Origin of the sequence: Ottowia sp. (genome assembly GCF_046348305.1) — a bacterium.
Classification (GTDB): domain Bacteria; phylum Pseudomonadota; class Gammaproteobacteria; order Burkholderiales; family Burkholderiaceae_C; genus Ottowia.
Genome location: NZ_JAXMEM010000004.1, coordinates 111,302 through 335,773, shown reverse-complemented (window position 1 = coordinate 335,773; position 224,472 = coordinate 111,302). Strand labels below are relative to the sequence as shown.

The following is a 224,472-nucleotide window of genomic DNA, read 5'->3' as shown; positions in this document are numbered from 1 at the left end:
GCGCGCGGGCTCGGGCAGCAGGCCCTCGCGCTCGTAGTAGCGGATGGTGTCGGCCGGGGTGCCGGTGGCTTGCGCCAGTTCGCTGATTTTCATGGCCCGATGGTATTCGCTTGACCTTGGAGTTGCTCCAGGGTTTCCAATGAGGTCATGAGCACCACCGCCACCATCGACCAGCGCGTCTACCGCATCCCCAACATGGACTGCGCCGCCGAAGAGGCCGAGATCCGCCACGCGCTGCGCGACATCGCCGGCCTGCGCGGTCTGCGCTTTCGCCTGGGCGCGCGTGAGCTGCATGTGGAGGCCTTGCCCGGCAGCCTGGCCGAAATCGAGGCCAGCCTGCGTGCGGCCGGGTTTGCGCCGGCGACCGACCCGGGCGCTGCGCACGACGCGGCACATGACCACGACCACGGCCACTCGCACGGCCCTGCGCAAACCCCGGCGCGCCCCGCCATCGATTGGCGCAGTGCCCTGCTGGCGCCGGGCCTGCCGCGCATCGGGGCGGCGCTGGTGCTGGCGCTGGCCGCCGAACTGGCGCACGCCTTTGCACCGCCCGCCTGGGCACCCGCGGGCGTGGCCCTGGCCGTGCTGGCGGTGGCCCTGTCGGGCCTGGCCACCTACTGGAAGGGCTTGCTGGCGCTGCGGCGCGCGCGCCTGAACATCAGCGCGCTGATGACGGTGGCCGTGACCGGCGCGCTGCTGATCGGCCAGTGGCCCGAGGCCGCCATGGTGATGGCGCTGTACGCGCTGGCCGAGCACCTGGAGGCGCGCGCCGTCGATCGCGCGCGCGGGGCCATTGGCGACTTGCTGCGCATGGCCCCCGACGAGGTCGAGCAGCAGGGCGCCGACGGGCAATGGCGCGCCGTGGCGGCCCTGCAGGTGCCGGTGGGCGCCGTGGTGCGCGCCAAGCCCGGCGCGCGGCTGGCGCTGGACGGCGTGGTGACCGAGGGGCGCAGCGCCGTCGACGAGGCGCCGGTGACGGGCGAAAGCCTGCCGGTGGACAAGGGCGTGGGCGACACCGTATACGCCGGCACGCTCAATCAAACCGGCCTGCTGGTGCTGCGGGTGACGGCCGCCGCACGCGACACCCAGCTGGCGCGCATCATTCACGCGGTGGAGCAGGCGCAGGCCAGCCGCGCGCCCACGCAGGCCTTTGTCGATCGCTTTGCCGGTGTTTACACGCCGGTGGTGTTCGCGCTGGCGCTGGCGGTGGCCGTGCTGGGGCCGTGGGCGATGGGCTGGCCCTGGCACGACGCCCTGTACAAGGCGCTGGTGCTGCTGGTGATCGCCTGCCCCTGCGCGCTGGTCATCGCCACGCCGGTCAGCCTGGTCAGCGCACTGGCGCAGGCGGCGCGGCGCGGCCTGCTCATCAAGGGCGGCGTGCACCTGGAGCAGGCACGCCGCGTGCGTGCCATTGCCTTCGACAAGACCGGCACGCTGACGGTGGGCCGCCCCTCGCTGGTCGCGGCCGAGGCCTTGGACGACGCGGTGCCGGCCGCGCCGTGGCAGCGCTGGGCCGCCACGCTGGCCGGTGCGTCCGACCATCCGGTGTCACGCGCGATCGCTGCCGGCCTGGCGGCGCAGGGCGTGCTGCCGGGCGCGATGACGGACTTTGCCGACCGCCCGGGCGAGGGCATCCAGGCGCGCATCGACGGCCAGCAACTGCGCCTGATCGGCTGGCGTGCCGCGCAGGCGCAGGGCCTGGGCGATGCGGCGCTGGCGGCGCGCCTGGCGCCCCACCAGGCGCAGGGCCGCAGCGTGTCGCTGCTGGCCAGCGGTGACGAGGTGCTGGCCCTGCTGGCGGTGGCCGACACCATCAAGCCGCACGCGCCCGAGGCACTGGCCGAGCTCAAGGCCATGGGCATCGTCACCGTGATGCTGTCGGGCGACAGCCCGGCCGCTGCGCAGGCCGTGGGCCGCGCCGTCGGCGTGAGCCAGGCCGACGGCGGCCTGCTGCCCGAGGACAAGCTGGCGCGCATCGCCGCACTGCAAGCGCGCCACGGCATGACGGCCATGGTGGGCGACGGCATCAACGACGCGCCGGCGCTGGCCAGTGCCGACCTGGGCGTGGCCATGGGCGGCGCCGGCACCGACATCGCCATGGAAGCGGCCGACGTGGTGGTCATGAACGACGACCTGCGCCGGCTGCCCGAGCTGCTGCGCCTGTCGCGCCGCGTGCACGGCGTGCTGTGGCAGAACATCGCGCTGGCGCTGGGTATCAAGGCGGTGTTCCTGGTGCTGGCGGTGGCGGGCGGCGCCACCATGTGGATGGCGGTGTTTGCCGACATGGGAGCCAGCCTGATGGTGGTGGCCAACGGGCTGCGGCTGTTGCGGCGCTGAGACCGGGCGGCGCCTCAGCCGCCGGCCACGCGAATCGGTCGCAACGACAGGCGGTTGTGCGCGTCGACCAGCACGAAGTGCCGCGGCGGCACGTCGCGCCAGTGCTGGCTCTCGCGCGTCAGGGGCTCGGATGCGTCGAGAAACAGGGCAAACAGGTGTTCCGAGTCGGTCTAGACCCGGATCCACAGGAAGCGTTCATCGGACAGCCGGTCAACCAGGGCGCGCTTGATGCGGGCGAACGGACGCACGCTGCCGTTGTGCGCCATCAGCAGGTTCTGGTGGTGGAACGGGTGGCAGTTGAACTCCGACACCTGCCCCTCGGTGGCGGCGCGCACGTGCGCCAGGATGCAGGGCGACACCAGTTTGGGCGCCATGTAGCGCAGGTTGCGACTGTTCCAGGCCGGCGTGACCGAGGCGAACACCGCCGGCTCGCGCGTGACGTCGGGCTCGTACCAGCCCAGGCCAAAGCCGTCGCCGTTCAACGGCTCGGCGACCTCGGCGGCCTGGTAGCTTTGCTTGACCAGCGAATGGTCGGGCCGGTAGAGCAGGTCGTCGATCGGTAGCGGGCGACCCTTGTAGGCGAGCAGGCGGCACATGAGCCGGGTATACGCTGGCACGTCGTCGAAGGCAAGTTGCGGTTCATCGCCGGGCCCATGGCCCGTGACGCCATCGTCTGACGCGGCGTCGGCAGGTGCTGCTCACCCTGGCCATGGCGCGCTGACGGGCGAACTGACAAGCCCAAGGGTAATTCCGGAGGTGCAAGGGGATTGATCGGCCTACGATATGAATACAAATTTATATTCATATTTGACATGTCTCCGATTGCCACCCATTCCTCCCCGCCAGCGCGCGCCAGCGCCGACACGGCCTGGAGCGAGCTGGACGACGCCGAACTGCCTTCACGCCTGGCCGCGCCGCCGCGCCAGCGGCGCGGGCGTGAGCGCCAGCGTGCGCTGATCAAGGCGGGCCTGCATCTCACGGCCCGGCGCAACTGGGCCGACGTGACCATTGCCGACATCGCGGCCGCCATCGGCTGCTCCATCGGTACCTTCTATACCCGCTTTCACACCAAGGATGCCTACTTCGATGCCCTGCTTGAGCTCGTCGTCGAGGCCATGCTTCGGTACACCGCGGAATTTCACGCAGCGCCGGAGCGCCGAACCGAAAGCGCGCCGCAGTTCGTGGCGCAATGGGTGCATCTGGCGGTCCACTCGTTTCGCCAGCATCGCGGTCTGTATGCCGCTGCCGTGCTGGACCAGCGGCGCATGTCGGACGAGGCTCGCGCGACCTCTCCGCTCACCCGCTTGCGCGAGCGCAGCCGTGAGCTGTTGCTGGCCGCCATGGCGCGCCGTGCCGGCTGGCGCAGCCGGGCCGCCCGCGCGCGCCTGGTGGCTGCGCATCAGATGTTGCAAGGCGTGCTGATCAACGCGGTGTTGACCGACCCGGGCCCCCTATTCCTGGACGATCCGGCGCTGGAGACCGAGTTGGTGCGCATGCTCCGCGCCTATCTGGGACTCAATGCTGTCGCGTCCGCGTCTGCGCCCGCGGCGGCGTCGCACGCCCCTCGCAAGCAGGTCATTTCACCGAAAGGAGACGAACCATGAGCTCATCCACCCTTCGCTTTGGCGTGCCCCCGGCCCGCGGGCTGACTTCGGCCCTGGTACTGGCCGCCGCTGCGTTGGCCCAGCCAGCGCCCGTCGTAGCCGCCGACCTGCCCGTGGTGCGTTTTCAGGACTACCCCGGTTCGGGTAACCTGATGATCCGCGTGGCGCGCAGCAAAGGCTGGTGCCAGGAGGCCGGCATCGTGTGCGAGCTCAAGACCATTCCGGCCGCGCCTCTGGGAGTGCAGGCCTTGATTGGCGGCTCGATCGACGTGTCGGAGACGCCCATCGACGTGGTGGCCGCGGCCGTGCTGCGCGGCGCCAAGATCAAGACCGTGGTGGGCGCGGCGGTGTCCAATTTCTTCCAGGTCGATGCGTCCGCCAAGTTGCCCACGCCCCACTTGGCCGAGGGCTATCCGGCCATGATGCGGGACTTCAAGGGGCGCAAGATCGGCGTCGTGGCGCGAGGCTCCGCCACCGAGGCCCTGTTCACCTACCTGTTGAAGGAAGCCGGAATGTCTGCCGGCGACGTCATCTACGTCGCCGTGGGCGCGCCCAACACCGCCTTTGCCGCCCTGCGCGCGGGCCAGGTTGATGCCGCTGTCACCTGGGAGCCCGCCGGCATCATGTGCGAGCTGTCCAATGCCTGTAGGGTGGCCTATCGCACCAACGATGCCACCAAGCCCGAGCTGCTCAAGCAGATGTACGGCGCAAACACCGGCCTGGTGATGCGTGAGGAGCAGATCGAGGCCCATCCCGAGATTGCCCAGGCGGTGGTCAAGCTGTCGCAGAAGGCGTCGGCCTTCATCAACGACCGTGCCAATCTGGACGAAGTGCTGAGGATATCGGACGAGTACTTCAAGTTCGACATGCCACAGGGCGACAAGATCGCTCGCCACACGCTGGAGCAGGGCCTGGAGAGCGGAACTTTCAAGACCATGGTGCGGCGCGGTGCGGTCCAGGCCACACTGAAGTATCTGGCCGAGACCAAGCAGTTGCCCAGCCTGCCGACCGTCGATCAGCTGGTGTGGAGCGGCGCACCGAACGAGTGACCCAACCTTTGCCCAAGGGAATTGCAGGCCATGGCCGCCATATCCATCCGCGACCTCTGCGTCGATTTCGGCGGTGCCGTTCTGGCCGTCGACCACGTCAGCCTGGAGATCGAATCCGGGCAGTTCGTCGCCATCGTCGGCCCCAGCGGCTGCGGCAAGACGACCATCCTCAACCACCTCACGGGCCTGCTGCCGGTGCAGCAGGGCGCCATCACCATTGGCGGCGAGCCGCCGCGCGCCGGCAGCCCGCGCGTGACCTACACCATGGCGCGCGACTGCCTGTTTCCCTGGCGCACCGCGCTGCAGAACGTGTGTTTTGGCATGGAGCTGCGCGGCATCCCGCCGGTCGAGCGCGAGCAGCACGCGCGCCAGGAGCTGGCGCGCGTGGGGCTTGAGCGCTTTGTCGACGCCTACCCCAAGGCCCTGTCGCACGGCATGCGTCAGCGCGCTGCTTTGGCGCGCGGCTTTTGCCTGGAGTCCGAGGTGCTGCTGATGGACGAGCCCTTTGGCGCGCTCGACGCACAGACCAAGATCCAGCTCGAAGACCTGCTGCTGGAGCTGTGGGGCCAGACGCGGCGCACGGTGGTCTTCATCACGCACGACTTGGCCGAGGCGGTGGCGCTGGCCGACCGCGTGGTGGTGATGAGCGCGCGCCCCGGCCGCATCATTGCCGACATGCCCATCACCCTGCCGCGCCCGCGCCACGTGCGCGAGCTGCAGCGCGACCCCGCGTTCCTGGCGCTGTACTCGCAGGTGTGGGAGCAGCTGGAGCGCGGCATCCGCATGTCGGAAGGCCAGGCGCAGGAGGCCACAACATGAGCCGTGCGACCAACGCCCTGGCCATCGGCACCGCCGCTCGCGCCGCCCCGGCGGCACGCGGCGGCCGCGCGCGGCGAGCCGGCTATCACCTGCTGTTCCTGGTGTGCTTCTTCGGCCTGTGGGAGTGGGGCAGTTGCAGCGGCTGGCTGGACCGCACGCTGTTTGGCCAGCCTTCGCAGATCGTGTTGTACCTGTGGCAGGGTTTCTTCGTGCGCGGCGATTTGTGGCTGGAGCTGGGCTACACGGTGGCCGGTACGCTGATTTCGTTTGGCTTGGGCGGTGTGGCCGCCATCGCGCTGGGCCTGGTGTTCACCCAGTGGCCGCCAGCGGAGCGCGCGATGGACCCGTACCTCACGGTGATCAACGCCATGCCGCGCTTTGCGCTGGCGCCGCTCTTTCTGCTGTGGTTCGGGCTGGGCATCGGCTCCAAGATCGCCATGGGCACCAGCCTGAGCTTTTTCATCGTGCTGGCCAACACGGTGGCGGGTATTCGCGGCGTGCCGCAGGACTTCTTGACGCTGAGCCGCTCGCTGGGCGCCACGCCCATGCAGCTGTTCTTCAAGGTCACCCTGCCTTCGGCCGTGCCCGTCATCTTCTCGGGCCTGCGCCTGGGCCTGATCTTCTCGATGTTGGGTGTGGTCGGTGCTGAAATCATCGCCGCCGAGCACGGCCTGGGCCAGACCCTGGCCTCGCTGCAGTCCAACTTCAACATGGACGGGGTGATGGCCTTGCTGTTCCTGCTGGCCGGCTTGGGCATGGTGGTCACGAAAGGCATGGAACGCCTCGAACGCTGGCTGCTGCGCTGGCAGTGAGGGGGTTTGCTCCCTCGCCCCTCTGGGGAGAGCGTGGGGGTGAGGGGCAGCGGGCGCTCACTGTGCGCGACGCAACCCTCACCCCAGCCCGCGCCCGCAAGCGAGCGAGGGAGTGCAGCGACAACTGAATCTGAATGGAAATTCTTGCAATGACAGCTTCTTCCTGCGGCGCGCACGCCGCCACCGTCAATTTCCAGCGCCTGGTGGCCCAGTCGCTGCCGCCCGAGGACGGCGAGGACTTCGCCGACGCCCAGCGCGGCTTTGTCGGCACGGTGCCGGAAGCCGACATTCGCCGCCCCGACGGTGGCAGCGTCTGGAACCTGGCGGCCTACGGTTTTCTGGCCGATGTCAGCGTACCCGACACGGTCAACCCAAGCCTGTGGCGCCAGGCGCGGCTGAACCAGGTGCACGGCCTGTTCAAGGTCACGGAGCGCATATACCAGGTGCGCGGCTTCGATATCGCCAACATCACCTTCATCGAGACCGACAGCGGTGTGATCGCGTTCGACGCGCTGACCTGTGCCGAGACCGCCGCCGCGGCGCTGGCACTGTATCGTCAGCACCGCGGCGAGCGGCCGCTGCACACGGTGATCTACAGCCACAGCCATGCCGACCACTTTGGCGGTGTGCATGGGCTGATCAGCGAGGACGACGTGCGCGCCGGCCGCGTGCAAGTGATCGCGCCGGCCGGTTTCATGCATCACGCCGTGGCCGAGAACGTGATTGCCGGCGTGGCCATGGCGCGGCGCGCGCAGTTTCAGTTTGGCCACACGCTGCCGGTGGGGCCGCAGGGCCAGGTCGATTCGGGCCTGGGCAAGAACATGCCGCGCGGGCGGCCCGGCCTGATCGCGCCCACGCGCGAGATCAGCCAGGCGCACGAGGTGCTGGTGATCGACGGCCTGGAGCTGGAGTTCCAGCTCACGCCCGAGTCCGAGGCGCCCGCCGAGATGCACCTGTTCATCCCGTCGGAGCGCGCGCTGAATCTGGCCGAGAACGCCACCCACACCCTGCACAACCTGTGCCCTCTGCGCGGCGCCAAGGTGCGCGACTCGCTGGCCTGGTCCAAGTACCTGTACCAGGCGTTGCAGCGCTACGGCGACCGCACCGACGTCATCCTGGCGCAGCACCACTGGCCGACCTGGGGCAACGAGCAAGCCCGACGCTTTCTGACCGAGCAGCGCGACCTATATCGCGTACTGCACGACCAGACCGTGCGCCTGATGAACCACGGCCTGAAGGCCGCCGAGATCGCCGAGGGCCTGAAGCTGCCCGAGGCCATCACCCAGCGCTGGCACGCACGCGGCTACTACGGCACGGTGTCGCGGCTGTTCGCCAAGGCCATCGTGCAGCACTACCTGAGCTGGTACGACGCGCACCGCCAACCTGCAACACGCCGCGCCGATGCCGGCCGCGCGCAAGACCATTGACTACATGGGCGGGGCTGCGGCCGTGCTGGCTCATGCACGCGCCGACTTCGAGCGCGGCGAATTTCGCTGGGTGGCCCAGGTGATGCAGCAGCTGGCCTACGCCGAGCCGGACAACCTGGATGCGCGCGAGCTGGCCGCGCAGGCACTGGAGCAGATGGGCTACCAGGCCGAGTCGGCCACCTGGCGCAACGCCTTTTTGCTGGGTGCGCACGAATATCGTGCGGGCCCGCCCGAGCCCACGCAGGCCGCTGCCGGCGGCGCCATGCTGGGGGCGCTCAGCAACGAGCAATTGTTCGACACGCTGGCCATCCGCCTCAACGCGCCGCGCGCCGGGGGCGCGGCCTTTACCCTGGGCTGGCACTTCAAGGACAGCGGCGAACATTGGCTTTGCATCCTGTCCAACGGCGCGCTCAGCAGCCTGCGCGTCGATGCGCCCGAGGCGCTGGCCGGCGCCGAGCTGCGCATCAGCACCGACCGCGCCACGCTCAACGCCGTGCTGCAGCAGCGCATCGAGCCCATGCAGGCCCTGATCGAGGGCAAGCTCGTGCTCGAAGGGCAGATGGCGCTGCTGGCGCGCTTGTTCGGCTACCTCGATCGCTTCAGCGGCAGTTTCCCGGTCGTCGATGCAGCGGCCTGGCCGGCTTGATATGAAACACCCCCAGTCTCCACACGCTGCGCGTTGTTCCGCCCACCCCCTGAAGGGGGCATCGCCAGTGACCGGGGAAACCCCGACCACGGCGATCGCGGGTTTGACCTGCTCCGCGGTCACTGGCCTCCTTGGGTTTGCATCGTTGCCGGTGGTGCGTCGCGCAAAGAATGACTTCAACGTACAACGGCCATGAACTCGCAAGACCTTGAATTCGACTACGTGATCGTCGGCGGTGGCTCGGCTGGCTGCGTGCTGGCCGGGCGCCTCACGGAGGATCCGAACTGCCGCGTGGCCTTGATCGAAGCCGGCCCCAGCGATGACAGCAAACTGGTGCGCGTGCCGGCGCTGTTGGGCGCCACCGTGTCCACCCACCGCCTGAACTGGGCGTATGACACGGTGCCGCAGGCGGGGCTGAACGGCCGGCGCGGCTACCAGCCGCGCGGCAAGGTGCTGGGCGGCAGCTCGTCCATCAACGCCATGGTCTACATCCGCGGCCACGCCAGCGACTACGACGACTGGGCCGCCGCCGGCTGCAGCGGCTGGTCGTATGACGAGGTACTGCCCTACTTCAAGCGCAGCGAGGGCTGCCTGGCCCCTGGGCTGGACGCGCGCTGGCATGGACGGCAGGGGCCGCTCAAGGTCTCGGCCCTGGTGTCGCCCAACGCCTTCGACCAGCACTTCCTGGATGCCGCCCAGGAGTGCGGCTATCCGCTCAATGGCGACTTCAACGGCGCCGAGCAGGAGGGCGTGGGCCTGTTTCACGTCACGCAGGCGGGCGGCGAGCGCTGCAATGCCGCACGCGCCTATCTGGCGCCGGCGATGAAGCGGTCGAATCTCACCGTGCTGCTGGAATCGACCGCGCTGCGCCTGCTGTTCGAGGGTGATCGCGCCTGCGGCGTGGAGATCGCGCAGGGCGGGGCCAAGCGCCCGCTGCGGGCCCGTGCCGAGGTCATCGTGGCGGCCGGCGCCTTCGGCAGTCCGCAGCTCTTGCAACTCTCGGGCATCGGCGACGCGCCGGCGCTGCAGGCCTTGGGCATCGCATCACGCCTGCACCGCCCCGGCGTGGGCGCCAACCTGCAAGACCACCCCGACTGCCTGATCTCGCGCCGTGTGGGCGACCCGCGCCTATTCGGCACCAGCCTGCCCGGCCTGTGGAAGCTGTGGGGCCAGTGGCGCCAGTACCAGCGCGAGCGCACCGGTATGTTCACCACCAACTTTGCCGAGAGCGGGGGCTTTATCCGCACACTGCCAACGCTCACACGCCCGGACGTGCAATGGCACTTCGTCACCGCCATGGTGGACGACCACGGCCGGCGCAAGCACCGCGGCCACGGTTTCAGCCTGCACGCCTGCGTGCTGCGTCCGCGCTCGCGCGGCAGCGTGCGCTTGGCCAGTGCCGAGCCCCATGCTGCGCCGCTGATCGACCCCGCTTTTCTGACCGACCCGCAGGACGTGGCCACGCTGCGCCGTGCCTACCGCGCCACCGTGGCACTGCTGGCAACGCGCGCGCTGGCGCCGCACGCCGGCCAGGCCCTGTACCCGCTGCCGGCCGACGAAGACGCCGCCATCGACGCCTACCTGCGCCGGCGCGTGGACACCATCTACCACCCCGTGGGCACCTGCCGCATGGGCAGCGACGCGCAGGCGGTACTCGACCCGCAACTGCGCGTGCGCGGCCTGCACGGCCTGCGCGTGGTCGATGCCAGTGTCATGCCCACCCTGGTGGGAGGCAACACCAACGCACCCACGATCATGATCGCCGAGAAAGCGGTGGACCTGATTCGCTCCAGGGCTTGAATTCAAGAAAGGCTCAGTCATGTCCACAACGCAATCGAACCCCGGCGCCCCGCGCATCGGCCGCACCATCGCCGACTCCATCCCCTTCTGGCCTGAAGCGCCCAAGCGCCCCGCCGGCGCGCCCAACATCCTGGTCGTGCTGTTCGACGACGTGGGCTTTTCGGATTTCGGCTGCTATGGCTCCAGCATCCGCACGCCGCACATTGATGCATTGGCGGGACAGGGCCTGCGCTACACCGGCTTTCACACCACGGCCATGTGCTCCACCACGCGTGCGGCGCTGCTGACGGGGCGTAACCACCACGCCGTGGGCATGGGATGCCTGGCCAACTTCGACAGCGGTTTTCCAGGCTACCGCGGCATAATCAGTCCGGCGGCCGGCACCCTGGCCGAGATGCTGCGCCCCCACGGCTGGCGCAACTACATGGTGGGCAAATGGCACGTCACGCCGGTATCGCAGACGGGACCCACCGGGCCTTTCGACGGCTGGCCGCTGCGCCGCGGCTTCGATCGCTACTACGGCTTCATGGACGCCGAGACCGACCAATACGCGCCCGAGCTGGTGCGTGACAACACCCACGTCGATGCCCCCGGCACATTCGACAAGGGCTACCACCTGAGCGCCGACCTGGTGAACGAAGCCATTCGCATGCTGGCCGATCACCAGGCCGACGACCCCGATGCGCCCTGGCTGATGTGGCTGGCCTTGGGCGCCTGCCACGCGCCGCACCAGGCACCGCGCGATCTCATCCTGAGCTACGACGCGCAATTTGCCCACGGCTGGGACGTGGAGCGCGAGCAACGCCTGGCACGGCAAAAGGCCCTCGGCATCGTGCCGCCGAACACCGAGCTGCCCCCGCGCAACGACGGCGTGCCGCCCTGGGCCGACCTGGGCGAGCCGGAGCGGCGTGTGTTCACCCGTCTGCAGTCGGCCTACGCCGCGATGCTGGAACACGCCGACACCCAAATCGGCCGCCTGATGGCGTTCCTCGATTCCGCCCATCTGCGCGAGGACACGCTGGTGCTGGTGCTGTCCGACAACGGCGCCAGCCAGGAGGGCGGGCCGCTGGGCTTCGTTAATGCCATGGGACCCTACAACCTCAAGCCTGAGGACATGGCAGAGAAGCTGCGCCGCATCGACGACATCGGCGGGCCCGACACGCACAGCAATTTTCCGCAAGGCTGGGCCATGGCGTCCAATACACCCCTCAAGCGCTACAAGCAGAACACGCACGGCGGCGGCATACGCGACCCGCTGGTGCTGTCCTGGCCCGGCGGCATGGCCGCGCGCGGCGAGCTGCGCCACGGCTTCTGGCACGCGCGCGACCTGCTGCCCACGCTGCTGGACGTGTGTGGTGTGGCGGCTCCCGACGCCGTCGACGGCGTGGCGCAGTTGCCCATCACCGGCGAGAGCTGGCGCGCCACGCTGGGGCACGCCAACGCGCCGGGCCGCCAGGGCCCGCAGTACTTCGAGATGTTCGGCCACCGCGGCATCTGGCACGAAGGCTGGAAGGCCGTGACCTGGCACGCATCCGACACCGCCTTCGACGCCGACCGCTGGGAGCTCTATCACCTGGCCGGGGATTTCTCGGAGTGTCACGACCTGGCAAGCGCCGAGCCTGAGCGCTTGGCCCAGCTACAAGCCCTGTGGTGGCAAGAGGCCGAGGCCAACCAGGTGCTGCCGCTGGACGAGCGCTTCGGTGCGCGCTTTGCCGAGAACGCGCGCCGCGTACAGGGGGCGCGCACGCAGTTTGTCTTTCATCCCGGGATGGGACACCTGCCCACCGACGTGGCGCCCGACGTGCGCTCGCGCGGCTACGACATCGTGGCTGACGTGCTGATTCCGCCCGAAGGCGCCGAGGGCGTGCTGATTGCCCACGGCGACGCCACCTCGGGCTACGCGCTGTACCTGCAAGGCGGCCATCTGGTGCACGACATCAACATCGGCGGCTTGCACCAGGTGCTGCGCTCCGACCGCCCCGTGCCGCCCGGGCGCCATCGCCTGGGCTATTGCATGCAGCTGGGCCCGATGGTGCTGACGCCGCCCATTCATGGCCTGGGCCGGGTGGTGGTGCCATCCAGCCGCACCGGCAGCCTGTGGATCGACGGCGAGCCGGCGGGCAAACTGGCCTACAAGGCCGGCTTCACTTCGCTCATCTCGTGGTCAGGCCTGGACATTGGACGCGACCGCGCCAGTCCGGTGTCGCACTACACCGCGCCGTTCGAATTCACGGGACGCCTGGTCCGGGTGACGATGACGCTGCAGCCGCAGCAAGACCTGGCTGGCGGCGCCGTCGGGCAGGCGGAGATGGCGCGGCAGTAGGCGCCGCGCCGCCGGCGGTTTTACTTCAGCAGCCTGAACTGACCGTCCTTGACGGTGATGAGTTCGCGCCCACGCTCGTCGAAGCCGCTGTGATCCTGCGGCGTCATGTTGTAGACGCCCTGGGTGCCCACCAGCTCCTTGGTTTGCTCCAGCGCGTCACGCAGCGCGGCGCGGAACTCCTTGGTGCCGGGCTTGCCGGCCTTTTCAGCCTTGGGCACGGCGTTGGCCAGCAGCAGGCCGGCGTCGTACACGTTGGCGCCAAAGGTGGCTGGGGCCTCGCCATACAGCTTCTTGTAGGCGTCGATGTACTGCGTGGCGATCTTCTTTGACGGATTGCTGTCGGGCACCTCGGGCAGCACCAGCATCAGGCTGGCGGCCATGATGGTGCCTTCCACCTTCTTGCCGCCCAGCTTGATGAAGGCCGGCAGCGCCGCGCCGTGGGTCTGGTAGATCGGGCCTGTGTAGCCGCGATCCACCAGGGTGGCCTGGGGCAGCACGGTCGGCCCGCCGGCAGCGGCGATGAGAATGGCGTCGGGCTTGGCCGCGATGAGTTTGAGCGCCTGCCCGGTGACGGAGTTGTCGCTGCGTGCAAAGCGCTCGGTGGCGACGATGTTGATGCCGTGCTGCTTGGCCAGGGCGCTGGCCACGCGATACCAGTTCTCGCCATAGGGGTCGGACAGGCCGATGAAGCCCAAGGTCTTCACGCCCGTCTTGCTCATCTGGTCGAACAGCGCGGCGGCGATGATGTCGTCGTTCTGCGTGGTCTTGAACACCCATTTTTTCTTGTCGTCCATGGGCTGCACCACGGCGGCCGTGCCCACCGGCGCCAGCATGGGCACGCCGGCCTCGGCGATGAACTGGATCACGCCCATGGCGTTGGGTGAGCCGCTGGGGCCAATCAGCGCATCGACTTTTTGCTCGTCCAGCAGCTTGCGCACGTCGGTCACGGTCTGCGTCGGGTCGCTGGCGTCGTCCAGGCCGATGTATTCGACCGTCAGGTCGCCGATCTTCTTGGGCAGCAGGGCGATGCTGTTCTTCTGGGGGATGCCGACGAAGGACGTGGGGCCGGTGGCCGAATAGATCACGCCTACCTTCATCTGGGCCATGGCGGCGGCGCAACCGAGGCCCAGGGCGGTCATCAGCGCGGTTTGCTTGAAGAATCGGGTCAGTCGCATGGGGTTTGTCTCCGGGTTGGTTGGTGCGATTGCGGGATCAGATGGTAAGGGTGCCCACGCTGGCGCCGCCGCAGACGTACAGCGTCTGGCCGGTGACGAAGCTGTTGGCCGGGTCGGCAAAAAACATCACGGCGCGCGTGACGTCGTCGGGCCGGCCGATGCGGCCCACGGGAATGTTGGCGGCCAGCTTCTGCTCGCGCTCGCTGTCGGCGGGCACCACGTCGTAAAACATGGGGGTCTGGATGGGGCCGGGCGCCACCACGTTGACCGTGATGCCCTTGGGCGCCAGCTCCAGCGCCCAAGTGCGTGCCATGCCGATCATGCCGGCCTTGGTGGCCGAGTAGTTGGTGCGCGTGGCCAGGCCCAGCGCGCCGCGCGAGGACATCAGCACCACGCGGCCGAAGCCGCCTTGCTCCATGCACGGCAGCACGGCCTGCATCAGGGTCAGCGCCGCGCCCAGATGGATTTGCGTCAGGCCCTGCAGTTCGTCCATCGTGGCGTCTTGCAGCAGGTGCGGCCAGATCACGCCGGCGTTGTGGATGAAGTGCGTGACCGCAAAGCGCGCCGCCACCTCCTGCGCGGCCTGCCGGGTCGCGGCGGGGTCGAGCAGATCGACGTTCAGGTTGCTCAGGCGCGGGTGGCTCCACTCGGGCGCGCGCCGCGCCAGGCTGATGACTAGATAACCCTCGTCCAGCATGCGCCGGCAGATGTCGGCGCCGATGCCGGCTGAGCCGCCGGTGACGAGGGCGGTATGGGGCGCTTGGCTCATCTCGATGCTCCGTTGTCGGCCACCAGCGCGATCACGCGCAGCGGGCTGCCGCTGCCGTGTTCGATCTTGAGCGGTGCAGCCACGATCAGCGCGCCGGTGGGTGGCAACTGGTCCAGGTTGGCCAGGCATTGCAGGCCGTATTTGCCCGCTCCGTGCATCAGCGTGTGGCAGGGGTAGGGCGGGCGCAGGTGCGCGGCCTGGCCGGCGTCGGTGCCGATGGTCTCCGAGCCATAGCCCAGCACGTCGCGCTGCTCCACCAGAAAGCGCACCGCCTCGACGCTGGGGCCGGGCGTGTGCTGGCCGGTGGCGTCGAAGTTCTGGTAAGCGCGCGCGTCGCGCCGGCGGCTCCAGTGCTGCGACCAGTCGGTGCGCATCAGCACCCAGGCGCCGGCCGGAATGCGGCCGTGCGCGGCCTCGAAGGACTCGATGTCGGCCACCGTCATCAGGTAGTCGGCGTCACGCGCGGCCTGCGCGCTGCAATCGATCACGCAGGCCGGGGCGATGAAGTGCGCCGGCGGCACGGCGTCCACCGCATTGCCCGGCCGGTCGCGTCCGGTGATCCAGTGGATGGGCGCGTCGAAGTGGGTACCCGTGTGTTCGCTGCACGAGATGTTGTTCCAGTACCAGCTGGCGCCGCGCGCGTCGTAGGCCGACACCTGCTCGATGCGAAAGCCCTGGCACTGGCCCAGCTCGGGCGGCAGGGCCAGCGTGGGGAAGTCGGTGCTCAGCGCGTGCGACAGATCGACGATGCGGATCTGGCCCGCGAGCAGGCTTTGCGCAAAGGCACCGAGCAGATCCTGGGAGGGCGCGTGCGTCATGGTCAGGATCCTCCTGCCGCCAGCTCGCGCTCAAGCACCTTGGGGTTGTCGCGCCAGCGTGCCAGCCAGTCCTGCGCGATGTCGCCCGGGTAGACGTCCTCGACGCCATCGCGCAGCGCCTTGACGATGGCGCTGGCCAGGGCCTGGGGCGCCAGTTTGGGCGGCGGCACGTTCTGGCTCCATTCGTCGTCGAGGGGGCCGGGAAAGACATTGAGCACGCGAACCCCGGCGGCGCGCAGTTCGGCGCGCAGGCATTGCGCGAGCGACAGCGCCGCCGCCTTGGAGGCCGAGTAGGTGCCCTCCGGCGGATGGTTGCTGAGCGCGCAGATTGACAGCAGGTTGACCCAGGCCGTGGCGTGCGTGGCGCCATCGGCCGCGCGCGCCATGAGCACGGGGCCAAAGGCCTGGGCCAGGCGCAGCAGACCCAGGTAGTTGACCTCCATCTCCTCGCGCGCCACTTCGGTGCCGGCACGCCCCCCGATGCCATGGCGGCGATGCAGCTCGGCCGTGTTGATGACGATATCGACCTTGGCGCCGATCAGCGCGGCCAGCTCCTGCACCGAGCGCTCGTCGCGCACGTCCAGATCAACCACGCTGACCTGGGGCAGCCGGGCCAGTTCGGCAAAGCCCGCCGGCTGCTTCCAGGGCTCGGCCTGGCCGACCCAGATCAGGTCGGCGCCGGCCTTGGCCAGGGCGCGCACCACGGCCTGGCCCACGGGCGACTTGCCGTCGGTGACCAGCACCTTGCGAAACTTCGGGTCGCTGGCCATTTCGCGCAGCATCGGGTCATCGGCCATGTGCTCCGATCCTTTCTCCGGAAATCCGATCAACACCGCCTGGCCGGCGCGGTCCAGTCGCACGCCCACGCGCACCCGGCTGGGCGCGGCGCCGACTTCGCCATGCAGATGCACCATCGCGCTGGGGCCGGCGTCCAGCCGCACCATGCCCAGGCGCCAAGGCAGGCGCTCGCGGAAATACAGGTCGTTGCTGTGCGACAGCGTGGTCTCGGTCAGCAACTCGCCCGCGCCGGTCTGGTCCTGCCAACGCAGCGCGGGGGACAGACATTGATGGCACGCCTCGCGCGGTGGATATTGCGTGGCGCCACATTCGCTGCACACCTGGAGCATGAAGCGCCCCTCGGCCGCGGCAGCGGTCAGGCCCAGCGCCACGCGTCCGCGCGCGGCGGGCGGCAGGTTCATCTGCGGCGTGCGCAGGAGCGGGTTCTTGCGCGGGGGCTTGGCGAAGGCCTGGGTCATGCGCTGGCCTCCAGGATCACCGCCCCGGTGCACAGGCAGCGGTCATAAGTCACCATGCCAAAGCCGGCCACCAGGCCGCGGCGCGCGCCCGGCACGGCGCGGGCACCGGCCTGGCCCGTGAGCTGGCGAATGGTTTCGGTCATGCCGATGAAGCCGCCGGCCGCACCGGCCTGCCCGCTCGAAAGCTGCGCGCCGCCGGTGTTTTGCGGAAAGTCGCCCGAAAAGCGCAGATCGTGCGCGCGCACGAAATCGGGGCCTTCACCCTTGGCGCAAAAGCCCAGGTCCTCGAACTGCATCATCACGATCACCGGGTAGTCGTCGTAGGTTTGCAGCACATCGATGTCGGCGGGCCGCATGCCGGCCTGGGCGTACAGGTCTTCGCGATCCATGGCCCAGCCGCCGCGCACCATCACCGGGTCCGCGCTGAAGGCGTTGTGCCGCTCGATGGCGCCGCGCAGCAGCACGTGCGGCAGGCCCAGATCGCGCGCCCGCTCGGGCGCCATCACCAAAAACGCCTCGGCGCCGGCGCAGGGCATCACGCAGTCGAACAGGTGGATCGGCGCGGCCACCGGGCGTGCGGCCATGTATTGCTCCAGGCTCAAAGGCGTCTTGAACAAGGCGTTGGGGTTGGCCAGGGCGTTGGCGCGCTGCGCCACCGCGATGCGGCCGAAGTCCTCGCGCCGCGCGCCGTACTGGCGCATGTAGTGCGCGGTGATGAAGGCGAACATCGAGTTCGGCCCGCCCGCGCCATAGGGGTAGCTGGCGTCGCGCGCGAAGTCGCTGAAGGCGCCCAGCGTGTGGCGAAACGAATCGACGTGGTTGGTGTCGGCCGCCACGCAGGCCACCACCTCGGCGTCGCCGCACTGCACGGCGCGTGCCGCGCGGCGCAGCGCCATCACGCCCGAGGCGCCGCCGGTGGGGATGTGATCGAGCCAGCGCGGCGACAGGCCCAGGTGCTGCGTCACGCCGACGGCCGTATCGGGTGCCAGCGAAAAGCTGCTGACCGTCAGGCCGTCGATCTGCGCCTTGTCCAGCCCCGAGCCCTGTACCAGCGCGCGCATCGCCTGCCCCACGTACCAGTGGGCGCCGTGGATGGAGTAGCGCTCGTAGGGCACCGTGACGGGCGCGGTGAGCGCCACGCCTTCATAGCCCTTGCGTTTGAGATAGGCCGTCATCTCAACGCTTGACGGTGATGCCGGCCGCCTCGCGGTCCCAGGTGGTGGCGGTCACGCCGCGCTCGCGCAGCTTGAATTTCTGGATCTTGCCGTTTTCGGTGGTGGGCAGCTCCTTCATGAATTCGAGAAAGCGCGGCACGGCGAAATAGGCCATGCGTGGCTCGCAAAAGCGGATCAATTCCACTGCATCGAGGGTCATGCCTTCGCGCGGCACCAGCGCGGCCATCACTTCGTCCTCGGCCAGCTCGCTGCGCACAGGGAAGACCGCGGCCAGCGCCACGGCCGGGTGGCTGAGCAGTACCTGCTCGACCTCGTAGGAGGAAATGTTTTCGCCCCGGCGGCGGATGGCGTCCTTCAGGCGGTCGAGGAAGGTGTAGAAGCCGTCGGCGTCGCGCACCACGCGGTCGCCGGTGTGAAACCACAGGTTGCGCCACGCCTCCACCGTCTTGTCGGGCATGCCGAAGTAGCCGGAGGCGAAGGCATAGGGTTCGTCGGCGCGAAGCAGCAGCTCGCCCGCCGTGCCGTCGGGCACGGCTTCATCGAATTCATCGGCAACGCGCGCCTGAAAGCCAGGCACCACGCGGCCCATGCTGCCGGGCTTCTGCTCGGCATCCAGGCCGATCACGAAGTTGCTTTCGGTCGAGCCGTAGCCGTCCAGCAAGGTCATGCCAAAGCGCTGGCTGAAGGCGTCGTGAAAGCGCGTGGGAATGGCCGGCGCCAGGGCAATGCGCACGCGGTGCGCGCGGTCTTCGGGCGAGGGCTCGCGCGACAGCAGAATGGGAACCATCGCGCCCAGCACGTAGGTGACGGTGGCCTGGTGGCGCACCAGGGCCGGCCAGAAGTCGGAGGCCGAAAAGCGCTTTTGCACCACCAGCGTGGAGCCCGTCAGCAGGGCCTGGAAGAAGGCATTGAGCGCGTTGGTATGAAACAGCGGCAGGGTGGTGAGCAGCACCTCGCCGTCGCGCAGACCCAGCAGCTGGCTGGAGTAGCGGCTCCACCAGTAGTACTGCGCGTGCGGGCAGCACACGCCCTTGGACAGACCCGTGGTACCCGAGGTGTAGAGGATGGCCAGGGTGTCGCCCGGGCCGATGGCGGCGGCGTCGGCCCGGGCATCGCCCAGCGCGGGCATGGGCTGGGCCGCGGCATCGGCGCAGGCATCGATGCTCCAGATGCGCTCCAGCGGCAGCGCGGTGCGATCGGTCAGCGCCAGCAACGCGGGCAGGGTTTCAGCCTCGCCGATGAACAGGCGCGCGCCCGAGTTGGCCAGGATGTGGCGCAGGTTGGTGCCGCGCGCGGCGGTGTTGATGGGCACCGTGACGGCGCCGACCCAGGCGCAGCCCAGAAACACCTGCAAAAACTCGGTCCGGTTGCCGCACATCAGCGCCACGCGGTCGCCGGGGCCGATGCCCTGCGCCTGCAAGAGCGCGCCCATGCGTTGCGCGGTGGCCAGCGCCTGCGCGTAACTCCAGCGGCTGTCCTCGGTGGCCAGCAGAGTGCGCTCGGCAAAGCGGGCGCACTGGTGCGCCAGCATGGCGGGCAGGGTGCGCTCGGCGGGCGCAAAGGCGGCGATGGCGTCGGTCACGCGACCCTCACATGAAGAGCTGGATGTTGGGCAGGGCCGCGTCGCAGTTCAGCAGGTCCACGCGCTTGAGCTGGATGCGCAACTGGCCACCCTGCTGCACCAGATCGTGCGTGGCCCAGCCGGCAAACAGCGACTGCTCGTCCAAGCGCGTCTCGACGTAGTGAAAGGCGGTGCGGCAGCGGTAGGTGCCGGCCGTGTCGTCGCGGGCGATCACGCGCGGCGCCTGCAGCAGGTGATGGCAGCGCGTGTGCGGCTGCTGCGAGAAGGTGCGCTTGCCGAAGAAGCGCTCGACGCGAATCTTCAGCAGCATCTTGTCCTCGTACATCAGCGAGCCCTGCAAGATGGGGTCGGTCTGGCCGTGGGTGAGCGGCATCCAGTAGTGGCCATCGTCGGTGAACAGCGCTTCCCAGTCTTGCAGTTGCAGCGCATCGATCAGCTCGGCTTCGCGGTAGATGAAGTCGATGAGCTGGGCATCGGTGATCGTGTTCATGTTGCGCTCCCTTGGGGCTGCTCGCTCATGCCGACGGTCATGTAGTGCGCCCAGGCGCGCATCTGGTTGCGCATCTGCAGCTCGTTGGTACCGTTGGTCTCGAAGTGCGCGGCGTCGCGCGGCTCGCCCGCGTCGTACAGGCGGCACAGGTTCATCCAGTCGCGGCCGCGGCTGTGCAGGGCCTCCTGCGCGCGCTCGTAGACCTCGGTGTCGTCGTGCGCCACCACCGAGGTGGGCGCGTTGATCAGGCGGTTGTACATCAGCGTGCGCTCGAGCAGCAGGTCGGGCGCGCCGACCAGCCGAAAGGTCCAGGACTCCACCAGGGTCTTGTCCACCGCGATGGGCTTGAATACGCGCATGGTCTGCACCGGCCCCTTCATGGTCAGGTTGGGGAAGTAGATGGTGTTGTGCCGGTTCTCGCCCAGGATGGCGTGGGTACGCTCCTCGCCGTAGGCGGCCACCATGGCCTCCTGGTAGCCGGGAATGGCGGAGTAGTCGGAGTGGATGGACTTGCCCACGCCGGTGTGGCCGTGGCCGTTGGGCCACACGCGGATGCCCATTTCCTCGAAGAACTCGTAGGGGCTGACGAAGGGCGTGAACACCTCCACCGCCATGGGTTTGGGCGTGCCGGGTGGGGCCTTGCTCCAGGCCGCTGCCGCCGTGCCGGCCGATGACTCGTGCGCCACCATGGGGTGCGTGGTGTCGGTCTGGTTGTCCACCAGCATCTTCCAGTTGCAGCGGTTGATGTAGCGCAACACGCCGCCGACGACTTGCAGCTTGCCTTCGGGCGAGCGATCGACCATGTTGTCGATGGTGCTGAGCGACTGGCCGAAGAAGTCCTCGAAGGACACGCCCTCCGGGTTCAGGCGGCAGAACACGAAGTCGCGGTACACGTGCACGGCCTGCACCGCGGCCATGCCGCCGCTGGCCTCGCAGCATTCGAGACCGGTGTTCTCGTAACCTTTCTTGAGCGGGATCGACAGCAGCGAGCCGTCGGTCTTGAAGGTCCAGGCGTGGTAGGGGCAGCGAAAGAACTTGCCGGTATTGCCGCAGGTTTCGGCCGCCACCTTGACGCCCTTGTGCGGACAGCGGTTGAACAGCACGCGGATGCTGTCGTCGCTGTGGCGCACCATCACCACGGGCTCGGTGCCGACGGTGGTGGTGTAGAAGTCGCCCTTGTTCGGCACCTGGCTGGCGTGGCCCACGTAGACCCAGGTGTTGGCGAACAGGTGCTCCATCTCCAGCTCGAACAGCTCGGCGTCGATGTAGGTGTCCTTGTGCACCTCCGATTCGCGCACCAGGGCGCGAATGGCGGCGGGGTTGTTGGCATATCGGCCCATGCTTGTCTCCTTGCCGGTGAGGTCTACAAGTCCAGCACCAGGCGGGCCGTCTTGGCACGCGAGATGCAGATCTGGATCAGCTTGCCCGAGGCGCGCTCGCTGTCGCTGAGGAAATAGTCGCGGTGATCGGGCACGCCTTCGAGAACGGTGGCCTGGCAAACGCCGCATTCGCCGCGGCGGCAGTCGAACATGGGGTCGCAACCCGCGGCTTCCATGGCTTCGAGGATGGTCTTGTCGGCCGGCACCTGCAGCGTCATGCCCGAGGCACGCAGCTCGACCTCGAAGGCGGCATCGCCCTGCTGCGCGGTGGCTTCAACGAACAGCTCCACGTGCACATGGTGATCGTCCCAACCGCGCTCGCGGGCAGTCGCAATGGCGGCATTGATCATGCCCTTGGGGCCGCACACGTACAGGTGCTGGTTGGGTTGGCATTGGTCGAGCAGGGCGCCCAGTTCGAGCCGGGTGTCGGCCTCGTCGTCGGCGTGCAGATGCAAGGCCTCGCCACACAGCGCCTTCAGTTCTTTGACCATGGCCAGATGGTCGCGGCTGCGGCTGCTGTAGTGCAGCGCGAAGGGCCGCGCTTGCGCCGTCAGCGCCGCCGCATGGCTGGCAATGGGCGTGATGCCGACGCCGCCGGCAATCAGCACCACCGGGCCTTCGCCGACCTGCGCGGCGTGCAGCGGAAACTCGTTGCGCGGCTCGCCCACGGTGACGGCGTCGCCCACCTTGAGCTGGTGCATCCAGACCGAGCCGCCGCGGCTGGGTTCCTCGCGGCGCACGGCGATCCAGTGGGTGCGCGGTGCGGCCTCCAGGGCCTCGGCGACGGTGAGGTGGACGATGGAGTAGCAGCGCCGCTCGGGCAGGCCCGGCACCATGACTTGCAGGTGCGCGCCCGAGGCCAGCGGTGGCAACGTCTCGCCGCGGGGCGCGACCAGGCCGATGCGATGGATGAGCGGGGTTTCGACGCGAACGTCAGATACCGTCCACGTCTGCGTCGTCATGCCCGTGCTCCGCTGAACGGGGAGCGTTGGCGGGCAGAGGCCTGGGTGCTGGAACGCGTGAGAGTGCCTGATGCTGGGGTGGACATTTCGGTCTCCTGAATCGCAGTATCAATCAATCTGCGCGGGATTGAAATTTAGGGCTGAACACTTTAAATGTCAACGAAATTCATGAAAAATCATGGAAAACCACTAGGCGATACCGACCGATCGATGGCAACGCGGTTGGCCTGATGGCGGACACTGTCGCTATGCTCGGACCATGCCAAGCTCCGCCACGTCCCGACCTCGCCGCACCGCCGCCCCCGCTGGCGCCCAGGTTGCCGCTCCGCCGCGTTTCATCGACGATTACCTGGCTTATCTGCTGGCGCAGGCCAGCCGCCGGGTGTCGGGCCCGTTTCACGGCGAGGTGCAGATGGGCGGCCTTTCCGTCACCGAGTGGCGCGTCCTGGCAGGCCTGTCGGGAGTGCAGCATGAAAGCGTCGGCGCGCTGAGCGAAATCACGCTGACCAAGCAGCCCACGCTCAGCAAGATCATCCAGCGCATGGAGCGCCAGGGCCTGGTGCGGCGCAGCGACACGCCTGTGGATCGACGCCAGACGCTGGTGGCCTTGACGCCCAAGGGCCATGCGCTTGCCGCCGGCTATGTGCAGCGCGCCATGCAGCACCAGCAGCGCGTCCTGCAGCCGCTGGGTGCGCGCAATGCCAGCACGCTCATGCGCGTGCTGCGCCAGCTCATCGATTTGCCCGAATCCCGTTGACGCCAGAGGCGCGGGCCATCACACCCGCCCAAATGCCCAGCCGCTCTCGGCGGCCGTGCCTTCGACTTGATCGACCAGGCGCAGCAGCGGCGCCAGCTCGCGGTAGCGCGCGGCGGTGTGGCGGATGTAGCCGATGAAGCGCGGCGCGTCCTGCAGGTACTTGGCCTTGCCGTCGCGCAGTGTCAGACGGGCAAAGATGCCGGCCACCTTCAGGTGGCGCTGCAGGCCCATCCATTCGACCGCGCGCCAGAAGCTGCCGAAGTCAACGGCCCAGTCCTCGAAATTCATCAGCCCGAGTTTTTTGGCGCGCTCCCAGTAGCGGATGGTGATGTCGAGCACGAACTCCTCGTTCCAGCTCAGGAAGGCGTCGCGCATCAGGCTGGCGATGTCGTAGGTGATGGGTCCGTGCACGGCGTCCTGAAAGTCAAGCACCCCGAGCGCGCCGCCGGCCTCGCCCACCATCAGGTTTCGCGGCATGAAGTCGCGGTGCACGAAGACCTGCGGCGCCGCCAGGTTGCGTGCCACGATGAGGGCAAAGGTCTTGTCCAGCGTCTCGCGCAGCGCGCCTTCGACGGCCACGCCGCGATGGCGCGCCAGGTACCAATCCGGAAACAGTTGCAACTCGCGGCGCAGCAAGGCCTCATCGTAGGGCGGCAGCACGCCGGCGTGCGAGGCCTGCTGCCAAGCCAGCAGGGCGTCCAGCGCCTGCTCGTACAGCGCGCGATTGGCCTGCGGGTGCTCGCGGTCGATCGCGTCCATCATGGTGCGCGCGCCCAGGTCGGTCAGCAGCATGAAGCCGTGGGCCTCGTCCCAGTCAAGCACCTCGGGCGCCTTCAGGCCCGCGCCCTGCATCAGCTGCGCGACCTGCACGAAGGGCGCGCAGTTCTCGTGCGCAGGCGGCGCGTCCATGATGATGCGCGTGCCGCCGGCGGCGGTGTCGATGCGCAGGTAGCGGCGAAAACTGGCGTCGGCCGAGGTCACGCGCACGGTGCCCGGCTGGAGCCCTTGCGGCGCCGCCAGCCGGCCAAGCCAGGCCTCGAAGGCCTGTTGGCGTTGCCGGTCGGCCCAGAGCGGGGTGGGTAAAGTCGAAGGCGGCGGTGCAAGGCTCATGGATAATCGATTTTAGAGCGCGCTTCGGCGCCGACCCCGTTCTTCTCCTGTGTCCGTTCACCCCATTTCCCATGACCGCAAGGGCCTGATGTGGCGAGCTTCGGCCCTGCGGCCCGGCGTCGCTGCCGCGCTGGCCTGCCTGGCGGGCGCCGCGTGGGCCCAGGCGCCCGCGCCGGCCCCGGACGCGCCGCTGGTGCTGCGCGCCACGCCGATGCTGGCCGAGAAGGTGCCTCGCAACCAGCCCATGGCCAGCTTTGTCTCGGGCGACGAGATCACCGGCCGCGCCGAGCTGGACACCACCGTGCAAGGCAATGCCGAGCTGCGCCGCCCGGGCCTGGCGGTGTGGGGCGACAAACTGGTGTACGACCAGAGCACCGACATCGCCACCGCCACCGGCCATGTGCGCGTCAACTCGCAGGGCAATCGCTACACCGCCACCGAAGGGCAGTTGCAGGTGGACGCGTTTTCGGGCTTTCTGCTGCAACCCAGCTACCGCCTGCTGGCCAACGGCGGGCACGGCACGGCCCAGCGCATTGACTTTGCCGACAGCGACCGCGCCACCGTGGTGAGCGGCGACTACACCACCTGCGAGCGCCCGGGGCCGGACTGGGTGCCCGACTGGATCCTGCGCGCCAGCAAGCTGGAGCTGGACCAGGAAGACGAGGTGGGCCAGGCCCAGGGCGCGGTGCTGGAGTTCAAGGGCGTGCCCATCCTGCCGGTGCCCTCCCTGCGCTTTCCGCTCAGCGACGCGCGCCAGTCGGGCTGGCTGCCGCCCACCATGGGGCTGGACAGCACCAGCGGCCTGATCCTGTCGGTGCCCTGGTACTGGAACATCGCGCCCAACCGCGACGCCACGATCACGCCCACGGTGATGTCGCGCCGCGGCGTGGATGTGGCGGGCGAGTTCCGCTACAAGGAAAACAACTACGAGGGCAGCGTGGCGGGCGACCTGATGCCCGACGACCGTCTGCGCCAGCGCAACCGCTGGGGCCTGTTCACGCGGCACAACGGCACCTACGCCACCGGCATCGACGTGCTGGGCACGCTGGGGGTGGGCCTGAACATCAACCGCGTGAGCGACGACAACTACTGGCGCGATTTCACCCAACGCGGCCTGCCGCTGACCACGCGCCTGCTGTCCAGCGAGGGCGGCCTGTCCTGGGGGCACGGCGATTTTTCGGCCGCGCTGCGCATGCTCAAGTGGCAGACCCTGCAAGACGTGACGGCCCCCATCGTTCCGCCCTACGACCGCCTGCCGCAGCTGACCGGGCACTGGGGGCGCACCAACGACCGGGGCTTCGACTACTCGCTGGACGCCGACTACACGCGCTTTCGCGCCGATCCGTTCTGGACCGGCCAGCCCAACGGGCAGCGCGGCTTCGTGCTGGGCCAGCTGTCGCGGCCGATGCTGCGGCCCTGGGGGTTTTTCACGCCCAAGGTCCAGTTTCACGCCAGCCACTACCAGTTCGACGGCGCGCTGGCCGACGGACGCACCGCCGCCAGCCGCGCGCTGCCCACCGTCAGCCTGGACAGCGGCCTGGTGTTCGAGCGCGACGCGCGCTACTTCGGCCGCGGCTTCACGCAAACGCTGGAGCCGCGCCTGAAGTACGTCTACACCCCCTACCGCAACCAGAACGGCCTGCCCAACTACGACAGCGGCCTGTACGACTTCAACTTCGCCACCATCTGGGCCGACAACATCTTTGCCGGCAACGACCGCATCGTCGACAACAACCTGGTGACCGCCGGCGTCACCAGCCGGCTGCTCGACCCGCAAACCGGCGCCGAGGCCCTGCGCCTGGACATTGCGCAGCGCTATCGCTTCAGCCCGCAGCAGGTGGTGCTGCCCGGTGGCGTGCCGGCGGCGGCGGGCTTGTCCGACCTGATGCTGGGCGCCGGCATCAACTGGAACCCGCACTGGGCCGTCGACACCGTGGTGCAGTACAACCGCGAGACGCACCAATCCACCCGCAAGACGGTGCAGCTGCGCTACTCGCCCGGCGCGTTTCGCACCTTCAGCCTTGCCTACCGTCTGCAGCGCGACCTGGGCACCAAGTCGGTGGACGTGGGCTGGCAATGGCCCCTGGGCGGTGGTGGCGTGCGCGGCGAACTGGGCACCACCCGGCGCTCGGGCGGCGGCAGCTGCAGCGGCCAGTGGTACAGCGTGGGGCGCCTGAACTACAGCATGCCCGACCGGCGCGTCGTCGAGGGCCTGCTCGGCTTCGAATACGATGCGGGCTGCTGGATCGGCCGCGTGGTGCTCGAGAAGGTCAACAGTTCGCTGACCTCCTCCACCAAGCGCATCATGTTCCAGCTCGAATTCGTCGGGCTGTCGCGACTGGGTTCGAGCCCGCTGCGCAGCTTGCGCAACAGCATCCCGCGCTACCAGCTGCTTCGCACCGACACTCCTGCCCCCAGCCGGTTCTCCGACTATGAATAAGCCCCTGCATCGACACTTTCTGATCTGCGCCGTGCTGCCCGCGCTCATGGGCCTGGCCGGGGCGGCGCAGGCGCAGTCGGCCCCGGGCGCGGCGCCCGCCAAGGCCACGCGCGCGGCCAAATCAAGCAAATCGGCCAAGCCCCCCAAGGCCAGCAAACCGGCTGCGGCGCCCGCCAGCGCGCCCGCATCGGCACCGGCGCAGGCCGCCGCCTCGGCCCCGACGGCGGCCGGCGCACCGGCCGAGGCCGACTACATCGTCGCCGTCGTCAACACCGAGCCCGTCACCAACAACGAGGTGCGTGCCCGCGTGGCGCGGGCCTTGCGCGAGATGGGCGAGCGCGGCATGGTGCCGCCGCCGGCGGCCACGCTGCGCCAGCAAGTCCTCGAGCGCCTGATCTCGGAGCGCGCCGAACTGCAGTACGCCCGCGAGATCGGCCTGAAGGTCGATGACACCATGCTGACGCAGGCCCAGTTGTCGATTGCCCGTCAGAACGGGCTGGCCAGTGTCGACGAGCTGTACCGCCGCGTCCAGCAAGAAGGCATTCCGGTCAAGGACTTCGTGGACGACGTGCGCAACCAGGTGCTGCTGGCGCAGCTGCGCGAGCGCGAGATCGCGCCGCGCGTGCGCGTGACCGACGCCGAGGTCGATGCCTTCATCCGTGAGCAGACCGGCGCCACGGCGGCGCAGCCCGAGCTCAACCTGGCCATGATCCTGGTCGAGGTGCCCGAGGGCGCCAGCGCCGAGGACGTCACCAAGCTGCAAAAGCGCGCCGACGAGGTGGCCCAGAAGGCGCGCGCCGGCGAGGACTTCGCCAAGCTGGCCAGCGAATACTCCGACGCCAACAAGCGCGGCAGCGACGGCGGCGTGCTGGGCCTGCACCCGCTGGACAAATACCCCGAGCTGTTCGTCAAGAGCACGCAAGGCGTGCGCGTGGGCGGCATCGCCGGGCCGGTGCGCTCGCCGGCCGGCTTTCACATCCTCAAGGTGCTCGAGCGCAAGGTCAACCGCGACCTGCCCGAGGTCAAGATCCCGCAGACCCACGTGCGCCAGATCCTGCTCAAGGTCGGGCCCTCGCAAAGCGCGCAGGTGGCGCGCGAGCGCCTGGCCGACTTCAAGCGCCGCATCCAGTCCGGCCAGGCCAGCTTCAGCCAGTTGGCGCGCCAGTATTCGCAGGACGACACCGCCGCCGACGGCGGCGACCTGGGCTGGGTCACGCCGGGCCAGTTCGCGCCCGAGCTCGATCAGGTCGTGGGCAACCTCGATGCGGGGCAGATCAGCGACCCGATCGTCACCGGCAACACCGTGCACCTGCTGCAAGTCGAAGGCCGGCGCGAGCAGGTCCTCACCAGCGCCCAGCAACGCCAGATGGCGCGCAACATGCTGCGCGAGAAAAAGGCCACCGAAGCCTTCGACACGTGGGCCAAGGAAGTGCGCGGGCGCGCCTATGTGGAGATGCGCGAGCCGCCGAAATGACGCCCCCCCTGCGTCGCTTCGCGCCTTCCCCCCAGGGGGACGCCGCCAGTGGCCGGGCCAAGCCCGTTCCACGGCGGCCGCTGACCTGGCTTGCTCCGCAGCCATTCGGCTCTTTGGGCGGATGCGCCGCGGACGTCGCCAGCAATTTCCGGCCCCTGGCGCGATCCACTCCGCTCGCGCGAAGGCGCTCTTGACTCGCGCATGAAGCACATCCCGCGCAAGCGCTTCGGTCAGCACTTTCTGGCCGACCCGGCCGTGATCGACGCCATCGTGCGCGCCATCGATCCGCGGCCGGCGCAGCCGATGGTGGAGATCGGTCCCGGCCTGGCGGCGCTCACGCAGCCGCTGGTCGAGCGCCTGGGCCGCCTGACGGTGATCGAGCTGGACCGCGACCTGGCCGCGCGGCTGCGCGCGCATCCGCAGTTGAACGTCATCGAGTCCGATGTACTGAAAGTGGATTTTGCGCAGGTGGCGCAAGCGCTGGGCGCTATCAAAATCAGAATTTGCGGCAACCTGCCCTACAACATCTCCAGCCCCATCCTGTTTCACCTGCTGCCCTTTGCCGAGCACATCGAAGACCAGCACTTCATGCTGCAAAAAGAGGTCATCGACCGCATGGTGGCCGCGCCCTCTACCTCCGACTACGGGCGCCTGTCGGTGATGCTGCAATGGCGCTACGCCATGGAGTGCGTGCTCACCGTGCCGCCCGAGGCGTTTGACCCGCCCCCGCGCGTGACGAGCGCCGTGGTGCGCATGCAGCCGCGCGCCGACTTTGCGCCGGTCGATCCCGCGCTGCTGTCCGAGCTGGTGCAGGTCGCCTTCAGCCAGCGCCGCAAGCTGCTGCGCCACACGCTGGGCAAGTGGCTCGAGGGGCGCGGCTTTGCGGGTGAATTTGACGTGCAGCGCCGGGCCGAGGAAGTGCCGGTGGAGGAATACCTGGGGCTTGCCTTGCGGGTCTGAATCGGCGCTCGTTGCGCTGGTGGCCGCCGCGCAGACCTTCCAGCACCTGCTGGGCGAGGGCGCCAAAGTCACCCGCGGCGAAGGCGAGCGCCAGCGCGAGCAGGCCGTGGGCAACTTCCGCGAGGCCATGCAATGGCTGATCGCCGAAGCCGAGCGCACCACCAGCCGCCAGCGCTACAAGGGCCTGGGCGAGATGAACCCCGAGCAGCTGTGGGAAACCACCATGGACCCGGTCGTGCGCCGCCTGCTGCGCGTGCAGATCGAAGACGCCATCGCCGCCGACCAGGTCTTCACCACCCTGATGGGCGACGACGTGGAGCCGCGAAGGGCGTTCATCGAGACGAATGCGCTGCGGGCAGTGAACATCGACGCTTGAGGGGCCGCAGAAACGGCCCAGACAGCGCGCGTCAGCAGACTGGCGGCAGCGTGGGCGGTTCGAGGGGCCGGGCAAGCCCTTGCGCCAGCGCTTCAAACACCAAGCGAATGCGCCGCGAAGTGCGCAACTCCCGGTGGGTGACGAGCCAGATGGGAAACAGCACCGGCGGTACGTCGTCCAGCACGCGCACCATGCCGGGCGTGGCGGCGGCGATCTCGTCCATCATGGCGCTGATGCCCAGGCCAGCCTGCACCAAGCCCCACTGGCTGGTGCTGTGATCGACGTAGCAGCTGAAGTTGGCGTCGGTCAAGGCGAGGCCGTGCTTGCGCAGGTAGGCCAAATAAGCGCCAGAGCGATCACTGCCGACGAATTCGCATTGCTCCGCGTCCTGCGCGCTGCGCGGGTGCCCGTTGGCCTGCACCCAGGCGCGCGACGCGTAAAAGTGCGCTCTGGCCTGACGGATGAACCGGGCGATCAGCTCCGGCTGTTCAGGCTTGGCATGCCGAATGGCGATGTCGGCTTCTCGCCGCAACAAATCGCTGAACGCATTCGAGGGCACCAACTCCAGCGCAATGCCCGGCGCGCTGTGCCGCAGTTGGCGCACCATCGGTGGCAACAGGCAGGCGGCCACCACGTCGCTGGCCGATACCGTCACCACACCTTCCACCGCTTGCGCCTGACCGCTGGCGGCCAGTGACAGCGCATCGGCGGCGGCGCCCATGGCGCGCGCGTGTTCGAGCAAATCCAGTCCTGCGACGGTCAACTGCATCGTCTTGCCGACACGCTCGAACAGGGTCACCCCCAACCGGGATTCGATGGCCGCGACCTGACGGCTCAACGTGGGCTGCGAAAGCCCCAACTGCCGCGCGGCCGCGGACAAGGAACCGGCCTCCGCCGCCGCCAGAAACGCACGCAACTGGTTCCAGTCGATCAGATTCATGCAATTACGTATATGTTCAATGCAAAAACAGGTGTTTCATTCGTTTGTGCATATATATACCATCGGCCGCCATGTCAGCACTTCGCACCACCCAGTCATCGCCTCCTTCACGGGCTGCGGCGACCCAACCCGCCGCCACGGCGGGCGTCCGCTTCTGGGACCGCATGGCCCCGCGCTACGCGGCATCGGCGATTGCCGACACGGCGGGTTATGAACGCACGCTGGCGCGGGTGAGCACCCTGCTGGCGCCTGAACATGCCGCGCTCGAAATCGGCTGCGGCACGGGCGCGTCCGCCCTGCGCCTGGCGTCCCGTTGCGGCCGCCTGCTGGCCACCGACTCGTCGCCGGCCATGATCGCCATGGCGCGCCAGCGCTGGCGCGCGCAACCCAGTGCCCAGCTGAGCTTTGCCGTCGCCGACGCCCAGGCGGCGCTTCAAGAGAACGCTGGCGGCTATCACCGCGTGCTGGCGTTCAATGTGCTGCACTTGGTCGACGACCTGGACGCCGTGCTCTCGGCGGCGGCGCGCGCGCTGGCCCCCGGCGGCCTGCTCATCTCCAAGACCCCGTGCGTGCGGGAAATGAACCTGTTGGTCGCACGCATTGCGGTGCCGATCGCGCGCATGCTGGGCGCGGCCCCACCCGTGCAGGTCTTCGATGAAGCGCAACTGCTCGCGGGCATGCGCGCCACCGGGCTCAAGCCCATCATCGTGGAGCGCCACGGCACGCGCCGCAAGGATTTCCGGGCCTTCGTCGTGGCGCGCAGAGCCTAGATTAGCGTCGGTGCGGGTGCCTTGCCGCGCGAGCGCGCCCGAATCTCCAGTCCCACTCCCTCACCCTTGTAGAAACCAAAGGAACCGCCATGCGAAGCACAGCTGCGCACCCCGCCATCTCCTGCGCCCCTCGCCACGGCGCACGCCTGCGTGCCCTGAGCGCCCTGATGCTTTGCGTGGCGCTAGCGGCCTGCGGCGGCAGCGACGACGACCTCGCCCCATCCCCTGCGCCAGGCACGCCAGCCCCCGGCGCGCCGGCTCCGGCCCCGGCCCCAGGCGCGCCGGCCCCCGCGCCGCTGGCCTCGGGTGTGGCAGCGCTCGAGGGCGAATGGGTCAACCGCAAGGTCTGCACACCGCTGGGCCCGCAGCAGTCGGCCTATCAGATGGTGAAGCTCGTGCGCCAGTCCGACACGGTGGTCGATTACCGCTCGGGAACCCTGCTCTACAACAGCGCCAACTGCCAGGGCGCGGGCTCGGCCCTGGTCAGTTCGATGGGAACGGTGACACTGTCTCGCATGGAAAGCAGCGCAGCCATCGCGGCGCACTGGGCCGTCTGGCGCACGATCACCGGCGCCACCGCGTACGTGGTGTGGGCCAAGCCCAGCGACAACACGCTGTGCATCCTCGGCGACGAAAACCCGTCGATCCTGCCCACCATCGACCGCGTCGCCCAAAGCGCCGCGGTTCAGGATCAGCAGAACGCCTGCTTCGTGAAGCTTTGACACGGTGGCCAGTTTGAAGCTCGGCCCTGGCGTTGTTCTGAGCGTGACGGCACGCTTGCCCGATCTGCTGCAACGGGCGCGGCGTCTCGCCCCGTGGCCGTTGATCGCCCTGCTCTGCGCTTGCGCGAGCACCACGGTGTCCGTGGCGCCGTCGCCCCAAGCGCCACTGTGCGACCGCGCGGCCAGCGCGCTGGTGCTCTGGGCGCCGCAGTGGCGCCCGGACCAGAAGGACGTGGCCGCCCGCGAACACGCCGCGGCCACCGGCCTGCACGCGTTTTTCGACAGTTCCGATTGCTTTCGACGGGTTGAACTGGCCAGTGCCTCGCGCCTGACTCCCGCTGAAGTGCGTCGGCATGTGGCCGCGGCGACCACGGCTTTTTCCAGTGTGATCGGCATCGAGGTGCTGGAACTGGGGCCGGTGGTCAAGCTCCTGTCCGGCCCGGCACTGATCGAGGGCGGCACCCATGTCGTGCTGCGCATCATCGAGTATTCGCCTGAATCGCTGGACGAACGCCGCCGCTTCGTCGTCGATTGGCACCATGGCGGGCCGGGCGTTGTCCAAGGTGTCGAAAGCCTGCCGAGCGACATCCAGGCCGCCGTGCGCGCGGGACTGCAGGCGGACGCACCGCGCTGAGCCTTGCAGACATCACCACTGTCCGGCCAATTGCCCCGTGCCGAGCCAGAGATCAAACACGGGCGCGGGCTGCAGACCGATTTCGTTTGGTGCCGATTTGAACGGTCAAAATCAACCGCCGCCGCAGGCGGTCGGCTGCGACGAAATGTTAGACATTTGCGCCTGATGAGATTGTGCGAGAGCAATGGCAGACTGAATGGCTGCGCGGGCCTGCGGACTATTTTTCCAGCACGTTGAGCCAACAATTGAGGACGCTTTTGAAACAATATCAAGAGCATTGGCTTTGCTCAAATGTGCCAAAGATTCATACCCCATTTGTTCAAGGCGAGCCACGACTGTAGGGCCAACACCTTTGACAGCAAGGAGGGCTTTTTTTTCGGATGCTGGAAATGGCATTGCAGATTCCAAAAATATCTAACGAACGAAAGGGACTTCCCCGTCCCGAGCGGCCCGCGAGCTTGCGGGAGACGGCAACTGAGTGCCACGATGGGAAGTGCAAATTCTCATCAACTCGTTCGAAAGGGGAAGTCCATGACCATCGTAACCGTAGGCATCGACCTTGCAAAGAACGTCTTTGCCGTTCACGGCGTGGATGCCGGTGGTAGACCTGCTCTGCTGCGCCTCAGCGTGGCGCGCGTGGAAATGTTCATCTGACCCCATTTACCCCTGGCGCACGAACAGACAGCTGCTGAATTGATAGCTGCTAGCGCTTGATAGATAAGCGCTAGAGGCCAATTTGGCTTGATTTCTTTGACACGTTGCCCACCCCAACCGTTCGGGCTGAGCCTGTCGAAACCTTGCGCGGGCTTGGCAAACCGGCGGACCCAGCCCATCGCCAACCGTCGCACCCACCGTACACCAGACCACACCATGATCCATCCCACCGCCTCCCCCTTCACCGATCCCGCTGCCGTCGCCCGCTACGCCGAAGGCCCCCGCCGCAACGTGCCCGGCTACGACAGCCTGCTGCGCATGTCCCGCATCCTGCTGGCTGAGCGCGTGCCCGCCAACGGCCGCGTGCTGGTGGTGGGCGCAGGCGGCGGGCTGGAGCTGGAAGACATGGCGCTGGCGCACCCCGGCTGGCGTTTTGACGGCGTGGACCCCAGCCAGCCCATGCTGGACCTGGCCGCGCAGCGGCTGCAAAGCGCGGGCGTGGCGGGCGACCGCGTGGCGCTGCACCGTGGCTATGTGCAGAGTGCACCGGCTGGGCCATTCGATGGCGCCACGTGCCTGCTGACTTTTCACTTTGTGCCGCGCGAGGAGCGCGTGCCTATGGCGGCAGAGATCCGGCGGCGGCTCAAGCCCGGTGCGCCGCTGGTGGTGGCACATCTGAGCGTGGCGGATGGTGCAGGCCTTGGGGGAGAGGGCGGGGCAGGGGAGCGCGACCTATGGCTGTCACGCTACGCCGCGTTTCAGGTGGCGTCCGGCGTGCCGCCCGAGCATGCGGCCAGGGCGCGGGACAAGATTGCGGCGGAGCTGGCGGTGCTGACGCCGCAGGAAGACGAAGCGATCCTTCGCGAGGCCGGATTCAGCGATGTGCAGATGTTTTACATGGGCTTTGCATTCAGGGGCTGGGTGGCATCGGCCTGCTAGCAGGCAACGAAAGCGGGCCAGTTCATTGAACCCGCATGTCCGCAACTTGCTCCCTGTCAGGCTGTCTTGCGGCTGGGGTCGGCAGCCCCCGGCCAGCTAGCCGTAGGGCATAAAAGAACTTCAACGCACAGGCGCCAGCGCCCACCGGTCCTTCGACGCCTTCACCAGAAAATCAATCACCGCCTTCACCCTGGCCGCATTGCGCCGGCCCGGTGACGACACCGCGTACAGCGTGTGCACGGTGCGGGACGCAAAAGGCGCCAGCACCTCCACCAACCGGCCTTGCGCCACATCGGCCGCCGCAAGCGGGCAGGACAGCATCCCGATCCCCGCGCCGCCCACCAGCGCGTGGTGCACCAGGGCCGAACTGCTGGCGGCCAGGCGCGAGCGCACGGTCACCTCCAGCGGCTTGCCTTGTGCGTTGCGAAACGCCCAGGTCACTGCGGGCCCCTGCGCGGTGTGCGTCACGGTGTGGTGTTGCTGCAAGTCGCTAGGCTCGGCGGGCGTGCCGTGCTGTTCCAAATATCCAGGGGCCGCGTACAGGCGCCGCTCGAACCGGCCCAGCGCGCGCGCCACCACCAGGTCGCTGTGGCCCACGGTGGTGCGCAGCGCCACGTCGATGCCTTCCGTCACCAAGTCGGCCACACGGTCATCGGCCAGCAACTCCACCCGCAGCGCGGGGTAGCGCGCCTGCAGGTCCGCCAGGTGGGGCAGCACCAGCGCCTCGCAAATCTCCTGGCTGGAGGCCAGGCGCAAGGTGCCCGCCACGCGGCTGCGCTGGTCCGACAGCGATGCGCCGATGTCCTCCAACTGCGCCAGCAAGGCACGCGCTTCCTGCGCCAGCTCTGCGCCCTCGGGCGTGGCCGACAGGCCGTGCGTGGACCGGCGCAGCAAGCGCACGCCGTAGCCGGCCTCCAGCCGGTCCACACCGCGCGCTACCACCGACACCGCCACATCCATTTCGCGCGCCGCCGCAGAAAACGAGCGCAGGTCGAGCGACCGCACCAGCCACCGCAGGTCGGCCGGATCGGGGAGGAAGGAGCGAGGTTCTTTCTTCATCGTGCGCGCCTTTGCGTGCGGAGCAAAAGCCATTATCGCCACGGGCGGTTTCCGTGGCGGGGCGCAATTTCTACAGTGAAGGCTCCTTATCAACCAACGCATTCAACAGGAGCCCTCCATGCCCATCCTCAACGTCAAAGTGTCTGCCCAACGCACGCCCGAGCTGTCTGCCCGCATCGCAGAAACCCTGCTGGACCTGACCACCCGCGTGCTCGGCAAGCGGCGCGACCTGACCGCTGTGGTCATCACCTTTGTCGACCCCGCCGACTGGTACGTCGCCGGCCGGTCCCTGGCCGACCTGAAACAGTCGAGCTTCTACTTCGACGTCAAGGTGGTGGACGAGACCAACACCAAGGCCGAAAAGGCGCGCTACATCACCGAGGCGTTCGCAGCCTTCGAGGGCCTGCTGGGCGCGCTGCACCCCGAAAGCTACGTCTACGTGCAGGACGTGCGCGCCACCGCGTACGGCTTTGGCGGCCGCACGCAGGAATACCGCCACCAGCACCCCGAGCAATAAGCAAGCAATCCACCAAAAACTACCCAGGAGCACCGACATGACGACGATGACGACAACGAACAACCCCCTTGCCGACGTGATCGTGGCCCAGACGCTGGGGCGTGCAGGCCTGGCGGGCTGGATCCCCGAAGGCGAAGGCAAGTGGTCCCTGCCCATCCAGTTCCTGCCCGACGATGCTGGTTGGGTGGAACTGATGCGCCTGTCGCCCGGCACGCGGCTGGGCCTGCACCGTCACACGGGCGAAGTGCACGCCCTGACGCTGGTGGGCGAGCGCCGCCTGAACGATGGCCGCGTGGTGCGGCCGGGCGACTACATCCATGAGCCCGCCGGCAATGTGGACTGGTGGGAGGCGACGGGTACCGAAGAGCTGCTGGTGCATGTGGTGGTGAAGGGCAGCGTGGAGTACCTGGGGCCGCACCATGCGGTGTTGCAGCGGATCAGTACGGCCGATAGGCGGGCGGACTACCGCCGATGGTGTGAAGCGGAGGGGGTGGTGCCACGAGATTTGAGTTGATGACGTGTTTCACGCATCGCGCTCGCGGGCGCGCTGCGGTCCGGGGCGGGCTACAGGAGAAATATGAATGAAACCAGGCTCCAGCGCTCTCTGGTCAAGCGCTGGTAGCTCTTAAAACAAGAGCAGACGTGCCCACCGATGGCCGCGTGCCGAAATTCAACTATCGCCTCCCGTCAAACCACAGCGCTAGCTGTCGCATCCCGGATGATTGCATAGACTCTAACCGGTATCCACTCTTCATGGCCCGAGCCGTTTTGCAAGAGTTGATAGAGTCTCTGCAATCGATCTCGGGAGTACAACCATGCTGATAGCCCTGCACAAGAACGCGCGCACCACGCCTGCCGTGCGTGCCGAGATCGCCGCCAGCAGCGAGAGCGCCAGTGTGTTGGCCCAGCGCTTTGGCATCACCGAGCAGACGGTCTACAAGTGGAAGAAGCGCGATGTGTTCGGGGACCGCTCCCACACGGCCCACCGCCTGCAAACGGTGCTCACCCCAGCACAGGAAGCTATCGTGGTCCACCTGCGGCGCACCTTGCTATTGCCCCTGGATGATCTGTTGGCCGTCACACGGGAGTTCCTCAGTCCCGATGTCTCTCGTTCGGGCCTGGACCGGTGTCTGCGCCGCCATGGAGCAGGCAACCTCAATGCCCTGAAGCCCCAGGAGCCTGTGCAGACCCACAAGGCCTTCAAGAGCTACGAGCCAGGCTACGTGCATGTGGATGTGAAGTACCTGCCTCAGATGCAGGACGAGAGCAGCAGACGCTACCTGTTCGTGGCCATTGATCGGGCCACGCGCTGGGTGTTCGTGCAATTCAAGGCCAGCAAGACAGCCGCCAGTGCCCGGGCCTTTCTGGCTGCCCTGCACAAGGCCTGCCCGATCAAGATCAGAAAGCTGCTAACCGACAACGGCAAGGAATTCACGGACCGCCTGTTTGCCAGCAAGGAGCGTGAACCCAGCGGGAATCACGAGTTCGATCGGCTATGCCAGGAACTGGGCATCGAGCACCGGCTGACAAAGCCCAGGACGCCCAGAACCAACGGCATGGTGGAGAGGTTCAACGGGCGCATTGCCGATGTGCTCAAGACTCACCGATTCAACAGCCGCGAGGACATGCAGCAGACCTTGCAGCGCTATGTGGCCCTGTACAACCACCAGTTGCCCCAGTCAGCATTGGGCAGCAAGACGCCTATGCAGGCCATGAAGCAGTGGTACCAGGAGCGGCCGGATCTGTTTCATAAGCGACCATATGATCGTCCGGGATGCGACACCTATGCAGGCCATGAAGCAGTGGTATCAGGAGAGCCCGCATCTGTTTCACAAGCGACCTTATGATCGTCCGGGATGCGACATTTACGCATCAAATATGCCTCTTGAATGCTAACGGCCAAGGTAAGCGGCCCGCAGAATGCGGGTCCGCTTGACCGCAGAGTTAGACCCGAAGGCCAAAAGGGAGCGCCCGGACTTGAACAAGGGCGCAGCCCACGAAAAACCGCTGGGCCACGAAAGCGGCGCAGCACTGCAAGAATGATAGCTGGTAGCGCTTGCTGCACAAGCGCTGGACCCCAAAAAGGCTTGAAAACCCCTTGGAAAAGGCAGAGCGCTGGAATAGATGGCTGCGCGCATGAAGCGGGTGATGGGACTAACGCCGCGCTTCAGCGGCGCCCGCTTGCGGGCGTCCGCTGCAAGCGCTTGTTAGGCAGCAAACGTGCGCGACAACATTGATCACGCTCGCTCTCTGGAGAAGTAGTTGACGAGACTATTCAGTGAACCATTGTTTCCGGTCTCCGTGCCAGAAATCATGTCCTGACCAATGAAGGACGCAACTTGGCTGGTGCTTCTTAGCTTCGTTACGCTTCCAGACTTAGCCAGCTCAAGAGTAGTTAGTGAAGCACAGAGTCGTTTTCCATCCATCGAGATCGTCTCGCTGGAGACGATGCGGCGATTCGGGATGATTTCAAGATAGCGTGTAGTGCCGTGAATGTTTGGATTTGACTTGGAGCCGCAACGGAAGCGATCTTCACCGCCCTCTCGAAAGTCATCTTGGTCATAGATTATGGTGGCAGTGTCTGACGGCGCCCCCCACTCCGACCGAATTTTCGCGCTTGCGAAAGCTGCGAATACTCTTTCGACGGTTGCTGGAATTTCGCGCTCGAACACCAATGTCGCGTGAGTTGTGTGTGCAGTGCGCTGGGAATCTTCAAAAGCCATATAGGGAACCACTGAACAATGGCCGCCGAAAGCTCGGCCATCAGAATTTGCATCCTTCGTTTCATGATGCGGCTTGCGGTTTGCGACTCGGGCTGTTTTCAAGCCTTGTTTTTGCCTTTTCGGCCTCTTTGAAGCCCCGTTTGCGCTTTCAAGGCGCACCTGTGCCTTGCAACTGCAATAGCGGCATCTTGAGCAACACCAGGTTGGCCAACGCGAACATCACGTTCAGTTGGCTCGCGTTCTTGGCCAAGCCACGATAGCGCAGCTTCTTGTGGCCAAAGAGGTTCTTGACCACGTGAAACGGATGCTCGATGCGCGCGCGAATCTGCGCCTTCACCCGCTCCAGCGCCTGCTTCAACTGCTTGGTCAAGCCCTCGGGCATGGCCTTGATCTTGTGACGGCGCTCCGCGACGTGCCAGTTGACGTCCGCTTTGATGCGTCCTCATCTTGCGCCGCTTTGACCTCCTCGCGCTTTTCAACGCCCGTGAAGCCTGCATCGGCGTGTACATCGCTTTCCTGACCGTGCAGCAGGTGGTGAGCGTTGGCCACGTCCGACTCGTTGGCTGCGGTGACATGGATGCTGTGCACTGCACCCGAGTCAGAGTCGGCCCCGATATGCGCCTTCAACCCGAAGTGCCACTGATTGCCCTTCTTGGTCTGGTGCATCTCGGGATCGCGCTGGCCATCCTTGTTCTTGGTGGAACTCGGTGCGGCGATGATGGTGGCGTCAATCATCGTTCCCTCACGCATGAGCAGGCCTTGCTCGCTCAGGTGCTGGTTGATCTGCTCGAAGATCGCCTTGCCCAGCTCGCGCTGCTCGAGCAGGCGGCGGAACTTGAGCAGCGTGGTGGCATCGGGTGCGCTCTCGCGCGCCAAGTCGATACCCACAAACTCGCGCATGGCGCAGCTGTCGTACAGCGCATCTTCCAGCGCCTCATCGCTGAGCGCGTACCACTGCTGCACGAAGTACATGCGCAGCATGCGCTCAAGGCCGATGGGCGGGCGGCCAACGCGGCCACTGCTGGGGTAGTGCGGCTCAATGAGGGCCAGCAGGCGCTGCCAGGGCACCACCTTCTGCATCTGGCCCAAGAACTTCTCGCGGCGCGTCACGCGCTTCTTGCCTGCATACTCCAAGCTGGCAAAGCTGACTTGTTTCATGCTCCGAGTTTAGTAGCAAACGCAGCAATCGACCATCGGGGTTGGCCCGAATAAATCAGCGTTTCCATAGGTCCTCCGAATCGTGAGTGTGCCTCGCGCTGCGAGATGTGCTGCCTAACGACTGAGGTAAGCCGACCGCCGAAGGCGGGTCGGCTTGACTGATGGGTTAGACTGCACTTGATACTCTCTGACCTCAGCGAGTTAGCAATTCGTGGAGGCGCAGGGCCAAGGTAATCGCATTGCGCTCCTTGGTATTCAGCGTGCGATCAACGTGGTACTTGCCTTTGAAGCTTGTTGCTCGTCACTCGTCGCCCGCGAAGATCGGCACGTAGAGCAAGGCTAGTTGCCAGAATTCTGGGACTTATCACCTCACTCCCAGCTGGCGCGATCGCGTGCAAATCTCGCTCAGGGACCCGGAAGCGCCTTGCGCCAGCTACGAAAAGCTGGCGGAAGCCAGCATCAAGAATGAAGCTTCACGGCAGCCAAACTTGGAACCTTAACGCCGAGGCTGAACGCGCATGCGTGACTAATCGCCCGTCGGGTTTGAGCATGAAGAAGAAGCCGACTTGGTAGGAGAAGCTCCACGGAACGATCCTGAGAAGATCTGGTGCGCTTGCTGCCGTACATTGAAAGGAGAGTCTGCCGCGAACTCGTCTGATCGGTCGAGAGAACACACAGGTAAAATTGTCTTCTATAGAACCTTTGAACTCATTCTGGTTTTGCCTCTCGAGTTTGGACCCAGGGAAAAAGTTCGATGTCATGATGGAGCTCTCGGCTTTATCGAACCGAAGGGGAGTGAACTCTGTGTCGTTTGAGCCGAAGTTTGAGAAGCCTGAATGCACGTCCGTGTAGCTGGACTCTCGGCGATGAGCAAGCTTACTGGTGTAGCGCTTGTGGCGAACGACAGCTGTGCTTCGCAAGCTCGGCATAGTTTCCGCTTAGTGTGAGTGTGCAACGCGGCAAATGGCGTAGTGTTCGGTGCGCGCGAAGCATCATAGACCCGGCAAGTCTTGGCGAGGCAGACACATGGTAAAAGGCGGAACCCGTTGCTCCAACGACCAACGGGTCGACCAGCGGATAATTTGCCCAGAAGCCAACTGTATCGGAAACAAAACATGCCGCGCACTACTGAGCTGCTGGTTGAAGTAGCGCGAGCGCCTTCACCGCCAGTGCCCGGATACGGAGAGTCGCCGCTAGGCTGGCAGGTTGAAACTGGACTGCAGGAAGTGCGCCCACCCGTAGCCTGCCGTACTGCTGAGCGGTCGCGAACCCAATCGGCGCACCGTCAGGCCGCCTGCCTGCGCAGCGCTTTTCCTTTGCAAGGTCTACCGAGCTGGAAGGGCGCCATGTATGGTAGTATGTCCGCTTGCTACATGAAGCTTTGGGCCTCGGCTGGGCCGCGGCCGATACTGCTGCAGCCGCAGGGCCGACGCTAGTGTAGGCATCCAGATAGCATCCCCAAATGGCATCGGTCGGTTCCTTTCAAAGGAGGGAAGGCATTTGGACATCAATGGCTTTCACGGCTGCAAAAGCGGTGCTCGGTGGTCAGGCGCGCTCCCATCTCGGTCCCGCGCGTCCGAACTGTGACAATTTCCGTGTGCCTGCGTGCCAGTGCGGCCTAACTAGAGTTATACGACACACGCACGAAAAACGCCAGTCGCGCAATGCTGTCCAGTCCTGCCGGTGCACAGGCGGAGATTCGCCCCGTCTCGTTTAGCCAAACCTAAAAATAGCGGGATCATCTCAGTCTCACATCGAACCTGGGCGCCGCCGGACGGCGGGTACATCGGCACGGCCTTTCCCCATCCAGCCGCCGCCCTCAATTCAACGCCATCGACAGCTTGCGCCGATAGCTGGACAGCAGCTCGGCCTGCGGGTCTTCCTGCTTGGCAGCCTTGCCGGTCAGCTCGATGCCGCCGGCGCTTTTGCCGTCGGCGGCGGCGCCGGGTTTTTGCGGCGGCGGGGTCAGCAGTTCGAGGATGGCGACGTAGGTCTTGCGCGCGGCCTCCTCGTTCCACTTGCGGTCGCGCATGATGATCTCCAGCAGCTCGTCCATGCTGGCGGTCCACTGGCCCTCGGCCATCAGGGCGCGGGCCTTGGCAAAGCGGGTGTCGAAGTCGCGCTTGTTCTGCGCGATGGCGGCGTCGTATTGCTCGATGGGCCAGTTGCCGCGCTCGTCCTGGTGCACGAACTCGATGGCGTCCAGCCAGCGGCGCAGGGCGTCGAAGTGCAGCGGGCGCGGCTCGCGCGCCAGCGGTTCTTCCAGGGCGGCGGCGGCCTCGGCGTAGGCACCGGTGCCGATCAGCAGGCGCACGTAGTCGGAGCGCGCGGCGTCGTTGCCCGGGTCGTGCGCCAGTGCGTCGGCCAGCTTGGCCAGCGCGGCGTCGGTGTCGCCCGACTCCAGCAGGGCTTCGGCCTCGTCGGCCTGGGCCTCGGCGGCCACGGCGCCCTCGCTGGGCACGTGTTTGTCCAGGAACTGGCGCACCTGCGCGGCGGGCAGCGCGCCGACAAAGCCGTCCACCGGCTGGCCGCCGGCGAACAGCACGCAAAACGGGATGCTGCGCACGCCGAACATCTGCGAGAGCTGGCCGGCGATGTCCTGCTGCTTGTCGGCGTCGAGCTTGGCCAGCACAAAGCGGCCGGCGTATTCCACCTCCAGCTGCTCCAGCACCGGGCCCAGCTGCTTGCAGGGGCCGCACCACTCGGCCCAGATGTCCACCAGCACGGGCGTGGTCAGCGAGGCCTTGAGCACCTCGGTTTCGAAGTTTTGTACGGTGACGTCGATCATGGTCAGGAATGTGCGGGCAAAATCGGGGAAAGCAACCATTGTGCAGTAGCGTCATGATGAATCCCGTGGTCGGCGTGGTGATGGGTTCCAGCAGCGACTGGGACACGATGCAGCACGCCGTGCAAGTCCTGCAGCGGTTCGGCGTCGCGCACGAGGCGCGCGTGGTGTCGGCGCACCGCATGCCCGACGAGCTGTTTGCCTACGCCGAGGGCGCCGAGGCGCGCGGCCTGCGCGCCATCATTGCCGGCGCGGGCGGCGCGGCCCACCTGCCCGGCATGCTGGCGGCCAAGACCGTGGTGCCGGTGCTGGGCGTGCCCGTGGCCTCGCGCCACCTGCAGGGCGTGGATTCGCTGCACTCCATCGTGCAGATGCCCAAGGGCGTGCCGGTGGCCACCTTTGCCATCGGCAACGCCGGCGCGGCCAACGCGGCGCTGTTTGCGGTGGCCATGTTGGCGGCCGATGACGCGGCCCTGCGCGCCAGGCTGCACGCCTTTCGCGCCGAGCAAACCGCCGCCGCGCGCGCGATGACTCTCCCACCGGCGCAGGCGCAATGACCTGGCCGATCCTTCCTGGAGCCGTTGTCAACGGCCGCCCGGCCACCCTGGGCGTGCTGGGCGGCGGCCAGCTGGGCCGCATGTTCGTGCATGCGGCGCAGTCGCTGGGCTACGAGACGGTGGTGCTCGACCCCGACCGCGCCAGCCCCGCCGGGCGCATCAGCCACCACTTCATCTGCGCCGACTACCGCGACCCCAACGCCTTGCGCGAGCTGGCCGCGCGCGCCCAGGCCGTCACCACCGAGTTCGAGAACGTGCCCGCCCAGGCCCTGGCCGAGCTGGCGCGCGCGCGGGCGGTGTCACCGCCGGCCGATTGCGTGGCCATCGCGCAGGACCGCATCCGCGAGAAGGCGCACTTTGCGCGCTGCGCCGCCGCCGCCAGCGGCGTGGCGCCGGCGCCGCACGCGGTGATCGAGTCCGAGGCCGACCTGGCCGCCGTGCCCGCCGCGCTGCTGCCCGGCATCCTGAAGACCGCGCGCCTGGGCTACGACGGCAAGGGCCAGGCGCGGGTCGGCACGCGCGCCGAGCTGGCCAGCGCCTGGCAGCAGATGGGCCGCGTGGCCTGCGTGCTCGAGCAGATGCTGCCGCTGGCGCTGGAGTGCTCGGTGATCGTCGCGCGCGGCGCGGACGGCACGGTGGTCAGCCTGCCCGTGCAGCGCAACCTGCACCGCGGCGGCATTCTGGCCGTGACCGAGGTTTTTGAGCAAAACCTGCCCGCGGCGCTTGCCCAGCAAGCGCAGGCAGCTACCAAAAACATAGTCAGCGAGCTGGACTACGTCGGCGTGCTGTGCGTCGAATACTTCGTGCTGCAAGACGGGCGCCTGGTGGTCAACGAGATGGCGCCGCGCCCGCACAACAGCGGCCACTACACGGTGGACGCCTGCGACCAATCCCAGTTCGACCTGCAGGTGCGCACCCTGGCCGGCCTGCCGCTGGTGGCGCCGCGCCAGCACAGCGCCGCCATCATGCTCAACCTGCTGGGCGAGCTGTGGTTTGACGCCGCCGGCAGCCCGCGCCAGCCGCCCTGGGCCGACGTGCTGGCCCTGCCCGGCGCGCGCCTGCACCTGTACGGCAAGGCCCAGGCGCGGCCCGGGCGCAAGATGGGGCACCTCACTGTCATCGGCCAGGATGCCGCCGGCGTGCGCCAGCAGGCGCTGCGCGCGGCCGAGTTGCTGGGCATCGAGGCGTTTTGATGCGCGCTTGCGCCCGGTCCGCACTGAACTCCCTCCCCCTCTGGGGGAGGGTTGGGGTGGGGGCCAGCGGCGCATCGCACGGGCGCCCCGCCGACTCCCATCCCCGCCTTCCCCCAGCAGGGGAAGGAGAGGGGGCACACCCTCACCCCAACCCTCTCCCGCAGGCGGGAGAGGGGGCAGACACCACCCATGATCCTTGACGGCGCCCAGCCCGATGCCATCGCCCGCGCCGCCGATGCCTTGGCGGCGGGCGAGTTGGTCGGCCTGCCCACTGAGACGGTGTACGGCCTGGCGGCGGACGCCGGCAGCGATGCGGCGGTGCGCGCCATCTTTGCCGCCAAGGGCAGGCCCACCGACCACCCGCTGATCGTGCACCTGGCCGACGCCAGCGCCGTGCCGCGCTTTGCCGCCGCCGTGCCCGACTTCGCCCAGCGCCTGATCGACACCTTCTGGCCCGGCCCGCTCACCCTGATCCTGCCGCGCCAAGCCGGCGTGGCCGATGCGGCGGCGGGCGGCCACCCCACCATCGGCCTGCGCTGCCCCGCGCACCCGGTGGCGCACGCGCTGCTGGCAGCCTGCGCCGCGCGCGGCGTGCCGGGCCTGGCGGCACCCAGCGCCAACCGCTTCGGCCGCGTCAGCCCGACCACCGCGCAGCACGTGGCGGCCGAGTTTGGCGACGATCTGCTGGTGCTCGACGGCGGGCCCTGCGCCGTCGGCATCGAGTCCACCATCATCGACTGCACGCGCGGCGCGCCCGTGCTGCTGCGGCCCGGGCAGCTGGGGCGCGCCGCCATCGAGCGCGCCGCCGGCCGGCGCATGCTCTCAAAAGAAGAGCTGACCACGCCCGACCCCAAAGCCTCCGGCACCTTGGCCGCGCACTATGCGCCGCGCGCCAAAGTGCGGTTGATGAGCGCCGCCGAGCTGCGCACCGCCCTGCAGGTGTTGGGCGCCGACGCGCGCCACATCGCCGTGTGGGCGCGCGCGCCGCTCTCATCGCCCAGCCCGCACTTGCTGCTGTGCCGCATGCCCCAGGATGCCAGCGCCGCCGCCCAGCAGCTGTTTGCCGTGTTGCGCGGCTTCGACGACGCCGGCGCGCGCCTGATCTGGGTCGAGACGCCGCCTGCGGACGCGGCCTGGGACGGCGTGCGCGACCGCCTGCAGCGCGCCACCGCGGCGGGCTGATTGCAAAGTCGCGATGTTTCGGCCCTGCGCTCGTTAAACTTGCGCCTTTGTCGTGCCTGGAGTCCGTCCCATGTTTTCTCCCTGGATTCGCCGCGCCGCTGGCGTCCTGCTCGTTGCCGCCACCGCCCTGCTCGCCGCCTGCGGCTCCGGCTCGGTGGTGTCCGACCTGGTGCCCCAGCGCTTCATCACGGTGGGCGACGGCTTTGCCGACGTGGGGCAAAACGGATATCGCTACACCATCAATGACGGCTCGCCCAACTGGGTGCAGCAACTGGCGTCGTACTACGGCCTCACGGTGACGCCGGCCTCCTCCGGCGGCTTTGGCTACGCCCAGGGCAATGCCCGCGTGGCCACGCCCGACACCTCCAGCGGCACCAACGCCCCCAGCGTGTCGGCCCAGATCGATGCCCTGCTGGCGCGCACCACGCTGGGCAAGAACGACGTGGTGTTCATCAATGGCGGCATGAGCGATATCGTCGCCGCCGTGCAGGCCACCGGCATTTCGGCGGCCACCAGCGCCACGGTGGACACGGCGGCGCGCGCACTCGCCGACCAGGTGCGCCGCGTGGTCGCGGCCGGCGCCACGCACGTCGTGGTCAGCGGGGTTTACAACCTGGGCATCACGCCGTGGGCGACGCCCTGGGGACGCTCGCCGCCAACCGGCGGTGGTCCCGTCACCGACTTGTCGGTGGCCTTCAACGACCGCCTTCTGATCCAGATCGCCGACATGGGCGCGACGGTGCTCTATTTCGACCCCGCCCTGTTCTTCAACCTGATCTACAACAAGCCATCGAGCTACCCCGTCGACAACGCCACCGACCCGGTGTGCACCACGCCCGACGCCACCACCTGCACGCCCACCACCCTGGTGGCCGGCGCCGACCCCAGCCGCTGGCTGTTTGCCGACAACCTGTACTTCACGCCCGCCATGCTGCGCCTGTTCACCAACGAGGGCTATCTCGAGAACGCCTACTCGCGTTTCAAGAACCGCTGGTAAGCAAGTGACCCTCCCCCGTTGCTTCACTCGCTGCGCGATGTTTCGCCTCCCCCCCCCAGGGGGCATCGCCAGTGGCCGGGGAGACCCCGGCCACGGCGATCGCTGGCATGGCCTGCTGCGCGGCCACTCGACTCACTGGGAATCGGTCGCTGCGGGTGAGGCGCAGTGCAAGAGAGCCATGGAATGAGCGCCCACCGCATCGCCGTCATCCCGGGCGACGGCATCGGCACCGAGGTGATGCCCGAGGCGCTGCGCGTGCTCGCCGCCGTGCAGCAGAAGTTCGGCGTCCGGCTCGAGCTCACCCCCATCGCCTGGGCCAGCTGCGAGCACTACCGCCAGCACGGCGAGATGATGCCGCCCGACTGGAAAGAGCAGTTGCAGGGCATGGACGCGCTGCTGTTCGGCGCCGTCGGCTGGCCCGCCACCGTGCCCGATCACGTGTCGCTGTGGGGCAGCCTGCTCAAGTTCCGGCGCGAGTTCGACCAGTACATCAACCTGCGCCCGGTACGCCTGTTCGCCGGCGTGCCCTGCCCGCTGGCCGGCAAGCAGGCGGGCGACATTGACTTTCTGGTGGTGCGCGAGAACACCGAGGGCGAATACACCAACCTGGGCGGCGTGATGTATGCCGGCACCGAGCGCGAGATCGTGGTGCAGGAGACGGTGATGAGCCGCTTCGGCGCCGACCGCGTGCTCAAGTTCGCCTTCGAGCAGGCGGCCGCGCGCCCGCGCCGCAAGCTGGACGTGGCCACCAAGAGCAACGGCATCGCCATCAGCATGCCCTGGTGGGACGGCCGCGCTGACGCCATGGCCAAGAACTACCCGCAGATCGCGGTCGAGAAGCACCACATCGACATCCTGACGGCGCGCTTCGTGCTGCAGCCCGAGCGCTTCGACGTGGTGGTGGCCAGCAACCTGTTCGGCGACATCCTGTCCGACCTGGGCCCGGCCTGCACCGGCACCATCGGGCTCGCTCCTTCAGCCAACCTGAACCCCGAGCGCACCTTCCCCAGTCTGTTCGAGCCCGTGCATGGCTCGGCGCCCGACATTTTCGGGCAGGGCATCGCCAACCCGGTGGCGATGATCTGGTCGGCCGCGCTGATGCTGCAATTTCTGGGTGAGGCGCCCGCGCACGACGCCATCCTGCGCGCCATCGAAACCGTGCTGCGCGAGGGCCCGCGCACGCGCGACCTGGGCGGCGCGGCCAGCACCGCCGAGATGGGTCAGGCGATCGCGGCGCTGATCTGACCGGTGGCGGGCTGTTGCAGGGCCGCCGCCACGCCGCGCACCACGTCGCCGACCACGATCACCGCGGGGCTGCCCAGTCCTTCGCGCTCGATCGTGTCGTGCAGCGCGCCCAGCGTGGTGCGCGCATGGCGCTGCTGCGGCAGGCTCACGTGTTGGATCACCACCGCCGGCGTGTGCGCCGGCAGGCTGCTCAGCAGGCCGTGCTGGATATCGGCGCAGCCGGCCATGCCCATGTAGATGACCAGGGTCAGGCGCGCGTCGCGCGCCGTGGCGGCCAGCTGGCGCCAGTCGGGGGCCGTGTCGCCGGGCCGGTTGTGGCCGGTGACGAAGAGCACGCCGTGCGCATGCGTGCGGTGCGTCAGCGGCGCGCCCAGCAGCGTCATGCCGGCCAGGCCGGCGGTGATGCCGTTGATGACCTGGACCTCGATGCCCGCGGCGCGCAGCTGCTCCACCTCCTCGCCGCCGCGGCCGAAGATGAAGGGATCGCCCCCCTTCAGGCGCACCACCTGCTCGCCGGCGCGCGCGGCCCGCACCATCAGTCGCTCGATGAAGGCCTGGGGCGTGCTCTTGCAGCCGCCGCGCTTGCCCACGCGCACGATGCGCGCGCCGGCCGGGGCCAGCGCCACGATCTGGTCGCTCACCAGGTCGTCCACCAGCAGCACGGTGGCGGCCTGGATGGCCTTCAGCGCCTTGAGCGTGAGCAGTTCCGGATCGCCCGGGCCGGCGCCGACCAGGGTGCAGCGGCCGGCCGCAGGGGGCTTGTTCATGATGGCGCCTTTGCCGCGATGCGGGCGCTCAGGTGCACGATGTGCTCCACCTGCCGCTGCAGCGCCGCCGGCACCGGCAGCTCGCCCGCCAGCACGCGGCGCGTGTAGGTGGCGGTGCTGGCCACGTCGATGGCGCTGGGCAGGCCGGGCACCTCGCTGGCGGTGCCCGGCTGCTGCTCATCCAGCAGCGCGTGCGCGCCGGCCACGAAGGCGTCGTAGCGCGGCGTGCGGCGCGGGTCGGCCGCCACCTCGCCCTCCAGCCCGCGCGAGAGCAGGGCGTGCATGCCCAGGGTGCTGAACGTGGCGCACAGCAGCTCGAAGTACGCCGGGTGGGTGTAGCTGGCCACCACCAGCGTCGGGCCGTCGCACGGGCTCAAGAGTTTGGCGACGCTGTGGCCGGGGTTGCGCAGGCCCAGCGTCTCGCGCGTGGCCAGCAGGCGCGCCAGGCCGGGGTGCAGCAGCGCAGTATCGACGTGGACCACTTCGCCATTCGCTATTTGTTTGGTAGCTGTTAACGCAGGAACGTCGAGCGCTTCAAGCACATCGGATGCCAGAACGCGGCGCGCCTCGGTGCGCATGCCGTGCAGCAGCACGCGCTGGCCCTGGCGTGCCAGCAGCAGCGCCAGCAGCGGCGTCAGCACGGGCAGCTTGCGCGCGCCGTTGTAGCTGGGCAGCACGATCAGCGGCCGGCCGTCGGCGCCGGCGGGAAAGCGGGCGATGCGTGCCTGCACGGCATCCAGAAAGCCGCACATCTCTTCGGCCGTCTCGCCCTTGATGCGCATGGCCACGCAGAAGGCGCCGATTTCCAGATCGCTGGCCTGCCCGTCCAGCACCTGGCCCAGCAGGTCGGCCGCCTGCGCGCGCTCCAGGGCGCCGGCGCCGCGCGCGCCGCGGCCGATGATCTTGATGTAGGGACCCAGGGCCATGGTGTATGCACTCGAAGTCAGACCGGGCTGCGTGCCGGCGCCGTGCGGGCGTGCGTGGTGTAGAGCGTCAGGCCCGTGAAGGCGATGCCGCCCACCAGGTTGCCCAGCACCACCGGGATTTCGTTCCAGATGAAGTAGTCCAGGATGGAGAAGTTGCCGCCCATCATCAGGCCCGAGGGAAACAGGAACATGTTGACCACCGAATGCTCGAAGCCCATGGCAAAGAACAGCATGATCGGCATCCACATGGCGATGACCTTGCCGCTGACGGTGGTGGAGATCATGGCGCCGACCACGCCGGTGGACACCATCCAGTTGCACAGCACGCCGCGCAGGAAGATGGTGAGCCAGCCCATCAGCCCGTATTTTGCATAGCCCAGCGTGCGCGCCTCGCCGATGTGGCCGATCTTCTGCCCGATCTCGTTGGGCGGCACCGAAAAGCCGTAGGTGAAGATGAAGGCCATCATGCCCGCCACCGTGAGCGCGCCCAAAAAGTTGCCCACGAACACCAAGCCCCAGTTGCGCAGGATGCCCCGGATGCTGGCGCCGGGGCGCTGGTCCAGCCAGGCCAGCGGCGTGAGCATGAACACGCCCGTCAGCAGGTCGAAGCCCAGCAGGTAGAGCATGCACACGCCCACCGGAAACAGCAGCGCGCCGATCAGCGCCGAGCCGCTCATGACGGTGGCGGTGACGGCAAACACCGCCGCCAGCGCCAGGATGGCGCCGGCCATGTAGGCGCGGATCAAGGTGTCGCGCGTGGACATGTGGATCTTGGCTTCGCCGGTATCGATCATCTTGGTGACGAACTCGGCGGGGCTGAGGTAGGACATGGGGGACTTTCTGCGACGGGTTGATGAGAGGGGCGGGGTTCAGGCGGCGGCGTGGCGGTGCCGGCACGGCCCGGCGACCGGCGCCTGCAGATCGAGGGCGTGGCTGGCCATCTCCTGCGTGCTCAGGTACACGATGCCGGCGTCCACCTTCACTGCAAAGCGCGGCGTGCAGCCCGTGTCGGGCGCGGCGGCCTGGCCGTCGGCCAGGTCGATGGCCCAACCGTGCAGCGGGCAGGCCACGTTGCGGCCGAACACCAGGCCCTGCGACAGCGGGCCGCCCTTGTGCGGGCAGCGGTCGAGCAGGGCGAACACCTCGTTCGCACCGTTGCGGAAGATGGCCACGTCCAGGCCGCGCGCTCGGCGCACGCGGCGCGCGCCGAGCGCGGGGATGTCGTGCACGAAACAGATGGCGGTCCATTCGGTCATTGCTATTCCTTTCAGAGCTGCATGCGCTTGTTGCTGGCCGGTTACCGGCTGTTTTGAACTTGAATCAGGTCGCCATGGGCACGATCGAGATGAACTGGCGCTGATCGATGCGCGCCTTCTCGCCTTCGAACCACGGATCGGGCTCATCCGCCAGCGCCGCCTGCAGCCGCGCCCACAGCGCCTGGCGATTCGCCGCGTCTTCCAGCACCTTTTGCTTGACATGCTGAAGCCCCACGCGCGCCACGTAATGCACGGTGCGCTCCAGGTACCAGCCCTCCTCGCGGTACAGCTGCAAGAAGGCGCCGCTGACCTCCAGCACCTCGGCGGCGGTCTTGACCTTGGCAAAGAACTGCGCCACCTCGGTCTTGATGCCGCCGTTGCCGGCGACGTAGATCTCCCAGCCCGACTCGACGCCGATCACGCCCACGTCCTTGATGCCGCTTTCGGCGCAGTTGCGCGGACAGCCGCTGACGGCCAGCTTGACCTTGTGCGGCGCGACCATGCCGACCAGGGCGTGCTCCAGGTCCTTGCCCATTTGCGTGCTGTCCTGCGTGCCCATGCGGCACCATTGGCTGCCCACGCAGGTCTTGACGGTGCGCAGGCCCTTGGCGTAGGCGTGGCCGCTGGGCATGCCGATGTCGGCCCACACGGCCTGCAGGTCTTCCTTCTTCACGCCCAGCAGGTCGATGCGCTGGCCGCCCGTCACCTTCACCGTGGGGATGCGGTACTTGTCCACCACGTCGGCGATGCGGCGCAGCTCGGCGGCCGTGGTCTCGCCGCCCCACATGCGCGGCACCACGGAATACGTCCCGTCCTTCTGGATGTTGGCGTGGCTGCGCTCGTTGATGGCGCGGCTTTGCGGGTCGTCCTGCGCCTGCCCGGGCCAGGTGCTCAGCAGGTAATAGTTGATCGCCGGGCGGCAGCTGGGGCAGCCGTCGGGCGTCTTCCATTCCATGAAGGCGAACACCGCCTCCTTGCTCAGCAGCCGGTGCGTGCGGATGGCGTCGCGCAGGGCCTGGTGGCCATGCTCGGTGCAGGCGCACACCGGCTTGGTCTGGGGCGTGGCGGCATAGGCGCCGCCCACCGTGGCCATCAGGATCTGCTCGACCAGCCCGGTGCACGAGCCGCAGCTGGCGCTGGCCTTGGTGTGTTTGCGCACCTCGTCCAGGGTAAACAGGCCCTTGTCCTTGATGGCCTTGCAGATCGTGCCCTTGCTCACGCCGTTGCAGCCGCAGACCTCGGCCTCGTCGGGCATGGATGCCGCCTGGTTCTGGCCGGCATGGCCGCCCTCGCCGATGTTGCTCTCGCCAAACATCAGCGTGGCGCGGATGTCGGTCACCGGGCGCGCGTCGCGCAGCAGCTTGAAGTACCAGCCGCCATCGACGGTGTTGCCGTACAGGCAGGCGCCGACCAGCTTGTCGTCCTTCAGCACCAGCTTCTTGTAGGTGCCGCTGCCGGGGTCGCTGAGCACGATTTCCTCGGTGCCCGCGCCGCCCATGAAGTCGCCGGCGGAGAACAGGTCGATGCCCGTCACCTTGAGCTTGGTCGAGGTCTGCGAGCCCTGGTAGCGGCCGATGCCGAACTCCGCCAGGTGGTTGGCCAGCACCTTGCCCTGCTCGAACAGCGGCGCCACCAGCCCGTAGGCCACGCCCCGGTGCGCGGCGCATTCGCCCACGGCGTAGATGCGTGCGTCGGTGGTCGTTTGCAGCGTGTCGCCCACCACGATGCCGCGATCCACATGCAGGCGCATGGATTCGGCCAAGGCCGTGTTGGGGCGGATGCCCACGGCCATCACCACCAGGTCGGCGGCCACCTCGCTGCCGTCCTTGAAGCGCACCGCGCGCACCCGCCCTGCGGCATTGCCCAGCAGCTCCTGCGTCTGCGCCTGCATCAAGAACGCCATGCCACGCTCGGCCAGCGACTTTTGCAGCATCTGGCCGGCCACGGCGTCGAGCTGGCGCTCCATCAGCCATTCGCCGGCGTGCACCACGCTGACCTGCATGCCGCGCTTCATCAGCCCGTTGGCCGCCTCCAGGCCCAACAGGCCACCGCCGATGACCACCGCGTTCCGGTACTGCGCGGCGGCGGCAATCATGGCCTCGGTGTCGGCGATGTCGCGGTAGGCCAGCACGCCCTGCAGCCCGGCGCCGGCAATCGGCAGGATGAAGGGCCTGGAGCCTGTGGCCAGGATCAGCCGGTCGTAGCCGGCCTCGACGCTCTGCCCGTCCGCCGTCACGCCGCGCACGAGGCGCCGGCGTCGGTCCACCTCGGTCACCGTGCAGCCCGCGTGCAGCGTGATGCCGTGCTCGGCGTACCAGCCCCAGTCGTTGAGCACGATTTCCGACAACTGCTGCTCGCCCGCCAGCACGGGCGAGAGCAGGATGCGGTTGTAGTTGGGGTGCGGCTCGGCGCCGAACACCGTGATCTCGTACAGCTCGGGCGCGATCTTCAGCAGCTCCTCCAGCGCGCGCACGCCCGCCATGCCGTTGCCCACCATCACCAGTCTGGATTGCTTCACCATCATCTCCCAGGGTCGCCCCTGAACATCGTCGAATCCACTGCGGATGCAGGGGTCGCACACAGAATCCAGCAACTACCGTGCCAGGGTGGGCGATCGAGAATGTTTTTGTTCGATGATGGGGCTGCAAAGCCCGGCAGATCAGCGCAAGATGCTATGAAAACAGGAATTTGCGCAGTCGGCCGCCAGCGCACCACAATCCGTTTTTGATGCACCGATGTGGTGCGCACGGGTGCGCGATATCGGGCCGTGCCGGATCGGCGTCAAGGCATCGGGCGCGCGGTCGTCGCCGCCGGCTTTGCGCCGAATCTGCGCCGGCCGGGGGCGTTGGAACCATAATGGCGCGGGCCGGTCCGCCGGCTCGTCCCAAGCCGCCCAAGCTCCTGGGGCTCAACTCTGACGATCGCTGGGGGGTTCTTCCGGGGCTTCGGACGATTCACGGGGCGGCAACTCGCCCTTCTTGCGGCCCGAAAACATGGTCCACCAGATCATCAGCACAAACAGCAGCAGCGCGGCCAGCGCTTCCAGAATCAGCAAGGTCATGACAGGCGTGTTTCGGTTTCTTGCGTTCGCCCTCATTGTAGGAATGCTGGCCAGCTGCGCCGTCAAGCCGCCCACGCCGCCCGCACCTGCGCCGCCCGCCGGCACCGAAGCGCCCCTGCCCACCCTGGGCGAGACGCCCGACAGCACCCCCACCGGCCCCGCCCTGCAGCGCGCGCACAGCCGCTGGGTGCCGGTGCGCTGGGCCGACCTGCCGGGCTTCGACGCGGACGCCACCAACGAGGCCTGGAACGCCTGGATCAAGAGTTGCGAGCGCCCGCCCGCCAACTTCAAAGGCCTGTGCAGCGAGGTGCGGCGCCTGACGCTGGCCACGCCCGAAGAGCAGCGCCAATGGATGCGCGTGCGCCTGCAACCGTACCGCGTCGAGCCGCTGGACGGCGCCACCGAAGGCCTGCTGACCAGCTACTTCGAGCCCGTGTACGACGCCATGCGCCAGCGCGGCAACGGTTTCGAGGTGCCGATCTACCGCGCCCCACCCGGCCTCACGCCGCGCAAGCCCTGGTACACGCGCCAGGACATCGACACCCGGCCCGACGTGCGCGCCCAGCTGGCCGGCAACGAGATCGCCTGGATGGCCGACCCGATCGACGCGCTGATCCTGCAAATCCAGGGCTCGGGCCGCGTGCGCGTGACCGAGCCCGACGGCAGCCAGCGCCTGCTGCGCCTGGCCTTTGCCGCCACCAACGAGCAGCCCTACCGCAGCCCCGGCGCCTGGGCCAAGACCCAGGGCCTGACGGGCGACACCACCTGGCCCGGCATCCGCGCCTGGTTGGCCGCCAACCCCACGCGATTGCAGGATTTTTTGTGGAGCAACCCGCGCGTGGTGTTCTTCCGCGAGGAGCCCCTGAGCGAGCTGGACACGCAATTCGGCCCGCGCGGCGCGCAGGGCGTGGCGCTCACCCCCGGGCGCTCCATCGCCGTCGATCCGCAAAGCATCCCCTACGGCACGCCGGTGTGGCTGGCCTCCAGCGGCCCCGTCGCCAAGCTGCAACGCCTGGTGCTGGCGCAGGACACCGGCAGCGCCATCACCGGCGCCGTGCGCGCCGACTTCTTTGCCGGCTGGGGCCCCGAGGCGGGCGACTTTGCCGGCCGCATGAAGCAGCCGCTCAAGCTGTGGGCGCTGTGGCCGAAATAAGCTCCCCCCTGCGTCGCTGCGCGCCTTCCCCCCTGGGGGGGGACAACGCCAGTGGCCGGCGCAGGTCCGGCCACGGCGTTTGCTGGCATGGCCTGCTTCGCGGTCTTCTGAATACGGCCCTGCGCAGGCGCCGCCGGGGCGCGATGAGCCCCGCGCGCGCCAGACGACGGGCGCGCGACGGCGCGGCCCTGCTGGCCGTGCTCGCCCTGGCCGGCTGCGCCGCGGTGCGCGACGCGCCGCGCCTGGCCTACGAGTGTCCCAACGGCCTGAGCTTCGAGGCGCGGCTGTATCAGGACATGGCCATGCTCGACGGCCAGCGCGGCCATGTGGTGCTCGAGCGCCTGCCCCACCAGCGCGAGGACGAACTGATCTACAGCGACCCCACCGTGATCGCCGATTTCGGTCTGGGCGTGGACCGGCGCCTGGTGCGCCTGAGTTACACCAACATCCCCGAGCCGGTCACCTGCACGCGCGTGGCGCCGGCCGACGGCCAGCCTCATGCCCCCGTGCGCGCCGCGCCCCGTCCGGGCCCGCGCAACCCGCCGCCCTATGACCCCAACGCGCCGGTCGAAACCAACATCCGCACGGGCGATGGCGACGTTGGGCCGGGGTAGGGCGCGGTGCTGCCACGCCGCATCGCCCGCCGCGCCGCACATCGACCATCCTGAAAGCGGCGGTTGACCGCTCGCGCCATCTTCTGCCGCCTAGGGTCCTAGCGGCCGCTTTCGGGATAATTCCGCCCATGCCCCTGTCTCCCCGTGCGGTCGGCACCCTGGCCGCCGTTGTCACGGTGGCCCTGTGGACCGGCTTCATCATCGTCGGCCGCGCCTCGGCGGCGCACACGCTGACGCCGTTCGACCTGGCGCTGGTGCGCCTGCTGGGCGCGGCGGCGGTGCTGCTGCCCTGGGGGCTGTGGCTTACGCGCCGGGGCGGGCCGGCGCACGGGCGGGGTTCGCTGTGGGGCCTGTCGCCCCTGCCGCTCAAGCCGACCGCGCTCACGGGCCTTTTTGGCGGTCTGCTGTATTCGGTGCTGTGCTATGCGGGCTTCTTCTATGCCCCGGCGGCACACGGCTCGGTGCTGATGCCGGGCTGCTTGCCGCTGTGGGCGGGCTTTCTGGCGGTGCCGCTGCTGGGCGAGCGCCTGACGCGCATGCGCGTGCTGGCGCTGGCCTGCATCGCGCTGGGCGGCGCGGTGGTGGGCGGCGCCGGCCTGCTCACGGCGCTGGACGGCGGTGCGGTGTGGAAGGGCGACGCGATCTTTGTCTGCGCGGCCTTTTGCTGGTCGATGTACAGCGTGCTGGCGCGCCGCTTTGCGCTCGAGCCGGTGCCCGCCACCGTCGCCATCACCGCCTTCGGCGTGCTGTGCTACGCGCCGCTGTTTGCGTTGGGCGCGGGGCTGGGCTGGCTGCCCTCGCACCTGCGCGCCGCGCCCTGGGGCGAAATCTTCGGTCAGGCCTTGTTTCAGGGCGTGGGCGTCGTCGTCGTCGCGGGCATCACCTTCGTTGCCATGATCCAGGCGTTCGGACCCGTGCGCACTACCATGCTCACGGCCCTGGTGCCCGGGCTGTCGGCCCTGGGCGCGGTGGCGCTGCTGGGCGAGCCGCTGGGCTGGAACGGGGTGGCCGGGCTGGTGCTGGTGACCGGCGGCATCCTGTTGGGGGTGCGCGCGGCGCCGCCCGTGCCGCCGCCGGCGGCAAGCGGCGAAAATGCGGTGACATGAACTTCCTGGCCTTTGATACCAGCACCGAGCAGATGTCGATCGGCGTGCAGCGCGGCGATCGGCAATGGCTGCACGCGGGCGCGGGCGGCGCGCAGTCCTCGGGCACGCTGATCCCGGCGGTGCTGCGCTTGCTGGACGAGGCGGGCCTGGCGCTGGCCGCGCTGGACGCAATTGCCTTCGGGCGGGGGCCGGGCTCGTTCACCGGCCTGCGCACGGCCTGCGCGGTGGCGCAGGGCCTGGCGTTTGGCGCCGGCGTGCCGGTGCTGCCCATCGACACCCTGCTGGCCGTGGCCGAGGAGGCGCGCCAGGCGCAGGGCAGCACGCGCGTGATGGCGCTGCTGGACGCGCGCATGGACCAGGTGTATGCCGCGCCCTGGGCCTGGAGCGAACCCGCGGGCTGGCAGGCTGCCGGCGAGACGGTGGTGTGCGCACCCGAGGCGTTGGCCCTGCCCGCGGGCGCCCAAGCCTGGGTGCTGGCGGGCAATGGGTGGGCGCCCTATGGCGCGCGCCTGCCCAGCGCCCTGCAGGCCTTGCCCCGCGTGGCCGCCCTGCCGACGGCGCGCGCGCTGCTGGGCCTGGCACCGGCCTTGTGGGCCGCCGGCCAGGCCGTGCCGCCCGAGCAGGCGCTGCCGCTGTACGTGCGCGACAAGGTGGCGCAGACCACGGCCGAGCGCGCCGCGGCGGCCGCCGCGCGATGAAGGCCGGTGCCCGTCCATGAGCGCCTTGCCGTCCACCCTCCACGCCGTGCACGCGCACTTCGAGCCCATGAGCGACGCGCGCCTGGACGCCGTGCTCGCCATCGAGCAAAGCGCCTACAGCCACCCCTGGTCGCGCCGCAACTTCAGCGACAGCATCGCGGCGGGCTATCAACTGCAATGCCTGGTGGCCGGCGCCGAGCTGCTGGGTTACTTCGTCGCCATGGCGGGCTACCGCGAGGTGCATTTGCTCAACATCACCGTCGCCCCCGCGCACCAGCGCCAAGGCTGGGCCCGCGTCATGCTGGACGCGCTGGCGCTCTGGTCGCGCGGGCAGCAGGCTGAATGGCTGTGGCTGGAAGTGCGCGCCGGCAACACCCGCGCCCGGCAGATCTACGAACACTGCGGCTTTGTCCGGGTGGGGCTGCGCAAGGGCTACTACCCCGCCGCCCATGGCCAGCGCGAGGACGCGGTGGTGATGAACCTGCGGCTGGAGGCGGCATGAGTCTGGCGCTGGACGCCCGCCAACGCGCCATGCTCGCCGAAATGGGCGTGCGGCTGTGGGCGCCGCGCGCGCCGGCGGCAGCCCCCGCCCCGGTGGAGTCGCCGCCCGCGCGCGCGGCCCCGGCCCCCAGGGTGGTGGGTGCGCCACCGGCAGCGGCCCCCGCTGCGGCGCCTGCGCCCGTCGCACGCCCGCTCCCGCCAGCCGCCGCCCCGGCACCGCAGCCCGCGCCGGCCAGCATTGCACTGGCGCCCCTGCCCGCCGGCATCGACGCCATGGACTGGCCGGCCCTGCAAGCCGCCGTGGCCACCTGCCGCGCCTGCGGCCTGTGCGCCGGGCGCACGCAGGCGGTGTTCGGCACCGGCAGCCAAACGGTCGACTGGATGGTGGTGGGCGAGGCGCCGGGCGAGACCGAGGACCGCGTGGGCGAGCCCTTCGTCGGCCCCGCCGGGCAGTTGCTGGACAACATGCTGGCGGCCATCGGGCTGTCGCGCCGCGCTGGCGATACTATTCAATCAATAGCTGCCCGCGCAGATTCGACAAGCGCTATCGGCCAAAAACATCAAAAATCCGGCGTCTACATCGCCAACGTCATCAAGTGCCGGCCGCCGGGCAACCGCAACCCCGAGCCCTTCGAGGTGGCGCAGTGCGAGCACTACCTGCGCCGTCAGGTGGCGCTGGTGCAACCCAAGATCATCCTGGCCCTGGGCCGCTTTGCCGTGCAGTCGCTCTTGAACACCACCGAGCCCATCGGCCGCCTGCGCGGGCGCGTGCACCACTACCAGGGCGTGCCGGTCATCGTCAGCTACCACCCGGCCTACCTGCTGCGCGCCCTGACCGACAAGGCCAAGGCCTGGCAGGACCTGTGCCTGGCACTGGCCACCGTGCAAGCCGGCGCGCCGACCCGCGACGCGCCATGACCACGGCGGCGCCCACGCCCGCGCCCGACCCCCGCCAGCGCCGCTGGGTGCTGGCCGGCCTGATGGCCATGATGCTGCTGGCCGCCATGGACACCAACATCGTGGCCACCGCCATCCCGCAGATCGTGGGCGATTTGGGCGGCCTGGCGCTGGTGAGCTGGGTGTTCTCGATCTACGTGCTGGCGCAGACGGTGACCATCCCGATCTACGGCAAGCTGGCCGACCTGCTGGGGCGCAAGCCGGTGCTGATCGGCGGCGCCCTGATCTTTCTGGTCGGCTCGGCAGCCTGCTCGCTGGCTTGGGACATGCACGCGCTGATCGCCTTTCGTGGCCTGCAGGGTCTGGGCGCGGGCGCCGTGATGGCCACCGTCAACACGCTGGCGGGCGACTTGTATGCCGTGCACGAACGCGGCGCCGTGCAGGGCTGGCTGTCCAGCATGTGGGGCATGGCGGCCATTGCCGGGCCGCTGCTGGGCGGCGCGTTTGCGCAGTACGCCAGCTGGCACTGGATCTTTCTGGTCAACCTGCCGATCGGCGTGCTGGCGCTGGGCCTGATTGGGCGCTTTTTGCACGAGCGGCGCCAACTGCGGCGCCCGCGCATCGACGTGGCCGGCGCGGCGCTGGTGCTGCTGGCGCTGGGCGCGCTGATCGTGGCGCTGCTGGAGGGCGGGCAGGCCTGGGCTTGGGGCTCGGCGCCTTCGCTGACCCTGCTGGCCACCGCCGCGTTGGCCCTGGCGGCGCTGGTGTGGGTGGAAGGGCGCGCGGCCGAGCCGGTGATGCCCGGCTGGCTGTGGCGCGACCGCGCGCTGGCCGGCTCCAATCTGGTGATGATCGCCATGGGCTTGGCCATGATGGCGCCCAGCATCTACCTGCCCACGCTACTGCAGTCGGTGCAGGGCCTGGGCGCCATCGCCGCCGGCCTGGTGCTGGCCAGCCTCAGCCTGGGCTGGCCCGCGGCCTCGGCGTTGTCGGCGCGGCTGTACCTGCGCATCGGCTATCGCGACACGGCGCTGCTGGGCGCCGTGCTGGCGCTGGCGGCGGCACTGGGTTTTCGGGCCTTGCCGCAGCCGGTGGGGGCCGTGGTGCTCGATCAGCTGGTGCTGGGCGCGGGCTTCGGCCTGTTGTCCACTGCCTTGCTGGTGGGCGCGCAGTCGGTGGTGGGCTGGCAGCAGCGCGGCGTGGTCACCGGCGGCAACATGTTTGCGCGCTACCTGGGGCAAAGCCTGGGCGCGGCGGTGTTCGGCGCCCTGTTCAACCACGCCATGGGCCAGCGATTGGCGCAGGCGCCGCAGGCGCTGCGTGCCGAACTGCCCGCCGGCGTCGACTCGGTGCTGGCCCGGTTGCAGGGCGGCGCCGCGCCGGCCGCGGTGCAGGCCTGGCTGAAGGGCGCGCTGGCGGCGGCCACCAGCGAGCTGTATGTCGGCATGGCCGTGGCCGCCGTCTTCATGGCGCTGGTGCTGCTGGCGGTGCCGCGGCGCTTTGCCATGGACGGCGCCGCGCCACGCTCAGGCTGAGGGCGGCTGCGGCGGCGGTGGCGCGGACGAAGCGGGCGGGGTGATCAGGCCCAGCTCGGCCAGTTGCGCCAGCACCTCTTCGGTGGCCGCGTGCCCGCCGGCGATTGCCTCGTCGGCGCGGTGAAAGTCCAGCAAACCCAGGTGCGACAGGCGCGGCGCAATCACCGCCTCGGCCGGGTCGCCCGCCATGCGGCTGCGCGTGATACGCACCTGCATCACCTGGATGCTGTCGGACAGCACGCTGAGCAGCGAGGGCAGCGGCAGCGCCGGTTCGGTGCCCCCGGCGTCTTCGGCCGGTGCGCCGCCGTGCGGCCACAGCGCGCCCAGGCCCTGCTGCAGCGACTGCACCCAGGCGCTGCGCGGCGCCGGCGGCTCGGGCGCGCCGGCGTTGCCGCGAAAGTAGCGCCCCAGCTTGTCGTGGTTCAGATCGACCGCGATCACCACGTCGGCGCCCAGCGCGCGCGCCAGCGACACCGGCACCGGGTTGACCAGGCCGCCGTCGGCCAGCAGGCGCCCCTCGCGCCACACCGGGGTGAACAGCCCCGGCAGCGCGAACGAGGCGCGCACCGCATCGGCCACCGAGCCGCTGCGCAGCCACACTTCGTCGCCCGAGTGCAGCGCCGTGGCCACGGCAGCGAACGGCGTGGTCAGCGCCTCGATCGGCCGGTCGTCGAAGTGCGCGCGCATGAAGGCCACCAACCGCTCGCCCTTGAGCATGCCGCCGGCGAGGTTGAAGTCCATGTACGACATCACCTTGCGCCGGTCCATGCTGCGCACCCAGGCCTCGAAGCGGTCCAGCTCGCCCGTGGCATAGGCCGCGCCCACGATGGCGCCCACCGAGGCGCCGCACACCACGTCGGGCCGCACGCCCGCGTCCAGCAACGCCCGCAGCACCCCGATGTGCGCCCAGCCGCGCGCCGAGCCGCTGCCCAGGGCCAGGCCGATGCGGGGTGGGCGTTGAGAGACGGTCAAGGAGCAGGTGGGCTCAACTCAACTCCAGCATGGCTTGCTCGGTGATGCGAGAACCCATGCCGGATGCCGAGTGGTTCTTGTAGGTGGCCCAACTCGGGTGGTAGTCGTCGGCCTGGTTGCCCCAGGTCGTCCAGCCCGGGCGCGAGCCGCGAGCGAACAGCTCCAGAAATGGCCCGGGGCTGCACGCCTCGACGATGTCGTAGAACTCGTCAGGCTTGCGCGAATGCTCGCGTTTTTGGGTCTTGAGGATGTTGACTTGGCGCCGACCCGGCACCAGCGTGCGCGCGTTCTTGCCACGGGTGCCAAACAGCACCAGCTCGGTCGTGTTGCGAAAGTAGAACCCCACGCCGCGGCCATCTGGACCGCCATCCTTGCGAATCTTGTGCCACACCAGATTGGACTTGTACTGAAAGCCCCAGGCCGCCATGACCGCCAAACCTTCCGGCAGCAGGGCGTTGGGCACCCACAGGTACAGGTGTGCGGTGTCCTGCGCGGCGTCGGCAACCGGCAGGGCCTTGATGTCCTCCAGCGTCATCGTCGAATAGCGCGACAGGCGCCGATGCTCGGGCGCAACTTTGCCGGTGCGGTTTTGAAACTGCCAGGGCGGATCGGCCAGCAGCGTGGCGAACTGGCGGCCGTTGATGCGCGCCTGGAAGTCGTCGGCGGCAGCGCGTGCGATGGTGGAGGGGTTCACGGGGTGTCCTCTTCGTAGAGTTTTGGGGTGATGCCGAACACCAGGATGGGGCAGCCACCTCCGCCGCCACCTTCGATGCGTGGCAACAGCTTGGCCATGTGGGTGGTGGACGAACCGAAGCTGGAGCCGCGGCCGAGCCCGTCGAAAATGCCCTGCAGCGCGTCCGCGCGCGTGATGATGACGCCCACGCTGATGGCGCGAAGCTCGAACAGCAGGCGGAAGTTGTTCAGATCACGGTCGAAAAATGGGTCTTTGTTGTTCCACTCGATCTCGAGCGCCACACGACTCTTGACGCAGTCCACCTTGTGCGTTGGCGTGTCGCGCGTGGCATTGTCCACCCGGATTTGGGTGGTGAATTGCTTTTCTTGCCAGCAGCGTGCATACAGGAAGTGGTCGATGTGTTCCGACACCTGACTTTTGCGCCCGCCACCCACCGTGATCCAGCTCTTGCGCAGCCGAAATTGCATGAGCAAGGCACAGATGTCTTGCCATTCATCCGGGAAGTCATGGCGAAGAATGGCGCAAGCGTGCTTCCATTCATGCACCTCATAGTGCTCGCGAATGAAAGCGGGAAGAAGGTCAACGCCCATGGCAAATTACTGTTTATAGATCCAGTTTAATGGAGTCGACAGATGGTGGCAAGGCCATCGTCATGTCAAATGCCCCCCCACGACCCCCGCCAGCTTGAACATGCCCACGCTGTCGGCGCCCAGGATGGGGCGTAGCTTGTCGTCGGCGCGGATGCTGCGCTTGTCCTGCGGGTCTTGCAGATTGTTGGCCTTGATGTAGTCCCACAGTTTTTTCATCACCTCGCCACGGCCGAAGGGGCCGGGGCCGATGACGGCTGCGAGCTGGGGGCTGGGCTTGAGCGTGCCCGCGCGCGGGGTCTTGGGGGTCTTGGCGGCGGCGGCTTTCTTGGCCGGCGCTTTCTTTGCCACGGCTTTTTTGGCTGGCGCGCTTGCTGTGCCAGCGCCAGCAGCTCTTGTTTTGGTAGCGGCTGCAGTTTTGCGCGGCGGGTATTTGCGGCCGCCCTCGCGCGGCTCGAAGGCAAAGCCGACCTTGCCCTCTTCGGCGTTCCAGGCCAGGCGCGCCTTGAAGGGCCGGCGCGTGCGCGCGCTGACAAAGCCCTCCAGCACGTCGGTCTGGCCGCCGGCCAGCAGCTTGCCCATCTGCTCGGGGCTGACGGCCTGCTGCAGGATGACCTGGCCGCTCTTGAAGTCGCAGCTGGGCACGGGCTGGGCGGCGGTGGGCACGCTGCGCTCGCACACGTAGCTCTTGCCGAAGGGCTTGACCGGGCCGCCGCACTTGGGGCAGGCGCCCAGGCTGCTTTCGTGCGACAGGTCCACGATCTCGCCGGTCTGCGCGGCGCGCGCTTCTTCGCCGAAGTCGAACTCGAGCTTGAAGTTGCCGCTCTCGGCATCGCTCACCAGCGCCAGCTCGGCGGTGAAGGGCCAGCCGGCCTTGCTGCGAAAGCCCTCCAGCGGGCCGATGCGGCGCTCGCGCAAGAACGCTTCGGCCTCCTCGGTGGTGAAGGTGCGCCCGCCGGGTGTCTTGGTGAAGGAAAAGCCGCAGCCTTCGCCCTGGCCGTCCACGCCGGTGCAGGCATAGCGGCGGTAGTTTTCCTTGACCACGCCGCCGCAGTGCGGGCAGGGCGTGTGCAGGGTCACGTAGTCGCCGGGCACGCTGTCGCGGTCGAACTCTTTGGCCTTCTTGACGATACGCTCGGTCATGGCGGCGATCTCGCGCATGAAGGCCTCGCGCGAGAGTTGCCCCTTTTCCATCTGCGCCAGCTTGTACTCCCACTCGCCGGTCAGCTCGGGCTTGCTGAGCTCTTCCACCTCCAGCCCGCGCAGCAGCGTCATCAGCTGAAAGGCCTTGGCCGTGGGGATCAGCTCGCGCCCTTCGCGCAGCAGGTATTTTTCGCTGATCAGGCCCTCGATGGTGGCCGCGCGCGTCGCCGGCGTGCCCAGGCCCTTTTCCTGCATGGCCTCGCGCAGTTCGTCGTCGTCGATGGTCTTGCCCGCGCCCTCCATGGCGCCCAGCAGCGTGGCTTCGCTGTAGCGCGCGGGCGGGCGGGTTTGCAAGGCCTTGATCTCGGTCGATTCGTGGCGGACCTGCTCGCCCGGGCGCACGGCGACCAGCGACTTGCCCGTGTCGCCGTCTTTCTTGTCCACCTCGTCATCGGCTTCCTTGCCATAGATGGCCAGCCAGCCGGGCTTGACCAGCACCTTGCCGTTGCTCTGAAAGTTGTAGCTTTGCCCTTGGTGCTCGGCCGTCGTGATGCGCGTGGTGATCTGGTATTCGGCGCTGGGATAAAACACCGCCATGAAGCGGCGCACCACCAGGTCGTAGAGCTTGCGTTCGGCCTCGGACAGGCTGCCTGGCTCTTGCAGCGTGGGGATGATGGCAAAGTGGTCCGACACCTTGCTGTTGTCGAAGATGCGCTTGCTGGGCCGCACGTAGCCCTCGGCCAGCGCCTTTTGGGCGTGCGGCGCCAGGTGGCCTTGGTGGCCGCCGGCCAGCATCTCGAAAGTCTTTTTCGCCACGGCCAGATAGTCTTCGGGCAGGTGGCGCGAGTCGGTGCGGGGATAGGTCAGCGCCTTGTGTCGCTCGTACAGGCTTTGCGCCAGCGCCAGCGTGGTCTTGGCCGAAAAGCCGAAGCGCCCGTTGGCCTCGCGCTGCAGGCTGGTCAGGTCGTACAGCAGCGGGCTGGCCTGGGTGCTGGGCTTGCTTTCTTCGCTGACGGTGCACAGGCGCCCCTGCACGGCGGCGGCAATCGCCTGGGCGCGCGCGGCCTGCCACACGCGGTCGGCGCGCAGCTCGGCGTCGTCGGGGTTTTTCTTCCAGGCGGGGTCGAACCACTTGCCCACGTAGAGGCCGGCCTCGGCGGCAAACGTGGCATGCACCTCCCAGTAGTCGCGCGCCACGTGGGCGCGAATCTGCTCCTCGCGCTCGACCACCACGGCCAGCGTGGGCGTTTGCACGCGGCCCACGGTGGTCAGGAAAAAGCCCCCGCCCTGCGAGTTGAAGGCCGTCATCGCCCGCGTGCCGTTGATGCCCACCAGCCAGTCGGCCTCGCTGCGGCTGCGCGCGGCGTCGTGCAGGCCGCGCATCTGGGCGTCGCTGCGCAGCTTGTCAAAGCCCTCGCGGATGGCCTGTGGCGTCATGCTTTGCAGCCACAGGCGCTGAACCGGCTTGCCCAGGGGTTTGGCGCCGCCGGCGTACTGCTCGATCAGGCGAAAGATCAGCTCGCCCTCGCGCCCGGCGTCGCAGGCGTTGATGAGTGCGCCCACGTCCTTGCGCCGCGCCTGCTTGACCACCGCGTTCAGGCGCGTCCTGGTCTTGTCCACGGGCTTCAAGTCAAAGTGCGGCGGGATCACCGGCAGGTGGGCAAAGCTCCACTTGCCGCGCTTGACGTCGTGGCTTTCGGGCGCCTGGATCTCCACCAGGTGGCCGACGGCGCTGGTGACCACGTACCGCTCGTTTTCAAAGTGTTCGTCGTGCTTGTCGAACTTGCCCGCCACGGGCGTGAGGGCGCGCACGATGTCTTGGGCGACGGAGGGTTTTTCGGCAATGACCAGGGTCTTCATGGGGCTCTTTAGAATTCGGGGTCCTCGCGTGCGCGCGCTCGCGCACGCATGCGTACGAATTCAACATAGCAAAGTTTTTCCGTGGCCCCCAAATCCCCCACACCCAGCACGACCACCCCCGCCGCCGGCCGGCGCATCCAGGTGCGCCGCTCGGGCGTGCACGGCAAGGGCGTTTTCGCGCTGGTGGACATCCCGCGCGGTACGCGCATCATCGAGTACGTGGGCGAGATCGTCAGCTGGGAGGAGGCGCAGCGGCGCCACCCGCACGACCCGAGCGACCCCAACCACACCTTCTACTTTCACATCGACGAAGACCGCGTGATCGACGCGCTGCACGGGGGCAACGCCTCGCGCTGGATCAACCACAGCTGCGCGCCCAACTGCGTGGCCGATGAACGGGACGGCCGCATCTTCATCAAGGCGCGCCGTGCCATCAAGGCCGGCGAAGAACTGAACTACGACTACGGCCTGGTCATCGACGAACCGCTCACGCCCGAGCTGATCGCCGAATACCCCTGCCGCTGCGGCGCCCGCAACTGCCGCGGCACGCTGCTGTCGTCCGACCTGGAAACGGCCGAGCGCGCCGACCGCAAACCGTCGGCGCGCAGCAAGGCCCGCGACCGTCGCTGAACCGATGAGCGCCGCGCGGCCGCCCGAAGGCGCGAAGGCCCCCCTGGGGGGCAGCGGACCGCGCGCAGCGGGGGAGCGTGGGGGCCAAGAGATGAGCGCCGCCCGGCCGTCCGAAGGCGCGAACGCCCCCCTGGGGGGCAGCGGACCACGCGAAGCGGGGGAGCGTGGGGGCCAACTGATGAGCGCCGCGCGGCCGCCCGAAGGCGCGAAGGCCCCCCTGGGGGGCAGCGGACCACGCGAAGCGGGAGAGCGTGCGGGCCTTCATTTCACCTGGCCGGTGCAGGCCTTGCGCGCGCAACTGGCGCCACGGCTGCCGGGCCTGGGCGTGGAGGTGGCGGCGCAGATCGATTCGACCAACACCGAGCTGATGCGCCGCGTGCGCGCCGGCCTGGCCGCGCCCGTGCTGCTGGCCGCCGAGCGCCAGAGCGCGGGGCGCGGCCGCCTGGGGCGCGCTTGGGACGGCGGCGAGCCCGGTGCGACCCTGGCCTTTTCACTGGCCCTGCCGCTGGCCCCGCGCGACTGGTCGGGCCTGTCGCTGGCCGTGGGCTTGTCGCTGGCCGAAAGCCTGCACTCGGCCATCGGCCTGAAGTGGCCCAACGACCTGTGGTGGCAGGACCGCAAGCTGGCCGGCGTGCTGGTGGAGACCGCCGGCGGCGGCGCCGCGCAGGACGGGCGCTGGGTGGTGATCGGCGTGGGCCTGAACCTGACGCCCCGGGCCGTGGCTGGCGCCTCGACCCCGCCGGCCGGGCTGCAGGAGCTGCTGCCCGGCATCGACGCACCCGGCGCCCTGGCGCGCATCGCGCTGCCGCTGGCGCAGGCGGTCCAGGCTTTCGAGCACGACGGCTTTGCCCCGCTGGCCGCGCGCTTCAACGCGCGCGACGTGCTGGCCGGGCGGCCCGTGCGCCTGTCCGACGGCACCGAGGGGGTGGCGCGCGGCGTTGGCCCCGACGGCGCCCTGCAGGTGGACACCGCGCATGGCCGGCGCGTGGTCAGCAGCGCCGAAGTCAGCGTGCGGCCGACGGCGCAGCCGCCCATGGAGGGCGGGCGCTGATGCTGCGCGCCGCCGTGCTGGCCCTGCTGCTGGCCAACGGGGTGTTCTGGGCCTGGTCGCACGGCGCCTTGAGCGGCCTGGGTCTGGGCCCCGCGCGGCCGGACGAGCCCGAGCGCCTGGCGCAGCAGGTGCACGCGCAGGCGCTGCGCCTGGCGCCCGCGCCGGGCGATGCCGCGCCAGCGCCGGCGCGAGCGGCCAGCACGCCCGACACCGCACCCGAAGCCACCGCCGCATCGAGCACCGGCATCTGCCTGCAGGCGGGCCCCTTCGACGAGCGCCAGGCTGGCGTGCTGCGCAGCGCCGCCCAAGCCTTGCCGGCGGGTCGCTGGCGGCTGGACGGCACGGCGCTGCCGGGGCGCTGGATGGTGTACATCGGCAAGCTGGCCGACGCGGACGCCGTGCGCGCCAAGCGCGCCGAGCTGCGCGAGCTGGGTGTGGACACCGACCGCCCCGGCGCGGCGCTGGAGCCCGGCATCTCGCTGGGGCGCTTTGCCAGCGAGGAGGCGGCCACGCGCGCCCTGACCGATCTGGGCCGCAAGGGCGTGCGCACCGCTCACGTGGTGCCCGAGCGGCGCGACAGTTCGGCCTTCATGCTGCGCCTGCCGCAGGCCGACGCCGCCCTGCGCGCGCAGGTGCTGGCGCTGGGCCCCGCGCTGGCGGGCAAGGAGCTGCGCGCCTGCGACTGAGCGGCTGGGTTTTCTCGCGGCGCCCCGCGAGCCGGCCCCAACCCGTGCCGTCGGCCGAACCGGTGCATGCGCACGGTATGCTTGACGGTGCTGTCCTGACCCGTCCCATCACCGCCCTGCAAGGAGACCCGCATGACCCTCAAGCTCTACTACGCCAGCGGCGCCTGCTCGTTCGTGCCGCACACCATGCTTGAGCTGGCCGGCGCCACCTTCGAGCCCGTGCCCGTCAAGCTGCACAAGGACGAGCAAAACAGTCCCGAATATCGGTCAATCAACCCGCGCGGCCAGGTGCCGGTGCTGGTGGTGGACGGGCAGGTCATCACGCAGATCATGGCCATCGTCGCCTGGATCGACAGCCAGTTTCCGGAAAGCGCCTTCATCCCCCGGGATGCGCTGGCGCGCGCCCTCTTCGTCGAGGCGCTGGCGTGGATGAACAACACGGTGCACCCCACGTTCACCCACATCTTCATGCCCTACAAGTTCACCGACGACGCGGCCGCCCAGCAGGCGATCAAGGCGCATGCGCGGGGGCAATACCCCGCGCTGCTGGCCGAGCTGCAAGCGCGCGTGCAGGCCGCGCGCGCCGCCGGCCACGACTGGCTGGGGGGTGCGCACTGCGGCCCGCTCGATACCTATGCGCTGACCCTGCTGCGCTGGGGCTCCATCGCCGGCATCAACCCCGAGGACACGCCTGTCCTGTGGGCTCACGCCCAGCGCACCGCCCAGGTGCCGGCGGTGGCGCGTGCCATGGAGCGCGAGAAGCTGCAACTCAACCTGTACCGCCCGGCAAGCTGAGGCCTGGCGTGCGGGCCGCTTCATCGAACAGCCGGACGCAGAGGACGCAAAGAAATCGCAGAAACCGCAAAAAAATTCAAAATTTTGGATGGAACCTTCGGCGGCCCATGCGGGATAAGTGCCAATCGCTATCAATTTGATAATTTGTTTGGTATTTTCTGCGTCCTCTGCGATTTCTTTGCGTCCGGTTTTCTGTCCTGCCCGTGCGGCCCTGCCCGCCGTCGCCGCTCACCCCGTCCGAAAACGCACCGTGAACAGCGCCCCCGGCGGCTGCTCGCCGGGGTGGGCGTCGTCGATTTGCACGTCGGCGCGGTGCTGGCGCGCGATTTCCTCGACGATGGGCAGGCCCAGGCCCGAGCCGTCCACCCCATTGCCCAGCACGCGGTAAAACGGTTGCAGCACGTGCGCGCGCTCGGCCGGGGCGATGCCCGGGCCGTTGTCCTCGACCTGCAGCACCAGCGTGCCCTGCGCGTGATCGCCGCGCACGCGCGCCGTCACCACGCCGGCGCGCTCGGGGGTGGAATGGCTGTACTTGAGCGCGTTGTCGACCAGGTTGCGCACCATCTCGTGCAGCAGGGTCGGGTTGCCGGGCAGCTGCACCGCGTGCAGCCCGGGCTCGGGGCCGTCGTAGCCCAAGTCGATGTGCCGCTCCAGCGCGCGCGGCACCGCCTCGCGCACCGCCTCCTGGGTGATGAGCGCCAGGTCGCAGGCCTGGCGCGCCAGATCGGCGTTGCTGCCCTCGGCGCGCGCCAGCGACAGCAGCTGGTTGACTGTGTGCGTGGCGCGCATGCTGGCGCGGCCGATCTGCTGCAGCGACTGCTTGAGCTCGGCCTCGCTGGCGCCGGGGCGCTGCGCCAGGTCGGCCTGCATGCGCAGGCCCGCCAGCGGGGTCTTGAGCTGGTGCGCGGCGTCGGCCAGAAAGCGCTTCTGGATGGCGATGGAGTCCTTCAGGCGCGTCAGCAGGTCGTTGACCGAGTCCACCAGCGGCCCCACCTCCTGCGGCACGGCGCCCTCGTCCAGCGGCGACAGATCGTCCGGGCGGCGCTTGCGGATGCGCCGTTCCAGCTCGGACAGCGGACGGATGCCGCGCACCAGCGCCAGCCACACCAGCAGCACCGCCAGCGGCAGGATGGCGAACTGCGGCAGCATCACGCCCTTGATGATCTCGGCGGCCAGCACGCTGCGCTTGTCGCGCGTTTCGGCCACCTGCACCAGCGCCGATCCCTGGGCGCCCTCGACCGCCACCCGCAGCGCGGCCACCCGCACCGGCACGCCGCGGTATTCGGCGTCGCGCAGGCGCGGCTCGCCCGGGTGCAGGCTGGCCTCGGGCGGCGCGGGCAGCTCGCGCGCGCCGGACAGGAATTCGCCCTTGGCGCCCAGCACCTGGTAGTACACGTTGTCGGCCTCGTCGGCGCGCAGCAGCTCGCTGGCCGGTTGCGGCAGCGTGAATTGCAGGCGCTTGCCGGGCCCGACCTGCACGTATTGCGCCAGCACCTGGGCGTTGTCCACCAGGGCGCGGTCAAAGGGCTTGTTGGCCAGGTTCTGCGCCACCAGCCAGGTCAGCGCCAGGCTGATGGGCCACAGCAGCAGCAGCGGCGTAAGCATCCAGTCCAGGATTTCGCCAAACAGCGAGCGCTGGGTGCGCTGGAACAGTTTCATGGGAAACGACAACCCCCAGTCTCCACTCGCTGCGCGATGTTGCGCCCACCCCCTTGCAGGGGGCATCGCCAGTGACCGGGGACACCCCGGCCACGGCGATCGCTGGCACGGCCTGCTCCGCGGCCACTGGTCTTTTTGGGTTTCATGCAATGCGCATGGACGATCCGAATACTTCTAAATCGATAGCGTGTTGACCATGTTTTATGCGCGCCTTGATCAGATCAACCCTGAATTTTCTCCAGGCAGTAGCCCAGCCCCCGCACCGTGGCAATGCGGATCGGCCCCTGCTCGATCTTCTTGCGCAGGCGGTGGATGTACACCTCGATGGCGTTGTGGCTCACCTCTTCGCCCCACTCGCACAGGCGCTCGACCAGCTGCTCCTTGCTGACCAGCCGGCCCGAGCGCTGCAGCAGCACCTCCAGCAGGCCCAGCTCGCGCGCCGACAGATCGATCAGCTTGCCGTCGATGTGGGCCACGCGTCCGGTCTGGTCGTACTCCAGCGGGCCGTGGCGAATCACGTTGCTGGCCGCGCCCATGCCGCGGCGCGTCAGCGCCCGCACGCGCGCTTCCAGTTCGGTCAGGGCAAAGGGCTTGGCCATGTAGTCGTCGGCGCCCAGGTCCAGCCCCTTGACCCGCTCGTCCACGCCGTCGGCGGCCGTCAGGATCAGCACCGGCAGCGTCTGCCCGCGCCCGCGCAGGCGGCGCAGCACCTCCAGGCCATGCATCTTGGGCAGGCCCAGATCGAGGATCAGCAGGTCGAACTCGGTGTTGGCCAGCAGCGCCGCCTCGGCCTCCGAGCCGTTGGCCACATGGTCCACCGCCGCGCCGGTTCCGCGCAGGCTGCGCATCAGGCCATCGGCCAGCACCTGGTCGTCTTCGGCAATGAGGATGCGCATGAAAGCCCTCCTGCGGCAAGGTCGATGAGCGTGTCTCCGCGGCTATTCTAGGGGCGCGTCGCCGGCGTACGCCTCCAGGCCCAGCGCCACCACGGTAGCCACCTCGGCGCCGACGGCGGCGCGAAACTCGGCCTCGGCCTGCGTCACCGCCGCCTGAAAGGCCGCCAGCCAGTCCAGCCCCGCGGGCGTGAAGGCGATGCGCCGCGCGCGGGCATCCAGCGGGTCGGCGCTGCGCGCAACCAGGCCCCAGGCCTCGCATTGATCGACCAGGTCGCCCATGGACTGCTTGGTCAGGCCGGCGGCCTGCGCCAGCTCGGTCAGGCGTGCGCCGGCCAGCGGCAGGTGGCGCGTGATGTGGATGTGCGCGGCGCCCACCTTGTCGCGCGCGGCCAGGTTGGACAGCGCCAGCGGTGCCTGCGCGCTGGCGGCCATCAACTGCAGCACGCGGGAGTCGAAGCGCCGCATGGCGTGGCCCAGCAGGCGGCCCAGGTGCGTCTGGCGCCAGCGCTCGTCGGAGGGGTGCTCTTCCATCATGGTTCAAAGCAGCCGAACGCAGAGGGAGCAAAGATCACGCAAGGGACGCAGAAGAAGAAAATCTTGGATCAATTCAAGCTTTGCCCTTGTGTGACAGGCGCCAAAAGCTATCAATTCAATAGTATTTGAATGGGTTTTTTCTGCGCCCTTTGCGATTCCTTCGCGCCCTCTGCGTTCGGTTTTTCAAGCTGTCAACATTCCCAAGTCCATATGGTAAGGCAAACTGACTTAAAAATCGATTTACTTGGAGCAATGTATTGATATACAGTTCTGTTCAGGCATCCAGTTGTCGCCCGGGCAAACCGACAATTCATTGATTCACAAGGAGAAAACCATGGACATGGCCGTCACCGACAAGAGCGAAAAAGCCAAGGCCCTGCAGGCCGCGCTGGCCCAGATCGAAAAGCAGTTCGGCAAGGGCACCATCATGCGCCTGGGCGAAGGCGAGCAGATCGAGGATATCCAGGTGGTCTCCACCGGCTCGCTGGGCCTGGACATCGCCCTGGGCGTGGGCGGCCTGCCGCGCGGTCGCGTCATCGAAATCTACGGCCCCGAGTCGTCCGGCAAGACCACGCTCACGCTGCAGGTCATCGCCGAGATGCAGAAGCTGGGCGGCACCTGCGCCTTCATCGACGCCGAGCACGCGCTGGACACCGCCTATGCGCAAAAGCTGGGCGTCAACCTGTCCGACATGCTGATCAGCCAGCCCGACACCGGCGAGCAGGCGCTGGAGATTGTGGACAGCCTGGTGCGCTCTGGCGCCATCGACCTGGTAGTGGTCGATTCGGTGGCCGCGCTGGTGCCCAAGGCCGAGATCGAGGGCGAGATGGGCGACAGCCTGCCCGGCCTGCAGGCGCGCCTGATGAGCCAGGCGCTGCGCAAGCTGACGGCCACCATCAAGAAAACCAACTGCACGGTCATCTTCATCAACCAGATCCGCATGAAGATCGGCGTCATGTTCGGCAGCCCCGAGACGACGACGGGCGGCAACGCGCTCAAGTTCTACGCCTCGGTGCGGCTGGACATCCGCCGCATCGGCACCATCAAGAAGGGCGACGTGGCGATCGGCAACGAGACCAAGGTCAAGGTGGTCAAGAACAAGGTCAGCCCGCCCTTCAAGACGGCCGAGTTCGACATCCTGTTCGGCGAGGGCATCTCGCGCGAGGGCGAGATCATCGACATGGGCGTGAACGCCAAGGTGCTCGACAAGAGCGGCGCCTGGTACGCCTACAACGGCGAAAAAATCGGCCAGGGCCGCGACAACGCCCGCGAGTTCTTGCGGGAGAACCCCGACCTCGCCAGAGAGATTGAAAATCGCGTGCGCGAGTCGCTCGGCATCGCCGGGCGACCCGCCGCGGCGCCAGCCGAGGCGGACGAAGCATGAGCTTCGCGCACGCGATTTCGGCGCAGGCTCATTTGCGCGCAGCGCAAGTGAAGCCGCGAAGCGGCGGCCGAAGCCAAAACAAGGCCCGCGAGTCGCTCGGCATCGCCGGGCGACCCGCCGCGGCGCCAGCAGCAGGCGGCGGCGATCAGGACTGACAGCGTGAACGATCCGGCTGCACGCCCCGGCCCGTCTCTCAAGGCGCGGGCCTTGCGCCATCTGGCGGCACGCGAGCATTCACGTGCCGAGCTGGCGGCCAAGCTGGCGCGCTTCGTGACCGAGCAGGACGCGCCAGGCGCCGTGGAGCGCGTGCTGGACGAGCTCACGGCCAAGGGTTTCATCAACGAGGCGCGGGTGGCCGAGTCGCTGCTGCATCGGCGCGCCGGCGGACTGGGCAACGCGCGCGTGTTGCACGAGCTGCGCGCCAAGGGCGTTCCCCAGGAGGTGATCGAAGCCAGCGCCGAGCAGCTGCGCGGCACCGAGCTGGCGCGCGCGCAGGCGGTCTGGCGCAAGAAGTTCGGTCAGCCGCCGCAGGACGCGGCCGACCGCGCGCGCCAGATGCGCTTTCTGGCAGCGCGCGGTTTTGGCGGCGAGGTGGTGCGCCGCGTGCTGAACGGCCTGCCGCACGGGGGCGAAACGCCTTGAAACAAACCAACCCCATGGGTCGCATCGTGCCGTTTCCCTTCTCTCGCGCTGCGCGTGGGAAGGGGGACGCAGCCAGCGTTGCGCGGCTGCCCCGCATGGGCTGCGCCATGGACAGCTGACAGGGAGCCCGCCCTTCTTCGCATCTGCTCGACGTGACATTTGTCGCGAGGGGCGCGGCGCCCTGCTGCGAATCAGCGCAAAGCCATTGACCGCCGCCGTCTTCTGATATCCAATCCGCGCTCAGTCCGGGAGTCGGCGTGAGCGTCCTCGGGCCAGGCGGAACGGCAGCGGCCGACCGTCAGGGAGAGCACAACAATGAACACCGTCTTTGCCTTGAGCCCCAAGGGCCAGCGCGAGTGCGCGGCCGAACACCCCATGCTGCTGCGCGAGCTGCACGAGCTGCTGCGCATGGTCGACGGCCGGCGCACCCGCGCCGACCTGCTGGCCACCGTGGGCAAGAACGCCATCACCATGGGCGGGCTGCGCTGGCTGACGGCCTCGGGCTACATCCATCCCAAGCCGACCGCGACTTTGCCCGGCCTGGGTTCGGACGCCCCGGCCTCGGAGTTGCTGGCCAGCGTGCCGCAGGACTTGTCCTCGCGTGCCGCGTTCTTGAGCCAGCGCGGAGCATTGCAGGTGCGCGAAGCCCTGGCGGACTTCATGCTGCGCTCCATCGAACGCCACCTGGGCGAAGTGGGCGCCCCGTATCGGCGGCGCGTCGAGCGCGCGGCCACGGCGGAGGCCTTGCTGCCGCTGCTCAATCCACTGGTGGAGGCCATTCTGGCGCGTGCCGGCAGCGAGCCCGCGGCCGAGTTTGCCGATGCCGCGGCGCTGCTGTTGCGGCCGCTGGAGCGGCGCACGCAATAACCGCAGGGATTTGCCCCGGACCTTCTGGCCGCTCAGGCGAGGTCCAGCATCAGCTTCAGGTTCTGCACCGCGGCGCCGCTGGCGCCCTTGCCCAGATTGTCCAGGCGCGCCACGGCCACGGCCTGGCCGGCGTCCTCGTTGCCGAACACGCGGATTTCCAGCTGGTTGGTGTTTTTCAGCGCCACGGCGTCCAGCTTGCCCGACTCGTGCGCCGGCTCGACCGTGACCCAATCGCCGCCGGCGTAGTGGGCCGCATAGATGTCGTGCAGCCGCCCGGCGCCGGGCCGGCCGGGCAGCAAGTCCAGATGCAGGGGCAACTCCACCAGCATGCCCTGGTCGAAGTTGCCCACGGCGGGGATGAAGATCGGGCGGCGCGTGAGGCGGCCGTATTTCATGATCTCGGGCAGGTGCTTGTGCTTGAGGCCCAGCGCGTACAGCTCATAGGGCGGCGCGTGGCCGGCCTCGTAGGCCTCGATCATGGTGCGTCCGCCGCCGGTGTAGCCGCTGACCGAGGGCAGTGTGACCGGGTAGTCGGGCGGCAGCACGCCGGCGTCCACCAGCGGGCGCAGCAGCGCGATGGCGCCGGTGGCGTAGCAGCCCGGGTTGGCCACGCGCTCGGCGGCCTGCACGGCGGCGCGCTGCCCGGGCGCGAGTTCCGGAAAGCCGAACACCCAGCCGGGCGCCACGCGGTGCGCGGTGCTGGCGTCTATGATGCGGGGCTTGCCACCCGGCAGCGCGTCGATCATCGCCACCGTCTCGCGCGCGGCGTCGTCGTGCAGGCACAGGATGACCAGATCGACCGTGGCGATGATCTCGCGCTTGGCATCCGGATCCTTGCGGCGCGCCGGGTCGATGCTGACCACGCTCACGCCGGCCACGCCTTGCAGCCGGTCGCGGATCTGCAAGCCGGTGGTGCCGGCCTCGCCGTCGATGAAGATTCGTGCCATGCGCGCGGTCCTTGGGTCTTGAGCAAATTGCACCGCACCTGACAGGGGCCAGAAAGCCTGACACGCTGCCATTGGTGCGCCGCAGCATGATACATTCACGGAGCCATTCGGTTCCCGCATGCGCGCCGTGCCCGCCACCTCGATGCGGCAGACGCGGGTGTTCCCGTTTCACTCCGAGAGATCCTCATGAAAATCCACGAGTACCAGGGCAAGGAGATCCTGCGTCAATTTGGCGTGCCGGTTCCCCGCGGCATTCCCGCGTTCACCGTTCAGGAGGCCGTCGAGGCGGCGCAAAAGCTGGGCGGCCCCGTGTGGGTCGTCAAGGCGCAGATCCATGCCGGCGGTCGCGGCAAGGGCGGCGGCGTGAAGGTCGCCAAGACCATTGACGACGTGAAGGCGCTGGCCGGCCAGATCCTGGGCATGCAGCTGGTCACGCATCAGACCGGCCCCGAAGGCCAGAAAGTGCGGCGCCTGTACATCGAAGAGGGCGCCGACATCCAGAAGGAATACTACCTGTCCGTCGTCACCGACCGCGAGACGCAGAAGGTGGCCTTCATTGCCTCCAGCGAAGGCGGCATGGACATCGAGGAAGTGGCGCACAGCACGCCCGAGAAGATCATCAAGGTGTTCGTCGATCCGCTCACCGGCATGACGGCCGCGCAAGGGCAGGAGCTGGCGCGCGGCGTGGGCATGCCCGCCGGATCGGTGGCGCAGTTCGTGGACGTGTGCCAGAAGATCTACAAGTGCTACATGGACACCGACGCCAGCCTGGTTGAGATCAACCCTCTGAATCGCGACGGCAAGGGCAATATCATCGCGCTGGACGCCAAGTTCAATTTCGACAGCAACGCCCTCTTTCGCCATCCCGAGATCGTGGCCCTGCGCGACCTGGACGAGGAAGACCCGGCCGAGGTGCAGGCCAGCAAGTTCGATTTGGCCTACATCAGTCTGGACGGCAACATCGGCTGCCTGGTCAACGGCGCCGGCCTGGCCATGGCCACCATGGACACCATCAAGCTGTTTGGCGGCGAGCCAGCCAACTTCCTGGACGTGGGCGGCGGCGCCACCCCCGAGAAGGTCACCGAGGCCTTCAAGATCATGCTCAAAAACCCCAAGGTCAAGGGCATTTTGGTCAACATCTTCGGCGGCATCATGAAGTGCGACACCATCGCCACCGGCGTGATCACCGCCAGCCGCGCGGTCGATCTGAAAGTGCCGCTGGTGGTGCGCATGAAGGGCACCAACGAAGACCTGGGCAAGAAGATGCTGGCCGAGAGCGGCCTGCCCATCATCAGCGCCGACACCATGGCCGAGGCGGCCACCAAGATCGTCGCGGCCGTCAAATAATGACCTTGGGGACAGACCTTCAGCGCTGTCCCCAACTGACTAGGTAGGACACATCATGTCGATTTACATCAACAAGAACACCCGCGTCATCACCCAGGGCATCACCGGCAAGACCGGCCAGTTCCACACCGAGAAGTGCCAGGAATACGCCAATGGCAAGGCCTGCTTCGTGGCCGGCGTCAACCCCAAGAAGGCCGGCGAATCGATCTTCAGCATCCCCATCTACGCCTCGGTGAAAGAAGCCGCCGCGCAGACCGGCGCCACCGTCAGCGTGATCTACGTGCCGCCCGCGGGCGCCGCCGCCGCCATCTGGGAAGCCGTGGAGGCCGATCTGGACCTGGCCATCTGCATCACCGAGGGCATCCCCGTCAAGGACATGCTGGAGGTGCGCAACCGCATGAAGGCCAAGGAGGCCCAGGGCGGCAAGAAAACCCTGCTGCTGGGCCCCAACTGCCCCGGCCTGATCACACCCGACGAGATCAAGATCGGCATCATGCCCGGCCACATCCACAAGAAGGGCCGCGTGGGCGTGGTCAGCCGTTCCGGCACGCTGACCTATGAGGCGGTGGGTCAGCTCACCGAACTGGGCATTGGCCAGTCTTCGGCCGTGGGCATCGGCGGCGACCCGATCAACGGCCTCAAGCACATCGACGTGATGAAGGCCTTCAACGATGACCCCGACACCGACGCCGTGATCATGATCGGCGAGATCGGCGGCCCGGACGAGGCCGACGCCGCGCGCTGGTGCCAGGCCAACATGAAGAAACCCGTGGTCGGCTTCATTGCCGGCGTCACAGCGCCTCCGGGCAAGCGCATGGGCCACGCCGGCGCGCTGATCTCGGGCGGCGCCGACACCGCCGACGCCAAGCTGGCGATCATGGAAGAATGCGGCTTCAAAGTCACGCGCAACCCGTCGGAGATGGGCAAGCTGCTCAAGGCACTGCTCTGATCGAGCGGCATCGACTACGCAGTTTTACGCACGCGCATCACCGGCGCTTGCGCTAGACTGCGCCGTTCATAGCGCTTACGCCTGCCAGACGGTTCGCCTGCGCAGGCTTTTTTTGCACCCGCAATCGACGGGCCACGGAGACACCGCATGGAGATGCTGCAAACCCCTGAATTCTGGGTTGGTCTGGTCAAGATCATCTGGATCAACATCATCCTCTCGGGTGACAACGCCGTGGTCATCGCGCTGGCCGCGCGCTCGCTGCCCCCCGCGCAACAGAAAAAAGCGGTGTTCTGGGGCGCCGGCGCGGCGGTGGTGCTGCGCATTGTGCTGACGGTGGTGGCCGTTGAGTTGATGACCCTGCCTTTCCTGCAAGTCGTGGGGGGCCTGTTGCTGCTGTGGATCGGCGTGCAACTGCTCAGTGACGACGAGGAAGATGAGGGCGAAGCCAAGGAGTTCGGCAGCATGGCGGCCGCCATTCGCACCATCCTGATTGCCGACCTGGTGATGAGTCTGGACAACGTGATTGCGGTGGCCGCCGCCGCGCAGGGCAATTTCGCCCTGCTGGTCATTGGCCTGGCGATCAGCATCCCGCTGGTGATCTTCGGCAGCACCTTGATGATCAAGCTGATGGAGCGCTTCCCGGTCATCGTGGTGCTGGGCGCGGCGCTGATCGGCTGGGTGGCGGGCGAGACCATCGTGGGCGACGTGATGCTGGAAGGCACGCTCAAGGGCAACCCCTGGCTGCACTACGGCGCGGCTGTGGCCGGCGCGGTGTTCGTGGTGGTGGTGGGGCGCTGGCTGGCGCGGCGTGGCCAACGGGCCGAGGCAAGCTGAGCAGCAGGAAGCAAGCCGCTGCCCATGAGCAACGCCACGCCGTTCGCGGAAGCTCGATTCGCAGCCCTGACCGATGTCGGCTGCGTGCGCACCAACAATGAAGACGCCGTCGCCGTGGATGAAACCCGTGCGCTGGCGGTGCTGGCCGACGGCATGGGCGGCTACAACGCCGGCGAGGTGGCCAGCGCCATGGCGGTCGAGCGCATTGGCGCCGAGCTGGGGCGCTGGCTGGATCAGGCCACGGCCGACACCACGGCGCACCAGGTGCTGCACGCCATGGAAGACTGCACCGACCGTGCCAACCGCGCCATTTTCGAGGCCGCCAACACCCACGCCGACTGTGCCGGCATGGGCACCACGGTGGTGCTGGCGCTGCTGTGGCGCGACCAGGTGCTGGTGGGCCACGTGGGTGACTCGCGCGCCTACCGCTGGCGCAAAGGCGTGCTCACCCAACTCACGCGCGATCACTCGCTGCTGCAAGAGCAACTCGACGCCGGCCTGATCACGCCCGAGCAGGCGGCGCACTCCGGCTATCGCAGCTGGGTGACGCGCGCGCTGGGCGTGGAAGACACCGTGCTGCTCGAGACCGCCCAGCACGCCTTGCTCCCGGGCGACGTGTTTTTGTTGTGCTCGGACGGCCTGACCGAGATGGCCGGCGATGCGCAGATCGCCGCCGTGCTGGGTGCGCCCGAACCCTTGGCGGAGCAGGCACGCCAGCTGATCGAGCTGGCCAGGGCGGGCGGCGGGCGCGACAACATCTCGGTGATCCTCATTCAACCCGGCCAAATGACAAAAAAGTCAGGAATGGTCGGGAAATGGTGGAAGAAATAATTACATAACGCGCTGATTCACGCTATCTTCCTGCGACCCAAAATCAAGAATCTGATGCAGGCGCGGTCTGCATGCCCGGCGATGCCGGGGTGTTTGCTGTTCGCGCCGATCGTCCACAGGGAGTGAGCCCATGCCCAAGTTGATCGTCACGATCGACGGAGTCGTCGTCAAGGAAGTGCAGTTGACCAAGGACCGGTCAACCATCGGCCGCCGGCCGTACAACGACGTCGTGGTCGATCACCTGGCCGTCAGCGGCGAGCATGCGGTCATTCAGGTGAGCGGCGATGCAGCCCAGCTGGAAGACTTGGGCAGCACCAATGGCACTTTCGTCAACGGCCGCGCCGTGCGCAAGCACACGCTGGGCGATGGCGATGTGATCGAGATCGGGCGCTACAAGATTCGTTACCTGACGGGCAAGCCCGGCGCGGCCGCGGGCGATGCGCCAACATCCGAGATCGGCAGTCTGGACAGCAGCTTGTCCGGCCTGCCTTCCGAGCCGGCAGCCACCGGCGCGCGCGTGCGGGTGCTCACCGGCGCTTCGGCCGGGCGCGAGCTGTCCCTGACCAAATCCGTCACCACCTTCGGCAAGCGCGGCGTGGCCGTGGCCGCCATTCGTCAGGGGATGCATGGCTACGAGCTGGTACACGTGGAGGGTGCGCACCTCCCCCGCGTCAACGGCGTGTCGGTGGAGGACGGCCCCATCGGCCTGAAAAACCGCGACCAGATCGCCCTGGGCAACGTGCGGCTCGAGTACCTCGATTCGTGACCCAGCGCCGCCGCGCGCCGGCGCGGTGCGCGGGTTTGTGCAGGGCCGCACCAGCGGTGGGTTCCAATACGGGATCATGAGCCCCGCCGCGTCCATCGCCAGCTTGCAGCGCCAACCCTGGCGCGTAGGGTCGGTGCTCGCCCTGCTGCTGCTGGCGCTGGCCCAGGCTGCCGGTGTCTGGCGCCTGCCTCAACTGGAGCGCTGGGACGCGGAACTGGCCGACATGCGCCTGGCCCTCACCATGCCGCACACGCTGGATTCGCGCGTGGTCATCATCGACATCGACGAGGCCAGCCTCCAGTCGCAGGGCCGCTGGCCCTGGTCGCGCGCGCGCTTGGCCGCTTTGGTGCGTGAGCTGACCGAGCGCCAGCAGGTGGCCGCGCTGGGCCTGGACGCCGTGTTGGCCGAGCCCGAGCGTGTCGCAGCCGGCCAGCCGTCATCTGCCTTGGCGCCCGACGACGCGTTGGCGCGCGCCATCGACGGCCGGCCGGTGGCGCTGGGCTACTACTTCACCAGCGACCGCGACGGCCGTCGCAGTGGCCAGTTGCCCGCGCCCCTGGCCGGTCAGGCGCCCTGGCCGCAGCTGCTGCACTGGAGCGGCTACGGCGCCAACCTGCCCGCATTGGCCACCGTAGCACCAGCGGCGGGGTTTTTCAATGCCGTCACCGACAGCGACGGTGTGGTGCGCCGCGTGCCTTTGGTGGCCGGCTTTGACGGCGCGCTGTATGAATCCATGGCCCTGTCGATGCTGCGCCTGGGCCTGCACCCGGCGCCGCTGCGCATTCGTCCGGTCGAGCCGCAGGCCGAGGGTGACCGCGCGCTCACGCTGGCGACGCCGAACGGGCCGCTGGCGCTGATGATGAGCGCGCAAGGCACCGTGCAGGTGCCTTTCCGCGGAGCCGGCGGGCCGCATGGCGGCTCGTTTCGCTACGTCTCGGCGGCGGCGGTGCTGGCTGGGCAGCTGCCGCCGGCCAGCTTGCGCGGGCGCTACGCGCTGCTGGGCTTTACTGCACCGGGCTTGATGGATTTGCGCACCACCCCGGTGGGTGAGGCTTATCCCGGCGTGGAAGTGCACGCCAACCTGATCAGCGGGGTGCTGGACGGCCGCTTGCGCCACCGGCCGAACTGGGCCGCGGCCTACGAATTGGGCTTGCTGTTGGCGCTGGGCACGCTGTTCGTCGCGCTGCTGCCGCGCCTGGGCCTGCTGGGCGTGCTGGGGCTGGGTGGCGCGGCCACGGCGGCGCTGCTGGGGCTGGATGCCGGGCTGTACCTGGGCGGGCATTGGCTGCTGCCGCTGGCGGGGCCGCTGACCTTCGTGGCGGCGGCGCTGGTGCTGGATCTGGCGCTGGGCTACGGCGTGGAGCGCCGTGCGCGCCACCGGCTGGCGCAGCAGTTTGCCAGCTACGTGCCGCCCGAGCTGGTGCGCCAGATGCAGCGCGACCCGCAGCGCTACGACATGCAGGCGCGCACCGAAGAGCTGACGGTGATGTTCTGCGACCTGCGCGGCTTCACCACCCTGGCCGAAACGCAGTCGCCCGCAGCCATGCAGGCGCTGCTGCGCGAGGTGCTGCAGCGGCTGACCGAGGTGATCGCGCGCCACCACGGCACCATCGACAAGTACATGGGCGACTGCGTGATGGCCTTCTGGGGCGCACCGGTGCGCAGCGAGCAGCATGCCCGGCAGGCGGTGGACGCGGCGCTGGAAATTCGCGCCGCGCTGCACGCCCTCAACACCGAGCGCGCCCGCGACGGCCGCGCGCCGCTGGCCGTGGGCATCGGCCTGAACACCGGGCCGATGGCGGTGGGCAACATGGGCACGGCGCTGCGGCGCACCTACACCGTCATTGGCGACGCCGTCAACCTGGCCTCGCGGCTGGAAGGGCTGGCTGCCACCTATGGGGTGGACATCGTCGCCAGCCAGACCACCATGCAGCAAGCCGGCGTGGCCGAGTTCTCATGGCAGGAGCTCGATCGCGTGAGCGTGCGCGGACGCCGCCAGGCCGACCAGATCTTCACCGTGCGCGCCCTGGCCGCGGATGCCGACGCGGCCTTGCAGCGCGAGTTGCAGCAGTGGGAACAGGTGCTGACGCTGTGGCGCGGCGGTCATTTCGAGGCCTGCCAGGCACAGGCACAGGCCCTGGCCCGCCAGCATCCGCGCATGCCCGTGTACGCCCTCTATGCGCAGCGCTGCGCCCAACTGCTGCACGCATCGAGCTGAACGGCAGCGCCGGCCCGCTTGGGCACAATCGCCCCCCATGCCTGCCGCTGCCCATCGCCTGCTCCTGATCGCCGTGGTGGCGCTGCCCTGGCTGTGGCCCTTCACCTCGGGGCCCACCGCGGGCACGCAGCCCTACCTGGTGTCGCTGGCCCTGGGCGCCGTGCTGCTGGTGCTGTGGCCGGCACGCCCGGATACGCGGCAGGCCGCCCGCTGGGTGGCGGCGGGCTGGCTGCTGGCGGCCGTGCTGAGCGCCGTGATCGGGCTGATCCAGTACTTCAACCTGGAGGGCCCGCTTTACCCCTGGATCGATCTGGCGCAGCCCGGGCTGGCGTTTGGCAACCTGCGCCAGCCCAACCAGCTGGCCACGCTGCTGGCGATCGGCCTGGTGGCGCTGCGCACCCAGGTGCCGGTGGGGCGCTGGCCCGCCGCGGCCCTGGCCGGCCTGGCCGCCTTGCTGGTGGTGGCGCTGGCGGCCACGGCCTCGCGCATTGGCCTGGACGAGCTGCTCGCGCTGGCGCTTTTGACGGTGCTCTGGGCGCGCGAGGGCGGGAGGTGGCGCGGCGAGCTGGCGGTGGCGCTGAGCTTGCTGGCGCTGTATGCGCTGGCCGCCCTGACGCTGCCCTGGCTGGCCGAGGCCACCACCGGCGTGGCCGGGCGCGACGTGTTCGAGCGTCTGCGCACGGGCGACAGCCTGTGTGGCAGTCGCGTGACCCTGTGGAGCAACGTGCTGCACCTGATTGCGCAAAAGCCCTGGGCCGGCTGGGGTTGGGGCGAGCTGGCCTATGCGCACTACAGCACCCTGTATGACGGCCCGCGCTTTTGCAACATCCTGGACAACGCCCACAACCTGCCGCTGCACCTGGCGGTGGAGCTGGGCGTGCCGGTGGCGCTGGCGGTGTGCGCGCTGCTGGCCTGGCTGGTCTGGCGCGGCGCGCCCTGGCGCGAGCGCGAGCCGGTGCGCCAGCTGGCCTGGGCGGTGCTGGCGGCCATCGGCTTGCACAGCTTGGTCGAATACCCGCTTTGGTACGGACCGTTCCAGATCGCCGCGCTCATCAGCATCTGGCTGCTGTGGGCCACGCGGGCGGGCGCGGCCGCCGCAGGGCACAGCCAGCTTGTGGCCCTGCGCCGGGGCGCTGGCGTGCTCCTGCTGCTGGCCACCGCTTACGCCGGCTGGGACTATTGGCGCGTGAGCCAGCTCTACCTGCCACTGGAGCAGCGCGCCACGCGCTGGCGCGACGAGCCCATGGCGGCGGCGCGTCAGACCCTGCTGTTTGGCGGCGCGGTGCGCTTTGCCGAAGTCACCACCCGCCCGGTGACGCGCGAGAACGCCGCCTGGATGCTGGACGCCGCCAGCCGCCTGCTGCACTACTCGCCCGAGCCGCGCGTGATCGAGCGCGTGATCGAGGCCGCCACGCTGCTGGGCCGCGACGATGTGGCGCTGGCGCAGCTGGCGCGCTTCAAGGCGGCGTTTCCGGCCGAGGAGCGGCAATGGGCCGAGGACAATCGGCGCATGTTGGAGGGCGCGCGCGCCCTGCAGCGCGGCGCCAGCGCGCCGTGAACTTCAGGCGCGGTCGGCGACAAAATGCCCCGACTTGCCGCCGCGCTTTTCCAGCAGGCGCACCCCGGTGATGGTCATGCCGCGATCCACCGCCTTGCACATGTCGTAGATCGTCAAGAGCGCCACCTGCACGGCCGTCAGCGCCTCCATCTCCACGCCCGTGGGGCCCGTGGTTTCCGCCGTGGCGGTGCAAATCACCGCGCCAGCGCCCGCTGTGTGGGTGCTGTCAGCTTCGAAATCAATAGCAACGCGCGACAACGCCAGCGGGTGGCACAGCGGGATGAGCTCGCTCGTCTTCTTGGCCGCCATGATGCCGGCAATGCGCGCGATGCCCAGCACGTCGCCCTTTTTGGCGCTGCCCGACTCGATCAGCGCCAGCGTTTCGGCCCGCATCTCGATGCGCCCGCCGGCCACCGCCACGCGGTGCGTGGCCGCCTTGGCGCCCACGTCCACCATGTGGGCCTGGCCCTGGGCATCGAAGTGAGTGAGGGGAGAAACGGGCTGGGACATGGCAATCGGAAACAAGGCGGCAGGAACACGGGGTGCGAGTTGGGCATCATAGGGGCAGCCATGAAGACCGTGCTTTCCACACCCCCCGCCGGCGCTCCGCGCGGCGCACGCCGGCTGGCGGCGCTGGCGGCACTCGCCGCGCTGGCCCTGGCCACGGCGCCCGCACCCGCCCAGCCCGTGGCGGCCGATGCGCCGCGCGGCCTGCCCTCGCTGGGCGACGCGGGCGAGATGACACCGCTGGAAGAGCGCAAGCTGGGCGACCTGATTGCGCGCGAGCTGTATCGCGACCCGGACTACATCGACGACGCCGTGGTGGGTGAATACGTGGACGGCATCTGGCGCGCGCTGATGGCCGGCGCGCGCGCGCGCGGCGAGCTGCCGCCCGAGCTGGACGAGCGCTACGCCTGGCGCGTGCTGCTGGGGCGCGACCGCAGCATCAACGCCTTTGCCCTGCCTGGCGGCTACCTGGGCCTGCACCTGGGCCTGGTGGGCGCGGTGGCCTCGCGCGACGAGCTGGCCTCGGTGCTGGGGCACGAAATGAGCCACATCACCCAGCGCCACATCGCGCGCCTGCTGGGCCAGCAAAGCCGCCAGATGCCGCTGCTGATCGCGGCCATGGTGGCGGGCGCCGTGGCCGCCAGCAAGAACCCCCAGGCCGGCGCCGCGCTGGCCGTGGGCGGGCAGGCGGCGGTGATCCAGCAGCAGCTCAATTTCTCGCGCGACATGGAGCGCGAGGCTGACCGCGTGGGCTACGCCGTGATGACCCAGGCCGGCTTTGCGCCGCAGGGCTTCGTCAGCATGTTCGAAAAGCTTCAGGCCGCCGCGCGCGTGGACGACAACGGCGAGTGGCCCTATCTGCGCAGCCACCCGCTCACCACCCAGCGCATTGCCGACATGCAGCAGCGCGTGCAGGCGCTGAAACAGACGCCCGAGCCGCCGCCGGGCCGCCCCAAGGCTGCGAGCGCCCCCTCGGGGGGCAGCGCAGCAGGCGAAGTCGCGGAGCGTGGGGGCACTATCTCGCCGCCGCCGGGCCGCCCCAAGGCTGCGAGCGCCCCCTCGGGGGGCAGCGCAGCAGGCGCAGCCGCGGAGCGTGGGGGCCAAGATATTGAGGCATTGCTGGTGGCGGCGCGCGCACGCGTGCTGTCGCGCCCGGGGGTGGATGCGCTGCGCACCTGGGCGGACGAGCCCGGCCAGAGCGGCTTTGCCAGCCAACCGCTGGCGCGCCGCGCCGGGGTGCTCTATGCCGCCGCGCTGGCGCAGGTCGAGCTGCGCGATCTGCCGCGCGCCCAGGCGCTGGCCGCGCAATTGCTGCCCCTGGTGGCCGGCCACCCGCGCGCCACGCACCAGGTGCATCTGCTGCAGGCTGAACTGGCCTTGCGCGCCGACCAGCCGCAGCGCGCCCTGGATCTGTTGAAGGCCGAAGCACCGGCCACGGCGAGCGATCCGCAAAGCCAGGCCGGGCGCGCGGCCTTGCTGCTGCGCGCGCAGGCGCTCACGCGCACCGGCCAGGCCGGCGAAGCCGCTTCGCAGTTGCGCACCTGGGTGGGCGACCATGCGCAGGACGCCGGCGCCTGGCAGGCCCTGGCACAGGCCGAGACCGCACAAGGCCAGACGCTGCGCGCCTTGCGCGCCGAAGGCGAGGCCCCCATGGCGCAACTGGACTATGGCGGCGCCGTCAACCGCTGGCGCGCCGCGCAGGACTGGGCACGCCAGCACCCGGGCGGCAGCGCCGATCTGATCGAGGTGAGCATCGTGGACGCGCGGCTGCGCCAGGCGCAGGCGCTGCTGCAGCAGCAGCGCGAGGACGAAAAGAAGTTTCGGTGAGGCGATACACCCCCAGTCTCCACTTGCTGCGCGATGTTTCGCCCAGCCCCTGAAGGGAGCCGGGCCACTGGCCCGACGCGGCCTGCAAGGCTCACCCCTGGCCGGGGGGCCGGCCGCGGCGATCGCTGGCCTGGCCTGCTCCGCGGCCCTTCGTCTGGTTGCGTTTCAGGCGCTGCGGGCGTCGGGACAACCCAGGCGCGGCGCTCACCCGCGCTGCAGCACCGCGTCGATCAGCAGGCGCAGCGCCGAGTAGATCAGCGAGCCGATCAGTGCGGCCCAGAAGTCCTTGACGTGAAAGCCCTGGAGCAGCCCCGAGGCCGCCCAGAACATCAGCGCGTTGATGACGAACAGGAACAGCCCGAGCGTGACGATGGTGATCGGTATCGTCAGCACCACCAGCACCGGCCGCAGCAGCACGTTCAGCAGGCCGATCACCAGCGCCGCCCACATGGCCGCGCCGAAGCTCGCCACCGTCACGCCGCTGTACAGGTAGGCCACGCCCAGCAGGGCCAGCGCCGACAGAACCCAGTTCAGAATCAGTCCCATGGCGCCAGCATAGCGCAGTCGCGTGTCAATCGTCGTGGGCTGCGGCGCGGCGGCGCGTGCTCCAGCGCGCCGCGCCCAGCACGCCCACGATGGCCAGCGCCACCAGGGCCCAGCGCGCCACGGTGGCCGCGCCGCCCAGCCAGCGCGCCAGCAGGGGCTCGGCATTGATCATCGAAGCGGCCGTGAACGCCAGCACCGCCGCACCCAGCTGGATGATGATGGGAAAGCGCTCGACCAGCCGGAGCACCAGGGTCGAGCCGAACACCACGATCGGCACGCTGATGAGCAGGCCGATCACCACCAGGTCCATCGCCCCGTGCGCCGCGCCGGCCACGCCCAGCACGTTGTCGATGCCCATCAGCGCGTCGGCGATCACGATGGTCTTCATCGCGCCCCAGAAGGTGGTTGCGGCCGGGCCGTGCTCCTCGCTGGCATCGCCCGTGTCGGCCACCAGCTTGTAGGCGATCCACAGCAGGCCCAGGCCGCCGGCCAGCATCAGGCCGGGGATCTTCAGCAGCCACACCACGACCAGCGTCATCAGCGTGCGCACGCCGATGGCGCCCACCGTGCCCCAGATGATGGCCTTGGTTTGCAGCGACTTGGGCAGGCTGCGCGCCGCCAGGGCAATGACGATGGCGTTGTCACCGGCCAGCACCAGGTCGATCAGGATGATGGCCAGCAGGGCGGACCACCAGGGGGCGGAGAGAAATTCCATGACGAGAGGCTCCAGAAGTTGCAAGGCATCGATCCGCTTGGTGCGCCCAGGTCCTGGCGGGCTTGCAGCGATGCGGGCACGGGGCCCCAGGGGTTTGCGGCAAGACCTGCGAGATTCGACCAAACGCACCCCGAGCGGGGTTTGATCGAAGGTCTTGCTCGGCAGCTGGCCCCAAACGGGGCAGGCTGCCCGTCGGCCCGGAAGGCGGCAAAGGCCCGGGGCCTTCGCGCTTCGTATTGACGAGCCGGCGATGCCGCACCAGGGCGGTGCGGCGGGGAGCTACTCCCCTTCAACAACCAAGTATTGGACCATTCATCGGCGGTTTTGGCAAGACGGACCTCACTGCGCTGCGCTCCCGCTCGCGTCGATTCAACCGGGCGAGCGCGCACGCTCGGCATAGCGGGTAAAGCGCAGCGCCGTGCCCTCGCGCGTGATGCGCCGCCACACCGCGCGCTTGGCCCAGGGACTCAGGGCCGGCCAGTCGCGCACTTCGTCCTCGGTGCGTCCGCAGCCCTTGCACACGGCGTCGCCCTGGCTGGTGGAGCAGATGGCGATGCAGGGCGCGTCGGGCGTGTGGGCATACCAGTCGAGCCAGGCCTGGCGTGCGGGCGTGGAGAGCTGTGCGGCACTCACGGTGTCGCGGCGCTCGATCACCATCCGCGCATACAGCTCCGCCAGCGCCGCCAACTGCGGCGCCAGGGCGGCATCGGCCCCGGCGGGCGCGCATTCGCGCCAGTGGTTGATGGCCGCTTCGAGGTCGGTGATGTGCAGCATGTCCATGGGCACAGTATCGCGCGGTGGGGCGGGCATGCGATGCATTGCTGTTGCGTCGCCCGCACGCATCGGCAGGCCCCAGGGCGGCCGCGAGCGAACGTGTTCACGAACCGATGGTCCATGTAGGCCCGAATTTTTTCCCGACGACGTCGATGCGCCAATCGCCGTAGGCTTGCGGTCTGGGCGCTCGTCGGCCCGCTTCACGCGGCGCCGCGCTGCTGCATCGATTCAACCCCTTGGACACCCACCATGACCCCTGGTTTTTCCGTTCAGCGCATCGATCACCTGGTGCTGCGCGTGCGCGATCTGGCTGCCAGCATCGACTTCTACGGGGCCGTGCTGGGCTGCGCCGTCGTCAAGCGGCGCGACGATCTGGGGCTGGTGCATCTGCGCGCCGGGGCGTCGATGATCGACCTGGTCAGCGTGGACGGACCGCTCGGACGCAAGGGCGGCGGCGCGCCGGCCACCGGGGGCCGCAACCTCGACCACTTTTGCCTGCGCATCGACCCGTTCGACGAAGCGGCGCTGCGCGCGCATCTGAGCCGGCATGGCGCTGCGCCCGAGGGCGCCGTCGTCCGCAATTTCGGCGCCGAGGGTTTTGGCCCGTCGCTGTATCTGACGGACCCGGACGGCAACCAGATCGAGCTGAAAGGCCCGTCCAGCCCTGTGGCGCCCGCCTGAGAGACGCGGCACCCGCCGCCCGAAAGGGCGCCCGGCGCCAGCGTCTGGCGCGGCTTACTTGCCCGCCACCACCCGCACCATGTCCAGGCAGCGGTTGGAGTAGCCCCACTCGTTGTCGTACCAACTCACCAGCTTGACGAAGGTGCTGTCCAGCGCGATGCCGGCGTCGGCGTCGAAGATGGAGCTGCGCGGGTCGTGGCGGAAGTCGGTGGCCACCACCTTGTCCTCGGTGTAGCCCAGGATGCCCTTCAGCTTGCCTTCGCTCTGCGCCTTCATCTCGGCGCAGATCTCGGCGTAGCTGGCGGGCTTTTCCAGCTCCACCGTCAGGTCCACCACCGACACGTCCGACGTCGGCACGCGAAAGGACATGCCCGTCAGCTTGCCCTTGAGCTGGGGCAGCACCACGCCCACCGCCTTGGCCGCGCCGGTGCTGCTGGGGATGATGTTCTCCAGAATGCCGCGCCCGCCGCGCCAGTCCTTGTTGCTGGGGCCGTCCACGGTTTTTTGCGTGGCGGTGGCCGCGTGCACGGTGGTCATCAGGCCGCGCTTGATGCCCCACTTGTCGTTGAGCACCTTGGCCACCGGGGCCAGGCAGTTGGTGGTGCAGCTGGCGTTGCTGATGATCGGCTCGCCCGCGTACTTGGCGCAGTTGACGCCGTGCACGAACATGGGCGTGTCGTCCTTGCTGGGCGCGCTCATGATGACTTTTTTGGCGCCGGCGTCGATGTGCTTTTGCGCCGTTTCCTTGGTCAGGAACAGGCCGGTCGATTCGATCACCACCTCGGCGCCCACTTCGCCCCACTTCAGGTTGGCGGGGTCGCGCTCGGCCGTCAGGCGGATCTTCTGGCCGTTGACCACCAGGGTGCTGCCCTCCACCTTGACCTCGCCGTCGAACTTGCCGTGCACGCTGTCATAGGTGAGCATGTAGGCCAGGTAGTCGGGCTCCAGCAGGTCGTTGATGCCGACAACCTGGATGTCCTTGTAGTTGGCAATTGCCGCGCGAAACACCATGCGCCCGATGCGCCCGAAGCCGTTGATGCCGATCTTGATGGTCATAGTGGTTTCCTTTTGCTAAGTAATTGATAGCTGCTTGCGCTTGTCCATCAAGCGCTGGAGGCTGATTTGGCCCAAAAACCGAATCCGCGCAGGCTGGGTTGCGCTGCGCCAATCCAGCCTGCAGGCCTGACGCTCAACGCCGGCCCAATGCCGCGCGCACCGTGGCCGCCACGTTCTCGGGCGTGAAGCCGAAGTGCTCGAACAGCACCGGCGCCGGCGCCGACTCGCCGAAGCGGTCGATGCCGACGACGGCCGCGCAGCCGTACTTCCACCAGCCGTCGGTCACGCCCATCTCGACGGCGATGCGCGGCAGGCCGGCGGGCAGTACGGCCTTCTGGTATTTGGCGTCCTGCCGGTCGAAGGCGGTGGTGCTGGGCATGGAGACCACGCGCACGGCGATCTTTTGCGCCGCCAGCAGCTCCTGCGCCTTCAGCGCCAGGTGCACCTCGCTGCCGGTGGCGATGATGACGGCCTGGGTCTTCTTCTTCAGGCCCACGTCGGCCGGCTCGCTCAGCACGTAGGCGCCGCGCGAGATGTCGCCCAGGTCGCGCTTGGGCAGGTAGGGCAGGTTCTGGCGGCTCAGCAGCAGCGCGGTGGGCTGGTGGCGATTTTCCAGCGCCACGGCCCAGGCCACCACGGTCTCGGCGGTGTCGGCCGGGCGCCAGACGGCCAGGCCCGGAATCAGGCGCAGGCTGGCGGCGTGCTCGATCGACTGGTGCGTGGGGCCGTCCTCGCCCAGGCCGATGCTGTCGTGCGTGAACACGTGCACCACGCGCTGCTTCATCAGCGCCGCCATGCGGATGGCGTTGCGGCTGTAGTCGCTGAAGGTCAGGAAGGTGCCGCCGTAGGGGATGAAGCCGCCATGCAGCGCAATGCCGTTCATGATGGCGGCCATGCCGAACTCGCGCACGCCGTAGTTGATGTGGCGCCCGCCCTGGCCGGCCTCGTTCTTGACCACCGCGCCCTGCTCGTCGAAGCGCAGGTTCAGCGTGTGCGCCGTCAGCGTGAGGTTGGAGCCCGTCAGGTCGGCGCTGCCGCCCAGCAGCTCGGGCAGCTCGGCGGTCAGCGCCTCCAGCGCCAGCTGGCTGGCCTTGCGGCTGGCCACGGTCTCGGCCTTGGTGTGCGCCTCGACGGCGGCATCCACCGCCACCTGGGCAAAGTGGCGCGGCAAGTCGCCCCCCACGCGGCGCGCGAACTCGCTGGCCAGCGCCGGGTGCACGGCGGCGTAGTCGGCAAAGGCGTCGTCCCAGGCCTGCTCGGCGGCCTGGCCCGCCACCTTGGCGTCCCAGTCGGCGTAGACGTCGGCCGGAATCTCGAACGGGCCGTATTCCCAGCCCAGCGCGCTGCGCGTCAGGGCAATTTCGTCGGCGCCCAGCGGCTCGCCGTGCGCCTTGGCGGTGTCCTGGCGGTTGGGGCTGCCCTTGCCGATGTGCGTCTTGCAGATGATCAGCGTGGGCTTGCCGCTGGCGCGCCGGGCCTGCTCGATGGCGCGGTCCACGCCGTTGACGTCGTGACCGTCGATCGGGCCGATCACGTTCCACTGATAGGCCTTGAAGCGGCCCGCCACGTCGTCGACGAACCAGGGCTGCACGCGCCCGTCGATGCTGATGCCGTTGTCGTCGTACAGCGCGATCAGCTTGTCCAGCTTCCAGGCGCCGGCCAGCGCGCAGGCCTCGTGGCTGATGCCCTCCATCAGGCAGCCGTCGCCCATGAAGACATAGGTGTGGTGGTCCACGATGGCGTGGCCGGGTTGATTGAATTCGCTGGCCAGCAGCTTTTCGGCCAGCGCCATGCCCACCGCGTTGGCCAGGCCCTGGCCCAGCGGACCGGTGGTGGTCTCCACGCCGGGGGTCAGGCCATGCTCGGGGTGGCCGGGCGTCTTGCTGTGCAGCTGGCGAAAGTGCTTCAGCTCCTGCATCGGCAGCTCGTAGCCCGTCAGGTGCAGCAGCGCGTACAGCAGCATCGAGCCGTGGCCGTTGGACAGCACGAAGCGGTCGCGCCCCGGCCACTGCGGATTGGCCGGGTTGTGCCGCAGGTGGCGCGCCCACAGCGCCACCGCCATGTCGGCCATGCCCATCGGCGCGCCGGGATGGCCCGACTTGGCTTGTTGAACGGCGTCCATGGCCAGCGCGCGAATCGCGTTGGCCATGCGAGAGGGGTTTGCCATGAGGCGGCTCCAGTGGGCGGGTGCGGCGGGGGTAAACCCCTGATTTTACCGGCCGCCAATGGCCCTGCGAGGCGGCCCCTTAATGGGGGTCAGATCATCTTTTTGCTGTCGCCTGCGACAACCGCCGGCGCCGCGCGAGCCGCTATGCTGGCCCGTTGCCTTGCATCCGGAGTCCCCTCGTGTCCCCCTCGCATCCCGCCATCCCGCCCGGCTTTCGCCCGCTGTCTGCCGACAGCGGCTTCATCGGCGTCAACGGCCCGCTCTATCTGCTGCACCAGGGCGAGGACGTGCGCCTGGGCCTGCGCGTGGAGCCGCGCCACGTCAACCCCATGGGCAACCTGCACGGCGGCATGATGGCCAGCTTTTGCGACATGCTGATCCCGCTGACGGTGCACCGCACCAGCCAGCAGCCCGGGCGGCGCTTTCTGCCCACCATCAGCCTGCAGATCGACTACCTGGCGCCCGCGCCGCTGGGCTGCTGGATCGAGGGCCGGGCCGAGCTGCTGCGCGCCACGCGCACGCTGGTGTTCGCGCAGGGCCTGGTGACGGCCGACGGCGTGCCCTGCGCGCGCGCCAGCGGGGTGTTCAAGATCGGGCCGGAGTTGCCGGCGGGGTTTGGGGCTTGAGCGCCAGGCGGACGGTTGGCGTTTATCGAAGGCTCTTGACCCAGTTCTCCATCACCAGTCCCGGCACCCGCGCGAACTCGCCCAGGTTGTTGGTGACCAACGCCAGTCCCTCGCTGCGGGCGTGCGCGGCAATGTGCAAATCGTTCACGCCAATGGGCAGCCCTTGTTTTTCCAGCGCGGCGCGAATGCTGCCGTAATGCTGCGCCGCCTTGGCGCCGTAGGGCAGCACCTCCAGGCGACTGCAAAAATCTTCCACGGTGGCCAGGTTCTGCTCCACGTGGCGGCTCTTTTCGGCGCCGTGCATCAACTCGGCCAAGGTGATGGCGGAGATGGCCATGCGCTCGGCGTTGGCGTTGAAGGTCTCCAACACCTCGATCGGCCGGCGCTTGAGCACGTAGATGACGATGTTGGTGTCCAGCAGATAGCGCAGCATTTACAGCGCTTCCCGCTCGGGCTGATCTTGGCTTGCGCGCTCGGTCAGAAAATCGTCGCTGACCGTCGGCCCATCGTGAAAAAAGCTGTCCCAGGTGCTCTCCAGCGGGGTGATGATGCGCTCCGTCCCGCGCGCGCGTACCCGCACCCGGCGCACGCCTTCGGGCAGGCGCAACTCGGCCGGCAGCCGCACCGCCTGGGTGCGGTTGTTGGTGAAGACGGTGGTGGTGGTCATGGCGGCACCCTATGTATATGGCGCAAGTATATGGCGGTATGACTCGGATGTCCATCGCGCGGCACGGGCGGTGCCCGCCTCACCCCCGCCACCCCGCCTCGCCATCCAGCGCCACCGCCTGCGCGCGGCCCAGGGCTTCCAGGGTGGCGAGCAGGGTGGGCAGGCTTTTTTTCCAGGCACCGCGCCCCTTGAAGTGCGCCTCGATGGCGGGCAGGGGCAGGGGCGCCTTGGCCTGGGCCAGCACGGCGGCGACGGCGCGCACCTGGTCGGGCAGGGCCGAGGGCCAGGGCTGGGGAGCGAATTGCTCTGGTTTCGATAGTGATTTCTCAGTGCTCGAATCGGCCTCTGGCGCTCGATGATCAAGCGCGATCAGCTCTTGTTTCGATAGTGATTTTTCAGGATTCTGGAACGCCGGGCGCAACCAGCGCACCTGGCCGGCGGCTTCTTCCTGGGCGCGCTGGGCGTTGAGTTGCACCAGCCGGGCCAGCACGGCCTCGGTGTCGGCGTCAGGCGGCAGGCCGTAGGCGGCGCGCGCGGCGGCGTCCAGCTCGTCGTGCAGCTCGCGCAGCACGCCGACCAGGCCCTGGGCGTGGATGGCCTTTTCCTTGGGCGTCAGCACGCGGCCCTCGCGCAGGGCGGCCAGCACGTTGTACAGGCCGGTCAGGGTCAGCTTCTCTTTCCCCCTTTCTGGCTCCCTCTCCCGCTGGGAGAGGGCAGGGGTGAGGGCCGGCGGCCCCAGCACGCGCTTGCGGTGGGCGTCGATCTGCTCGGCCAGCTGGGCGATGCGCTGGCGCAGCGCGGGCGTGAGGCCGGTGTCGGCGTCGGGGAAGGGGAAGGTTTCGAAGCAGCGGGATTTGACGTACACCGGGTCGTTGCCCACGCCCAGCCAACTGCCTGCGGCCAGTGCCCAGTCGATGTGCGCCTGGCTGGAGAGCACCCCCAGGGCAAAGGCGTCATCCAGCGCGATGGCGACGAGCTTGTTGTCGGGCAGGATGGAGGCGCCCAGAAACTGGAAGGTGCGGTGCTTGGCGGTTTCGACGGTGGCGATGTAGCGGGGCAGGCCGGCCAGTTGCTTGCGCAACTTGGGGTTGGTTTCGCCAAACAGCCACCAATTTTTGCGCCGGCTTTCGCGGTTGTTTGTGTCGCGCTCGGGCTTTACCTTGTCGTGCAGCCACTGGTAGACGGCGGGGTGCTGGCTGCGCAGTTCCTCCGCGCTCAGGCCGAAGGCGTCGATGACCATGGCGCCGCGCGGGGTGTCGGTCAAATCGCGCCCGTTGCGGTAGGGGCGGATCAAACGCTGCTGGCCCTCACCCCCACCCTCTCCCAGAGGGAGAGGGAGCAATGCAGCAGCCTGCTCGGGGGTGACGATGAAGCCGGCGCCAAACAGTTGCACGCCGCGGTTGCTGAGGTTCAGGTTGGCGCGCAAGGCCTGGGCGGCGGCCACGTTGGCGCCGATGCTGAGGTCGGCATGGATCAAGCCCTCGCGCTGCGTCAGCGTCACGGCCATTTCGCCATGCTCGCCGGGCTGCTCGTCGGTCACCGTGAGCAGCGCGCCCTCTCCGCTGCTTGCGGCCAGCACGCTTATGGCGATGCGCACGTCGGCGTTGCCGGCGCCGTCGACCCAGGGGTGGTCGGGGACGGCCATGGCCAGGTGCGTGCCTTGCTCCAGCGCGGCCTGCACCACGCGGCGGTTGAAGGTCTGGCGCAGGCTGTTGGTGGTGATCAGGCCCATGCGCTGCGCCTGGCCGCTGGCCACCAACGCGGCGGCGTGCTGCCACCAGTGCATGACAAAGTCGCAGCTTTCGGGCACCTCGGGCCAGGCCGCGCGCAGGGCTTCGGCATAACCATCGCCCAGGGCGGCGCGCAGGCTGGCGGCGCCGATGAAGGGCGGGTTGCCGACGATGAAATCGGCTTGCGGCCACGCGGCCTTGCGGGCGCCGAGGTACTTCCACTGCGGCACCTGCGCGGCTTCGTCGGGCACTGGCTGGCCGGTGGTGGGGTGGGGCTTGAAGGTGCGGCCGTCCCAGCGCGAGAGCAGTTGACCGTTGTCATCCAGCGCGGGCTCTTGCGCGTCCCAGGCCAGCACGGCGTCGCGGCATTCGATGTTGCCGTAGTTGTGCACCACGGGCTCGGCCACGCTGGCCAGGCCGCGCGTGCGCACGTGCCATTGCAGCCAGCCGATCCACAGCACCAGCTCGGCGAGAGCCGCGGCGCGCTCGTTCAGCTCGATGCCGCGCAGCTGCTGCAGGGTCACCGTCTCGCCCTCGAAGCCGAGCGCGTCTTGCGCGTGGCCCAGGTCCTGCAGCTGGTTGATGACTTCGCCTTCCAGGCGCTTCAGGTGCTCGAGCGTGACGTACAAGAAGTTGGCGCTGCCGCAGGCCGGGTCGAGCACGCGCACCGTGCACAGGCGGTGGTGAAAGGCGTGGATGTGGGCGCGCGCGTCGGCCAGCTTGTCGTTCTGCGCCTTGCCTTGCAGGGTGGCGGCCTCGCGCGCCAGCATCAGGGCGGCCGCGCGGGCGTCGGCCCAGTCGGCGCGCAGGGGCTCGATGACGGTGGGCAGCACCAGGCGCTCGACGTAGGCGCGCGGGGTGTAGTGCGCGCCCAGGGCGTGGCGCTCGGTGGGGTCGAGCGCGCGCTCGAGCAGGGTGCCGAAGATGGCGGGCTCGACCTCGCGCCAGTTGCAGCGCGCCGCCGCGATCAAAAGCTCGATCTGCTCGGGCGTGAGAAGCAGGCTGTAGCCGGCGTCCTGCGCGCCCTTGAACAGCTTGCCGTTGAAGTGCAGCACCCGCCCGGCCAGCGCGGCGGAGAAGCCGCCGTGGTCCATGTCGGCCCACAGGATGCGCAGCATGTGCTGCAGGGTTTCGGGCTCGGCGCGGTGGGTTTGCAGCAGCTGGGTGAAGGCGCCCTTGGGCAGCAGCTCCACGTCCTCGGCAAACATGGAAAAGAGGCAGCGGGTGAGGTAGTTTGCTACAACTTCAGAAGCTTTTTGCGCTTGATGGGTGGGCGCTGCGGCCTGATTTGGCTTGAAACCCCCGCTGGCCTCCAGCGACTGCGAAAGGCGCGCCAGCAGCGCCGCCACCTCGCGCGTGACCTGGGCGCTGATGCGCGCGGGGTTGAGGCTGGCGGGGTCTTGCCAGATTTGCACCAGGCGCTGGCGCAGCTCGGGGCGGGCCAAGTCGGCCAGCGCGATGCGGTGACTGCGCGGGTCGGGATACGGCGTGTAGGTGGCGCCGCTCTGGCTGAACTCGGCATACAGCTCGATCACGTTGCCTACGTCCACCACGATCAGGAACGGCGGGCGGCCCTCGGCGGCGGGCAGGGCGCGCGCGTAGCCCTCGGCCTGGCTGCGGGCGCGCAGCAGGCCGTCGTCGAAACCGCGGGTAGTGGCAGCGGCCTTGAGCTTCTTGGCCTCCAGCACGAAGCAGCCGCGCCGGTAGCAGTCGATGCGCCCGGCGCTGGTGCTGCCGTCGCCATGGGCAAAGGTGACGGGGCGCTCGAACATGTAGTCCTGCGCCGGCGTGGGGTGGGGCTTGGGCACGCCCAGCAGCTCGCACAGCTCGATGACGAAGCTTTGCGCGGTGGCCAGCTCGCTGGCCTGCACGCCGGACCAGCGGGCGATGAAGGCGGTGGCGGCAGCGTGGGCGGCGTCTGCGGGGTCGGTTGCGGCGGCGAGGTCGGGCGGCGGGGGCATGGCGGGCAATGATAGGTGCGGCTTGCCCACCGCCGGTGGCTCAGCCGCGCGGCGCGGCGTGGCGGCGCAGCCAGTCGGCCAGGGTGTCTTCGGGGAGGTCGCCGGCGGCCAGGGCGAGCATGGTGCGCGTGGTGTCGGCCTGGCTGGCGGTCAGGCGCCAGTCGTTCAGGTGCAGAAACAGGCCGATGGAAAGCAGCGCGGCGCGCTTGTTGCCGTCGATGAAAGGGTGGTTGCGAGCAATGCCCCAGCCGTAGCTGGCGGCCAGCGCGGCCACGTCGGGCTGGCCGTAGGCCACCAGGTTTTGCGGGCGCGCCAAGGCCGCGTCGAGCAGTCCCTCGTCACGGATGCCGGGGCTGCCGCCGTGCTCGGCCAGGCTTTCGGCGTGCAGCAGCAGCAGCGCTGGCTTGCTGATCCAGCGCGAGGTCATTTGGCGAGCTGGTGGAAGGTGTCGCGGTATTCGCGCATGAACTCGCGCCCTGCGTTCAGCTCTTCATCCAGCGCCGGGTCGTAGGGTGTGAGGATGAAGCCGTCGGCGCACTCGGTCAGGAACACCGATTCGCCCTTTTGCAGCTTGAGTTTGGCCAGCGCGTCCTTGGGCAGGATCACGCCCACCGAATTGCCGATCTGCGTGAGTTTGAGGGTGTGCATGGCGGGCTCCTGACGTTATTACAGACGTAATAATAAATCGGTGCAACGCGGCTGTCCAGCGTGCGCCGCCGATCTTCTACAGTCACGCCATGACCCTGGACGCCTGCCCCGCGCCGCGCGCGCTGATTTTGGCCGCCGGCCGCGGCGAGCGCATGCGCCCGCTGACCGACCGCACGCCCAAGCCCTTGCTGCCGGTGCGCGGGCGCCCGCTGATGCAGTGGTGGGTGGACGCGCTGGCGCGCGGCGGCGTGCGCGAGATCGTGGTCAACACGGCCTGGCTGGGGGAGCAGATTGAGAGCCATTTTGGCCCCGAGCGCTTGCTGGATGGGCGCGAGCGGCTATCAAAAAATGATTTACCGGCCATCCGCTTCTCGTCCGAGGGCCGCGACTTCGGCCGTGCGCTGGAGACGGCCGGCGGCATTGCGCGTGCGCTGCCGCTGCTGGCGCCGGCGACGGACGACGTGTTCTGGGTACTGGCGGGCGACATCTTTGCGCCCGACTTTCAGTTCGATCCCGCGGCGGCGGCGCGCTTTGCCGCCAGCGGCCGGCTGGCGCACCTGTGGCTGGTGCCCAATCCGGCGCACAACCCGCAGGGCGACTTCGGCCTGTCGGCCGACGGCCTGGCGCTGAACGAAGCGCCGGCGGGCGGGGTGCGCCACACGTTCAGCACCGTGGCGCTGTATCGGCGCGCCTTGTTCGAGCCGCCCTGGTGCGACATCGCGCCCGGCAACCCCGAGGGCGTGGCCGCACCGCTGGCGCCGCTGCTGCGCCGCGCCATCGCGGCGGGGCAGGTCAGCGCCCAGCTCTACACCGGGCCCTGGACCGACGTGGGCACGCCCGAGCGCCTGGCCGCGCTGAAATAGCGGGGGCGGGCTGCCTGCACCGCGCCGTGGGCGGGCCGCACAATTCTTTCCATATCTGAAACAGTCAAATCACCCGATGTGACTTTTTTAAACCGGTCGATCGTCGCAAACTACGTTCCATCGAAGGCAGCAAGCGCCGACCCTCGACACCGGAAGCGGCCTCAGGCCGTTCTCTTTGAAACCGTTTTGAAAAGGAAAACCATCATGACCAAGTTCAACGCCTCCATCGCCGCTGTTGCCGCCGCTGTCCTGCTGTCGGGCAACGCGTTTGCCGCCTCGCTGCAACCCGCCGCCGGCGAAGGCCCCTTCTTCAATGAAACCGCGCTGGCCGCCAGCAGCGTGCAGCGCGCGGACGTGCGCGCCGATGCGGCCCGCCAACTGCCCGCCGCCGGCGAGCTGAGCGCGCAAGCCGCGCCGGCCGCGCCCACCGCCATGAGCCGTGCCGAAGTGCGCGCCGCCACGCGCGACGCGATTGCCCGCGGCTATCGCGTGGCCGCCGGCGAAAACGCCTGATGTCCGTCGGCGGGCCTGATCGCCCGCCGTGCCGCATCGCCTGCATCACCCCGGACGGGTTTGCCCGTCCGGGGTGATGGCTTTTTGGGGGGGCGCGCGCCGCGCGCGGGCTCAGCGCGCGGCGGGCGTCTTGGCCTCCAGCCACTGCAGCAGCGCCAGCAGGCGCGGCTGGGGGTCGGTGTCGAAGTTCTTCAGGCCGATGGCGGCGAGCTGGCTAGCGCCTTGTGGCGTATCGGCCAAGGCCACCATGCCGGCGCGCAGAGCCGCCACTTGCTCGGGCGAGATGCGCCGCCCGGCGATCAGCGGCAGGAAGGGCTGGGCGCGGCTGGTGTGCAGCACGCGCAGACCGTCCTTGTCCAGCCGCTTGGCGGCGCCCGAGTAGGAGGCGATGCCGCCGATTTGCGCCAGCTTGTTGTTGAGCGAAAACGGGATTGCCGCCTGCTCGCGCACGTAGTAGGTCTGCTCGGGCAGCACGCGCAGGCCGCGGTCGCGCAGCTCGGCGGTGCAGAAGGTGGTCATGTAGGCGATGTCCTCGGGCAGGATCAGGCGCTTGCCGCTGATGTCCTTGACGTCCTCGATCGTCTTGTAGGGCGAGTCCTTGGGCACCACCAGCAGGCAGTGGCCGTCGGGGCGCGTGGTGGTGACGGCGCGGTAGCCATGGTCGCGCACGCCGCGCGCCGGGTAGTCGCTGGGGCGGGCGATCACCAGATCGAAGGTGCCGCTTTTCATGCCCTCGTCCAGCGCGCGGAAATCGCGCACGTACTTCACGCGCACCGGCTGGCCCAGGGCCTGCTGCATCACGTCGGTGAGCGGCTTGTACTTGGCGGCGATCTGCTCGTCGGTGACGGCGCTGCCGCCGCCCGAGGTGCCCTCGCTGACGGCAAACAGCAGGCCGGTGGGCGCGGCGGCCGGGGCTGCGGCAGCGGGCGCGGCGCTGGCCGAAGCGCCCAGGCACAAGGCGGCGAAGGCCAGCACGGCGCTGGCCACGGAGGAACTGCGGGATTTCATAAAAACGTGAACTTTCGTGTAGGTCTGCTGATTATGACTTTGTTCACGAAAATTACAAATGCGCACGTCACCTTCTTGCGGCGGCGCGTCCGGTGGGGGCGCGTGGGGCCGCCGCGCCAGCGCCATCGAGCGCCCCCGCGGGGCGGCGTCTTCCGGGCCCGGCCGGTGTGGCCCTATTTCTTGGCCAGCGCGTTGGCGACGTGAAAGCCCGAGGCACCGCCCAGGCCCGGCCCCGGATGGGTGGACGCTCCGATGTGCCAGAGGTGCTTGACCGGCGTGGCGTGGTCCTTGGTGCCGCGCAGGGGGCGCCAGAACATGTACTGGTCCACGCTGCATTCGCCCGAATACGGATCGCCCCCCACCAGGTTCATGTTCAGCCGCTCCAGGTCGCCCGGCGAGATGACCGAGCGGCCGACGATGCTGGCCTGGAGGTTGGGGATGAAGCGCGCCAGGCGCTCCAGGATGCGGCCGGCGTAGCGCTCGCGGATCTCGGGCGTCCAGCGGCCGTCGGCCGGCGCGGCGATCTCGCCCAGCGCATCGCCCTTGATGACGCGCGGGCACTCGGGCAGCTGAATCCACAGCACCGCGCCGCCGGCCGGTGCGCGCGAGGCGTCGAGCGCGGTGGGGTGGCACACCACGATGGTGCCCTCGGCCGGCAGCAGGCCGCGCTCGGCTTCGTTGACGGCGCGCGAGACGCCCTCGAGGCCGGGCGTCAGGTGCAGATACACCACGTCGTTGAGCTGCGCGTCGTTCCACTGCGGCGGCTGTGACAGCGCCAGGTGGATTTGCATGTTGCCCTTGCCGTAGCGGTATTCGGCCGCCTGCTGGCGGATCGGCTCGGGTGTGGCGGCGGGCGGAATCAGGCGGCCATAAAGCTGGGTGGGCGTGACGTTGCAGATGACGTTTTTGGCCTGCCACTGGCGGCCATCGGTGCAGCGCACACCCTGGGCCTTGCCGCCCGCGATCAGGATTTCGGCCACGTCGGCATTCACGTGCAACTCGCCGCCGGCCTGCTCGATGACGGCCTTGAAGGCGTCCACCGTGCGCGCGTTGCCGCCCTTGACCAGCGGCAGGCCCACGCCCTCCAGCGTGAAGGCGATCACCTGCGCCATCAGCGCCGACATGGGCGACTCGGGCCCCAGGCCGGTGTGCAGCACCCAGGGCGCGAGCACCGCCTTGACCAGGTCGGACTTGAAGTGCGTGTCCAGCCAGGCGCGCGCGCTTTGCATGGCGGGGCTGAAAAAGCCCAGCGTCTCGTGCGCGCCCTGCTTCCACACGCGCCCCAGCATCATCTTGCCGATCTGCGAGCTCCACAGCTCGTTGCCCAGCAGGGCAAAGATCAGCTCGGCGTTCTGCTCGACAAAGCCGATGCCGGCGCGGTAGGCGTCGCCGTCGCCGGCGGCCAGCGCATTCATCGCGCGCACGTTCTCGTCGCGGTTGGTGCGCAGCACGAAGGAGCGCCCGTCGGGCAGCAGCACGCCGGTGGGCGCCGCGCTGTTGACGTATGTGAGGCCTGCGCCGTGCAGCGCGTCCTTCAGCTCGGCGTAGCCGGGCGAGGTGACGAACAGCGGGTGCGCGGTGGACAGGGTGTCGTGCAGGTAGCCGGGCGCGGTGAGAGCGTCGGTGCGGATGCAGCCGCCCAGTTGCGCCTCGCGCTCGAGCACGCAGACCTTCTTGCCGCGCCGCGCCATGACGGCGGCGCACACCAGCGAGTTGATGCCGCTGCCGACGATGATGGCGTCGAATTTGCTCATGGTGTCTTCAGGTGTCGAGGGTCAATCGGACGCGTTTTTGATCGGCGCTCTGCTCGTACTCCGGCACCGCGTAGCGCCCGCGATAAAACAGCAGGGGCGCGGTGCTGCGCGTGGTCAGGTGCTCGACGCGGCCGATCAGGATGATGTGATCACCGCCTTCGTAGCGGTATTCGACCGAGCACTGGAACACCGCCATGCAGCCTGGCAACAGCGGCACGCCGCCCAGGCCTTCGCCGATTTCGCTGCCGGCGAACTTGTCTTCCCCGGCCCTGGCGAAGCGGTCCGACAGGGCCTGCTGGTCGTGCGCCAGCACGTGGATGCAGAAATGCTGGGTCGCCTGAAACGCGGGCAGGCTCCACGATTTCTTGGCCAGGCTCCAGAGCACCAGCGGCGGGTCGAGCGACAGGGCGGCGAAGCTGTTCACCGTCACGCCGATGCGCTCGCCAGCCGGGCCCAGCGTGGTGACCACGGTGACCCCGGTGGCGAAGTGCCCCAGCGCGTTGCGCAGATCGCGGGCGTCTATCACTTGCCGCCCTTGGCCGCAGCTTCGGCGATCGCGCGCTTGTTCGACTCTTCGTCAAACCAGTAGTTGGCGTAATCGCGCGGGTCGTTGAAGCCGTTGGCCAGGCGCGAGGCCAGTGCCGGGATTTGCGTGGCGGCGCCCATCATGTTGACGATGTATTCGGGTGGCGGGAACAACATGCTGTTGGTCCAGCGCACCACCTTCTCGGCGTAGCCGTTGTACAGCGCATCAAAGGTCTGGTTCATCCAGGCCTCGTCAAACGGCTGGCTGCCGCGCGCCATGATGGCGTCAAAGTAGTGCTTGGCGCCCATGGTGGCGTTGTTGGAGCCCTGGCCGGTGATCGGGTCGTTGACGATGACGGCATCGCCCAGGCCCATCACCTTGCGCCCTGAGGGCAGGTGCAGCACCGGGTTGCGCACGCAGGGGCGGAAGCGCCCGGCGAGGATGCCGTTGTCGTCGGTCAGCTGGCAGTCCTTCATGCGCTCGTATTCCCAGGGCAGGAACTGCTTCATGATGTCGATGCTCATCTGCAGGTGGTCGGCCGCGTCCTTGCACTCGTGCCAGCGGTCCATCGGACCGCCGGGGACGCCTTCCATCACCATGATGTCGCAGGGCTTGCTCTTGCCCGATCCATAAGGGCCGTCGACAGTGAGCGAGGGGAAGACGAAGTATTCGCCCACGCCCGGGATCAGGTTGAAGTTGACGCACTCGATGTAGTCGTGGCGCTTCATGCCGGTGAGGTAGGTCAGGGCCAGGCTGCGCATGGGCTGCTTGACCGGCGAGCGCTCCTCGTTCACGGTCAGCATCTTGACGATCTCGCCCTTGCCGCCGGCCAGCAGCACCAGGTCGTGCGTGCCCGCGAGTTCTTCCATCTCGGCAACGCCCACGTCCACGATGTGCAGCTTGCCGCCGCGGCGCACGAACTCATCCATCCAGCCGGGGTATTTCAGGCGTTGATCCACGGCTTGGCCGGGCTTTTCCAGAGCCGCGTACCAGTGAATGGCCTTGGTGCCCGAGCCGTCGGGGTTGGGAATCACGAAGGAGATGCCGTCGGTGTTGGGGCAGTCCTTTTCCCACTGGTTCATGGCCCAGTCGCGCTCGATCTGCAGCTTCATGTCGAAGATGAACTGCGAGGACATCACCTTGCCGTTCCAGAAGCTGGCCTGGTCGCGGTTGGTGTAGATGGTGACCTGATGGCCCTGGTCGAGCAGGCCGGCGCCCAGCAGCAGGCCGGCCTGGCCGCCGCCGATGATGGCAATGGTGCGGGGGGTTTGGGTGGTCATGGTGTTTGTCTCCGGGGGTGTTGTTGCGGTTTGGTTTTCATGCTCCCTCCCCCGCTGGGGGAGGGTTGGGGTGGGGGCCAGCGGCGGTGCGCAGCGTGACGCCGCAAGCCCCCATCCCCGCTTTCCCCCAGCAGGGGAAGGCGTTGACGGATCAGCCCGTCAGCCGGCCAATGGCGGCGGTGCGCGCCTCGGGGCCCAGCGCCTGGTAGCCGCCATCCACGGCGTAGTTGGCGCCGGCCACGAAGCTGGCCTTGTCCGACAGCAGGAAGGTGACCACGTTGGCCACCTCGGCCGGCAGGCCCAGGCGGCCCAGGATGTGGTAGTCGGCGGCCACGGCGTCGGCCTTGGCCTTGTCGCCACCGGCCATGCCCTCGATCACCGAGGACCAGGTCCAGCCCGGCGACACCGAGTTGACGCGGATGTTTTGCGGCGCCAGATCGAGCGCGGCATTGCGCGTGAACTGCACCATGGCCGCCTTGCTGATGGGGTAGAGCCAGCGCCCGGTCTGCGCGGCAAAGGCCGAGATCGACGCAAAGTTGACCACCGCGCCGCCGCCGCGCTTTTGCATGTGCGGCACGCAGGCCTGCAGCATCATGGCCGCGCCCACCACGTTGACGTTCCAGCTCTGGTTCCACTCAGCCCGGGTGGAGGTGGCGCCGTTGTCCACATAGCTGGCGGCGCAGTTGACCAGGCAGTCGATGCCGCCCAGTGCCTTCACCGTCTCGGCCACGCAGGCGGCGATGGAGGCGTCGTCGGACACGTCGGTGGCGATGAAGCGGCTGCCGGCGTGGCGCTGGGCCACCTGTGGACCCTTGGTGGTGTCGATGTCGGCAATCACCACCTGGCAGCCTTCGGCCACCAGTGCGGCGACCACGCCTTCGCCAATCATGGTGGCGCCGCCGGTGACGATGGCCACCTTGTTTTTCAAGCTCATGAATGTCTCCTTGGCATCGGTTTCGCGGACGCGAAACGTGAAGGAGAGTGTGGGGAATGCTTTAAGCGTGAACTATCCGCAATGCGCGGCGGTGCTATCCGCAATGCGCATCGACTGGCTGCGGCGCAACAGTCTCAACGGCGCTTGAGCGTGGCCGAGGGTGGTTCGCCGAACTGGGCCTTGTAGTAGGCCGAGAAGCGCCCCAGGTGGAAAAAGCCGTAGCGGTAGGCCATCTCGTACAGCGGCACCGCCCGGCCCTCGCGTGCCGCCGCGCGCAACTGCGCGTGCACCTGCTGCAGGCGCACGGTGCGCAGGTAGGCGCCCGGCGTGGTGCCCAGGTGGCGGCGAAAGCCCTCTTCGAGCGCGCGCACGCTGACGCAGGCGGCGCGGGCGATGTCGGTCACGCCCAGGGCCTGCTCGGCCTGCGCGCGGATGAACTCGGTGGCGCGCTGCACGTGGCGCGGCAGGGCTTCGGGCGAGGGCGCGGCGGCCGACTGGTCGTGCGGTTGCAGGCTCAGCAGGCCGGCCAGCAGCATGTCCTGCAGCGAGGCGACGGCCGCGGCGTGGTTCAGCCAGGCGGCGCCGTGGGCGTCGATGTTGTGCGCCAGATCGAGCACCATGCGGCACCAGCCCGCAGCCGGCCCCGTTGATTGGGGCAGGGCCAGCGCAAAGTCCAGCCGGGCGCCGGGCCGGTCGGGCGCGGAGGACACACGCTGCTCGACCAGAGCGCGCGGAATGTGCAGCATGAGCTGGGCGCAGTCGGCGTGCCAGCGCATCGCCACGGGTTGGTCGGGTGAAAGGACAACGGCGGTGCGAGTGTCCGATTCGGCACGCTGGCGGCCGCAGCGGATCTCGGCCTGCCCCGCCAGCGGAATCTGCACCAGGTAGAAGCTGCCCAGGCAGCCGGGGGTGATCTCCACGTCGGCGCCGTAGCCCAGGTAGTTCAGCGACAGCGCGCCCAGTGGCACGCGGTGCATGTGGCAGTCCAGCGCCTGCGCGGCGCCCACCTGCTGCAGGCCGTGGGCGCAAAACAGGCGCGCCACCTGCTCGCGCGCGTCGTCGATGTCGCGGCTGGTGAAGACCGGGTGGCCTTGGAGCAGTCGGGGCGGCCCCGTGCGAAAGGGGGAAAGCATGGCGGATGGCGGGTCGTGCGACCTGCGACTTTGCCTGCATGCCCCGGGTTTGACAAGGGTCGAAACCTCGGGGGCGAGCGCTCGATCCGCGGCGATGGGCGTCAGGCAGCCCGTGCCACCGCAAGCCCGAGCGCCGCCTCGCGTTCGCCCAGGGCCTTGCCGTTCGGGTCCAGCAGCGCCGCGGCGCGCAGGCTGGCCAGGGTGGCGCCGGCCTCGCTCTGGCCGCTGAGCTGCGGCACGGCCAGCATCAGGCGGTCGAACTTGCCGGTGCCGCGCGTGTGGGTGTCGCTGTAGCCCTTGATGAGCTGGCGGCAGCGCAGCACCTCGGTCGCCAGTGCCGCGTCGCCCCCGTCCAGCGCCTGTTCGGCCACGGCCAGCCAGGCTTGGCAGTGCGCCACCTCCTCGGCGTGGCGGCGGTTGCCGCGGCGCCAGCGCGCCAGGCCGGCCATGATGTGCAGTTGCAGGTGGCCCTTGAAGGTATGGGTCTGGATGCGCCGCCCCTTGTTCAGGCGCGGGCCCAGCCAGGCCTTCAGGCGCGGCGAGCGGTCCAGCCAGTCGGCCCAGCCGGTGGGCAGCAGGCCCATGGCTTCTTCCAGGCGGGGATGAAAGTATTCCTCCATGCCGACCACGTCGCCCGTCTTGGCATCGACCTCGCCCTGAATGCGCTTGAATCGGTCGGCGCGCGTCTTCAGGCCCGCCACGCGGATCACGTCGTCGTAGGACATGGCCACGGCGATCCAGTGGGCGGCGGCAATGCTCAAGTCGGCCGTTGCGGGCGCCGGGTCGCGCCGGGCAAAGCGCGCCACGTGGTCGAGGTATTCGCCGCCGTAGGCCACGTCCTGCCAGTCGACCACGCGCGCCAGGCCCTCGCCCAGCCAGGGCCAGGCGGGTTCGGGAAACTCCTTGCGGATGCGCGCCAGCAGTGGCGCCAGCGCCGGGCTGGCGGCCTTGTCGGGCAGGGGGCGCGGGGCGGTTTTCATGGCCTCGTTGCGTGCCACGAGGGCCGGTGGCATGGGGCGCGTGCGCGCCAGTTCGGCGCCGGCGCGCAGGGCGGCCAGGCTGGCCTGCACACCCTTGCCGCCGCCTTCGACCACCTTCTCGAAGTCCTGCTGGTGAAACGGCAGCACATCGCAGCCGGCCAGGGCGCCGAACAGGCTGGCCGAGATCACGCTGCGGTGCTTGACCGCCAGCGCCTGCATGTCGTCGGCCACCACGCGGCGCGCGGCCTTGCGCAGCAGCTCCAGCACCTGGGCGCTGTCGGCCGCGCCGTCGCCGGGTTGCACCTTTTCCTGCACGGCGAAGGTGCGATGCGTGCTGGTGATGACGGTGGTGCGGTTGGGCGTGACCAGGCCGCGCGCCACGGCGCGGCCGGCTTCCATCAGCTCGGCGGCGATCAGGATGTCGACCTCGCCCGGCACCGGCATCTGCGCCAGCACCGGCACCTGACCGGGCGTGGGTTCGACCATCTCGACGTAGTAGATGGTGGCGCCGGTGCGCTGCGCCACGCCGGCCACCGAAGTGGCTTGCGCCGTCCAGCCGGCGTCTTCGGCCAGCTGCACGATCCAGTCCTGCAGCACGCCGCCGCCTTGGCCGCCCAGGGCCATGATGGCCACGGTGATCATGCGGGGCTTCATGCGCGCACCTCGTCAATGGTGGGGGCGTAGAGCTGGCGCGCGGCGCGTTGGCGCTCGCTGCGCCCTTGCAGCCAGCCCACGCCGGCACGGCGCAGGCCGGCCAGCCAACGGTCCCATGCCGTGGGGTTGTTCACCTTGTGCGCCTTGTAGAACGACGGGCACAGCACGGCGGCGTCGGCCACCTCGCCGCAGTGGCCGCAGGCCACGCAGTCCTGGTCCACGCTGGCCACCGGGTCGGGCTTGAGTGCGTCGCCGCTGGGCGCCAGCGTGAGGCTGGGGCAGCCCGACACGCGCATGCAGGCGTGGTCGCCCGAGCACACCGCGGCGTCGACGCCAAAGCGCTCCTTGAGCACGCGCTCGCCGGCCTGGATGGCCTTGGCCTTGAGCGGCTTTTCGCGGCGCTGGCGGTTGAGCATGCATTCGCTTTGCGCGATCACCACCTTGGGGCCGGGCTCGGTCGACGTGAGCGCGTCGTGCAGCGCCTGCTTCATCTGACCCACGTCATAGGTGCGCGGCACCAGCCGCACCCAGGTGACGCCCACGCCGCGCACCGCCTGCTCGATCGGGTGCAGGGTGCTGCGGTTGGGGTTGGTGTTGCGCGACGACGGAATGTCCTGCCCGCCGGTGGCCGCCGAGTAGTTGTTGTCAACGATGACGAACACGTTGTTCTGTCGGTTGAACACCGCGTTGCCGATGCCCGACGTGAGACCGTTGTGCCAAAAGCCGCCATCGCCCATGAAAGCCACGGCCTTCTTGGCCGCGCCCAGCTGGCCGCCGGCGTTGAAGGCCGAGGCGCTGCTGGCGCCCAGGCCGTAGCCCATGGTGGTGGCGCCGATCTCGAAGGGCGGCATGATCTGGAACAGGTGGCAGCCGATGTCCGAGGACACGTGGTGCACGCCCAGCTCCTGCTCCACCAGCTTGTAGGCCGAGAAGATCGGCCGCTCGGGGCAGCCCACGCACAGGCCGGGCGGGCGCGGCGGCAGCAGCTGGCCGATGGCGCTGGCGATTTCGGGCACGGCGGGTGCGGCCTCGTCGGCCGGCAGCTCGATCGCCGGTGCGGCGCGCGCAGCGGCGTTGTCACTGGCTTCCTTGCGCCGCGACACGCTGGCCGAGACCTGACGCTCCAGCGCGCGCGGGCAGTTTTGCTCCAGGAAGGCGCGTAGGCCCTTGCGCAGCGCGTCCACGGTGTAGTCGCCGCCCATCGGCAGCACGTCCTTGCCGTGCACGGCGGTGGGCGCGCGGTGGCGGCCCAGGATGGTGTTCAGGTGCTGTTCGTGGTAGTCGGGCTGGCCCTCTTCGATCATCAGCACGGCCTTCTTGCCGGTGCAAAAGCGCAGCACTTCGTCTTCGACCAGCGGATAGGCCACGTTGAGGATGTACAGCGGCACGCGCGATGCGCCGAACAGGTCGGCCAGATCGAGCTGCAACAAGGCGCGCAGGGTGTTGCTGTGCATGCCGCCCAGCATGACGATGCCCACGTCGTCGAATTCGCCGTCGATGAACTCGTTGAGCTGGTGCTGCTGGATGTACCGGACGGCGGCCGGCCAGCGCTGCTCGATCTTTTCCTTCTCGTGCAGAAAGGAAGCCGGCGGCAGCACGATGCGGTTGACGTCGCGCACCGGGTGCTCCAGCGCCTGCTTGAGCGAGAACTGCGGGCGCTGGTTTTGCTGCGTGATGAAGCTGCCATGCAGGTGGCAGGAGCGGATGCGCAGCTGCAGCATCACCGGCGTGTTGCTGGCCTCCGACAGCGCAAAGCCGTGGTGCACGGCCTGGACGATGGCCGGCAGGGTGGGCTTGGGGTCGAGCAGCCACATCTGAGACTTCATGGCGAAGGCGTGGGTGCGCTCCTGCATGATGGAAGAGCCCTCGCCGTAGTCCTCGCCGACGATGATCAGCGCCCCGCCCAGCACCCCGCCCGAGGCCAGGTTGGCCAGCGCGTCCGAGGCCACGTTGGTGCCCACGGTGGACTTCCAGGTCACCGCGCCGCGCACCGGGTAGTTGACCGAGGCCGACAGCGCCGCCGCCGCGGCCGCTTCGCTGGCCGCCGGCTCGAAGTACACGCCCAGCTCCTTCAGGATGGGCTGCGCGTCGGCCAGCACATCCATCAGGTGCGAGATCGGCGAGCCCTGGTAGCCGGTGACGTAGCCCACGCCGCACTCCAGCAGCGCCTTGGTGACGGCCAGAATGCCCTCGCCGCGAAACTCGGTGCCGGCGGGCACGCGCAACTGCTCGACCTCTTTGGCGAATGAACGTTCAGCCATTTCACTTCTCCTTGCCAATCACCAGGGCGCGGCGGGCAGCGCCGCGCGCGCATTGCGTCAGGGGATCAAGGCCAGCACGCGCAGCGGACTGCCCGAGCCGCCCTTGATCTTCAGCGGCGCGCTCACGATGACGGCGCCGGTGGGCGGCAGCTGGTCCAGGTTGGTCAGGCACTGCAGGCCGTATTTGTTGGCGCCGTGCATCAGCGTGTGGCAGGGGTAGGCCACGGGCCAGGCGTAGGACTGGCCGGCGTCGGTGTTGATGGTCTCCACGCCAAAGCCGCGCACGTCGCGCTTCACCAGCCATTCCACCGCCGCCTGCGTGGGGCCGGGGGTGTGGGCGCCGTCTTCCTTCATGTTGACGTAGCTGGCCGGATCAACGATGCGCTTGCTCCAGTCGGTGCGAAACAGCACCCAGGCGCCGGCGGGAATCTTGCCGTGCTTCGCCTCCCACGCTTCCAGGTGCGGCACATCCAGGTTGAAGTCGGCGTTGGCCGCCACTTCCTTGCTGCAATCGATCACGCAGGCCGGGCCGATGAAGGCCTTGGGGTCGATGGTGTCCACGCTGTTGTTGGGGTGGTCCTTGCCGGTGATCCAGTGCACCGGCGCGTCGAAGTGGGTGCCGGTGTGCTCGCCGCAGGAGAAGTTGTTCCAGTACCAGCCGGGGCCGGCGTCGTCGTAATGACTGATGGTCTCCTGCTTGAAGGCCCACACCTGGCCGAACTGCGGCGGCAGCACCAGGGGCGGAAAGTCGGGCGAGAGCGTGTGGGTCAGATCGACGATCTTGAGGGCGCTCGAGGCGATGTCCTGGGCAAATTGGGTCAGCGATGTGCTCATGCTTGTCTCCGGGTGGGTCGGGTGAAACGCCGACGGGCCGAGCTGCCCGCCAGATGTGATGCGATGCTGAGGCCAAGGAGCCATCGCTCGCAAGCCAATTCGCGAATACCCCTGTCCGTTTTGCGATAAGGCCCCAGCAAACCAAGGGAAAACACTGAGATCCGGCCGCGCTGCTTCGCCGATACTTGACGCCTAAAGTAAATACCCGACCCCGGCACACCCACCATGCTCGCGCCCGCGACGTCCTGCCGCCTGCTCGATTCGTACCCGCTGATTCGCTCGCGCTCGGCCGAGGAAGCGCGCCAGCGCGTGGGCGACGTGTTTTCGCCCCATCGGCTGGCGTTGCGCGGCGACACGCGTGGCCTGAACGTGCGCCACAACCGCGTGGCGCTGGGGCAGTCGGCCATCAACGTGCTGCACTACGGCGCCGAGGTGGAGATCGACCCCGGCGAGCGCGGCGATTTCTATCTGGTGCAACTGCCCCTGGCCGGGCGCGCCCAGCTGTGCAGCGATGGCGAGGAGGCCGCGGTCGATGCGTCGGTGCTCAGCGTGCTGCGCCCGCGCGTGGCCAGCCGCATGCGCTGGAGCAGCGACTGCACCATGCTGTTGCTGCAAGCGCCCAGCCACCTGGTGCACGGCCACATCGGCGCCGGCACGCCGCCGCGCATGGCCTTGGCGCGCCGCCGCCGCGACCCCGAGGTGGGCGCCTGGTGCCAGGCCATGCTGGACCTGGCACGCAACCTCGACTGTTTTGGCGCGCAGTGGCAGGCGCACCCCAGCGCCATCGCGGCGATCGAGGGGTTTTTGCTCACCGCCTTTTCCTGCCTGCTGCTGGAGCCCGGCGCGGCCCCCGGCGATGCGCCCGGCGGCGGCGCGCCGGTCGAGGTGCGCAGCCTGCGCCGCGCCAAGGATTACATTCACGCCCATCTGGACCGTCCGCTGTCGCTGGCGGAAATTGCCCGCCAGGCCTGTGTCAGCCCGCGCACGCTGGAGCTCGTGTTCAAGCGCCATGGGGAGGCATCGCCCCTGGCCTACGCCCGCCGCCAGCGCCTGCAGGCGGCCCATGCGGCGCTGCGAGCGGTCGCGCGCGAGGGACGCTCGGCCAGCGTCACCGACGTGGCGCTGGCCCACGGCTTCGTGCACATGGGGCGCTTCAGCGCCCAGTACCGCGCGCAGTTTGGCTGCCTTCCTTCGCAAACCCTGAACGCGCCCGCGGCCCTCGCCGCCTGATCTTGCCGGCGGGCCACGCACCGCGCGCCGCTGCGTGCCATGATTGGGCGCATGAACCGCATCGACTCACCTTACGCCGCCCGCCGCGCCCGCCTGGCCGCCCAGCTGGGCGCCGGCGGCATCGCCATCATCCCCACCGCGCCGGTGCAGCCGCGCAACCGCGACAGCGACTTTCCGTATCGGCCCGACAGCTACTTCTATTACCTGACCGGCTTTGACGAGCCCGACGCATGGCTGCTGCTGGCCGCCGACGCGCGCGCCACGCTGTTTTGCCAGCCCAAGGACGCCGAGCGCGAGATCTGGGACGGCTATCGCCTGGGCCCCGAGGCGGCGCCCGGCGCGCTGGGCCTGGACGGCGCGCATTCGGTTGCCGAGCTGGACGCGCTGGCGCCCAAGCTGCTGGAGAACACCCGCACCGTGTGGTATCCGTTTGCCACGCACCCGGGTCTGGAGTCGCGCATCGACGGCTGGCTGCAAAAGGTGCGCGCACGCGTGCGCTTTGGCGCGCTGGCGCCCGAGACCCAGCGCGACGCCTGCGCGCTGCTGGACGAAATGCGTCTGGTGAAGGACGCGCACGAGCTGGCCATCATGCGCCGCGCCGGCCAGATCAGCGCGCGCGGGCACATCCGCGCCATGCAGCGCAGCAGCGCCATGCTGCGCGCCGGCCAGGACGTGCGCGAATACCACCTGGAGGCCGAGCTGTTGCACGAGTTTCGCCAGCACGGCTCGGAGTTTCCGGCCTACACCAGCATCGTCGCCGCCGGCGCCAACGCCTGCGTGCTGCACTACCGCGCCGGAGCAGCGCCGATCAAGGACGGCGAGCTGGTGCTGATCGACGCCGCCTGCGAGCTGCACGGCTACGCCAGCGACATCACGCGCACCTTTCCGGCGAACGGGCGCTTCAGCGGCCCGCAGCGCACGCTGTATGAGCTGGTGCTGGCCAGCCAGGATGCGGCGGTCGCGGCCACCCGGCCGGGCGCGCGCTTCAACGAGCCGCACGAGGCGGCGGTGAAAGTGCTGGCGCAGGGCCTGCTGGACACCGGTTTGCTGGACCGCAACAAGGTCGGCAGTCTGGATGACGTGATTGAAAAGCGCGCCTACTTTCCGTTCTACATGCACCGCACCAGCCACTGGATGGGCATGGACGTGCACGACTGCGGCAGCTATGTGGAGCCCGGCGAGGTGGGCCAGGTGAGCGAGCGCACCGATCCGCTGTCGGGCGAAGTCATCAAGGACCGCCCCAGCCGCATCCTGCGCCCCGGCATGGTGCTGACCATCGAGCCCGGCCTGTACGTGCGCCCGGCCGAGGGCGTGCCCGAGGCGTTCTGGAACATCGGCATCCGCATCGAGGACGACGCGGTGGTGACCGAGGCCGGCTGCGAGCTGATGACGCGCGGCGTGCCGGTGGCGGCCGATGAGATCGAGGCGTTGATGCGGCCGTGAGCTGCCCCTGATTTGAAAACAAAACCGGCCGCCCGCGCTTGATGGGCAAGCGCAAGCAGCTATCAATTCAGGAATTCATCCAAAAACGGCTCGCCACAGCGCACCGATGGCCGCGCGCTCGCTGGCCAGCGTTTCGGGCGCCACCTGGAGGGGCTGCTCGTCCAGCCGCGCCAGGTGCTGGGCGTGGCGCAGGCTGCGGTAGGCATCGGCCGCGCCGTGGCCCACGCCGGTCGGCAGCAGGCCGGCGGCCTCGGCGCGCTGCAGCAGGGCGATGTTGCCCAGGTTGGGCTCCAGCTCGGGGTGCTCGCGCGTGTGCGCCAGCACCAGGTATTGGGTGGCGAACTCGGCGTCGATCATGCCGCCGGGGCTGTGCTTGACGTCGAACTGGCCGGCGGGCACCGGGTGCGCCGCGCGCATCTTCTCGCGCATGGCGGTGATCTCGGCGCGCAGGGCTGTGTGGTCGCGCGGGGCGGTGATCACGGCGTGGCGCACGGCGTTGAAGCGCTGCTCCATCGCAGATGCCTGCGGGCTGTTTGAGCCAGTCACTGCGGGGGGCACCATCCGCGCCCTTGTCATGGCCTGATGCTCCCAGGTCCAGGCGGTGTTGCTGCCGCGTTGCTGCTGGTAGTCGGCGTAGGCGTCGAACGAGGTCACCAGCAGGCCTGAGCCACCGTTGGGGCGCAGGGCGGTGTCGATCTCGTACAGGTCGCCCTCGGCGGTCTTGAGTGTGAGCCAGGTGATGAGTTTGCGCACCAGCGCGGCGTAGACCTCGGCGGCACGCTCGTCGGCATCGTCGTACACGAACACCAGGTCCAGGTCGCTGCCGTAGCCCAGCTCCTTGCCGCCCAGCTTGCCGTAGCCGATGATGCCCAGCCGGGGCTGCTCGCGATGGCGGTGGCGCACCAGCGGCCAGCACCACAGCAGGGTCATGCGCAGGATGGCGTCGGCCAGGGCGGACAGGTCGTCGGCCACCTGCTCGATGCTGATGCTGCGCTCGACGTCGCGCACCAGGGTGCGAAACACCTCGGCGTGGTGCGCGCGGCGCAGCAGGATGAGCAGGTTTTCCTCGTCATCCTCGCCGCCGCGGGCCAGGGCGCGGCGGCGCTCGTGCAGCTCGTGCTCCAGCGCGGCGGGGTCGAAGCGCGCGGCCAGCACCTCGGGGTTGGCCAGCTCGTCGATCACGCCGGGGTGCTGCATCAGGTAGCGCGCGGGCCAGCGCGCGGTGCCCAGCACGCGCAGCAGGCGCTCGTGCGCGGCGGGGCGCTCCAGCAGCAGCGCCAGGTAGTTCTGGCGGCGGCGCAGCGCGTCCACCCAGGCCAGAAAGCGCAGCACGGCGGTCTCGCTCACGCGGCCCTCGCGCAGCCAGTCGAGGGTGCGCGTGGCCAGGCGCAGCAGGCGCTGGCGCGCCCCGTCGCGCAGGCCGTGCACGTTGGGCAGCTGGCACCAGCGCAGCAGCTCGGCGCGCACGGTGGCGTTGTCGGTGCGCTCGGCCAGGCGGCTCAGGTCGGCCTTGGTGTCGGCCTCGGCGTCGGCGCCGGTGGACGCGCCGGTGCCGACTTGCTTGCAGGCCTTGCACGGCGTGCGCTCGCCCAGCAGCTGGTCGAACTGGCTGGCCACGGCCTCGCGGTGGGCGTCGAGTTCGTGCAGGAAGGGGGACAGCTCGGCAAAACCCATGCTGCGCGCCAGCCAGAGCAGGTCGTCGTCGGCGGTGGGAAGCAGGTGCGTCTGCTGGTCGTCCAGGTATTGGCTGCGGTGCTCGACGCGGCGCAGAAAGACGTAGGCGCGCGCCAGCGCTTCGGTGGTCTCGTGCGGCATCAGGCCGCCCTGGTCGATGCGCTCGAGCGCCGTGAGCGTGGGGCGGGTGCGCAGCTCGGGGTACTGGCCGCCGCGCACCACCTGCAGCAGTTGCACGGTGAATTCGACCTCGCGGATGCCCCCGCGCGAGAGCTTGACGTCGCTGGCGCGCGCCGGCCGTCCGGCGCTGCGCTTGTTGGCGTGGTCGCGAATTTGCCGGTGCAGCTCGCGCAGCGCGTCGAACACGCTGTAGTCCAGGTACTGGCGAAACACGAAGGGCTGCACCACCGCGCGCAGCGCCTGCGCCGAGCCGTCGGCCAGCGCGGCGCGCGGGGCAACGACGCGGCTCTTGAGCCAGGCAAAGCGCTCCCACTCGCGCCCTTGCACGCGCAGGTATTCGGCCAGCGTGGCCAGCGAGCTGACCGGCGCGCCCGAATTGCCGTTGGGGCGCAGCGCCAGGTCGACCCGGAACACGAAGCCGTGCTCGGTCACCTCGCCGATCAGCGTGCTGACCAGGCGCACCGCGCGGGTGAAGTATTCGTGCACCGAGATGCGTCCGCCGCCGTCCTGGCGGCCGGTGGTTTCGCCGTCTTCGTCGTGCACGTAGATCAGGTCGATGTCGCTGGAGACGTTGAGCTCGCGCGCGCCCAGCTTGCCCATGCCGACCACCCACAGCCGGGCGCGCTGCCCGCTTGCGACCAAGGGGGCGCCATGGCGCGCATCGAGCTGGGCAAGGGCCTCGGTGCAGGCTTCATCGAGCGCCAGCTCGGCCAGCTCGGTCATGGCCGTGGTCACGGTTTGCAGCGGCGCGCCCTGCTCGCAATCGAGCACCACCAGGCGCTCCATCACCAACTGGCGCAGGATGCGCAGCGCCGCACCGGTGGCATGGCCGCGCGCGCGCAAGGTCGCCAGGGTGTCGGCCATGGTGGCCGCGTTGGGGACGCCGGGCGCCAGCAGCGGCAGCTCGTCCGCATAGCGGCGGCGCAGGCGCTGCACCAGGCGCGAATGGGCGGCCAGGCTGCCGGCGGGCAAGTCGAGTGCCGTGGACAGGTCGGCCATGTCAGTTATCCATGGCGCTGCGCGCGACCCGCAGCGGATGAAACGCAAAGTGCCCCATGGCCGCGGAGCAGGCCACGACCGCGATCGCCGGGGTCGGGGTTTCCCCGGTCACAGGCGAGCCCTGCAGGCCGCGCCGGGCCAGTGGCCCGGCCCCTCGCCAGCCAACAAAAGGTCCACCGGACCTTTTGTGCGCAGGCTCGGCCCCCTTTGGGAAGGCGAAACATCGCGCAGCGAGTGGAGACTGGGGGGTGTTTTTTTCCCGCGGGTCATAATTTCCTTCACGGCCATCGGCAAGGCGGGCTGCGTTGCCCGCCGGTCTCCCAACATGGCCCGGTAGTCTGTTGATCAAACGCTCTTGAGTTCTTCCTTGATCCGCGTTTTTGCCATCGTGATGCGCTGGACCGTGCTCGCGGTGGCGGCCTTGCTGCTGGCCACCGTGGCCGGCTGGGCCGTGCTGCACTGGTTCATTGTGCCGCGAATCGACGATTTCCGTCCGCGCCTGACGGCCTGGGCCAGCCAGGCGCTGGGGGCACCCGTGACCATTGGCGCACTGACGGTGCAGTCCAATGCCCTGCTGCCGGCCATTGCCGTGCAGGACGTGCGCGTGCTGGGCCCCGACGGTCAGCCCGCGCTGCAGGTGCCGCACGCGCTGGTGGTGTTCTCGGTGGCCTCGTTGTTGCGCGGCGGGCTGGAGCAGCTGGTGATCGATGCACCCGAGCTGACGCTGCGGCGCACGGCGCAGGGGCGCCTGCTGATCGGCGGCATCGACGTGTCGGGCGACAAGGCCGCCGACACCGGCGCCGTGGACTGGGTGTTCTCGCAAGAGGAAATTGCGGTGCGCGGCGCGCGCGTGCACTGGCTGGACGAAGCCCACCCCGAGCGGCCGCCGGCGCAGTGGCAGCAGGTGGACGGGGTGCTGCGCAATGGCCTGCGGCGCCATCAGCTGCGGCTGGACGCCACGCCCGAGGAGGCCTGGGGCGAGCGCTTCACGCTGATCGGGCGCTTTCGTCAGCCGCTGCTGGCCCTGCACGCCGGGCGCTGGCAAAGCTGGGACGGTCAGCTTTACGCCAACGTGCCGCGCGCCGAGGCCGCGCCCTGGGCGCAGCTGCTCGATACCGGCGAGCGCTGGGGCGTGAGCGCGGTGGCCGGCCGCGCGGCGCTGCGCGTGTGGGCCGAGATCCGGCATGGCATGCCCGTCGAAGCCACGGCCGACGTGGCGGTGAGCGACGCCACGGCCACGCTGGCGCCGGATCTGCCGCCGCTGGCCCTGATCCAGTTGCGCACCCGTCTGGTGTGGCGCGCGCTGGACGGCGGCTTTCAGCTGGGCACGCAGGGCCTGCAATTCACCGACGCCGACGGCAGCGCCTGGCCAGGCGGCAACTTTCAGCTCAGTCACCGCACCCATGGCGGCGCGCTGCTGGGCGACCGCCTGGACCTGGCGGCCCTGAGCCGCATCGCCACGCGCCTGCCCCTGCCCGCCGACGTGCGCCAGCGCGCCGAGCAACTGGGCGCCGCGGGCCTCATCGAGCGCGTGGACGCCAGCTGGAGCGGCCCCTTGGCGGCCCCCACCGGCTGGCGGGTGCAGGCCGGCGCCACCGGCTTGCGCGTGGCTGCGCAGACGCGCGCCGCTGCGCCGGACGGCCATGTGCCCGTGGGCGTGCCGGGGCTGGAGGGTGTCGCCCTGCAACTGGAGGCCGGGCCGTCGGGCGGGCGCGCCAGCGTGAGCTTGCGCGACGGCGCGCTGGAGTTTCCCGGCGTGTTCGAGGAGCCGCGCATTCCCCTGGCGCAGCTGTCGGCCAAGCTCCAGTGGCGCGTGCAGGGCGAGCGCATCGAGGTGCAGGCCGATGACGTGGAGCTGGCCAATGCGGACGCCGCCGGCCGCTTCAAGGGCCGCTGGCACACCGGCGAGGCCGAGGACGGCAGCGGCGCGCGCCTGCCGGGCGTGCTGGATCTGCAGGGCGCCTTCAGCCGCGTCAACGCCGCGCGCGTGTACCGCTACCTGCCGCTCAGCCTGCCGGTCAAGGCCCGCCAATACGTGCGCGACGCCATCCGCAAGGGCGACGGCCGCGACGTGGCGGTGCGCGTGCAGGGCAAGCTGCACGAGCTGCCCTTCAACCTGCCGGGCGAGCGCGGCACCTTCCGCATCGCGGGGCCGGTGAGCGGGGTGCAGATGCAGTACGTGCCCCAGCGCCTGCAACCGGCGGGGCAGGCGAGCTGGCCGGCACTGGAAGGGCTCTCGGGCGAGCTGATCTTCGAGGGCGCCGGCATGCGCGTGCGCGGTGGCGCGGCGCGGGTGCAGGGTCATCCGGGCTGGCGCTTCGACGGCATCGAGGCCGACATCGCCGACTTCAAGCACACCGACGTGGTGGTGCAGGCCCAGGGGCGCGGCGCGCTGGCGGCGGCGCTGGACATCGTGCGGCAGTCGCCGGTGGCGCAGTTCACCCACCATGCGCTGGATGCAGCGCGAGCCAGCGGCGACGCCGCGCTGGAGCTGAAGCTGGACTTGCCCATCAAGTCCATCGAGCAGTCCAAGGTGCAGGGCCGCGTGCTGCTGGCCGGCAACGAGCTGCGCCTGGCTTCCGGCGCGCCGCCGCTGGCGCAGGTGGCCGGCGCGGTCACCTTTTCGGACAGCGGCTTTGCCATCGACAACGCGCGGGCGCAGGCGCTGGGCGGCAGCGCCGTGATCACGGGCGGCATGCTCCGCGGTGCCGCTGCCGGCGCGGTGCCGGTGCAGGTGACGGCACGCGGCAACGCCAGCGCCGAGGGCTTGCGCCAAAGTGCCGACTGGGGGGCGGAGTGGGCCGCGGTGGCCACGCTGGCGCGCCAGGCCAGCGGCAGCACGACCTACGAGGCCGTCATCGGCTTTCCCGAGGGTGGCGCCGACGTGCGCGTGCGCAGCGACCTGCGCGGGCTGGCGCTGGCCCTGCCTGCGCCGCTGGACAAAGCCCAGGACGCGGCCTGGCCGCTGAGCGTCGAGCTGGGTCCGCTGGCAGGTGGCGCCGGGCGCGAGCGCCTGCGCGTGCGGGTGGCCGATCGTCTGGCGCTGAACTATGAACGCCAGGCAGGCACCGCCGGCACGCCAACGCGCGTGCTGCGGGGGGCGGTGGCCCTGGGTGAAGCGGCCGCTGCCGCGCCTGCCCTGCCCGCCGCCGGCGTGCAGGCGCAGCTCAAGTGGCCGACGCTGGACGTGGACGCCTGGGAGCGCGCGCTCGATCGCATGGGCGAGCCGGCACCAACCGGTGCGCCGGCCGCCACGAACACCACGAGTGCCACGGCGCCTGCCCCCGCCGCCCCTGACGACTACCTGCCCACCCGGGTGGCCCTGCAGGTGGACACGCTGCGGGTGGACGATCGCACCCTGCACGCGGTCGACGTGAGCGCCACGCGCGAGGGCGCCCGCTGGAGCGCACAGGTGCAGGCGCGCGAGCTGGCCGGCCGCGTTGAGTACACCCAGGGAGCGGACGGCAGCGCCGGTGCGGTGCATGCGCGCCTGTCGCGCCTGGCCATCGGCGCGAGCGACACGGCCGACGGCGGCGCGATGGAGCAGCCGTCCACGCGTATCCCGGCGCTGGACGTGGTGGTGGATGACTTCGAGCTGCATGGCAAGAAGCTGGGCCGGCTGGAGGTGCAAGCCGTCAACCGCGACGTGCTTGCTGCGCGCGCCGCCGGTGGCGCGCCCGTGCAGGAGTGGCAGCTCAACCGGCTGGCGCTGACCGTGCCCGAGGCGACCTTGAGCGCCAGCGGGCGCTGGGCCGCGCAGCCGCGCGCACCGGCGTTGCCGGCGGGCGCGCACTCGACGCGCAGCGCGGACGATCGGCGTCGCACGGCGCTTGACTTCAGCCTGGACGTGCGCGACGCCGGCACGCTGCTGGCGCGCTTTGGCATGGCCGGCGTGCTGCGCGGCGGCAAGGGCAAGATCGATGGAAAGCTGGGCTGGGTCGGCTCGCCCTTTTCGCCGCACTACGCCAGCATGGACGGCCAGTTGCATGTGGACGTGGGCGCCGGCCAGTTCCTCAAGGCCGACCCGGGCCTGGCCAAGCTGCTGGGCGTGCTCAGCCTGCAAGCGCTGCCGCGCCGGCTGACGCTGGACTTTCGCGACGTGTTCAGCGCCGGCTTTGCCTTCGATTTCGTGCGCGGCGATGCCCAGGTGGAGCATGGCGTGCTGAACACGCACAACCTGCAGATGAAGGGCGTCAACGCCGCCGTGCTGATGGACGGCAGCGTCGATCTGGATCGCGAGACGCAGAACCTGCGCGTGCTGGTCGTGCCCGAGATCGACGCCGGCACCGCCGCGCTGGCGGCCGCCATCATCAACCCCGCCATCGGCCTGGGCGCCTTCGTGGCGCAGCTGGTGCTCAAGCAACCGCTGATCCAGGCAGCCACGCGCGAGTTCGAGATCACGGGCCGCTGGGACAATCCCGAGGTCAAGCCGATCAAGAACCCGGCCGCCGGCGCCCTGCCCGCGGCCTCGGCGCCCAAGGAGAAGTGATCCTGCAAACGGCAGTTGACGGCTGGCCAGCTCAAGGAAACCCGCATGAACACTGAATTTTGCTGCTCCCTTGCTCCTGCTTGCGGGCACGAGCCTGCCGCGTCGTCGCGCCTTGCCTTGCACGTCGCCAGCGGCACTGACGTGTGCATTCAACGGACGGATTTGGGATCATGAAAGTCGCCGCCATCCAGATGGTTTCGGGCACGCAGGTGCAGGCCAATCTCGACACCGCGCATGTCCTGCTGGCCGAGGCCGCCGCCGCGGGCGCCGAGCTGGCGGTGTTGCCCGAATATTTTTGCGTGATGGGCCGGCGCGACACCGACAAGCTGGCCTTGCAGGAGCCCTTGGGCGACGGCCCGATCCAGCGCTGGCTGGCCGACACGGCGCGCGAGCTGCGGCTGTGGATCGTGGGCGGCACGCTGCCGCTGTCGTGCGAACCACCGGATGGCCTTGCACCCCGCCGCGGCAGCGGGTCGTCCCAAGCCGGGGCGGCGGCCCCCCTGGCCGACAAATGCCGCAATGCCTCGCTGGTGTTTGCGCCCACCGGCGAGCGCGTGGCCCACTACGACAAGATCCACCTGTTCCGCTTCGACGACGGCGAGCGCCGCTACGACGAGGCCGCGGTGCTGGTGCCTGGCAGCCAACCGGTGACGTTCGAGCTGCCCGCGCGCGACGGTCACGTCTGGCGCGTCGGTCTGAGCGTTTGCTACGACCTGCGTTTTCCCGAGCTGTACCGCACGTATGCCGCGCAGGGCGCCGATCTGCTGCTGGTGCCCAGCGCCTTCACCCACGTCACCGGCCAGGCGCACTGGGAGTTGCTGCTGCGCGCGCGCGCCATCGAAAACCTGTCGGCCGTGATCGCCGCCGCGCAAGGCGGGCTGCACGAGAACGGCCGGCGCACCTGGGGCCACAGCATGGTGGTGGATGCCTGGGGCCAGGTGCTGGCCGAGCACGCCGAGGGCGCCGGTGTGGCCCTGGCCGAGCTGGACTGGGCCGCCCTGCACCAGCGCCGCCAGCAGTTGCCGGCCCTGAGCCACCGGCGCTTGAAATGAACACCCCCAGTCTCCACTCGCTGCGCGATGCTTCGCCGACCCCCTTGCAGGGGGCCGAGCCTGCGCTCAAAAGGTCCGGTGGACCTTTTGTTGGCTGGCGAGGGGCCGGGCCAGTGGCCCGGCGCGGCCTGCAAGGCTCGCCCCTGGCCGGGGAGACCCTGGCCACGGCGATCGCTGGCGTGGCCTGCTCCGCGGCCTTTGGCGTCCTTGGGTTTCATCGGCTGCGGGTGGCGCGCAGCGTCATGGACCACTGAGATGAGCGCCGCGGCACCCGCCGAGCGCCCGGCACGCGGGCTGCGCGCGCGCTTGACCGCGCTGGCGGCGCTGTGGCGGCGCTGGCGCCTGTGGGCGGTGCTGGGGCTGGTGGTGGCGGGCCTGCTGGGCGTGCTGGTCTGGCTGGCGCGCAACCACGAGATCGACGAAGTGCAGCGCGCGCTCGATCGCGAGAGCAACGGCGCGCTGCTGACCTTGCGCCAGGGGCTGGCGCGCCGCCAGCAAGACCTGCACGGTCTGGCCAGCACGCAGACCCAGGTGGACGCCTGGGCGCCTGCCGCGCTGGCCTTGCTGGACCGTCATCGCGACTGGCTGCGGCTGGAGTGGCGCGACGCCAGCCTGCGCCTGCTGGCCGCGGCCGACAGCCCTTACTACCCGCCGTTTGTCACCGACGATGCGGGCCCGCAGTCGCAGCAGGCGCAGCGCATTCGCGAGACCTGCGCCAGCGCGCAGCGCTTTGACGGAGCGGCCTATTCCGACAGCCATTTCGTGCAGCGCCCCGGCGGCGTCGGCGAGGAGGTGATGCAGCTGTGCCTGCCCATTGGCACGGCCGCGCGCCGCAGCGGTTTTTTGCTGGCCACCTATTCGCTTGGCGGCATGCTCGATGCCATGCTGGCGCCGGCCTACACGCAGCGCCAGAGCGTGGCCTTCACCGAGCTGGACGGCACGCGCCTGGCCATTCAGGGCACGACGCGCCGCCCCGGGCGGTTGTTCACGTCCCAGCAGGTGCTGGACTTGCCGGGCACGACCCTGGTGCTGCGCCTGGAAGGCGGGCGCCAGGCCCCCGACACCCTGCCCAACGTGATGACGGCGCTGGTCACGGGCCTGTCCATCGCGCTGGTCACCGTGCTGATCCTGCTGGCGCGCGACTTCCGGCGGCGCCAGCAGGCCGAGGCCGAGCTGGGCGAGGCGCTGGCCTTTCGCAAGGCGATGGAAAACTCGCTCGTGACCGGTCTGCGCGCGCGCGATCTGCAGGGGCGCATCACCTACGTCAACCCGGCGTTTTGCGACATGGTGGGCTTTGCGCCGCACGAGCTGATCGGCCAGGCGCTGCCCGCCCCGTACTGGCCGCCCGAGCACGCGCAGGAGTACGGCGAACGCCAGGCGGTGCGCCTGTCGGGCATGGCGCCGCCGCGCGAGGGGCTGGAGTCGCTGTTCATGCGCAAGGACGGCACGCGCATTCCGGTGCTCATCATCGAGGCCCCGCTGATCGGTGCGGCCGGCAAGCAAACCGGCTGGATGGGCGCGGTGCTGGACCTGACGGCGCAGCGCCGTGCCGAGGAGCACTCGCGCGCCAGCCAGGATCGCCTGGCCGCCAGTGCGCGCCTGGCCACGGTGGGCGAGATGGCCTCGCTGATGAGCCACGAGCTGAACCAGCCGCTGGCGGCCATCTCCAGCTACGCCAACGGCTCGCTCAATCTGCTGGATGGCGAACGTGCGCCGAGCGCGACCATGGCCGACGTGCGCGTGGCGCTGGCACGCATTGCCGAGCAGGCCGGCCGCGCCGGCAAGGTCATCAACAGCGTGCACGACCTGGTGCGCCGGCGCGCCAGCCAGCGCCAGGCGGTGGCGCCGGCGGCACTGCTGGAGGCGGTGCTGCCGCTGATTCATCTGCAGGCGCGCAAGCTGGATGTGCGCGTGCAGCTGGACTGCCCGGCCACGCTGCCCGTCGTGTGGTGCGAACCCACCGTGATCGAGCAGGTGCTGCTGAACCTGGCGCGCAACGCCATGCAGGCCATGGCCGACAGCGCCGCGCCGCGCCTGTTGCGCCTGACGGTGCAGCCCGCGCTGGCGCCCGCCGGGGCGCGCGGCGTGCTGCGATTTGCCGTGGCCGACACCGGCGCCGGCATCAGCGAGGAGGTGGCGCGCCAGCTCTTCACGCCTTTTTTCACCACCAAGGCCGAGGGCATGGGCCTGGGCCTGTCGCTGTGCCGCACCGGCATCGAGCAGCATGGCGGCACGCTCGAGCATGCGCCAGCCCTGCCGCGCGGCACGGTGTTCAGCTTCACCCTGACGGTGGCCGATGCGGTGGCGCATGCGCCGCCAGCAGCGCCTGATGAAAGGCCAGCGCCGCGCGCGCCGGCTGCGGCGAGCGGCGCAGCACGCTGACGAAGTCGCAGGCGTAGTGCAGCTTGCCCGGCGACACGGCGCGCATCCGCCCGCGCTGCACGAAGGCCTCGGCGTAGTGCTCGGGCAGAAAACCGACAAAGCGCCCCGACAGGATCAGCGTGGCAATCGCCTCCTGGTCGAAGGCGGTGGCCCCGCGCTGCAGGTGGCGCTCGTGCGCCAGTGCCATGTTGGGCGAGTGAAAGCCCAGGCCGGCAAAGTCCGATCGGGCCCGCAGCGCTTTCCAGTCCAGTGTGGGGCGCTCTTGATTGAATAGCGCATGGCCGACGCCGGCATACAGGCGCATGGTCTCGCCGAACAGCCGGTCGTAGCGCAGGCTGCCCGAGCTGCGATGCGCCGGGATCACGCCCACGGCAAAGCTGCCATCCAGCACGCCGCGCTCGATGGCCTGCATGGTGCCCACGTGCAGCTCCAGCGCCACGTCGGGCGCCTGCGCGGCAAACGCGGCAATCGCAGCGTGGATGCGCGCCGCCGGGTTGCTGGCCGTCTTGTCGAACAGCGCAACGGCCAGCTTGCCGCCCATGCGGTCGTGAATGTCGTCCACGCTGGCGCGAAAGCCATCGACGGCGGCCAGCAGCCGCAGCGTCTCGTCGTACACGCGCTGGCCCTCGGCCGTCAGCGCAAAGCCGGCGCGCCCGCGCCGGCACAGCGTCAGGCCCAGGCGCGTTTCCAGATCCTTCACGTGGCGGCTGACGGCGCTGATGCCGATGTTCAGCTCCAGCTCGGCCGCGGCCATGCCGCCGCACTCGACCACCGCCTTGAACACCTGCAGCAGGCGCAGGTCCATGTCCGACAGCTGCCCCAGCAAGGCGCGGGCGCGGGGTGGGCGGGTGTTTGGTTGCGACATTTGTCAAGCAAGCTTGAATATTTGCTTATTTGACGGATTAAAACACCGGCCGACAATGGCGTCTTTGGTCCCATTCGACCGACCCCCCCCCGAGGAGAACGCCATGAGCGCCATCGTCAGTCCCAGCACCGCAACCAGCCCCGTGCGCGCCGACGCCGCCTGGCTGGACGCGCACTGGATGCCGTTTACCGGCAACCGCCAGTTCAAGCGCGACCCGCGCATGGTGGTGGAGGGCCAGGGCGCCTACTACACCGACAGCGAAGGCCGCAAGATCTTCGACGGCCTGTCGGGCCTGTGGTGCAGCGGCCTGGGCCATGGCCGGCGCGAGATTGCCGAGGCCGTGGGCCAGCAGGCCGCGCGGCTGGACTATTCGCCCGGCTTTCAGTTCGGCCACCCGCTGTCCTTCGAGCTGGCCAACACCCTCAAGCACCTGACGCCCGCCGGGCTGGACTACGTGTTCTTCACCAGCAGCGGCTCGGAGGCGGCCGACACCGCGCTGAAGATGGCGCGCGCCTACTGGCGCATCAAGGGCCAGGGCGGACGCACGCGCCTGATCGGGCGCGAGAAGGGCTATCACGGCGTCAACTTCGGCGGCATCTCGGTGGGTGGCATGGCGGGCAACCGCAAGGTCTACGGCCAGGGCATCGAGGCCGACCACCTGCCGCACACGCAACCGCCCATGGGCAGCTTCATCAAGGGCCAGCCGATCGAAGGCGGCGTGGCGCTGGCCGACCGCCTGCTGGACCTGATCGCCCTGCACGACGCCAGCAACATCGCCGCCGTCATCGTCGAGCCCTTCAGCGGCTCGGCCGGCGTGGTCATCCCGCCCGTGGGCTACCTGCAGCGCCTGCGCGAGATCTGCACCCAGCACGGCATCCTGCTGATCTTCGACGAGGTCATCACCGGCTTTGGCCGCTGCGGCGCCATGACGGGCGCCGAGGCCTTCGGCGTGGTGCCCGACATCATGACCTTTGCCAAGCAGGTCACCAACGGCATGCAGCCGCTGGGCGGCGTGATTGCCAGCAAGGAAATCTACGACAGCTTCATGGCCGCCGGCGGGCCCGAGTACATGCTGGAGTTCGCCCACGGCTACACCTACAGCGCCCACCCCGTGGCCTGCGCGGCCGGCATCGCGGCGCTGGATTTGCTGGAGCGCGAGGACGGCGTGGGCCGCGCCAAGGCGCTGGCGCCGCACTTTGCCGACGCCGTGCATGGCCTGAAGGGTGCCAGGCACGTGCTGGACATCCGCAGCTACGGCCTGGCCGCCGGCCTGACCATTGCGCCCGTGCCCGGCGAGCCGGCCAAGCGACCCTACGAAGTCGCCATGGCCTGCTGGAAGAAGGGCTTTTATGTGCGCTACGGCGGCGACACCATCCAGATGGCGCCGCCCTTCATCGCCACGCCGGCCGAGATCGACCGCCTGGTGAGCGCCCTGGGGGATGCGCTGGCGGAGGTGGCCTGAGAGATTGAACAGCCGGACGCAGAGGACGCAAAGGATTCGCAAAAGACGCAGAAGAAACCATTTTGATTTCTCTTTTGCGTCCTCTGCGTAATCCTTGCGTCCTCTGCGTCCGGTATTCATTATCGTTTCAATAGCTGCTTGCGCTTGATGGACGGGCGCTAAAGGCATATTTCATTCATAAAACCATGCAACACGACAAGAACGTCACCGCCACCGTCGGCCACCTGATCGACGGCAAGATCATTCATGAGAACGGCCGCACGCAGCCGGTGTTCAACCCCGCCACGGGGGCCTCGTCCACCAGCGTCGAGCTGGCCGGCGCCGCCACGGTGCAGGCGGCCATTGCCTCGGCCGAAAACGCCTTTCCGGCCTGGCGCAATACGCCGCCACTCAAGCGCGCGCGGGTCATGAGCAAACTTAAGGTGCTGCTGGAAGAGCACGCCGACGAGATTGCCGCGCTGATCACCGCCGAGCACGGCAAGGTGCTGGCCGACGCCCACGGCGAGCTGCAGCGCGGCATCGAGAACATCGAATACGCCAGCTACGCGCCCGAGCTGCTCAAGGGCGAGCACAGCCGCAACGCCGGCCCCGGCATCGACTCCTGGGCCGAGCACCAGCCGCTGGGCGTGGTCGCGGGCATCACGCCCTTCAACTTTCCGGCCATGGTGCCGCTGTGGATGTGGCCCATGGCCGTGGTGTGCGGCAACTGCTTCATCCTCAAGCCCAGCGAGCGCGATCCCTCGTCGGCTCTGCGCATCGCCCAGCTGGCGCTGGAGGCCGGTCTGCCGCCCGGCGTGCTCAACGTCGTCAACGGCGACAAGGCCGCCGTCGATGCGCTGCTGCAGGATGCGCGCGTCAAGGCCGTCAGCTTTGTCGGCTCCACCCCCATTGCCGAAGCCATTTACGCCGAAGGCTGCAAGCAGGGCAAGCGCGTGCAGGCCCTGGGCGGCGCCAAGAATCATGCGGTGGTGATGCCCGACGCCGACATTGGCAATGCCGTCAGCGCCATGATGGGCGCGGCCTATGGCAGCTGCGGCGAGCGCTGCATGGCCGTGCCGCTGATCGTCGCCGTGGGCAACGAAACGGCCGACAAAATGATCGCCGGCTTGAAGACTGAAATTGCCAAAATGAAGGTCGGCCCCGGCAGTGACAACGCCAACGACATGGGCCCGCTGGTGACCAAGCCGCACTTCGAGAAGGTCAAGGCCTACGTGGACAGCGGCGTGGCCGAGGGCGCCAAACTGCTGGTGGATGGCCGCAGCCTGAAAGTGAAGGGCCACGAAGAGGGCTACTTCCTTGGCCCCTGCCTGTTCGACGACGTGCGCCCCGGCATGAAGATCTACCAGGAAGAAATCTTCGGCCCCGTGCTGGGCATCGTCCGCGCGCATTCGCTGGATGAAGCCATGCAGCTCATCAACGATCACGAATACGGCAACGGCACCTGCATCTTCACCCGCGACGGCGAGGCCGCGCGCCACTTCACCGACCACATCCAGGTCGGCATGGTGGGCGTCAACGTGCCCTTGCCCGTGCCCGTGGCCTACCACTCCTTCGGCGGCTGGAAACGCAGCCTGTTCGGCGACCTGCACGCCTACGGCCCGGATGCCGTGCGCTTTTACACCAAGCGCAAGACCATCACCCAGCGCTGGCCCTCGGCGGGGGTGCGCGAGGGGGCGGTGTTCAGTTTTCCGAGTAATCGTTGATGCTGGCGCGGCGAGTGCGGGCCGCGTAAGATCGCGCAGCCAGTGCATGATTGCTGAAGTGGACGGCGCACCACGTTTCACCGGAAAAATGAAATGACCACCATCACCCCGCTTGACCCCCGAGTGTCAGAGTTTGACACCCAGGAGGATGCCGACCGCTACGACCGCTGGTTTCGTGCCAAGGTGCAGGAGGCCATCGACAGCAAGGTGCCGAGCCTGCCGCACGACGAGGCCATGACGCGCGTGGATGAATTGCTGCAACAAAGGAGGCGGCAGGGTGCTGGTGGTCGAGTGGTCTGACGAGGCCCAGCTTGATCTGGCTGAAATCCAGTTCTACATAGAGCAGCACGATCCGCAGGCCGCACTGGCGCTTCGCTCGCTCATCGAGTCAGGGGCGGAGCGCTTGCCGCTGATGCCCTTCGCGTTTCGACCCGGACGGGTGCCAAACACGCGCGAGTACGTGGTGCATCCCAACTACATCGTGATCTATCGTGTGGCGGTCACCTCAATTCGGGTGCTGCGTGTGTTGCACGCCCGACAGCTGTACCCGTGAATGGCCGGTAGATTCGATGCTTTGTGTGGAGCAATATGGCGAAATACACATTTCTTGTTCTTGCCCAAGAGGTCTTGCTCCGACATGACAAAGCCATGAGTTCCCAGGAAATCTGGGATGACGCCGTGGCGCACGGCGATGACAAAAAACTGAGCAGTCAAGGTCAAACGCCTTGGGCCAGCTTGAATGCGCGACTTTTGGTGGACTATCGGGACAATCCTTCTTCGCCGTTTGATCGCGTCAGCACACAGCCCGCTCGATACACCATCAAGGACAAACCGAAAAGTCAGGCCGCGGTGAACCTGTCCAACAAAGACCTTGTCTCGGATGCGTTGAGTCCCGATTTGGATGCAACGGAATCTATTCAGAGTCTCGTTCCGGTGAAGACTACGAAATATGCGTACGAGGAACGAGATCTTCATCCCTTTGTGGTCCGACTGGTTCGCACCCATTTTGGTGGTGCGTATTGCAAGACAATTTTTCATGAGGTGTCTTCAAAGAAAGATTTTGCTGAATGGTTGCACCCGGATCTGGTTGGGTTTTGGTTCCCTTTTGACAATTACAGCAAGGAACTCCTTGCCTTGTCCGGTGGCGGCCTATCCATTGCCAAGTTTTACTCGTTCGAATTGAAGCGCGAGCTCAACTTTGGCAACTTGCGCAAGAGCTTTTTTCAGGCCGTATCCAATTCGTCATGGGCGCATGAGGGGTATCTCGTAGCGGCCAACGTCGATGAATCGGAAGAACATCAGGCGGAGCTCTCACGCCTTTCTGGATCCTTCGGAATCGGTGTGATCAACTTGAACCTCGACGATCCGCAAGCTGCGGGCCAGGTTCTGTTTCCAGCCCGAACCAAGGAATCAATCGACTGGGATGGTGCCAACAAGCTGGCAAAGGTCAATCCCGATTTCCGAAAATTTTTGACTGATGTTCGCATCGATATTTCGCATGCACTCCCTCATCCGACGGAGTTCGATCCCTTACCGACACTTGATGAACTGGCAACGCTTTGGGCCGGCTGGAATAAGAAGGCAACGAGTTGAAGGGTTGGGTGAATGGGATGTCCAACGACGTGAGGCATTTCGGAGTTGAGGCCGCTTCCTTTATCGCGCAGCAGCAGGACCCGCATCCGACAAAAAAACCACCATGCAACGCCGAAACTTCACGCGCCAACTGACCCGCACCACCATCGGCGTCGCGGCCATGATTTCGCTGACTGGCGCCTGGGCCCAGGGCGATGCGGCGCGCCCCATTCATGTGGTGGTTGGTTTTCCGGCCGGTGGCGGCACGGACGTGTTTGCCCGGGCCGTGGCGCAGGGCCTGGCGCTGGAGCTGGGCCAGCCGACGGTGGTGGACAACAAGCCCGGCGCCGGCGGTGTGCTGGCCAGCCAGTCGCTGCGCCAGGCCGCGCCCGACGGCTACACGCTGCTCGCCGGCTCCACCAGCACGCAGGTCATCGCGCCGCTGCTGTATGCCAGGGCGCCCTATCAGCCGAGCGACTTCACGCCGATCGCGCACATCGCGCGGGTCGGCATCGTGCTGGTGGCGCACCCATCGGCGCCGTTTGATGACGTGGCGGGCCTGGTGCGATATGCGCGCGCCCACCCGGGGCAGCTCAACTACGCCAGCGGCGGCAACGGGGTGACCAACCACCTGGCGATGGAGCTGCTCAAGAGCCGCGCCGGGGTGCACCTGGTGCACATCCCCTACCGCGGCTCGGCCCCGGCGCTGGCCGACGTGATCGGCGGGCAGGTGTCGCTGATGTTCGACTCGGTGGCCTCCAGCGGGCCGCAGATTCGCGCGGGCAAGGTCAAGGCGCTGGGCATCGCCGGCCCGGCGCGGCTGGAGGCCTTGCCGGGCGTGCCCACGCTGGCCGAAAGCGGTTTGGCGCCCTTGAAGGATTTCGACGTGACCGGATGGGTGGCGCTGTACGGGCCCAAGGGCTTGGCGCCGGCCACGGTGCAGCGCCTGGAAGCGGCGACGGCGCGGGTCCTAGCCAACGCCGACATCGCCGAGCGTTTTGCGCTCCAGGGCGCCAGTCCGCATTTCCTGGACAGCGCGGCGCTGGCTGCCTACGAGCGCAGCGAGAGCGCCAAATGGGCGCAGGCGGTGCAGCACAGCGGCGCGCGCCTGGACTGATCAGGGCGGCGCGGGCTCGCTTGAAAACCGATACACGATGCGCCCGCAGCGCCACTGCCCCGGGCGCAGCACGGTGCTGGGAAAGTGCGGGTGGTTCGGCGCGTCGGGATAGCCTTGCGGCTCCAGGCACACCCCGGTGCGCGGGCCGTACGCCGCGCCGCCTTTGCCGATGCCCTGCAAGTGGTTGCCGCTGTACAGCTGCAGGGCGGGCTCGGTGCTCCACACGTCCATCACGCGTCCGCTGCCGGGGTGGTGCAGCGTGGCGGCGTGCTGCAGCGCGCCCGGATCGCCGGCGCGCAGCACCAGGGTGTGGTCGTAGCCGCCGACCTTCATCAGTTCGTGCGTGTCGTCGATGCGCGCGCCGATGGGCGTGGGCCTGCGAAAGTCCAGCGGCGTTCCGGCCACGTCCTCGATGCGGCCGGTGGGGATGGCGGTGGCGTCCACGTCCAGGTACTGGTCGGCGTCGATCTGCAGGACGTGATCGAGGGTCGTGCAATCACCCCGACCGCTCAGGTTGAAGAACGCGTGCGAGGTGAAGTTGGCGATCGTCGGCTGGTCCGCAGCCACGCCGGCGTAGTCGATGACGAGGGCGTTGTCGTCCGTCACGTGGTAGCGCACGCGCAGCGACAGCGTGCCGGGGTAACCGTCTTCGCCATCGGCAAAGACCAGGGTCATTTCGACGCTTGAAGCGGAGGTCTGACGGGCCTCGAAAACCCGAAAGCGCGAGCCTTTGATGCCGCCGTGCAGATGATGCGGGCCGTCGTTGCGGGTCAGCTGGTGCACTTGGCCATCCAGCGCAAAGCGGCCCAGGGCGATGCGGCCGGCAAAGCGGCCGATGAAAGCACCCATCGAGGCCTGGCCGGCCAGCACCTGCTCGATGGAGTCATGGCCCAGCACCACGTCGCCCAGCTTGCCGTCGCGGTCGGGCACCAGCAGCTGCTCGATGCGCGCGCCGTGGTTGGTGATGGCCGCCGCCATGCCGCGCGTGTTGCGCAGGGTGTAGAGCGCGACCGGCTGACCGTCGATGGTGCGGCCAAAGCGCGCGGGGTCGAGCAGCGCGGGCTCAGGCATCGGGCCACTCGAGCATTTCGATCCAGTTGGGATTGCCGGCCGTGGCATGGCGGCCGATGGCGGTCAGCGCGCCGCTGTGCGCGTCGATGCGGTAGACGCCCATGTGCTGGCTTTGCTGCCCGGCGGCCAGCAGAAAGCGCCCGCCCGGGTCGATGGCAAAGCCGCGCGGGCCGGCCTCGGTGGGCCAGGTGCCGGCAGGCGTCAGCGATCCATCTTGTGGGGCCACGCGCCAGGCCATGAGGGTGTGGCTGCGCCGCTCGCTGGCGTACAGAAAACGCCCGTCGGGGCTGAGCTGCAGGTCGGCCGCCTGCGCCTGGCTGAAGCCCGCGGCGTGCGTGCGCAGGATCTGGCGGCCTTGCAGCGCGCCGGTGTCGGCATCCACCGCGAACGCGCCCACGCTGCCGTCCAGCTCGCACAGCACGTACAGAAAACGCCCGTCGGCCGACAGTTGCAGATGGCGCGGGCCGGCCCCGGCGGGCAGGGCCGTGCTTTGCCTGTCCGTCAGTTGTCCGCTGGCGGCGTCGAAGGCAAAGCGCATGACCACATCGGCGCCCAGGCTGGTGGCATAGGCAAAGCGGTTGCGGGCGTCCACGATGACGCAGTGCGCCGCCGGGCCGGTGGGCACGATCTGGCGCGGCGGTGCGATCACCGCGCCGCGCGCATCCAGCGCCAGACTGGCCAGCAGCGCGCCGGGGTAGGAGGCCATCAGCAGATGCCGGCCCGTGCGATCGAGCGTGAGGTAGCAGGCCTCGTGCGGCAGTGGGGCGCTGCCGATGGCTTGCAAGGCGCCGTCGGGCGCGCCGATGGCAAAGGCCACGCAAGGGTTGGGCGCGCCGCGCAGGGCGGCGAGCAGCACGCGCCGGTCGGGGCTGAGGGCCAGCGGCATCGAGGTGTTGGATGGGCCCTGCAGGCCGGTCACGGGCGTGCTGCCCAGCCGGTGCATGGCGCCGGTGTCCCGGTTCAGTTCAAAGCGCTGGATCTCGCAAGTCTGGGCGCAGGACAGGTAGACGATGGTGCGGCTCATGAATGGACCTCGAACACGGGACGGCCAGATCAAATTTTGCGTGATGCGCGCGCCGGCGTGCGCGGGTGGCGCGACAATCGGCCGTCATGACAACGGAGACGATGATGAGCAAGGTGGCACTGTCGGGCGCCTCGGGCAACATGGGGCGCATGCTGCGCGTCGAGTTGCCCAAACACGGGGTGAGCCTGCGCTCGGCCGGCGGCACCAAGCCCCTGGAGCCGCTGCACGCGGGCGAGGACGTGATGCATGGCGATCTGCGCGATCCGGCCGTGGTCGATCGCCTGCTGGAGGGTGTGGATGTGCTGATCCACATGGCCGGCACTTCGGTGGAGCGCCCGTTGCCCGAGATCATCGAGAACAACCTGGTGGCGCTGCACCAGGTGTATGAAGGCGCGCGTCGCCACAAGGTGCGCCGCGTGGTCACGGCCAGCTCCAACCACGCCTTCGGCATGTATCCCGTCGGCCGTCCCATCGACATTGGCGCGCCGTATCGGCCCGACGGTTTTTATGGCGTGTCGAAGGTGTGGGGCGAGGCCATGGCGCAGATGTACTGGGACAAGCACGGCATCGAAGGCATTGCCCTGCGCATCTGGAGCTGCGGGGCGCGCCCGACCGAGTTCAGGCATCTCAGCACCTGGCTGGGCCATGAGGACACGGTGCAGCTGATGCTGTGCTGCATCCGCGCGCAGGACGTGGGTTTCTTGCCAGTCTGGGGCATCTCCAACAACACGCGCAGCTACGTGCGGCCGGTGGCCTGCGAGCGCATCGGCTACCGCCCCACGCAAAACGCCGAGGACTACGCCGCCGAAATCCTGAAGCTGAAGAACCCCATCGACGCCGTGGGGCAAAAGCACATGGGCGGCGCGTTTGCCTCGGCCGACTACACGCCGCCGGAGGGGCGTCCGGGGCGGCCGTGATCCGAATGCTCCGAAATTCAAACAGCCGGACGCAGAGGACGCAAAAATAACGCAAAGGACGCAAAAGAAACCAAAAATTGGGTGGCATTGGCTTTGAGTCGGCGTAGGACAAGCGCAATACGCTATCGTTTTAAAAGCAATTCAGATGCTGTCTTTTTTTGCGTCCTTTGCGAATCCTTTGCGTCCTCTGCGTCCGGAAGTTTTTTGGGCTTTACGTCACCGGCCCCGGATTGAACAGCACCAGGTCGTTGTGCAGGCCCCAGTGCTCGGCCCAGGTGCGCTTGCCGCTGGCCACGTCCAGCATCAGGTGGAACAGCTCCCAGCCCAGCTCCTCGATGCTGGCCTGGCCATCGGCAATGCGCCCGGCGTTCACATCCATCAGGTCGTGCCAGCGGCGTGCCAGCTCGGTGCGCGTGGCCACCTTGATGACCGGGCAGGCGGCCAGGCCGTAGGGCGTGCCGCGCCCGGTGGTGAAGATGTGCAGGTTCATGCCCGCGGCCAGTTGCAGCGTGCCGCAGATGAAGTCGCTGGCCGGCGTGGCGGCGTAGATCAGGCCTTTTTGCGCCAGCTTCTCGCCCGGTGACAGCACGCCGGCAATCGGCGCGGTGCCGGACTTGATGATCGAGCCCATGGCCTTTTCGACGATGTTGGACAGGCCGCCTTTCTTGTTGCCCGGCGTGGTGTTGGCGCTGCGGTCGGCGCCGCCGCGGCCCAGGTATTCGTCGTACCACTGCATCTCGCGCACGATGGCGGCGGCCACCTCGGGCGTGGCGGCGCGCGCGGTGAGCTGGGCCACGCCGTCGCGCACCTCGGTCGTCTCGGAGAACATGATGCTGGCGCCCGCGCGCACCAGCAGGTCGGCCGCAAAGCCCACCGCCGGGTTGGCCGTGACGCCCGAGAACGCATCGCTGCCGCCGCACTGCACGCCCACCACCAGGTCGGACGCGGGGCAGGTCTCGCGCCGGCGCGCGTTCAGGCGCTCCAGGTGGTATTCGGCGGTCTGCATGATCGAGTCGATCATCGACATGAAGCCGACATGCCTGTCGTCCTGCAGGCACACCACGTCCAGCGCCGCGCCGTCGTCCAGGCCCACGTCGGCGATGTTGCGCTCGTCCACCACCGCAAAGCTGCCCGGCGGCAGCAGGCGCTGGGGTTGCAGCTTTTCGCAGCCCAGGCTGACGACCATCAGCTCGCCGCCGAAGTTGGGGTTCAGGCTGATGTTGCGCACGGTGCGGATCGGGATGGCCGCGCCCGGCGCGTCGATGGCGACGCCGCAGCCGTAGCTGTGCTCCAGCCCCACCACGTCGTCCACGTTGGGGTACTTGGGCAGCAGCTCGGCCTTGATGCGCCGCACCGCGTACTCGAGCACGCCGGCCACGCACTGCACCGTGGTGGTGATGCCCAGCAGGTTGCGCGTGCCGACCGAGCCGTCGGCGTTGCGATAGCCCTCGAAGGTGTAGCCGCCCAGCGGCTCCAGCGGCGCGGCCTGGGCCGTGGCCATCGGCAACTCGTGCAGCGCGCGTGCCTCGGGCATCGTCAGCAGCCGCTCGTAGACCCAGGTGCCGGCCGCTATGTCGCGCGCCGCATGGCCGATGGCCACGTTGTAGCGCAGCACCGGCGCGCCGGCTGGGATGTCCACCAGCGCCACCTTGTGCCCCTGCGGCACGCGCTCGCGCAGCGTCACGCCGCCATCCACCACCGTGCCCTCGGGTAGCCCGCCCGTGTTGGTCACGATGGCGACGTTGTCGCTGGCATGCATGCGGATCAGGCGCGGCGGGCCGGGGTCAGGGATGGGTGCGGTCATGGTCGATGGGCAAGGAGGTGTTTGCAAGGGACAACAGCCGGACGCAGAGGACGCAAAGGATTCGCAAAGGACGCAAAAAAGAGAACATCCAAATTGCTTTCAAATCGATAGCATGTTGCGCTTGTTTTATGCCGTCTTAAAGCGTATTTCACCAATTTTTCGGTTTCTTTTGCGTCCTTTGCGTCTTTTTTGCGTCCTCTGCGTCCGGCTGTTTCAGGCCTTCAATCAATAGCCCGACGCGTGCTTGGGCGCCGCGCCCGCGCGCATGGCGGCCACCACCTGTTGCGCGCCGGCGGCGATGAAGCGCGCGTCGGAGCCGATGGTGACGAACTGGAAGCCCTTGGCGATGCGTGCCAGCGCCGCCTCGGGCGAGCCGTTGTGGATGGCGGCCACCTTGCCCAGCGCCTTGGCGCGCGCCAGCACGTGCTCGATGGCCTTGGCCACGGGGGGCTCCACATCGTCGAAGGTGGGCGCGCAGCCCAGCGAGATCGACAGATCGGCCGGGCCGATGTAGACACCGTCCAGCCCTTTCACCGACAGGATCGCGTCCAGGTTGTCCAGGCTTTGCTGCGTCTCGATCTGGCCCAGCACCACCACGGTGTCGTTGGCGTGCTTGGCGTAGTCGGCGCCGCCGTAGAGCGATGCGCGGATGGGGCCCATGCTGCGGCTGCCCAGCGGCGCGTAGCGCGTGGCGGCCACCAGGTGCTCGGCATCTTCGCGCGTGTTCACCATCGGGCAGATCACGCCGTAGGCGCCGGCGTCCAGCACCTTGCCCAGGATGCCCGGCTCGTTCCAGGGCACGCGCACCACGGGCACGGTGTCGGTGGTGGAAATGGCAGTGAACATGTTGACCGCCGCGGGGTAGTCCACCACGCCGTGCTGCAAATCCACCGTCAGGCTGTCCCAGCCCTGGTGGGCCATGGTCTCGGCCGAGAAGGCGCTGGGAATGGCCAGCCAGCCGTTGACCACGGCGCCGCCGGCCTTCCAGATGCTTCGGATTCGGTTCTCACGCATTGCAAACTCCTGTCTTGGGATCGATATCAGTCAACGATGGCGCTGCGTGTCAACCGCAGCGCACGCAGCCCAGCGAGTCGAAAGGCCGCGAAGCAGGCCACGCCCGCGATCGCCGTGGAAGGGCTTGGCCCGACCACTGGCGATGCCCCCTGTAAGGGGGTGGGCGAAACATCGCGAAGCGAGTGGAGACTGGGGGTGTGCTTCATTTCAGCGCACGAGACATGGGCGCTTGTTGTCGAATTTCCAGTTGGGGATGAGGTACTGCATCGCCGCGGCGTCGTCGCGTGCGCCCAGCGCTTTCTCTTGGTACAGGCAGTGCGCGGCCTCGACGGCGGCCATGTCGATTTCCACGCCCAAGCCTGGGCGCTGCGGCACCTGCACGAGCCCGCCTTTGATCTGCAGCGGCTCGCGCGTCAGGCGCTGGCCGTCCTGCCAGATCCAGTGCGTGTCGATGGCGGTGATCCGGCCCGGCGCGGCGGCGGCCACGTGGGTGAACATGGCCAGCGAGATGTCGAAGTGGTTGTTGGAATGCGAGCCCCAGGTCAGGCCCCATTCGTGGCACAACTGCGCCACGCGCACCGAGCCCTGCATCGTCCAGAAATGCGGGTCGGCCAGCGGAATGTCCACCGACTGCAACTGGATGGCGTGGCCCAGCTCGCGCCAGTCGGTGGCGATCATGTTGGTGGCCGTGGGCAGGCCGGTGGCGCGGCGAAACTCGGCCATCACCTCGCGGCCCGAATACACGCCTTCGGCGCCGCAAGGATCCTCGGCATAGGCCAGCACGCCGTGCGCATCGCGCATCAGGCGGATGGCGTCGCGCAGCAGCCAGCCGCCGTTGGGATCCAGCGTGACGCGCGCCTGGGGAAAGCGCTCGTGCAGCGCGGTCACGGCCTCGATCTCGTCCTCGCCGCGCAGCACGCCGCCCTTGAGCTTGAAGTCGTTGAAGCCGTAGCGCGCGTGCGCCGCCTCGGCCAGGCGCACCACGGCCTGCGCGTCCATGGCCGGCTCGTTGCGCAGGCGAAACCAGTCGTTGTCGGCGCCGTTTTCGCTGCGGTAGGGCAGGTCGGTCTTGCCCCGATCGGCGACGAAAAACAGGTAGCCCAGCATCTCGACCGCGTCGCGCTGCTGGCCCTCGCCCAGCAGCGCGGCCACGGGCACTTCGAGGTGCTGGCCCAGCAGGTCGAGCAAGGCCGCCTCCAGCGCCGTCACGGCGTGGATGGCCACGCGCAGATCGAAGGTTTGCAGGCCGCGCCCGCCGGCGTCGCGGTCGGCAAAGGCGCGGCGGGCCGCATTCAGCATGGCCTGCCAGTCGCCGATGGGGCGGCCGATCAGCAAGGGCTGGGCGTCCTCCAGCGTCTGGCGGATTTTTTCGCCGCCCGGCACTTCACTGACACCCGTGTGGCCGGCGCTGTCGGTCAGGATCACGATGTTGCGTGTGAAGAACGGCCCGTGTGCGCCCGAGAGGTTCAGCAGCATGCTGTCCTCGCCGGCAACCGGGATCACGCGCATGCTGCGCACGATCGGGGTCTGGCCCGGGGCGGCGGGTGGAATGGCAGTCATGCGGTACTCCAATCAATCGTGCGGCGCGGCGGTGCGCCAAGGCTACTCAGGCTTCTCTTGGCGCCTCTTTGACGCGGCTGACGAGTTGGGTCGGGCTGACAAAGCGCAGCGCGATCAGCACGAACACCAGGGTGATGGCCATGTACATCACGGCCATGGCGTCGATGGCCTGCGGCGGGCGCACGCCGGTCGAGAACACGCCGTAGTACAGCGCGACCACCAGCGTCTGCGAGCTGGGGCCGGCGGTGAAAAACGTCAGCTCGAACATGCCGATGGTGCGCACCATCACCAGCAGGGCGGCGGCCAGCATGCCGGGCACCAGCAGGGGCATCAGCACGTGGCGAAAGTACTGCGCCGTGCTGGCGCCGAAGATGCGCGCGGCCGACTCCAGGCTGGGGTCAAGCTGTTCGATGAAGGGCACCATCACCAAAATGACGAAGGGCAGCGCCGGCACCAGGTTGGACAGGATGACGCCGGCCAGCGTGCCGCCCACGCCGGCCTGATAAAACGCCGTGGCCATGGGGATTCCGTAAGTCACCGGGGGCACCAGCATGGGGATCAGCACCAGCAGCAGCACCCCGCGCTTGCCCGGAAAGTTGGCGCGCGCCAGCGCATAGGCCGCGGGCACGCCCAGCAGCAGCGCCAGCACCACCACGGCAAAGACGACCTCCAGCGTGACGAGCAGGATGTGCGCCAGCTGAAACTCGTTCCAGGCCCAGCCGTACCACTTGAGCGTGAAGGCCTCGGGCAGCAGCGTGCCGAACCAGCGCGTGGCCGTGGAGTTGACCAGCACCGTCAGGATCATGAAGACGATGTTGAGCAAAAAGAAGCCCATCACCGTCCACACCGTGGTGCGCCACAGCCAGGCCCAGCGCTGGGCGCTGCCGTGGGTGCTTGCGGATGTGCTGGCCATGGCGTTTACCCCTTTCCGCTGGTCGCGGGCCCGGTGTAGAAGGCCTTGCGGAACGCGAAAATGGCCGCCACCACGATGAGCTGCGCCGCGCCCATGATCATGGCAATGGCCGAGGCCATGCCGTAGTCGTAGTTCTCGAAGGCCGCTTCATACGCGGCGATCGAGATCACCCGCGTGGGCCCCGCGGGCGCGCCCAGCAGGATGGCCGAGGGGAACACGGCGTAGGTCTGCACGAAGGACAGTGCCGCCGCCATGCTCAGGCCTGGCACCAGCAGGGGCAGGTAGATCAGCCGGAACTGCTGCCAGGGCCCGGCGCCCAGCGTGCCCGCGGCCTTGGCCAGCGTGGGGTCGATGCCCGAGATGTACGACAGCGTGAGCAGAAACACGAACGGAAAGTCCGAGATCACCAGCGAGATCAGCACGCCCCAGTAGTTGTGCGTCAGGCGCACCTCGCCCTCGTACAGGTGCAGCGCGCGCAGCGCCTGCGAGAACCAGCCCACCGGGCCGTAGAAGGTCAGCATGCCGTCGGCGATCAGCACCGTGCCCAGGGTGATGGGCACCACCAGCAGCGTGGTGACGACGCGCTGCATGCGGCTGGGCCGGCGCAGCGCAAAGGCCACCGGCACGGCCATGCCCAGGTTGATCAGCGTGGCGGGCGCGGCCAGCTTGAAGGTGATCCACAGCGTGCCCCAGTCGGTGGCGGTGCTGAAGAAATGCGCGTAGTTGGCCCAGAAGGGGCCGCCCTCCATCGGCTTGAAGGAGATGAACAGGCCGTAGAGGAAGGGGTAGACGAACAGCGCCAGCAGCACCAGGGCCGCGGGCGCCGCCAGCCAGCCGCGGCGGTCGCGCTTGGCTTGCAGCGCGGTCCCGCTCATGCTGCCTCCGCGTAGACCAGCGTGCGCTCGGGCGGGATGTGCAGGCGCACGCGGTCGCCCGGCTGAAACACGCCGCCCAGGCGCACGAACAGCTCGCCGATGGGGCTGTCCACGATCAGCAGCGAGGTGCGACCGCCGAACTCCATGGCCTTCACCGTCGCATCAAAGGCGTTGTCGCTGGCGGCCCCGGCCAGCTCGAAATCGTCGGGCCGCATGGCCACCGCCACCTCGCGCGTGCCGGCCGGCACCGCCATGGCCGTGCCCTGCAGCGCCACGCCCTGCGACTGCACGGTGATTCGGTCGTGATCAAGCGCCGTCACCGCAAACGGCAGCACGTTGCGATAGCCCATGAAGCGCGCCACGTGCAGGTTGCAGGGGCTGCCGTAGACCTCGCGCGGGGTGCCGATCTGCTGCGCGCTGCCGGCGCGCATCACCACGATGCGGTCGGCCATGGACAGCGCCTCGTCCTGGTCGTGCGTGACGTACACGGTGGACAGCTTGAGCGCGCCGTGGATGCGCCGGATCTCGGCGCGCATCTCGATGCGCAGCTTGGCGTCCAGGTTGGACAACGGCTCGTCCATCAGGATCACGGGCGGCTCGATCACGATGGCGCGCGCAATGGCCACGCGCTGCTGCTGGCCGCCCGAGAGCTGGCCGGGCAGCTTTTTGGCATGGCCCTCCAGCTGCACCAGCGCCAGCGCCTCGGCCACGCGCCGCGCCGCATCGGCCTTGGGCGTGCCACGCATGCGCAGGCCAAAGCCCACGTTGTCCTGCACGCTCATGTGCGGAAAGAGCGCGTAGTTCTGGAACACCATGCCGAAGCCGCGCCGCTCGGGCGGCAAGGTGTCGATGCGCGTGTCGTCCAGCCAGATGCTGCCCGAGCTGAGGTCCGTCAGCCCCGCCAGGCAGTTGAGCGCGGTGGACTTGCCGCAGCCCGAGGGCCCCAGCAGGGCGACGAACTCGCCGCGCTGGATGTCGAGGTGCAGATCGGCCAGCGCCGCCACCGTGGCGCCCGACGCGGTGGGGTAGGCGCGCCCCACGCCGTCCAGGCGCAGCTGCTTGAAGGACTCGGTCATGATGCGGCCGGCCTTATTTCTTCAAGGCGCCGACCTCGTCGTCCCACTTCTTGAAGGCCGCCACCATGGCCTTGGCGTCCAGCGGCACCGCGCTCGGGTGGTCGGCGGTCATCTTGGCGTATTCGGGGCGACCGTATTTCTCGATCACCTCCTGGCTCTCCTTGGGCGCGGCCGACAGCGGCACGTTGGCAATCGCCGGGCCGGGGTAGAAGTAGCCCGCGTCATAGGTCATGGCCTGCTGCTTGGGTTGCAGCATGAAGGCCATCAGCTTGAACAGCACCTTCTGCTTGTCGGCGCTCACGCCCTTGGGGATCACCATGTAGTGCGCGTCGGTCACCCAGGTGAAATTGTCGAAGGCCTGCACCTTGAAGTCCGCCGGCACGATGCCCAGGGCGCGCGGGTTGATGTCCCAGCCCGTCACCGTCACCGTCATGTCGCGCCCGCCCTGGCCCAGCTCCTTCATGATGGCCGAGGTGCCCCCCGGGTAGTAGGGCACGCAGGTGTTGAGCTCCTTCAGGAACTTCCAGGTGTTGTCCCAGCCGTTGATCGGGTCGTAGGGGTTCTTGTCCTTCAGCAGATAGGGCAGGCCCATCAGGAAGGCGCGCCCGGGGCCCGAGTTGGCCGGCCGCGCGTACAAAAACTTGCCCGGGTTGGCCTTGCACCAGGTCAGCAGCTCGGCCGGCGTCTTGGGCGGGTTGGGCACCGTCTTGGGGTTGTATTCGAGCAGCGGGCCGCCCTGCATGAAGCTCACCTCCAGCCCATAGCCCTGGGCCAGCTGCTGCATCTTGGCGGCGGCGGGGTGGTACTTGTCGGTGTCGGCCTTGAACACGCTGTCGTGCTCGGGCAGCAGCTTGAGCCACAGGCCCTGCTCGATGCCGGCGGCCAGCGCGTCGGTGCCGGTCAGCACCAGATCGATGTCGGCGCGCCCGGCCGCCTGCATGGCCTTGATCTTGCCGGGGATCTGCGGCGCGGGGGCGTTGGTGAAGGTCATGCTCGACACCAAATCCGGGTTCTGGTCGCGAAACGCCTCCAGCGCCTTTTGCGTGACGGCCAGGTTGCCCGCCACGTCCACGATGTTGAGCGTGACCGGCGCGGCCTGCGCCAGCGCCGCGGCGCCCGCCATGGCTGCGGCGCCCGCCAGCCGGGACAGCCGTTGCCAGCCGGGGATTCGCGCGATGCTTGTCATGTCTTGTCTCCTGGTGTTCGCAAAAAGGCTCGATGCGGCCCGTGATGGTGCGATGAAAGCCACATTCTTGCAAGCACATCGTTTCTCGTCCAAGATAAAGATTGGCTCGATTGATGCTCAAATTGAATTGATAATGGAACACCCCCAGTCTCCACTCGCTGCGCGATGTTTCGCCCACCCCCTTGCAGGGTGCAGCGCCAGTGGCCGAAGGAACCTCGGCCACGGCAATCGCTGACCTGGCCTGCTCCACGACCTTTTGGCTCTTTGGGATTCATCGCCTGCTGGTGACACGAAAAGCCATGGACACCGGGACTGAACGTCATGTTTGAACTCAATCACCTGCGCTGTTTCGTGGCCGTGGCCGAGGAGCTGAACTTCGGCCGCGCCGCTGCGCGCCTGAACATGACGCAGCCGCCGCTGTCGCGGCAAATCCAGCTGCTGGAGCACCATGTCGGCACGCGCCTGCTGGAGCGCAGCAGCCGCCAGGTGCGCCTGACGGCGGCGGGGCGCGGCTTTCTGCCCGAGGCGGCGCGCATCCTGCGCCTGGCCGACGAGGCGGCGGTGAACGCGCGGCGCCTGGCTGCGGGTGCGGCGGGTTCGCTGGCGGTGGGCTTTACCGCGTCGGTGGGGTATCGGCTGCTGCCGCTCTTGGTCAAGCAACTGCGCGCGCGCTGCCCGGGCTTGCACCTGACGCTGCGCGAGATGGTCACCAGCGCGCAGCTGGAGGCGCTGGACGCGCGCCAGATCGACCTGGGCCTGCTGCGCCCCCCTGTCGAGCACCGCGACCTGGTGACGCGGCCCGGCCTCGCCGAGCCGCTGGTGCTGGCCCTGCCCGAGACGGCCGCGCGCGACTGGCCGCGCCAGCCCTCACTGAAGGCGCTGAATCGCCAGCCGTTTCTGATGTATTCGCCGTTCGAGGCGCGCTACTTCCATCATCTGGTCGATGGCCTGCTGGAGCGGGCCGGCGTGGCGCCCGACATCGTCGAGCACGTGACGCAAATCCACTCGATGCTGGCGCTGGTGCGCGCCGGCCTGGGCGTGGCCCTGGTGCCCGAGAGCGCCGCCATGCTGCGCCCGGAAGGCGTGGTGTACCGGCCGATCCGCACCACGCCAGCGCGCCCCGTGAGCCTGCTGCTGGCCTGGCGCAAGGACAACGACAACCCGGTGCTGGCCGGCATCAGCGCCAGCCTGGCCGAGTGGCTGCCGGGCGTGGGGGACTTTTCCGCAGATTCTCAGGCGTGAGCGGGGCGATGGCCAAAGCCATGCAAGCGCAGTCCGCTATTTTGTTGATAGCGATCCAGGCCCAGGCCTGAAGTCGAGATGTCGGGCCGGTGGCCCAGCGTCAAGTCAGCCACCAGCTTGCCCGAGCCGGCCGCCATGGTCCAGCCCAGGGTGCCGTGGCCGGTGTTGATCATCAGGTTGGCCAGGCGCGTGCTGCCCACGATGGGGGTGCTGTCGGGCGTCATGGGGCGCAGGCCGGTCCAGAAGGTCGCTGCCGGCAGATCGCCGCCGCCGTCGAACAGGCCGCGCGTGACGTGCTCCAGCGTTTCGCGGCGCGCCGGGTTCAGGCGCAGATCGAACCCGCCCAGCTCGGCCATGCCGCCCACGCGGATGCGGTTGTCGAAGCGCGTGATGGCGACCTTGTAGGTTTCGTCCATCACGGTCGAGCGCGGCGCGCGCGACTCGTCGATGAGGGGCACGGTGAGCGAGTAGCCCTTGACGGGGTAGACCGGCAAGTCCAGGCCCAGCGGGGCCAAGAGGGCGCGCGAGTAGCTGCCCAGCGCCAGCACGTAGCGGTCGGCGGTGAGGATTTCGCCCGCTTCACCGGCCAGCTTCACGCCGCTGATCTGGCCGCCGCGCTGCTGCAACTCGTCGATCTGCACGCCAAAGCGAAACTGCACGCCCAGTGCGCGCGCCTTGTCGGCCAGCTCGGTGGTAAAGCGCTGGCAGTCGCCGGTCTCGTCGCCCGGCAGCTGCAGGCCGCCGACCAGGCCCCGGGCGTGGGCCAGGGCGGGTTCGTACTCGGCCAGGTCAGCGGCATCGGTCATCATGCGGAAGGGCACGCCGCATTCCTGCAGCACGGCGGTGTCGCGGTGCGCGGCCTGCAGCTGCTTGTCGGTGCGAAACACCTGCAGCGTGCCCAGGGTGCGTTGCTCGTACTCGATGCCGGTGTCCTGACGCAATTGGCGCAGGCAGTCGCGGCTGTACTCGGCCAGGCGCGTCATGCGCTCCTTGTTGACGGCGTAGCGCGCGCTGGTGCAGTTGCGCAGCATGGCGGCCATCCAGCGCAGCTGAAACACGCTGCCGTCCAGGCGGATGGCCAGCGGCGCGTGCTTCTGAAACATCCACTTGACGGCTTTGAGCGGGATGCCGGGCGCGGCCCAGGGGGTGGAGTAGCCGGGCGAGACCTGGCCGGCGTTGGCAAAGCTGGTCTCCAGCGCCACGCCGTTCTCGCGCTCCAGTACGGTGACTTGCGCGCCGGCGCGCGCCAGGTAATACGCGGTGCTGACACCAATCACGCCGCCGCCCAGAACGATGACTTTCATGACCGTCTCCAAAACCCTTGTTCGATGATGGAAGTTTAGGCAGGAGCGGGCGGTGAAAGACACCGAAATGGCTTGCTGCACGGCCTGGTTTCAGCAAAAATCACTGTCAATAGGACAATTGAAAGTGAAAAAATGGATTTCGACCGAATCGACCGAAAAATTCTGGAAGAGCTGCAACGCGAGGGCCGCCTGTCGATGACCGAGTTGGCCGAGCGTGTGAGCCTGTCGGTGTCGCCCTGCACCGAGCGCGTGCGCCGGCTGGAGCGCTCGGGCGTGATCCTGGGCTATCACGCGCGCGTCAATCCCGAGGCGCTGGGGCGCGGGCTGCTGGTGTTCGTCGAGCTGACGCTGGCGTCCAAGTCGGCCGAGGTGTTCGACGCCGTGCGCCAGGCCCTGTTGCTGGAGCCACGCGTGCTGGAGTGCCACCTGATCTCGGGCGCCTTCGACTACCTGGTCAAGGCGCGCCTGTCGGCCATGCGCGAATACCGCGACCTGCTGGGCCAGATCCTGCGCCAGATTCCGGTGCCGGCGCAGAGCAACAGCTATGTGGTGATGGAGGAGGTCAAGGAAAGCCTGGTGCTGCCGGTGGGGCCTTGATGCACGGGCCGTCGGCGCCGCGCATCAGGCCAGCAGATCGGCGTGGTGTCGCGCCGCCACGTCGGGGTGCGCGCGCAGTCGTGCTTTCAGCAGGTTCTCGCCAAAGGTGCCGGTGATCACGTTGGCTGGATCGCGCGTGAGGCCGCGCGCGGCGCGCGCCAGCGCGGGCGGCAGGGCAATGCGCGGCACCGTGGAGTCGAGCGCGGGGTTGAAAAAGAACGGGATCGACAGGCGCTCCTCCCCCGCCGGCGGCGCGACCACGCGGTGCAGCGTTGCCTTCAGGTAGCCGTCGGTGGCGTACTCCAGCAATTCGCCGATGTTGATGACAAAGGCGTCGGGCAGGGGCGGCACGTCGATCCACTGCTCGCCATGCAACACCTGCAAGCCCGCCTTGCCGGGCTCGATCATCAGCATGGTCAGCACGCCCGGGTCCTTGTGCGCGCCGACACCCTGGCCGCGCTCGGCCCGGCCGGGGTAGCGCACCAGTTTGATCAGGGTCGAAGGGCGCGTGCCGAAGGCCGGGTCAAACACGTCGGCCGGGCTGCCCAGCGCCACCGCCCAGGCGCGCATCAACTGCTGCGCAACCCGTGTGCAGCGCTCGGCCCAGTCGTTGAACACGCCCTGCAGCTCGGGCAGCGCGGCAGGCCACAGGTTGGGGCCGTCCAGCCGCATGTACGCCGGCGCGCTGGCATCGGTGCAGCGCGGGTGCTCGCTGCCCAGATCGATCTGCTCGCGCCAGTCGACCTGCCCTTGCGTCAACTCGCCGCCGGTGCGGGTGTAGCTGCGAAACTGCGGGCTGCGCAGCATTTCGACCTGCAATTTGTCGGCCAGCGGCAGGGCGAAAAAGCGCCGCGCGACGTCGAAGGCGCGCGCGCTTGCCGCGCCGTCGATGCCGTGGCCGATCAAGTAGAAAAAGCCGATCTCGTGCGTGGCCGCCAGCAGCTTGGCGTGGAACTGGCGCTGCCCCGCCTCGCCCCCGGCCAGCAGCGACAGATCGAGGATGGGCAGCGCGTCGATGGGGCGCGAGGCGAGAGATGGCGATGGCATGGGCTTGCTTGTGCTGAACAGACTGTCAAGATGCAGTTGAACCGGTGTCCACGCATGCCATGCACCCGGGTCATGGCCCGCGATGGACGCGTAGACCGCCACCGGCCTGCGAGAAACAACATTATCAAATGTCCGCTGCCAGCTGTCCGCGCGTTTTTAGAATTCGACCCATGAACCACCCGGAGGCCGCCACCGTTCACATCATCGACGACGATCCCAGCGTGCGCGAGGCCATGGCCTGGCTGCTGCGCACGCGCCGCCTGCTGTCGCAGGCCTACGCCAGCGCGGCGGCCTTCGAGCAGGCGTTGGGCGCGGATGAGCCGGCCGCACCCGGCTGCATCCTGCTGGACGTGCGCATGCCCGGCCTGAGCGGCCTGACGCTGTTCGACCGCCTGCTGGCGCGCGGCGTGCCGACGCTGTGGCCGGTGATTTTTCTGACCGGCCACGCCGATGTACCGACGGCGGTGGACACCGTCAAGCGCGGGGCCTTCGACTTTTGCGAAAAGCCCTTTTCCGACAACGCGCTGGTGGACCGCGTGGAGCAGGCGCTGGCGCTGTCGCGCGAGCGGCTGGCCCAGCGCGCGGGCCGCCGCGCGGTGCAGGCGCGCATGGACGAACTGACCGAGCGCGAGCGGGCGGTGATGGAGCGCGTGGCCGGCGGCCTGGCCAACAAGCAGATCGCCCACGAGCTGGCCATCAGCGTGCGCACGGTGGAGGTGCACCGCGCCCGGGTGTTCGAGAAGATGGACGTCAAGTCGGCCGTGGAATTGGCCAATTTACTGCAAAAACTGTAACTGTTTGCGCTTGTCCTGAGCGCGTTGCAGCCATGTTTTGCCTTTATCGACCCAGCGCTTACTCGGTCGCCCGGTCCCGGATCGCCCACTCCACCAGCCGGTCCAGCGCCGGCCGCGCCGCCTCGGCGTTGGCGTCGTTGATCAGGCCCACCACCACCCAGGCCAGGCCCGATCGGCCCCGGGCGTAGCCGGCGATCGCCGTCACGTCGCGCAGGGTGCCGGTCTTCAGGCGGGCGTTGCCGATGGCTTCCGAGCCGGGGCTGCGCTCGGCCAGGCGGCGCAGGGTGCCGCTGACGCCCGCCACGGGCAGCGAGCGCTCGAACACCTCGGCATTCGGTCCGGCCGCGGCCTGCTGCAGCAGCGCCACCAGCGAGGCCGCGGTGACGCGCCCTTCGCGCGACAGGCCCGAGCCGTTGTCGATCACCGGCGTGGCGCGCAGGCCGAAGCGCCCGCGCCACCAGCGCTTGAAGGTGTTGGTGGATTCGGCAAAGCTGCCGCGCCCGTCGCCGGCGGCCGACAGCGTCAGAAACAGCTGCTGCGCCATCACGTTGTTGGAGTACAGGTTGATGTCGCGCACGATTTCGCCCAGCGGCAGCGACAGGCCGGTGACCAGCGGCTGGCCTTTGGCGCCGTGCTGCTGCCATTTGGCCTGTCCGCTCAGGCGCCCGCCGGCGGCGCGCCACATGGCCTCGATCACGCGCGGGGCGTAGCCGTCCGGGTCGGGGTAGGCCAGGGCCCAGCTTTGCTCGCCGCAGCGCGCGGGATAGCGGCCCTTGAACCGCGGCGCGTCCGCGTCGCTGAAATCGATGGCCAGCTGGGTCTTCCAGTCGCCACACGCGCCGCCGCTGGTGGGCACCGCGGCCGGCAGCTTGACGCCGGCGATCGGCGGCTCGACCTCCACCTGCGCGGACCGGCGCTTGCGCTCGGGCTTGAAGTGAAACACCAATGCCTTGAAGTTGACCAGCAGCCCGTCGGGCCCGGCGTTGTACGGGCGCAGCGGGTCGTCGTCAAACGCGGCCGCATCGTGCGGCGGCAGCTTGAACACGCTGCGGTCCAGCAGGATGTCGCCCTCGATGGACGTCACGCCCTTGGCGCGGATGGCGTCCACCAGGTCGGCTAGGCGCTCGCGCACCAGCTTGGGGTCGCCGCTGCCCTGAATCAGCAGGTTGCCGTGCAGCACGCCGTCCTTGACGGGGCCCTGGGCGTAGACGCGCGTCTTCCAGAAATAGCCCGGGCCCAGCAGGTCCAGCCCGGCGTAGGTGGTCACCAGCTTCATCACCGAGGCCGGGTTCATCGGCGCATCGGGCCGCCACACCAAACGCGGCGCGGGCGGCGACGGCGCGGCGGGCGCGGGGTTGGCCTCGCCGCCGGGGTTGACCGGCTCGGGCGCGCGGCTGACGGTGCCCGGCGGAGGGAGCAGCGGCGCCACCACCATGGCTACGCTGGATTCGGGAACGCCCGCGCGCGCCAGCGCCTGCGCCACCTCGGCCGGCAAGGCCTGCGCGCCCGCGGCGCCCCAGCCCAGCACGCAGCCCAGCGCCATCGAAACCCGTGCATGCCGCAACCATCGCATGGGTGCGCAGTGTAGGCCCCACGGCAGGTCGGACACGGCAATGCCGCATACACTTTGCCGGATCGACGTCGAACGCCGGCCTGCGCCGGTGTGCGGTCGCGATTTCAGGAGACACGCCCCATGAACGCCCCCTTGCCCGAGTCCATCCGCCAGGCGCTGGAGACCGTCACGCTCGACGACAAATACAGCCTGGATCACGGCCGCGCCTTCATGAGCGGCATCCAGGCGCTGGTCAAGCTGCCGATGCTGCAGCGCCAGCGCGATGCCTTGGCCGGCAAGAACACGGCCGGCTTCATCAGCGGCTACCGCGGCTCGCCGCTGGGCGGCTACGACCAAGCGCTGTGGGCGGCCAGGAAGTACCTGCAGGCGCAGAACATCGTCTTTCAGCCCGGCGTGAACGAGGAACTGGCCGCCACGGCGCTGTGGGGCACGCAGCAACTGGGCTTTGCGCCGCCGGGCAGCAACCGGTTCGACGGCGTGTTCGGCATCTGGTATGGCAAGGGGCCGGGGGTGGATCGCTGCTCGGACGTGTTCAAGCACGCCAACATGGCCGGCACCACGCCGTGGGGCGGGGTGATCGCGGTGGCGGGCGACGATCACATCGCCAAGAGCAGCACCGCCGCGCACCAGAGCGATCACATCTTCGAGGCCTGCGGCTTTCCGGTGTTCTTCCCGGCCAGCGTGCAGGACATTCTGGACATGGGCGTGCATGCCTTTGCGCTGAGCCGCTATGCGGGCGTGTGGTCGGGCATGAAGACCATCCAGGAGGTGGTGGAGTCCAGCGCCACCGCCATGATCGACCCCGAGCGCGTCGAGATCGCGATCCCCACCGACTTCGAGATGCCGCCCGGCGGCGTGCACATTCGCTGGCCCGACGCCGCGCTGCCGCAGGAGGAGCGCCTGTTCAACTGGAAGTGGTATGCCGCGCTGGCCTACATCCGCGCCAACCGGCTGAACCGCAACGTGATCGAAGGCCCCAACGACCGCTTCGGCATCATCGCCAGCGGCAAGGCCTGGAACGACACGCGCCAGGCGCTGCTGGACCTGGGGCTGGACGATGCCCACTGCCGCCAGCTCGGCATCCGCCTGCACAAGGTGGGCGTGGTGTGGCCGCTGGAGCCACAGGCCACGCGCCAGTTCGCCACCGGCCTGAAGGAAATCCTGGTGGTCGAGGAAAAGCGCCAGGTGATCGAATACCAGCTGAAAGAGGAGCTCTACAACTGGCGGGCCGATGTGCGTCCCAACGTGGTGGGCAAGTTCCGCAGCGGCGGCGAGGGGGACATGACGGGCGGCGAATGGTCGCGCACCAACCCCACGGCCAACGTGCTGCTGCGCGCCACGGCCGATCTGACGCCGGCGCTGATCGCCCGCGCCATTGCCGAACGCCTGAAAAAGCTGGGGCTGGACGCCGACATGACGGCGCGCATCGACCGCCAGCTCGCCATCCTGGACGGCGCGCAGCACACGCTGCAGGTGCTCAAAAGCGAAGGCAGCGGCGCCGAGCGCCAGCCCTGGTTCTGCTCAGGCTGCCCGCACAACACGTCCACCCGCGTGCCCGAGGGCTCGCGCGCCATGGCCGGCATTGGCTGCCACTTCATGGCGGTGTGGATGGACCGCGCCACCATCGGCTTCACGCAAATGGGCGGCGAGGGCGTGCCCTGGACCGGGCAGCAGCCCTTCAGCAACGAAAAGCACGTGTTCGCCAACCTGGGCGACGGCACCTACTATCACAGCGGCTCGCTGGCGGTGCGCCAGAGCGTGGCGGCCGGTGCCAACATCACCTACAAGATTCTCTACAACGACGCGGTGGCGATGACGGGCGGGCAGCCCATCGGCGAGCGGCCCGAGGGCCTCACGGTCGTGCAGATCGCGCAGAACATGCGCGCCGAAGGGGCGGCCAAGATCACCGTGGTGACGGACGAGCCCGAGAAGTACGAAGGCGCGCGCGCGCAGGGCCTGCCCGAGGGCATTGCCATCGAGCACCGCGACCGGCTGGACGCGATCCAGCGCGAATTCCGCGAGCTCAAGGGCACCACGGTCATCATCTACGACCAGACTTGCGCCACCGAAAAGCGCCGCCGCCGCAAGCGCGGCACCATGGTGGACCCGGCCGTGCGCGTGGTCATCAACGAGCTGGTGTGCGAGGGCTGCGGCGACTGCAGCGTGAAAAGCAACTGCCTGTCGGTGGAGCCGCTGGAGACCGAGTTCGGCCGCAAGCGCACCATCAACCAGAGCACCTGCAACAAGGACATTTCCTGCGTCAAGGGCTTTTGCCCCAGCTTCATCACGGTGGAGGGCGGCAGCCTGAAGAAAAAGGCCAAGGCCAAGGCCAGCGTCTCGCCCTTCGAGTTGGGCGCGCTGCCCGAGCCCACCTTGCCGCAGGCCGCGCCCGGCGGCGCCTGGGGCATCGTGGTGGCGGGCGTGGGCGGCACGGGCGTGATCACCATCGGCCAGCTGCTGGGCATGGCCGCGCACATGGAGGGCAAGGGCATCGTCACGCAGGACGCGGCGGGCCTGGCGCAAAAGGGCGGGGCCACCTGGAGCCACGTGCTGATCGGCAGCGCGCAAGACGACATCCGCACCACGCGCGTCAGTGCGGCGGCCGCGGACCTGGTGATCGGCTGCGACCCGATCGTGGCGGTGAACCCCGAGACCGTCTCGCGCATGCGCGAAGGGCGCACGCATGTGGCGCTGAACGCCTATGCCACGCCCACGGCCGCGTTCGTGAAAAACAGCGCCTGGCAAAACCCGGCCGAGCGCTGCCTGGCCGACGTGCAGCGCGCCGTGGGTGAGGCGGGCGTGGCCAGCTTCGACGCCAACCTCGTGGCCGGCAAGCTGATGGGCGACACCATCTACGTCAACCCCATGCTGCTGGGCTACGCCTGGCAAAAGGGCTGGGTACCGCTTGAGCGCGCGTCGCTCTTGCGCGCCATCGAGCTGAACAACGTGCAGGTCGAGAACAACAAGGCCGCCTTTGAATGGGGCCGCCAGGCCGCGCACGCGCCCGAGCGGGTGAAAACGGCGCTGGCCAGCCTGGGCGAACAGCCCATTGTGCTCAAGCCGCGCGAGACGCTCGAATCCATCATCGCGCGCCGCGTGGAGTTTTTGACCGGTTACCAGAACGCCGCCTACGCCACCACCTACAAGGCGTTTGTCGAGCAGGTGCGCCAGGCCGAAAGCGCGCTGGGCAAGACCAGCCTCACCGATGCCGTGGCGCGCGGCCTGTTCAAGCTGATGGCCTACAAGGACGAGTACGAGGTGGCGCGCCTGCACAGCGACCCACAGTTTCTGGCGCGCATCGAAGGCATGTTCGAGGGCGACTTCAAGCTCAACTACCACCTGGCGCCGCCGCTGCTGGCCAAGCGCAACGAAAAGGGCGAGCTCATCAAGCAGAAGTTCGGCCCCGGCATGCTGCGCAACTTCCGCATCCTGGCGCGGCTCAAGGGCCTGCGCGGCACGGCGCTGGATGTCTTCGGGCGGACCGAAGAGCGCCGCACCGAGCGCGCGCTGATCGGCGAGTACCGCGCCAGCATCGAGCAAGTGCTCCAGTCGCTGAGTGCCGACAACCACGCCACGGCGCTGGAGATCGCCCGCATCCCCGAGCAGATCAAGGGCTACGGCCACGTGAAGGAGCGCAACCTGAAGGCGGCACGCGAGCGCTGGGACGCGCTGATGGCGCAGTACCGCGAGGCGCCGCAGGCGCGCCGCGCCGCAGCTTGATTGAGCGTCAAAATGAGCGCTGGTCCATGATTGGCGGGCGCTGCAAGCTATCGATTCGATAGTTTTTTGACCAGCGACTGGCGCCGGTTCGATCACGCCGGGGCGCCGCGGCCGCGGCGGCTGGCGCGACTTACAATAAAGGGTTCGCCTGTTTGCTGGCGACTTCGATCTTGGCAGCGCCGGCCTGGCGCCCGTTCGCGCGCGCTGCCGCACTTGCCCATTGCCACAGGAGCCCACCCCCGTGTTCATTTCCAACGCCTACGCCCAAGCCGCCCCCGCCGCTGGCGGCGACCTGACCTCCTCGCTGACCAGCATGCTGCCGCTGGTGCTGATGTTCGTGGTGCTGTACTTCATCATGATCCGCCCGCAGATGAAAAAGCAGAAAGAGCACCGCGCCATGATCGACGCCCTGGCCAAGGGCGACGAAGTGGCCACCGCCGGCGGCATGCTGGGCCGCGTGACCGCGCTGGGCGAGGGCACCCTGACGGTGCAGGTCGCCCCCGGCGTGGAAGTGCAGATGCAGCGCAGTGCGGTGGTGCAGGTGCTGCCCAAGGGCACGTTGAAGTGAATCACCCCCAGTCTCCACTCGCTGCGCGATGTTTCGCCCACCCCCTTGCAGGGGGCCGAGCCTGCGCACAAAAGGTCCGGTGGGCCTTTTGTTGGCTGGCGAGGGGCCGGGCCACTGGCCCGGCGCGGCCTGCAAGGCTCGCCAGTGACCGGGGAGACCCCGGCCACGGCGATCGCTGGCATGGCCTGCTCCGCGGCCTCTTGGCTCTTTGGGTCTCGTGCGACCCGGGCGACGCGTGTCGCCCCTCGCGGCTTGGGCGGGGCGCACTGGCCGTTTGAGCCTTCGTTTTTGATTTGGTCTTGCCCTCATGAACCGCTATCCACTCTGGAAATACGCGATCATCTTCATCACCCTGGTGATCGGGGTGCTCTACACCCTGCCCAACTTCTACGGCGAGGCGCCGGCCATCCAGGTGACCGCCGGCAAGGCCGTGACCCGGATCGACGCCGACACCCTGGCGCGCGTCGAGGACGTCCTGCAAAAGGCCGGCACGCCGCCCAACCAGCTCACGCTGGAAGGCGGCTCGGTGTGGGCGCGCTTCGACACCACTGACGCCCAGCTCAAGGCCAAGGACCTGGTTGAAAAGCAGCTCAACCCCGACGCGTCCGATCCGGGCTACATCGTGGCGCTGAACCTGGTCTCGCGCACGCCCTCGTGGCTGTTGTCGATTAACGCCAAGCCCATGTACCTGGGGCTGGATTTGCGCGGCGGCGTCCACTTTCTGCTGCAGGTGGACATGCGCACGGCGCTGACCAAGAACCTGGACACGCAGGTGAGCGATTTGCGCGTGGCGCTGCGCGACAAGAACATCCGCCACGGCGGCATCACGCGCGAGGGCCAGAACATCGAGGTGCGCGTGGCGGACGCCGCCGGCCTGGACGCCGTGCGCCGCGTGGTGCAGGACAAGTTCCCCGACCTGCTGATCGCACCCAACCAGGCGGCCGACAGCGGCCGGCTGGTGATGGGCTTCAAGCCCGAGGCGCTGCGCCGCGTGCAGGACAACGCCATCAAGCAGAACATCACCACGCTGCACAACCGCGTCAACGAGCTGGGCGTGGCCGAGCCCGTCATCCAGCAGCAGGGCGCCGACCGCGTGGTGGTCGAGCTGCCCGGCGTGCAGGACGTGGCCAAGGCCAAGGACATCCTGGGGCGCACCGCCACGCTGGAGATGCGCCTGGTGGACGACAGCGCCGAAGGCCGCGCGGCCGCGCTGGGCCAGGGCCCCGTGCCCTTCGGCGACGAGAAATTCCTGGAGCGCGACGGCACGCCGGTGGTGGTCAAGCGCCAGGTCATCATCTCGGGCGACAGCCTGACCGATGCGCAGCCGGGCTTCGACTCGCAGACGCAGCAGCCCAAGGTGGACCTGACGGTGGACGCCAAGGGCGGGCGCATCATGCGCGACGTCAGCCGCGAGAACCTGAAAAAACGCATGGCCATCGTGCTGTTCGAAAAGGGCAAGGGCGAGGTGCTGACGGCGCCCGTGATCCAGGCCGAGCTGGGCACGCGCTTTCAGATCTCGGGCTCGATGAGCGTGACCGAGGCCAACGACCTGGCCCTGCTGCTGCGCGCCGGCTCGCTGGCCGCGCCGATGGAGATCATCGAGGAGCGCACCATCGGCCCCAGCCTGGGCGCCGACAACATCAGCAAGGGCTTTCACAGCGTGCTGTGGGGCTTTGTCGTGATCGTCGTGTGCATGACGCTGTACTACCACCTGTTCGGTGTGTTTTCGTCGATCGCGCTGTCCTTCAACCTGCTGCTGCTGGTGGCCATTCTGTCGATGCTGCAAGCCACGCTGACGCTGCCCGGCATGGCGGCCGTGGCGCTCACGCTGGGCATGGCCATCGACGCCAACGTGCTGATCAACGAGCGCATCCGCGAGGAGCTGCGCGAGGGCATGTCGCCGCAGGCGGCCATCCATGCCGGCTACGACCGCGCCTGGGCGACCATCCTGGACTCCAACGTCACCTCGCTGATCGCCGGCCTGGCCCTGCTGGCCTTTGGTTCGGGCCCGGTGCGCGGCTTTGCCGTGGTGCACGTGATCGGCATCCTGACCTCGATGTTCTCGGCCGTGTTCTTCTCGCGCGGCATCGTCAACTTCTGGTATGGCCGCAAGAAAAAGCTCAAGAGCGTGTCCATCGGCACGGTCTGGAAGCCCCAGGCCAAGACCGAGCTGACCACGGCCGGCTGAGCGGAGCAAGACCATGGAATTCTTAGTTGCGGCTCACATGCGCATTCGCGCAGATGTGACCCTTCACTGAAAACTCCATTCAAAGGAGAAAAATCACATGGAGTTTTTCAAGATCCACCGCGACTACAACTTCATGCGCTATGCGCTGGTGTTGAACATCGTGTCCTTCCTCACCTTCGCGCTGGCGGTGTTCTTCCTGGTCACGCGCGGGCTGCACCTGTCGGTGGAGTTCACCGGCGGCACTGTCGTCGAGGTGGCCTACACCCAGCCGGCCGACCTGGACAAGGTGCGCGGCGCCATGAACAAGATGGGCTACGCCGACGCGCAGGTGCAGAACTTCGGCACCTCGCACGACGTGCTGATCCGCCTGCCGCTGCAAAAGGGCGAAACCTCGGCGCAGCAGACCCAGCAGGTGATGAAGGCCCTGCAGGCCGACGATGCCAGTGTGGAGTTGCGGCGCAACGAGTTCGTCGGGCCGCAGGTGGGCAAGGAACTGGCCTCCAACGGTCTGAAGGCGCTGGCCTTCGTGGTCATCGGCATCATGATCTACCTGTCGCTGCGCTTCGAGTGGAAGTACGCCGTGGCCGGCATCATCGCCAACCTGCACGACGTGGTGATCATCCTGGGCTTTTTCGCCTTCTTCCAGTGGGAGTTCTCGCTGTCGGTGCTGGCGGCGGTGCTGGCCGTGCTGGGCTACTCGGTCAACGAGTCGGTCATCATCTTCGACCGGATCCGCGAGGCCTTCCGGCGCTTTCGCAAGATGAGCACGGTGGAGATCATCAACCACGGCATCACCGCCAACATCAGCCGCACCATCATCACCCACGGCTCCACGCAGATCATGGTGCTGTCGATGCTGCTGTTCGGCGGCGAGACCCTGCACTACTTTGCCGTGGCGCTGACCATTGGCATCCTGTTCGGCATCTACTCCTCGGTGTTCGTCGCCGCCGCGCTGGCCATGTGGCTGGGCATCAAGCGCGAGGACCTGATCAAGTCCCACCGCTCGGGCGGCACCGACCCGAACGACCCCAACGCCGGCGCGGTGGTATAGGGCAATGCTGAACAAGTCCCCTGCACGCCGCGCACCATCGCAGTGACTTATTCGGCATCGCCTTAGTCATTTGTCACGCCGCGCCGGGCTTTTTCGGATGCGGTGCGTGCGATACTGACCCATCCTCGATTCGCCCATGGTGACCCCGCCGCATCTCGCCCGACCGGAGCCTGGCCTCGCGCGCCAGGTGCGCGATCGCTTCGTGCGCGCGGTCGACGCCATGATCGATCCGCTCGGCGCGGTGATCGACTCGCAGCTGGACGGCGCCCTGCGCGGCAACACCCGGATGTCGATGGCCGAGCTGTCGACGGCGATGGAAGCGGGCGGCGCCTTCAAGCGCGTGCGCGCCGCTTGGGTCGATGGCGCGCGTCGCCAATGGGCGGCGGCGGTCAAGGCCAGCCAGGACCAAGCTACGCGCCCCGCGGCAAGGCAATCGCTGGATTTCGGCCTGGTCGACGACGACGTGGTCGAGGGCAAGATCATTGCGTCCCGTGTGGGCGCTGGCGTGGCCGAGGCCGCGGCCAGCCCCTGGAACGACCTGCGCCTGCGCATGCGGCGGCTCGAGCGCAACGAGGACCTGGCCGCCGCCGATCCGCTGCGCCCCGAGGTGCTGGCCCAGGGGCTGATCAAGGCCTGGACCGACAACGGCCTGACGCGCTCCATGTGGATGCTGGTGCACGCCGGCGTGCAAAAAGCCCTGGCCGAGCAGTTCAAGGATGCCTACGTGCAGGCCAACGCTTTTCTGGAACAACACGGCGTGGCCGCCGAGCTGGAGCTCAAGGCGCGCCCCCGCGCCAGCGGTGGGCCGGGGCCCGGCGCGCGGCCATCCGCCCCGCCCAGCGGGCCGGGTGCCTTGGGCCGGACGTCCGGGCCGACCACCGGTTCCGACTGGAATGAGCCGCAGGCAGGCAGTGCGGGGGCCCAGGGCGGCGCGTATGGCAGCGCGTACGGCGGTGCCATGGGCCACGGCATGAACCCGGCGTACGGGGCGCGCGGCGCCGCCGGGACATCGGAGCCGCGCGCCCAGCGCGGCATGGGCGGCGATGGCGCGGATGCCCCGGGGCGCTATGCCCCGCGCGGCGGCGAGCGCTGGGTGGGCGGGCGCAACATCGGCGCGCCGACCACGGCGGCCGGCTGGGGTGCGGATGGGCTTGACGGTGGAACCACCGGCTGGCGTGCGGGCGTGCGGCCCACCGATCTGGCGCGCGCGGCGCAAGAAACCCGCATGGTCACCGGCCTGTCTCCGATGGCGCGCGTGCGCCAGCGGGCGCAGGGGGTGCTCGGGCAAATCCGGCGCCTGCTGTCCGATCACGTCGCGGACTACGACTCGGCGGGCGTCCCCGCCGCACCCTCGCCCCCCTTGGCGCAGGCGCTGGCCGAGCCCGATCCGGCGTTTGCCGCCACGGTGCTGATGGGGCGCGGCGGCGACACCTCGCTTCCGGGCGTCCCCGACGTGGGCGTGGTGGCCGCGCAGCTGCGCCAGCGCGCCACCGAGCTCAAGGCCAAGGCCGAGAAGCCGAGCGAAAAGGCCATCATCGAGATCGTCGCGCTGATGTTTCAGGCCATCCTGGCCGAGGAGCGCATCGCGCCGGGCATCCGCGTGTGGTTTGCCCGCCTGCAGATTCCGGTGCTGCGTCTGGCGCTGGCCGAGCCGGACTTCTTTGCCTCGGTCGAGCACCCGGCGCGCCAGTTGATCGACCGCATGGGCGCCTGCGCCCTGGGCTTCGATGCCGCCAAGATCACCGACGAGCGGCTGGAGCGCGAGGTCAGGCGCATCGTGCAGGTGATCGAGCAATACCCCGAGACCGGCCGGCGCGTGTATGAGCTGATGCTGGGCGAGTTCAAGAAATTCCTGGGCAGTTCGCTGGCCGAGGCGGGCACCGTGCAGCAGGCTGCGACGCTGGCGCAGCAGGTCGAGCAAAAGGAAGCCCTGGCGGTGCAGTACACCATCGAGCTGCGCCGCATGCTGGCGAGCCTGCCGGTGAGCGAGGACGTGCGCGACTTCCTGTTTCGCACTTGGTCGGACGTGCTGGCCGTTGCCGCCGTGCGCCATGGCGCGCAGGCCGCCGAAACCCTGCGCCTGAAGCAGGCCGCCGCCGATCTGTTGTGGGCCGTCAGCGCCAAGCCCGAGCGCGCCGAGCGCACGCGCGTGGTGCAGCAGCTGCCGGGCCTGCTGCACGGACTGCGCGAAGGCATGACGCTGCTGGCGCTGCCCGCCGAGCAGCAAGATCGCCAGATCAAGCGGATCAACGACGCCGTGATGCAGGCCTTCATGGCGCGCGGCGAGGGCTTGTCGCCCGCGCAGCTCGACGAACTCTCGCACGAGCTGGCGGCGCTGGAGGACGTGGTCACCGACGACCCCGAGGGCGACCTGTGGCTGGATCCGGGCATGATCGAGCTGATGTTCGGCGAGCAGGGCGCCACCGTGGAGGTGATTGCCACCGGCGGCTCGCAGCCGCCCGAGGCCATCGTGCAATGGGCGCGCCAGCTCGATCTGGGCACCTGGTTCAACCTGGAGCATCAAGGCAGCACGGTGCAGGTGCAGTACGCCTGGCGCAGCGCGCGCGGCCAGTTGCACCTGTTTTCCAGCAGCGCCGGCAAAAACTATCTGGTGCAGACCCAGCGCCTGGCCGCCTATCTGCAGGCGGGTCTGCTGGTGCCGCTGGAGGATGAGGCCCTCACCGTGCGCGCCACGCGCGAGGCGCTGGCCAAGCTGCAAGTGCAGCCGGGCCAGATGTTGCAATAAGCGCCGGCAACGCCGCAGCGGTCACGCCCGGGCCAGGCGCTGAAACAGGCCCCCGGGCAGTCGTCCGACCCGGCCTTCGAGTTCGAGCTCCAGCAGGCGCGCCTGCAGCACGTCGGTGGGCAGCCCGGTGCGCGCTTGCAGCGCGTCAAAGCCCACCGGGTCGGCGCCCAGGGCTGCCAGCAGCGCGGCGTTGTCCGAGTCCGGCGTCGCGGCTTGCTCACCCGGCTTGTCGGCAACGGGTGCAGGCGCCGCCGTCGGCATGCGCAGCTCCTCCAGCACGTCCTGCGCCGTCTCCACCAGCTTGGCGCCCTGGCGCAGCAGGGCATGCGCGCCGCGCGACTGCGGCGAGTGGATGGAGCCCGGGATGGCAAACACCTCCTTGCCCTGCTCGGCGGCCAGCCGCGCCGTGATCAGCGAGCCCGATTGCAGCGCCGCCTCGACCACCAGCGTGCCCTGCGCCAGGCCGGCGATCAGGCGGTTGCGCTTGGGAAAGTTGGCGGGCAGCGGCGGCGTGCCCAGCGGGTATTCGGAGAGGATCAGGCCATGGCGGGCAATGCGGTGCGCCAGCGCGCGGTGCTGGCGCGGATAGACACGGTCAATGCCGGTGCCGATGATGGCCACGGTGGCCAGGCGCTGCGCGGGCGCGGCCTCGTCCACCGCCAGCAGCGCGCCGTCGTGCGCGGCGCCGTCCACGCCCAGGGCCAGGCCCGACACGATGGTCAAACCGGCCGCGCTCAGGTGGCGGGCAAACTGGCGCGCGTTTTGCTCGCCCTGCGGCGTGGGGTTGCGGCTGCCGACCATGGCCAACGCCGGGCCCGGCCAAGCGGGCTGCAGCAACTGCAACTGCCCGGTGGCGTACAGCAGCACGGGCGGGTCTTCGATGGCCAGCAGGCCGCCGGGATAGGCTGCGTCGCCCAGCGTGATGACACGCCGCGGCAAGCCCGCCTGGGCGCCGGCCAGCCAGGCCAGCGTGGCGTGCAGCAAGGCCGGCAGGCCCTCGGGCGCCTGCGCCAGTGCGCTGGCCTGGACGGGCGTCACCACCTGGCGCAGCGCCGCACTGCCCTGCGCGAAGATGGCCTGTGGCAGCCCGAAGGCCGCCAGCAGGCGGCGGGCGGTGTCGTTGCCAACGCCCGGGGTCAGCGTCAGGCGCAGCCAGGCGGCCAGTTCGTCCTCAGGCATGGGCGCCGCCTGCACGGGAGGGATGGCAAGCGGGGCAGCGGCCCGGCAAGGTCACTTGGGGTTGGACAGCTTGTCACCCACCTGCACCGGGCTGCTCACCTGCATCACCAGCACGTAGGACACGCGGTTGAACGTGCGAAACACCATGCCCAGGCCGTTGCGCTCGTCCGGCAGCTGGATGGCCTCGCGCCGTCCGTCGGTCTTGTCCACCAGGCGCGGCCCGGTGGACATCAGGGCCAGCACATCGCCGCTGTGCATGCCGTCGCGCTCTCCCTTGTTGATGGTCACCACCTGGTTGTTGCCGGCAAAGCGCACCGCATCGCCATACACCGCCACCACCCGCGCATCCACCGGCTGGGCCGGTGCGCGCGGCACGTAGTTGCGGTATTGCTGCGGCGGCTCGGGCAGCAGGCGGTCGCCCGCGCGCATTTCTTCCTTGTTGGCCACCACGTCCACCGTGGCGGGGATGGCCACGTGGCGCGGCCCGCCGTCGTCGACCACGGCGGTGGGGTACACCTCGCCGGTGGCCGGCTGACCGGAGGCGCCGGCCTCGATCACCTCGTCCGTGGCGCCCTGGCTGCGCACCAGGTTGACGCGGCCGACGTACTGGCCCTCGAAGCCCAGCACCTCGCCCGTGACCGGGTCCTTCAGCGGCTTGGCGGTGCGAAATACGCGGTAGTCGTCGGAGCGGGCGGCGCCCTTGAGCAGCGGCGCGTTGTCCGGGCCCAGCGCATAGGCGCGATCGCCCTTGACCACCAGCACGCGGTCCTGGTTGCGCAGCGCCACCAGGCGCGGCGCCTGGGTGAAGCTGTCGATGTCATCCACCACCAACGGCTCGGTCAGGAAGGGCTCGATCAGGTGCGTTTGCAGGGTCGGCAGCGGGTTGGCGTCCAGCATTTCGATGCGGTTGCGCGGGGTCACGCGCACCGTCTCGCCGGGCTGGCCGTCCACGCCGCGGCGCGCGCGCAGGCGGGCGCGCTCGCCGTCGCGCTCCAGCACCAGCTGCTGGCCGGGGTAGATCAGGTGCGGGTTGCGGATGTCCTGCAGGTTCATGCCCCACAGCTCGGGCCAGCGCCAGGGCGAGCGCAGGAACTTGCCCGAAATGCCCCACAGCGTGTCGCCGCGGCGCACGGTGTATTCGTCGGGCGCGTCGGGCGCCAGCTCGGAGATCGGGACGCCCGCCGCGGCCGTCTGCTGGGCCGTGGCGCGTTGCGTGGCCGTCACCGGCGCGTGGATGCCGCGCTGCGCGTGGGCGGGCGTTGCGGCCAGGGCGGCGAGCGCCAGCCAGCCGAGCGGAGCCAGCCGCAAGGCTGTACGTGCAGGAAAAATGAGTTTCATTGTTTTACAAACTGGCGTCTTGCGCTTGACAAATGACTACACATTTTGCAACCGAAGCCGACTTGGAGCAACGAGATTGGCCGGCTGTGGCAGCGTCAATGGTGAAAAGTGGCGAAAATAGCGACATCTTTCCAACATCGGCCATGGCTTTGCTCCCCATTCTTCGTTATCCCGACGCCCGCTTGCACAAGGTGGCCCGGCCCGTGGCGGCCGTCGATGAGCGCATTCGCACGCTGGTCAAGGACATGATCGAGACCATGTACGACGCCCAGGGCATCGGCCTGGCCGCCACCCAGGTGGACGTGCACGAGCGCGTGGTGGTGATCGATGTGTCGGAAGAGCGCAACGCGCCCCTGGTGCTGATCAACCCCGAACTGCTGTGGGCCAGCGCCGAACGCGTGATGGGCGAGGAGGGCTGCCTGTCGGTGCCGGGCATCTACGACGGCGTGGAGCGCGCCGCCCAGGTGCGCATCCGGGCGCTCGACGAACACGGCCAGGCGCGCGAGATCAACGCCGATGGCCTGTTGGCCGTGTGCATCCAGCATGAGATGGACCATCTGCTGGGCAAGGTGTTCGTGGAATATCTGTCGCCGCTCAAGCGCGGGCGCATCAAGACCAAGCTGCAGAAGGCCCAGCGCCAGGACAAGGCCGAGCGGGTGCGGGAGCCGGTATGACCGCAAGGGCCGTCGCGCGCCGGCTGGGGTGGCTGGGCGCCGCCCTGCTGCTGGGCGGCTGCGCGCTGCTGGCGGACCCGGGCCGCGTGGCCGTCGGTACGCCGCAGGCGCAGCTGCGGCAGGAGCTGGGCGCGCCGAGCGCCACGTATCCGGCCGCCGGCGGTGCGGGTGAGCGCCTGCAGTACTCGTATCAGCCGGCCGGCCAGCGGGTTGTCAACATCGACCTGGACGCCCAGGGGCGCGTGGCGCGCGTCGAGCAGGCGCTGAGCGCGGGCCTGTTCGGCCAGCGCATCCAGCCCAACCATTGGACGCGCCAGGACGTGCTGCGCGAGTACGGCCCGCCGGCGCGCATCGAGGCGGTGCACAACTTCAAGGGCCAGATCTGGGTCTGGCGCTATCTGGAGGGCCCCACCTGGCGACTGCTGTTCATCGACATCGACCCCGCCGGCGTGGTGCGCGGCTGGTCCACCGGCGACGAGAACGTGGCCGATGAGATCCAGACACGGTGATGCACACCCCCAGTCTCCACACGCTGGCGCGTTGTTTCGCCCACCCCCTTGCAGGGGGCATCGCCAGCGGGCGGGCCAAGCCCTTCCGCGGCGATCGCTGGGATGGCCTGCTCCGCGGCCGGTTGGCTCTTGGGGTTTCGGCGGCCTTTGGGCTCCTTGGGCTTCACGCGCTGCGGCAGGTGGTGTTTGAGCGCGTGACAACAATTGGATAAAACAAGGCACTAGCGCTTGTCCAGAAAGCGCAAATAGCTATCGATTCATGAGCATCCGAGTGGCCTTTGCCGGCACCCCCGAATTTGCCGCGAAGGCCTTGCAGGCGCTGCTGGACGCCGGCTTTGACGTGCCGCTGGTGCTGACCCAGCCCGACCGCCCGGCCGGGCGCGGCATGAAGCTGCAGGCCTCGCCGGTCAAGCAACTGGCCCAGTCCCATGGCTTGGCCGTGGCGCAGCCGCGCAGCCTGCGGCTGGACGGCAAATACCCCGATGACGCCGCCGCCGCGCAGCAGGCCTTGCAGGCCGCGCGCCCGGATGTCATGGTGGTGGCCGCCTACGGCCTGATCCTGCCCGCTTGGGTGCTCGCTTTGCCGCGGCTCGGATGTCTGAACATTCACGCCAGCCTGCTGCCGCGCTGGCGCGGGGCGGCACCGATCCACCGGGCCATCGAGGCGGGCGATGCGGAGACGGGCGTGACCATCATGCAGATGGACGCGGGCCTGGACACGGGCGACATGCTGCTGGCCGAGCGCGTGCCGATCGGCGCTCGGGCCACCACGGCGCGCCTGCACGACGAGCTGGCCGCGCTGGGCGGGCGCCTGATCGTGCAGGCGCTGCACCAGGCGGGCGCCGGCACGCTGGCGCCCGTGCCGCAGCCGGCCGAGGGCGTCACGTACGCGCACAAGATCGACAAGCACGAGGCGGCCATCGACTGGGCGCAGCCGGCCGCGGTGATCGAGCGGCGGGTGCGCGCATTCGACCCCTTCCCGGGCGCGAGTACGCAGGCCAGCGGCACGGTGATCAAGATCTGGAACTCTGAAATCGATAGTGCTTTGCGCTTGTCCAATGCGGGCTGCGGGCAGATTGTTTCAGTCAACGACGCCGGCGTGACGGTGGCTTGCGGCGGCGGTGCGCTGCGCCTGACCGAGCTGCAACGCCCCGGTGGCAAGCGCCTGCCGGCACGCGAGTTTCTGGCCGGCTTTGCGCTGGCGCCCGGCCAGATGCTGGGCGGTAGGGGAGCCAGCGCCACATGAGCCTGCCACTGCCGCCTGAGCGGCCGCCCGAACTGCCGCCCGAACTGCCGCCGGCCGGCGACTTGCCCGCCCGACTGGCGCGGCGCATCGACGGCTGGGCGCGCACGGCGCGCCACCCTTTGTTCTGGGTGGGCGTGCGCGACATGGCGGGCGTGTCGGTGGGCTTGTCGGCCTGGGCCTTCATGACCGGCGTGGCCATGGTGGGCAGCGGCATGAGCGTGGGCGAGTCGGTGCTGATGTCGGTGCTGGTGTTTGCCGGCAGCGCGCAACTGGCCGCGCTGCCCCTGATTGCCGCCGGCGCGCCGATGTGGGTGATCTTTGCGGCCGCGCTGTGCGTGAACCTGCGCTTTCTGGTGTTTGCCGTGCATCTGCGCGAGTACCTGCGCTTTTTGCCGCGCGGTGCGCGCATCTGGCTCGGCTTTTTCATGGGCGACATGACCTACGTGATGTTCATCCAGCGCTTTCCCAGCCCCGCCGAGACCGAGCGCCAGCGCCGCGCCCAACTGGCCTACCTGTGGGGCGGCAACTGCTGGAACTGGCTGTCCTGGCAGTCGCTGAACATGCTGGGCATTTTTCTGGGCGCGGCGCTGCCGGCGCGCTGGGGGCTGGAGTTTGCCGGCACGCTGGCCCTGCTGGCCGTCACCTGCTCGCTGATTTCCTCGCGCACGCGCGCACTGTCGGCGCTGCTGGCCGCCGGCGCGGCGGTGCTGGCCATGGGCCTGCCCTATCGCTTGGGCATCGTGGTGGCCATTGCGGTGGCGCTGGCGGGCAGCGTGTGGGCGGGGCGGTGGCTGGAGCCCGCGGCGGAGCCGGGCCGTGGGTGAGCTGCGCGGCTGGACGCTGCTCATCATCGTCGGCATGACGGCGATCACCGTGCTCACGCGCTGCGGCCTGTTCTTCAGCAACCGCGACTTGCAGCTGCCGCGCTGGCTGCAGCGCGGCCTGCCGTATGCGCCCATCGCGGCGCTGACCGCCGCCATCGCCCCCGACATCCTCATGCCCGGCGGCCATTGGGTGTGGCCCTGGAACAGCGCGCAGGCCTGGGGCGCGTTGGTGACCGCCGGCTGGTGCTTCTGGCGCCGGAGCGATCGCCAGGCCCTCACCGTCTCCATCGTGCTGGGGCTGGTGGTGTACCTGGTGCTGCGGGTGGGCTTTGGCCTGTAGGCGGCCTTTTTACAATCGTCGGTGCTGTCCAGCCGTCCCTTCTCCTCCCCTTCTTCCGATTTGTCATGAACGTCATTCGCTTCTCTGACCTGTGCGCCCAGGGCGCCGCGCGCGGCAAACGGGTTTTCATCCGCGCCGACCTGAACGTGCCCCAAGACGACACCGGCGCCATCACCGAGGACACCCGCATCCGCGCCAGCGTGCCCTGCATCCGCATGGCCCTGGACGCCGGTGCAGCGGTGATGGTGACCAGCCACCTGGGCCGCCCCACCGAAGGCGAGTTCAAGCCCGCCGATTCGCTGGCCCCCGTGGCCAAGCGCCTGGGCGAGTTGCTGGGCCACCCTTACGACACTGGGGTGCCCTTGCAGAAAAACTGGGTGGATGGCGTCAGCGTGCAGCCCGGCCAGCTCGTGCTGCTCGAGAATTGCCGCGTCAACAAAGGCGAAAAAAAGAACGATGAAGCGCTTTCGCGCAAAATGGCCGCTCTTTGCGACATTTACGTGAACGATGCCTTCGGCACCGCCCACCGCGCCGAGGCCACCACCTACGGCATCGCGCAATTCGCCCCCGTGGCCTGCGCCGGCCCGCTGCTGGCCGCCGAGATCGACGCCATCACCCCGGCCCTGGCGCGGCCCAAGCGCCCCCTGGTGGCCATCGTGGCAGGCAGCAAAGTCAGCACAAAACTCACTATTTTGCAGGCTTTGGCGGCCAAGGTGGATCAATTGATCGTGGGCGGCGGCATCGCCAACACCTTCATGCTGGCCGCCGGCCTGCCCATCGGCAAGAGCCTGGCCGAGGCCGACCTGGTGGGCGAGGCGCGCGCCGTGATGGACGCCATGGCCGCGCGCGGCGCGCAAGTGCCCATCCCCACCGACGTGGTGACCGCCACCGAGTTCAAGGCCGATGCGGCCGCCAGCATCAAGGCCGCCAACGCGGTGGCGGCCGATGACATGATTTTGGACATCGGCCCGCAAACCGCCGAGCGCCTAGCCGCGCAGCTCATGCAGGCCGGCACCATCGTCTGGAACGGCCCGGTGGGCGTGTTCGAGATGGCGCCGTTTGAAAACGGCACCAAAACCATCGCCCGCGCCATTGCCGCCAGCCCCGCCTTCAGCCTGGCCGGCGGCGGCGACACGCTGGCCGCCATTGCCAAATACGGCATCGAGGACAAGGTGGGCTACATCTCCACCGGCGGCGGGGCGTTTCTGGAAATGCTGGAGGGCAAGACCCTGCCGGCGCTGGACATCCTGCAGCGCCGCGCCGCGGGCTGACGCGGGCCGCGGCTGTCATGGCAGCGTGTCAGAATGACCGCGTCCATTGATTCACCCGCGAGCCCTTCATGCCCCACCGCGCCACCAAGATCGTCGCCACCCTGGGCCCCGCCTCCAGCGATCCGGCCCTGCTGGAGGCCATGATCGCCGCGGGCGTCAACGTGGTGCGCCTGAACTTCAGTCACGGCAAGGCGGCCGACCACACGCAGCGCGCCGAACTGGTGCGCGCCGCCAGCCAGCGCGCCGGGCGCGAGGTGGCCATCATGGCCGACCTGCAGGGCCCCAAGATTCGTGTGGGCACTTTTGCCGAGGGCCGGGTGATGCTGGAGCCCGGCCAGCCCTTCGTGCTGGACGCCGCCCGCAAGGAGCCCGGCGACGGGCATGGCGTGGGCCTGGACTACAAGGACCTGCCGCGCGACGTGCAGGCCGGCGACACCCTGCTGCTCAACGACGGGCTGATCGTGCTGACGGTGGACGCCGTGCGCGGCGAGGCGGTGCACACCACCGTCAAGCTGGGCGGCGAGCTGTCCAACAACAAGGGCATCAACAAGCAGGGCGGCGGCTTGACGGCGCCGGCGCTGACGGCCAAGGACATGGAGGACATCAAGACCGCCATGGCCCTGCGCGCGGACTACGTGGCGGTGAGCTTTCCCAAGAGCGCCACCGACATGGAAATGGCGCGCCAGCTGTGCCACGTGGCGGGCGCCGAGTGGGGCCACAAGCCGCAGCTGATCGCCAAGATCGAGCGCGCCGAGGCGATCCCGCGCCTGGCCGAAATCCTGGCTGCCAGCGACGGCATCATGGTGGCGCGCGGCGATCTGGCGGTGGAGGTGGGCAACGCCGCCGTGCCCGCGCTGCAAAAACGCATGATCAGCATGGCGCGGCGCGCCGACAAGCTGGTGATCACCGCCACGCAGATGATGGAGAGCATGATCACCAACCCGGTGCCCACGCGCGCCGAGGTGAGCGACGTGGCCAACGCCGTGCTGGACGGCACCGACGCCGTGATGCTGAGCGCCGAGACGGCGGCCGGCAAGTTTCCGCTGGAGACGGTGCAGCAGATGGCTGCCATCTGCCTGGCCGCCGAGGAGCACGACGCCGCCGAGCTGGACGCCGACTTCAGCGGCGCGGACTTTCAGCGCATCGACCAGACCATCGCCATGGGCGCGCTGTTCACCGCCTACCACCTGCGCGTCAAGGCCATCGTGGCGCTGACCGAATCGGGCTCGACCGCACTGTGGATGAGCCGCCACCGCGTGCGCATCCCCATCTACGCGCTCACGCCCAAGGTGGGCACCCAGCGCAAGATGACGCTGTACCGCAGCGTGCGCCCGCTGCTGATGGACACCAGCGCCCACCGCGACGAGGCGCTGGCGCAGGCCGAGGCGCACCTGAAAAAGCAGGGCATCGTCGAGTCGGGCGACATTTACGCCATCACCTGCGGCGAGCCCATGGGCGCGCCCGGCGGCACCAACATGCTCAAGATCTGCCGCGTCGGCTGACCGCGATCGGGTCGGCCCGCCGCAGCAAAAAAGCGGCCGCTACCGCCAGCGCGCCAGCCATTGCCGCAGGCGCGCGTCATCGGGCACGGGCAGGCGCCACGCCGCCCAGGCGCACAGCGCGCCCAGGCACCAGCCGGCCAGCACGTCGGTCGGAAAGTGCACCCCCACCGCGATGCGGCTCCAGCCCTCGGCCAGCGCCAGGCCCATCAGCAGCGCCCGCGTCCCACCCGGCAGCGGCGCCATCGCCGCCGCCAGCGCGCAGGCCATGGCCAGCGTGGCGTGGGCGCTGGGAAAACTGTGGCCGGCCTCGTGCGCCAGCCACTGCTGGCCCAGGCCCAGCGCCATGGGCCGCGGGCGATTGAAGCCGCGCTTGAGCAACTCCACCGCCAGCGTCCCCAGCACCATGGCCAGCAGCACACGCTGCGCTGCGCGGCGCTGCGGCGGGGTTGCCGCCAGCGCCACCACCAGCGCGGCCGCACCCGCCACGTACAGCAGCGACGCGCTGAAGGCCAGCGTGGCCTCGACCAGCCAGGGCGGCGCGCCGGGCCCCAGGTTGAGCGACAGAAACAGGGCGTGGTCCAGGGCGTTCATGATGGCAAAGGCGCAGTGCGGCGCGCAGTGTAGTGGGCGCGGCTTAGGGGCGCCTGAGGCGCACGCTGTCCGTTAAACTTGCCCCTTGGGCAACGGCTTGCCCGCGCGCCGCTTTTTCGACTCTTCAAGGACTTCCCGCCATGCCTCTGGTCTCCATGCGCGAGCTGCTCGACCACGCCGCCGAGCACAACTACGGCATCCCTGCCTTCAACGTCAACAACCTCGAACAGGTGCAGGCCGTCATGTCGGCCGCCGACGAGGTGGGCGCGCCCGTCATCCTGCAGGCCAGCGCCGGCGCGCGCAAATATGCGGGCGAGCACTTCATCAAATACCTGATCCAGGCGGCCGCCGAGGCGTATCCGCACATCCCGCTGGTGATGCACCAGGACCACGGCACCAGCCCCGCCATCTGCCAGGGCGCGCTGGCGCTGGGCTTTGGCTCGGTCATGATGGACGGCAGCCTCAAGGAGGACGGCAAGACCCCGGCCGACTTCGATTACAACGTCAAAGTGACCCAGCAGGTGGTGGCCATGGCCCACCGGATCGGCGCCACGGTGGAGGGCGAGCTGGGCTGCCTGGGCAGCCTGGAAACCGGCGAGGCCGGCGAGGAAGACGGCGTGGGCGCCGCCGGCAAGCTGAGCCACAGCCAGCTGCTGACCGACCCCGAGGAAGCCGCGCAGTTCGTCAAGGCCACGCAACTGGATGCGCTGGCCATTGCGATTGGCACCAGCCACGGCGCCTACAAGTTCACCCGCCCGCCCACGGGCGACGTGCTGGCCATCGGCCGCGTCAAGGAAATCCACGCGCGCATCCCCAACACCCATTTGGTGATGCATGGCTCCAGCAGCGTGCCGCAGGACTTGCTGGCCATCATCAACCAGTTCGGTGGCAGGATGAAGCAAACCTACGGCGTGCCGGTCAAGGAGATTCAAGAGGCCATCAAGCACGGCGTGCGCAAGATCAACATCGACACCGACATCCGCATGGCCATGACCGGCGCGGTGCGCAAGTTCCAGGCCGAGAACCCCGACAAGTTCGACATGCGCGAGTGGATGAAGCCCGCGCGCGAGGCGGCCAAGGCGGTGTGCAAGCAGCGCTACCAGGAGTTCGGCTGCGAAGGCCAGGGCGCCAAGGTCAAGGGCATGCCGCTGTCGGTGATGGCCCAGAAGTACGCCCAAGGCGAGCTGGCGCAGCAGGTCAAGTAAGCCGCCGCACCGCACTAACTATCAAATCAGGAGCTGCTCGCGCTTGCCCAACAAGCGCCAGCGGCTCTTTTTGTTCATAGATCGAATCGAGCACTCCCATGACCGCCCCCGCCGCCCTGCACACCAGTCAACTGCACAGCCTGCCCCTGCTCGCGCGCGGCAAGGTGCGCGACAACTACGCCGTCGGCAGCGATCGCATCCTGATGGTCGCCAGCGATCGCATCAGCGCCTTCGACGTCATCATGGGCCAGCCCATCCCCGGCAAGGGCGCGCTGCTGACGCAGATGGCGCTGTGGTGGTTCGAACAGCTCAAGGGCATCGTGCCCAACCACTTGACCGGCGACGCGCCCGAAAGCGTGGTGGCGCCCGATGAGGTCGCCCAGGTGGCCGGCCGCAGCATGCTGGTCAAGCGCCTCAAACCCATCCCGGTCGAGGCCGTGGTGCGCGGCTATCTGGCCGGCAGCGGCTGGAAGGAATATCAGCAAGGCCAGGCCGTCTGCGGCGTGCCCCTGCCCGCGGGCCTGAAGAACGCCAGCCAGCTGCCCCAGCCCATCTACACCCCGGCGGCCAAGGCCGAGGCCGGCGAGCACGACGAGAACATCACCTTCGAGCGCACCGTGCAAATCGTCGGCCCCGATCTGGCCGCGCGCATCCGCGACATCAGCATTGCCCTGTACCAGCGCGCCGCCGCCATCGCCCTGCCCAAGGGCATCATCATTGCCGACACCAAGTTCGAGTTTGGCCTGGACAGCGCCGGCCAACTGGTGCTGATGGACGAGGTGCTGACCCCCGACTCCTCGCGCTACTGGCCGCTTGAAGGCTGGCAGGAGGGCATCAACCCGCCCAGCTTCGACAAGCAGTACCTGCGCGATTGGCTGGAGACGGCGCAGGTCGATGGCAAGCCCTGGGCCAAGAAGGCGCCCGCGCCCGAGTTGCCGCCCGAGGTGATCGCGCAGACGGCGGCCAAATACCGCGAGGCGATGGGGCGGTTGATGGGGTGATGCAACTCGGCGGCCTGCTGGGCGCCGTCACGCTGCACGTTGATCTGCCGCCGTTTGCCGAGCTGCTGTACCTGGGCCAATGGCTGCACGTCGGCAAAAACGCCACCATGGGGCTGGGTGGCTACAGTCTGGAAACGTAAGTGATATTCCGAAATTCACGGATAAATTTTCCGAAATTTATGGTGATTATTTCCGGGATTTACGGTATCTTCGCTGCATGGATACCACCGCCGTTTACCCCCGCCATATCGAGCCACGCATTGCAGAAGCGCTGCTGGACACGCCGGTCGTCCTGCTGGCCGGCCCGCGCCAGGCGGGCAAAACCACGCTGGTGCGGCACATGGCGGCGCAGCAGGGCCTGCGCTATCTCACCCTCGACGATGCGCTGACCCTGTTGTCGGCACGGGAAGACCCGGTTGCCATGGTGCGAGCGCTCGACCGGGCCGTGATCGACGAAATCCAGCGTGCGCCCGCGCTGCTGCTGGCCATCAAAAAAAGCGTGGACGAAGACCGCCGCCCGGGCCGTTTTCTGCTCACCGGTTCGGCCAACTTGATGGCCTTGCCCACGGTGGCCGATTCGCTGGCGGGGCGGATGCAAACCCTGTCGTTGCTGCCCCTGTCGCAAAGCGAGATTGCGTCACGCGCCACCAATTGGCTCGATAGCGTCTTTGCCGGCCAGATGCCCCAGGCAGACCCAGCGGCGCAGGGCGACGACCTGGTCGAGCGAGTACTGCGCGGCGGCTACCCCGAGGCGGTGGCGCGGCCAGCCGGCCGGCGGCGCATCACCTGGGCGCGCCAGTACATCACCGCCCTGATCCAGCGCGATGTGCGCGACATCGCCACCATCGACAAGATCGACCAATTGCCGCGCTTTCTGCGTGCCCTGGCGCACACCGCCGGCCAGATGTGCAACTACACCCAGCTGGGCGGCGCGGTCGGGCTCGATGGCAAGACCGCCGCGCGCTACACCAGCATCTTCGAGCAGATGTACCTGCTCGAACGCATCAACGTCTGGGCGCGCAACCGCCTGAGCCGCGTCGTCAAGACACCCAAGTTGCAGTTTCTGGATGCGGGCCTGCTCGCCACTCTGCTGGATCTGACGGCGCAGGAGGTGGCGCAAGAGCGCACGCGGTTTGGCAACGCGCTGGAGTGTTTTGTCTTTGGCGAACTGCGCAAACACAGCACCACGGCAGATGACGACTACCAGCTGATGTACTACCGGGACGCAGATCAGATCGAGGTTGATGTCGTGATCGAAAACGCTGCCGGGCAGGTGGTCGGCGTCGAAGTCAAGGCCGCCGCCACCGTCAAGGCGGCCGACCTGCGCGGCTTGAAGAAGCTCGCTGATTTGGCAGGCAGCCAGTTCAAGCTCGGCGTGGTGCTCTACGACGGCAGCGAGACCCTGCCGCTGGGGGACGGGCTCTGGGCCGCGCCGCTGTCCACGCTCTGGGGCGATTGACGCAAGGGCGCTGCGACAGGTGATAGCCCCCCTTGGCAAGCTTGGCGCCGGCGCACATCCGCCAGGTGCTGTGCAGCAGTGCGGCTGGCGCAGAATCGGTGCGCCGCAGGCATGGTGTTGCTGCGCGGCGGGACGGCGACTTTTTCTTCTGACCCCATGGCCTCTCATTTGAAAATCATCCAGGGCAACCTGTTTCGCTCCACCTGCCAGACCCTGGTCAACACGGTCAATTGCGTGGGCGTGATGGGTGCGGGCCTGGCGTTTGAGTGCCGCTTGCGGTATCCGCAGATGCACGAGCACTATCTGGCGCTTTGCCAGCAGGGCAAGCTGGACATTGGCTTGCTGTGGCTGTGCAAGTCGACGACGCCGTGGGTCTTGAACTTTCCGACCAAGCGGCACTGGAAGTACCCCACCAAGCCCGAATACCTGCACCAGGGCTTGCAAAAGTTCATGGCCACTTATCAGGAGCGCGGAGTCACGTCGGTGGCGTTCCCGCTGCTGGGGGCGCAAAACGGCGGGCTGACGGCCGAGCAGTCATTGGGCCTGATGACGTCCTACCTGGAGCGGTGCAGCATCCCTGTGGAGATCTATCGGCACGACCCGACGGCGGCGGACGACTGCTATGACCGGTTCAAGGCGGTCGTGCAGTCGATGGCCGACGACGAGATTCGCGCGCGCACCGGCTTGCGCATGGGCGCGATTGCCCGGGTGCGCGACGCACTGGCCGATGCGCGCATTTGCCAGCTCAACCAGTTGGTACAGGTGCCGCGCATTGGCGAGAAGACGCTGGAAAAGTGCTTTGCGCTGGCCATGGGTCGCGCCGGCGCCGGGCCCGCTCAGGTGGCGCTGGGCCTGTAGCGCTGCGGGGTGCGGCGCCGGCTCGGTTAAGCTGCCCCCGTTCGGCGGCGCGCGCCGCCGGCCGTTGCGCCGTTGCGGCCGGAGCTGCAATGCCCCGCGTTCAATTGGAGCCGCCGCGTGCTGACCCTCTGGTTCTTTTTCCTGTATGTGGTCGGCGGCCTGTTCTGGGTTGCCGTCCTGCTGTGGCTCGTTGCCGCGTTTTATTTGCGCGGCAAGGATTTGTCGGCCTTTGACCGGCCCGAGGGCCAGCGCTTTTCAAGCGGCGCGCAGCCCAGCGCCGAGATGCAGGAGGTGCTGGCCCGCCTGGCCCGCCTGTCGCAGGCCGTTCGGGGCGCTTCGCGGATGCGGCGCACGGCCGTGCTGCGCCGCGCCTTCGACGAGCTGTTTGGCGACCGCGTGTTCGACGTTCGCTTCGAGCCGGTGGACTGCGCCGGCGTGCCGGCCGAATGGGTGCTGGCGCCGGGGCATGATGCGGCGCGGCGCCTGCTCTACATCCACGGCGGCGCCTTTACCTTGGGCAGCCCGCGCAGCCACCGCACGCTGACCAGCGCGCTGTCGGCGCGCACCGGCTGCGCCGTGCTGGCCATCGACTACCGCCTGATGCCTGAGCACCCGCGCCAGGCCGGCATCGACGACTGCCGCAGCGCGTACCGCTGGATGCTGGAGCACGGCCCCGCCGGCGCGCAAGCGGCGCGCACGGTGTTCGTGGCCGGCGACTCGGCCGGCGGCAACCTCACGCTGGCGCTGATCGCCTGGGTGCGCGACGCGGGCCTGCGCGCGCCCGACGCGGCGGTGGCCTTGTCGCCCGGCACCGACAGCACCCTGGCCAGCCCCAGCCTGCGCACCAACGCCGCCACCGACGCCATGCTGGGCCCCGCCTTCGCGCCGCTGCTCAAGGTGCCGCGCACCGCGCTGCTGTGGGGCGGGTGGCTGCAAATGCGCATCAAGCCGCGCGATCCGGCGATCTCGCCCGTGTATGGCGACCTGTCGCGCCTGCCGCCCGTGCTGGTGCAGGCCAGCCGCTCCGAAATGCTGGTCGACGACGCCCGCCGCTGGGTCAATCGCGCCCGCGCCGCCGGCTCGCCGGCGCAGCTGCAGGTGTGGGACGACATGATCCACGTCTGGCAGCTGTTCAACCCCGAGCTGCCGCAGGCCAACCAGGCGCTGGATGAAGTGGCGGCGTTTCTGGCCGCAGCCGAGCGGCAGGCCGTGGCGTAGCCGCGTTCAACCTAGAAACGGCAGTTGACCGCTTGTCATCTTCTTGGAAGCCGCGCCATGCTTGATTTCACGGGCTCCGATCACGTTCACCTGTTGGGTGAGCGCGCTATGCACTTGCCGGCACCGCTCTCGACGCGCCATGCGGCGTTGCTCCGCCTTGCGGGCAGTAGCCCGCCGCGTTGTCGCGCCTTGCCTAGCACGCCGATAGCGGCACTGGCAAGCGCATCCAACTGCCGTTTCTAGGTTCAACGGCCGTTTCCGGGTTCAGCCCTTCACCTGCCCATACCCCCATTCCAGCCAAGGCATCAGCGCCTCCAGGTCAGTCTTTTCCACCGTCGCGCCGCACCAGATGCGCAGACCGGGCGGGGCGTCCTTGTAGGCGGCGATGTCGTAGGCCACGCCCTCCATCTCCAGCAGCCTGGCCAGCGCCTTGACCTGGTCGGCCGGCAGGTCGAGCGTGAGGCATACGCTGGTGTTGCTGCGCGTGGCCGGCGTCTGCGCCAGAAAGTGGATCCACGGGTGCGTGGCCACAAAGTCTTCGACCAGCTTCAGGTTGGCCTGGCTGCGCGCGATGGTGCCGGGCACGCCGCCCACGCGCTCGCACCAGGCCAGCGCGTCCAGGTAGTCGGCCACGCACAGCATGCTGGGGGTGTTGATGGGGCTGCCGGCAAAGATGTCTTCCATCAGCTTGCCGCCGCTGGTGAGGCGGAAGATTTTTGGCAGGGGCCAGGGCGGGACATAGCTTTCAAGCCGCTCGACCGCGCGCGGGCCGAGGATCAGCATGCCGTGGCCGCCTTCGCCGCCCAGCACCTTTTGCCACGACCAGGTGACGACGTCCAGCTTGTGCCAGGGCATGTCCATGGCAAAGATGGCGCTGGTGGCATCACAAATCGTCAGGCCGGCGCGCTCCTGAGGAATCCAGTCGCCATCGGGCACGCGCACGCCGCTGGTGGTGCCGTTCCAGGTAAACACCACGTCGTTGGCAAAGTTGACCTTGCGCAGGTCGGGCAGCTGGCCGTAGTCGGCCTCGTGGCGCGTGACGTTGGGCAGCTTCAGTTGCTGCACCACGTCCTTGATCCAGCCGCTGCCAAACGACTCCCAGGCCAGCATGTCCACCCCGCGCGGGCCCAACAGCGACCACAGGGCCATTTCCACCGCGCCGGTGTCCGACGCCGGCACCACGCCCACGCGGTAGCCCGCAGGCAGGCCCAGGATGCGCGCGGTCTCGGTGCTGCACGCGCCCAGCAGCTCCTTGCCCAAGCGGCTGCGGTGCGAGCGGCCCAGGGCGCGCAAGTCCAGCTGGGCCACGTCATAGCCGGGCCGCTTGGCGCAAGGGCCGGACGAAAAGTTGGGAACCTGGGGCTTGCGGGCGGGCTTGGTCATGCGATGGGGCGTACAAAGGCGAAGCCTGCAATTCTAGGTCGCGCACCTAAAATCATGAGTCATGACCTTCATCGAGCAATTGCGCCAAGCGCAGCAACAAAACCAATCCCTGTTGTGCGTGGGGCTGGACCCGGAGCCCACGCGATTCCCCGCCGGTTGCACGCGCGACGCGGCGGGCATCTACGCCTTTTGCGCCGCCATCGTCGATGCCACGCACGACCTGGTCTGCGCCTTCAAGCCGCAGATTGCCTACTTTGCCGCGCACCGGGCCGAGGGTGAATTGGAGCGCCTGATCGCCCACATGCGCCAGGTGGCGCCGCAGGTGCCCGTGATCCTGGACGCCAAGCGCGGCGACATCGGCAGCACGGCCGAGCAGTATGCGCGTGAGGCCTTCGAGCGCTACGGCGCCGACGCGGTCACGCTCTCGCCCTTCATGGGCTTCGACTCGGTCGAGCCCTATTTGAAGTACGCCGGCAAGGGCGCTTTTTTGCTGTGCCGCACCTCCAACCCCGGCGGCGACGATTTGCAGAACCAGCGCCTGGCGGGCGAGGCCGGCCAGCCGCGCCTGTACGAGCACGTGGCGCGCCTGGCGCAGGGGCCGTGGAACCGCAACGGTCAGCTGGGTCTGGTGGTGGGCGCGACGTATCCGGCCGAGATCGAGCGCGTGCGCGCGCTGGCGCCCACGGTGCCGCTCTTGATTCCGGGCGTGGGCGCGCAGGGCGGCGACGCGCTGGCCACCGTGCGCGCGGGCTGGCGGCCCGACGGCCCCATCATCGTCAACAGCTCGCGCGCCATCCTGTACGCCAGCAGCGGCGCCGACTTTGCCCAGGCCGCGCGCGCCGCCGCGCAGGCCACGCGTGACCAGTTGAACGCAGCTCGGCCTTGATCCGGTCGCCTGAAAGGCCCATCCATGTCCATCTTCGATTTGTCCGCCCCCGACATCAGCGCCTGGCGCGCCGGCAACACGGGCGTGGAGGGCGTGTGGCACTTCGACAGCGGCGCCAGCGGCGAGCCGGTGCTGATCAGCGCGCTGATCCATGGCAACGAGCTGTGCGGCGCCTGGGCGCTCAAGGGCCTGCTGGAGGCCGGCTTGCGCCCGCAGCGCGGCTCGCTCACCCTGATGCTGTGCAACCTGGCGGCCTTTGACCGCTTCGATCCGCAAGACCCCGACGCCGCCCGCTTTGTCGAGCAGGACCTGAACCGCCAGTGGGTGCCCGAGCGCATCCAGGCGGCCGACACGCTGGAGCGGCGCCGCGCGGCCGCGCTGGCGCCCTTCGTGCAGCGCGCCAACTGGCTGCTGGACCTGCACTCCATGCACGAGCCCGGCGCGCCCTTGTTGCTGACCGGCGTGCACCAGCGCAACCTCGATCTGGCGCAGGGCCTGCACACGCCCGAGCACATCGTCATCGACAGCGGCCACTCCGATGGCGTGCGCATGCGCGACTTCGGTCGCTTCGGCGAGCCCGACCACGTGGCGCCCGAAACCCGCTCGCTGCTGCTGGAGTGCGGCTTTCACGGCGCGCTGTCCAGCCGCACCGTGGCGCAGGACATGTGCGTGCGCTTTCTGCAGCAGGCCGGCGCGCTGGACGCCGCCGCGCTCGATGCCGCGCTGCCCGGCTGGCGCCAGCCCGACGCGCCGCGCCAATGGGCGCTCACCGTCGATGGCGCCGTGGTGGCGCGCAGCGAGCGCTTTGCCTTCGTGCAGCCCTTTACCGGGCTGGAGCTGATCGAAAAAGCCGGCACCGTCATCGGCCACCACGATGGCCCCGGCCAGGGCGAGGCGGCGGTCACGCCCTACGACGACTGCGTGCTGGTGATGCCCTCCACGCGCCAGGCGCGCGCCGGCGTCACCGTGGTGCGTTTTGCGCGGCGGCAGGCGCTGGACTGAAGATCAGGTCACACCGCGTGCGGTACAAGGGAAGAGCACGCATTCGCTGGGCGGGCGCACGCACGTTGTCCGAACTGGTGATGGACACCGGCACTCGCGCGATCGAAGCCGTTGTACGGGTGCGCCCGCCGATCGATGATGTTTCCTGTGAATGGCAGGCCCATGATCATCCGACGCTGCGGCATGTTGTGATAGAGCATGAAGCGGGGCCGATTGGCTGCACGGAGCTTGAGGAGGTCTATCTGCAATCCGTGCGGCCGGTTTGCAACCCTGAGGGCGAGCGAGCCGATGCGCAATGGCTTGCGCTGACGATGAAGCCGAGAAGTTCGCTGCTCAGTTTCAATCGACTCCGTCAGAACTTGAGCACCAGCCGGCTGGCATACCAGGCGCGCTACGCCAGGCAGCCACGGACCTTTGCACTGCCTGATCTCACGTACGGAAACACCACAGTACGGCTGAGCGACTACGATCACTTCATTGTCGAGAGCAGAGAGCCGATGGATGAATCCGAGGAGCGCACGATGGCTCTGGCGCTTTCGCTGCTGCAGGGTGCGCCTGTGACGCTCCTAGAAGAGTCGACCGCGGACTGGGTTCGGATCAACCTCATTGAACCGAATGGCCATGAGTCGGGCCACGCGCTCTGTCGCATGCCAATGGAGGAGCATGAGGCGCTCAAGTGTCTGCTCGCGCTTCTCGTCACCCAAACGGATCGGGCCGAACGGTGGAAACGCGCAGGCCGATGGTTCATCGAAGGCAAGAGTTTGCCCGCGCCCGTGGAGTTCAAATGCATGCTGCTGCTGGTGTTTCTGGAGGCCTTTGGTTCGGCGCGCACACTGGACCGACGCGAAGTGGCAAGGGACTTGGACATCGATGAAGGCAGTGCCTGGTTTCTCGTCGAACTGCGCAATGCATTGCTCCACTCGGGTACGCCATTGAATGTGTGCGTCGACGTGGCCTTGCACAAAATGTGCAGCGCGCGACGCCCACGGCCGACGGCCTTCCCGGAGGTCTTGCAGAAGTCGCCCAGGCCTGAATACGTCTGGTTGCGCCTGTGCGAGCGAATCAACGCGGCACTTGTTCGCGATATCGGCTGGAGTGGACGCTGGGGCAACTATGGAGTTCCGAACGTGCGCGTGCGCACGCCACAGACTTCGAACTGATCCTCAGCCCGTCAACCCTTGCGCCGCGCCGCTTCGTACAGCGGCATCACCTTCGGGATGGCCGCCTCCAGCGCCGCCATGCGGTCGCCCGGCGCCGGGTGGGTGGACAGAAAGCCCGGGCCGTTGCTGCCGCCGGCCTGCGCCATCTTCTGCCACAGCGTGACGGCGGCGCGCGGGTCGTAGCCGGCGCGCGCGGCCAGCTCCAGCCCGTACAGGTCGGCCTCGCTTTCCATGCCGCGCGAGAACGGCAAATCCAGCGCCAGCTGCTTGCCCAGGCCGGCCATCTGCTGCACCCCCTCGCCCGCGCCCAGCAGTGCGCCGCCGATCGAGATCGCCAGGTCGCCCGCGGCCGACTGCGACATTTTCTCGCGCGTGTGCTCGCGCAGCGCGTGCGCCATCTCGTGGCCCATCACGGCGGCGATCTCGTCGTCGCTCAGCTTCAGCTTGCGGATCAGGCCGGTGTAGACCGTGATCTTGCCGCCGGCCATCACGTGGGCGTTGACGGTGTCTTCGTCGATCAGCACCAGTTGCCAGGGCCAGCGCGCAGCGTCGGGCCGGAACGCGCCCACCTGCGGCACCAGGCGCAGCATGACGGCGTTGACGCGGCTCCATTCGGCGCCGCTGGTGATCAAATCGCCCTTGGCGCGGGCCTGCTGGTTCTGCTGCTCGTAGTACTGCAGCGACTGCTGCATGACCTGATCGGACGAAACCAGCAGCAGCTGCGAGCGGCCCTTGCCGCCCGCGGCCACGCTGCCGCTGGTGGTGCTGGCGCAGCCCGCGGCCAGCAGGGCAGCGCAGACGAACACCGCCGCGTACGTAGTCGGGCGCGTGAAAAAGCGGGATTGCAGGTTCATGCGACCGATTGTGCCGCGAACCGCGCGCGGTCAACTGCCGAATCCAGGTTCAATGCCGTTGTCGAATATGAGTCAAATTGCCCTGCGGCGCATGGTGGACAAGCGCAAGCAGCTATCAAATCAGGACTTCCGGCGGGGCGACTGTCCAGGCCGGCGTCACTTGGGCATCGCGCAATGCCCGCCGCTGGCGTGCGTGCCCGATCCGGCAGTGATCATGGGCGGCTCCAGCCGCAGGTTGACGGGGGCCGACGTGGCGTAGTCCCAGGCCGCAAAGGCGATCAAGAGCAGCCAGAAGATCGAGCGGCGCGCGGGGGTTGTGAGCATGATCGGTTTGTCCTCGCGGCCATCAGAAAAAGCGGCGGCGCACGCGCAGGCCCACCAGCGTGCCCAAAAAGGCCATGGGCACCCACAGCCAGCCGTGCACGCTGCCGGTGCTGATGCCGCTGACCATGGCGCCCACGTTGCATCCAAAGGCCAGGCGCGAGCTGTAGCCCAGCAAGAAGCCGGCCACCAGGCCGATGGCCCATTGCTTGCGCGTGAGCGCGCGCGGCGTTTGCGGGCGCCGCGCGGCCACCCACAGCGCGCCGGCCAGGATGCCGATGTTGGTGATGCTGGTCACGTCCAGCAGCAGCGTCTGGTGCAGGCGCTCGGCGTGGCCGGGGTCGCTCCAGAAGGCATTCTGCGTGGGGTCAAACAGGCCCAGCGCCGTGGCCGCCTTGGCGCCCCACAGGCCAAAGCCATAGACGACGCCCCAGGGCTGGCCCGCGATCATCAGGTTGAGCGTGGCCAGCAGCGCCAGCCCCAGCGCGCCCCACAGCCAGCGGCGCGGGATGCGGCGCACGCTGAAGTGCTGGCCGCTCCATGCCCCCACGCCCAGCGTGATGACGGCCAGGCCCGCCAGCGTGGCCGCCAGCGCGCCGCCCACGCCCCAGCGCTGCACCAGGCCCACGGGCTCGGTGGCGCCCAGCGCCAGCCAGCCGTTGAGCTGCGCCGAGCCGACAAAGCTGCCCAGCGCGAACAGCGGCAGGATGGCCATGTTCAGCGGCACGCCCAGCCCGGCCTTGTACAGCTGGCCCGAGCCGCAGCCGTCGGCCACCTGCATGCAGGCGCCGAACACGAAGGCGCCCACCAACAGGCTGATCGAGGGCGGCCCCAGCGCGGCCGTGGTCTCCGGGAAGTGCGCCAGGATGGGCATGGACAGTGCGGCGAGCAGCGCCAGCAGCACGATCTGGCCGTACACGCCGGCCGGGTCGCGGCTTTCGACCAGATGGCGCCAGCCGGTGGTAAAGCCAAAGCGCGCGCCGGCCAGCGTGGCGCCCAGGCCCACGCCCACCAGCAGCAGCAGCGCCTGGCGCGAGGACACCGACCACAGCAGCCAGCCAAACAGCGCCAGCGTGCCCAGGGCCAGCGGCAGGCGGCGCGCCCAGGCGCCGGGGCGCGCGGGCGTGGCGGCGGATCGAAGGGGGGCGGCAGCCGTGTTCATGGCGCTGGGGTTCCGAGGTTGCGGTGCGCCCAGGCAAGGGCCGCGTAGCGCAGCTGCTGCCAGCGTCCGGGCTCGTTGTCCATGGGCAGGGGCGCGGGCGCGCTGGTCCAGTCGATGATCGAGCCGGGGTACATGCGCACGCCGGGGCGGCCCAGCACCTCCGACAGCACGAACCAGTCAGTGGCCGACCAGTGGCCCGCGTTGCAAAAGGCGATGATGGGCTGGCTGGGCGCGGCGTTCAGTTTGTCGGCTTCGTCCTGCAGCGCGGCCTTGTCCATCAGCGCGGCGCTGCCCAGCTCGAACCAGTTTTCGCTGTCCAGGTTGACGGCGCCCGGCAGCGTGCCGCGCGCATGCGCGGCGTCGGCGGCGATGCGGCCCTGGTAGAACGGCGCGGGGCGCGCATCCACGCGCAGCACGCCGGGCTCGTCCAGGCTGGCGCGCACCTGGTCGCGCGTGGCCATCCATTGCGGGTTGAACTGCGGCTGCCAGCGGCTGCGGCTGGCCACGCTGGCCTGGCTGGCAACCGGCAGACCGGCGGCCTTCCACGCCGTCAGCCCGCCGTTGAGGATGGAAAGTTGCTGCACGCCCAGCGACTTGAGCGTCCAGTACACGCGGGCCGCGCCGCCAAAGTCGGTGGCGTCGATGCCGGTGTAGATGATGACGGCGGGCGTGTCGGGCGTCAGGCCCAGCTCCTGCACCAGCGCGGTCAGCGCGGGCTGAGACGGCGGCAGGCCGGCGTTGGCGCCCGGCGCGCGCCACAGCGGGTACGGGGCCGACACGGCGCCCGGCACGTGCTGCAGGGCGTAGGCCGGGCCTTCGCGGATGTCGATCAGGCGCGCGCCGCTTTCGCCCAAGGCCTTGGTTTGGGCCGGCGTGAGCAGCGGAGCGGTTGCCCAGGCGCCCGTTGCGGTGCAGGACAGGCACAGCAGGAGCAGTCGGAGTACGGCAAGCATGGCAGGGTGTGGGGATCGGGACTGCCGGGCGGCAGCACCGGCCTTCGGCATAAGCGAGTCCTTAATTATCCGGGGTGGCGCGGGCGCGCCAAGGACAGATTCGTTGGATGCTTATATCCGCCGCCGCATCAAGCCGAAGGCTGCACTACCATGGTCGCATGATCACCCTGCACACGGCGGCTACGCCCAACGGCCACAAGGTCTCCATCGCGCTGGAGGAACTGGGCTTGCCCTACCAACTGCGCGTGGTCGACCTGGCGGCCGGCGAGCAAAAGCGCGCCGATTTTCTGGCCCTCAACCCCAACGGGCGCATTCCGGTCATCGTCGATCACGCGGCGGGGGACTTTGTCGTGTTCGAATCCGGCGCCATCCTGGTCTATCTGGCCGAGAAAACCGGGCAATTGATGCCAAGCGACGCCAAGGGTCGCTCGCGCGTCATGCAATGGCTGATGTTCCAGATGGGCGGCGTGGGCCCGATGATGGGGCAGGCCAACGTGTTTTACCGCTACTTCCCGCAAAAAATCCAGCCCGCCATCGACCGCTACCAGGCCGAGGGCCGGCGCCTGTTCGAGGTGCTCGACGGCCATCTCAAAAATCACGAATGGCTGGCCGGCGACTACTCCATCGCCGACATCGCCAACTGGGCCTGGGTGCGCACGCACCGCTGGTCGGGCATTGCCATCGACGGGCTCGATCACCTGCGCCGCTGGCGCGACGCCATCCGCGCCCGCCCTGCGGTGCAGCGCGGCATCGAGCGGCCGCCCGCCAAGGTGGATCTGACGCGCGATGGCGACGCCAGGGCGGCCGAGTTTTCGACGCAGGCGCGCAGCATGGTCGTCGGCGCCGATCAAGGGGGCGCCCCGCCGTTGCCACCGCCGCCGGCCCGCCGCTGAGCGGAGGGCGACTGGGGCGGCTGCGCCGCGAACGCCTGCGCTGTCAGCCAAGCGCCGGCAGCAGGTTCATCAGCAGCACCATCGCCAGCCCCACCAGCGCCACGATGGATTGCACCACCGAGATGGTCTTGGTGGCCTCGCCCATGGTCATGCCGAACGACTCCTTCACCAGCCAGAAGCCGGCGTGGTTGGCGTAGTTGAAGAACAGCGAACCGCAGCCGATGGACAGCGCCAGCAGCGGCAGGTTCAGTGTCGGGTCGGCGCCCGCCAGCGGCGCCAGCAGGCCCGCAGCGCCCACGATGCCCACGGTGGCCGAGCCGGTGGACACCGACAGCAGCATGGCAATCGTCCAGCCGAGCGCCAGCGGCGGCAGCGCGAAGTGCTGCGTCAGGTGCACGATGGCGTCGCCCACCTTCACGTCGGTCAGCACCTGCTGAAAGGCACCACCCCCCGCGATGATCAGCAGGATGCCGGCAATGGGCTTGAGGCTTGCGCCCAGCGACTCGCGCAGGCGCTTGGTGTCGCCGCCGCGCGCATACACCAGCGCCGTGCAGGCAAACAGCACGCCGATCAGCATGGCGATCAGCGGGTTGCCCAGGAAGGCCGCCACCCTGGCGACGGGCGCGCCCTTGGGCAGCAGCGTCTCGGCCAGCGTGTGCACCAGCATCAACAGCGCCGGCAGCAGCACGGTGAAGATGCCCAGCGCCGCGCCCGGCTGGCTGCCGGTGCTCGCCGGCCCCGGCGCGTGGGTGAACTGCTCCAGCAGCGCTTCATCCGGGCGCACCGTCATGCGCGGCGTCAGGAACTGGGCATACAGCGGCCCGCCCAGCACGATGGCCGGCACGGCGGCCACAAAGCCGTACAGCATGGTGGGGCCGATCACGGTCTTGAGCGTGGCGATCGCCGTCAGCGGCCCGGGGTGCGGCGGCACCATGCCGTGCATGGCCGCCAGCGCGGCGATCACCGGCACGCCCACATAGATGTAGGCCGAGCCGCGAAAGCGCTCGCGCGTCTCCAGCTTGCGCGCCACGCTGAAGATCAGCGGCAGCAGCACCACCAGCCCCACCTCGAAGAACATCGGGATGCCCACGATGAAGGCCGCCAGCGCCATCGCCCACGGCAGCGCGCGGTCGGACGCGCGGCGGAGGATGGCGTTGGCGATGGACTCGGTCACGCCCGTGTCGGCCAGCACCTTGCCCAGCATGGCGCCCAGCGCGATGATGATGCCCACCGCCCCCAGCGTCTTGCCGGCGCCGTTGGTCACGGCGCGCGCCACGCGATCGATGTCCATGCCGGCAAACAGCCCCACCCCCACCGCTACCACCAGCAGGGCCAGCAGCGGGTGCATGCGGATGCGCGAGACGATCAGCGCCACCAGCAGCAGCACGCTGACCAGGGCCGTGAGCAAAAGGCGGATGTCGAGTTCGGACATGGAATGGGCCCTTGTTGACCGTGCGACGCCGCGAGCGCGGGTGGCGGGCGACGCGCCCGGATATTACGCTGCCGGCCTGTCCTTGCGCCAGTCGCAAGCACAATGGCAAGCGGCCATTGGGCACGGTCCCGTGCTCGCCGACGAAAAGGGAAAGCGTCGCCATGAAACTCTACATCGCCCCCCGCGCCCCCAACCCCCGCCGCGTGCAGATGTTCATGCACGAAAAGGGCATCACCGGCATCGAGCCCGTGCCGATCGACCTGAACGCCGGCGAGCACCGCGCGGCCGCCTATCGCGCCAAGGTGCCGGTGGCGCGCGTGCCGGCGCTCGAACTTCAGGATGGCCGCATCCTGAGCGAGACGCGCGCCATCTGCACCTATCTTGAGGGCCTGCACCCCGAGCCCAACCTGATGGGCGAGGGCTTTGACGAGCGCGCCTTCATCGAGATGCACGACCGCCGCGTGGAGTGGTACTGGCTGCTGCCCATTGCCAACTGCATCCGCCACACCCACCCCGGCCTGGCCGCGCTGGAGCAGCCGCAGTTTCCGGACTTCGGTCAGTCGCAGGGTGTCAAGGTGCGCGAGTCGGCGCGCTGGCTGGACGAAACGCTGCAGCAGCAGCCCTGGATGGCGGGCGCGCGTTTCACCATTGCCGACATCACCGCGTTTTGCGCCATCGAGTTTGCGCGGCTGATGAAGTTCAACGCCGGCGCCGAGGGCTTTGCGGCGCTGCAAGCCTGGCGTGATCGGGTGGCCGAGCGGCCGAGTGCGCGGGCGGGGTGATTGCCGCGGACGTTTTCCCTGGGCGTTGCGCCTTCTTGGTGCGCCGTGGGCCCTCACCTCAACCCTCTCCCAGAGGGAGAGGGAGGAAGACCGGCTCGGGCCGAGCGCCTTGGCCCCATCAGCAAGCCGCAGGCAATCGCGCAACAATGGCCATGCACCGCTTGGCCCACCGCCGGCCAGCGGCGCGGCCCATGCCTGAACTGACCGAAGAATCGCTCGAAACCTTCTACCGCACGCTCAAGCGTTACCAGCAGCGCGTGCACGCCGACCAGCGCCTGCCCGCACCGCCGGCCGACTCGGTCAGCGTGCGCAGCCGTCTGTGTGGCAGCGCGCTGACGCTGGACGCGGTGATCGCCCAGGGCCGCGTGCAGCAACTGGGCTGGAGCGTGCATGCCTGCGCACTGGGCCAGGCCTGCACCGGCATCGTGGCCGGGCGCTTGGCCGACTTGGACGAGGCCACGGTGCGCCGCGTGGGCGGGCAGTTGCGCGCCATCCTCAAGGGCGAGCAGGACGACAGTGACTGGCCCGAGCTGGCGATGTTTGCCCTGGTGCGCGACGTGCCCAACCGCCATGGCTCGGCGCTGCTGCCGTTCGAGGCGCTGGACCTGCTGTTCGAGCGGGCGCGCTCGCGCGGCTAAACCCCGCTCGCCCGGGCGGCTTGGCCACGGTGCTACCCTGCCGGTATCGACGACAAGAAGATTTCCGCACACCGATGAACCGAGTTGACGCCACCCTGCTGAAGTCGCCGCAAGCGCTCGTCGCGCTGCCGCGGCGCCTGTCCTTGCACGCCAGCGATCCGCAGGACTTTCGCCAGCGCCTGCGCGAGTACTTCGTGCAGACCTTCGACGCCTACGAGTCGCTGTTTCGCACCCTGGCCTGCGACGCCGCCTGGGTGGAAAAACCCATCACCCTGCGCCACCCGCTGATTTTTTACTACGGCCACACGGCGACTTTTTTCGTCAACAAGCTGCTGCTCACGCGCCTGATCAGCGAGCGCATCGACCCGCAACTCGAATCCATTTTTGCCGTCGGCGTGGACGAAATGAGCTGGGACGACCTGAACGAGGCGCACTACGACTGGCCCAGCGTGGCCCGCGTGCAGGCCTACCGCGACCGGGTGCGCGCGCTGGTCACCGGCCTGATCGACAGCGCGCCCCTCACCCTGCCGGTGGACTGGGCCAACCCCTGGTGGGCCATCGTGATGGGCGGAGCACGAGCGCATCCATCTGGAAACGTCCTCCGTGCTGATCCGCCAGCAGCGCCTGGACTGGGTGCGGCCACAACCCGACTGGCCCGTGGGCCCCGACGCCGGTCCCGCGCCGCAAAACGCCCTGGTGGATGTGCCCGCGGGCCACGTCACCCTGGGCAAACCTCTTCGATTGCGAACGCTACGGCTGGGACAACGAATACGGCCATCACGTGGCCGATGTGCCCGCTTTCCAGGCCGCCCGCCTGCTGGTGAGCAATGGCGAATTTCTGGAATTCGTCACCGCGGGCGGCTACGCGCACGACGCCTGGTGGGACGACGAAGGCCGCCGCTGGCGCGACTTTGCGCGGGCCACGCATCCCACGTTCTGGGTGCAGGCGCGAAGGCTGGCGCCTGAGGTTGATGACGCAGGAAGCGCCCATGCCCTGGAACTGGCCGGTCGAGGTCAATTGCCTGGAGGCGCGGGCCTTCTGTCGCTGGAAGGCCGCGCAGACCGGCCAGAGCGTGCGCCTGCCGACCGAGGACGAATGGCAGCGCGTGCTGGCCGCCAGCGGCTGGCAACTGGGCGACGAGCAGCCCGCCAACGCCAATCTCTATCTGGAGCACTGGGCCTCGTCGTGCCCGGTCGATGCCTTCGCGCATGGCCCGTTTTGCGACGTGGTCGGCAACGTCTGGCAATGGACCGAAACGCCCACCTACCCGTTCGAGGGCTTCAAGACGCATCCGATCTACGACGACTTCACCACGCCCACCTTCGACGACCGGCACAACATCATCAAGGGCGGCTCGTGGATCGCCTGCGGCAACGAGGCCGAGCCCGAGTCGCGCTATGCCTTCCGCCGCCACTTCTTCCAGCACGCCGGCTTTCGCTATGTGGTGGCCGAGGCGCCGGTCGGCACGCCCGCATCGCACTACGAGACCGACGACCTGGTCACGCAGTACATGGAGTTCCACTACGGCGCCGAGTACTACGGCGTGCCCAATTTTCCGCAGGCGCTGGCCCGCATCGCCATCGAGGCGGTGGGCAGCGGCCCGCACCGCCGCGCCATGGATCTGGGCTGCGCCGTGGGGCGCGGTGTGTTCGAGCTGGCGCGCCACTTCGACGAGGTGGTGGGGGTCGATTTCTCGGCCCGCTTCATCGACCAGGGCGTGGCGCTGGCGCGCGGTGACACGGTGCGCTACACGGCGGTGGAAGAAGGCGAGCTGGTCGAATACAAGGCCGTCAAGCTCGATGACCTGGGCCTGCGGGGCACGGCGGCGCGCGTGCAGTTCTGGCAGGGCGACGCCTGCAACCTGAAAGCCCAGTTCGCCGGTTACGACCTGATCCTGGCCGCCAACCTGATCGACCGCCTGTACGACCCGGCCAAGTTCGTCACGACGATTCACGAGCGGCTGAACGTGGGCGGCGTGCTGATGATCACCTCGCCCTACACCTGGCTGGCCGAGCACACCGCGCGCGACCAATGGCTGGGCGGCTTCAAGAAGGACGGCGAGAGCTGGCGCACGCTGGACGCCCTGCGCGCCCTGCTCGCCCCGCACTTCGATCCCATCGGCGCCCCGCGCGACGTGCCCTTCGTCATCCGCGAGACGGCGCGCAAGTTCCAGCACACGCTGGCGCAGGCCACGCTGTGGCGGCGGGTGCGGTAGGCGGCGGATCGGCCCCCATCCCCTCTCCCTTTCCCCAGAGGGGCGAGGGAGATCGGTTGTTTGCTCCCTCTCCCTCTGGGAGAGGGTTGGGGTGAGGCCAGCGGCGCATCCCACGCGCCGCCGCTGGCACGCCCACCCACCACTCCCAACACAGGTATCTCCAGCCCAATCGGCACGCAGTCCTGGTTCGGGCTATCGTGGTTCCAAGCCACCCGGAGACCCGTCATGTCCGTCACCGCTTTTGAAGACCGCGCCACCGGCGCCCTGATGGGCGCGCTGATCGGCGACGCGCTGGGCGTGGGCCCGCACTGGTACTACAACCTGGACGAGTTGCGTGCCGCCTACGGCCCCTGGATCAGCGACTACACCACCCCCAAGCCCGGGCGCTATCACGCGGGGCTGAAAGCCGGCAAGCTCGTCGCAGGCCGGCTTGCTGCTGGAGCTGACCATGACCTCGCTGGCCGAGCGCGGCGGCTACGACGAGAGCGACTTTTGCCAGCGCCTGGACCGCGACTTCTTCCCGCTCATCGACGGCACCCCCAACAACGGCCCCGGCGGCTACACCAGCCAGTCGATGCGCGAGGCCTATCGCCTGCGCGTGCAGCAAGGCAGGCCCTGGGGCGAGGTCGCAGGATGGGCCGACGACACCGAAGCCGCCGAGCGCGTGCTGGCCATTGCCGTGCGCGATGCGCGCGATCTAGCGCTTGGCGCGCCACGTCAGCGGCAACACGGCGCTCACGCAAGTCGACGCCACCGTCGGCGCCATGACCACCGCGTTCTGCGCCGCGCTGGGCCTGCTGGTGCAGGCGAGCGCTTCGACGGCGACATTTCGGCCAAGCTGATGGCGCGCGTGCGCGATGGCACGCTGCCCTTTCACAGCGTCACCGCGCCGGGCCAGGACGCCGTGCCGCCCGGCCCAGAGCGGCCGCGCCGCGCCGGCCAGTTTGCCTCGCCCGACGCTCTGATCGGCATGGGCTATATCGCCGGCGCCGCGCTCGACCCCGACGTGCGCATCGAGCCCGCGTGGAAGGTGTCGCGGCTCATGGCATGCCCTGCGCGGTGCCACCACCAGTTCCGGCCGCGTATCACCGGCCGCGCGCTTTGCCGACGACTTCGAATGCGCCGTGCTGCACGCCATCAACGGCCGGCCAGAACAGGCGCGCGCCATCCTGACCGGCGCGCTGGTGGGTGCCATGGTGGGGGTGCAGGGCATACCTGAGCTGCTTCATCGGGGCTCGACCGGTCGGATGAACGCCTTGAACTGGCGCGCCGCATCGCGGCGCAGGCTGCGCAAGGCTGAACGGCGAGAAGGAAGCCATCAACCATGTCCACAAGCTATGACGTGCGCCTGCTGCACAAGAAGCAAGTTGCCGAAGGCACGATGGAGTTCACGCTGGAAAAAGCCCCCGGCTTCGAGTACCGCGCCGGGCAGTTTGGCGACCTGGTGCTGCCGGCATCGACGGGGTTGAGCGGCGACAACGCCAAGCACGGCTTTTCCTTCGTCAGCGCGCCTTCGAGGATACGCTGCGCATGGCCACCGTGCGCAGCACCAGCGCCTTCAAGAATGCCGCCGCGCAAGTGCCCGACGGCACCCTGGTGCAACTGCTGGCGCTGTGGGGCGACTTCGTCCTGCACAAAAATGCGGCCGTGCCCGCCGTGTTCGTCATCGGCGCACGGCATCACGCCGGTGCGCAGCATCATCGCCCAGGCCACTGCGACAAGGCACCGCACAAGATCACGCTGATCTACGCCAACCGCACGCCCGCGCTGGCGGCCTATGCCGACGAGTTGCAGAGCCTGGCGGTCGAAAACAAGAACTTCACGTTCGTGCCCGTCTACACCGACACCCAAGGCCGGGTCAGCGCCGCCACCTCCGCCAGCACGTGGCCGACATCGGCGCATCGAGGTTCTACCTGGCGGGGCCCGAAGGCATGGTCAAGGCCACGCGCGCGCTGCTGGATGAGGTGGGGGCGGATGAGGACAACATCCGCACGGAAGAGTTCGAGGGTTATTGAACCGCCCAAGCTCCCGGGGTCAGTGCATCGGCCCGCCGAGCCTTGGCTTGCCTTGGATATCGCGTAGTTGACCGCGCAGTAAAGCACTGCCACGACGAGGTACACGGGCACCAGCGCGTGGTAGTTGGCGATCAGCACCTTGGCGTTTTGCATCAGCTCGCCATAGGTGACGACGTAGCCGAAGGTGGTGTCCTTGACCACGATGACCAGTTGCGCGACCAGCGCCGGCACGATGTAGCGCAGGGCCTGCGGGAAGACGATGGAGAAAAACACCTGCGCTTCGCGTAGCCCCAAGCTGCGCGCTGCATCGGTCTGGCCGCGCGGCACCGCCAGCACACCCGCGCGGTAGACCTCGGCCACCACCGCGGCGGTGCTCAAGGCGATGGGCAGCGTCAGCATCCAGTAGGTACTCAGCTTGATCCCGATCTGCGGCAGCACCAGAAAACACACGTAGATCAGCAGCAGGGTCGGCGTGCCGCGCAAGAACTCGATGGCCGCCACGCTGGGCCAGCGCAGCAGGCGCAGGGGCGCCAGGCGCCCGAGCATCAGCACCAGCCCCAGGCCCAGCGCGATGACGGCGGCCATCGCGGCCGACGCCATGGTGCCCAGCAGGCCCTTGCCCAGAAAGGACCAGGTCGTCGACCAGGCGAAGAAGTTCCAGAACCGGGCGTCAAGCTGCCCGGCGTTGTGGAACCGATACACGATACCCGTCGCCAGCGCCAGCAGCGCGGCCGCCGCCAGCGCGCTCATCGCCCGTGTGACAGCCTGCGCCCGGGGGCTGGGCGCGCCAAACAGAATGTTTTCCAGCGAGCGGCTCATCGCAGGATCCGCGCTTTCTTCTCCAGGGCAGCGCCCGCCCAGGCGATAAGCAGGCCCGTGGCCACATACAGCGCCGCGGCTACCGCGAACGCCGGAATGCCGGCGGCCGAGTCGGTGGCGATCTTGGACACCAGCGCCGTGAGCTCGCGGCCCGGAAACGGCACCTGCGAGGCCAGCGAGGTCGACAGCATCAGCGCAATCAGCAGCGAGGTCATGGGCTGCACCACCGCGCGCAGCGCCTGCGGCAAGACGATTGCCGTGATGACGCGCAACGGCCGCATGCCCAAACTGAGTGCGGCCTCGATCTGCCCGCCGGGGACGGTGTTGATGCCCGCGCGCAGATAGTCCGCCGTGAAGGCCGAGGCGACCAGCGCCAGAGTCAGGATCACGCTGGGCTCATAGTCGATCACCACCTGCAAATCGGGCAACGCGAACACGATGAAAATCAGCAGCGCCACGCTGGGGATGTTGCGAAAAATCTCGACGTAGCCCGTCAGCACCCAGCGCAGCGGCGGCAGCGGCAGCAGGCGCAGCACCGTCACCCCAATGCCCAGCAGGAAGCCGGGCACGAAGGACAACAGCGTGAGCTTCCAGGTCAGCAAAAGGGCCTGCCCGAAGGCAGGCCCGTAGTCGACCAGGAGCCGGGAAACGTCGCCCATCGGTCAGGGAATGGCAGGCGGCGTCGGCACGGCCGTGCTGCCGGTGCGCTCGCCGATGGAGATGGTCCACAGCTTGGCCCAGGTGCCGTCGGCTTCCACCTTCTTCAAGAAGGCGTTGACGAAGGCCACGCCGTCCGAGCCCTTGGGCAGGCCCACGCCGTACGGGTCCTTCGCGCCAAAGGGCTCGCCCGCCAGCTTGGTGTCGCCCGTGCCCTGGCTCAGGGCGTTCAGCAGCAGCGTGTAGTCGGTCACGTAGGCGTCCACGCGGCCCTGGCGCAGGGCGTCCAACGCCTCTTGGTGCGTCTGAAACTCCTGCACCACTGCCTTGGGCGCAAACTGCGCCAGGATCGCCGGCCCCGTCGAGCCCGCCTGCGTGGCCACCTTCTTGCCGGCCAGGTCGTTGTATGACTTGATGGCGGCGTTGTTGGCCTTGACCAGCACCCCGGCCTGCGAGGTGTAGTAGGGGCCGGCAAACGAAATCTTCTCGGCGCGCGCCGGGGTGATGGAATAGGTGGCCAGCACCATGTCCACCTGGTCGTTGATGAGCACCTGCTCGCGCGTGGACGAGGTCACCTGCGTGAACGCAATCTTGGCCCCATCGCCCAGGATGTAGCGCGCGATGAGCTGCGCCAAGCCGGCGTCAAACCCGCGCGCCTTGCCGTCCTTCTCGTTCAGCATCGAGAACAGGTTGGAGGTTTGCGTGCCGCCCAAGCGCAGCGTGCCGGCCTGCTTGATCTTGCTGGCCCAGGTGCTGGATGCGATGGTGGCCGCGTCGGCCACGGGGCCTTGCGCCACCAAGGCGTCGAACGCTGCGGCATTGATGGGCGTGCCCTGTGCGAAAGCAGACCCACCGGCTACGAACGCCAGTGCGACCACGGTGGACTTGAGAATGGATTTGATCGGCATGCTGTCCTCTTGGTGGGGTGTGATGTTGGGCAATATAGCGCAGGTGATGGGAATTCGGGACTGCTTGTCTCCGGCTGGGCCTGAGCGATACTGCGCAGGGCTACGCGGCAGGCTGCGCGCTGAATGCCCCGTGCATCTCAGACTTGGGCGGACTGAGGCCGACGCCGCGAGATGAGACGTGGCCGGAAAATTGGCGCTGTGTTCGAATGGATTGAAAACCTATGACCCATCTGCTCAAGCGATCCGGGTTCTATCGGAATCTGCAGGACTGGCATGATTTTTGGTTGCTGGAAGGAGCTGTTCACTGGCTCAGAGAAGGGCGCTTGTTGATATACGACTTGCGGGAAATACCGGGCAGTTGGAACCCGGTTGTGCTGGTGCGCGGCGATGCGGAGTGGAGCCAAAAGGCGAACGCCATCCTGCGAGGCTGGATCAACTTCAATCAACAGCGCTTGGTGGATCGCGCGTGGCGCGAGTTGACTGGCCTCATCCGGAATGGATCAGCAGGACGCGTCGATCGTTGGCTGACGCCTCCGAAACTTTCTGAACACGTGCTGGGGCGCAGGCTGTTGCATTCGATTGAACAGTCGGATTGGCAAACCACCATTCGCGGTCTGGTCGGTGCCGATGCGCGAGCTGGATCGTTGCTGGATGAATTTTGGATTCCCGAGTTGAAGCGTGCGCGTGACGGGCTGATGGAGACGTTCGATGCAGATGCTGTTTGAGGTTCCGAGGCAATTCGTGGCGCAGGTGGCTTCCGGGCAAGTTGACCGGTTTGGAGCGATCTTGAAGGAAGTGGCCACTGGGCGGATCGTTGGACATTTGCAGGAAACAGGGGCGATGCAGGGAGCCTTGGCCAATGCTCTCAATCCATTTGCCGCGCCGTTTTCTCTGATCAGCGCGGGATCGTCGCTGGCAGCGAATGTCCAGCTTTACCGAGTCGATCAGAAGATCGAAAGAACCATCCAGATGTTGAGCGGGCTTCAGACTGTGGGGGCGGTCAACGTTGCCCTGGCTGGACTTGGACTTGGTGTCAGCGTGGCGTCGTTTGCGTACGTCAAGCGCCGAATGGACAAAATCGAGCACAAGCTCGACGGCATCCTTGCCGTCACACAGCGCGTTCTGGATGAACAACGGGCTCTTGAACTGGAAAGACTGGAAACCGATCTGGATGCACAGCTCGATCTTGCTGAAGAGGCTTGGAGGCATGGGGACGGCGGGCAGCGAGCCTGGATTCGTGTCGCAGACTCGTTGAACGACATGATCTACAAATACCCCCAGCACATCGCGCGTGAGCTTGAATCACCCGAGGTGATGGTCGATACACGAATGCTGACGTATTTGCTTGAGCGCTATCGCCTACTCGCCGGGACCCGTATCGAGTGTCTGATCTTGACGGGTGAGCTGAATGCCGCCCACAGCTTTGCGCGAAAATTTTCCGACAACACTGCGAAGATGCTGCAGCGAGTGACGCCGCTCACGTTCGTTGATCGTCGTTCCTTCGCCTCGCCCGACCTGAACGCTCGGCTCAACCATGCGAATGAATTGACGATGCGTATTCGGGAGTTTCAAGATCTGTCCGAAACCAAGCCATGGTTGATTTCAGACTTGATCGACCACAAGGTCGATGGTCGTGAATTCGTTCAGCAACTTGCCGGTGAAAAATCTCGAGCGTTGGCGACGGTCACTTTTTAGCCGGACATTTGCTCGCCGCGCTGGCGCTGTCAGGCAATGCCGGTGGCTGAGTGCTGCATATGGGGCTTGAGGTACCGCCCCGTAAAACTCCCCGCGCACGCCGCCACCGCCTCCGGCGTACCCTGCGCCACCACGGTGCCGCCTTTGTAGCCGCCTTCGGGGCCCATGTCGATGATCCAGTCGGCGGTCTTGATCACGTCCAGGTTGTGCTCGATCACGACGATGGTGTTGCCGGCGTCGACCAGTTGCTGCAAGACCTTCAGCAGCAGCTCGATATCGGCAAAGTGCAGGCCGGTGGTGGGCTCGTCCAGGATGTAGAGGGTGCGGCCGGTGTCGCGTTTGCTGAGTTCCAGCGCCAGCTTCACGCGCTGGGCCTCGCCGCCCGACAGGGTGGTGGCGCTCTGGCCCAGGGTGATGTAGGACAGGCCCACGTCCAGCAGGGTTTGCAGCTTGCGCGCAATCGCCGGCTGGTCGGCAAAGAAGGCGTGCGCCTGCTCCACCGTCATGTCCAGCACCTGCGCGATGTCCTGGCCCTTCCACTGCACTTCCAGCGTTTCGCGGTTGTAGCGCCTGCCGTGGCACACGTCGCAGGGCACGTACACGTCGGGCAAGAAGTGCATCTCGACCTTGACCACGCCGTCGCCCTGGCAGGCCTCGCAGCGCCCGCCGCCGCTGGACTGCGGCACGTTGAAGCTGAAGCGCCCGGGGCCGTAGCCGCGCTCGCGCGCCATGGCGGTTTCGGCCATCAGCTCGCGGATGGGGGTGAACAGGCCCGTGTAGGTGGCGGGGTTGCTGCGCGGGGTGCGGCCGATGGGGCTTTGGTCCACCGCGATGACCTTGTCGAACTGCTCCAGGCCTTCGATGGCTTGCATGGGCGCGGGCTCGGCGTGGGCGCGGTGGATCTCGCGCGCGGCGGCGGCGTACAGCGTGTCGTTGACCAGGGTGCTTTTGCCCGAGCCGGACACGCCGCTCACGCAGGTGAGCAGGCCGACGGGGAAGTCCACCGTCACGTTCTTCAGGTTGTTGCCACTGGCGCCGACGATGCGCAGCGCGCCCTCACCCCGGCCTTCTCCCAGAGGGGGAGGGGGCACGTCCGCCGCAGTCGATCGCCCTCGCCCCTTTGGGGAGGGGGCGGGGTGAGGGGCTGCCGCGTCATCTGAAATTTCAAGCGAAATCGGGCTGTCGCGCTTGTCTGACAAGCGCAAGCAGCTATCATTTTTGAATGATCGGCGTTTCTTGGGTACGGCAATGGCACGCTCGCCGCGCAGAAACTGGCCGGTGACCGAATCGGGCGTGGCCGCCACCTGCGCAAACGTGCCCTGCGCCATCACGCGCCCGCCGTGCACGCCGGCGCCGGGGCCCAGGTCGATCACGTGGTCAGCCGCGCGCATCATGTCCTCGTCGTGCTCGACGACGAGCACGCTGTTGCCCAGATCGCGCAGGTGCTTGAGCGTGGCGATCAGGCGGTCGTTGTCGCGCTGGTGCAGGCCGATGCTGGGCTCGTCCAGCACATACATCACGCCCGTCAGGCCGCTGCCGATCTGGCTGGCCAGGCGAATGCGCTGCGCCTCGCCGCCGGAGAGGGTATCGGCACTGCGCTCCAGGCTCAGGTAGGACAGGCCCACGTCGTTCAAGAACTGCAGGCGGTTGCCGATCTCGCGTACCACCTTGCTGGCGATCTCGGCCTTGGCGCCGTCCAGCCGCAGGGTGTCGAAGTACTGCTTGGCCTCACCCAGCGTAACGTGGCTGACCTGGTAGATGGCGCGGCGCTGCGCACCCTCGCCGATGAAGACGTGGCGCGCGGTGCGGTTCAGCCGCGTGCCGCCGCAGTCGGGGCAAGGCTGGTGGCTACGGTAGCGCGCCAGTTCTTCGCGCACCACGCTGGAGTCGGTCTCGCGATAGCGGCGCGCCATGTTCGGCAGGATGCCTTCGAAGGGGTGTTTCTTGCTCACCTTGCGGCCCGCCGAGGCGCCGCTTTCAAACGTGTAGTCGAACTTGATTTCCTCGTCGCCCGAGCCGTGCAGGACGGCGTGCTGCACCGGCGCAGGCAGCTCCTCGAAGGGCGTGTCCACGCTGAACTTGTAGTGCCGGGCCAGGCTTTCGATCAGCGCGAAGTAATACGCATTGCGCCGGTCCCAGCCCTTGATGGCGCCGCTGGCCAGGCTGAGGCTGGGGAAGGCCACCACGCGCTCGGGGTCGAACACCTCGGTGGTGCCCAGGCCGTCGCAACTGGGGCAGGCGCCGGCCGGGGCGTTGAAGGAGAACAGGCGCGGCTCCAGCGCGGCGATGGAGTGGTTGCACACCGGGCAGGCGAACTTGCTGTTGAACAAATGTTCTTTCTCGCCGTCCATCTCCAGCGCGATGGCGCGCCCGTCGGCCAGGCGCAGCGCGGCCTCCAGGCTGTCGGCCAGGCGGGCCTTGATGTCTTGGCGCACCTTCAGGCGGTCGATCACCACGTCGATGTCGTGCTTGTCGTTTTTTTTCAGCACCGGCAGCTCGCTGGCTTCGACAATCTTGCCGTCGACGCGAAAGCGCACATAGCCCTGCGCCTGCATCTGCGCAAACAGCTCGGCGAACTCGCCCTTCTTCTCGCGCGCCAGCGGCGCCAGCACCATCAGCCGCGTGTCCTCGGGCAGCGCCAGCACGGCGTCCACCATCTGGCTCACCGTCTGCACCGTCAGCGGCAGGTCGTGGTCGGGGCAGTGGGGCGTGCCGGCGCGGGCAAACAGCAGGCGCAGGTAGTCGTGAATCTCGGTCACCGTGCCCACGGTGGAGCGCGGGTTGTGGCTGGTGGCCTTTTGCTCGATGGCAATCGCCGGCGACAGGCCCTCGATCAGGTCCACGTCGGGCTTGTCCATCAACTGCAAAAACTGCCGCGCATAGGCGCTCAGGCTCTCGACATAGCGGCGCTGGCCCTCGGCATACAGCGTGTCAAACGCCAGGCTGGACTTGCCCGAGCCCGACAGGCCGGTGATGACCACCAGCTTGTCCTTGGGGATGTCCAGGTCGATGTTCTTGAGGTTGTGCGTGCGCGCGCCGCGAACGCTGATGCGCTGCGCACGCAGCGCGGCGGCGAGCGGCAGGCCCTCGCTGGCGTCGGCGGCGATGGGATCGGGAAGGGACAGGTCGTTCATGGGCAACCTGCCATTATCGGCAATTGCGCGCCATGGCGCACCGGGGCTGATGCCCCCGAGCCCCTTTGACGCGGGCAGAGCGATGCCTGTCTTGCTCCCGCTCCCCGACGGGGCGAGAGAGCCAGGAAGCGGCGCCCCGTCAGCGCACCGGCGCGTCCTTGACCACGCCCGCGCTCCACACCCGCCAGCGCAGCGCCATGCCCTCGGGCACGAAGACCACCACAGGCAGCTTGCTGTTGTAGCGCACCAGCAGCGGCTCGGCGGGCACAAAACCGGGCTTGGCGCTGTCGGGCGGGCACGCCATCAGGGTGCTCCGCACCTGGCCCTTGCTCTGCAGCACCCAGTAGGTGTAGCCCCAGCCTTGCACGTCGCGCGGATCGAAGTGGCCGTCCATGCCGCGGGCGTTGCAGTCCACCGTCATGGTCTTGCCGCCGATCAGCTCCAGCTTGTGCGCGTCTTCGTCGGGCAGGGCCGGCAGCTCGATCACGTGGCGCTGATGTCCGGCCAGGGTGGCGGGGAAGGCCTTGAGCTCGTTTTGGGCGGCGGCGTTGGGGATGGCGGAAGCGCTCATGGGTTGCTGCGCGCAGGCGGCCAGCAGCGCACCGCAGATCGGCAGCAGGGCGGCAAGGCGCAAGACTCGGGTGGTTTTCATGGGTATGGAATCTATCAAATGGCCGATGGCGGAAAATACCCCGCTTGACCGTTTCGCGCCGCGACCTTTGAGCGGCGCTGTCTGTCGATGTCTGCTGCTGCTTCCACTTCCTCCCCCTCCACCCCGCTCGCCCACCGCATGACGGCCGACGAGCGCCGCGCCACGCAGTCGCTGGCGGGCATTTTTGCGCTGCGCATGCTGGGCCTGTTCCTGGTGCTGCCGGTGTTCATGCTGGAGGCGGCGCGCTATCCGGGCGGCGACGACCCGGCGCTGATCGGTCTGGCCATGGGCATCTACGGCCTGACGCAGGCGGTGATGCAGGTGCCGTTGGGCCTGGCGTCCGACCGCATCGGGCGCAAGAAGGTGATCGTCGCCGGCCTGCTGGTGTTTGCCCTGGGCAGCGTGGCGGCGGCGCTGGCGCCCAACGTGCACATGCTGATCGTGGGGCGCGCGCTGCAAGGCGCGGGCGCGGTGTCGGCGGCCGTCACGGCGCTGCTGGCCGACCTGACGCGCGACGAGGTGCGCACCAAGGCCATGGCCGCGGTGGGCATCAGCATTGCCGGCATGTTTGCGCTGTCGCTGGTGGTGGCGCCGCCGCTGGCCGGGGCCATCCACCTGTCGGGCCTGTTCTGGCTGACGGCGCTTTTGGCCGTGGGCGGCGCCGTGGTGGTGCTGCGCGCCACGCCCGACGAGCCCGCGCGCCACAAGGACGAGCCGCGCGGGCGCCTGCAGGACGTGTGGCTGCACCCCAAGCTGTGGCGGCTGGATCTGGGCGTGTTCGTGCTGCACACCGTGCAGATGTCGATGTGGGTGGTGGTGCCCGAGCTGCTGGTGGGCGCCGGCCTGCCCAAGGCGCACCACTGGCAGCTGTATCTGCCGGCGGTGCTGGCCTCTTTTGTGCTGATGGGCGGGCTGTTTGCGATGGAGCGGCGCGGCTACATGCGCGCCGTGCTGCGCGGCGGCATCGCGCTGCTGCTGCTGGTGCAACTGGCCCTGCTGTGGCTGGCGCCGCAGGCGCCGGGGCTGTGGACCATGGGCGGCGTGATGTTCTTTTTCTTCGTCGCCTTCAACCTGATCGAGGCCAGCCAGCCCAGCCTGATCTCGCGCCTGGCCCCGGCCAACGCGCGCGGCGCGGCGCTGGGGGTGTACAACACGCTGCAGTCGCTGGGGCTCTTTACCGGCGGCGCGCTGGGCGGCTGGCTGCTCAAGAGCGGCGGCTACCCGGCGGTGCTGAGCGGCACCTCGCTGCTGGTGGCGCTGTGGCTGGTGCTGGGTTGGGCGCAGGTGGTGCCAGCGCCGGCCGGCGCCAAGCGCGCCTGAAATCCGGTTGCCGGCCTTCGGGCACAATCCCCTCTTTCGCTGTTTCCCTTACCCTTGTGCAGGAACAACGCCATGGCCTCCGTCAACAAAGTCATCCTCGTCGGCAACCTGGGGCGCGACCCCGAAATGCGCACCTTTCCCAGCGGCGACCAGGTGGCCAACGTGACCCTGGCCACTACCGACAAATGGCGTGACAAGCAAAGCGGCGAGCCGCGCGAGCACACCGAGTGGCACCGCCTGGTATTCAACGGCAAGCTGGCCGAGATCGCCGGGCAATACCTGCGCAAGGGCAGCCAGATTTACGTCGAAGGCAGCATCCGCACCCGCAAGTGGCAGGGCCAGGACGGCCAGGACAAGTACAGCACTGAAGTGCGCGTGGACCAGATGCAGATGCTGGGCAGCCGCCAGGGCATGGGCGCGCCCGCCGGTGACGACGCCGGCGGCTACGACGCTCCGGCCCGCCCCGCTGCCCGCCCGCCGGCGGCTGCACGCCCGGCTGCGGCCCCGGCGCCGCAGGCGGCCCGCTCGGACGCGGGTTTTGGCGGGATGGACGACGACATTCCGTTCTGACTGAGGCCTTGTCGCAGCGGCCAAGCCTTGGTGCTGCGGAAAGTTCTGATTGACGCCGCCGCTGCAGCTGACTACTGTCGCTGCTTTTGATTTTTTGTCAACGGAGAGCGGACATGGCAGCAGCTGGGCAACAGGGTTTTTGCGGGCGCGTGGCACGCGCATTGGCTGGGGTGCTGGCGGTGTCCTGCGTGGCGGTGCAGGCTGCGGGCATCAGCGATGGCGTGGTCAAGATCGGCGTTCTGACCGACATGTCCGGCGTGTCGGCCGACAACTCGGGCAAGGGCTCGGTGGCGGCTGCCGAACTGGCGATCGAGGATTTCGCCAAGGACAAGAAAGTGCTGGGCAAGCCAATCGAGTTGATCGCGGCCGACCATCAGGGCAAGACTGATATCGGCGCCAACCTGGCCAGTGAATGGTTCGACACCAAGCAGGTCGACATGATCACCGACCTGACGTTTTCCAATGTGGCGCTCGCGGTGCAGAAAATCGCCGACGACAAGGGCAAGCTGGCCCTGGTCACCGGTGCGGGCTCGGCGACGATCACCAACGAGAACTGCAACAAGAGCACCGTGCACTGGATGTACGACACCTACGCTCTGGCCACCGGCACGGCCAAGGCGTTGAGCGCCCAGGGTCTCAAGAGCTGGTACTTCATCACCGCCGACTACGCCTTCGGCCAAGCGCTCGAGAAAGATGCGCGCGCCATCGTCGAGGCCACCGGCGGCAAGGTGCTGGGCAGCGTCAAGCACCCGGTAAGCAGCAGCGACATGTCGTCCTACCTGCTGCAGGCGCAAAGCTCCAAGGCGCAGGTGATCGGCTTGGCCAACTCGGGTGCCGACACGCTCAACACGATTAAGCAAGCGCGTGAATTCGGCTTGGGCGTGGGCAGCAACAAGCAGGTGTTCACGCCCTTGCTGGCGCTGATTACCGAGGTGCATGGCATGGGCCTGGACAACGCCCAAGGCATGTACATCACCACTGGGTTTTACTGGGACCAGGACGAGCAGACCCGCGCCTTCTCGCGCCGCTATTTCGAGCGCATGAAGAAGATGCCATCAATGATGCAGGCGGCGGTGTATTCGGCCGTGCTGCACTACTTGAAGGCGGTTCAAGCCGCCGGCACCGACGATGCCCAGGCGGTGATGGTCAAGATGAAGGCCACCGAGGTCAACGACGCCGTGGTGCGCAAGGGCCATATCCGCGACGATGGCCGCCTGGTGCATGACATGCTGCTGGTGCAAGTCAAGACGCCGGCCGAGTCCAAGGGGCCCTGGGATCTGTACAAGATCAAGTCCGTGATTCCGGGCGATCAGGCCTTTCAACCGTTGGCGTTGTCGCGCTGTCCATTGGTCAAGAAATGAGGGTGAAGGCGAGCGCGTCGTCGGGCGCTTTGCCGCCCGCGCCGTGAGCCCGCTTTCCCCTGGGCCGGGCCGTATCATCACGGCGCCATGGTCCACCCTTCCGACGCCCTCAAGCATCTGTCCTTCAACTGGTTCGCCATCGTCATGAGCGTGGCCGGGCTGTCGCTTGCCTGGCTGCAGGCCATGCCGGTGCTGGGCGACGCGGCGGCCGGCGTGGCGTTGGCGCTGGCGGCGGTGGCGGCGCTGGCCTTCGTGGCGCTGGCGGTGCTGTCCTGGATTCGCTGGCAGGTGCAGCCCGAGGCGGTGGCGGCCGAGCTGGCGCATCCGGCGCGCCATGCGTTCCTGGGTGCGGTGTCGGTGTCGCTGCTGCTGCTGGCCACCGCCGGCGTGTCCTTGTTTGGCACGTCGGCGGCGTTGGCGGTGCTGTGGTGGGCAGGCTCGCTCATGCAGCTGGGTGTCACCTTGTGGGTGATGGGGCGCTGGCTGCGCGCCGACCCGGAGCAGGGCCTGAACGGGGCCGCGCTCACGCCGGTGCTGTTCATCCCGGTGGTGGGCAACGTGCTGGCGCCGCTGGCGGGCGTGCCGCTGGGCGCGGGGGGCTGGGCTGCCGCGCAGTTCGGCATCGGCGTGCTGCTGTGGCCGGTGGTTCTGGCGCTGCTGTTGGCGCGTATTGCCACGCAGGGCCTGTGGCCCGAGAGGCTGCTGCCGGCCACTTTCATCGCCGTCACGCCGCCGGCGCTGGTGGGCAGCGGTGCGCTGCAACTGGGCGCCTCTCCCGTGCTGGCGTGGATGGCCTGGGGCGTGGCCCTGCTGATGCTTCTGTGGTGCGCGCCGCTGATGCGCCGCATCCTGGCGCAGCCTTTTTCCATCGGCTTCTGGGCGCTGGGTTTTCCGCTGGCGGCGTTTGCCGCGCTCACGCTGCGCCTGGCGTTCTTGAGCGACGGTTTGCAGGCCCTGGCCATGGTGGCGCTGGCGCTGGCCAGTCTGGTCGTCGCGCTGCTGGCGATGGCCAGCTGGAAGACCTGGCGCCAGGGCGCGCTGCTGGCGCCCGAGCCCGCGCCGGTACGGTCGATCACGGCCAGCCGCGGCGACCGGGCGCCCTGATGAATTCCTGATTCGATAGCTGCGTGCGCTTGTTTGGCGGGCGCTGCAACCTTCTACAAGTTCAAATCGGGGTGCGTGCACACGCGCCGGAACGCCGCGCGCGCACGCTCCATCCAATGCGCAGGACGGCAGCCAGGAACCCGTTTTCTCGGGCCTCCGGGCAGCATCCCAAGTCCCCTTTGCCACCGGATGGAGTTCATCATGACCGACTCGAAAACAAACCGCCTGGCCGCTTCGCGCCGCCTCGTTCTCAGCGCTGTCGCCGCAGCAGGTCTGGCGCTGACCAGTCTTGCCCCCGTGCAGGCGCAGGCCCACAACGGCATCGAGCACACCGCCAATGGCCCGGTGGCCGGCGCGCGCACGGCCAGCATGAGCGCGCCGGGCCGCCCCCAAGCGCGAATCCCGCAGCACGCAAGTGCGGAGGGTCGTCCCGTACGCGCGCTGTATTCGGGCATGCAGACCCTGTGGGCGCAGCACATGGAGTGGACCTATGCGGCCGTGACTGCCTTCGTGTTCAGCCCGCAGTTGTTCGAGGCGACCGCCGCGCGCCTGATGCAAAACCAGGAGGACATCGGCAATGCCATCAAGCCGTTTTATGGCGATGCGGCGGGCAATGCCCTGACCCAGCTGCTCAAGGAGCACATTGCCGGCGCCGTCGAGGTGGTGAAAAACGCCAAGACGGGCGACAAGGCCGCGCTGGACAAATCGGTGGCTGCGGCCTACGCCAACGCGCAGGAGATTGCCGACTTTCTGGCCAAGGCCAACCCCGACTGGAAGCGCGACGCCATGCACGACATGCTCAAGGGCCACATCGACACCACGCTGGTCTACGCCACCGATGTGCTGCAAGGCAAGTACGCCGAGGGCATTGCCGCCTATGGCCAGGCCGAGACGCACATGCTGATGCTGGCCGACCAGCTCAGTGCCGGCCTGGTGGGGGCCTTCCCCGACAAGTTCAGGAAGTGACGCCGGCAGGGCGCAGCCCCACGCTGCGCCCTGGCCCACCTGCAACCCCGCTCCAGGAATTTCCCATGCTCACCAAGGTTTCCCCACCCCTGCTGGCCACGGAAGCGGTCACCGCCCGCATGCCGGCGTCCGACCGTATCCGCTACCGCCTGATTTCGGCCGGCCACCGCTACCACGCCAACGACAACATCGCCGACTTCATCGAGGACGGCGAGCTGGACGAGCTGCAGGCCGAGGTGCAGGCCAAGCTGCAGGAGGTGCTGCACGCGCTGGTGATCGACACCGACAAGGACCACAACACCCGGGGCACCGCCCAGCGCGTGGCCAAGATGTTCGTGCGCGAGGTGTTTGCCGGCCGCTACGCGCCGGCGCCGGCGGTCACGGCCTTTCCCAATGTGTCGCAGCTCAATGAGCTGATGATCGTGGGGCCGCTCAAGGTGCGCAGCGCCTGCTCGCACCACCTGTGTCCCATCCTGGGCCAAGTGTGGATCGGCATCCTGCCCAACGCCACGTCGGACCTGATCGGCCTGTCCAAATACGCGCGCCTGGCCGAATGGGTGCTGGGCCGCCCGCAAATCCAGGAAGAAGCGGTGGTGATGCTGGCCGACGCGCTGGAGCGGCGCATTCGCCCCGACGGCCTGGCGGTGGTGATGCAGGCCAGCCACTTCTGCATGCACTGGCGCGGGGTGAAGGACGATGGCGCGCTGATGCGCAACTCGGTGATGCGCGGGGCGTTTCTAAAGGATGCGGCGTTGCGGCGCGAATTTTTGAGCCTGCTGGAAGGCGGGCGCTGACCCGGGTGGCAACAATCCGGAACGCCGAGCGCGCTGATCGCATCCAATGCCGACAAGGAGAGCCCCATGCCAAACGCCCTGCGCCAGTGCACCGCCCCCATCACCGCCCAGACGCCGGACGCCGAACTGGCGGCCCGCGGCGCGCAGGGCGATGAGCGGGCTTTCGAAGCCATCATGCGCCGCCACAACCAGTTGCTGTTTCGCACCGCGCGCAGCATTGTCAAGAACGACACGGAGGCCGAAGATGTGGTGCAAGATGCCTACTTGCTCGCCTGGCGTGCGCTGGACAGCTTTCGCGCCGACGCCAAACTCTCCACCTGGCTGGTGCGTATCGTCGCCAACGAGGCCTTCGGCCGCCTGCGCCGCAAGCAAGCCCCCGTCATTCCACTGGACGCCGCCATGATCTCGCCCGAACCCGCCATTCAGGCCGCGCTGACCGACGAGCCCGACCGCCGGCCCGACAACAGCGCCATGCGCGCCGAGCTGCGCCAGCTGCTGGAGTCGCGCATCGACCTGCTGCCCGACGCGTTTCGCACCGTCTTCATGCTGCGCGCGGTGGAAGAGATGAGTGTCGAGGAAGTCGCGCAGGCCCTGGCCATCCCCGAGGCCACCGTGCGCACGCGCTTTTTCCGTGCCCGCAGCCTGCTGCGCGAGGGCCTGGCCAGCCAGATCGACACCACGCTGGGCGATGCCTTTGCCTTCGACGGCGCGCGCTGCGACCGCATCGTGGCTGGCGTGCTCCGGCGGGCCGCGGCCGAGGGGCTGTCGCGCAGGGACTGAGGCTCAGACCTGCAGCGCCGCCGTTGCGGGCGCCGGCTGCTGCGGCAGGGCGGACGCCGTGGCAATGACCCCGCCGCCCAGGCACACCTCGCCGTCATACAGCACCGCGCTCTGGCCCGGCGTGACGGCCCACTGGGGCTGGGCAAACTCCAGCGCAAACGTGTCCGGCGCGCCGCCGGCGGACAGCCGGCAGGCGGCGTCCTGCTGGCGATAGCGTGTCTTGGCGGCGTATGCGCCCGGCGCGGGCGGCGCGCCGGCCACCCAGGCCGCATCGTCAAACGTCAGCTGGTGCGACAGCAGCCACGGGTGGTCGTGCCCCTGCACCACCAACAGGGTGTTGGTGTCGATGTCCTTGCGCGCCACGAACCACGGCGCATGCGCGCCGCCACCGCGCGCTGCGCCCTTGGCCTTGATGCCACCGATGCCCAGTCCCTGGCGCTGACCCAGGGTGTAGAAGGACAGGCCGACGTGCCGGCCGATGGTGCGCCCGCGCTCGTCCTTGATGGGGCCGGGCGCGGACTTCAGGTAGCGGCCCAGAAACTCGCGAAACGGCCGCTCGCCGATGAAGCAGATGCCGGTGGAATCCTTCTTCCTGGCGTTGGGCAGGCCGATCTCATCGGCGATGCGGCGCACGGCGCTCTTGTGCAGCTCGCCCACCGGAAATAAGGTCTTGGCCAGCTGGGCCTGCGTCAGACGATGCAGAAAGTAGCTCTGGTCCTTGCCGGGATCGAGGCCCTTGAGCAATTCATGCCCGCCGGTGGCTGCATTGAACCGCGTGCGCGCGTAATGTCCCGTGGCGATTTTCTCGGCGCCCAGCCGCATGGCGTGGTCCAGGAAGGCCTTGAACTTGATCTCGGCGTTGCACAGCACGTCCGGGTTGGGCGTGCGCCCGGCCTGGTATTCGCGCAGGAACTCGGCAAACACGCGGTCCTTGTACTCGGCGGCAAAGTTGACGTGCTCGATCTCGATGCCGATCACGTCGGCCACGGCGGCGGCGTCGATGAAGTCCTGGTTGGACGAGCAGTATTCGTCGTCATCGTCGTCTTCCCAGTTCTTCATGAAGATGCCGACCACCTCGTGCCCCGCCTGCTTGAGCAGCCAGGCGCTGACGGCCGAATCCACGCCGCCGGACAGGCCCACCACGATGCGATGCTTGCTTGGGTTCACGTGGCAAATTATCCCCGCCCGCACCCACCCTCGACGGCTGGGCAGCCCCGCAGTCCGTGCGCGGAGGAGGGCCTGCCCCTATTGACGCCAGAAAGTGGTCGCGGCAGACTGAAAATCTGTTTCAATGGGTTACCAAAGTATCACGAAAGGGGGTTCCATGGCAGTCAAGGCAAAGCGCGGGTTCGCCCGATTGGCGGCGCGCTGGCGTTTCGCGGCGGCGTCGCTGGTGCTGGGGCTGGCCGGCGGCGCGCATGCGCAAATCCTGATCGGGCAGACCACGGCAGTCACCGGCCCGGTGGCCGCCAGCGTCGGCGAGACGCTGCAAGGCATCCACCTGTATCTTGATCACGTCAATGCCCAGGGCGGCGTCAATGGCGAGCAGATCAAGCTGATCACGCTGGACGACAAGTTCGTGCCCAAGTTGGCCGGCGAAAACGCCCGCAAGCTGCTCGAAGACGACAAGGTGGTGGCGCTGTTCATGACCCGCGCCACGCCCCACAACCAAGCCATCTTGCCGTATCTGGCGCAATACAAGGCCGCGCTGATCGCGCCGTCCACCGGCGCCATGGTCTTCCACCAGCCGGTCAATCCCTACGTGTTCAACGTGCGCTCCAGCTACCAGGCCGAGGCCGAGAAGGCGATCGAACACCTGCACACCACGAGCCAGGAGCGCATCGCCGTGGTGCATGTGGACGACAGCTTTGGCGCCGACTGCCTTACCGGCGCCATGAAGGGTTTCGATCGCCTCAAGTTCAAGCCGGTCACGGTCATCAAGGCCGACCGCGAAAAGCCCGACTACGCGGCCATCGTGCCGCAGCTGCTTGCCACCCAGGCCCAGGCGGTGCTCTGGATCGGCTCCAGCGTGGCCGTGAGCGACGGCGTGAAGGCCTTGCGCAAGGCCGGCTCCGCCGCGCAGGTGGTGACGGTGTCCAACAACGCGTCGGGCGGTTTCGTCAAGCAATTGGGCGGCGCGTCGCGCGGCGTCATCGTGACGCAGGTGTTTCCCAATGTGCGCGCCATGGGATACGGCATCAATCGCGAGGCCGCCGCCCTGGCCACGGCCAAGGGCAACGTCCAGCTGTCGCCCCAGTTGATGGAGGGCTTCGCCAGCGCCAAGGTGCTCGTCGAGGCGCTGCGGCGCGCCGGCCCCAAGCCCACGCGCGATCGCGTCATTGCGGCGCTCAACGGCATCAACCACCTGGATCTGGGCGGGCTGGAGCTGGGTTTCAGCCCCAGCGACCACACGGGGCTGAAGTACGTCGAAATGTCCATGATCGACCAGGACGGCAAGTTCATGCGCTGAGGCGCCCGAGGCCCCGGCGCGCGCGAAACCCCTCAGGGCGCAGCCGGTGCAAGCAGTTTGCTTGTGGCGCCGGCGCGCGCGTACTATAATTTAAGGCTTTTCCCGCATTGGGAGGTCTTTGGCACGCCGCCTTGGGTGGCGTTTTGCTTTGGGCCTTGCGGGAAATCAGCGCGTGGCCGGCTTGCCAGGCGGCGCGAATCAGTCACGTGGGATGCCACGTGTTTTCACGTTCTAGGGATATTCATGCCAACCATCAGTCAACTGGTGCGTCACGGGCGGACGGTCGAGACGATCAAGTCCAAGAGCCCCGCGATGCAAAACTCGCCGCAGCGCCGCGGTGTGTGCACGCGCGTGTACACCACCACGCCGAAAAAGCCGAACTCGGCTCTGCGCAAGGTCGCCAAGGTGCGTCTGACCAACGGTTTCGAGGTCATTTCGTACATCGGCGGCGAAGGCCACAACCTGCAGGAGCACAGCGTCGTGCTGGTGCGCGGGGGCCGGGTCAAGGATTTGCCGGGCGTGCGCTACCACATCGTGCGCGGCTCGCTGGACCTGCAAGGCGTCAAGGATCGCAAGCAATCGCGCTCCAAGTACGGTGCCAAGCGTCCGAAGAAGGCCTGATCCATCATTGTTTTTCGGTGCTCGAAGGCTGGCCAGATGGCGGCCCGCAGCGAGCGAAGTGACCCGGCGTTCGGGTCGAGTAAGTGCAGGTTTTGATGAATCTGCGCGGCAAGCAATACAGGTGAGCGATCACTTCACTTGCCAACTGAAGCAAATTGAAAGGTAAGAAATGCCACGTCGTCGCGAAGTCCCCAAACGTGAAATCCTGCCGGATCCCAAGTACGGCAACGTTGAGCTGTCCAAGTTCATGAACGTCATCATGGAAGGCGGCAAGAAGGCCGTCGCCGAGCGCATCATCTACGGCGCGCTCGAAACCATGGAGAAGAAAAGCGGCAAGGATCCGCTGGAGCTCTTCACCGTCGCCATCAACAACGTCAAGCCGATGGTCGAGGTCAAGAGCCGCCGCGTGGGCGGCGCCAACTACCAGGTGCCGGTCGAGGTGCGTCCGGTGCGTCGTCTGGCGCTGTCGATGCGCTGGATCAAGGAGGCCGCCCGCAAGCGCGGCGAAAAGTCCATGGCCATGCGCCTGGCCAACGAGTTGCTGGAGGCCACCGAAGGCCGCGGCGGCGCGATGAAGCGCCGTGACGAGGTGCACCGCATGGCCGAAGCCAACAAGGCCTTCAGCCACTTCCGCTTCTAAAGGCGCAGCATCCCGTTTTGAAGGCCTGCGGCCCGACCTGCCGGATTTCGGTGGGCGGGCCCTTGGCCGTTAAGGAAAGAAAATCATGGCACGCAAAACCCCCATCGAGCGCTACCGCAACATCGGTATCTCGGCGCACATCGACGCTGGCAAAACCACGACGACCGAGCGCATCCTGTTCTACACCGGTGTGACCCACAAGCTGGGCGAGGTGCACGACGGCGCTGCGACGACGGACTGGATGGAGCAGGAGCAGGAGCGCGGCATCACCATCACCTCGGCGGCGGTGACCTGTTTCTGGAAGGGGATGGACCTGTCCTACCCGGAGCACCGCTTCAACATCATCGACACCCCCGGCCACGTGGACTTCACCATCGAGGTGGAGCGCTCCATGCGCGTGCTGGACGGCGCCTGCATGGTGTACTGCGCCGTGGGTGGCGTGCAGCCCCAGTCCGAAACCGTCTGGCGCCAGGCCAACAAGTACAAGGTGCCGCGCCTGGCCTTCGTCAACAAGATGGATCGCACCGGCGCCAACTTCTTCAAGGTCTATGACCAGATGAAGCTGCGCCTGAAGGCCAACCCCGTGCCCGTGGTGATTCCCATCGGCGCCGAGGACAACTTCAAGGGTGTGGTCGATCTGGTCAAGATGAAGGCCATCATCTGGGATGAAGCCTCCCAGGGCATGAAGTTCGACTATCAGGACATTCCGGCCGAGCTGGCCGCCGACGCCAAGAAGTGGCGCGAGAACATGGTGGAAGCCGCGGCCGAAGCCAGCGAAGAGCTGATGAACAAGTACCTGGAGGAGGGCGACCTCTCCGAGGACGACCTCAAGCTCGGCCTGCGCACGCGCACCATCGCCACCGAAATCCAGCCCATGCTGTGCGGTACGGCCTTCAAGAACAAGGGCGTGCAGCGCATGCTGGACGCCGTGATCGACTACCTGCCCTCGCCGGTGGACATCCCCGACGTGGACGGCACCGACCCGGACGACCACGACAAGCACCTGACCCGCAAGGCCGATGACGGCGAGAAATTCTCCGCCCTGGCGTTCAAACTGATGACCGACCCCTTTGTCGGCCAGTTGACCTTCGTGCGCGTGTATTCGGGTGTGCTCACCAAGGGCGACACCGTGTTCAACGCCGTCAAGGGCAAGAAGGAGCGCATCGGCCGCATCGTGCAGATGCACGCCAACGAGCGCATCGAGATCGAAGAAATCCGCGCCGGCGACATCGCCGCCTGCGTGGGCCTGAAGGACGTCACCACGGGCGAAACCCTGTGCGACGTCGATGCGCCCATCATGCTCGAGAAGATGGTGTTCCCCGAGCCCGTGATCGCGCAGGCGGTGGAGCCCAAGTCCAAGGCCGACCAGGAAAAGATGGGCCTGGCCCTGTCGCGCCTGGCCGCTGAAGACCCGTCCTTCCGCGTGCGCACCGACGAGGAGTCGGGTCAGACCATCATTGCCGGCATGGGCGAGCTGCACCTCGAAATCATCGTGGACCGCATGAAGCGCGAGTTCAACGTCGAGGCCAATGTGGGCAAGCCCCAGGTGGCCTACCGCGAGACCGTGCGCAAGACCGTCACCGACGTCGAGGGCAAGTTCGTGCGCCAGTCGGGCGGCAAGGGGCAATACGGCCACGTCGTCTTCACGCTGGAGCCGCAGGAGTCCGGCAAGGGCTTCGAGTTCGTCGACGAGATCAAGGGCGGTGTGGTGCCGCGCGAGTACATCCCGGCGGTGGAAAAGGGCGTGGTCGAGGCCCTGACTTCGGGCGTGCTGGCCGGCTATCCGGTGGTCGACGTCAAGGTGCGTCTCACCTTCGGCTCCTATCACGACGTGGACTCCAGCGAGCAGGCCTTCAAGATGGCCGCCATCTTCGGCTTCAAGGAAGCGGCCCGCAAGGCCAACCCCGTCATTCTCGAGCCCATGATGGCCGTCGAGGTGGAGACGCCCGAGGATTACGCCGGCACGGTGATGGGCGACTTGTCCAGCCGCCGCGGCATGGTGCAGGGCATGGACGACATGGTCGGTGGCGGCAAGGCCATCAAGGCCGAGGTGCCGCTGTCCGAGATGTTCGGCTACGCCACCACGCTGCGTTCCATGACGCAGGGCCGCGCCACCTACACGATGGAGTTCAAGCACTACAGCGAGGCGCCCAAGAACGTCGCCGAGGCGATTGTCGCTGCGCGCGCCAAATAAGGCGTTCAGTGGGTGTCTCGCGCTTGTCCATCATGCGCGAGGCGCTATCAAATCAATAGTTTTTGCAGTCTGCGACCCGGTGCCGTCCCGTTGCCCTGTGCGGGACGATCAAGCAACCGGGTGCAGACGTTAAACCCGAACACAGGCATGGCTCTTTGGAGAGATAGAAATGGCAAAAGAGAAATTCGAGCGTAGCAAGCCGCACGTCAACGTCGGCACCATCGGTCACGTCGATCACGGCAAGACCACCCTGACGGCGGCCATTGCCACCGTGCTGGCCAAGAAGTTCGGCGGCCAGGCCAAGGCCTACGACCAGATCGACAACGCCCCCGAAGAAAAAGCGCGCGGCATCACCATCAACACCTCGCACGTCGAGTACGAGACCGCCAACCGCCACTACGCCCACGTCGACTGCCCCGGCCACGCCGACTACGTCAAGAACATGATCACCGGCGCCGCCCAGATGGACGGCGCCATCCTGGTGGTCTCGGCCGCCGACGGCCCCATGCCCCAGACCCGCGAGCACATCCTGCTGGCCCGCCAGGTCGGCGTGCCCTACATCATCGTCTTCCTCAACAAGTGCGACATGGTCGATGACGCCGAGCTCCTGGAGCTCGTCGAGATGGAAGTGCGCGAGCTGCTGTCCAAGTACGAATTCCCCGGCGACGACACCCCCATCATCAAAGGCAGCGCCAAGCTGGCCCTGGAAGGCGACACCGGCGAGCTGGGCGAAGTGGCCATCATGAACCTGGCCGACGCCCTGGACAGCTACATCCCCACACCCGAGCGCGCCGTCGATGGCGCCTTCCTGATGCCCGTCGAAGACGTGTTCTCCATCTCCGGTCGCGGCACCGTCGTCACCGGTCGCATCGAGCGCGGCATCATCAAGGTTGGCGAAGAAATCGAAATCGTCGGCATCAAGGCCACGCAAAAGACCACCGTCACCGGCGTCGAAATGTTCCGCAAGCTGCTGGACCAGGGCCAGGCGGGCGACAACGTCGGCATCCTGCTGCGCGGCACCAAGCGCGAAGAAGTCGAGCGCGGCCAGGTGCTGTGCAAGCCCGGCTCCATCAAGCCGCACACGCACTTCACCGGCGAGGTGTATGTGCTGAGCAAGGACGAGGGCGGCCGCCACACGCCGTTCTTCAACAACTACCGTCCCCAGTTCTACTTCCGCACCACGGACGTGACCGGCTCCATCGAGCTGCCCAAGGACAAGGAGATGGTCATGCCCGGCGACAACGTCAGCATCACCGTCAAGCTGATCGCCCCCATCGCCATGGAAGAAGGCCTGCGCTTTGCCATCCGCGAAGGCGGCCGCACGGTGGGCGCGGGTGTGGTGGCCAAGATCATCGAATAAGGAGCGGCTTTCATGGCACAGCAAAAAATCCGCATCCGCCTGAAGGCGTTCGACTACAAGCTGATCGACCAGTCGGCCGCCGAGATCGTGGACACCGCCAAGCGCACCGGCGCCGTGGTCAAGGGCCCCGTGCCCCTGCCCACGCGCATGAAGCGCTTCGACATCCTGCGCTCGCCGCACGTCAACAAGTCCAGCCGCGACCAGCTCGAAATCCGCACGCACCAGCGCCTGATGGACATCGTCGACCCGACCGACAAGACCGTCGACGCGCTGATGAAGCTGGACCTGCCCGCGGGCGTGGACGTCGAGATCAAGCTGCAGTAATCGGCGCCCGCCGGGGCTGAACGCCCCGGCTGGGTCGACCCATCGGGGCATGGCTTGCCACGGTGGGATTTTTGCGTTATGATTTAAGGCTTGCCCGTTTTGGGCAAGATTTTCAACCCTCTTTCACACAAGCTCGAATTGTTCGGGTTCAACGCACGGGCCAATTGCAGCGCCGCGCGGTGAAAGCCAAGGAGTAAAAACATGAGTCAAAGCAATCGATTGGGATTGCTGGGGCGCAAGGTGGGCATGATGCGTCTGTTCACCGATGACGGCGATTCAGTGCCTGTCACGGTGGTCGATGTGTCGGGCAACCGCGTCACCCAGGTCAAGACCCAGGACAATGACGGCTACGTGGCCCTGCAGGTCACGTTCGGTGCGCGCAAGGCCTCGCGCGTGACCAAGCCCGAGGCCGGGCACCTCGCCAAGGCGGGCGTGCAAGCCGGTGAAATCACCCAGGAATTCCGTGTCGAAGGCGACGTGGCTGGCAAATATGCCGCAGGCAGCCAAGTGCCTGCGGGCGACGTGTTTGCCGTCGGCCAGAAGGTGGACGTGCAGGGCACTTCCATCGGCAAGGGCTATGCCGGCACCATTAAGCGCCACAACTTCAGCTCGCAGCGCGCCTCGCACGGCAACAGCCGTTCGCACAACGTGCCGGGCTCCATCTCGATGGCGCAGGACCCGGGCCGCGTGTTTCCGGGCAAGAAGATGACCGGCCACATGGGCGACGAGACCGTCACCACCCAGAACCTGGACGTCGTGCGCGTGGACGAGGCGCGCCAGCTGCTGCTGATCAAGGGCGCCGTGCCCGGCTCGCGCGGCGGCTTCGTCACAGTGCGCCCGGCCGTCAAGGCCAAGTCCGCCAAGCAGGAGGCCAACTAATGCAGCTCGAACTCCTGAACGAGCAGGGTCAGGCCGCGTCCAAGGTGGACGCCCCCGAGACCGTGTTCGGCCGTGACTACAACGAAGCGCTGGTGCACCAGCTGGTGGTGGCCTTCCAGGCCAACGCCCGCCAGGGCACGCGTGCGCAAAAAGACCGCGCGATGGTCAAGCACTCGACCAAGAAGCCGTTCCGCCAAAAGGGCACCGGCAACGCGCGCGCCGGCATGACCTCCTCGCCGCTGTGGCGCGGGGGCGGCCGCATCTTCCCCAACAGCCCGCTGGAAAACTTCAGCCAGAAGCTCAACAAGAAGATGTACCGCGCCGGCATGGCGTCCATCCTGTCGCAGCTGGCCCGCGACGGCCGCCTGGCGGTGGTTGAGTCGATCAAGGTCGATTCACCCAAGACCAAGCAGCTGGCCGCCCGCTTCAAGTCCATGGGGCTTGATTCGGTGCTGGTGATCGCCGACGAGGTCGATGAAAACCTGTACCTGGCCTCGCGCAACCTCGGCCACGTGCTGGTCATCGAGCCGCGCTACGCCGATCCGGTGTCGCTGGTGCACTACAAGAAGGTGCTGGTCACCAAGGGCGCCATCGACCAGCTCAAGGAGATGTTCGCATGAGCCGCATCAATCCCACGCCCGCCGAGCGCAAATTCGACGAAGGCCGCCTGATGCAGGTGCTGGTGGCGCCCATCGTGTCCGAGAAGGCCACGCTGGTGGGCGAAAAATCCAACGCCGTCACCTTCAAGGTGCTGCAAGGCGCGACCAAGCCCGAAATCAAGGCGGCCGTCGAGCTGCTGTTCAATGTCCAGGTCAAGAGCGTTTCGGTTGCCAACATCAAGGGCAAGACCAAGCGCTTTGGCCGCACCGTGGGCCGTCGCGATCATGTTCGCAAGGCCTACGTCGTGCTCAAGGAAGGTCAAGAGCTGAACCTGTCCGGGGAGGCTGCGTAAACCATGGCTATTGTCAAGATCAAACCGACTTCGCCCGGCCGCCGCGGCATGGTCAAGATCACGCGCGATCACCTGCACAAGGGTGAGGGTTTCGCGCCGCTGCTCGAGCCCCAGTTCCAGCAGGCCGGTCGCAACAACAACGGTCGCATCACCACGCGCCACAAGGGCGGCGGTCATCGCCACCACTACCGCGTGGTCGACTTCCGTCGCGACAAGGACGGCATCGCCTGCAAGGTCGAGCGCATCGAATACGACCCCAACCGCTCGGCCCACATCGCCCTGGTGTGCTACGCCGACGGCGAGCGCCGCTACATCATCGCCCCGCGCGGCGTCGAGGTCGGCAGCCAGCTCATCAGCGGCGCCGAGGCGCCGATCCGCGTCGGCAACACGCTGCCGATCCGCAACATCCCGGTGGGCTCGACCATCCACTGCATCGAGCTGAAGGCCGGTGCCGGCGCGCAGATCGCCCGCTCGGCCGGCACCTCGGCCACGCTGCTGGCGCGCGAGGGCACCTATGCCCAGGTGCGCATGCGCTCGGGCGAAGTGCGCAAGGTGCACATCGAATGCCGCGCCACCATCGGTGAAGTGGCCAACGAAGAGCACAGCCTGCGCCAGTTCGGCAAGGCCGGCGTCAAGCGCTGGATGGGCATTCGCCCCACGGTGCGCGGCATCGTGATGAACCCGGTCGACCACCCGATGGGCGGCGGCGAGGGCCGCAGCAAGAGCGGTCGCCAGCCGGTCGACCCGTGGGGCAACCTGACCAAGGGCTATCGCACCCGCAGCAACAAACGCACGCAGAACATGATTGTTTCGCGTCGCAAGAAGTAAGGGACCAGGCAAATGACTCGTTCTCTCAAAAAGGGTCCGTTTGTTGACCACCACTTGCTCGCCAAGGTTGACAAGGCGGTGGCCACCAAGGACAAGAAACCGATCAAGACCTGGTCGCGCCGCTCGATGGTGCTGCCCGACTTCATCGGCCTGACCATTGCCGTGCACAACGGCAAGCAGCACGTGCCGGTGTACGTGACCGACCAGATGGTCGGCCACAAGCTCGGCGAATTTGCTCTGACGCGCACCTTCAAGGGTCACGCGGCAGACAAAAAAGCCAAGAAATAAGGAGCGCACTCATGGAAACACGTGCAGTCCTGCGAGGCGTGCGCCTGTCGGCCGACAAGGGCCGGCTGGTGGCCGACCTGATCCGCGGCAAGAAGGTGGACCAGGCCCTCAACATCCTCAACTTCACGCAGAAGAAGGCCGCGCCCATCGTGCGCAAGGTGCTCGAGTCGGCGATCGCCAACGCCGAGCACAACGACGGCGCCGACATCGACGAATTGCGTGTCAAGACCATCTACGTCGAGCAAGGCACCACCCTCAAGCGCTCGGCCGCCCGCGCCAAGGGCCGCGGTGCGCGCCTGGTCAAGCCCACGTGCCACGTGTACGTGACGGTGGGCAACTGAACAAAGGCCTGGAAAGACTATGGGACAGAAAATCCATCCGACCGGCTTTCGCCTGGCCGTCAGCCGCAACTGGGCCAGCCGCTGGTATGCCAGCAACCGTGACTTCGCCGGCATGCTGGCCGAAGACATCAAGGTGCGCGAGCTGCTCAAGGCCAAGCTCAAGAACGCCGCCGTCTCGCGCGTGCTGATCGAGCGCCCCGCCAAGAATGCCCGCATCACCATCTACTCGGCGCGTCCGGGCGTGGTGATCGGCAAAAAGGGCGAGGACATCGAGAAGCTCAAGAAGGACCTGGCCACCCAGTTGGGTGTGCCGGTGGCCGTCAACATCGAAGAGGTGCGCAAGCCCGAGGTCGATGCCCAGCTGATCGCCGACTCGATCACCCAGCAGCTCGAAAAGCGCATCATGTTCCGCCGCGCCATGAAGCGCGCCATGCAGAACGCCATGCGCCTGGGTGCGCAGGGCATCAAGATCATGTCGGCCGGCCGCCTGAACGGCATCGAGATCGCGCGCACCGAGTGGTACCGCGAAGGCCGCGTGCCGCTGCACACGCTGCGCGCCGAGATCGACTACGGCTTCTCCGAAGCCAAGACCACCTACGGCGTCATCGGCGTCAAGGTGTGGGTCTACAAGGGCGACAACCTGGGCCGCACCGACGCGCCCTCGCTGGACAGCACGCCGCGCCCCGAGGGCGAGGAGCGCCGCGGTCCGCGTGGTCCGCGCCGTGACGGTCGTGGCGGCCCCGGCGGCGATCGCCGTGGCGGCCCGCGCCGCGATGCCCGCGGGGGCGCTGGCGCGCCCGCCGACGGCAGCGACAAACCCGCCGAAGCCGCGGACGGACAACCTGCCGCGCGCCGCGTGCGCAAGGCAGCCGCGCCGGCCGCTGACGGCGCCAAAGGAGAATAAGCATGCTGCAGCCTGCACGCAGAAAATATCGCAAGGAGCACAAGGGCCGCAATACCGGTATCGCCACTCGTGGCAATACCGTGGCCTTTGGCGACTTCGGCCTGAAGTCGACCGATCGGGGTCGTCTGACCGCACGCCAGATCGAATCGGCGCGCCGGGCCATTTCCCGCCACGTCAAGCGCGGTGGGCGCATCTGGATCCGCATTTTTCCGGACAAGCCCATCTCGACCAAACCCGCTGAAGTCCGCATGGGCAACGGCAAGGGCAACCCCGAGTACTACGTCGCCGAAATCCAGCCCGGCAAGGTGCTGTACGAAATCGTCGGCGTGCCCGAGGCCCTGGCCCGCGAAGCGTTTGCCCTGGCTGCTGCCAAGCTGCCGCTGCGCACGACCTTCGTCACCCGCATGATCGGCCAGTAAGCGAAGGAGAAAACCATGAAAACCGCTGAATTGCGCCAAAAGGACGTCGCCGGCTTGCAAGCCGAGGTGAAGGCGCTGCAGAAAGCCCACTTCAACCTGCGCATGCAAAAGGCCACCCAGCAGCTGAACAACACCGCTCAGCTCAGCCAGACGCGGCGTGCCGTGGCGCGCGCCAAGACCGTGCTGGCCGAGAAGCAGGCGGCGGCCAAGCAAGGACATTGAACATGACCGAAGCCAAACCCTCCCTCAAGCGCACCCTCGTGGGCACCGTGGTGAGCGACAAGCGCACCAAGACCGTGACGGTGCTGATCGAGCGCCGCGTCAAGCACCCGATCTACGACAAGATCGTGGTGCGCTCCAGCAAATACCACGCCCACGACGAAAAGGGCGAATACAAGCTGGGCGACACCATCGAGATCACCGAGAGCCGCCCGCTGTCCAAGACCAAGAACTGGGTGGCCACGCGCCTGGTGCAGAAGGCCGCGCAGGTCTGATCGCACCCCCAATCGGCGCCCCGCAGCGCCGATCCGAAAAACGGCCCACAATGTGGGCCGTTTTTGTTGCTGCGGCGGTTGGCGGACAATCCCGTGCGAATTCATCTCAAGGAGCCCATTCATGATCAAGGTTGGAGACACATTGCCGGCGGTGACACTGGCCGAGTATTCCGAGGTGGAGGGCGGCGGTTGCAGCATCGGCCCCAACCCGGTGGACGTGGCCAAGGCGGCCGCCGGCAAGACCATCGCGCTGTTTGCGGTGCCGGGCGCCTTCACGCCCACCTGCTCGGCCAAGCACGTGCCCAGCTACCTGGCCGCGCACGACGCGCTCAAGGCCGCCGGCGTGGATGAGATCTGGTGCCTGTCGGTCAACGACCCCTTCGTGATGGGCGCCTGGGCGCGCGACGAGAAAACGGCGGGCAAGATCCGCATGCTGGCCGACGGCGACGCCGCCTTCGCCAAGGCCACCGGCCTGACGCTGGACTTGACCGGCAAGGGCCTGGGCCTGCGCAGCAACCGCTATTCCATGCTGGTCAAGGACGGCAAGGTCGCCACGCTCAACATCGAGGGCCCCGGCAAGTTCGAGGTCAGCGACGGCGCGACGCTGCTGGCGCAGGTGAAGTAGTCCCTGCGGGCCGTTGGCGCGTTTGCAGGCGCGCGCGGGCGTCTGCCCCGCGTCTGTCGGAACGTCGGGCCACCGAACCGCGGTTGCGCGCGATGCCGCGCCGGAGTGCCGGCTGCGCATTCGATAAACTATGGTATTGATAGCTGCTTGCGCTTGAAAGACGGGCGCCAGCGGTCGACTTGGCTTTGATTTCTGGGCCTTGCGGTTACGCCAGATCGACCTTGAGGTAATGCGCCCCCGGCAGCGGGTTGTGGTAGTAGGGCGCAACCTCCTGAAAGCCCAGGTCGGCGTACAGCGCGCGCGCCGACTCCATGTCGTCCAGCGTGTCCAGCAGCACGCAGGCATAGCCGATCTGGACGGCGGCATCCAAAATCGCCTCGCTCAGTTGCCGGCCCAGGCCGAAACCGCGAAACGCCTTGCGCACATACAAGCGCTTCATCTCCGCCGCGCCCGGGTAGTGCGCGTCGTCCAGCGGGCGCAGCGCGCAGCAGCCCGCCAGTTCGCCGTCCACCCAGGCCAGCAGCAGGGTGCCGCGCGGTGCGGCGTAGTCACCGGGCAGGGCGGCCAGTTCGGCGTCGAAGCCCTGAAAGCACAGATCGACGCCCAGTTGCTCGGCGTATTCCTGAAACAGCGCGCGCGCGCCCTGCATGTGCTGCGGCGTGTGGGCCGCGGCGATTTCAACGAGAGGAGCGGACGGCATGGCAAATCGAGGGGGCGAAGGCGAGCGATGATCGAAGGGGACTTTCAGCCGAACGAGGCAGCGCCGCCCCAGCGCACCACGGCGTAGACCCCTGCGGCCGACAGCGCCAGCAGCACCAGCGCAAACGCGCGCGTGCCCGCGGTGTCGCGGGACGCGGCTGCGGCCTGCGTCATGGCCTTGTCTCCGCTGATCATCGGACGCACCAGCGCGTGGCCGCGCCACGCATAGGCGATGATCGCCAGCACGTGCAAGGCCACCAGCGCCAGCACCAGGATCTGCCCCGGCCCGGTGTGGTAGTGGCTGGCCAGCTTGACCAGCGCCTCGGACGCGCGCGCCGCCAGCGGGCCGGCATAGGCGATTTCGTCGTCGGCCAGCAGGCCCGTGCCCACCTGCATTGACAGCACCGCCAGCATGGCCAGCACCGACAGCGCGCCCAACGGGTTGTGGCCGACTTGCGCGTCGATCGGTGTGTGCCCTTTCAGATAGGCACGCAGGCGCGCCGGCGTGGGCACAAAGCTGGCAAAACGCGACCAGCGTCCACCCACCACACCCCATGCCAGCCGAAACAGCAGCAGCGCAAACACCCCGTAGCCCAGCCGCAAGTGCAGGTTCATGGCATTGCCGCCGATCTTGGCCGACACCACCAGGGCGACGACCGCCAGGGCCAGCAGCCAATGAAACAGACGGGTGGGCAAATCCCAGACGCGAATGCTCTGCATTTCTTCACACGGTTTGGACCAAAGATTGCCGCGCTTCCAGTATGCTGCGGCAGCCAGTCGTGGCCAGTTTAAGCCACATCCGCTTTGTCCCAACCCGTTGGAGGCCTCTTCAGATGAATACCCCCGCCGTCTTGCTCTTGGCCGTGTCGGCCGCCGCTTTCACCCTGCCGGCTTCGGCCCAGTTTGCCAAGCCCGAGGACGCGATCAAGTTTCGCCAGAGCGCGCTCACCGTGATGGGCACCTATTTTTCCCGCCTGGGTGCCATGGCCAATGGCAAGGCGCCCTATGACGCCGCCGCCGCGGCGGCCGATGCCGAGATCGTGGCCATGGTCTCGCACCTGCCCTGGCAGGCCTTTGCCCCGGGCACCGACAAGGGCCGCGAGACGGCCGCGCGCCCCGAGATCTGGCAGGAGCAGGCCAAGTTCAAGGAGCGCGCCGAGAAGATGCAGGCCACCGTGGCGCAAACCCTGCTGCCCGCCGCCAAGAGCGGCAGCCTGGATCAGCTCAAGGCCGCTTTCGGCCCCACGGCGCAAAGCTGCAAGGCCTGCCACGACGATTTCCGCCGCAAGTAAGCTGGCCGGGACGAAAAAAAGGGCGCTCGATGAAGCGCCCTTTTTTGTCGCAAGGCGTTTCAGGCCGCCAGCAACTTCTCGATCAGCTTGTGCAGCTCGGCAAAATCGGGCGCGCCGACGTATTTCTTGACGATCTGGCCCTGCTTGTCGACGACGTAGGTGGTGGGCGTGAGCTGCACGTCGCCCCAGGCCTTGGCCACCGCGCCGGTGTTGTCGATGGCGACCTTGAAGGGCAGCTTGCGCGTCTGCGCGAAGTTGACGACGTAGCTGGGCGGGTCGTAGGACATGGCCACGGCGATGGTGTCGTAGCCCTTGTCCTTGTACTTGTCGTAGGTCGAAATCACCTGCGGCATCTCGCCCACGCAGGTGGTGCAGCTGGTGGCCCAGAAGTTGACCAGGGTGACCTTGCCCTTCAGTTGCTGCGTGGTCTGGCTGGAGCCGTCCAGCAGCACGAAGGTGGACAGGGGCGCAGCGTCGTCGCCGCAGCCCGCCAGGGCGGCCGTCGCCACGGCCAATGCGGCCAAGGCGCTGCGGCGGGTGGGTTTGAAGGGTTTCACGGACAGCATTTTAGGGCGATGGGGGCAAACCCGCTGGTCGCGGACAGGGCCCATTCGAGCCCGCCGGCGCGGCAAAGTTCAGGCCAGATCCAGCAGCAGGCGGGTCATTTCGTCTTGCCGCGTGATCATGGGGTCGTGCCCGGTGGCCATCGTCACGATGCGGCAGCCGGGCAGCCAGGCGCCGTCCCAGAATTTGGCGTCTCGCACGCGCGGGCGGATGGCATCGATGGTGCCCAGCGCCGGCGCGGTGCAGTCGATGAAGGTGCGCGGCACGCGGGCCACGCGCGCGGGGTCGAAGTCGAGCGGGGCCTCGTAGGTGTGGCCGGGGTGCGGCGTCTGGCGGCGCTTGACCCATCCGTAGTCGTTGTCCGCCAGACCGAACACCGCCGGGTCGGGCGGCGGAAAGCTGAACTCGGGCGTGGCGGCGGCGGCTTGCAGGCGTGCCTGGCGCGTGGCGCGGCCGTGCGTGCTGCTCCAGCTCTCGCCCGGCCGGGGCACCACGGCGTCCACGTAGACCAGGTGCCTGAGCGCGCCCGCCGGTTCGCGGTCGGCCACGGCCGTGCCCAGCATGCCGGCATACGAGTGCACGACCAGGATGCAGTCGCGCATTTCCTCGGCGGCCAGCGCCTGGCGCACGTCGGCAATGTGCGTCTCCAGCGTGATGGCGGCGGACAGCAGGTGGGCGCGCTCGCCCAGCCCCGTCAGCGTGACGGCGTGGGCGTTGTGGCCGGCGCGGATCAGCGCGTGCTGCACCGGCCGCCAGTACCAGGCGCCACCCCAAGCGCCGTGCACGAGCAGGTAGTTGGCCATGGCGTGCTGTGCTTGGATTTGTCAGTCAAATTCGCCGCTGTCGCCCGTGCAACAAGCGCAAGCAGCTATCAAAATAGTAGTTTTTTCAGATGACGCCTTGCTCGCGCAACGCCGCGATGCGCGCCGCGTCCCAGCCCAGCAATTCGCCCAGGACCTGATCCGTGTGCTGGCCCAGCAGCGGCGGCGGATGGTCGTGGCGCACGGGGGTCTGGCTCAGCTTGATGGGACTGGCCACCAGCCGCAAGTCGGCCTTGATCGGGTGCGCCCAGTGGTCCACCATGGCACGCGCCTGCACCTGCGGGTCGGCAAACACCTCGTCCAGCTTGTTGATGGCGCCGCAGGGCACCTGCGCGGCCTCCAGCGCGGCCAGCCAGTCGGCCTTGGCGCGCGTCTTCATCACGGGCTCGAGTTCGGGCACCAGGGCTGCGCGGTGCAGCACGCGATCGCGGTTCTTGGCGTAGCGCTCGTCCTGCGCCAGATCGGGGCGCCCGGCGACCTGGCAGAACTTGGCGAACTGCCCGTCGTTGCCCACGGCCAGGATGATGAAGTCCTTGCCGCCGTCGGCTGCGGGCGCGACCTCGAACACCTGGTAGGGCACGATGTTCTGGTGCGCGTTGCCCATGCGGCCCGGCACCTTGTCGCTCACCAGGTAGTTGGCGCCCAGGTTGGCCAGCATGGCCACCTGGCTGTCCAAAAGCGCCATGTCCACGTGTTGGCCCTGCCCGGTGCGCTCGGCGTGGCGCAGTGCGGCCAGAATGCCCACGGTGGCATACATGCCGGTGAACAGGTCGGACACGGCCACGCCCACCTTCTGCGGGCCGCCGCCCAGGTCGTCGCGCTCGCCGGTCACGCTCATCAGTCCGCCCAGGCCCTGGATGATGTAGTCGTAGCCCGCGCGCGGCGCATATGGCCCGCTCTGGCCAAAGCCCGTCAGGCTGCAATACACCAGGCGCGGGTTGATGGCGGACAAGGCGGCGTAGTCCAGCCCGTAGCGCGCCATGTCGCCGACCTTGAAGTTCTCGATGAACACATCGCAGTGGGTCGCCAATTCGCGGATCAGCTGCTGCCCGTCGGGGCGGGCGATATCGCAGGTCAGCGAGCGCTTGTTGCGGTTGGCGCCCAGGTAGTAGGCCGCTTCCTGCGACTCGCGACCGTCGTCGCCCACCAGAAAGGGCGGGCCCCAGCTGCGCGTGTCGTCGCCCGTGCCGGGGCGCTCGATCTTGATCACGTCGGCGCCCAGATCGGCCAGCGTCTGGGTGCACCAAGGGCCCGCCAGCACGCGGGAGAGGTCGAGGACGCGGATGCCGTCGAGGGAGTTCATGCGGTGCATTATCGAGCAATCGCCGGCTGCTTTCAGCCTGCCCTTGCCCGCCCATAATCGCCCGCATGATGATGCTGCGCATGGCCCTGGCGGCCTTCTCGCTGACGGCACTGCTGGCCTGCAGCCCGGCGCTGAACTGGCGCGAGGTGGCGCTGGCCGGCTCCAGTGCACACGCCCTGTTGCCGTGCAAGGCCGACCGCACCACGCGCAGCGTCCCGCTGGGTGGCGCGCCGACCGATCTGGCCGTGGCGGGTTGCGACGCCGCTGGCGCCACCTTTGCCGTGATGACCGCCACCGTGCCCGCGGGCGAGGCGCCCGACGCCGTGCTGGCCGGCTGGCAGCAGGCCACGCTGGCCAACATGCAGGCCGACGGGGCCAGCGTGCAGCGCAGCGACTATCGCCCCGCCGGCGGGTTGCCCCTGCCGCATGCGCAACGCGTCGTGGCCCAGGGTCGGCGCGGCGACGGCCGGCCGGTGGCAGCGCAGGCGGTGTGGAGCGCGCACGCCGCGCCCGGCGGCGGCACCGAGCTGCTGCACGCCGTGGTGTATGCCGATCGGCCGCAACCGGTGGCAGCGCAGGCGTTTTTCGACGCTCTGGGGTGGTAGTGCACGGCGGTGCGCGCGGGCATTGATAATCCGGGCCGTATGAGCAACGCCGTTCTCCTGATCGCCCATGCTCCGCTGGCGCAAGCGCTGCGCGATGCCGCGCTGCACGTGCTGGCCGACTGCGCACCGGACCTGCTGGCGGTGGACGTGCAGGCCAGCGCCCCGCCCGAGGTCAGCCAGGCCGCCGCCCAGGCCGCGTTGGCGCGTTGCGACGACAAGTCCGGTGTGCTGATCCTGGCCGACGTGCTGGGCGCCACGCCCTGCAACGTGGCGCAGCGCCTGCTGACGGACGAGCGCATGCGGCTGCTGGCCGGCGTCAACCTGCCGATGCTGCTGCGTGCGCTCACCTACCGCGCCGAGCCCCTGCCCGTGATGGCCGAGCGGGCGTTGGCCGGCGGCGCGCAAGGCGTGGTGGCCGTGGCCGCGCCATCCGATAGCGGAAAGCCGAAAACACCATGATCCAGACGGAAGCCACCATCTCCAACAAGCTGGGCCTGCACGCCCGCGCCTCGGCCAAGCTCACCAAGCTGGCCGCCGCCTACCCCTGTGAGGTGTGGATGAGCCGGGGCGAGCGGCGCATCAACGCCAAGAGCATCATGGGCGTGATGATGCTGGCCGCGGGCATTGGCAGCTCGGTGACGGTTGAAACCGATGGCCCGCAGGAGCAGGAGGCGATGGATGCGTTGCTGGCGCTCATCAACGACAAGTTCGGGGAAGGCGAATGAATGTGGACCACCCCCAGTCTCCACTCGCTGCGCGATGTTTCGCCCACCCCCTTGTATCTTTGCAACTGCAGTCCTCGTTCAGTTGTCGTCAGTGCGCCAAACCTGCCTCCCCCTGGAGCCTTGAGTTCGACCTTGAGCAATCGGTCAACGCATTGACATCTTTCATCCAACCACGTAGCCCGAACAGTTGCCGATCATGAACATGCATGCACAAGGTGGGGTAGTGAGTGGCGTCGGTCGAGCCAACGCCGGTATTGATGTGTCCAAACTGCATCTCGATGCATGCGTGGGCGATCAGCATCGGCGCGTGCCCAACGACGCCGACGGGTGGCAGGAGCTGATCAATCAGTTCAAGAGCACCGATGTTGATTTGGTGGTCATCGAGGCCAC

At 68.4% G+C, this 224,472-nt stretch carries 213 protein-coding genes and 5 pseudogenes (2 of these 218 only partly in view); 130 read left to right on the top strand and 88 right to left on the bottom strand.

Translation table 11 applies throughout. The annotated features are described in order from the left end of the window. Positions 1-93, bottom strand: the 5' end (the start) of a protein-coding gene (cadR, locus tag U1F38_RS05760; RefSeq protein ID WP_409986087.1) for a Cd(II)/Pb(II)-responsive transcriptional regulator. 363 nt of this gene lie to the left of the window's left edge; 93 of the gene's 456 nt are visible here — the first part of the coding sequence; its start codon is at positions 91-93; the stop codon falls past the left edge of the window. A gap of 54 nt (positions 94-147) precedes the next feature. Here cadR and U1F38_RS05755 point away from each other — a divergent pair, with 54 nt between their 5' ends. Beyond that, positions 148-2,337, top strand: coding sequence for a heavy metal translocating P-type ATPase (locus U1F38_RS05755; RefSeq protein WP_409986086.1), 2,190 nt, complete (start codon positions 148-150; stop codon positions 2,335-2,337). A 170-nt stretch (positions 2,338-2,507) separates the two neighbouring features. Here the strand turns inward: U1F38_RS05755 and U1F38_RS05750 are convergent, their stop codons facing one another. After that, entirely contained in the window at positions 2,508-2,954 is a 447-nt protein-coding gene (locus U1F38_RS05750; protein WP_409986085.1) for a class II glutamine amidotransferase, read from the bottom strand. Between the two features lie 195 nt (positions 2,955-3,149). Here U1F38_RS05750 and U1F38_RS05745 point away from each other — a divergent pair, with 195 nt between their 5' ends. From U1F38_RS05745 to U1F38_RS05710, 8 genes and pseudogenes are all read left to right on the top strand, one after another. Then, positions 3,150-3,941, top strand: a complete 792-nt coding sequence (locus U1F38_RS05745) for a TetR/AcrR family transcriptional regulator (protein ID WP_409986084.1) — start codon at positions 3,150-3,152, stop codon at positions 3,939-3,941. Further along, entirely contained in the window at positions 3,938-4,990 is a 1,053-nt protein-coding gene (locus U1F38_RS05740) for an ABC transporter substrate-binding protein (RefSeq protein ID WP_409986083.1), read from the top strand. The genes U1F38_RS05745 and U1F38_RS05740 overlap by 4 nt, the downstream gene beginning before the upstream one ends. Positions 4,991-5,020: 30 nt before the next feature. Continuing rightward, the gene (locus U1F38_RS05735) at positions 5,021-5,809 is read left to right on the top strand and encodes an ABC transporter ATP-binding protein (RefSeq protein WP_409986082.1); all 789 of its coding nucleotides are present in this window, start codon (positions 5,021-5,023) and stop codon (positions 5,807-5,809) included. After that, the gene (locus U1F38_RS05730; RefSeq protein ID WP_409986081.1) at positions 5,806-6,621 is read left to right on the top strand and encodes an ABC transporter permease; all 816 of its coding nucleotides are present in this window, start codon (positions 5,806-5,808) and stop codon (positions 6,619-6,621) included. The genes U1F38_RS05735 and U1F38_RS05730 overlap by 4 nt, the downstream gene beginning before the upstream one ends. A gap of 134 nt (positions 6,622-6,755) precedes the next feature. After that, positions 6,756-8,211, top strand: a pseudogene (locus U1F38_RS05725) (alkyl/aryl-sulfatase); the annotation flags it as partial. After that, positions 8,203-8,694, top strand: a complete 492-nt coding sequence (locus tag U1F38_RS05720) for an alkyl sulfatase C-terminal domain-containing protein (protein WP_409986157.1) — start codon at positions 8,203-8,205, stop codon at positions 8,692-8,694. The pseudogene U1F38_RS05725 and the gene U1F38_RS05720, both read left to right, overlap by 9 nt. Positions 8,695-8,886: 192 nt before the next feature. Then, positions 8,887-10,494 carry a GMC family oxidoreductase gene (locus U1F38_RS05715; RefSeq protein WP_409986080.1) on the top strand — a complete coding sequence of 536 codons (1,608 nt, stop codon included), beginning with the start codon at positions 8,887-8,889 and terminating at the stop codon, positions 10,492-10,494. 19 nt (positions 10,495-10,513) lie between these two features. Next, entirely contained in the window at positions 10,514-12,817 is a 2,304-nt protein-coding gene (locus U1F38_RS05710; RefSeq protein ID WP_409986079.1) for an arylsulfatase, read from the top strand. Between the two features lie 20 nt (positions 12,818-12,837). On the opposite strand, the gene U1F38_RS05705 is transcribed toward U1F38_RS05710, so the two are convergent. From U1F38_RS05705 to U1F38_RS05665, 9 genes are all read right to left on the bottom strand, one after another. Then, positions 12,838-13,956 (bottom strand): ABC transporter substrate-binding protein, encoded by a 1,119-nt coding sequence (locus U1F38_RS05705; protein ID WP_409986156.1) that lies wholly within the window; start codon positions 13,954-13,956, stop codon positions 12,838-12,840. Between the two features lie 73 nt (positions 13,957-14,029). Beyond that, positions 14,030-14,761, bottom strand: coding sequence for an SDR family NAD(P)-dependent oxidoreductase (locus tag U1F38_RS05700; protein ID WP_409986078.1), 732 nt, complete (start codon positions 14,759-14,761; stop codon positions 14,030-14,032). Further along, on the bottom strand, positions 14,758-15,579 hold the full coding sequence (locus U1F38_RS05695) for a cyclase family protein (protein ID WP_409986077.1): 822 nt from the start codon (positions 15,577-15,579) through the stop codon (positions 14,758-14,760). The genes U1F38_RS05700 and U1F38_RS05695 overlap by 4 nt, the downstream gene beginning before the upstream one ends. A gap of 2 nt (positions 15,580-15,581) precedes the next feature. After that, on the bottom strand, positions 15,582-16,835 hold the full coding sequence (locus tag U1F38_RS05690) for an SDR family NAD(P)-dependent oxidoreductase (RefSeq protein ID WP_409986076.1): 1,254 nt from the start codon (positions 16,833-16,835) through the stop codon (positions 15,582-15,584). Next, positions 16,832-18,010: a thiolase family protein gene (locus tag U1F38_RS05685; protein WP_409986075.1), complete on the bottom strand. Its 1,179-nt coding sequence runs from the start codon at positions 18,008-18,010 to the stop codon at positions 16,832-16,834. Before U1F38_RS05685 ends, U1F38_RS05690 begins: the two co-directional genes overlap by 4 nt. A gap of 1 nt (position 18,011) precedes the next feature. Continuing rightward, positions 18,012-19,592 (bottom strand): ATP-dependent acyl-CoA ligase, encoded by a 1,581-nt coding sequence (locus U1F38_RS05680; RefSeq protein ID WP_409986074.1) that lies wholly within the window; start codon positions 19,590-19,592, stop codon positions 18,012-18,014. 7 nt (positions 19,593-19,599) lie between these two features. After that, positions 19,600-20,082 carry an aromatic-ring-hydroxylating dioxygenase subunit beta gene (locus U1F38_RS05675; RefSeq protein WP_409986073.1) on the bottom strand — a complete coding sequence of 161 codons (483 nt, stop codon included), beginning with the start codon at positions 20,080-20,082 and terminating at the stop codon, positions 19,600-19,602. Beyond that, on the bottom strand, positions 20,079-21,422 hold the full coding sequence (locus tag U1F38_RS05670; RefSeq protein ID WP_409986072.1) for an aromatic ring-hydroxylating dioxygenase subunit alpha: 1,344 nt from the start codon (positions 21,420-21,422) through the stop codon (positions 20,079-20,081). Before U1F38_RS05670 ends, U1F38_RS05675 begins: the two co-directional genes overlap by 4 nt. A 23-nt stretch (positions 21,423-21,445) precedes the next feature. Then, positions 21,446-22,423: a PDR/VanB family oxidoreductase gene (locus U1F38_RS05665; RefSeq protein WP_409986071.1), complete on the bottom strand. Its 978-nt coding sequence runs from the start codon at positions 22,421-22,423 to the stop codon at positions 21,446-21,448. A gap of 259 nt (positions 22,424-22,682) precedes the next feature. On the opposite strand from U1F38_RS05665, the gene U1F38_RS05660 reads away from it, so the two are divergent. Continuing rightward, the gene (locus U1F38_RS05660; RefSeq protein ID WP_409986070.1) at positions 22,683-23,180 is read left to right on the top strand and encodes a MarR family winged helix-turn-helix transcriptional regulator; all 498 of its coding nucleotides are present in this window, start codon (positions 22,683-22,685) and stop codon (positions 23,178-23,180) included. Between the two features lie 18 nt (positions 23,181-23,198). Here U1F38_RS05660 and U1F38_RS05655 read toward each other — a convergent pair whose 3' ends face one another. Beyond that, complete coding sequence (locus U1F38_RS05655; RefSeq protein WP_409986069.1) at positions 23,199-24,290, bottom strand: aminoglycoside phosphotransferase family protein; 1,092 nt, start codon at positions 24,288-24,290, stop codon at positions 23,199-23,201. An 88-nt stretch (positions 24,291-24,378) separates the two neighbouring features. Here U1F38_RS05655 and U1F38_RS05650 point away from each other — a divergent pair, with 88 nt between their 5' ends. The 4 genes and pseudogenes from U1F38_RS05650 to gyrB all read left to right on the top strand — a co-directional run. Beyond that, positions 24,379-26,730 carry an LPS-assembly protein LptD gene (locus U1F38_RS05650; protein WP_409986155.1) on the top strand — a complete coding sequence of 784 codons (2,352 nt, stop codon included), beginning with the start codon at positions 24,379-24,381 and terminating at the stop codon, positions 26,728-26,730. Next, positions 26,723-28,204 (top strand): peptidylprolyl isomerase, encoded by a 1,482-nt coding sequence (locus tag U1F38_RS05645; protein ID WP_409986068.1) that lies wholly within the window; start codon positions 26,723-26,725, stop codon positions 28,202-28,204. The genes U1F38_RS05650 and U1F38_RS05645 overlap by 8 nt, the downstream gene beginning before the upstream one ends. Before the next feature lie 201 nt (positions 28,205-28,405). After that, on the top strand, positions 28,406-29,164 hold the full coding sequence (rsmA, locus tag U1F38_RS05640) for a 16S rRNA (adenine(1518)-N(6)/adenine(1519)-N(6))-dimethyltransferase RsmA (protein ID WP_409986067.1): 759 nt from the start codon (positions 28,406-28,408) through the stop codon (positions 29,162-29,164). A 13-nt stretch (positions 29,165-29,177) separates the two neighbouring features. Then, positions 29,178-29,540: pseudogene (gyrB, locus tag U1F38_RS05635) on the top strand (DNA gyrase subunit B); the annotation flags it as partial. A 31-nt stretch (positions 29,541-29,571) separates the two neighbouring features. Here the strand turns inward: gyrB and U1F38_RS05630 are convergent. Continuing rightward, complete coding sequence (locus U1F38_RS05630; protein ID WP_409986066.1) at positions 29,572-30,480, bottom strand: LysR family transcriptional regulator; 909 nt, start codon at positions 30,478-30,480, stop codon at positions 29,572-29,574. 71 nt (positions 30,481-30,551) lie between these two features. Between U1F38_RS05630 and U1F38_RS05625 the strand changes: the two genes are divergently transcribed. The 3 genes from U1F38_RS05625 to U1F38_RS05615 all read left to right on the top strand — a co-directional run bounded on the left by U1F38_RS05625 (position 30,552) and on the right by U1F38_RS05615 (position 32,606). Further along, entirely contained in the window at positions 30,552-31,250 is a 699-nt protein-coding gene (locus tag U1F38_RS05625; protein ID WP_409986065.1) for a class I SAM-dependent DNA methyltransferase, read from the top strand. A gap of 308 nt (positions 31,251-31,558) precedes the next feature. After that, entirely contained in the window at positions 31,559-31,972 is a 414-nt protein-coding gene (locus U1F38_RS05620) for a hypothetical protein (protein WP_293225526.1), read from the top strand. A gap of 4 nt (positions 31,973-31,976) precedes the next feature. Continuing rightward, positions 31,977-32,606 (top strand): hypothetical protein, encoded by a 630-nt coding sequence (locus tag U1F38_RS05615; protein ID WP_409986064.1) that lies wholly within the window; start codon positions 31,977-31,979, stop codon positions 32,604-32,606. A gap of 111 nt (positions 32,607-32,717) precedes the next feature. Here U1F38_RS05615 and U1F38_RS05610 read toward each other — a convergent pair whose 3' ends face one another. Next, entirely contained in the window at positions 32,718-33,002 is a 285-nt protein-coding gene (locus U1F38_RS05610; protein WP_293225530.1) for a helix-hairpin-helix domain-containing protein, read from the bottom strand. 135 nt (positions 33,003-33,137) lie between these two features. Here U1F38_RS05610 and U1F38_RS05605 point away from each other — a divergent pair, with 135 nt between their 5' ends. Together U1F38_RS05605 and U1F38_RS05600 are read left to right on the top strand one after the other, a co-directional pair. After that, on the top strand, positions 33,138-33,260 hold the full coding sequence (locus tag U1F38_RS05605; RefSeq protein WP_293225545.1) for a hypothetical protein: 123 nt from the start codon (positions 33,138-33,140) through the stop codon (positions 33,258-33,260). 216 nt (positions 33,261-33,476) lie between these two features. Beyond that, positions 33,477-34,199, top strand: coding sequence for a class I SAM-dependent methyltransferase (locus U1F38_RS05600; protein ID WP_409986063.1), 723 nt, complete (start codon positions 33,477-33,479; stop codon positions 34,197-34,199). Positions 34,200-34,319: 120 nt separating this feature from the next. Here U1F38_RS05600 and U1F38_RS05595 read toward each other — a convergent pair whose 3' ends face one another. Beyond that, positions 34,320-35,258 (bottom strand): LysR family transcriptional regulator, encoded by a 939-nt coding sequence (locus tag U1F38_RS05595; protein ID WP_293225534.1) that lies wholly within the window; start codon positions 35,256-35,258, stop codon positions 34,320-34,322. Between the two features lie 118 nt (positions 35,259-35,376). On the opposite strand from U1F38_RS05595, the gene U1F38_RS05590 reads away from it, so the two are divergent. From U1F38_RS05590 to U1F38_RS05580, 3 genes are all read left to right on the top strand, one after another. Beyond that, a complete protein-coding gene (locus U1F38_RS05590) occupies positions 35,377-35,775 on the top strand; it encodes a tautomerase family protein (protein ID WP_057272730.1) in 399 nt (132 codons plus the stop codon). Positions 35,776-35,821: 46 nt separating this feature from the next. After that, positions 35,822-36,289, top strand: a complete 468-nt coding sequence (locus tag U1F38_RS05585) for a cupin domain-containing protein (protein WP_057272731.1) — start codon at positions 35,822-35,824, stop codon at positions 36,287-36,289. A 301-nt stretch (positions 36,290-36,590) separates the two neighbouring features. Continuing rightward, positions 36,591-37,622 carry an IS481 family transposase gene (locus U1F38_RS05580; protein WP_409986062.1) on the top strand — a complete coding sequence of 344 codons (1,032 nt, stop codon included), beginning with the start codon at positions 36,591-36,593 and terminating at the stop codon, positions 37,620-37,622. Between the two features lie 45 nt (positions 37,623-37,667). Here the strand turns inward: U1F38_RS05580 and U1F38_RS05575 are convergent, their stop codons facing one another. From U1F38_RS05575 to U1F38_RS05555, 5 genes are all read right to left on the bottom strand, one after another. Next, entirely contained in the window at positions 37,668-37,913 is a 246-nt protein-coding gene (locus U1F38_RS05575; protein WP_409986061.1) for a DUF1010 domain-containing protein, read from the bottom strand. Between the two features lie 99 nt (positions 37,914-38,012). Next, on the bottom strand, positions 38,013-38,600 hold the full coding sequence (locus U1F38_RS05570) for an SRPBCC domain-containing protein (RefSeq protein ID WP_409986060.1): 588 nt from the start codon (positions 38,598-38,600) through the stop codon (positions 38,013-38,015). A gap of 46 nt (positions 38,601-38,646) precedes the next feature. Then, a protein-coding gene (locus U1F38_RS05565) for an IS5 family transposase (RefSeq protein ID WP_409986059.1) occupies positions 38,647-39,656 on the bottom strand; the annotation gives its coding sequence in 2 pieces (ribosomal slippage) (positions 38,647-38,942 and positions 38,942-39,656; 1,011 coding nt in all). A 114-nt stretch (positions 39,657-39,770) separates the two neighbouring features. Further along, complete coding sequence (locus U1F38_RS05560) at positions 39,771-39,833, bottom strand: DUF1010 domain-containing protein (RefSeq protein WP_409986154.1); 63 nt, start codon at positions 39,831-39,833, stop codon at positions 39,771-39,773. Positions 39,834-41,475: 1,642 nt separating this feature from the next. Beyond that, positions 41,476-42,444 carry a tetratricopeptide repeat protein gene (locus U1F38_RS05555; protein WP_409986058.1) on the bottom strand — a complete coding sequence of 323 codons (969 nt, stop codon included), beginning with the start codon at positions 42,442-42,444 and terminating at the stop codon, positions 41,476-41,478. A gap of 56 nt (positions 42,445-42,500) precedes the next feature. Here U1F38_RS05555 and purE point away from each other — a divergent pair, with 56 nt between their 5' ends. The 5 genes from purE (at position 42,501) to U1F38_RS05530 (ending at position 47,615) form a co-directional block, all read left to right on the top strand. After that, on the top strand, positions 42,501-42,998 hold the full coding sequence (gene purE / locus U1F38_RS05550) for a 5-(carboxyamino)imidazole ribonucleotide mutase (RefSeq protein WP_409986153.1): 498 nt from the start codon (positions 42,501-42,503) through the stop codon (positions 42,996-42,998). Then, positions 42,995-44,191, top strand: coding sequence for a 5-(carboxyamino)imidazole ribonucleotide synthase (locus U1F38_RS05545; RefSeq protein WP_409986057.1), 1,197 nt, complete (start codon positions 42,995-42,997; stop codon positions 44,189-44,191). Before purE ends, U1F38_RS05545 begins: the two co-directional genes overlap by 4 nt. 189 nt (positions 44,192-44,380) lie before the next feature. Beyond that, positions 44,381-45,373, top strand: coding sequence for an L-threonylcarbamoyladenylate synthase (locus tag U1F38_RS05540; protein ID WP_409986056.1), 993 nt, complete (start codon positions 44,381-44,383; stop codon positions 45,371-45,373). A 70-nt stretch (positions 45,374-45,443) separates the two neighbouring features. Beyond that, positions 45,444-46,370: a GDSL family lipase gene (locus tag U1F38_RS05535; RefSeq protein WP_409986055.1), complete on the top strand. Its 927-nt coding sequence runs from the start codon at positions 45,444-45,446 to the stop codon at positions 46,368-46,370. A 183-nt stretch (positions 46,371-46,553) separates the two neighbouring features. Beyond that, positions 46,554-47,615: a tartrate dehydrogenase gene (locus U1F38_RS05530; RefSeq protein WP_409986054.1), complete on the top strand. Its 1,062-nt coding sequence runs from the start codon at positions 46,554-46,556 to the stop codon at positions 47,613-47,615. Here the strand turns inward: U1F38_RS05530 and cobA are convergent. The 6 genes from cobA to U1F38_RS05500 form a co-directional block, all read right to left on the bottom strand. After that, positions 47,591-48,382, bottom strand: coding sequence for a uroporphyrinogen-III C-methyltransferase (cobA, locus tag U1F38_RS05525; RefSeq protein WP_409986053.1), 792 nt, complete (start codon positions 48,380-48,382; stop codon positions 47,591-47,593). The two genes, U1F38_RS05530 and cobA, sit on opposite strands and share 25 nt — an antisense overlap. Further along, complete coding sequence (gene ybiB, locus U1F38_RS05520; protein WP_409986052.1) at positions 48,379-49,308, bottom strand: DNA-binding protein YbiB; 930 nt, start codon at positions 49,306-49,308, stop codon at positions 48,379-48,381. Before ybiB ends, cobA begins: the two co-directional genes overlap by 4 nt. A 17-nt stretch (positions 49,309-49,325) precedes the next feature. Then, positions 49,326-50,138, bottom strand: a complete 813-nt coding sequence (locus tag U1F38_RS05515) for a formate/nitrite transporter family protein (RefSeq protein WP_409986051.1) — start codon at positions 50,136-50,138, stop codon at positions 49,326-49,328. A gap of 39 nt (positions 50,139-50,177) precedes the next feature. Further along, entirely contained in the window at positions 50,178-50,564 is a 387-nt protein-coding gene (gene nirD, locus U1F38_RS05510; RefSeq protein WP_409986050.1) for a nitrite reductase small subunit NirD, read from the bottom strand. 64 nt (positions 50,565-50,628) lie between these two features. Further along, positions 50,629-53,085, bottom strand: a complete 2,457-nt coding sequence (gene nirB / locus U1F38_RS05505) for a nitrite reductase large subunit NirB (protein WP_409986152.1) — start codon at positions 53,083-53,085, stop codon at positions 50,629-50,631. A 387-nt stretch (positions 53,086-53,472) separates the two neighbouring features. Further along, positions 53,473-53,625: a hypothetical protein gene (locus tag U1F38_RS05500; protein ID WP_409986049.1), complete on the bottom strand. Its 153-nt coding sequence runs from the start codon at positions 53,623-53,625 to the stop codon at positions 53,473-53,475. Here U1F38_RS05500 and U1F38_RS05495 point away from each other — a divergent pair. From U1F38_RS05495 to U1F38_RS05465, 7 genes are all read left to right on the top strand, one after another. Next, on the top strand, positions 53,558-54,778 hold the full coding sequence (locus U1F38_RS05495; protein WP_409986048.1) for a murein transglycosylase A: 1,221 nt from the start codon (positions 53,558-53,560) through the stop codon (positions 54,776-54,778). The two genes, U1F38_RS05500 and U1F38_RS05495, sit on opposite strands and share 68 nt — an antisense overlap. A 143-nt stretch (positions 54,779-54,921) precedes the next feature. Then, a complete protein-coding gene (locus U1F38_RS05490; protein ID WP_409986047.1) occupies positions 54,922-55,392 on the top strand; it encodes a hypothetical protein in 471 nt (156 codons plus the stop codon). Between the two features lie 128 nt (positions 55,393-55,520). Then, positions 55,521-56,498 (top strand): DMT family transporter, encoded by a 978-nt coding sequence (locus U1F38_RS05485; RefSeq protein ID WP_409986046.1) that lies wholly within the window; start codon positions 55,521-55,523, stop codon positions 56,496-56,498. Beyond that, positions 56,495-57,196, top strand: coding sequence for a tRNA (adenosine(37)-N6)-threonylcarbamoyltransferase complex dimerization subunit type 1 TsaB (gene tsaB / locus U1F38_RS05480; RefSeq protein WP_409986045.1), 702 nt, complete (start codon positions 56,495-56,497; stop codon positions 57,194-57,196). Before U1F38_RS05485 ends, tsaB begins: the two co-directional genes overlap by 4 nt. Before the next feature lie 16 nt (positions 57,197-57,212). Next, positions 57,213-57,698 carry a ribosomal protein S18-alanine N-acetyltransferase gene (gene rimI / locus U1F38_RS05475; RefSeq protein ID WP_409986044.1) on the top strand — a complete coding sequence of 162 codons (486 nt, stop codon included), beginning with the start codon at positions 57,213-57,215 and terminating at the stop codon, positions 57,696-57,698. Then, on the top strand, positions 57,695-58,615 hold the full coding sequence (locus U1F38_RS05470; protein ID WP_409986043.1) for a uracil-DNA glycosylase family protein: 921 nt from the start codon (positions 57,695-57,697) through the stop codon (positions 58,613-58,615). Before rimI ends, U1F38_RS05470 begins: the two co-directional genes overlap by 4 nt. Beyond that, entirely contained in the window at positions 58,612-60,129 is a 1,518-nt protein-coding gene (locus tag U1F38_RS05465) for an MFS transporter (protein ID WP_409986042.1), read from the top strand. The genes U1F38_RS05470 and U1F38_RS05465 overlap by 4 nt, the downstream gene beginning before the upstream one ends. On the opposite strand, the gene U1F38_RS05460 is transcribed toward U1F38_RS05465, so the two are convergent. From U1F38_RS05460 to U1F38_RS05445, 4 genes are read right to left on the bottom strand one after another with little or no spacing between them, the layout of a single operon-like run. Continuing rightward, positions 60,121-61,101: a patatin-like phospholipase family protein gene (locus tag U1F38_RS05460; protein WP_409986041.1), complete on the bottom strand. Its 981-nt coding sequence runs from the start codon at positions 61,099-61,101 to the stop codon at positions 60,121-60,123. The two genes, U1F38_RS05465 and U1F38_RS05460, sit on opposite strands and share 9 nt — an antisense overlap. A 13-nt stretch (positions 61,102-61,114) precedes the next feature. Then, positions 61,115-61,795, bottom strand: coding sequence for an MT-A70 family methyltransferase (locus tag U1F38_RS05455; protein WP_409986040.1), 681 nt, complete (start codon positions 61,793-61,795; stop codon positions 61,115-61,117). Then, the gene (locus tag U1F38_RS05450) at positions 61,792-62,385 is read right to left on the bottom strand and encodes a BglII/BstYI family type II restriction endonuclease (protein ID WP_409986039.1); all 594 of its coding nucleotides are present in this window, start codon (positions 62,383-62,385) and stop codon (positions 61,792-61,794) included. The genes U1F38_RS05455 and U1F38_RS05450 overlap by 4 nt, the downstream gene beginning before the upstream one ends. Before the next feature lie 60 nt (positions 62,386-62,445). Further along, the gene (locus tag U1F38_RS05445) at positions 62,446-65,385 is read right to left on the bottom strand and encodes a DNA topoisomerase III (RefSeq protein ID WP_409986038.1); all 2,940 of its coding nucleotides are present in this window, start codon (positions 65,383-65,385) and stop codon (positions 62,446-62,448) included. 81 nt (positions 65,386-65,466) lie between these two features. Here U1F38_RS05445 and U1F38_RS05440 point away from each other — a divergent pair, with 81 nt between their 5' ends. The 4 genes from U1F38_RS05440 (at position 65,467) to U1F38_RS05425 (ending at position 68,547) form a co-directional block, all read left to right on the top strand. After that, positions 65,467-66,015 (top strand): SET domain-containing protein, encoded by a 549-nt coding sequence (locus U1F38_RS05440; protein ID WP_409986037.1) that lies wholly within the window; start codon positions 65,467-65,469, stop codon positions 66,013-66,015. Between the two features lie 277 nt (positions 66,016-66,292). Further along, positions 66,293-67,066 (top strand): biotin--[acetyl-CoA-carboxylase] ligase, encoded by a 774-nt coding sequence (locus U1F38_RS05435; protein WP_409986036.1) that lies wholly within the window; start codon positions 66,293-66,295, stop codon positions 67,064-67,066. Next, the gene (locus tag U1F38_RS05430) at positions 67,066-67,752 is read left to right on the top strand and encodes an SPOR domain-containing protein (protein ID WP_409986035.1); all 687 of its coding nucleotides are present in this window, start codon (positions 67,066-67,068) and stop codon (positions 67,750-67,752) included. The genes U1F38_RS05435 and U1F38_RS05430 overlap by 1 nt, the downstream gene beginning before the upstream one ends. Positions 67,753-67,884: 132 nt before the next feature. Next, the gene (locus tag U1F38_RS05425; RefSeq protein ID WP_409986034.1) at positions 67,885-68,547 is read left to right on the top strand and encodes a glutathione S-transferase family protein; all 663 of its coding nucleotides are present in this window, start codon (positions 67,885-67,887) and stop codon (positions 68,545-68,547) included. Between the two features lie 228 nt (positions 68,548-68,775). Here the strand turns inward: U1F38_RS05425 and U1F38_RS05420 are convergent, their stop codons facing one another. The 3 genes from U1F38_RS05420 to U1F38_RS05410 all read right to left on the bottom strand — a co-directional run bounded on the left by U1F38_RS05420 (position 68,776) and on the right by U1F38_RS05410 (position 71,636). Continuing rightward, on the bottom strand, positions 68,776-70,206 hold the full coding sequence (locus tag U1F38_RS05420; protein ID WP_409986033.1) for a sensor histidine kinase N-terminal domain-containing protein: 1,431 nt from the start codon (positions 70,204-70,206) through the stop codon (positions 68,776-68,778). 221 nt (positions 70,207-70,427) lie between these two features. Next, positions 70,428-71,102 (bottom strand): response regulator, encoded by a 675-nt coding sequence (locus U1F38_RS05415; protein WP_409986032.1) that lies wholly within the window; start codon positions 71,100-71,102, stop codon positions 70,428-70,430. A gap of 42 nt (positions 71,103-71,144) precedes the next feature. Next, positions 71,145-71,636, bottom strand: a complete 492-nt coding sequence (locus tag U1F38_RS05410; RefSeq protein ID WP_409986031.1) for a MarR family winged helix-turn-helix transcriptional regulator — start codon at positions 71,634-71,636, stop codon at positions 71,145-71,147. A gap of 334 nt (positions 71,637-71,970) precedes the next feature. On the opposite strand from U1F38_RS05410, the gene recA reads away from it, so the two are divergent. From recA to U1F38_RS05390, 4 genes are all read left to right on the top strand, one after another. Next, the gene (gene recA, locus U1F38_RS05405) at positions 71,971-73,020 is read left to right on the top strand and encodes a recombinase RecA (RefSeq protein ID WP_409986030.1); all 1,050 of its coding nucleotides are present in this window, start codon (positions 71,971-71,973) and stop codon (positions 73,018-73,020) included. Then, positions 73,017-73,175 (top strand): hypothetical protein, encoded by a 159-nt coding sequence (locus U1F38_RS05400; protein ID WP_409986029.1) that lies wholly within the window; start codon positions 73,017-73,019, stop codon positions 73,173-73,175. Before recA ends, U1F38_RS05400 begins: the two co-directional genes overlap by 4 nt. Positions 73,176-73,179: 4 nt before the next feature. Then, a complete protein-coding gene (recX, locus tag U1F38_RS05395; protein WP_409986028.1) occupies positions 73,180-73,662 on the top strand; it encodes a recombination regulator RecX in 483 nt (160 codons plus the stop codon). A 315-nt stretch (positions 73,663-73,977) separates the two neighbouring features. Continuing rightward, positions 73,978-74,529 (top strand): hypothetical protein, encoded by a 552-nt coding sequence (locus U1F38_RS05390; RefSeq protein ID WP_409986027.1) that lies wholly within the window; start codon positions 73,978-73,980, stop codon positions 74,527-74,529. A 32-nt stretch (positions 74,530-74,561) separates the two neighbouring features. On the opposite strand, the gene argC is transcribed toward U1F38_RS05390, so the two are convergent. Further along, positions 74,562-75,476 carry an N-acetyl-gamma-glutamyl-phosphate reductase gene (gene argC / locus U1F38_RS05385; protein ID WP_409986026.1) on the bottom strand — a complete coding sequence of 305 codons (915 nt, stop codon included), beginning with the start codon at positions 75,474-75,476 and terminating at the stop codon, positions 74,562-74,564. 186 nt (positions 75,477-75,662) lie between these two features. Here argC and sucC point away from each other — a divergent pair, with 186 nt between their 5' ends. The 7 genes from sucC (at position 75,663) to U1F38_RS05350 (ending at position 83,979) form a co-directional block, all read left to right on the top strand. Further along, positions 75,663-76,823: an ADP-forming succinate--CoA ligase subunit beta gene (gene sucC, locus U1F38_RS05380; RefSeq protein ID WP_409986025.1), complete on the top strand. Its 1,161-nt coding sequence runs from the start codon at positions 75,663-75,665 to the stop codon at positions 76,821-76,823. Between the two features lie 55 nt (positions 76,824-76,878). Then, positions 76,879-77,772 (top strand): succinate--CoA ligase subunit alpha, encoded by an 894-nt coding sequence (sucD, locus tag U1F38_RS05375; protein ID WP_409986024.1) that lies wholly within the window; start codon positions 76,879-76,881, stop codon positions 77,770-77,772. A 147-nt stretch (positions 77,773-77,919) separates the two neighbouring features. Then, complete coding sequence (locus U1F38_RS05370) at positions 77,920-78,606, top strand: TerC family protein (protein ID WP_409986023.1); 687 nt, start codon at positions 77,920-77,922, stop codon at positions 78,604-78,606. A 24-nt stretch (positions 78,607-78,630) separates the two neighbouring features. Next, positions 78,631-79,437: a Stp1/IreP family PP2C-type Ser/Thr phosphatase gene (locus tag U1F38_RS05365; RefSeq protein ID WP_409986022.1), complete on the top strand. Its 807-nt coding sequence runs from the start codon at positions 78,631-78,633 to the stop codon at positions 79,435-79,437. 130 nt (positions 79,438-79,567) lie between these two features. Then, positions 79,568-80,203, top strand: coding sequence for an FHA domain-containing protein (locus U1F38_RS05360; RefSeq protein WP_409986021.1), 636 nt, complete (start codon positions 79,568-79,570; stop codon positions 80,201-80,203). A 76-nt stretch (positions 80,204-80,279) separates the two neighbouring features. Next, on the top strand, positions 80,280-82,421 hold the full coding sequence (locus U1F38_RS05355; RefSeq protein WP_409986020.1) for a CHASE2 domain-containing protein: 2,142 nt from the start codon (positions 80,280-80,282) through the stop codon (positions 82,419-82,421). Between the two features lie 37 nt (positions 82,422-82,458). Beyond that, on the top strand, positions 82,459-83,979 hold the full coding sequence (locus U1F38_RS05350; protein ID WP_409986019.1) for a Wzy polymerase domain-containing protein: 1,521 nt from the start codon (positions 82,459-82,461) through the stop codon (positions 83,977-83,979). A 3-nt stretch (positions 83,980-83,982) separates the two neighbouring features. Here the strand turns inward: U1F38_RS05350 and moaC are convergent, their stop codons facing one another. Next, complete coding sequence (gene moaC / locus U1F38_RS05345) at positions 83,983-84,489, bottom strand: cyclic pyranopterin monophosphate synthase MoaC (protein WP_409986018.1); 507 nt, start codon at positions 84,487-84,489, stop codon at positions 83,983-83,985. Positions 84,490-84,549: 60 nt separating this feature from the next. On the opposite strand from moaC, the gene U1F38_RS05340 reads away from it, so the two are divergent. Next, positions 84,550-86,313, top strand: coding sequence for a M48 family metalloprotease (locus U1F38_RS05340; protein WP_409986017.1), 1,764 nt, complete (start codon positions 84,550-84,552; stop codon positions 86,311-86,313). A gap of 204 nt (positions 86,314-86,517) precedes the next feature. On the opposite strand, the gene U1F38_RS05335 is transcribed toward U1F38_RS05340, so the two are convergent. From U1F38_RS05335 to U1F38_RS05325, 3 genes are all read right to left on the bottom strand, one after another. After that, positions 86,518-86,859 carry a phage holin family protein gene (locus tag U1F38_RS05335; protein WP_409986016.1) on the bottom strand — a complete coding sequence of 114 codons (342 nt, stop codon included), beginning with the start codon at positions 86,857-86,859 and terminating at the stop codon, positions 86,518-86,520. Between the two features lie 25 nt (positions 86,860-86,884). Beyond that, complete coding sequence (locus tag U1F38_RS05330) at positions 86,885-87,574, bottom strand: TerC family protein (RefSeq protein ID WP_409986015.1); 690 nt, start codon at positions 87,572-87,574, stop codon at positions 86,885-86,887. A 369-nt stretch (positions 87,575-87,943) separates the two neighbouring features. Then, the gene (locus U1F38_RS05325) at positions 87,944-88,354 is read right to left on the bottom strand and encodes a DUF3717 domain-containing protein (RefSeq protein WP_409986151.1); all 411 of its coding nucleotides are present in this window, start codon (positions 88,352-88,354) and stop codon (positions 87,944-87,946) included. A gap of 243 nt (positions 88,355-88,597) precedes the next feature. On the opposite strand from U1F38_RS05325, the gene U1F38_RS05320 reads away from it, so the two are divergent. Beyond that, positions 88,598-89,029 carry a VOC family protein gene (locus U1F38_RS05320; protein ID WP_409986014.1) on the top strand — a complete coding sequence of 144 codons (432 nt, stop codon included), beginning with the start codon at positions 88,598-88,600 and terminating at the stop codon, positions 89,027-89,029. A 54-nt stretch (positions 89,030-89,083) separates the two neighbouring features. Here the strand turns inward: U1F38_RS05320 and gap are convergent, their stop codons facing one another. Next, on the bottom strand, positions 89,084-90,085 hold the full coding sequence (gap, locus tag U1F38_RS05315; RefSeq protein ID WP_409986013.1) for a type I glyceraldehyde-3-phosphate dehydrogenase: 1,002 nt from the start codon (positions 90,083-90,085) through the stop codon (positions 89,084-89,086). Between the two features lie 133 nt (positions 90,086-90,218). Beyond that, the gene (tkt, locus tag U1F38_RS05310; RefSeq protein ID WP_409986012.1) at positions 90,219-92,252 is read right to left on the bottom strand and encodes a transketolase; all 2,034 of its coding nucleotides are present in this window, start codon (positions 92,250-92,252) and stop codon (positions 90,219-90,221) included. 179 nt (positions 92,253-92,431) lie between these two features. Between tkt and U1F38_RS05305 the strand changes: the two genes are divergently transcribed. Then, positions 92,432-92,878: a PaaI family thioesterase gene (locus U1F38_RS05305; RefSeq protein WP_409986011.1), complete on the top strand. Its 447-nt coding sequence runs from the start codon at positions 92,432-92,434 to the stop codon at positions 92,876-92,878. 22 nt (positions 92,879-92,900) lie between these two features. Here the strand turns inward: U1F38_RS05305 and U1F38_RS05300 are convergent, their stop codons facing one another. From U1F38_RS05300 to U1F38_RS05280, 5 genes are all read right to left on the bottom strand, one after another. Beyond that, positions 92,901-93,311, bottom strand: coding sequence for a type II toxin-antitoxin system VapC family toxin (locus tag U1F38_RS05300; RefSeq protein ID WP_409986010.1), 411 nt, complete (start codon positions 93,309-93,311; stop codon positions 92,901-92,903). After that, positions 93,312-93,545, bottom strand: coding sequence for a type II toxin-antitoxin system VapB family antitoxin (gene vapB / locus U1F38_RS05295; RefSeq protein ID WP_409986009.1), 234 nt, complete (start codon positions 93,543-93,545; stop codon positions 93,312-93,314). A 79-nt stretch (positions 93,546-93,624) separates the two neighbouring features. After that, positions 93,625-97,236 carry a class I SAM-dependent DNA methyltransferase gene (locus U1F38_RS05290; protein WP_409986008.1) on the bottom strand — a complete coding sequence of 1,204 codons (3,612 nt, stop codon included), beginning with the start codon at positions 97,234-97,236 and terminating at the stop codon, positions 93,625-93,627. 40 nt (positions 97,237-97,276) lie between these two features. Further along, entirely contained in the window at positions 97,277-97,663 is a 387-nt protein-coding gene (locus U1F38_RS05285; RefSeq protein ID WP_409986007.1) for a type II toxin-antitoxin system death-on-curing family toxin, read from the bottom strand. Further along, a complete protein-coding gene (locus tag U1F38_RS05280; protein ID WP_293219742.1) occupies positions 97,660-97,884 on the bottom strand; it encodes an AbrB/MazE/SpoVT family DNA-binding domain-containing protein in 225 nt (74 codons plus the stop codon). The genes U1F38_RS05285 and U1F38_RS05280 overlap by 4 nt, the downstream gene beginning before the upstream one ends. Before the next feature lie 89 nt (positions 97,885-97,973). On the opposite strand from U1F38_RS05280, the gene U1F38_RS05275 reads away from it, so the two are divergent. Together U1F38_RS05275 and U1F38_RS05270 are read left to right on the top strand one after the other, a co-directional pair. Next, on the top strand, positions 97,974-98,747 hold the full coding sequence (locus U1F38_RS05275; RefSeq protein WP_409986006.1) for a nucleotidyltransferase family protein: 774 nt from the start codon (positions 97,974-97,976) through the stop codon (positions 98,745-98,747). A 204-nt stretch (positions 98,748-98,951) separates the two neighbouring features. Next, the gene (locus U1F38_RS05270; RefSeq protein ID WP_409986005.1) at positions 98,952-99,260 is read left to right on the top strand and encodes a hypothetical protein; all 309 of its coding nucleotides are present in this window, start codon (positions 98,952-98,954) and stop codon (positions 99,258-99,260) included. Positions 99,261-99,371: 111 nt separating this feature from the next. On the opposite strand, the gene U1F38_RS05265 is transcribed toward U1F38_RS05270, so the two are convergent. The 9 genes from U1F38_RS05265 to U1F38_RS05225 all read right to left on the bottom strand — a co-directional run bounded on the left by U1F38_RS05265 (position 99,372) and on the right by U1F38_RS05225 (position 110,624). Continuing rightward, on the bottom strand, positions 99,372-100,268 hold the full coding sequence (locus U1F38_RS05265; protein WP_409986004.1) for a phosphate/phosphite/phosphonate ABC transporter substrate-binding protein: 897 nt from the start codon (positions 100,266-100,268) through the stop codon (positions 99,372-99,374). A gap of 173 nt (positions 100,269-100,441) precedes the next feature. Next, entirely contained in the window at positions 100,442-102,022 is a 1,581-nt protein-coding gene (locus U1F38_RS05260) for a phytoene desaturase family protein (protein ID WP_409986003.1), read from the bottom strand. A 7-nt stretch (positions 102,023-102,029) separates the two neighbouring features. Next, positions 102,030-102,548 (bottom strand): flavin reductase family protein, encoded by a 519-nt coding sequence (locus U1F38_RS05255; protein ID WP_409986002.1) that lies wholly within the window; start codon positions 102,546-102,548, stop codon positions 102,030-102,032. Beyond that, positions 102,545-103,828, bottom strand: a complete 1,284-nt coding sequence (locus U1F38_RS05250) for a styrene monooxygenase/indole monooxygenase family protein (RefSeq protein WP_409986001.1) — start codon at positions 103,826-103,828, stop codon at positions 102,545-102,547. The genes U1F38_RS05255 and U1F38_RS05250 overlap by 4 nt, the downstream gene beginning before the upstream one ends. 151 nt (positions 103,829-103,979) lie before the next feature. Then, a complete protein-coding gene (locus tag U1F38_RS05245) occupies positions 103,980-104,762 on the bottom strand; it encodes an SDR family oxidoreductase (protein WP_409986000.1) in 783 nt (260 codons plus the stop codon). Between the two features lie 134 nt (positions 104,763-104,896). After that, positions 104,897-105,895, bottom strand: coding sequence for an AraC family transcriptional regulator (locus U1F38_RS05240; RefSeq protein WP_409985999.1), 999 nt, complete (start codon positions 105,893-105,895; stop codon positions 104,897-104,899). Between the two features lie 101 nt (positions 105,896-105,996). Continuing rightward, the gene (locus tag U1F38_RS05235; RefSeq protein ID WP_409985998.1) at positions 105,997-107,529 is read right to left on the bottom strand and encodes an indolepyruvate oxidoreductase subunit beta family protein; all 1,533 of its coding nucleotides are present in this window, start codon (positions 107,527-107,529) and stop codon (positions 105,997-105,999) included. Continuing rightward, positions 107,526-109,790: a thiamine pyrophosphate-dependent enzyme gene (locus U1F38_RS05230; RefSeq protein ID WP_409985997.1), complete on the bottom strand. Its 2,265-nt coding sequence runs from the start codon at positions 109,788-109,790 to the stop codon at positions 107,526-107,528. Before U1F38_RS05230 ends, U1F38_RS05235 begins: the two co-directional genes overlap by 4 nt. 57 nt (positions 109,791-109,847) lie before the next feature. After that, positions 109,848-110,624, bottom strand: coding sequence for a cyclase family protein (locus U1F38_RS05225; protein WP_409985996.1), 777 nt, complete (start codon positions 110,622-110,624; stop codon positions 109,848-109,850). A 225-nt stretch (positions 110,625-110,849) separates the two neighbouring features. Between U1F38_RS05225 and U1F38_RS05220 the strand changes: the two genes are divergently transcribed. Next, positions 110,850-111,854 carry a helix-turn-helix domain-containing protein gene (locus tag U1F38_RS05220; RefSeq protein WP_409985995.1) on the top strand — a complete coding sequence of 335 codons (1,005 nt, stop codon included), beginning with the start codon at positions 110,850-110,852 and terminating at the stop codon, positions 111,852-111,854. Positions 111,855-111,893: 39 nt separating this feature from the next. Further along, entirely contained in the window at positions 111,894-113,297 is a 1,404-nt protein-coding gene (locus tag U1F38_RS05215) for an aminopeptidase P N-terminal domain-containing protein (RefSeq protein ID WP_409985994.1), read from the top strand. Between the two features lie 75 nt (positions 113,298-113,372). Here U1F38_RS05215 and glnE read toward each other — a convergent pair whose 3' ends face one another. Beyond that, the gene (gene glnE, locus U1F38_RS05210; protein WP_409985993.1) at positions 113,373-116,150 is read right to left on the bottom strand and encodes a bifunctional [glutamate--ammonia ligase]-adenylyl-L-tyrosine phosphorylase/[glutamate--ammonia-ligase] adenylyltransferase; all 2,778 of its coding nucleotides are present in this window, start codon (positions 116,148-116,150) and stop codon (positions 113,373-113,375) included. A 355-nt stretch (positions 116,151-116,505) separates the two neighbouring features. Here glnE and U1F38_RS05205 point away from each other — a divergent pair, with 355 nt between their 5' ends. The 3 genes from U1F38_RS05205 to U1F38_RS05195 all read left to right on the top strand — a co-directional run bounded on the left by U1F38_RS05205 (position 116,506) and on the right by U1F38_RS05195 (position 124,073). Beyond that, positions 116,506-120,639, top strand: coding sequence for a YhdP family protein (locus tag U1F38_RS05205; protein WP_409985992.1), 4,134 nt, complete (start codon positions 116,506-116,508; stop codon positions 120,637-120,639). Between the two features lie 170 nt (positions 120,640-120,809). Next, positions 120,810-121,691, top strand: coding sequence for a carbon-nitrogen hydrolase family protein (locus U1F38_RS05200; RefSeq protein WP_409985991.1), 882 nt, complete (start codon positions 120,810-120,812; stop codon positions 121,689-121,691). A 255-nt stretch (positions 121,692-121,946) separates the two neighbouring features. Next, positions 121,947-124,073, top strand: coding sequence for a sensor histidine kinase (locus tag U1F38_RS05195; protein WP_409985990.1), 2,127 nt, complete (start codon positions 121,947-121,949; stop codon positions 124,071-124,073). On the opposite strand, the gene U1F38_RS05190 is transcribed toward U1F38_RS05195, so the two are convergent. After that, complete coding sequence (locus tag U1F38_RS05190; protein WP_409985989.1) at positions 123,970-124,938, bottom strand: LysR family transcriptional regulator; 969 nt, start codon at positions 124,936-124,938, stop codon at positions 123,970-123,972. The two genes, U1F38_RS05195 and U1F38_RS05190, sit on opposite strands and share 104 nt — an antisense overlap. Positions 124,939-125,041: 103 nt before the next feature. Between U1F38_RS05190 and U1F38_RS05185 the strand changes: the two genes are divergently transcribed. The 6 genes from U1F38_RS05185 (at position 125,042) to U1F38_RS05160 (ending at position 130,792) form a co-directional block, all read left to right on the top strand. After that, positions 125,042-126,400: an aspartate aminotransferase family protein gene (locus U1F38_RS05185; RefSeq protein WP_409985988.1), complete on the top strand. Its 1,359-nt coding sequence runs from the start codon at positions 125,042-125,044 to the stop codon at positions 126,398-126,400. Positions 126,401-126,585: 185 nt separating this feature from the next. Then, positions 126,586-128,103 carry a CoA-acylating methylmalonate-semialdehyde dehydrogenase gene (locus U1F38_RS05180; protein ID WP_409985987.1) on the top strand — a complete coding sequence of 506 codons (1,518 nt, stop codon included), beginning with the start codon at positions 126,586-126,588 and terminating at the stop codon, positions 128,101-128,103. A 93-nt stretch (positions 128,104-128,196) separates the two neighbouring features. After that, the gene (locus tag U1F38_RS05175; protein ID WP_409985986.1) at positions 128,197-128,403 is read left to right on the top strand and encodes a stability determinant; all 207 of its coding nucleotides are present in this window, start codon (positions 128,197-128,199) and stop codon (positions 128,401-128,403) included. After that, the gene (locus U1F38_RS05170; protein WP_409985985.1) at positions 128,381-128,656 is read left to right on the top strand and encodes a type II toxin-antitoxin system RelE/ParE family toxin; all 276 of its coding nucleotides are present in this window, start codon (positions 128,381-128,383) and stop codon (positions 128,654-128,656) included. The genes U1F38_RS05175 and U1F38_RS05170 overlap by 23 nt, the downstream gene beginning before the upstream one ends. Before the next feature lie 35 nt (positions 128,657-128,691). Next, positions 128,692-129,696, top strand: a complete 1,005-nt coding sequence (locus U1F38_RS05165) for an HTH domain-containing protein (RefSeq protein ID WP_409985984.1) — start codon at positions 128,692-128,694, stop codon at positions 129,694-129,696. Positions 129,697-129,799: 103 nt separating this feature from the next. Then, positions 129,800-130,792: a Bug family tripartite tricarboxylate transporter substrate binding protein gene (locus U1F38_RS05160; RefSeq protein WP_409985983.1), complete on the top strand. Its 993-nt coding sequence runs from the start codon at positions 129,800-129,802 to the stop codon at positions 130,790-130,792. Here U1F38_RS05160 and U1F38_RS05155 read toward each other — a convergent pair whose 3' ends face one another. Continuing rightward, entirely contained in the window at positions 130,793-131,863 is a 1,071-nt protein-coding gene (locus U1F38_RS05155; protein ID WP_409985982.1) for an aldose epimerase family protein, read from the bottom strand. Further along, positions 131,856-132,887, bottom strand: a complete 1,032-nt coding sequence (locus U1F38_RS05150) for a lactonase family protein (RefSeq protein WP_409985981.1) — start codon at positions 132,885-132,887, stop codon at positions 131,856-131,858. The genes U1F38_RS05155 and U1F38_RS05150 overlap by 8 nt, the downstream gene beginning before the upstream one ends. 104 nt (positions 132,888-132,991) lie before the next feature. On the opposite strand from U1F38_RS05150, the gene U1F38_RS05145 reads away from it, so the two are divergent. Then, positions 132,992-133,804, top strand: a complete 813-nt coding sequence (locus U1F38_RS05145) for an NAD-dependent epimerase/dehydratase family protein (protein ID WP_409986150.1) — start codon at positions 132,992-132,994, stop codon at positions 133,802-133,804. 211 nt (positions 133,805-134,015) lie between these two features. Here U1F38_RS05145 and garD read toward each other — a convergent pair whose 3' ends face one another. From garD to U1F38_RS05110, 7 genes are all read right to left on the bottom strand, one after another. Beyond that, positions 134,016-135,608 (bottom strand): galactarate dehydratase, encoded by a 1,593-nt coding sequence (gene garD / locus U1F38_RS05140; RefSeq protein ID WP_409985980.1) that lies wholly within the window; start codon positions 135,606-135,608, stop codon positions 134,016-134,018. A 225-nt stretch (positions 135,609-135,833) separates the two neighbouring features. Further along, the gene (locus U1F38_RS05135; protein WP_409985979.1) at positions 135,834-136,622 is read right to left on the bottom strand and encodes an HpcH/HpaI aldolase family protein; all 789 of its coding nucleotides are present in this window, start codon (positions 136,620-136,622) and stop codon (positions 135,834-135,836) included. Positions 136,623-136,829: 207 nt separating this feature from the next. Beyond that, positions 136,830-138,182, bottom strand: coding sequence for a glucarate dehydratase (gene gudD, locus U1F38_RS05130; protein ID WP_409985978.1), 1,353 nt, complete (start codon positions 138,180-138,182; stop codon positions 136,830-136,832). A 46-nt stretch (positions 138,183-138,228) separates the two neighbouring features. Then, a complete protein-coding gene (locus tag U1F38_RS05125; protein ID WP_409985977.1) occupies positions 138,229-139,095 on the bottom strand; it encodes an ABC transporter permease in 867 nt (288 codons plus the stop codon). A 5-nt stretch (positions 139,096-139,100) separates the two neighbouring features. Continuing rightward, a complete protein-coding gene (locus tag U1F38_RS05120) occupies positions 139,101-139,970 on the bottom strand; it encodes an ABC transporter permease (protein WP_409985976.1) in 870 nt (289 codons plus the stop codon). Next, the gene (locus U1F38_RS05115) at positions 139,967-141,046 is read right to left on the bottom strand and encodes an ABC transporter ATP-binding protein (protein ID WP_409985975.1); all 1,080 of its coding nucleotides are present in this window, start codon (positions 141,044-141,046) and stop codon (positions 139,967-139,969) included. The genes U1F38_RS05120 and U1F38_RS05115 overlap by 4 nt, the downstream gene beginning before the upstream one ends. 13 nt (positions 141,047-141,059) lie before the next feature. Continuing rightward, a complete protein-coding gene (locus U1F38_RS05110) occupies positions 141,060-142,169 on the bottom strand; it encodes an extracellular solute-binding protein (protein WP_409986149.1) in 1,110 nt (369 codons plus the stop codon). Between the two features lie 384 nt (positions 142,170-142,553). Here U1F38_RS05110 and U1F38_RS05105 point away from each other — a divergent pair, with 384 nt between their 5' ends. Next, the gene (locus U1F38_RS05105) at positions 142,554-143,474 is read left to right on the top strand and encodes a LysR family transcriptional regulator (protein WP_409985974.1); all 921 of its coding nucleotides are present in this window, start codon (positions 142,554-142,556) and stop codon (positions 143,472-143,474) included. Here U1F38_RS05105 and U1F38_RS05100 read toward each other — a convergent pair. Then, a complete protein-coding gene (locus tag U1F38_RS05100) occupies positions 143,465-144,790 on the bottom strand; it encodes a D-amino acid dehydrogenase (protein WP_409986148.1) in 1,326 nt (441 codons plus the stop codon). The genes U1F38_RS05105 and U1F38_RS05100 overlap by 10 nt on opposite strands. Positions 144,791-144,910: 120 nt before the next feature. Here U1F38_RS05100 and U1F38_RS05095 point away from each other — a divergent pair, with 120 nt between their 5' ends. Further along, on the top strand, positions 144,911-145,375 hold the full coding sequence (locus tag U1F38_RS05095; RefSeq protein WP_409985973.1) for a winged helix-turn-helix transcriptional regulator: 465 nt from the start codon (positions 144,911-144,913) through the stop codon (positions 145,373-145,375). Positions 145,376-145,399: 24 nt separating this feature from the next. Here the strand turns inward: U1F38_RS05095 and U1F38_RS05090 are convergent, their stop codons facing one another. Continuing rightward, positions 145,400-146,422, bottom strand: a complete 1,023-nt coding sequence (locus U1F38_RS05090; RefSeq protein WP_409985972.1) for an isopenicillin N synthase family dioxygenase — start codon at positions 146,420-146,422, stop codon at positions 145,400-145,402. Between the two features lie 170 nt (positions 146,423-146,592). Between U1F38_RS05090 and U1F38_RS05085 the strand changes: the two genes are divergently transcribed. After that, positions 146,593-147,216: a response regulator transcription factor gene (locus tag U1F38_RS05085; protein ID WP_409985971.1), complete on the top strand. Its 624-nt coding sequence runs from the start codon at positions 146,593-146,595 to the stop codon at positions 147,214-147,216. Positions 147,217-147,274: 58 nt separating this feature from the next. Here the strand turns inward: U1F38_RS05085 and dacB are convergent, their stop codons facing one another. Further along, entirely contained in the window at positions 147,275-148,789 is a 1,515-nt protein-coding gene (gene dacB / locus U1F38_RS05080; RefSeq protein WP_409985970.1) for a D-alanyl-D-alanine carboxypeptidase/D-alanyl-D-alanine-endopeptidase, read from the bottom strand. Between the two features lie 120 nt (positions 148,790-148,909). Between dacB and U1F38_RS05075 the strand changes: the two genes are divergently transcribed. From U1F38_RS05075 to U1F38_RS05055, 5 genes are all read left to right on the top strand, one after another. Further along, positions 148,910-152,509, top strand: coding sequence for an indolepyruvate ferredoxin oxidoreductase family protein (locus U1F38_RS05075; protein WP_409985969.1), 3,600 nt, complete (start codon positions 148,910-148,912; stop codon positions 152,507-152,509). A 241-nt stretch (positions 152,510-152,750) separates the two neighbouring features. Next, on the top strand, positions 152,751-153,077 hold the full coding sequence (gene yajC, locus U1F38_RS05070) for a preprotein translocase subunit YajC (RefSeq protein ID WP_409985968.1): 327 nt from the start codon (positions 152,751-152,753) through the stop codon (positions 153,075-153,077). Positions 153,078-153,384: 307 nt separating this feature from the next. After that, a complete protein-coding gene (gene secD, locus U1F38_RS05065) occupies positions 153,385-155,265 on the top strand; it encodes a protein translocase subunit SecD (protein WP_409985967.1) in 1,881 nt (626 codons plus the stop codon). Between the two features lie 97 nt (positions 155,266-155,362). Then, positions 155,363-156,316: a protein translocase subunit SecF gene (gene secF / locus U1F38_RS05060; RefSeq protein WP_409985966.1), complete on the top strand. Its 954-nt coding sequence runs from the start codon at positions 155,363-155,365 to the stop codon at positions 156,314-156,316. A 136-nt stretch (positions 156,317-156,452) separates the two neighbouring features. After that, a complete protein-coding gene (locus tag U1F38_RS05055; protein WP_409985965.1) occupies positions 156,453-159,062 on the top strand; it encodes a DUF1631 family protein in 2,610 nt (869 codons plus the stop codon). A 21-nt stretch (positions 159,063-159,083) separates the two neighbouring features. Here the strand turns inward: U1F38_RS05055 and dprA are convergent, their stop codons facing one another. Both dprA and U1F38_RS05045 read right to left on the bottom strand, forming a co-directional pair. Then, positions 159,084-160,241 carry a DNA-processing protein DprA gene (dprA, locus tag U1F38_RS05050; RefSeq protein WP_409985964.1) on the bottom strand — a complete coding sequence of 386 codons (1,158 nt, stop codon included), beginning with the start codon at positions 160,239-160,241 and terminating at the stop codon, positions 159,084-159,086. A 51-nt stretch (positions 160,242-160,292) separates the two neighbouring features. Beyond that, the gene (locus U1F38_RS05045) at positions 160,293-161,579 is read right to left on the bottom strand and encodes a LysM peptidoglycan-binding domain-containing protein (RefSeq protein WP_409985963.1); all 1,287 of its coding nucleotides are present in this window, start codon (positions 161,577-161,579) and stop codon (positions 160,293-160,295) included. Positions 161,580-161,722: 143 nt separating this feature from the next. Between U1F38_RS05045 and def the strand changes: the two genes are divergently transcribed. The 7 genes from def to pyk all read left to right on the top strand — a co-directional run bounded on the left by def (position 161,723) and on the right by pyk (position 167,945). Continuing rightward, on the top strand, positions 161,723-162,253 hold the full coding sequence (gene def / locus U1F38_RS05040) for a peptide deformylase (protein ID WP_409985962.1): 531 nt from the start codon (positions 161,723-161,725) through the stop codon (positions 162,251-162,253). Beyond that, positions 162,250-162,762 (top strand): hypothetical protein, encoded by a 513-nt coding sequence (locus U1F38_RS05035; protein ID WP_409985961.1) that lies wholly within the window; start codon positions 162,250-162,252, stop codon positions 162,760-162,762. Before def ends, U1F38_RS05035 begins: the two co-directional genes overlap by 4 nt. Before the next feature lie 265 nt (positions 162,763-163,027). Next, entirely contained in the window at positions 163,028-164,008 is a 981-nt protein-coding gene (fmt, locus tag U1F38_RS05030; protein ID WP_409986147.1) for a methionyl-tRNA formyltransferase, read from the top strand. Next, complete coding sequence (locus tag U1F38_RS05025; RefSeq protein ID WP_409985960.1) at positions 164,005-164,832, top strand: AzlC family ABC transporter permease; 828 nt, start codon at positions 164,005-164,007, stop codon at positions 164,830-164,832. The genes fmt and U1F38_RS05025 overlap by 4 nt, the downstream gene beginning before the upstream one ends. Continuing rightward, the gene (locus U1F38_RS05020) at positions 164,825-165,172 is read left to right on the top strand and encodes an AzlD domain-containing protein (RefSeq protein ID WP_409985959.1); all 348 of its coding nucleotides are present in this window, start codon (positions 164,825-164,827) and stop codon (positions 165,170-165,172) included. Before U1F38_RS05025 ends, U1F38_RS05020 begins: the two co-directional genes overlap by 8 nt. A gap of 65 nt (positions 165,173-165,237) precedes the next feature. Continuing rightward, positions 165,238-166,443, top strand: a complete 1,206-nt coding sequence (locus U1F38_RS05015) for a phosphoglycerate kinase (protein WP_409985958.1) — start codon at positions 165,238-165,240, stop codon at positions 166,441-166,443. A gap of 68 nt (positions 166,444-166,511) precedes the next feature. Then, the gene (gene pyk / locus U1F38_RS05010; protein WP_409985957.1) at positions 166,512-167,945 is read left to right on the top strand and encodes a pyruvate kinase; all 1,434 of its coding nucleotides are present in this window, start codon (positions 166,512-166,514) and stop codon (positions 167,943-167,945) included. Positions 167,946-167,984: 39 nt separating this feature from the next. Here the strand turns inward: pyk and U1F38_RS05005 are convergent, their stop codons facing one another. After that, positions 167,985-168,536 (bottom strand): phosphatase PAP2 family protein, encoded by a 552-nt coding sequence (locus U1F38_RS05005; protein ID WP_409985956.1) that lies wholly within the window; start codon positions 168,534-168,536, stop codon positions 167,985-167,987. 140 nt (positions 168,537-168,676) lie between these two features. Between U1F38_RS05005 and fba the strand changes: the two genes are divergently transcribed. The 6 genes from fba (at position 168,677) to U1F38_RS04975 (ending at position 174,277) form a co-directional block, all read left to right on the top strand. Beyond that, entirely contained in the window at positions 168,677-169,741 is a 1,065-nt protein-coding gene (gene fba, locus U1F38_RS05000; protein ID WP_409985955.1) for a class II fructose-bisphosphate aldolase, read from the top strand. A 98-nt stretch (positions 169,742-169,839) separates the two neighbouring features. Then, the gene (locus U1F38_RS04995; RefSeq protein ID WP_409985954.1) at positions 169,840-170,742 is read left to right on the top strand and encodes a phosphoribosylaminoimidazolesuccinocarboxamide synthase; all 903 of its coding nucleotides are present in this window, start codon (positions 169,840-169,842) and stop codon (positions 170,740-170,742) included. Next, complete coding sequence (gene cas6 / locus U1F38_RS04990) at positions 170,646-170,882, top strand: CRISPR system precrRNA processing endoribonuclease RAMP protein Cas6 (protein ID WP_409986146.1); 237 nt, start codon at positions 170,646-170,648, stop codon at positions 170,880-170,882. Before U1F38_RS04995 ends, cas6 begins: the two co-directional genes overlap by 97 nt. Before the next feature lie 77 nt (positions 170,883-170,959). Further along, positions 170,960-172,201 carry an ATP-binding protein gene (locus tag U1F38_RS04985; protein WP_409985953.1) on the top strand — a complete coding sequence of 414 codons (1,242 nt, stop codon included), beginning with the start codon at positions 170,960-170,962 and terminating at the stop codon, positions 172,199-172,201. Between the two features lie 156 nt (positions 172,202-172,357). Continuing rightward, the gene (locus U1F38_RS04980; protein ID WP_409985952.1) at positions 172,358-173,059 is read left to right on the top strand and encodes a macro domain-containing protein; all 702 of its coding nucleotides are present in this window, start codon (positions 172,358-172,360) and stop codon (positions 173,057-173,059) included. A gap of 117 nt (positions 173,060-173,176) precedes the next feature. Next, positions 173,177-174,277 carry an alpha/beta hydrolase gene (locus tag U1F38_RS04975; RefSeq protein WP_409985951.1) on the top strand — a complete coding sequence of 367 codons (1,101 nt, stop codon included), beginning with the start codon at positions 173,177-173,179 and terminating at the stop codon, positions 174,275-174,277. Positions 174,278-174,541: 264 nt separating this feature from the next. Here U1F38_RS04975 and U1F38_RS04970 read toward each other — a convergent pair whose 3' ends face one another. Beyond that, on the bottom strand, positions 174,542-175,660 hold the full coding sequence (locus U1F38_RS04970; RefSeq protein ID WP_409985950.1) for a phosphoserine transaminase: 1,119 nt from the start codon (positions 175,658-175,660) through the stop codon (positions 174,542-174,544). Between the two features lie 61 nt (positions 175,661-175,721). Here U1F38_RS04970 and pyrF point away from each other — a divergent pair, with 61 nt between their 5' ends. The 3 genes from pyrF to U1F38_RS04955 all read left to right on the top strand — a co-directional run bounded on the left by pyrF (position 175,722) and on the right by U1F38_RS04955 (position 178,708). Further along, positions 175,722-176,546: an orotidine-5'-phosphate decarboxylase gene (gene pyrF, locus U1F38_RS04965; RefSeq protein ID WP_409985949.1), complete on the top strand. Its 825-nt coding sequence runs from the start codon at positions 175,722-175,724 to the stop codon at positions 176,544-176,546. A gap of 24 nt (positions 176,547-176,570) precedes the next feature. Further along, on the top strand, positions 176,571-177,548 hold the full coding sequence (locus U1F38_RS04960; RefSeq protein ID WP_409985948.1) for a succinylglutamate desuccinylase/aspartoacylase family protein: 978 nt from the start codon (positions 176,571-176,573) through the stop codon (positions 177,546-177,548). A gap of 65 nt (positions 177,549-177,613) precedes the next feature. Beyond that, positions 177,614-178,708 (top strand): hypothetical protein, encoded by a 1,095-nt coding sequence (locus U1F38_RS04955; RefSeq protein WP_409985947.1) that lies wholly within the window; start codon positions 177,614-177,616, stop codon positions 178,706-178,708. An 11-nt stretch (positions 178,709-178,719) separates the two neighbouring features. Here U1F38_RS04955 and U1F38_RS04950 read toward each other — a convergent pair whose 3' ends face one another. The 4 genes from U1F38_RS04950 to U1F38_RS04935 all read right to left on the bottom strand — a co-directional run bounded on the left by U1F38_RS04950 (position 178,720) and on the right by U1F38_RS04935 (position 181,998). Then, positions 178,720-179,562: a M48 family metallopeptidase gene (locus U1F38_RS04950; RefSeq protein WP_409985946.1), complete on the bottom strand. Its 843-nt coding sequence runs from the start codon at positions 179,560-179,562 to the stop codon at positions 178,720-178,722. A gap of 156 nt (positions 179,563-179,718) precedes the next feature. After that, entirely contained in the window at positions 179,719-179,886 is a 168-nt protein-coding gene (locus tag U1F38_RS04945) for a hypothetical protein (RefSeq protein WP_409985945.1), read from the bottom strand. A 22-nt stretch (positions 179,887-179,908) separates the two neighbouring features. Continuing rightward, entirely contained in the window at positions 179,909-181,045 is a 1,137-nt protein-coding gene (locus U1F38_RS04940) for a YeeE/YedE thiosulfate transporter family protein (protein WP_409985944.1), read from the bottom strand. Then, entirely contained in the window at positions 181,042-181,998 is a 957-nt protein-coding gene (locus U1F38_RS04935; protein WP_409985943.1) for a sulfurtransferase, read from the bottom strand. Before U1F38_RS04935 ends, U1F38_RS04940 begins: the two co-directional genes overlap by 4 nt. Positions 181,999-182,156: 158 nt before the next feature. On the opposite strand from U1F38_RS04935, the gene U1F38_RS04930 reads away from it, so the two are divergent. Then, complete coding sequence (locus U1F38_RS04930; RefSeq protein ID WP_409985942.1) at positions 182,157-182,891, top strand: glutathione S-transferase family protein; 735 nt, start codon at positions 182,157-182,159, stop codon at positions 182,889-182,891. Positions 182,892-182,934: 43 nt separating this feature from the next. On the opposite strand, the gene U1F38_RS04925 is transcribed toward U1F38_RS04930, so the two are convergent. Further along, positions 182,935-184,323, bottom strand: a complete 1,389-nt coding sequence (locus U1F38_RS04925; protein ID WP_409985941.1) for a GntP family permease — start codon at positions 184,321-184,323, stop codon at positions 182,935-182,937. A gap of 161 nt (positions 184,324-184,484) precedes the next feature. Between U1F38_RS04925 and U1F38_RS04920 the strand changes: the two genes are divergently transcribed. The 8 genes and pseudogenes from U1F38_RS04920 (at position 184,485) to U1F38_RS04885 (ending at position 189,974) form a co-directional block, all read left to right on the top strand. Next, positions 184,485-185,105 carry a glutathione S-transferase family protein gene (locus U1F38_RS04920; RefSeq protein ID WP_409985940.1) on the top strand — a complete coding sequence of 207 codons (621 nt, stop codon included), beginning with the start codon at positions 184,485-184,487 and terminating at the stop codon, positions 185,103-185,105. A 191-nt stretch (positions 185,106-185,296) separates the two neighbouring features. Beyond that, on the top strand, positions 185,297-185,743 hold the full coding sequence (locus tag U1F38_RS04915; RefSeq protein ID WP_409985939.1) for an iron-sulfur cluster assembly scaffold protein: 447 nt from the start codon (positions 185,297-185,299) through the stop codon (positions 185,741-185,743). 74 nt (positions 185,744-185,817) lie between these two features. Next, on the top strand, positions 185,818-186,567 hold the full coding sequence (locus U1F38_RS04910; protein WP_409985938.1) for a DinB family protein: 750 nt from the start codon (positions 185,818-185,820) through the stop codon (positions 186,565-186,567). Positions 186,568-186,732: 165 nt separating this feature from the next. Next, positions 186,733-187,959, top strand: coding sequence for a putative 4-mercaptohistidine N1-methyltransferase (locus tag U1F38_RS04905; protein WP_409985937.1), 1,227 nt, complete (start codon positions 186,733-186,735; stop codon positions 187,957-187,959). Between the two features lie 225 nt (positions 187,960-188,184). Further along, positions 188,185-188,313 (top strand): annotated as a pseudogene (locus U1F38_RS04900) (ADP-ribosylglycohydrolase family protein); the annotation flags it as partial. Between the two features lie 94 nt (positions 188,314-188,407). Then, on the top strand, positions 188,408-189,178 hold the full coding sequence (locus U1F38_RS04895) for an ADP-ribosylglycohydrolase family protein (RefSeq protein WP_409985936.1): 771 nt from the start codon (positions 188,408-188,410) through the stop codon (positions 189,176-189,178). After that, on the top strand, positions 189,084-189,428 hold the full coding sequence (locus U1F38_RS04890; protein ID WP_409985935.1) for a hypothetical protein: 345 nt from the start codon (positions 189,084-189,086) through the stop codon (positions 189,426-189,428). Before U1F38_RS04895 ends, U1F38_RS04890 begins: the two co-directional genes overlap by 95 nt. Before the next feature lie 414 nt (positions 189,429-189,842). Beyond that, positions 189,843-189,974 carry a hypothetical protein gene (locus U1F38_RS04885; protein WP_409985934.1) on the top strand — a complete coding sequence of 44 codons (132 nt, stop codon included), beginning with the start codon at positions 189,843-189,845 and terminating at the stop codon, positions 189,972-189,974. Between the two features lie 19 nt (positions 189,975-189,993). Here the strand turns inward: U1F38_RS04885 and U1F38_RS04880 are convergent. The 3 genes and pseudogenes from U1F38_RS04880 to U1F38_RS04870 all read right to left on the bottom strand — a co-directional run bounded on the left by U1F38_RS04880 (position 189,994) and on the right by U1F38_RS04870 (position 192,358). After that, positions 189,994-190,793: pseudogene (locus U1F38_RS04880) on the bottom strand (amino acid ABC transporter permease). Further along, positions 190,790-191,452, bottom strand: coding sequence for an amino acid ABC transporter permease (locus U1F38_RS04875; protein WP_409985933.1), 663 nt, complete (start codon positions 191,450-191,452; stop codon positions 190,790-190,792). Before U1F38_RS04875 ends, U1F38_RS04880 begins: the two are co-directional and overlap by 4 nt. A 3-nt stretch (positions 191,453-191,455) precedes the next feature. Then, positions 191,456-192,358 carry a glutamate ABC transporter substrate-binding protein gene (locus tag U1F38_RS04870; RefSeq protein WP_409985932.1) on the bottom strand — a complete coding sequence of 301 codons (903 nt, stop codon included), beginning with the start codon at positions 192,356-192,358 and terminating at the stop codon, positions 191,456-191,458. A 221-nt stretch (positions 192,359-192,579) separates the two neighbouring features. Here U1F38_RS04870 and U1F38_RS04865 point away from each other — a divergent pair, with 221 nt between their 5' ends. After that, positions 192,580-193,083 carry a hypothetical protein gene (locus tag U1F38_RS04865; RefSeq protein WP_409985931.1) on the top strand — a complete coding sequence of 168 codons (504 nt, stop codon included), beginning with the start codon at positions 192,580-192,582 and terminating at the stop codon, positions 193,081-193,083. After that, complete coding sequence (locus U1F38_RS04860; protein ID WP_409985930.1) at positions 193,067-194,053, top strand: hypothetical protein; 987 nt, start codon at positions 193,067-193,069, stop codon at positions 194,051-194,053. Before U1F38_RS04865 ends, U1F38_RS04860 begins: the two co-directional genes overlap by 17 nt. A gap of 29 nt (positions 194,054-194,082) precedes the next feature. On the opposite strand, the gene uvrA is transcribed toward U1F38_RS04860, so the two are convergent. Together uvrA and U1F38_RS04850 are read right to left on the bottom strand one after the other, a co-directional pair. Beyond that, positions 194,083-197,187, bottom strand: a complete 3,105-nt coding sequence (gene uvrA, locus U1F38_RS04855) for an excinuclease ABC subunit UvrA (protein ID WP_409985929.1) — start codon at positions 197,185-197,187, stop codon at positions 194,083-194,085. Between the two features lie 139 nt (positions 197,188-197,326). After that, on the bottom strand, positions 197,327-197,839 hold the full coding sequence (locus tag U1F38_RS04850) for an ecotin family protein (protein ID WP_409985928.1): 513 nt from the start codon (positions 197,837-197,839) through the stop codon (positions 197,327-197,329). A gap of 138 nt (positions 197,840-197,977) precedes the next feature. Between U1F38_RS04850 and U1F38_RS04845 the strand changes: the two genes are divergently transcribed. The 7 genes from U1F38_RS04845 to U1F38_RS04815 all read left to right on the top strand — a co-directional run bounded on the left by U1F38_RS04845 (position 197,978) and on the right by U1F38_RS04815 (position 204,734). Continuing rightward, entirely contained in the window at positions 197,978-199,159 is a 1,182-nt protein-coding gene (locus tag U1F38_RS04845) for an MFS transporter (protein ID WP_409985927.1), read from the top strand. Between the two features lie 72 nt (positions 199,160-199,231). Then, positions 199,232-199,729, top strand: a complete 498-nt coding sequence (gene ssb / locus U1F38_RS04840) for a single-stranded DNA-binding protein (protein WP_409985926.1) — start codon at positions 199,232-199,234, stop codon at positions 199,727-199,729. Positions 199,730-199,842: 113 nt separating this feature from the next. Then, positions 199,843-201,090, top strand: coding sequence for an ABC transporter substrate-binding protein (locus U1F38_RS04835; protein WP_409985925.1), 1,248 nt, complete (start codon positions 199,843-199,845; stop codon positions 201,088-201,090). A gap of 87 nt (positions 201,091-201,177) precedes the next feature. Beyond that, a complete protein-coding gene (locus U1F38_RS04830; protein ID WP_409985924.1) occupies positions 201,178-202,194 on the top strand; it encodes a C4-dicarboxylate ABC transporter in 1,017 nt (338 codons plus the stop codon). Between the two features lie 201 nt (positions 202,195-202,395). Next, positions 202,396-203,160 (top strand): hypothetical protein, encoded by a 765-nt coding sequence (locus U1F38_RS04825; protein ID WP_409985923.1) that lies wholly within the window; start codon positions 202,396-202,398, stop codon positions 203,158-203,160. A 65-nt stretch (positions 203,161-203,225) separates the two neighbouring features. After that, a complete protein-coding gene (gene folE / locus U1F38_RS04820; protein WP_409985922.1) occupies positions 203,226-203,954 on the top strand; it encodes a GTP cyclohydrolase I in 729 nt (242 codons plus the stop codon). A 66-nt stretch (positions 203,955-204,020) separates the two neighbouring features. Continuing rightward, a complete protein-coding gene (locus U1F38_RS04815; protein ID WP_409985921.1) occupies positions 204,021-204,734 on the top strand; it encodes an RNA polymerase sigma factor in 714 nt (237 codons plus the stop codon). Positions 204,735-204,737: 3 nt separating this feature from the next. Here U1F38_RS04815 and mnmA read toward each other — a convergent pair whose 3' ends face one another. Beyond that, positions 204,738-205,901 carry a tRNA 2-thiouridine(34) synthase MnmA gene (gene mnmA, locus U1F38_RS04810; RefSeq protein WP_409985920.1) on the bottom strand — a complete coding sequence of 388 codons (1,164 nt, stop codon included), beginning with the start codon at positions 205,899-205,901 and terminating at the stop codon, positions 204,738-204,740. 157 nt (positions 205,902-206,058) lie between these two features. Here mnmA and U1F38_RS04805 point away from each other — a divergent pair, with 157 nt between their 5' ends. From U1F38_RS04805 to U1F38_RS04725, 17 genes are all read left to right on the top strand, one after another. Then, positions 206,059-207,204, top strand: a complete 1,146-nt coding sequence (locus U1F38_RS04805; protein WP_409985919.1) for an ABC transporter substrate-binding protein — start codon at positions 206,059-206,061, stop codon at positions 207,202-207,204. Positions 207,205-207,447: 243 nt separating this feature from the next. Next, the gene (rpsL, locus tag U1F38_RS04800) at positions 207,448-207,825 is read left to right on the top strand and encodes a 30S ribosomal protein S12 (RefSeq protein WP_409985918.1); all 378 of its coding nucleotides are present in this window, start codon (positions 207,448-207,450) and stop codon (positions 207,823-207,825) included. 169 nt (positions 207,826-207,994) lie between these two features. After that, complete coding sequence (gene rpsG / locus U1F38_RS04795; RefSeq protein ID WP_317749229.1) at positions 207,995-208,465, top strand: 30S ribosomal protein S7; 471 nt, start codon at positions 207,995-207,997, stop codon at positions 208,463-208,465. 85 nt (positions 208,466-208,550) lie between these two features. Further along, positions 208,551-210,659 (top strand): elongation factor G, encoded by a 2,109-nt coding sequence (fusA, locus tag U1F38_RS04790; protein WP_409985917.1) that lies wholly within the window; start codon positions 208,551-208,553, stop codon positions 210,657-210,659. Between the two features lie 169 nt (positions 210,660-210,828). Next, positions 210,829-212,019 carry an elongation factor Tu gene (gene tuf / locus U1F38_RS04785; protein WP_409985916.1) on the top strand — a complete coding sequence of 397 codons (1,191 nt, stop codon included), beginning with the start codon at positions 210,829-210,831 and terminating at the stop codon, positions 212,017-212,019. Between the two features lie 12 nt (positions 212,020-212,031). After that, the gene (gene rpsJ / locus U1F38_RS04780; RefSeq protein WP_377479312.1) at positions 212,032-212,343 is read left to right on the top strand and encodes a 30S ribosomal protein S10; all 312 of its coding nucleotides are present in this window, start codon (positions 212,032-212,034) and stop codon (positions 212,341-212,343) included. A 201-nt stretch (positions 212,344-212,544) separates the two neighbouring features. Further along, complete coding sequence (gene rplC / locus U1F38_RS04775; protein ID WP_409985915.1) at positions 212,545-213,222, top strand: 50S ribosomal protein L3; 678 nt, start codon at positions 212,545-212,547, stop codon at positions 213,220-213,222. Continuing rightward, a complete protein-coding gene (gene rplD, locus U1F38_RS04770) occupies positions 213,222-213,842 on the top strand; it encodes a 50S ribosomal protein L4 (RefSeq protein ID WP_409985914.1) in 621 nt (206 codons plus the stop codon). The genes rplC and rplD overlap by 1 nt, the downstream gene beginning before the upstream one ends. Then, positions 213,839-214,174 carry a 50S ribosomal protein L23 gene (gene rplW / locus U1F38_RS04765; protein ID WP_409985913.1) on the top strand — a complete coding sequence of 112 codons (336 nt, stop codon included), beginning with the start codon at positions 213,839-213,841 and terminating at the stop codon, positions 214,172-214,174. The genes rplD and rplW overlap by 4 nt, the downstream gene beginning before the upstream one ends. Before the next feature lie 3 nt (positions 214,175-214,177). Continuing rightward, positions 214,178-215,002 (top strand): 50S ribosomal protein L2, encoded by an 825-nt coding sequence (rplB, locus tag U1F38_RS04760; RefSeq protein ID WP_409985912.1) that lies wholly within the window; start codon positions 214,178-214,180, stop codon positions 215,000-215,002. Positions 215,003-215,014: 12 nt separating this feature from the next. Beyond that, positions 215,015-215,290, top strand: coding sequence for a 30S ribosomal protein S19 (gene rpsS / locus U1F38_RS04755; protein ID WP_409985911.1), 276 nt, complete (start codon positions 215,015-215,017; stop codon positions 215,288-215,290). A gap of 11 nt (positions 215,291-215,301) precedes the next feature. Continuing rightward, positions 215,302-215,631 (top strand): 50S ribosomal protein L22, encoded by a 330-nt coding sequence (gene rplV, locus U1F38_RS04750; protein WP_409985910.1) that lies wholly within the window; start codon positions 215,302-215,304, stop codon positions 215,629-215,631. Between the two features lie 19 nt (positions 215,632-215,650). Further along, positions 215,651-216,535: a 30S ribosomal protein S3 gene (rpsC, locus tag U1F38_RS04745; RefSeq protein ID WP_409985909.1), complete on the top strand. Its 885-nt coding sequence runs from the start codon at positions 215,651-215,653 to the stop codon at positions 216,533-216,535. 2 nt (positions 216,536-216,537) lie between these two features. Further along, positions 216,538-216,954 (top strand): 50S ribosomal protein L16, encoded by a 417-nt coding sequence (rplP, locus tag U1F38_RS04740; protein ID WP_409985908.1) that lies wholly within the window; start codon positions 216,538-216,540, stop codon positions 216,952-216,954. Positions 216,955-216,969: 15 nt separating this feature from the next. Further along, positions 216,970-217,176, top strand: coding sequence for a 50S ribosomal protein L29 (gene rpmC, locus U1F38_RS04735; RefSeq protein ID WP_409985907.1), 207 nt, complete (start codon positions 216,970-216,972; stop codon positions 217,174-217,176). 2 nt (positions 217,177-217,178) lie between these two features. Beyond that, on the top strand, positions 217,179-217,448 hold the full coding sequence (gene rpsQ, locus U1F38_RS04730; RefSeq protein WP_409985906.1) for a 30S ribosomal protein S17: 270 nt from the start codon (positions 217,179-217,181) through the stop codon (positions 217,446-217,448). A 121-nt stretch (positions 217,449-217,569) separates the two neighbouring features. Beyond that, positions 217,570-218,073 carry a peroxiredoxin gene (locus U1F38_RS04725; protein WP_409985905.1) on the top strand — a complete coding sequence of 168 codons (504 nt, stop codon included), beginning with the start codon at positions 217,570-217,572 and terminating at the stop codon, positions 218,071-218,073. 205 nt (positions 218,074-218,278) lie between these two features. Here the strand turns inward: U1F38_RS04725 and U1F38_RS04720 are convergent, their stop codons facing one another. Both U1F38_RS04720 and U1F38_RS04715 read right to left on the bottom strand, forming a co-directional pair. Then, positions 218,279-218,722, bottom strand: coding sequence for a GNAT family N-acetyltransferase (locus U1F38_RS04720; RefSeq protein ID WP_409986145.1), 444 nt, complete (start codon positions 218,720-218,722; stop codon positions 218,279-218,281). Positions 218,723-218,817: 95 nt separating this feature from the next. Next, entirely contained in the window at positions 218,818-219,492 is a 675-nt protein-coding gene (locus U1F38_RS04715) for a cytochrome b/b6 domain-containing protein (protein ID WP_409985904.1), read from the bottom strand. 113 nt (positions 219,493-219,605) lie between these two features. Between U1F38_RS04715 and U1F38_RS04710 the strand changes: the two genes are divergently transcribed. Beyond that, positions 219,606-220,064: a c-type cytochrome gene (locus U1F38_RS04710; protein ID WP_409985903.1), complete on the top strand. Its 459-nt coding sequence runs from the start codon at positions 219,606-219,608 to the stop codon at positions 220,062-220,064. A gap of 59 nt (positions 220,065-220,123) precedes the next feature. Here U1F38_RS04710 and U1F38_RS04705 read toward each other — a convergent pair whose 3' ends face one another. The 3 genes from U1F38_RS04705 to U1F38_RS04695 form a co-directional block, all read right to left on the bottom strand. Then, a complete protein-coding gene (locus U1F38_RS04705) occupies positions 220,124-220,588 on the bottom strand; it encodes a TlpA disulfide reductase family protein (RefSeq protein ID WP_409986144.1) in 465 nt (154 codons plus the stop codon). 111 nt (positions 220,589-220,699) lie between these two features. Next, entirely contained in the window at positions 220,700-221,431 is a 732-nt protein-coding gene (locus U1F38_RS04700; protein WP_409985902.1) for an alpha/beta fold hydrolase, read from the bottom strand. Between the two features lie 85 nt (positions 221,432-221,516). Further along, positions 221,517-222,752: a CaiB/BaiF CoA transferase family protein gene (locus tag U1F38_RS04695; protein WP_409985901.1), complete on the bottom strand. Its 1,236-nt coding sequence runs from the start codon at positions 222,750-222,752 to the stop codon at positions 221,517-221,519. 65 nt (positions 222,753-222,817) lie between these two features. On the opposite strand from U1F38_RS04695, the gene U1F38_RS04690 reads away from it, so the two are divergent. The 4 genes and pseudogenes from U1F38_RS04690 to U1F38_RS04675 form a co-directional block, all read left to right on the top strand. After that, positions 222,818-223,357, top strand: coding sequence for a hypothetical protein (locus U1F38_RS04690; protein ID WP_409985900.1), 540 nt, complete (start codon positions 222,818-222,820; stop codon positions 223,355-223,357). A gap of 39 nt (positions 223,358-223,396) precedes the next feature. Then, a pseudogene (locus tag U1F38_RS04685) lies at positions 223,397-223,841 on the top strand (PTS sugar transporter subunit IIA); the annotation flags it as partial. Then, the gene (locus U1F38_RS04680) at positions 223,813-224,082 is read left to right on the top strand and encodes an HPr family phosphocarrier protein (protein WP_409985899.1); all 270 of its coding nucleotides are present in this window, start codon (positions 223,813-223,815) and stop codon (positions 224,080-224,082) included. The pseudogene U1F38_RS04685 and the gene U1F38_RS04680, both read left to right, overlap by 29 nt. A gap of 223 nt (positions 224,083-224,305) precedes the next feature. Continuing rightward, positions 224,306-224,472, top strand: partial view of an IS110 family transposase gene (locus U1F38_RS04675; protein WP_409985785.1) — the 5' end (the start) only. It continues 805 nt past the right edge of the window; 167 of the gene's 972 nt are visible here — the first part of the coding sequence; its start codon is at positions 224,306-224,308; its stop codon lies beyond the right edge, outside the window.

Coding starts and splice junctions, on each gene's coding strand:
- U1F38_RS05290 (WP_409986008.1), bottom strand. CDS start 97,236: ATGCCCCCGCCGCCCGACCTCGCCGCCGCAACCGACCCCGCAGACGCC.
- U1F38_RS05600 (WP_409986063.1), top strand. CDS start 33,477: ATGATCCATCCCACCGCCTCCCCCTTCACCGATCCCGCTGCCGTCGCC.
- U1F38_RS05715 (WP_409986080.1), top strand. CDS start 8,887: ATGAACTCGCAAGACCTTGAATTCGACTACGTGATCGTCGGCGGTGGC.
- rplW (WP_409985913.1), top strand. CDS start 213,839: ATGAGCCGCATCAATCCCACGCCCGCCGAGCGCAAATTCGACGAAGGC.
- U1F38_RS05500 (WP_409986049.1), bottom strand. CDS start 53,625: ATGACCTTGCTGATTCTGGAAGCGCTGGCCGCGCTGCTGCTGTTTGTG.
- U1F38_RS04935 (WP_409985943.1), bottom strand. CDS start 181,998: ATGCTTGCCGTACTCCGACTGCTCCTGCTGTGCCTGTCCTGCACCGCA.
- U1F38_RS05270 (WP_409986005.1), top strand. CDS start 98,952: ATGACCAAGTTCAACGCCTCCATCGCCGCTGTTGCCGCCGCTGTCCTG.
- U1F38_RS05085 (WP_409985971.1), top strand. CDS start 146,593: ATGAACCACCCGGAGGCCGCCACCGTTCACATCATCGACGACGATCCC.
- rpmC (WP_409985907.1), top strand. CDS start 216,970: ATGAAAACCGCTGAATTGCGCCAAAAGGACGTCGCCGGCTTGCAAGCC.
- U1F38_RS05235 (WP_409985998.1), bottom strand. CDS start 107,529: ATGAAGCCCCGCATGATCACCGTGGCCATCATGGCCCTGGGCGGCCAA.
- U1F38_RS05700 (WP_409986078.1), bottom strand. CDS start 14,761: ATGAGCCAAGCGCCCCATACCGCCCTCGTCACCGGCGGCTCAGCCGGC.
- U1F38_RS05515 (WP_409986051.1), bottom strand. CDS start 50,138: ATGTCCTACCTCAGCCCCGCCGAGTTCGTCACCAAGATGATCGATACC.
- rplB (WP_409985912.1), top strand. CDS start 214,178: ATGGCTATTGTCAAGATCAAACCGACTTCGCCCGGCCGCCGCGGCATG.
- U1F38_RS04930 (WP_409985942.1), top strand. CDS start 182,157: ATGATCACCCTGCACACGGCGGCTACGCCCAACGGCCACAAGGTCTCC.
- U1F38_RS04825 (WP_409985923.1), top strand. CDS start 202,396: ATGACCGACTCGAAAACAAACCGCCTGGCCGCTTCGCGCCGCCTCGTT.
- U1F38_RS05630 (WP_409986066.1), bottom strand. CDS start 30,480: ATGAATCTGATCGACTGGAACCAGTTGCGTGCGTTTCTGGCGGCGGCG.
- glnE (WP_409985993.1), bottom strand. CDS start 116,150: ATGGCCGACCTGTCCACGGCACTCGACTTGCCCGCCGGCAGCCTGGCC.
- tuf (WP_409985916.1), top strand. CDS start 210,829: ATGGCAAAAGAGAAATTCGAGCGTAGCAAGCCGCACGTCAACGTCGGC.
- U1F38_RS05595 (WP_293225534.1), bottom strand. CDS start 35,258: ATGAAGAAAGAACCTCGCTCCTTCCTCCCCGATCCGGCCGACCTGCGG.
- U1F38_RS04700 (WP_409985902.1), bottom strand. CDS start 221,431: ATGGCCAACTACCTGCTCGTGCACGGCGCTTGGGGTGGCGCCTGGTAC.
- U1F38_RS05165 (WP_409985984.1), top strand. CDS start 128,692: ATGGCGAAATACACATTTCTTGTTCTTGCCCAAGAGGTCTTGCTCCGA.
- U1F38_RS04845 (WP_409985927.1), top strand. CDS start 197,978: ATGACGGCCGACGAGCGCCGCGCCACGCAGTCGCTGGCGGGCATTTTT.
- U1F38_RS04835 (WP_409985925.1), top strand. CDS start 199,843: ATGGCAGCAGCTGGGCAACAGGGTTTTTGCGGGCGCGTGGCACGCGCA.
- U1F38_RS05720 (WP_409986157.1), top strand. CDS start 8,203: ATGGGCTACCAGGCCGAGTCGGCCACCTGGCGCAACGCCTTTTTGCTG.
- fusA (WP_409985917.1), top strand. CDS start 208,551: ATGGCACGCAAAACCCCCATCGAGCGCTACCGCAACATCGGTATCTCG.
- U1F38_RS04950 (WP_409985946.1), bottom strand. CDS start 179,562: ATGAACCTGCAATCCCGCTTTTTCACGCGCCCGACTACGTACGCGGCG.
- U1F38_RS05580 (WP_409986062.1), top strand. CDS start 36,591: ATGCTGATAGCCCTGCACAAGAACGCGCGCACCACGCCTGCCGTGCGT.
- U1F38_RS04960 (WP_409985948.1), top strand. CDS start 176,571: ATGTCCATCTTCGATTTGTCCGCCCCCGACATCAGCGCCTGGCGCGCC.
- U1F38_RS05265 (WP_409986004.1), bottom strand. CDS start 100,268: ATGAAATCCCGCAGTTCCTCCGTGGCCAGCGCCGTGCTGGCCTTCGCC.
- U1F38_RS04865 (WP_409985931.1), top strand. CDS start 192,580: ATGACCCATCTGCTCAAGCGATCCGGGTTCTATCGGAATCTGCAGGAC.
- U1F38_RS05025 (WP_409985960.1), top strand. CDS start 164,005: ATGAGCCTGCCACTGCCGCCTGAGCGGCCGCCCGAACTGCCGCCCGAA.
- U1F38_RS05135 (WP_409985979.1), bottom strand. CDS start 136,622: ATGCGTGAGAACCGAATCCGAAGCATCTGGAAGGCCGGCGGCGCCGTG.
- U1F38_RS05650 (WP_409986155.1), top strand. CDS start 24,379: ATGTGGCGAGCTTCGGCCCTGCGGCCCGGCGTCGCTGCCGCGCTGGCC.
- U1F38_RS05230 (WP_409985997.1), bottom strand. CDS start 109,790: ATGGCTGAACGTTCATTCGCCAAAGAGGTCGAGCAGTTGCGCGTGCCC.
- U1F38_RS05325 (WP_409986151.1), bottom strand. CDS start 88,354: ATGGACATGCTGCACATCACCGACCTCGAAGCGGCCATCAACCACTGG.
- rpsS (WP_409985911.1), top strand. CDS start 215,015: ATGACTCGTTCTCTCAAAAAGGGTCCGTTTGTTGACCACCACTTGCTC.
- U1F38_RS04995 (WP_409985954.1), top strand. CDS start 169,840: ATGACCGCCCCCGCCGCCCTGCACACCAGTCAACTGCACAGCCTGCCC.
- U1F38_RS05665 (WP_409986071.1), bottom strand. CDS start 22,423: ATGACGACGCAGACGTGGACGGTATCTGACGTTCGCGTCGAAACCCCG.
- sucC (WP_409986025.1), top strand. CDS start 75,663: ATGAAAATCCACGAGTACCAGGGCAAGGAGATCCTGCGTCAATTTGGC.
- U1F38_RS05430 (WP_409986035.1), top strand. CDS start 67,066: ATGCTGCGCGCCGCCGTGCTGGCCCTGCTGCTGGCCAACGGGGTGTTC.
- fba (WP_409985955.1), top strand. CDS start 168,677: ATGCCTCTGGTCTCCATGCGCGAGCTGCTCGACCACGCCGCCGAGCAC.
- vapB (WP_409986009.1), bottom strand. CDS start 93,545: ATGACCACCACCACCGTCTTCACCAACAACCGCACCCAGGCGGTGCGG.
- U1F38_RS05485 (WP_409986046.1), top strand. CDS start 55,521: ATGCCCCTGTCTCCCCGTGCGGTCGGCACCCTGGCCGCCGTTGTCACG.
- U1F38_RS04710 (WP_409985903.1), top strand. CDS start 219,606: ATGAATACCCCCGCCGTCTTGCTCTTGGCCGTGTCGGCCGCCGCTTTC.
- U1F38_RS05335 (WP_409986016.1), bottom strand. CDS start 86,859: ATGGGACTGATTCTGAACTGGGTTCTGTCGGCGCTGGCCCTGCTGGGC.
- U1F38_RS04850 (WP_409985928.1), bottom strand. CDS start 197,839: ATGAAAACCACCCGAGTCTTGCGCCTTGCCGCCCTGCTGCCGATCTGC.
- U1F38_RS05605 (WP_293225545.1), top strand. CDS start 33,138: ATGACCATCGTAACCGTAGGCATCGACCTTGCAAAGAACGTCTTTGCC.
- U1F38_RS05730 (WP_409986081.1), top strand. CDS start 5,806: ATGAGCCGTGCGACCAACGCCCTGGCCATCGGCACCGCCGCTCGCGCC.
- U1F38_RS05470 (WP_409986043.1), top strand. CDS start 57,695: ATGAGTCTGGCGCTGGACGCCCGCCAACGCGCCATGCTCGCCGAAATG.
- U1F38_RS05185 (WP_409985988.1), top strand. CDS start 125,042: ATGAGCGCCATCGTCAGTCCCAGCACCGCAACCAGCCCCGTGCGCGCC.
- U1F38_RS05175 (WP_409985986.1), top strand. CDS start 128,197: ATGACCACCATCACCCCGCTTGACCCCCGAGTGTCAGAGTTTGACACC.
- rpsQ (WP_409985906.1), top strand. CDS start 217,179: ATGACCGAAGCCAAACCCTCCCTCAAGCGCACCCTCGTGGGCACCGTG.
- U1F38_RS05145 (WP_409986150.1), top strand. CDS start 132,992: ATGAGCAAGGTGGCACTGTCGGGCGCCTCGGGCAACATGGGGCGCATG.
- U1F38_RS05545 (WP_409986057.1), top strand. CDS start 42,995: ATGACCTGGCCGATCCTTCCTGGAGCCGTTGTCAACGGCCGCCCGGCC.
- U1F38_RS05530 (WP_409986054.1), top strand. CDS start 46,554: ATGAGCGCCCACCGCATCGCCGTCATCCCGGGCGACGGCATCGGCACC.
- U1F38_RS05125 (WP_409985977.1), bottom strand. CDS start 139,095: ATGGCCAGCACATCCGCAAGCACCCACGGCAGCGCCCAGCGCTGGGCC.
- U1F38_RS05590 (WP_057272730.1), top strand. CDS start 35,377: ATGCCCATCCTCAACGTCAAAGTGTCTGCCCAACGCACGCCCGAGCTG.
- U1F38_RS04970 (WP_409985950.1), bottom strand. CDS start 175,660: ATGACCAAGCCCGCCCGCAAGCCCCAGGTTCCCAACTTTTCGTCCGGC.
- U1F38_RS05340 (WP_409986017.1), top strand. CDS start 84,550: ATGAAGACCGTGCTTTCCACACCCCCCGCCGGCGCTCCGCGCGGCGCA.
- U1F38_RS05260 (WP_409986003.1), bottom strand. CDS start 102,022: ATGAGCAAATTCGACGCCATCATCGTCGGCAGCGGCATCAACTCGCTG.
- U1F38_RS04815 (WP_409985921.1), top strand. CDS start 204,021: ATGCCAAACGCCCTGCGCCAGTGCACCGCCCCCATCACCGCCCAGACG.
- U1F38_RS05150 (WP_409985981.1), bottom strand. CDS start 132,887: ATGAGCCGCACCATCGTCTACCTGTCCTGCGCCCAGACTTGCGAGATC.
- rimI (WP_409986044.1), top strand. CDS start 57,213: ATGAGCGCCTTGCCGTCCACCCTCCACGCCGTGCACGCGCACTTCGAG.
- def (WP_409985962.1), top strand. CDS start 161,723: ATGGCTTTGCTCCCCATTCTTCGTTATCCCGACGCCCGCTTGCACAAG.
- U1F38_RS05220 (WP_409985995.1), top strand. CDS start 110,850: ATGCTCGCGCCCGCGACGTCCTGCCGCCTGCTCGATTCGTACCCGCTG.
- tkt (WP_409986012.1), bottom strand. CDS start 92,252: ATGGCAAACCCCTCTCGCATGGCCAACGCGATTCGCGCGCTGGCCATG.
- U1F38_RS04830 (WP_409985924.1), top strand. CDS start 201,178: ATGGTCCACCCTTCCGACGCCCTCAAGCATCTGTCCTTCAACTGGTTC.
- U1F38_RS05645 (WP_409986068.1), top strand. CDS start 26,723: ATGAATAAGCCCCTGCATCGACACTTTCTGATCTGCGCCGTGCTGCCC.
- U1F38_RS05390 (WP_409986027.1), top strand. CDS start 73,978: ATGAACACCGTCTTTGCCTTGAGCCCCAAGGGCCAGCGCGAGTGCGCG.
- rplD (WP_409985914.1), top strand. CDS start 213,222: ATGCAGCTCGAACTCCTGAACGAGCAGGGTCAGGCCGCGTCCAAGGTG.
- U1F38_RS05280 (WP_293219742.1), bottom strand. CDS start 97,884: ATGCACACCCTCAAACTCACGCAGATCGGCAATTCGGTGGGCGTGATC.
- U1F38_RS05320 (WP_409986014.1), top strand. CDS start 88,598: ATGACCCCTGGTTTTTCCGTTCAGCGCATCGATCACCTGGTGCTGCGC.
- U1F38_RS05055 (WP_409985965.1), top strand. CDS start 156,453: ATGGTGACCCCGCCGCATCTCGCCCGACCGGAGCCTGGCCTCGCGCGC.
- gudD (WP_409985978.1), bottom strand. CDS start 138,182: ATGACTGCCATTCCACCCGCCGCCCCGGGCCAGACCCCGATCGTGCGC.
- U1F38_RS05285 (WP_409986007.1), bottom strand. CDS start 97,663: ATGACCTCGCGCTGGATCAGCAAGCCAGCGCTGCTGCTGCTGCACGCC.
- purE (WP_409986153.1), top strand. CDS start 42,501: ATGAATCCCGTGGTCGGCGTGGTGATGGGTTCCAGCAGCGACTGGGAC.
- U1F38_RS05710 (WP_409986079.1), top strand. CDS start 10,514: ATGTCCACAACGCAATCGAACCCCGGCGCCCCGCGCATCGGCCGCACC.
- U1F38_RS05745 (WP_409986084.1), top strand. CDS start 3,150: ATGTCTCCGATTGCCACCCATTCCTCCCCGCCAGCGCGCGCCAGCGCC.
- U1F38_RS05535 (WP_409986055.1), top strand. CDS start 45,444: ATGTTTTCTCCCTGGATTCGCCGCGCCGCTGGCGTCCTGCTCGTTGCC.
- U1F38_RS05610 (WP_293225530.1), bottom strand. CDS start 33,002: ATGCCATTTCCAGCATCCGAAAAAAAAGCCCTCCTTGCTGTCAAAGGT.
- U1F38_RS04945 (WP_409985945.1), bottom strand. CDS start 179,886: ATGCTCACAACCCCCGCGCGCCGCTCGATCTTCTGGCTGCTCTTGATC.
- U1F38_RS05225 (WP_409985996.1), bottom strand. CDS start 110,624: ATGAGCACATCGCTGACCCAATTTGCCCAGGACATCGCCTCGAGCGCC.
- secD (WP_409985967.1), top strand. CDS start 153,385: ATGAACCGCTATCCACTCTGGAAATACGCGATCATCTTCATCACCCTG.
- dprA (WP_409985964.1), bottom strand. CDS start 160,241: ATGCCTGAGGACGAACTGGCCGCCTGGCTGCGCCTGACGCTGACCCCG.
- argC (WP_409986026.1), bottom strand. CDS start 75,476: ATGGCACGAATCTTCATCGACGGCGAGGCCGGCACCACCGGCTTGCAG.
- U1F38_RS04715 (WP_409985904.1), bottom strand. CDS start 219,492: ATGCAGAGCATTCGCGTCTGGGATTTGCCCACCCGTCTGTTTCATTGG.
- U1F38_RS05190 (WP_409985989.1), bottom strand. CDS start 124,938: ATGTCGCAACCAAACACCCGCCCACCCCGCGCCCGCGCCTTGCTGGGG.
- U1F38_RS05005 (WP_409985956.1), bottom strand. CDS start 168,536: ATGAACGCCCTGGACCACGCCCTGTTTCTGTCGCTCAACCTGGGGCCC.
- U1F38_RS05015 (WP_409985958.1), top strand. CDS start 165,238: ATGAACGTCATTCGCTTCTCTGACCTGTGCGCCCAGGGCGCCGCGCGC.
- U1F38_RS04805 (WP_409985919.1), top strand. CDS start 206,059: ATGGCAGTCAAGGCAAAGCGCGGGTTCGCCCGATTGGCGGCGCGCTGG.
- U1F38_RS05155 (WP_409985982.1), bottom strand. CDS start 131,863: ATGCCTGAGCCCGCGCTGCTCGACCCCGCGCGCTTTGGCCGCACCATC.
- U1F38_RS05355 (WP_409986020.1), top strand. CDS start 80,280: ATGAGCCCCGCCGCGTCCATCGCCAGCTTGCAGCGCCAACCCTGGCGC.
- U1F38_RS05445 (WP_409986038.1), bottom strand. CDS start 65,385: ATGAAGACCCTGGTCATTGCCGAAAAACCCTCCGTCGCCCAAGACATC.
- U1F38_RS05540 (WP_409986056.1), top strand. CDS start 44,381: ATGATCCTTGACGGCGCCCAGCCCGATGCCATCGCCCGCGCCGCCGAT.
- U1F38_RS04875 (WP_409985933.1), bottom strand. CDS start 191,452: ATGGGCGACGTTTCCCGGCTCCTGGTCGACTACGGGCCTGCCTTCGGG.
- U1F38_RS05200 (WP_409985991.1), top strand. CDS start 120,810: ATGAAAGTCGCCGCCATCCAGATGGTTTCGGGCACGCAGGTGCAGGCC.
- U1F38_RS05555 (WP_409986058.1), bottom strand. CDS start 42,444: ATGATCGACGTCACCGTACAAAACTTCGAAACCGAGGTGCTCAAGGCC.
- U1F38_RS05160 (WP_409985983.1), top strand. CDS start 129,800: ATGCAACGCCGAAACTTCACGCGCCAACTGACCCGCACCACCATCGGC.
- U1F38_RS04690 (WP_409985900.1), top strand. CDS start 222,818: ATGATGATGCTGCGCATGGCCCTGGCGGCCTTCTCGCTGACGGCACTG.
- U1F38_RS04920 (WP_409985940.1), top strand. CDS start 184,485: ATGAAACTCTACATCGCCCCCCGCGCCCCCAACCCCCGCCGCGTGCAG.
- U1F38_RS05675 (WP_409986073.1), bottom strand. CDS start 20,082: ATGAACACGATCACCGATGCCCAGCTCATCGACTTCATCTACCGCGAA.
- U1F38_RS04895 (WP_409985936.1), top strand. CDS start 188,408: ATGACCTCGCTGGCCGAGCGCGGCGGCTACGACGAGAGCGACTTTTGC.
- U1F38_RS04985 (WP_409985953.1), top strand. CDS start 170,960: ATGGATACCACCGCCGTTTACCCCCGCCATATCGAGCCACGCATTGCA.
- U1F38_RS05300 (WP_409986010.1), bottom strand. CDS start 93,311: ATGCTGCGCTATCTGCTGGACACCAACATCGTCATCTACGTGCTCAAG.
- U1F38_RS05400 (WP_409986029.1), top strand. CDS start 73,017: ATGAGCTTCGCGCACGCGATTTCGGCGCAGGCTCATTTGCGCGCAGCG.
- U1F38_RS05105 (WP_409985974.1), top strand. CDS start 142,554: ATGTTTGAACTCAATCACCTGCGCTGTTTCGTGGCCGTGGCCGAGGAG.
- U1F38_RS05240 (WP_409985999.1), bottom strand. CDS start 105,895: ATGCTTTCCCCCTTTCGCACGGGGCCGCCCCGACTGCTCCAAGGCCAC.
- rplP (WP_409985908.1), top strand. CDS start 216,538: ATGCTGCAGCCTGCACGCAGAAAATATCGCAAGGAGCACAAGGGCCGC.
- U1F38_RS04905 (WP_409985937.1), top strand. CDS start 186,733: ATGCCCTGGAACTGGCCGGTCGAGGTCAATTGCCTGGAGGCGCGGGCC.
- tsaB (WP_409986045.1), top strand. CDS start 56,495: ATGAACTTCCTGGCCTTTGATACCAGCACCGAGCAGATGTCGATCGGC.
- U1F38_RS04695 (WP_409985901.1), bottom strand. CDS start 222,752: ATGAACTCCCTCGACGGCATCCGCGTCCTCGACCTCTCCCGCGTGCTG.
- U1F38_RS05490 (WP_409986047.1), top strand. CDS start 54,922: ATGAGCCCCGCGCGCGCCAGACGACGGGCGCGCGACGGCGCGGCCCTG.
- U1F38_RS05660 (WP_409986070.1), top strand. CDS start 22,683: ATGCCAAGCTCCGCCACGTCCCGACCTCGCCGCACCGCCGCCCCCGCT.
- recA (WP_409986030.1), top strand. CDS start 71,971: ATGGACATGGCCGTCACCGACAAGAGCGAAAAAGCCAAGGCCCTGCAG.
- U1F38_RS05120 (WP_409985976.1), bottom strand. CDS start 139,970: ATGAGCGGGACCGCGCTGCAAGCCAAGCGCGACCGCCGCGGCTGGCTG.
- U1F38_RS05655 (WP_409986069.1), bottom strand. CDS start 24,290: ATGAGCCTTGCACCGCCGCCTTCGACTTTACCCACCCCGCTCTGGGCC.
- ybiB (WP_409986052.1), bottom strand. CDS start 49,308: ATGGCCCTGGGTCCCTACATCAAGATCATCGGCCGCGGCGCGCGCGGC.
- U1F38_RS05075 (WP_409985969.1), top strand. CDS start 148,910: ATGAACGCCCCCTTGCCCGAGTCCATCCGCCAGGCGCTGGAGACCGTC.
- U1F38_RS05495 (WP_409986048.1), top strand. CDS start 53,558: ATGGTCCACCAGATCATCAGCACAAACAGCAGCAGCGCGGCCAGCGCT.
- U1F38_RS05690 (WP_409986076.1), bottom strand. CDS start 16,835: ATGACCCAGGCCTTCGCCAAGCCCCCGCGCAAGAACCCGCTCCTGCGC.
- pyrF (WP_409985949.1), top strand. CDS start 175,722: ATGACCTTCATCGAGCAATTGCGCCAAGCGCAGCAACAAAACCAATCC.
- U1F38_RS05215 (WP_409985994.1), top strand. CDS start 111,894: ATGATTGGGCGCATGAACCGCATCGACTCACCTTACGCCGCCCGCCGC.
- U1F38_RS04860 (WP_409985930.1), top strand. CDS start 193,067: ATGCAGATGCTGTTTGAGGTTCCGAGGCAATTCGTGGCGCAGGTGGCT.
- U1F38_RS05035 (WP_409985961.1), top strand. CDS start 162,250: ATGACCGCAAGGGCCGTCGCGCGCCGGCTGGGGTGGCTGGGCGCCGCC.
- U1F38_RS05740 (WP_409986083.1), top strand. CDS start 3,938: ATGAGCTCATCCACCCTTCGCTTTGGCGTGCCCCCGGCCCGCGGGCTG.
- U1F38_RS04725 (WP_409985905.1), top strand. CDS start 217,570: ATGATCAAGGTTGGAGACACATTGCCGGCGGTGACACTGGCCGAGTAT.
- rpsC (WP_409985909.1), top strand. CDS start 215,651: ATGGGACAGAAAATCCATCCGACCGGCTTTCGCCTGGCCGTCAGCCGC.
- U1F38_RS04720 (WP_409986145.1), bottom strand. CDS start 218,722: ATGCAGGGCGCGCGCGCGCTGTTTCAGGAATACGCCGAGCAACTGGGC.
- U1F38_RS05180 (WP_409985987.1), top strand. CDS start 126,586: ATGCAACACGACAAGAACGTCACCGCCACCGTCGGCCACCTGATCGAC.
- U1F38_RS05705 (WP_409986156.1), bottom strand. CDS start 13,956: ATGACCGCCCTGGGCCTCGGTTGCGCCGCCGCCATGGCCCAGATGAAG.
- rpsJ (WP_377479312.1), top strand. CDS start 212,032: ATGGCACAGCAAAAAATCCGCATCCGCCTGAAGGCGTTCGACTACAAG.
- U1F38_RS05755 (WP_409986086.1), top strand. CDS start 148: ATGAGCACCACCGCCACCATCGACCAGCGCGTCTACCGCATCCCCAAC.
- U1F38_RS04980 (WP_409985952.1), top strand. CDS start 172,358: ATGGCCTCTCATTTGAAAATCATCCAGGGCAACCTGTTTCGCTCCACC.
- dacB (WP_409985970.1), bottom strand. CDS start 148,789: ATGCGATGGTTGCGGCATGCACGGGTTTCGATGGCGCTGGGCTGCGTG.
- U1F38_RS05110 (WP_409986149.1), bottom strand. CDS start 142,169: ATGGCGGGCGCCGCGGCGCTGGCGCAGGCCGCGCCGGTCACGCTCAAC.
- U1F38_RS05115 (WP_409985975.1), bottom strand. CDS start 141,046: ATGACCGAGTCCTTCAAGCAGCTGCGCCTGGACGGCGTGGGGCGCGCC.
- U1F38_RS05365 (WP_409986022.1), top strand. CDS start 78,631: ATGAGCAACGCCACGCCGTTCGCGGAAGCTCGATTCGCAGCCCTGACC.
- U1F38_RS05245 (WP_409986000.1), bottom strand. CDS start 104,762: ATGAGCTTGAAAAACAAGGTGGCCATCGTCACCGGCGGCGCCACCATG.
- garD (WP_409985980.1), bottom strand. CDS start 135,608: ATGACCGCACCCATCCCTGACCCCGGCCCGCCGCGCCTGATCCGCATG.
- U1F38_RS05670 (WP_409986072.1), bottom strand. CDS start 21,422: ATGGGCCGATATGCCAACAACCCCGCCGCCATTCGCGCCCTGGTGCGC.
- U1F38_RS05370 (WP_409986023.1), top strand. CDS start 77,920: ATGGAGATGCTGCAAACCCCTGAATTCTGGGTTGGTCTGGTCAAGATC.
- U1F38_RS05685 (WP_409986075.1), bottom strand. CDS start 18,010: ATGACGGCCTATCTCAAACGCAAGGGCTATGAAGGCGTGGCGCTCACC.
- U1F38_RS05410 (WP_409986031.1), bottom strand. CDS start 71,636: ATGATGGAAGAGCACCCCTCCGACGAGCGCTGGCGCCAGACGCACCTG.
- U1F38_RS04680 (WP_409985899.1), top strand. CDS start 223,813: ATGATCCAGACGGAAGCCACCATCTCCAACAAGCTGGGCCTGCACGCC.
- U1F38_RS05195 (WP_409985990.1), top strand. CDS start 121,947: ATGAGCGCCGCGGCACCCGCCGAGCGCCCGGCACGCGGGCTGCGCGCG.
- sucD (WP_409986024.1), top strand. CDS start 76,879: ATGTCGATTTACATCAACAAGAACACCCGCGTCATCACCCAGGGCATC.
- rpsL (WP_409985918.1), top strand. CDS start 207,448: ATGCCAACCATCAGTCAACTGGTGCGTCACGGGCGGACGGTCGAGACG.
- gap (WP_409986013.1), bottom strand. CDS start 90,085: ATGACCATCAAGATCGGCATCAACGGCTTCGGGCGCATCGGGCGCATG.
- ssb (WP_409985926.1), top strand. CDS start 199,232: ATGGCCTCCGTCAACAAAGTCATCCTCGTCGGCAACCTGGGGCGCGAC.
- U1F38_RS05625 (WP_409986065.1), top strand. CDS start 30,552: ATGTCAGCACTTCGCACCACCCAGTCATCGCCTCCTTCACGGGCTGCG.
- U1F38_RS05695 (WP_409986077.1), bottom strand. CDS start 15,579: ATGACGCACGCGCCCTCCCAGGATCTGCTCGGTGCCTTTGCGCAAAGC.
- U1F38_RS05735 (WP_409986082.1), top strand. CDS start 5,021: ATGGCCGCCATATCCATCCGCGACCTCTGCGTCGATTTCGGCGGTGCC.
- rpsG (WP_317749229.1), top strand. CDS start 207,995: ATGCCACGTCGTCGCGAAGTCCCCAAACGTGAAATCCTGCCGGATCCC.
- U1F38_RS05330 (WP_409986015.1), bottom strand. CDS start 87,574: ATGGAATTTCTCTCCGCCCCCTGGTGGTCCGCCCTGCTGGCCATCATC.
- U1F38_RS05415 (WP_409986032.1), bottom strand. CDS start 71,102: ATGCGCATCCTCATTGCCGAAGACGACCAGGTGCTGGCCGATGGCCTG.
- moaC (WP_409986018.1), bottom strand. CDS start 84,489: ATGTCCCAGCCCGTTTCTCCCCTCACTCACTTCGATGCCCAGGGCCAG.
- rsmA (WP_409986067.1), top strand. CDS start 28,406: ATGAAGCACATCCCGCGCAAGCGCTTCGGTCAGCACTTTCTGGCCGAC.
- U1F38_RS05045 (WP_409985963.1), bottom strand. CDS start 161,579: ATGAAACTCATTTTTCCTGCACGTACAGCCTTGCGGCTGGCTCCGCTC.
- rplV (WP_409985910.1), top strand. CDS start 215,302: ATGGAAACACGTGCAGTCCTGCGAGGCGTGCGCCTGTCGGCCGACAAG.
- rplC (WP_409985915.1), top strand. CDS start 212,545: ATGAGTCAAAGCAATCGATTGGGATTGCTGGGGCGCAAGGTGGGCATG.
- U1F38_RS04910 (WP_409985938.1), top strand. CDS start 185,818: ATGAACCGAGTTGACGCCACCCTGCTGAAGTCGCCGCAAGCGCTCGTC.
- U1F38_RS05275 (WP_409986006.1), top strand. CDS start 97,974: ATGACCCTGGACGCCTGCCCCGCGCCGCGCGCGCTGATTTTGGCCGCC.
- uvrA (WP_409985929.1), bottom strand. CDS start 197,187: ATGAACGACCTGTCCCTTCCCGATCCCATCGCCGCCGACGCCAGCGAG.
- U1F38_RS05425 (WP_409986034.1), top strand. CDS start 67,885: ATGACCCTCAAGCTCTACTACGCCAGCGGCGCCTGCTCGTTCGTGCCG.
- secF (WP_409985966.1), top strand. CDS start 155,363: ATGGAGTTTTTCAAGATCCACCGCGACTACAACTTCATGCGCTATGCG.
- U1F38_RS05450 (WP_409986039.1), bottom strand. CDS start 62,385: ATGGGCGTTGACCTTCTTCCCGCTTTCATTCGCGAGCACTATGAGGTG.
- U1F38_RS05250 (WP_409986001.1), bottom strand. CDS start 103,828: ATGACCACCCAAACCCCCCGCACCATTGCCATCATCGGCGGCGGCCAG.
- U1F38_RS04915 (WP_409985939.1), top strand. CDS start 185,297: ATGCCTGAACTGACCGAAGAATCGCTCGAAACCTTCTACCGCACGCTC.
- U1F38_RS05420 (WP_409986033.1), bottom strand. CDS start 70,206: ATGAAACTGTTCCAGCGCACCCAGCGCTCGCTGTTTGGCGAAATCCTG.
- U1F38_RS04925 (WP_409985941.1), bottom strand. CDS start 184,323: ATGTCCGAACTCGACATCCGCCTTTTGCTCACGGCCCTGGTCAGCGTG.
- cobA (WP_409986053.1), bottom strand. CDS start 48,382: ATGAACAAGCCCCCTGCGGCCGGCCGCTGCACCCTGGTCGGCGCCGGC.
- U1F38_RS05095 (WP_409985973.1), top strand. CDS start 144,911: ATGGATTTCGACCGAATCGACCGAAAAATTCTGGAAGAGCTGCAACGC.
- U1F38_RS05090 (WP_409985972.1), bottom strand. CDS start 146,422: ATGCCATCGCCATCTCTCGCCTCGCGCCCCATCGACGCGCTGCCCATC.
- U1F38_RS05350 (WP_409986019.1), top strand. CDS start 82,459: ATGCCTGCCGCTGCCCATCGCCTGCTCCTGATCGCCGTGGTGGCGCTG.
- nirB (WP_409986152.1), bottom strand. CDS start 53,085: ATGGTGAAGCAATCCAGACTGGTGATGGTGGGCAACGGCATGGCGGGC.
- nirD (WP_409986050.1), bottom strand. CDS start 50,564: ATGACCGAATGGACCGCCATCTGTTTCGTGCACGACATCCCCGCGCTC.
- U1F38_RS04870 (WP_409985932.1), bottom strand. CDS start 192,358: ATGCCGATCAAATCCATTCTCAAGTCCACCGTGGTCGCACTGGCGTTC.
- folE (WP_409985922.1), top strand. CDS start 203,226: ATGCTCACCAAGGTTTCCCCACCCCTGCTGGCCACGGAAGCGGTCACC.
- U1F38_RS05465 (WP_409986042.1), top strand. CDS start 58,612: ATGACCACGGCGGCGCCCACGCCCGCGCCCGACCCCCGCCAGCGCCGC.
- U1F38_RS05575 (WP_409986061.1), bottom strand. CDS start 37,913: ATGCGCGCAGCCATCTATTCCAGCGCTCTGCCTTTTCCAAGGGGTTTT.
- U1F38_RS04940 (WP_409985944.1), bottom strand. CDS start 181,045: ATGAACACGGCTGCCGCCCCCCTTCGATCCGCCGCCACGCCCGCGCGC.
- U1F38_RS05360 (WP_409986021.1), top strand. CDS start 79,568: ATGCCCAAGTTGATCGTCACGATCGACGGAGTCGTCGTCAAGGAAGTG.
- pyk (WP_409985957.1), top strand. CDS start 166,512: ATGCCCCACCGCGCCACCAAGATCGTCGCCACCCTGGGCCCCGCCTCC.
- U1F38_RS05585 (WP_057272731.1), top strand. CDS start 35,822: ATGACGACAACGAACAACCCCCTTGCCGACGTGATCGTGGCCCAGACG.